The sequence below is a fragment of the Halomonas sp. H33-56 genome, from assembly GCF_040147035.1.
In the GTDB taxonomy this organism is placed as follows: Bacteria; Pseudomonadota; Gammaproteobacteria; order Pseudomonadales; family Halomonadaceae; genus Halomonas; species Halomonas litopenaei.
Map to the genome: position 1 here is coordinate 4,299,986 of NZ_JAMSHP010000001.1, position 230,686 is coordinate 4,530,671.

A 230,686-nucleotide genomic window follows, 5' to 3' on the forward strand; every position below is an offset into this window, starting at 1 on the left:
CGTGATTGACCGCCTCTACCGTGCGCCGCCCAGGAGCGAGCAGCTCGTCTGCCTCGCTGTCCGGGTCGATGGCCACGTTGCGGGTGCCCAGCTTCAGGCTTTCTTTCATCAGACGCAGCCCCGGCAGGATGTACCCCCCGAGATGACGCCCGCCTGGCAGCACGAAGTCGATAGTGATGGCACTGCCACAGTCCACCGTGCAGCTGGCACCGGCAAGCTGATAGCCCGCCAGCACCCCCATCCAGCGATCCACGCCCAGTCGACCCGGCTCGTGATAGCCGTTGGTGACGCCCAGCGCTTCGTGGCAGGAACGCGCCACGTGCACCGAACGCACCCGGTCCTTGAGCAGCGACTCGGTCTGCGCCAGCACCGAACGCCTCGCTACACTGGAAATGCGCACCGTCTCGACCACGTCGAGGTCGGGAATGTCCGACCCGGGCTTCCACTCCTCCCGGGTCCACACCGCGCCCCTGGAGCGAATCTCGCTGCTGTCAGCGTCCTTCAGGCGCCACTTGGACAGGGTATTGCCGATATCCAGATCAAGAATCATGGGCGAGCCCGCACGCTGATCTCTCCTCCCACCAGGCGCTCTTGCCGCTCTCCGTCAACGCCCTTGCGCACCCAGAGATTGCCACTGCCATCCACGTCTCCTGCCTGGGCCAGCTCGCGCCGCTCCCCTCGAATGATCTCGATGTCCCAACCGGCAAAGGCGTGACGTGCGTTCCAGGCGTCGCGCCAGGCATCGAACCCCTGCTCCTCGAAACCTGCCAGCATGCCCAGCAGACCGTCCAGCAATTCGGCCGCCAGCACGTTACGGGATAGCCCCGGAGCCTGATCATGCACACAAGCGACCGGCTGATCGATCTTCGCCCGGAAGCTCTCCGGCAGATCCACGTTGATGCCCATGCCGAGCACCACCTCACAGGGGCCGGCGGCGTCACCGCTCATCTCAACCAGAATACCGGCCAGCTTGCCAAAGCCCTGCTGACCCGCCCCCTGCCCGGTCGCTGCCTGCTCATCCAATCCTTGCTGAGCCGCCCCTTGCGGACCCAAGGGCAACAGCACATCGTTGGGCCACTTCAGCCCGGGCTTGAGCCCATGGCGTTCCAGCACCTGGGCCAGCACCACACCGATGGCCAGGCTGAGGCCTTCCAGGGCAGCGACACCCGAATCGAAGCGCCAGCCCACGGAGCACATCAGCGTGCGCCCCCAGGGGGTCGTCCAGGTGCGCCCGCGCCGCCCACGGCCGGCGCTCTGCTGTTCGACCAGGCAGGCCTCAGCGTGCCCTGCTCCCTGACGAAAACGCTCGCGCAGGAACTCGTTGCTCGAGGGCAGGGTGTCTTCCACGAAGAGGCGCGAGAGGTGCCGACGCGACTCGCGTGACAACGCGGCTACCACCGAGGGCCCATCGAGCAGCTCAAGGGGTTCGGCTAGCCGATACCCCTGCCCCTTGACCGCCTCCATGGGGATGCCGAGATCCTCAAGCTTGCGCAGCTGCTTCCACACCGCCGCCCGCGACACGCCCAGCTTTTCCCCCAGCTGCTGGCCGGAGTGGAACTCGCCGTCACTCAACAGCCGAATCAGCTCACCAATGGTCATCCCTCGCCCCTTCCACGGGAAAAGGGCATAGTCTATCGAATGTCGCCTGTCGCCGGAAATCCACGCGTCTGCAACACTCCTGTGGGTGTGCCTCTGAGCAACTCCTCCAGGTGTTACGAGCACCGACGGGCGGTGGCGAGCAAAAGGAAAATGGCACCATGCAAGCGTCCGCCACTCTGCTCGATTGCAGCCACGCGGACAATGCCCGAGCCTGGACTCGAAAGTCCTCCACAACGCCAATGCCAGCCGCCTACTGACCGGCCACTGCTTCGCTGCTTGCTGCATCGAAGCAGCAAGATCTGATGGGCGAAGCCCGCCCTGTACGCTATTGCTGCAGGCGCAACGAACCAGCCACCAGGCCGGCGTCTTCACGACACCATGGCCTCGACGCTCTTGCGCGTGGCACCGACCAGGCTGTCGAAGGCGGCCAGAGCGGCCTGCTCATCACGCCGCCGCATGGCCTCGAGCAGGTCTTCGTGGTGGGCAAAACTTGCGTCAAACACTTCATGACGATCGTCCGGCGAGTCCCAGGACAGGTACAGCTCGTCGTGCATCATCTGGATCAGCCCAACCAGCACGCGATTGCCGCAGGCCTGATAGATCGCCAGGTGAAAAGCCGCGTCGGCCTCGCTGACCGCGAGGAAATCCTCCCTCGCCCGAGCACGTCGATAGTCATCCAGGTGGCCGGCCATGGCCTCGAAGGCGGCCTCTTCGGCGTGCCGCACGGCCAGCAGGATGGCCTGAGCCTCCAGCGCCTGGCGAACCTCGAGCATCTCCAGCAGATGCGCCCTGGCGTCGTGGATGCCAAGACTGGCCAGCAGTTGAAAGGTCCGCTGTTCGCTGACGAAGATCCCCTTGCCGTTGACCACCTCGATGATGCCCTCGGCCTGGAGCTTCTTGAGGCCCTCCCGGAGGGTAGATCGACCTACCTTCAGGCGCTCCATCCACTCCCCCACCGAGGGTAGGCGCGCCCCCGGCGCCAACTGCTCTTTGGCGATATAGGCGCTGATCTCTCCGGCGACGGTGTCCGATAAGTAGAGTCGTTTCATGACGTTGGCATCCAGGAAGGAAAGGCGTCCAGGGGACTGATCGACGGTAACGGCAAACCTCTTCTGGATCAATTGTGGGGCCAGCAGGGCCGTGCTAGCTTAGCTATCAGACAGGCTGATAGCTCAATCCACCCTGCTTGCGGAGACCGCACCGTGGACCCACAGGATCGCCATATCTGTAGTCACGCCTTCGAACAGCGCCAGGATCATCACGGCGCCGTGGCACCTCCCGTCTACCAGACGAGCATCTTCACCTTCCCGGACCTCGAAAGCTTCAGCCGCGCACAGCTGGCCGAACGCGAACGCTTCATCTATAGCCGCGGGCTCAATCCCACCGTCAAGTTGCTGGAGGACAAGCTGGCGGCGCTGGAACGTGGCCAGGCATGCAAGGCCTTTGCCTCCGGCATGGGCGCCATCTCCGCCACGCTATTCTCGCTGCTGAAGCACGGCGACCACGTCCTGCGCATCAACCAGACCTACGGGCCGAGCGTCGAGTTGCTCGACCATATGGCCCGCTACGGCGTCAGCCACGACGGTATCGCCGGTGACCAGCAACTGACCGACCACCTGCGGCCCGAGACCCGCCTGATCTACATCGAGAGTCCGTCGTCACTGCGCATGGAGCTGGCAGAGCTCGAGGCTATCTCCGCCATCGCCCGGAAACGCGGCATCCTCACGCTGATCGACAACACCTGGGCCACCCCGCTGTTCCAGAAGCCGCTTACCCACGGCATCGATGTGGTGGTGCACTCGCTGTCGAAGTACATCGGCGGGCACAGCGACGTGGTCGGCGGCGCAGTCATCGCCGACGCCGAGCTGATCGACAGGCTCTTCGCCAACGGTCACCAGTTGCTGGGGGCCGCCCTGTCGCCCCACAGCGCCTCGCTGATCCTGCGCGGTCTACGCACCCTGCCGGTGCGCATGGCCGAGCATCAGCGCAACGCCTTGGCGGTCGCCCGTTTTCTCGCTGACCACCCGCAGGTCGCAGCGGTGCATCACCCGAGCCTCGCCAAAGGCGCCGCCGCCGACTGGGCCGCCCGCCAGCTGCACGGCCATTCGGGCCTGCTCAGCTTTGCGCTTCACCACCCCAGCTACTCGCGCATCGCGAACTTCATCGACGCCCTCGAACTGATGCGTATCGGCGTCAGCTGGGGCGGCTACGAAAGTCTTGCGCTGTCTCCCATGCGCCCCGACGGCAGCGGACAACCGCTGATTCGCCTGGCCATCGGGCTTGAACACATCGACGACATCATCGACGACCTCGAGCGGGGGTTCGCCGCGCTCGAACGCTGATCACCACGAGGAGGACATCCCATGCCAGCCATACAACGACAACCTGGACTTGTTCCATCCCTGATCCTGCTGACCGCCATCGCCTTCGCCATCGTCTACGGCATCGTGGTGGCGGGCCTACCCACCGAACTGGTGCTGATCACCCTGGGCGCCGCCGCCACCCTGTTCAGTCTGCTGCACGGCGGGACCTGGGAAGGCGTCATGGACATCATGGGCAACAAGGTACGCACCGCCCTGTCCGCGCTACTGGTGCTCTACAGCATCGGTATCATCATCGGCACCTGGATGATCTCGGGCACCATTCCCTACTTCATCTACCATGGCCTGGAGCTGATCGATCCCCGCTACCTGTACGTCATGGCGTTCTTCGGCACCGCCATCGTCTCCACCTTCACCGGCACCTCCTGGGGCTCCGCCGGGACCCTGGGGGTGGCCATCATGGGCATCGCCGCGGCCATGGACATCAACCTGGCGATCACCGCCGGCGCGGTGCTCTCGGGCGCCTACTTCGGCGACAAGCTGTCGCCGCTGTCGGACACCACCATCATGGCTTCCATGGTGGTAGGCGAAGACCTGTACCGACACATCCGCCACCTGATGTACACCTCACTGCCCGCCAGCGTGGTGGCCGCTGTGGTCTACCTGATACTCGGCCTCAACATGGACCTGGCAGAGGGCACCCCGGAGGCCATCGCCGCCAGCGCCGAGACCATCGGCGGGCTCTATCAGCTGAACCTCCTGTTGCTGCTGCCGGTAGCCATCGTGCTGTTCGGCTCGGTGCGCAAGAAGCCGACCCTAGTGGTACTGTTCCTGGCCTCGGCCTGCGCCGCCCTGCTGGCGATACTGCTCCAGGGTGCCAGCCCCGAGGCGGTGACCAAGGCCGCAGTATCGGGCTTCAACGTCAGCCTGCTGGCCGGCTTCAACCCGGGCCTGGACGTCGCCACCCTGCCCCCGGCACTGGTCAGCCTGCTGAACCGTGGCGGGCTCTACAGCATGCACGGAGCAGTGCTGTTCGCGCTGTGCGCCTTCTTCTTGCCTCGGCGCTGGAGGCAGCCGGCATCCTCAAGGTCGTGCTCGATCGCAGCCTGGCCTACGTGCGCTCCGCCCGCGGCACTATCCTGGCCTCGCTGGCGGCCAGCAGCACCATCATCCTGGCCACCGGCAACAGCTACGTAACCTTCTTTTTGACCCGTGAGCTGTTCGCCGAGCAATATCGCAAGCGAGGCCTGCACCAGCTCAATCTGTCGCGCAGCATGGAAGACGGCGGCATGATTCCCGAGCCACTGGCCCCCTGGACCGTCTCCGCCGTCTACATGGCAGGCACCCTGGGTGTCGCCACCCTGGACTACGCTCCATGGGCGCTGTTCAATTACCTGGGTATCGTCTTCTCGATCCTGCTGGCCATGATCGGGCCCTGGACCGGCTGGTTCGGCGTAAAGCGCATCGAGCCCACTGGCGAGGAACAGACCGATTCGGTCACTCCATCAATGAACGCTTCTTCCACCGTCAAATAGGCCCGTCGAACCAGCCCTTCGAACGAGCCCGTCGAACTGGCTCGGCTACATCACCAGCCAACACCACCTCAACACGCAACAGGCCCCCGGCGACCAAGTCGCCGGGGGCCTGTTGCGTTCCGCCAGGTTGCTGTATCGAACAGCGTCAGGCGTGCTGCTTCTCGTGACGCCCTTCGTGGATTTCCTCGACCAGCTTGTGGCAGAAGATATCCAGATCATCAGGCTTACGGCTGGTCACCAGGCCGTTATCCACCACTACCTGCTCGTCGACCCAGTCGGCGCCTGCATTGCGCAGATCCTGTTCGACACTCGGGTAGGAGGTCAGCCTGCGACCTTCGACCACCCCGGCGTTGATCAGGATCCAGGGGGCGTGGCAGATCGCTGCCACCGGCTTGTGAGCCTGGAAGAAAGCATTGACGAAGCTCAAGGCCTTCTCGTCCTGGCGCAGGGCGTCGGGATTGAACAGGCCGCCAGGCAACACCAGAGCGTGATAGTCATGTTCGCTGACATCATCCAGGGCCACGTCGACGTCGTAGGTGTCACCCCAGTCGTTTTCTGCCCAGGCCTTGATGCCCTTGGCCTCCGGGGAGACCACGTGCACCACGATGCCCTGCTGCTGAAGCTTCGCCTTGGGTACCGCCAGCTCCGACTCCTCGAAACCGTGGGTGGCGAGAATCGCGACACGTTTGCCTTCCACTTGCTGCGTCATGACATCCTCCATGGATCGATAAATTAGACAATCGACTTTATCTGTCACGTGCTTGTACAAGATGGAGGTCCAGCCGCCGTGCTTCAACCCGCGTATCGCACAAGCCTAAATCAAGTTTGTCGGTCGCCACTCTCCCCTTCTGGTGGAAGATTCTGGTGATAGCGCTGGCTCAGCTGCTCGATGACCAGACTTTACAAAACGAAGGCCCAACTCCTCCTGGAATTGGGCTTCTTCTGAATAAATGCCTGACGATGACGCTTAGACAACAAGTCCGCTCGCATGGGGGTGAGTCACCCCAGCGCTCTTCACAAGGGCTGCAGCGAAGCTGCAAGGGGGACGAACGACGCGAGCCCCCCCCTTGAGAAGAGCCAGGCCGGACCGCACCGCGGGGGCGGCGGCGCGGCCCCACAAATAAAAAGCGGGGCTGAACTTGTAGAGAGCCATGCATGCGCTCTTTACAAAAAGAAGGCCCGACTATCTCTCGATAATCGGGCCTACTTCTGAATAAATGCCTGACGATGACGCTTAGACAACAAGGTCGCTCGCATGGGGGTGAGTCACCCCAGGGTTTGCAGCGAAGCTGCAAGGGGGGACGAACGACGCGAGCCTGCGAGCGGCCGGACCGCACGCAGTGCGGCCCCACATATAAAGAGCGGGGTCTGCCCCATGCATACGAAAAAGCCCAACTCCTCTCGGAATTGGGCTTCTTCTGAATAAATGCCTGACGATGACCTACTCTCGCATGGGGAGACCCCACACTACCATCGGCGCTGAGCGGTTTCACTTCTGAGTTCGGCAAGGGATCAGGTGGTTCCCACTCGCTATGGTCGTCAGGCGGAAAAAAGACAACGTACACCATGCTGACGATACGCTTCATCGTATCCGTCAATTGATTCGAGACATCATCGACCAAAACCCTTTGGGTGTTATATGGTCAAGCCTCACGGACCATTAGTACCGGTTAGCTCAACGCCTTGCAGCGCTTCCACACCCGGCCTATCAACCAGCTGGTCTTGCTGGGTCCTTTAGGAGGCTCAAGGCCTCAGGGAGATCTCATCTTGAAGGGGGCTTCCCGCTTAGATGCTTTCAGCGGTTATCCCGTCCGTACATAGCTACCCGGCAATGCCACTGGCGTGACAACCGGAACACCAGAGGTACGTCCACTCCGGTCCTCTCGTACTAGGAGCAGCGCTTCTCAAATCTCCAACGCCCACGGCAGATAGGGACCGAACTGTCTCACGACGTTCTAAACCCAGCTCGCGTACCACTTTAAATGGCGAACAGCCATACCCTTGGGACCGACTTCAGCCCCAGGATGTGATGAGCCGACATCGAGGTGCCAAACACCGCCGTCGATGTGAACTCTTGGGCGGTATCAGCCTGTTATCCCCGGAGTACCTTTTATCCGTTGAGCGATGGCCCTTCCATACAGAACCACCGGATCACTAGAACCTACTTTCGTATCTGCTCGACGTGTCTGTCTCGCAGTTAAGCACCCTTATGCTCTTGCACTCACTGCACGATTTCCAACCGTGCTGAGGGTACCTTCGTGCTCCTCCGTTACTCTTTGGGAGGAGACCGCCCCAGTCAAACTACCCACCACACACGGTCCTCGAACCGGATTACGGTCCTGAGTTAGAACGCCAATGATGCCAGGCTGGTATTTCAAGGTTGGCTCCACCCCATCTGGCGACAGGGTTTCAAAGCCTCCCAGCTATCCTACACAAGCAACATCAGCGTCCAGTGTGAAGCTGTAGTAAAGGTTCACGGGGTCTTTCCGTCTAGCCGCGGGTACACAGCATCTTCACTGCGATTTCAATTTCACTGAGTCTCGGGTGGAGACAGCGTGGCCATCATTACGCCATTCGTGCAGGTCGGAACTTACCCGACAAGGAATTTCGCTACCTTAGGACCGTTATAGTTACGGCCGCCGTTTACCGGGGCTTCGATCAGGAGCTTCGCGTGAGCTAACACCATCACTTAACCTTCCGGCACCGGGCAGGCGTCACACCCTATACGTCCGCTTGCGCGTTTGCAGAGTGCTGTGTTTTTAATAAACAGTTGCAGCCACCTGGTATCTTCGACCGCGTCAGGCTCCGGTCGCGAGGACCTTCACCCTAATGCGGCGTGCCTTCTCCCGAAGTTACGGCACCATTTTGCCTAGTTCCTTCACCCGAGTTCTCTCAAGCGCCTTGGTATTCTCTACCTGACCACCTGTGTCGGTTTGGGGTACGGTCTCACAGTATCTGAAGCTTAGAGGCTTTTCCTGGAAGCGTGGCATCGATGACTTCCTGACCGTAGTCAGTTCGTCTCGCCTCTCGGCCTTGAGGATCCGGATTTACCTGAATCCTCAGCCTACCGGCTTTCACCAGGACAACCAACGCCTGGCTCACCTAGCCTTCTTCGTCCCCCCATCGCAATACTGTGAGGTACGGGAATATTGACCCGTTTCCCATCGACTACGCCTTTCGGCCTCGCCTTAGGGGCCGACTCACTCTGCTCCGATTAGCGTCGAACAGAAACCCTTGGTCTTCCGGCGGGGGAGTTTTTCACTCCCCTTGTCGTTACTCATGTCAGCATTCGCACTCGTGATACCTCCAGCATGCTTCTCAACACACCTTCATCGGCTTACACGACGCTCCTCTACCGCTCGCCATTCGGCGAACCCGTAGCTTCGGTACCTGGTTTGAGCCCCGTTACATCTTCCGCGCAGGCCGACTCGACTAGTGAGCTATTACGCTTTCTTTAAAGGATGGCTGCTTCTAAGCCAACCTCCTAGCTGTCTAAGCCTTCCCACATCGTTTCCCACTTAACCAGGATTTCGGGACCTTAGCTGACGGTCTGGGTTGTTTCCCTTTTCACAACGGACGTTAGCACCCGCTGTGTGTCTCCCACGCTTGCACTCACCGGTATTCGGAGTTTGCCTCGGGTTGGTAAGTCGGGATGACCCCCTAGCCGAAACAGTGCTCTACCCCCGGCGGTGATACGTGAGGCGCTACCTAAATAGCTTTCGAGGAGAACCAGCTATCTCCGGGCTTGATTAGCCTTTCACTCCGATCCACAAGTCATCCAAATCTTTTTCAACAGATCCTGGTTCGGTCCTCCAGTTGATGTTACTCAACCTTCAACCTGCTCATGGATAGATCGCCCGGTTTCGGGTCTATTTCCAGCGACTGGTCGCCCAGTTAAGACTCGATTTCTCTACGCCTCCCCTATACGGTTAAGCTCGCCACTGAAAATAAGTCGCTGACCCATTATACAAAAGGTACGCGGTCACCAAACAAGTTGGCTCCCACTGCTTGTACGCATACGGTTTCAGGATCTATTTCACTCCCCTCTCCGGGGTTCTTTTCGCCTTTCCCTCACGGTACTGGTTCACTATCGGTCAGTCAGGAGTATTTAGCCTTGGAGGATGGTCCCCCCGTCTTCAGTCAAGGTTTCACGTGCCTCGACCTACTCGATTTCACAACACTCAGGTTTCGGTTACGGGGCTATCACCCACTATGGCCAGACTTCCCAGTCTGTTCACCTACCAGTTGTGTTGCTTAAGGGCTGGTCCCCGTTCGCTCGCCGCTACTAGGGGAATCTCGGTTGATTTCTTTTCCTCGGGGTACTTAGATGTTTCAGTTCCCCCGGTTCGCCTCTCATGTCTATATATTCAACATGAGATACCCAAGTTACCTTGGGTGGGTTTCCCCATTCAGAGATGTCCGGGTCGCAGGTCGTTTGCCACCTCGCCGAACCTTATCGCAGGCTTCCACGTCTTTCATCGCCTCTGACTGCCTAGGCATCCACCGTATGCGCTTCATCGCTTGACCATATAACCCCAAAGGGTCTGTCAATCGATGATGTCACGACAATTGCCGGATACGCTTGAAACGTATCTTACTTTGTCAGCATGATATACATTGTTAAAGAGCGTTAGAGCAAAAGCTCTAAGCGAGAGACTTGATATCGCCTGGTGGCGAACAAGCATCTTGCTTAGAACTTGACGACTGTTTTACTCGAAATCGAGAAATGGTGGAGCCAAGCGGGATCGAACCGCTGACCTCCTGCGTGCAAGGCAGGCGCTCTCCCAGCTGAGCTATGGCCCCATACTACAAGGGTCCAGCTACTCTAGCCTCGAGCGTTGACCCTTCAGTCGCTACTCTTGCTTGATCAGGTAATTCATTGTGAGCACTTACCGACAGTCAGATGACGTGTCGTTTAAGGAGGTGATCCAGCCGCAGGTTCCCCTACGGCTACCTTGTTACGACTTCACCCCAGTCATGAACCACACCGTGGTGATCGCCCTCCGAAGTTAGGCTAACCACTTCTGGTGCAGTCCACTCCCATGGTGTGACGGGCGGTGTGTACAAGGCCCGGGAACGTATTCACCGTGACATTCTGATTCACGATTACTAGCGATTCCGACTTCACGGAGTCGAGTTGCAGACTCCGATCCGGACTGAGACCGGCTTTATGGGATTAGCTCCACCTCGCGGATTCGCAACCCATTGTACCGGCCATTGTAGCACGTGTGTAGCCCTACCCGTAAGGGCCATGATGACTTGACGTCGTCCCCACCTTCCTCCGGTTTGTCACCGGCAGTCTCCCTAGAGTTCCCGACCGAATCGCTGGCAAATAGGGACAAGGGTTGCGCTCGTTACGGGACTTAACCCAACATTTCACAACACGAGCTGACGACAGCCATGCAGCACCTGTCTGAGAGCTCCCGAAGGCACCAATCCATCTCTGGAAAGTTCTCTCGATGTCAAGGGTAGGTAAGGTTCTTCGCGTTGCATCGAATTAAACCACATGCTCCACCGCTTGTGCGGGCCCCCGTCAATTCATTTGAGTTTTAACCTTGCGGCCGTACTCCCCAGGCGGTCGACTTATCGCGTTAACTGCGCCACAAAGCTCTCAAGGAGCCCAACGGCTAGTCGACATCGTTTACGGCGTGGACTACCAGGGTATCTAATCCTGTTTGCTACCCACGCTTTCGCACCTCAGCGTCAGTGTCAGTCCAGAAGGCCGCCTTCGCCACTGGTATTCCTCCCGATCTCTACGCATTTCACCGCTACACCGGGAATTCTACCTTCCTCTCCTGCACTCTAGCCTGACAGTTCCGGATGCCGTTCCCAGGTTGAGCCCGGGGCTTTCACAACCGGCTTATCAAGCCGCCTACGCGCGCTTTACGCCCAGTAATTCCGATTAACGCTCGCACCCTCCGTATTACCGCGGCTGCTGGCACGGAGTTAGCCGGTGCTTCTTCTGTGAGTGATGTCCTCCCTCGAGGGTATTAACCTCAAGGCTTTCTTCCTCACTGAAAGTGCTTTACAACCCGAAGGCCTTCTTCACACACGCGGCATGGCTGGATCAGGCTTTCGCCCATTGTCCAATATTCCCCACTGCTGCCTCCCGTAGGAGTTCGGGCCGTGTCTCAGTCCCGATGTGGCTGATCATCCTCTCAGACCAGCTACGGATCGCAGCCTTGGTGAGCCGTTACCTCACCAACTAGCTAATCCGACATAGGCTCATCCGATAGCGCAAGGTCCGAAGATCCCCTGCTTTCCCCCGTAGGGCGTATGCGGTATTAGCCTGGGTTTCCCCAGGTTATCCCCCACTACCGGGCAGATTCCTATGCATTACTCACCCGTCCGCCGCTCGACGCCTCCTAGCAAGCTAGGATCGTTTCCGCTCGACTTGCATGTGTTAGGCCTGCCGCCAGCGTTCAATCTGAGCCATGATCAAACTCTTCAGTTTAAAGTCTGATAGTCCGTTAAGCGGACCAAACTTGGCTCAAGGTTCAAACGTCTCGTTTGACGAGTCGCTTGCCTTGATATTTCAGTGACAGTGCCACTGACTCATCGGCAAGCGCCCACATGAATTACCTGATCAAATTATTAAAGAGCGTCTCGCTTTGCTGCGCCGCAGCCCGAATCGTTAACCCGAGCCCTTGTCACAGCGCCCTGCGAGGAAGGCGTATTCTACAGAATCGAAGCGTTTCGTCAAGGCTTTCTTTTTTCGCCGTGCAAGCGATGCCTGCAGGACCCAAGAGAAAGCGAAGCGAGCCTGACGCGCATCCTGCGATGCCGTTTTGGCGACTCCGATCGAGTGGCGAGCATTTTACCGATTTCTCGTTGCCCGTCAAATGGAGAATTTTTCGAAGACTTGAAAAAGCCTTTTCAAAACAATCACTTTACCACCCTTCACCGCCTGTGACGTTTGCTCGTCGCCGGCAGCGGATGCGTACTTTACGGATCGGGGCCGGCCTTGGCAAGCACTTCGTGTAAAAAAATTTCACGCCGGCGTCATCACATCGTCATGAGCCAGAAGCCTCCAACACCCACCCCCTACTTCACGTCTCTACTGCGCTATTCCAGACCAGTACTCCATAGCTGATTGGTGCAGCGAGCCGGCCTGTCCTTTCACTTCCCGCTGCGCCCCCGGAAGCCTCGCCTGTCGTTGCCAAGCCACCCTTGCTGCGCCAGCCCTGGCCTTCGCCTGCCCCACGACTCGCGCCTTCATGTTACCCACAGCCATCTTCTCGCACCCGCCTGTGGACAGGTCGCAGGCAGGCGGGTGGCAAAACGAAGGACGCCCGCCAGTGGCGAGCGTCCCGGAAGCGATGGTCACACCGGCGGATCAGCCGCGCAGCGTCACTCTGGCGTAACGCTTCTTGCCGGCCTGGATGACATAGCTCTGGCCGAGCGCCAGCATCAGATCCTTGGCCACCACTTCGCCATCGACGCGCACACGCCCATTACCCAGCATGTCCTTGGCCTGGGCGCTGTTGTTGGCAAGTCCCGAGCGATTGAGCACTGCCGCAATCGGCGCCTGATCGCTGCCTTCAAAGACCACCTCGACCTCGGGCAGGTCTTCGGGCAGCTCACCTTCCGCCAACTGGTTACCGGCGCTTCGGTGTGCGTTCGCCGCCGCTTCATCACCGTGATAGCGGGCAATCAGCTCGCGCGCCAGCTCCATCTTGATGTCACGAGGGTTGTCACCGCGCTCGATCCGCGCGCGCAGATCCTCGATGGCGGCATTGTCCTTGAGCGACAAGAGTTCGAAATAGCGCCACATCAGGCTGTCGGGCATCGATACCAGCTTGTTGAACATCGCCCCCGGCGCTTCGTCGACGCCGACATAGTTGCCCAGCGACTTGGACATCTTCTGCACGCCGTCGAGGCCTTCCAGCAGCGGCATGGTAATGACGACCTGGGGCTCGAGACCGAAGTGCTTCTGCACCTCGCGGCCCATCAGAAGGTTGAACTTCTGGTCGGTTCCACCCAGCTCGATGTCAGCCTTCAAGGCGACGGAGTCATAGCCCTGGACCAGCGGGTAGAGGAACTCGTGTACCGAGATGGCCTGGCCACCCTTGTAGCGCTTTTCGAAGTCATCGCGCTCGAGCATCCGCGCCACGGTGGTCTGACCGGCGAGTTCGATCATGTCAGCGGCGCTCATTTCGGAGAACCACTCGGCGTTGAAGCGAACCTCGGTCTTGTCGGGATCGAGGATCTTGAACACCTGCTCCTTGTAGGTCTGGGCGTTGGCCTTGACCTCGGCCTCGGTCAGCGGCTTGCGGGTGACGTTCTTGCCGGTGGGGTCACCGATGCGTCCGGTGAAATCGCCGATCAGAAAGATGACCTCGTGGCCGAGATCCTGAAACTGGCGCATCTTGGTCAACAGTACGCTGTGGCCCAGGTGCAGGTCCGGCGCGGTCGGATCGAAGCCCGCCTTGATTCTCAGCTTGCGCCCGGAAGCGAGCTTTTTCTTCAGCTCATCCTCCAGCAGAATCTCGTGCGTGCCGCGCTGAATCAGCGCAAGGGCCTCGTCCACATCGCTCATGGTATTCACTCCACTTATCAATTCGGCTTTCCAGCTCGGCTTGGCTTGGTCAATCGGCCCTTGCGCGGACATCGACGCCCCCGTCAGCAGGGGCACGTCGTCGCGGCGCCGGCGCCAGGTATAGACAGTGGCGGGGATGTTACCATGAACCTTTCCACCGGTTGAGATGACAAGGCCCATGCAACGCTTCATTGGACTGATGTCGGGCACCAGCATGGACGGGATCGACGCCGCCCTGGTGCGCTTTGACGCCACAGGCACGGCAGCTCTGGAGGCCAGCGTCGGCATTCCCATGCCGCAGGCTCTGCGTGAGCGGCTGTGGCAACTGGCCCACGCCGATCAGGTCAGCTTTGCTGACCTGGCCTGGGCCGAGGAGGCTTTCTGCCAGTGCCAGGCCGAGGCAGTCCAGCGATTGCTCGAGCAACAGGGACTTGAACCCGAGGACATCGCTGCCATCGGTAGCCATGGGCAGACCATCGAGCATGCCCCCTACGGCCACCAGCCAGGCACGCCCCCCTATACATTGCAACTGGACAATCCCAGCCGGCTGGCCGAGCTGACTCGCTGTGCCGTGGTCGCCGACTTCCGCCGCCGCGACCTGGCCGCAGGTGGTCAGGCCGCGCCACTGGCACCGATCTTCCACCAGCAGGTATTTCGCCACCCCGAACGCTGGCGGCTGGTGCTGAACCTTGGCGGCATCGCCAACCTGACGCTACTGCCGCCGACCTCGGACCCGCGTGCTCCACTGGGCTTCGACACCGGGCCTGCCAATGCCCTGCTCGACGCCTGGCACCAACGCCATCGCGGCACCCACTTCGACGCCAACGGCGATTGGGCTGCCGGCGGCCAGGTGGATACCGCGCTGCTCGAGCGTTGGCTGGCAGAGCCCTACTTTCACCGCCCACCGCCTCGCAGCACCGGGCGTGAGCTGTTCTCTCTCGACTGGGCAGAGGCGCAGTTGAACGGTTCAGAGTCACCACAGGACGTCCAGGCCACCCTGGCGGAACTCACTGCCACCAGCGTCGCCCTGGGCATCGAGATGGCGCGGGAGCACTTTACCGCCCCTGCCTCCCTCGACCTGGTGCCCTGCGGCGGCGGTTCACGCAACCTGGACCTGCTGGCACGCCTTGCGCGCCAGCTGCCGGAGGCTACTCTACTGGACAGCGAATCCCTGGGCTGGCCGGCCGACTGGCTGGAAGCCGCCGCCTTTGCCTGGCTGGCCCATGCCCGACTGAATCTGCAACCCGGCAACCTGCCGTCGGTCACCGGCGCCAGCGCAGAGCGCGTGCTCGGCGGGCTCTACGCCCGCTAAAGGGTAACGACTGGCTCTGAACCACCGCTTCACCCCCAGCCTTCGCCCTGGGGGCTCACCCAGCCCTCGTTCTGCCCGCCGCTCCAGCCGGCGCTCGGCGCGCTATCGACCAGAGATTCACGCGTCAGGCGCCGGGCATCCTCCGGCGCCACCTCGCCACAGGCCACCAGTCTCGCCAGGTCGGCGTCCAGGGTCTGCATGCCGGCCTGGCCGCCGGTCTGCATCGATGAGTAGATCTGGGCCAACTTGTCCTCGCGGATCAGATGACGGATCGCCTGATTGATCAAGAGGATCTCGCGTGCCGCCACTCGCCCGCCCCGGCTGCTGGGCAGCAGCGCCTGGGAGACGACCGCCTGCAACGACTCCGACAGCATGGTCCGCACCGCATTCTTTTCATCACCCGGGAAGGCATCGATGATCCGATCGATGGTCTTGACCGCGGAGGCGGTATGCAGGGTGGCAAATACCAGATGCCCGGTCTCGGCCGCGGTCATGGCCAGGCGCGCCGTTTCCAGGTCGCGAATCTCTCCGACCAGAATGACGTCGGGATCCTCGCGCAGGGCGCTGCGCAGGGCGACGGCAAAGCCCTCGGTGTGGCGGTGTACCTCACGCTGGGACACCAGCGCCTGCTGGCTGTGGTGGATGAACTCGATGGGATCCTCGATGGTGAGGATATGGTCGCGACGGTGGCGGTTGATATGGTCGATCATCGCCGCAAGCGTAGTGCTCTTGCCGGACCCGGTGGGCCCGGTCACCAGTACCAGGCCCCGCGGCAGGGCGACAAGACGTTCGAAGATCTCGCCCATCCCCAGCTCCGAAAGCGTCGGGATACGATCGGGGATGGTACGCAGGACCGCCGCCGCCCCGCGCTGCTGGACGAAAGCATTGACGCGATAACGCGACAGACCCGGTATCTGGTGGGAAAAGTCGGCCTCGTGGGTGCGCGAATACTGCTCGCGCAGCTCCTCATCCATCAACGACTCGAGCAACAATCTGACCTGACCATCGCCCATCGGCGGGCCAGGCAGACGCTCCAGTTCACCATTGACGCGCATCACCGGTGGCAGTCCCGCCGACAGGTGCAGATCCGAGGCGCCCTGCTTTGCCGAGAGTGCCAGCAGTTCGGTAATATCCATGGGCTTACCAGGCTTGAACCCCCGACTCGGGGGCAGGGAGCCCCACGATAGGACAGACCCAGGCCGATGACCACGACGATTGCCGAATCCTTGACCCAAGCCCGGACACGCCTGAATCAGGCACTTGCAAAGGCGGGAAGAGCGCCCGACGCGGCCCTGCTGCTGGCGGTCAGCAAGACCAAGCCAGCCGACATGATCCGGGATGCCTATGCCCTGGGCCAGCGCGACTTCGGCGAGAACTATCTACAGGAAGCGCTGGATAAACAGGCCCAACTGGGCGACTGCCCTGGCATACACTGGCACTTCATCGGACCGCTGCAATCCAACAAGACACGTGACGTGGCCAGCCATTTCGACTGGGTACATGGTGTCGATCGTGCCAAGATCGCTCAGCGCCTGAGCGATCAGCGCCCGGATGGCCTTCCCGCACTGAATATCTGTCTGCAGGTCAACGTCAGCGGCGAAGCAACCAAATCAGGCGTCAGCCTGGAGGAGCTGCCTGAGCTGGCGAGCCTGGCGGCGGCGCTGCCTCACGTGCGTCTGCGCGGATTGATGGCCATCCCGGCCCCCAGCGAAGACCCAGAAGCGCAGCGCGAGCCCTTCCGGCTACTGGCCGAGGCCTTGTCATCGCTGCGTCGAGAGCTGCCGGACGCACCGCTGGACACCTTGTCCATGGGCATGAGTGCCGACCTGGAGGCCGCCGTCGCCGAGGGCGCCACCATCGTGCGCCTGGGCACCGCGATCTTTGGCTCGCGCCAGTGAGCCCGTCGCCACGACAGGCCTGGTGACGCTACCCTGTTTGTCCGAATATCCAATGCCCTACCCTTCAAGGAGCCCCGCATGGCCAGCAACGTGACCTTTATCGGCGCCGGCAACATGGCCAGCGCCATCTTCGGCGGCATGGTGCACAGCGGCTACCCAGCCGATGCCATCACCGCCACCGCCACCCGTGACGCCACCCTGGCGCCGCTCGCCGAGCGCCTGGGCATCCATACCACCACCGACAATCTGGCGGCGATCGAGCACGCCGACGTGGTCGTACTGTCGGTCAAGCCACAGATCATGCGCCAGGTGTGCGAGACTCTACGGGATTCGGTGCAAAAGCGTCGGCCGCTGATCGTGTCGGTGGCGGCTGGCCTCAGCGCCGAGACCTTGGAACAATGGCTGGGTGGCGGCCTGGCGGTGGTCCGCTGCATGCCCAACACTCCGTCGCTGGTCGGTGCCGGCGCCTCCGGGCTGTATGCCAACCCGCGCGTCAGCGACGAGCAGCGCGCCCTGGTCGGCGAGCTGATGACGTCCGTCGGCATCATCGAATGGGTCGAAGACGAAGCCCTGCTGGAAGCGGTCACCGCCGTCTCGGGTAGTGCACCGGCCTACTTCTTCCTGATGTTCGAGGCCATGGAAGAGGCCGCCGTCAAACTCGGGCTAAGCGCCGAAAGCGCTCGCCGACTGGCGATGCAGACCGCCTACGGGGCCGCCTCGATGGCGATGCAGAGCGACCGTGATCCCGGTGAACTGAAACGCAATGTGATGTCCCCGGGGGGTACCACCGAGAGGGCCATCGAATATCTGGAGCAGGCAGGACTGCGGCAGGCGCTCGACGGCGCCATGCAAGCCTGTGCCAAGCGTGCCCAGGAAATGTCTGCCGAACTCGGCAAGGGTTAATCAAAGACGGAGGAGCCCACATGGGCAGTCAACTGGGAAACGCTGGCCTGCTGCTGGTCAACACCCTGATCAACATCTTCTTGTTCCTGCTGATGCTGCGCTTTCTGCTGCAGGCCTCGAAGGCGGATTACTACAACCCCTTGAGCCAGTCGGTGGTCAAGATTACCCAGCCGGTGGTGCGTCCCTTCCAGAGCGTGCTTGGCCCGGTGATGGGCCGCTTTGACCTGGCCACCCTGGCCGCGGGCTTTCTGGTCAAGGTGATCAGCATCATCATCCTGCTGCAGCTGGCCGGTGTCGGCATGCCGAGGCTCGATGGCCTGGCCATCGCCGGCGTCGCGGCCCTGGCCAGCGCGATCCTGAAGATCTACTTCTTTGCGCTGATCGTGATGATCATCCTCAGCTGGGTCGCCCCCAACGCCAGCCATCCCGGCGCGCTGCTGGTGATGCAACTGGTGGAGCCGATCATGGCGCCGGTACGCCGGGTGATTCCGCCGCTGGGGATGCTCGACCTGTCACCCATCGTGGTGTTCATCGGCATCAACCTGATCGATGGCATCGTGGTGGGCTCGCTGGTCCGGGCCGCCGGTATCTCCGGGATGCTGGTCGGGCTCTAGGCTCGACCAACGCTCGCGTACACGGCCACGACAACACCAACTTTCACTGGACACACACGACTGATGCCCGAGACGACTCGCGATTCGGTCGGACTGGTGACGCCGCAGGTGGCGCACTTCGACGACCCTCTGCCCCTGGTCTGCGGCAAGACGCTGCCGGCCTACGACCTGGTCTACGAGACCTACGGCACCCTCAATCAGGACCGCAGCAATGCGGTCCTCATCTGCCATGCCCTGTCCGGCCACCACCACGCCGCGGGTTATCATGACGAGGCCGATCGCAAGCCAGGCTGGTGGGACGCCCACATCGGTCCCGGCAAGTCCATCGACACCGATCGTTTCTTCGTCATCTCGCTGAATAACCTCGGCGGCTGCCACGGCTCCACCGGGCCTTCCAGCATCAACCCGGACACCGGCCGCCGCTGGGGGCCGGACTTCCCCATGGTCACCGTCTGCGACTGGGTCGACAGCCAGGTTCGCCTGGCCGATCGCCTGGGCATCAGCCGCTTCGCCGCCGTCGTCGGCGGCAGCCTGGGCGGCATGCAGGTGCTGCAGTGGTCACTGGCCTATCCGGAACGCATCGCCAACGCGGTGGTCATCGCCGCCACGCCCAAGCTGTCGGCGCAGAACATCGCCTTCAACGAGGTCGCGCGTCAGGCCATTCGCTCGGACACCGACTTCCACGACGGCCACTACGCCGATCACGAGACCCTGCCCCGTCGCGGACTGAAGCTGGCACGCATGGTCGGCCACATTACCTATCTGTCCGAAGACGCCATGGGTTCGAAGTTCGGCCGCGATCTGCGCAGCGAAGACCTCAACTTCGGCTTCGACGTGGAGTTCCAGGTGGAGTCCTACCTGCGCTACCAGGGCGACGCCTTTTCCACCTCCTTCGACGCCAACACCTATCTGCTGATGACCAAGGCGCTGGACTACTTCGACCCGGCCTCGTCCCACCAGGGCGACCTGGCCAAGGCCCTGGCCCCGGCTGAGTGTCCGTTCCTGGTGGTCAGCTTCAGCACCGACTGGCGCTTCCCGCCGTCACGCTCCAAGGAGCTGGTCAACGCCTTGATTCGTGCCGGCAAGTCGGTCAGCTACGCCAATATCGACTCGCCACACGGCCATGATGCCTTCCTGATGCCGGAGCCGCGCTATCAAGCGATCTTCGCCGGCTTCATGAGACGCGTCGCCGATGACCTCAAGCTGCCGTCACGCCAGGAGGCCGACCATGCGCTCTGACCTCACCCTGATTCACGGCTGGATTCCCGAGGGCGCCCATGTACTCGACCTGGCCTGCGGTGACGGCACCCTGCTGCACGCTCTGGCGCGCGACAAGGGCGTCACCGGATACGGTCTGGAGATCGATCCTGACGGCATCACCGCCTGTATCGAGAAGGGCGTCAGCGTCATCGAGCAGAACCTCGACGAAGGACTCGCCAACTTCGAGGATGACGCCTGCGATCTGGTGATCATGACCCAGGCGTTGCAGGCGCTGCGCCGCCCCGACCGCATGCTCGACGAAATGCTGCGGGTGGCCCGGGAATGCATCATCACCTTCCCCAACTTCGCCTACTGGCGCCACCGGGTCCATCTTGGACTACGCGGCTACATGCCGGTGTCCAAGTCGCTGCCCCACGCCTGGTACGACACCCCCAACATTCACCTGTCGACGTTCAATGACTTCGAGGCGCTGTGTCGTGACAAGGGGGTGACCATCGTCGACCGCGCGGTGGGCATCAAGGACCACGAAGGTAGACGGCTGTCACGGCTGTGGCCCAACCTGTTTGGCGAGATCGCGATCTTTCGCGTGAGCCGCGACGGCTGACACCTGGCGCGGGCGCGCCACAGGCCTCGGCGCGACAGGATGGGCCGAGGGTCAAGGCAGCAATGAGTCGGACGTCAGCAGGCAGGCCTGCTGCCAAGGAGCATGAGATGAACGTCAATCGAGCCAGCCACCGACGATACGCGCTCGCCTTGTCTCTGCTGGTGCTGCTGGCGCTGCAGGCATTGCCGACGGCGCCAGCCCAGGCCCAGCAGTTCGAGCGCTTCGGCGATATCGAGGCGCACTACAGCGCCATCACCACCGACTTTCTCCCCGAGGAGATGGCCCGCCGTCTGGATATCCAGCGCAGCCCGCACCAGGGTCTGGTCAGCCTCAGCGTTCGCGACGCCGATGGCCAGGCCCTCAACGTCGCCACCGAAGGCAGCGTCTCGGTGGTGGGCAAGCCCGGCGAGACACCTCTGGCCTTTCGCACCCTGCGGGAAGGCGATGGCATCTCGCGCTATGCCACCTTCGCCATCGACACCAGTGCGCCGATGCGCTTTCGGCTCTCGCTGCAGCTTGACCGCAACGCTTCCCCCGAGGCAGTCAGCTTCTTGAAACGGTTCTATCGTGACCAGTGATACCCTTTTCTCTTCGGCGCCACCCGTCACCTCGGCGGTCGGCGACGCCCTGAAAGAGTGCGCTCAGGGCGCCACCGGCGGCCTCGAGACCCTTGCCAGGCTGACGGTGCCGCACCTGACCGCCATCGCCCGCCACTTTCTCGACGCGCCAAGGGATGTCGAGGACGTGATCCACGACACCCTGGTGCTGGCATGGCACAACGTCTGGCGCTTCGACCCCGCCGCCGAGTCCCCCCATGCGTGGCTGATGCAGGTGTTCGCCTCGCGCCTGGCGAGCCAGCGCCTGGCGTTGGCCACACCGGCCGATGCCACGCCCTGGCGGCTCGATGTCGACCGCGTCGTTCTGCCGCCTCCGCTGACGGATGCCCAGCGCCCGACGCTGGACGCCTTGATGGCGCTGTACCAGCAGTTGCCTCCGGCGTCGGTGGATGATGCCCTGAAGGCACGACTGTGCTGTGCCATCAGCCTGCTGGATGCCAGCCGCGACATGCCGCTGACGCCCGGCGGTGAGCCCGCCGACCCCAGCCTGTACGATCCCAGCCTGGGCCCGCGCATGAGCCTGTCACGACTGGCCCAGCGGGCCAAGGGACTGATCAATCGCTCGCTGACACTGCCGCTGGAGCACCTGGCCCTGCGCCTGTGGCTGTCCGAGGCCCCAGGCAGCCGGCCCCTCGAGGCCCGCGGCCTGCCCCGGCGCGGCATCGAATCACGCTACGGCGAGGCCCTGGACGTCAGCGTCGACCCACGCCGGCTGCTCAGGCAGATCCACTATCCACGCTCCTTCCCGGATCGGCGCGAGCGTCACCGGATCAGCGATCGCCTGTTATGGGACGGCGACTGGGATCTGTCGACGACCCACGCCCTGTCGAGCCGTCGCATGCACTTCATCGCCGACATCTGGGCACACCGCCGCGACCCAAGCCAGAGCCGCAGCTACCACCAGCTGGCCGAACGCCTGGCCAGAGGCAAGCCGGTGGCCTCGCACTCCGACGGCATGGTGCTGGATCGTCCCGAACGCATCCTCGCCTATCTGCGCCGATACCTCCTGTACATGGAGGCCATGGCCTGTTTCGGCTTCGACAATGGCCTCGGCAAGGACCGTCTGGGCGCGGCGGTGGATCGGCACGGCGAGCTGGTCAAGATCAACAAGGGGCTGCACCGCATGGCCATGGCCCAGGTGATCGGCATACCACGGGTCGAGGTGCGCGTCCGCGGCATCCATCGTCAGTGGTGGGACCAGGTCAGCGAGGGAGCCAAGGGCGACACCGCCATGCAGCGCGTCCTCGCGGCCCTGCCCGACTGCCGCCCGTCCGCAGCAGACTGAATCCGCCCCTCACAGAAGCGCCCATTCAGGACTCGACGAACTGCGCCATCGGCCGCACCGGCAAGGCTGCATCCAGGGTCAGCGCCAGTGGCCTGCCCTGGTCGTCTCGCCGGGCGCGGATGCGGTAGGCCAGCACCTCTACGCCCTCGGCCATCACCCGTCTCAGGGTATCGCCGTACCCCGGATCCAGGTGCATCGCCGGAGCCACATCGTCGATGCCCTCGTGGGCGACCAGGAACAGCAACACCGCTCGCTTCCCCTCGGCCACCAGCTGCGCCAGGCTTTCCAGGTGCTTGCGCCCACGTTCGCTGACCGCGTCGGGAAAGTAACCGTGGCCATCGCTTTCCTTGAGGGTGACCTGCTTGACCTCGACGAAGCAGCTCGGGCGCTCGTCATCATCCAGGCGAAAGTCCAGCCGGGCGTTGGCCACCTTGGCCTCGCGCTTGATCGCCGAATAACCCCTGAGTTCGGCCACCGTCCCCGAGCGCAGGGCCTCCTCGACGATCCGGTTGGCTCGCCCGGTATGCACCGAGGCCAACGCCGACGCAGCACCGGCCTGGGCGTCGCCAGACGGCAGTTCGATCAGTTCCCAGGTCCAGGCCAGCTTGCGCGCCGGATTGTCGCTGGGGGACAGCCAGACCCGGGCGCCGGGAACATTGACCGCGCGCATCGAGCCGGTGTTGGGGCAGTGGGCGACCACTTCGCGCCCGTCGTCGAGGCGCACATCGGCCAGAAATCGCTTGTAGCGGCGCAGCAATACGCCGCCGACCAGGGTGGGGTAGTTCATGAGCCCTGCCGTGCCAGAAAACGTTCCAGACGCGCCAGGGCGTCCTGCAGACGCGGCACCTCGGTGGTGAAGGCGATGCGCACGTGGTGCTCGCCGCCCTGCAGGGCAAAGTCGGTCCCCGGGGTAATCGCCACGTTCTCCTCTTCGAGCAGGCGCAGGCAGAACGCCTGGCTGTCGTTGCTGTAGGCGGAGATGTCGAGCCAAAGATAGAAGGCTCCCTGGGGCGGCAGCGACGGTGCCAGGCCGAGCCGCGACAGCCCTTCCAGCAAGGCGTCCCGGCGTGTCTGGAGCTCTCGCCGGCGCTCCTCGAACAACGCCTGACACTCAGGGCTGAAAGCGGCCAGCGCCGCGTGCTGGGCCGGCGTGGAGGCGGCCAGGAAGACGTTCTGAGCCAGCCGTGTCAGCGGCTCCACGGCGTCCTCGGGCGCCACCAGCCAGCCCAGGCGCCAGCCGGTCATGCCGAAGTACTTCGAGAAGCTGTTGACGATAAAGGCCCGATCGCTGAGTGACGCCACCGACAGCGGCGCCATGCCGTAGTTGAGCCCCTGGTAGATCTCGTCCACCAAGAGTTCACCACCACGCTCGGCCACCGCGTCCACCACCGCGCCGAGCGCCGCGCGCTCGAGCACATGGCCGGTGGGGTTGGACGGCGAGGCCAGCATCGCCAGGCGCGTATCGTCGCGCCAATGCCGCGCGATCAGCTCGGCGTTCAGCTGCCAGCCGCTATCGGGCCCTACCGGCACCGCGTCTACCCGGGCGCCGGCCAGCGCCATGAAGTGGCGATTGCAGGGGTAGTTCGGGTCGGCCATCAGCACGCCGTCTCCGGGCCCCGCCAGCAATTGACTCGCCAGCAGCAGCGCCCCGGACGCGCCGGGGGTGACGATAATCCGCTCCGGCGCCACCTCGGCATCGAAGTGCTCACGATAGTGGCCGGCAATCGCCTCGCGAAGCGCAGGAATACCGGTGGCAGGGGTATAGCGGGTGCGTCCCTCGTCCAGGGCACGGTGGCCGGCCTCGCGCACCGCAGGTGGGGTCGAGAAGTCCGGCTCGCCGACCTCCAGATGGATCACGTCCTCGCCGGCCGCCTCGCGCTGCTGAGCGAGTTCCAGCAGATGCATCACACGGAAAGGGGCGACCCCTTCGACCCTGGCGTTAAAGCTCATGGCTTCCTCTCTTGATCGCGGCCCGCAGCGAACCCGAGCCCTGCTTGATGGTCCAATGGAGGTATTGAAACATGGAACCTCGTCGCCGTCCGTCACCGTCCAGGACGCCAATCATTGATCCGGACGATGCGGGCTACGACTTTCGGGGAGAAAACTGGTAGTTATCGCGCAAAACTATTGCACTACGGCCAAATATCCGCTAAACAACCTTCCCTTTGGCGTGAGATACCTTAGCCTAGCGTGGGGTATTGATCAGCAGTCACTAAAGTAATGAGGCAATCCCATGCCAGTTGCACAGAAAAAACCGGAAGCGCCCAAGAAGTTCATCCCGTACGAGCCGGCGGCGGGTGAAGAATACATGAACGAGAAGCAGCTCGAGCACTTCCGCCAGATCCTGCTTGGCTGGAAGCAGGAGCTGATGGAAGAAGTCGACCGTACTGTTCGCCATCTGCAGGAAGAGGCCAACAACTACGCCGACCCGGCTGACCGTGCCACCCAGGAAGAGGGCTTCAGCCTGGAGCTGCGGACCCGCGATCGCGAGCGCAAGCTGCTCAAGAAGATCAACGAGACCCTCGAGATGATCGATGAGGACGACTACGGCTTCTGCGATGCCTGCGGCGTGGAGATCGGCATCCGTCGCCTGGAAGCGCGTCCCACCGCCACCCTCTGTGTCGACTGCAAGACCCTGGCCGAACTGAAGGAAAAGCAGCTCGGCGGCTGATCCCCCCCTCGCCGGACCTTCGACAACGGGCACCTCAGGGTGCCCGTTTGCGTGATCACCTGCCCCCCCGGCTGCCTGTTCACGAGGGTTGCCTGTTCCCGATAGCGCTGGAGCCCCCATGCACCACGTCCATGGTCGCTTTGCCCCCACCCCCTCAGGTCCGCTTCACGCCGGCTCGCTGGTGGCCGCGGTGGCGAGCTATCTGGATGCGCGTAGCCAGCAAGGCCGCTGGAGCCTGCGCATCGAGGATGTCGATCCCCCCCGCTGCCCTCCTGGCAGCGTCGATACCATCCTGCGCCAGCTCGAGACCTTTGGCCTCGCCTGGGACGGCGAGGTGCGCTACCAGAGTCATCGCCATGACGCCTATGCACGTGCCCTTGCGCGGCTGACCGAGCAGGGCATGGCCTACCCCTGCAGCTGCTCGCGCAAGCAGTGGCGGGACTACGGCATCTATCCAGGCTGGTGCCGCGACGGCGTATGCCAGCCCGAGGCCCCGCAGGCCTGGCGCCTGCGCAGCGACCTGGGGCAGCGCCCGGTCAGCTGGCACGATCGGCTGCAGGGTCTGCAGCGCTTCGACCCTGCCGCCCTGGGTGACGTCGTGCTCAAGCGCAAGGACGGCCTCTGGGCCTACCAGCTGGCGGTGGTGGTGGATGATATCGACCAGCACATCACCGACGTGGTGCGCGGCGCCGATCTTCTCGACAACACCCCCTGGCAGCTGCAGCTGCTCGAAGCCCTCGGTGCCGAGCCGCCGCGCTATCTTCACCTGCCGCTGGTGATAGGGCAGGATGGGCAGAAGCTGTCCAAGCAGAACCTGGCCCGACCACTGCCCGAAGATCCTCGTGACGTCCGCCGGCTGCTGCATGCCACCCTGGCACTGCTGGGGCAGTCCCCCGACCCGGCGGCGAGCGAGGCGCCGGTGGCCGAGCAGCTCGAGGCCGCCTGCCGCCGCTGGCGTCCTCGACAGATCCCCCGCGCAGACATCGCCTCGCAGGGGCTGCAAGTGGACGGCGACGACGCTGACACCAACGAGTGAGCCTGCCATGTACGTCTACCGCATCATGCTGCTGCTTGTGTTTTGCGGGTATCTGCTCTCGCCGCTGCTGATGACCGGCTGGGGCCAGCCCGGCAACGCCTGGTACCGCCCGTTCCTGATCTGGGGGGCACTGATCGCCCTGACGCTGTGGCTCGAGCAGAAGCGAGCGCTGGATGAGCGCTGAGCTCGTCTCCCTTGTACTGCTGGGGCTTGGCTACCTGTCGGCACTGTTCGCTACCGCCAGCGCGGTGGAGCGCGGCTGGATTCCGCGGCGGCTGGTCCACCACCCACTGATCGGCATCCTGGCCCTGGGCGTCTACGCCAACGCCTGGGCGGTGATCGGCAGCCTTGGCGTGGCCCACCAGCGGGGATTTGGTTATCTCGCCTACTACCTGGGTGCCGCCGGCGCCTTTGTGCTGGCACCGGTCCTGCTGCTGCCGTTGCAGCGCATGACGCGAACCCACCAGCTGTCTTCTCTGGCGGACCTGTTCGCCTTTCGTTTTCGCTCCCGCTGGGTCGGCACCTGCGTCACCCTGCTGAGCCTGGTAGCGGTCATGCCGCTGCTGGCGATGCAGGTGGAGGCCATGAGGCATGCCATCCATCGCTACACCGACGCTGCCTCTCCAGGCCTGCTGTCGCTGATGCTGTGTGCCTTGATCGCACTGTTCGCGATACTGTTCGGCGCCCGTCATACCCACGTCCATCGGCGCTACGACGGCTTGACCGCCGCCATCGGCCTGGAGTCGCTGATCAAGCTGGTCGCCTTTCTCGGGCTGGGCGCCTTTGCGCTCTACGCCATCTTCGACGGCCCCGGCGACCTGCAGCACTGGCTGGACGGGCCCGGCCGCGTCCACCAGGCACAGGCGAGCCAGTTCGATGCCGCCCAATGGAGAACCCTGCTGCTGCTGTTCTTCGCCGCTGCGCTACTGATGCCCCACATGTTTCACGTGACCTTCGCCCGCCCGCTCAGTCGCCGAACCCTGCTCAGCGCGGGCTGGGGGCTGCCGCTGGTGCTGCTGCTGATGGCACTGCCGGTGCCGCTGGTGCTGTGGGCCGGTCAGCGCATGGGGGTGGCCGATGATATCCAGGGGGCCGCCTACGTCATCTTCGCGCTGTCCGATAGCCCCGCCGTCACCGCCCTGGCCTTTGTCGCGGTACTGGCCGCCACCTGCGGCACCCTGATCCTGAGCGCGCTGGCGCTCGCCGGAATGGTGCTGAACCATCTGGTGCTGGTCGCCCATCCTCCGGTGGAGCACCCCGACCTCTATCGCTGGCTACGCTGGCTACGGCGCGGCCTGATCGGCGCCATCATTCTCGCCGGCTGGCTGTTCGCCCAGGCCGTCGACGCCAATACCGAGCTGACCCGACTGGGGCTGGTGGCGGTGGTTGGCATGGCTCAGTGTCTGCCGGGTCTGCTGGCCCTGCTGTACTGGCCCGGTGCCAACCGCAAGGGGGTGATGACCGGCCTCGGCCTGGGTGTGGCGATCTGGTGTGCCGGCCTGTGGCTGCCGCTGCTCAGCGATCTGCCGCCGCTGCTTGCGCCGCTGGACGCCTTGCTCGGGCTCCTGGGCGACGAGGCTGTCACCGACTCGCCCGCCTGGTATCCGGTCGCCCTGGTATCGCTTGGCGTCAATGGCCTGAGCCTGATTCTGGTGTCGCTGATCACCCCCACCTCCGCCGGAGAACGAGCGGCCGCCGAGGCCTGCTCGGTGGATGCGGTCATCCGCCCCAAGCGCCTGCCGCTGAATCTGGCCGACAGTGATGACGTCAGGCGGCGCCTGGCCATGGCGCTCGGCGACGAGGTCGCCGAGCGCGAAGTGACCCGGGCGCTGGCAAGCCTCCATCAATCTGCCAAGGATGCCAGGCCCTACGCGCTGCGACGTCTGCGCGACCGTATCCAGGCCAACCTGTCCGGCCTGATGGGCCCATCGGTCGCCCAGGACATCGTCGATCACTACCTGCCCTATCGGCGCGATGGGCGAGTGCCGAAGGAAGATATCCACTTCGTCGAAAGCCGCCTGGAGGCCTACCGATCTCGCCTCACTGGCCTCGCGCGGGAACTCGATGAGCTGCGACGTCACCATCGCCGCATGCTGACCCGGCTGCCGGTGGGGCTATGTGCCTTCGGCGACGACGGCGAGGTACTGATGTGGAACGACGCCCTGGCCGAGCTCAGCGAGATTTCCGGCGAGGAGATCATTGGCGCCCATCGTCAGGCCCTGCCTGCGCCCTGGGCCGAGCTGCTCGGGACCATTCTGGAAAGCGACAAGGACCACCTCTACCAGGAAGCTGTGGAGCTGCCCCGGGGGTTGCGTTACGTCAGCCTGCTCAAGGCCAGCCTGGTGGACGAGCCGGCGGCAGACGCCGCTGGTGGCACGGTCATCCTGGTCGAGGACCACAGCGAGATGAAATGGCTGGAGAACGAACTCATCCACGCGGCTCGCCTCGCCTCCATCGGCCAGATGTCCGCCGGCGTGGCCCACGAGATTGGCAACCCCATCACCGGCATCTCATCGCTGGCCCAGAACCTGCGCTATGACACCACGGATCCCCACGTGCTCGAGACCGCCGAACAGATCCAGACACTGACCAAGCGCGTGTCGCGTATCGTTGGCTCACTGGTGGGCTTTGCCCACGGCGGTCGCCACGTCACCGGCAGCGACTTCGCGCCGGTATCGGCCAGGCATCTGGCCGACCAGGCGCTGCACTTGCTCAAGCTGGCCCGCAAGAGCGACGATGTTCGCTACGACAATCGCTGTCCGGCGCGGCTCGACATCACGGGAGACGAGCAGCGCCTGCTGCAGGTATTGATCAACCTGCTGAGCAATGCTCGTGACGCCAGCCCGGCCAACGGCCTGGTGGTCATCGACGCCGGCGAGGAAGGTGAGCGTCACTGGCTGTCGGTCACCGACCAGGGGCCCGGCATCGATCCCAGCGTGCGCGAAAACCTGTTCGAGCCCTTCACCACCACCAAGCCGCCAAGCCAAGGTACCGGTCTTGGTCTCGCCCTGGTGGTAAGCATCGTGGCCGAGCACCAGGGCAAGGTCGAGGTGGAGTCGCCCCTGCCGGGGCAGGCCGGTGGCACCAGAATTCAGGTATGGTTACCTTCTCCCGATGTCCATCGACCTGCCGGGGATATGCCGATCCATGAGCCGAATCCTGATCGTTGAAGACGAAGCCATCATCCGCAGCGCCCTGCGCCGCCTGCTCGAACGCCACGACCACCGCGTGTGCGAATGCGAGTCGGTGGAGCAGGCATGCGGGCAGGGCTTTGGCGAGTACGACCTGATCATCAGCGACCTGCGCCTGCCCGGTGCACCCGGCACCGACCTGATCAAGGCCGCCGCCCCCTGCCCGGTACTGATCATGACCAGCTACGCCAGCATGCGCTCGGCGGTGGATGCGCTGAAACTCGGCGCGGTGGACTACGTCGCCAAGCCGTTTGATCATGATGAACTGCTGGAAACCGTGGCTCGAGTACTGCACCGCCAGGCGAGTCAGCGCAGCACGCCGCCCGCCATCGCCGACGAGGGTGGACGGCGCCACACCATGATCGGCAACTGCCCGGCGATGCAGGCGGTCTACACCCGTATCCGCAAGACCGCCCCGGCAGACGTGACGGTACTGATTCAGGGTGAATCCGGTACCGGCAAGGAGCTGGTGGCCAAGGCCCTGCACCAGCAGAGCCGCCGTGCCGAGGCGCCGCTGGTCTGCGTCAACTGTGCAGCCATCCCCGAGACGCTGATCGAATCTGAGCTGTTCGGTCATGAGAAGGGCGCCTTTACCGGGGCCAGCGCCATGCGTACCGGACTGGTCGAGGCCGCCGACGGCGGCACCCTGTTCCTCGACGAGATCGGCGAATTGCCGCTGGACGCCCAGGCCCGATTGCTGCGGGTGCTGCAGGAAGGCGAGATACGCCGCATCGGTTCGGTGGAGACGCGCCACGTCGACGTTCGCCTGATCGCTGCCACCCACCGTGACCTGCGCGCCCTGTCACGCAGCGGAGACTTCCGTCTCGATCTCTACTACCGCTTGAACGTCATGCAGATCGACCTGCCTCCGCTGCGCGAGCGCGAGGACGACATTCTCGAGATTGCCGACGTGCTGCTGGCCAAGGCCTGCAAGCGCCACGCCCGCGACGGTCTGCACCTGTCTCGCGCCGCACGGCGGGACATCGCCGACTACCCCTGGCCAGGCAACGTCAGGGAGCTGGAAAATGCCCTGGAGCGTGGCGTGATCCTCGCCGAAGGCCAGTTGATCCATCCGGACGACCTGGGCCTGGCAACGGTGCCGGTAACGCGACCGCCCAGTCCCCCCAAGGAGGCGGCCACGTCACTGGAGGCGCCCGCCTCCGAAAGATCCGACACGGCTACCGAGGACGACCTGTCGCTGGAAGACTACTTCCAGCACTTCGTACTCGAACATCAGGACCAGATGAGCGAGACGGAGCTGGCCAATAAGCTGGGAATTTCACGCAAGTGCCTGTGGGAGCGCCGCCAGCGTCTGGGTATCCCACGCAAGAAGGCGGCGCGGCGCCACTGACGCGAGACCACAGGCTCAACACCCTAGGGCCCTGGCCCCGCGCTTCGCCCCGGCCTCCCTTGGGCCGCTCACCTTGCCCTCCCTTCGACTCACCCCTCGACTCACCCCTCGGCTCGCCCTTGCCTGCCGCTTCCTGCCATGCCCCCTGCTTTGGTTCATTCGACCATGGTGCAAGTGTCTGTAGCGATCAATACAGGCATTGTAGGCCCTGCACGCCAGCTACCTCTTGATGCACCGGTTGTTACCATCCCACACAGGGGAGTGCGCCAAAATGGGTAGCCCGAGGTAACACAAATGACCCGGCGGCTTGCTTCGAACCAACGACAATGAAGCAAGCGGCTGATAAAAAAGAAAAAAATCAAAGTAGGCACGACAACTGCAATAAGTCTGGGCAAGAACAACAAATTCCGGCGATCGTGGGCAGCCAACAACAATAACCTGCACCGCCACGATCGAATCCGCCGCCCCAACAACAACAACGCTTCCAGGTGAAGCAGGCGGATTGGGCACTAGGCACCGCAGCCTTGACAACAACAATACGGACCTGCGGAGCTACCACTCGTCGAACAACAACAAGACGACGAGGCCCGGAGTACCAGGACGCGACGCGCCAACGATGACCGACCAACAAGAACAACAGGGTCGTCAGAGCGCACTCCCGGCAACAATGCCAATAATCCGGGAGGAGGCATGATCCCATGCCGTCGTGGTTGGACTATTGTTTTGAATACGAGACGGTCGCCGTCAGGAGCGCCAATAACAACAACATCATTGCTTGCCTGAAACTCCTTGGTGACTGTGGTGCGTATTCAAGGCGATGCGCCATCACGAAGAAAAATTAGCAGCACGGACGCTGCATCCTGCTTTGATGGGGAGGCCCTTGGCCTCCCCTTCTGCTGTCTGGCCTCCGAGCGTCAAGCCAGTCGTTGCCCCACCAGACGAGACAGCCCCCAAGGGCTCAATCGCCATGGGCAACCAGACCCTTTGCGCCTCTTCGCAGCTCGAACACTGCGCCGACTGTCGGCCTTGACACCCGAGCGGCTTTGTCCACTGCGCTTTGCAAGGCCGGGAGCGTCCGCTACACTCATCACCTTTCCGTACCCCGCGAGTCCAAATCGCCGCATGATCAAAGGATTTACCCGCTTTCTACAGAGCCCAGGCGAGCACTTGAAGTCGCTGTTCGGCGCTCAGGAAGCCGCCGCAGGACCGCCGATGCCCCGCGTACTCACACGCGACGAACACCCCGTGTCCCGTCGCCAGTTCAGCGAAGCCTCCCTCAAGGTGCTCTACCGCCTGCACAACGCCGGCTACGAAGCCTATCTGGTCGGAGGCTGCCTGCGTGACTCCCTGCTCGGGATCGCTCCCAAGGATTTCGACGTGGCCACCGACGCCACGCCGGAGCAGGTCAAGCAGCTGTTTCGCAATTCACGCATCATCGGCCGCCGCTTCCGTATCGTGCACGTGCGTTTCGGCCGCGAGGTCATCGAGGTCACCACCTTCCGTGGCAAGCCCCGTGACGACCACGGCGAGCATGTCGCCTCCCAGTCCGATGACGGCCTGCTGCTGCGCGACAACGTCTGGGGCAATATCGAGGAAGACGCGCTGCGTCGCGACTTCACCGTCAACGCCCTGTACTACAGCATCGCCGACTTCAGCCTGCATGACTTCGCCGGCGGGGTCGACGACATCGAGTCGCGCACCCTGCGCCTGATCGGCGACCCGGAGACCCGCTACCGCGAGGACCCGGTGCGCATGCTCAGGGCCATCCGCTTCGCCGCCAAGCTCGACTTCGATATCGCCCCGGATACCGAGGCGCCGATCGCCGAGATGGCGCCGCTGCTGTTGCAGATTCCACCGGCGCGGCTATTCGACGAGATCCTCAAGCTGTTCCTGTCCGGCGAAGGTCTGACCACCTTCCGTCTGCTGCGGGACTATGGCCTGTTCGCGATGCTGTTCCCCGAAGCCGACGAGTGCATGGCCGAGCTACCCTGGGCCGAGCCGCTGATCGAGCAGGCACTGGAAAGCACCGACCGTCGCATTCGCGAGGATCGCCCGGTCACGCCCGCCTTCCTGCTGGCCGCCTTCATGTGGGGGCCGGTGCAGTTGCGCCAGCGTGATCTCGAGGCCGACGGCATGCCCCCCGTTCCGGCCCTGCAGACCGCCGCCCAGCAGGTCATCAGCCGCGAGCTGAAGCACGTATCGCTGCCCAAGCGCTTCAGCATGCCGATGCGAGACATCTGGGACCTGCAGCAGCGTCTGCCGCTACGTCGAGGCAAGCGCGCCTTCCAGACCCGTGACCATCCGCGCTTCCGTGCCGCCTACGACTTCCTGCTGCTGCGCGAGGCCGCCGGCGAACTCGAACCGGGACTGGGTGACTGGTGGACCGCCTTCCAGGAAGCCGACGAGCACGAACAGCGCCGTCTGCTGGGCAAGGTAGGCGCCGACCCTGCCGGCACCGCCGCCCCGCGCAAGCGCCGCCGTCGGCGGCGCAAGCCGCGCCCGCAACAACCGCCGCAGTCGGACGAGTGAACCAGGTGGGGCGCCATACCCAGGCCTTTATCGGCCTCGGCAGCAATCTCGACGCCCCCCGTCGTCAGGTCGAGCAGGCTCTCGAGGAGCTCGACCGGCTGCCGTTGACGCGTCGAGTCGCGGCCTCTCGGCTGTACGCCAGCCGCCCGGTCGGTCCCCAGGACCAGCCCGACTACGTCAACGCCGTGGCCGAACTCCACACCCGGCTGTCGCCGCTGGCCCTGCTCGACCAACTGCAGGCGCTGGAGCAGCGTCATCGACGCGTACGCCAGCGCCACTGGGGGCCCCGCACCCTGGATCTCGACCTGTTGTGGATGGATGCCGCCGAGTGGCGCCACCCGCGCCTCACGCTGCCACACCCGGAATTGGTAAACCGCGCCTTCGTGGTACTGCCGCTGGCCGAGATCGCCACAGACCTCAGATTGCCCGACGGTCAGACCCTGGCATCGCTGGCCGAGCGCTGGAACGGCGCCCTCACCTCGGGTGATCTATCCCCATTGAACGCCACCGAGGCCGTTCGCTGAGCTTCTGGAGCCCAGGTGGCCCGAAGCCTCCAGGCACTCACTAGACGCCGATCGACCTCTACCACTTTGGTCGCTGTTACCTTGAACCCTGCACTGCCTTGGTCAACGTTACCTATCGACACAGATTCACCCATCGGTAACAATCCGCGGTGATCACTCTGGGGCGGTCATAGAACTCGCCCCACCGCCAACACGAGAACACGCCATGACTTCCGTCACCCTGAGCTCGCTGAAGGCTCGCAAGCGCGCCGGTGAACCCTTCAGCTGCCTGACCGCCTATGACGCCTCCTTTGCCGCCGCCGCCGGGCGCGCCGGCATCGACGTGCTGCTGGTCGGGGATTCCCTTGGCATGGTCCTGCAGGGGCACGACAGCACCCTGCCGGTCACCATGGACGACATCCTCTACCACACCCGCTGCGTGGCACGCGGCAAGGGCGACAGCCTGTTGATGGTCGATCTGCCATTCATGGGCAATCCCAGTCGCGAGCGCCTGCTGGACAACGCCGCCGCGCTGATGCGGGCCGGCGCCGAGCTGGTCAAGGTCGAGGGTGAGGGCTGGATGGCCGATGACATCCGTGAACTCACCCGTCGCGGGGTGCCCGTCTGCGCCCATCTGGGGCTGACCCCCCAGACCGTGCATCAGCTCGGTGGCTACAAGGTCCAGGGACGCGAGGCCGAAGCCGCCAGCCGTATCCTCGAGGACGCCCGAGCGCTGGTCGAGGCCGGCGCCTCGGTGATCCTGCTGGAGTGCGTGCCGGCGAGTCTCGGTCGTGCCGTCAGTGAAGCTCTGGAAGTGCCGGTGATCGGTATCGGCGCCGGCCCCGACACCGACGGCCAGATCCTGGTGATGCACGACGTGCTCGGCGTGACCCACGGGCGGACCCCGCGCTTCGTCAAGAACTTCCTGGCCGAAGCCGAGGACATCGAAGGCGCCTTCCGTCGCTACCACGAAGCGGTGCTGGCGCGGGAGTTCCCGGCTGCCGAGCACTGCTTCTAGGAGGTCTGCGATGCACGTCCATTCCGCCATCGCCAAGCTTCGCGAAGCGCTCGCGCCTCACCGCCGCAGTGGTGCCCGCATCGGCCTGGTGCCGACCATGGGCAACCTTCACCAGGGCCACCTGGCGCTGGTGGAAGCGGCCCGCGAGCGCTGTGACCTGGTGGTCGCCTCGATCTTTGTCAATCCGCTGCAGTTCGGCCCCAGCGAAGACCTGGACAACTATCCGCGCACCCTCGAGGCGGACCTGGCCAAGCTCGAGGCCGCTGGCTGCGACATGGTGTTCACCCCGACCCCGGCGACCATGTACCCCGACGGCCTCGACGGCCAGACCCTGGTGCGGGTGCCCGAGGTCAGCGAAGGCCTGTGTGGCGGCGCCCGCCCCGGCCACTTCGACGGCGTCTCGACCGTGGTCAGCATGCTGTTCCATATCGTCCAGCCTGACCTCGCCTGCTTCGGCGAAAAGGACTACCAGCAACTGGCGGTCATTCGCCGCATGGTCCGCGACATGCACATGCCGATCGAGATCGTCGGGGTGCCCACGGTGCGCGAGGCCTCGGGACTGGCGCTATCGTCGCGCAACGGCTACCTGAGCGAGGCCGAGCACGCCACCGCCGCCGAACTGCAGGCCACCCTGGCAATGCTTGCGCGCAGCCTCGAGGCCGGCGCCGACATCGACGCCACCCTGACAGAGGGCCGCGCGCGTCTGGCCTCCCACGGCTTTGCTCCCGACTATCTGGAGCTGCGCGCCCGTGACCTCGGCGCGGTGACCGCCACCACCCGTGACGCCATCCTGTTGGTGGCCGCTCGTCTCGGCGCCACGCGACTGATCGACAACCTCACTGTGACGCTACCTCGATAGGAGCCCCCTAGATGTACACCATCATGCTCAAGGCCAAGCTGCACATGGCTCGCGTGACCCACGCCGTGCTCAACTACGAAGGCTCCTGCGCCATCGACGGTGAACTGCTCGACCTCGCCGGTATCCGCGAAAACGAACAGATCCAGATCTACAACGTCGAGAACGGCCAGCGCTTCACCACCTATGCCATCCGTGCCGAGGAAGGCTCCAAGGTGATTTCGGTCAACGGCGCCGCTGCCCACCTGGCAAGCGAAGGCCAGCGCGTGATCATCTGCAGCTACGCCCACTACAGCGACAGCGAACTCGACCAGCACAAGCCCTCCCTGGTCTACCTCCAGGAAGGCAACGAGATCAGCCACACCAGCAACGCCATCCCGGTCCAGCTGGCCTGATCCGACCGCACCATCGCACCACCCGACAGGAGCGCACCACCATGGCATCGCTGAAGGAACAACTCGGCTCGCTGGTCTACTCCACCGAACACGGCGACATCTGCCCGGACTGCCGTGAACCGAAGGACGCCTGCCGCTGCGACGAGATCCAGGACCAGGCGCGCCTGGCCAGCCTGGATGGGGTGGTGCGAATCCGCCGGGAAACCAGCGGGCGCAAGGGCAAGGGCGTCACCACCATCGACGGCGTGCCGCTTGCCGACAAGGAGTTGAAGGCCCTGGCCAAGGAGCTGAAGAAGCGCTGCGGCACCGGTGGCGCGCTGAAGGACGGCGTTATCGAGATCCAGGGCGACCACCGCCAGGTGTTGAAAGACGCCCTGGAGAAGAAAGGCTACAGGGTCAAGCTGGCCGGAGGCTGAGCTCTGGCTTGTCTGAAAAGTGGCTGGGCCGGCGTCTAGCCCAGATCCCGGACCAGCGCTTCCAGCGCCTGATCCGCCGGGGCCTCGAGCTTGACGTCGAACAGTTCATCGGCCCGGGTGCGCCCCAGATTGATGCAGGCCACCGGGCGTCCCACCTTCACGCTTTCGCGCACGAAGCGAAAGCCGGAATAGACCATCAGCGAACTGCCGACCACCAGCAGGGCGTCGCTGTCCTCGAGCAGCCCTCGGGCGCTGGCCAGCGTCGCCGCTGGCACGTTGTCGCCGAAGAACACCACATCGGGCTTCCAGATACCGTCGCCACAGCGGCCACAGGAGGGCACCCGAAAGCTCGAGAAGTCCGCCTCCAGATCCGCATCGCCGTCCGGCGCCGGTCGCACCGGCGACGTTTGCGCCACCCACTGCGGATTGCAGCGCGCCAGCTCATCGTGCAGAGCATGGCGCATCTGGCGCGCACCGCAGCTCATGCACACCACCAGATCCGCCCTGCCGTGCAGATCGATGACCCGCCGGGAGCCCGCGCGCTGGTGCAGTCCATCGACGTTCTGGGTGATCACCCCGGAGACCTTGCCGCGCAGCTCGAGCTCGGCGATGGCCCGGTGCGCCGCGTTGGGACTGGCCTCATTGAGCACCCGAAAACCGATCATCGCCCGCGCCCAGTAGCGCTGACGCGAGGCATGGCGAGACATGAAGTCGCGATGATCGATCGGCGGCGAGCGCTTCCACTCGCCCTGGGCATCGCGATAGTCGGGGATACCGCTAGCGGTGCTGATGCCGGCGCCACTGAGCACGGCGATACGCCGGTGACGACAGACGAGAGCGTACAGCGCATCCATCGCCGACGCTGACGCTTCTCGGTTGACGCAAGTTCGAGCCTCGCTACCGCCGCCGACATTCGTCATTGCTCCTCCCCTTGTGACCGCGCACCAGCACCCGGGACAGGCCCGCCGGCCCTGCCCCCATGGCCAAGACTACCCCCGGGCGTTCGATAAGACCAAGGGCGCCATGGCCCAACAGGCACGTCGTTGTCTACAATGGACGGGATTCTTCACGGGCAAGGAGTGCCGATGGCCTGGCTGGACTACCTGCTGCCGCTGTTCTTTCTGTTCCCCCTCGCGGCGGCCGCCACGGTGGTGGTGGCACTCCGAAGCCTGCACGACGCGCGAGTACGCTCGCCGTTCGACGCCCACCCGCTGCGTGAGCCTGGGCAGGCCCTGCGCGATCGGCTGGATCGCGCCTTCGCCACCCTGTTCCTCAACGCCGCCCTCGGCCCCGTACTGGTGCTGACCCCACTGGTCTACGGCATGGGCAGGATGCTGTTCTCGCGCCACCAGAACTGGATCGAATGGGCGCTCTACGGTGTGCTGTGCACACTGCTGGCGATCGTGGTCAGCTTCCGACTGATGCGTGACTACCAGCGTATCCGTCGCCTGAAGCTGGGGCTCGCCTGCGAACTGGCCGTGGGCCAGGAACTCGAACGCCTGATTCGCCCCGAGGCTCATCCCTACTTCGTGTTCCACGACGTACCCGCCGACACCTTCGTGATCGACCACGTGGCGATCACCCCCCACGCCGTCTTCGTCATCGAGACCCGGGCCCGCACCCCGGCCATCAGTCCCGCCGGCGAGACCGAGGACACCGTGGTGGTCGAACACGAGCGCCTGCGCTTTCCCGGCTGGATGGAGCGACGCCCCCAGCGCAAGGCCCGCCAGGCCACCCGCTGGGTCGCCTCCTGGCTATGTCGCGAACTGGGACAGCCGGTGCCGGTCAAGGGCATCCTTGCCCTGCCCGGCTGGAAGATCGAACGTGAGGTCCCCGACGACGATCTTGCCGTGGTCAGCGGCGAAGGCCTGGCCGCCCATCTGACCGACGCCTGCCCTGGTATCGCGCCGATGGATCCGACGCTGCACGACCGGGTCATCGAGGCCTTGAACCGGCGAACACTGACGCGGGAACTTGGCCACCTGGAAGGCCCGTCCATCTAGGCTCTGTCCGAAAAGTCGACGAGCGAAGGTTAGACAAGGCAAAAATCGGTGAGAAAGCGCAGTTTACGGGGTGTAAATGAGCATTTTGATCCGATTTTTAACGCAGTATTGCCGAGCGCAGGCACTTTTCGGACGAGCCCTAGAAGCGGCGCAGCTCGATCCGGCTGGGGCAGCGCCCATGATCCACCGGAGCGAAGCTCTTTCTGGCCGGAAAGTCATCGATATGCTCCGCCTCCAGGCCGATGCGCACCTCGGTGAGCAGTCGGTTGCCCGAGCCCCCGCACTGCAGCGACAGGGAGCTGCCGGTACCCCGGCCGAAAGCCTCCTCGAAGGCCGCGATCAGCGCATTGCGCCTGACCGTCGAGCCTCGATTGTCGCGCATGAAGTCCCCCAGGGCCCCGGCGTTGACGATCTCGGTCAGCGCCAGGGCACCGTCGAAGAAGTCATCATCGCTGATCGATAGGCAGGCACCGTGCTTGGCGTACTCGTAACGGTCGAGGCAGCTGGCCCTGCCGGGCATGGCGTCGTCGAGCTCCTGTTCAAGCGATGAGCCGATATCGATGGCAGGCCCTGCCTGGCAGAAATCGCCCGCTGGCCTCGGGCGTTCAAGAAAGCAGCCCTGGCGGCGCCACTCGCTGACACTGACGCCCTGTGAGATCAGCCTGACGGGGCGTGACGGCCACAGCCCGTGGATCACGAAGCCATCGTCGGCCCCGACCATCAGCGACGGATCCCGGCACTCTCGTGGCGGCTGACGACGGCTGGCGCAGAACCCGGGATGCCAGGTCAGCGCCAGCACATAATGATCGAAGTGCTCTCGCTCGAGATCCTCCAGTGCCTCACGCTGCTCCTGCGGCTCGTGGGCCTGGGCGCCAGCGTTCATGGTGAGGGCCAGCAGCACCGCAGCCAGCGCACGCCATGGTTGCCGTCGACGGGCTCCCCGGTCCCCCTGTCGCCTTGCAATCGGCGACCACAGTTGGCAAGGTGCGCCGCCTCGCTTCAATCCTCTTTCGTCTTTCTCGGATGACTGTCTCATGAACCTGATCACCTTCGATCCGTTACGGAGTCTGGGGGTCCCGGGGGCGCGATACATCAAGCCTGAGCACATGAATGACCATCGCCAGGCCCTGGCCGATGCCGACGCCCTGCTGTTCCCCGAATACTGGCAGATCAATGCCCTGGCCTACGGCCTCAATCCGCGCGTCTTTCCCAGTCTACCCAGCTATCACCTGGGTCACGACAAGATCGAACAGACCCGCGCCTTCCAGGCCTGCTGCCCCGAGGCAACGCCCGATACCGCCATCCTCGGGGTCAATTCAGACGCCATCCACCAGGTGGAGGCGCGCTTCGGCTACCCGTTCGTGGTCAAGCGGGTGCGCAGCTCCATGGGCGAGGGCGTGCGCCTGATTCGCTCCCGCGAGGCGCTGATCGATCACCTGTCCAGCGAGAATCTGCTCTACGCCCAGCGCTACCTGCCCATCGAACGCGACCTGCGCATCGTGGTGGTCGGGCGCAGGGTGCTGGCCGCCTACTGGCGCGAGAGCCCACTGGGCGACTTTCGCACCAATGTGGCACGCGGCGGCGAGATCCGCCACGACCCGGTACCGGCCTCCGCCATCGAGCTTGCCACCACCCTGGCCCAGCGCCTGGGCATCGATCACGCCGGCTTCGACATCGCCATGGTCGATGACGCCCCGATGGTGCTGGAATTCAACCGGCTGTTCGGCAACCAGGGCATCGACTCCCCCGAGACCAGCGTGGGAGAGGCGATCCTCGAACACCTCGAGCAGGATAGCTGGCGCCAGGCGGCCTGATCCTTGAGCCTTGCTGGTCGCCGCTCTCGGAGCTATACCCCTTCACAAGATCGACCACAAGAAAACGGGCCACCGTCGCAATGACGGTGGCCCGGGCAGTCGGCGCTGAGCGCTGATTACAGCCGTGAAGGATGGCTCGCCGGGTCGCCCTCCTGGTGGGGCTTGTCGTCATGATCGACACCGTGGTGCTCCCCTTCCGGCAACTCCCAGGTGCCATCCTCGGTCCAGGGGTCATCCTCGGGGAATTCCTCGATATAGATTTCCTTGTCGGTGTAGTCCGGCTGATAGCGCAGATCGTAGTGGGCCGCCCGGACGGTCGAGATGCACAACAACAGCGCCACCAGCAGCAAGGGCACACCCCCTACCACCGAGGCCGTCTGCAGGGTCTCGAGCCCACCGATGAACATCAGCACCGCCGGCATGAACGACAGCGCAAAGGCCCAGAACAGTCGATTCCAGCGCATCGGTTCCTCGTCGACCTCCTTCTGCACCACCGCCGCCAGGATGTAGGAGATGGAGTCGAAGGTGGTAGCGGTGAAGATCAGCGCCAGCAGGGTGAAGGCGAAGATCACCAGGTAGCTCAGCGGCAGGGTCGACAGGGTAGCGAAGATCGCCGCCGTGGGGCTCTGCTCGTTAAGAATGGTGACCAGATCCAGGGTGCCGGACAGCTGCAGGTAGAGACCGTAGTTGCCGAGGATGATGAAGAAAAGGGCGCATCCCAGGGTACCGAAGAAGATCGAGCCCGCGACCATGGAGCGGATGGTGCGGCCGCGGGAGATGCGCGCGATGAACAGGCCGACGCTGGGGGCGAACACCAGCCACCAGGCCCAGTAGAAGATGGTCCAGTCCTGAGGGAAGTGGGTGTCCTGAAAATTCTCGAAGCGGGCGAAGGGCTCGGTCCAGGTGCCCATGTGCACCAGATTGCTGAGCACCCTGCCAAGGGCATCCAGGCCGGTACTGGCCATGAACTGGGTCGGCCCGACGATGAAGACGAAGGTCAGCAGCGACACCGCCAGCCAGAAGTTGATGTCCGACAGCACCTTGATGCCCTTCTTGAGGCCGACGAAGGCGCTGTAGCCGAAGACAACGGTACACAGCATCAGCACGAAGATGCGCGTCGCCAGGGTCTTCGGAAAACCGAACAGCTCATGCAGCCCCTCGTTGATCAAGGGCGCCGCCAGTCCCAGGGTGGTGGCACCGCCGCCCAGCATGCCGAACACGAACAGCACGTCGATCAGCTTGCCCGGCCAGCGGTGGGCACGGCTCTCGCCCAGCACCGGCATTAGCGCCTCGCTGATCTTGAGCACGCTGTGATTGCGCACGTAGTAGAAGTAGGCAATGGGAATCGCCGGGATCAGATAGATCGACCAGGCCACCGGCCCCCAGTGGAAGATACCGTAGGCCGCCGCCCAGCGCGCCGCATCCGGCGACTGAGGTTCCACATGGAAGGGTGGCGCCTGGTAGTAGTAGATCCACTCGATCATCGACCAGTAGAGGATCGAGGCGCCGATACCGGCGCAGAACAGCATCGCCGCCCAGGACAGGGTCGAGAACTCCGGCTGCTCCTCGGGGTCACCCAGCTTGATCTGGCCGATATCGCTGAACACGATGAACAGCATGAAGCCGCTGGCCCCGAGCCCCAGGGCCAGATACAGCACACCGAGCTCATTGGTAATGAAGTTCTTGGCCGCGATGACCCAGGTTGCCCCCTGTTCGGGGAACACCACCAGAGGCAGAGTGACAGCAAGGAGGAGAAACAGCGAACCGAAGAAGGTGGGCTTGTCGATCGCATCAAAGCCTTGATCGGAAGAGGCGGGGGAGGATTTCCTTTTCACGGGCCATACCCTTGTTATCGTTTTCCCCAGTATACGCAGTCTTGCTGCATCAAACGTCATCCATTGACTTAGGCCGCGCAGCGACAAACGCCCTATCGTCCGCCGCTGGACTCCCTTGGCCGGAACGCCCTGGTTCAATCACCCCGCTCTTACCGCCTGAACACACTCAGTTTTTCAATCACCACGTAGCTTGCCGCCCATTTCCTGGGCCAGGTCGACCGCGTAGTGGTCCGTCATCCCACCGATAAAGTCGAGCATGCGTCGATAGCTGTCGTACAAGGACCAGGACGGCAGCGGGGTGTTCTCGCCGATCAGCGCCAGCACCCGTTGGTGCTTGAAGCTCGAATGGCCGGTGTGGTGCAGCTCGTGGGCCGCGCCGATAAAGGCCTCGAGCAGAATACCGAGGGTGGTGTAGGCACCGATCTCCAGCTTGGCCTTGCGGGTATTGCGGAAGATGCGCTTGCGCGCCAGCTGCTTGGCCAGCTTGACCCCCCAGTCCAGATCCGGGTGGCACAGCTCCAGCAGGTCATCCTGAAGCGTTCCGGAAAGCAGCTCCTGCTCATGCTCGACGAACACCTGGCCCACGTCGGTGACCGCTCGCTCCATGGCCGCCCCTCGCAGCGCCGCGATACGCCGGCGTTGAGACACACCGGTACGGTTCATCTCGGCGTAGTCCGACGGCTCGCCACCGGCGATCTGGGTCAGGATCTCGGCCACCTCGTCGAAAGCCAGGATATCCATCTCCACCCCGTCCTCGAGGTCAAGCAGGGCGTAGCAGATGTCATCGGCGGCCTCCACCAGCCAGGCCAGCGGATGGCGACACCAACGGTGCTCGCCCTGGGGAATCAGTCCCAGATGGTCGGCCACCTGCTCAAGTGCACCGAGTTCGCTCTGATAGCAGCCGAACTTGCCGGCCTTGCCACCGTGGGTCACCGTCCACGGATACTTGAGCAGGGTACCGAGGGTCGCTGCGGTCAGGCGCATGCCGCCGCGAAACTGGTTGTACTCGATCTGGGTGACGATACGAAAGCCCTGGGCGTTGCCTTCGTAGGTCAGCAGGTCCTCGCGCTCCAGCGGCGACAGTCCATCGAGCAGCCCGCTGCCGTTGACCTCGGCGCACTTGAACCAGTCGCGGATGGCGTACTCACCGGCATGGCCAAAAGGGGGGTTGCCGATGTCGTGCCCCAGACAGGCCGCCTGGATGATCACCCCCAGATCCGCCGGAGTGATCCAGTCGGGCAGGCGGTCACGCAGCAGCTCGCCCACGCTCATGCCCAGCGAGCGGCCGACGCAGCCCACTTCAAGCGAGTGGGTCAGGCGGGTGTGGATATGGTCGTTGTCGGTGAGGGGATGCACCTGGGTCTTGCGTCCCAGGCGGCGAAAGGAGCCGGCGAAGACGATGCGATCGTGATCCTTGTGGAAGGGACTGCGTCCCACCTCGTCACGAGTCCCGCCACGCGGATCGTGCAGTCGGCCCGGATCGAGCAGTCGTTCCCAGTTCATGGTCTTCATCGATGGCCCCTCCTTGTGGCCCTCCATTCTGACACCCGGGACGACACCTGCAAGGCCACGACCGCGAGGTCGCCAGGACCCTCATGACAGGCCCTAGGCGCATCGATGGAAAGTCGATGGAAAGGCCCGGTGGATACACCTCCACCGGGCCCTCTTTCTTTAGCGACGCTTTAGCGACGCTTCTCTACGCCAGCCGACGCTTGAGCATCATGGCGTAGACCGCTCCGGCCACGATCAGGGTGGCGGCGAAGGCGTAGATCCCGATCGAGATCCCGCTGTTGACCAGGATGCTCCAGTCACCACCGCTGATCGACATCGCCCGGCGCAGATTGAACTCCATCTGCCCACCCAGCAGCAGGCCGAGCACAACCGGCACGGTGGGAATCTCGAGCTTTCTGAGCACATAGCCGAGCACCCCGAAGGCCAGCATCATGTACAGATCGAAGGGGCTGTTATTGAGCGAATAGACCCCGACAAAGGCGATCAGAACCACCATCGGCATCAGCAGCCAGCTGGGGGCCTGCAGCACCCGGGCGAACAGTCCCACCAGCGGTACGTTGAGCACCAGCAGCATGATGTTGCCGATAAACAGCGCTGCCACCAGCCCCCACACCATCTCGGGCTGCTGGGCGAACAAAAGCGGCCCCGGGGTGATGTTCATCGACAGCAGCAGGGCCAGCAGAATCGCGGTGGTGCCGCTGCCGGGAATGCCCAGCGACAGCATCGGAATCAGCGCGCCACCGGCGGCGGCGTTGTTGCCTGCCTCGGGCGCGGCCACACCGCGCGGGTCGCCGTTGCCGAAGTCCCCCTTGGCTCCCAGCCAGCGCTTCTCGAGCATGTAGGACAGGAAGCTGCCGAGCGAGGCGCCAGCGCCGGGCAGCACCCCGGAGACGAAGCCGATCAGCGAGCCACGACCGATGGTGCCCTTGCAGGACAGCGACGCCTTCATCCCCGGCCAGGCCGAGCCCAGCTTGATATGCGGCTTGTCGGCGTCGTGGCGCTGTTCGAGAAACACCAGGCATTCGGAGATGGCGAACAGTCCCACCAGGGCCACGATAAAGTCGATGCCGTCATAGAGCTCGAAGGTGCCGAAGGTGTAGCGCGCGACGCTGGACACCGGGTCGATGCCCACGGTCCCCAGCAGCAGGCCCAGACAGGCGGCGATGAAACTCTTGGTAAAGCTGCCGCTGGTCACCCCGCCGATGGTGGCAAAGGCCAGCAGGAACAGCGCGAAGTACTCGGCCGGACCGAACTTGATCGCCAGGTCCACCAACAGCGGCGCGAACAGCGTAAGCCCGATGGTGGCGATGGTGGCGCCGACGAAGGAAGCCACCGCCGACAGCCCCAGGGCCTCGCCGCCGCGCCCCTTGAGGGCCATCGGGTAGCCGTCCAGAGTGGTCATCATCGCCGGCTCGTCGCCGGGGATATTGAGCACGATGGAACTGATCCGCCCACCGTACATGCAGCCATAGTAGACGCTGACCAGCAGGATCAGCGCGGCGGTGGGATCCAGGCCGAAGTTGAAGGCCAGCGGGATCATCAGCGCCACCCCGTTGACCGGGCCGAGCCCTGGCAGCGCCCCGATCAGGGTTCCCACGGCGCAGCCGATCAGCGCCAGCAGCAGAAATTCCGGCTGGGTCGCCACGGCGAAGCCCTGGGCAAGAAAGGCAAGCGTTTCCATGATCAGTGTCCCCCTCCCCACCAGGGCACGTCCGGCAAGGGCATGCCGAGGGCAAACTCGAACAGTGCGTACAGCCCCAGCGCCAGTCCTGTGCCGGCGATCAGCGCCTGGCCCCAGGCCGCGCCGAACAGCCGCGTCAGTACGATGGCGCAGGCCAGGGTGGCGGGAACAAACCCCAGCGGCTCGAGCAGGCCAGCGTAGGCCGCCAGCAGCAGCAGCACCGCCAGCTGTCGGGCCAGGCCGGCACGATCCGGCCAGCGCTCGTTGAAGCCCGGGCGCAGGATCAGGTAGGCCGACAGCGCCGCCAGCGGCAGGCTGACCAGCCGGGGGAAAGCCCCCGGCCCCACCGGCTGCATGAAGCCGGTGACGAAGCTATGAGAATGCCACCAGGCCCCCAGCGCCAGCACCAGCAGCACCGCGCCGGCCAGGCGATCGCCGACCTGGGCCGGCCGGCGATGCTGGTGAGCGTCGAGGTCGCTCATCTGACTCATTGAATAACCCCGATCTCGCGCGAGATGGCCTCGACGCGCTGGATGGATTCCTCGACGAAACTCGAGAAGTCGTCACCGCCACGCCACAGCGGCACCAGGCCATTCTGGGCTGCCACGTCCTTCCACTCGTCGCTGGCGTAAAGGTTCTCGAGGTCTTCGACCATGCTGGCGTAGTCCTCGTCGGAGACCTCGCCGCCGGTGTAGAAGCCGCGCCAGTTGTAGCCGGTGACGTCATAGCCCTGGCTGACCGCGGTGGGCAGCTCGTCGAAGGGCTCGGGCAGCGGATCATCCGACATCACCGCCAGCACCCGCACGTCACCGGACTCGATGAAGCCGGCGACCTCGCCCAGGTCGGTGGAAACCACGTCCACGTGGTTGCCCATCATCTGGGTTACCGCGGGGCCGCCGCCGTCGAACTGCACCCAACGCAGGGCGCCGACCTGGTCGCCGGGCAGGCCCGCGGCCTTGGCCAGCATCAATGCCCGAATGTGATCCCAGCCACCGGCACCGCTGGAGCCGGCCATGGCCACCGAGGTCGGATCGGCGACGATGGCCTCCAGCAGTTGCTCGAGGGACTCGTACTCGCTCTCGTCGTCGACCAGGATGACGCCGACGTCGGTACCGAGCATGCCCAGCCAGCGCATGGTCTCGGCACCCCCGGGATAGCGACCCTGGGCAATCTGGGTCATGCCCACGGTGCTGGTGGCGACGATCAGGTTGCTGTCATCGGCACGCTTGGAGGCCACGTTGGAGAAGGCCACCGCGCCGACACCGCCGGGCATGTTGGTGACCTGCACCGAGCCGTCGGTCAGTTCCAGGTCGGTGAGCAGCTTGCCGACGCTGCGGCAGGTGAAGTCCCAGCCGCCACCGGGGTCGGCCGGGGCGATGCACTCGTCGATGGGCAGGGCGCTGGCCGAGGTCGAGACACCGAGGCCGAGCGCGAGCAGCGGCAGGCCAAGGCGAGTGGTCAGAGTCGAGGGCATGGAAGGCTCCTTGTTTTTCGTTGTTGGCGTTTTCGTTGTGGGTGTTGCGGTCCTGCGGTCCTGCGGTCCTGCATCGTTGTCACCAGCCGGCACCGGCCATCCGGCGGATTGCCTGGCGGTTGTCGAGTCGCCATCTTGCGCGGCCACTCGCCTGGCGTTGTCCGGCGGGGACCGCCACCCAGCCTAGACGATCCCGCGCTGGCGCAGCGCCCGACACTCGTCGGCACCGAAGCCGAGTTCGGCCAGTACCTCGTCGGTATGCTCGCCAAGCTGTGGCGCCGGTCGCTGGATCATCGCCGGGGCCTCGCGCATCTTGACCGGAAAGCCGGTGGTGGCGATCTGTCCGGCCTCGCCCTGATCCAGGGTCAGGCGCATGCGCTGGTCGATGATCTGGGGGTCATCGAAGGTCTCGCGCAGATCCTGCACTCGGCCACAGGGCACGCCGGCGGTGTTCAGGTGTTCGATCCAGTCGTCCACACTGCGCCGGCGCGTCACCTCGTTGAGGATCTCGCGCAGCGCCTCGCGGTGCGCCATGCGCTGGGCGTTGTCGGCGAAGCGCGGCTGCTCGAGCAGATCGACACGACCCAGCGCCTCCAGCAGACGACGCACCATGGTCTCGCTGCTGGGGGCGATGGCGACCTCGCCATCGCTGGCCTCGAACAGGCCGTAGGGGTAGAGCATGGGATGGTCATTGCCGGTACGCCGGGGGACCTCGCCGGTGGCGAAGTACTCCGCCGCCAGATAGCCCAGCATCGCCACCAGGCCGTTGGTCAGGGCGGTCTCGAGAATCTCGCCCTGGCCGGTACGCTCGCGACGCACCAGTGCCGCGCTGACCCCGAAGGCCAGGTTGAGGCTCGCCACCATGTCGCTGATCGGTGGCGCGGCGCGCATCGGCTCGCCCCCCTCGACCCCGTTGACGCCCATGAAGCCGCTCATGGCCTGGGCGACAAAATCGTAGGCGGGTCGGTCGCGGTAGGGCCCGGTGGATCCGAAGCCGTTGATCCGCCCCACCACCAGGCGCGGGAAGCGCTGCCTCAGGGTGTCGTCGTCGAGTCCCATCTTGGCCAGCACCCCGGGGCGGAAGTTCTCCACCAGCACGTCGGCATCCTCGAGCAGGCGGTTCAGGATCTGACGCCCTTCGGGCTCGCGCAGATTGAGGGTGATCGAGCGCTTGTTGCGGTTGAACTGGGCAAAGTAGGCGCTGAAGCCGTTGACCATATTGCCCTGGCGGCGGACCACGTCGCCCTCCCCCGGGGTCTCGATCTTGATCACCTCGGCGCCGTGATCCCCCAGCATCTGGCTGGCGAAGGGGCCGGAGATCACCCGGGTCAGATCGATCACACGTATGCCGGCCAGGCTGCCCGGAGCAAGGCCGGTGGCGTCCTGGGTCGATGGCCGCGAATCGTCGCTGTCATCCCTGCCGGGGCTAGCATCCATAGGTTTGCGTATCCGTCGGTATGTCTGTGGTGGTGTCGTCTGGTCTTGCCAGGTTCAGGGATCTGGCTCAGCCCTTTGCGGTGGGCACCGCATCGGGTCGATGCAGCCTGAGCCGAGTGCCGGCCCGGGCCAGCTGAGAGCCCGGCGCACGTTCCAGTCGCCGCGCGGCAAGCCCCGCCACCTCGATCAAGGACTCCAGCGAGACGCCGGTGTCATGCCCCAGCTCCTCGAGCAGGTAGATCAGCTCCTCGGTGGCCAGATTGCCGCTGGCGCCTGGGGCGAAGGGACAGCCGCCGAGACCACCGACCGCACTTTCGTAACGCGTGACGCCAAGCGACAGCCCCTGCATGACGTTGGCCAACGCCAGACCCCGGGTATTGTGAAAGTGCAGGATCGGCCGCGCCGCGGGGGCCTGTTCGGCGATCTCACCCACCACCCGCGAGACCACGGCGGGCGTGGCCATGCCGGTGGTATCGCCAAGGGTGAGGTCATCGATACCCAGCTCGCCGAGGCGACGCGCCAGCTCACCGATGCGCCCGGCCGGCAGGTCACCCTCGAAGGGACAGCCGAAGGCCGTGGCGATGGCGCCCTGTACCTCGATACCGCTGCCGGACAGGCGCTCGACGATATCGGCGAAACCGGCCAGGGAGGCGTCGATCGAGCGATTGACGTTACGCGCGTTGTGGGTCTCGGAGGCGGACACGAACAGCACCACCCGATCGATGCCCACCTCCAGCGCGCGCTCAGCACCGCGCAGATTGGGCACCAGGGCGCTGAAGCGGGCATCCGCCAGCCCCTTGGCGGCGGCCACCAGTTCCGCGGCGTCGGCCAGCGCCGGTACCGCCCGGGGACTGACGAAAGACGTCAGCTCGAAGCGCCTGAGGCCGGCCCGGTGAAGCCCGTGCAGCAATTCGAGCTTGTGCTCGGTGGACAGCACCCGCGCCTCGTTCTGCAGGCCATCACGAAGCCCCACTTCGGTCAGTTCGATTCTGGCAGGTGCTCGCTGGGGCGGCGATGACGTCATGGCGAAGAAGTCCCTAAAAGTCGATATTTCACCAATATAGAGGCTATTGGCTCATGTTGGACATACGCCTTTTCGCTGAGACGTCCGTACGCTGACGGTGCCAGACCGCAGAGGTATTCCCCTTGACCGGTGATTTCCATAGAATTCACCGCCCAAATCGTGATCCACAGCAATTTTTGTTACGGACTCGCACATTATCGTGTTCTTCACACGTTTTTCTGTTCGCATGCCGCCTCCGTCCCGGGGCGCTTGATGTAGAGGCGTCGACGTTCGCCTTCCCACCCTGAAAAGGCCTGGTTTCATGCAATCCACTTCCTCCGACGGCTCGGCCGCCGACAAGGGCTTCTTTGGTCACCCCCGCGCCCTGGGGCCACTGTTCTTCACCGAGATGTGGGAGCGCTTTTCGTTCTACGGCATTCGCCCCATGCTGGTGCTGTTCATCGCCGCCTCGCTGTTCGACGGCGGGCTCGGCTTCGACCCCAAGACCGCCGCCGCCATCGTCGGCATCTACGGTGGTGCCATCTATCTGGCCGCGCTGCCCGGCGGCTGGCTTGCCGACAACTGGCTCGGCCAGCGCCGGGCGGTGTGGTACGGCTCCATCCTGATCGCCTTCGGTCATCTGTCCATCGCGCTGTCGGCCCTGCTCGGTGCCGTCGCCTTCTTCGTCGGGCTGATCTTCATCGTGCTCGGCACCGGGCTATTCAAGACCTGCATCTCGGTGATGGTCGGCAGCCTGTATGACGAAAGCGACGTGCGCCGCGACGGCGGCTTCGCCATCTTCTACATGGGCATCAACATCGGCAGCCTGTTCGCGCCGTTGTTCACCGGGCTATTGATGGACTCGTTGGGCTGGCACTGGGGCTTCGCCATGGGCGGCCTTGGCATGCTGATCGCACTGCTGCTGTTTCGCCTGTGGGCGGTGCCCGCCATGCAGCGCGCCGACGCCGAGCGCGGCCGCGCCTCCACCTGGGACGCCCCGGCCCAGCGCCGTCGTCACGTCGGCCCCGTCGTGTCGCTGTGCCTGGCGCTGATCGCCGCCCTGGTGGCGCTGGTCGCTACCGGCGTGGTGACCATCGACGCCCGCGCGGTGGCCGAGGCCATGACCAGCGTGCTGATCGTCGCCTCGCTGGGCTTCTTTGCCTACCTGATGCTGTTCTCCGGACTCAGCGGTGACGAGCGTATTCGCGTCACCATCTGCTTTGTGCTGATCGTCGCCGCCGCCTTCTTCTGGGCCGCCTTCGAGCAGCAGCCCACCTCCTATAACCTGTTCGCGGCCAACTACACCGACCGCAACGTGATGGGCTGGGAGGTCCCCACCCTGTGGTTCCAGTCGTTGAACCCGGTATTCATCGTGCTGCTGGGCCCGCTGTTCGGCTGGCTGTGGCCGGCGCTCGGTCGGCGCCGACTGGAACCGGGTAGCCCGATGAAGTTCGTCCTCGGCCTGTTGCTGGCGGCCTGCGGCTTCGGCCTGATGGTGCTGGCGGCGCAACAGGTACTGACAGGCACAGGGCTGGTGTCACCCTGGTGGATCGTCGGCAGCATGCTGCTGTTGACCCTGGGCGAGCTGTGCCTGTCGCCGGTGGGGCTGTCCACCATGTCGGGGCTGTCGCCACGTCGCACCCAGGGCCAGTTGATGGGCCTGTGGTTCACCGGTGCCGCCCTCGGCAACCTGGTGGCGGGCCTGATCGGCGGTCACGTCAACGCCGAGGAGCTTCAGCAGTTGCCGGAACTGTTCGGACGGTCGGCCATCGCCCTGGTGATCTTCGCCGGGGTGCTGCTGTTGCTCGTGCCGGTGTTCAAGCGCATGCTGAAGCATCACCGTCTTATCGATCCGGCGGCCGCCCACCGCGCGGACGCCGAAGCCATTGTCAGAACAGGAGTCTGAGCATGACCTCAGCCAGTGCCGATACCGCTCGCCAACGCTTGAGCGATCTGCGCGAGGCGATGCGCCGCCACGCCATCGATGCCTGGTGGCTACCGTCCAGCGATCCGCACAACAGCGAATACCTGCCCGAGCACTGGGCCGGTCGCGAGTGGCTGTCCGGCTTCGACGGCTCGGTGGGTACCCTGGTGGTGACCCAGGACGAGGCCGGCCTGTGGGTCGACAGCCGCTACTTCGTGCAGGCCGAGGCTCAACTCGCCGGCACCGGCATCAGCATGATGAAGCTGACCCAGGGGCAGGCCAGCGCACCGATGCAGTGGCTGGCCGAGCGCCTCGAGGCCGGCGACACCCTGGGCTACGACGCCCAGGTGGTGTCCCTGGCCCACGGCCGCCAGTTCGAGGACATCCTTGGTGAACGGGGCGTCGTCCTGCGCGGCGACAGCGACCTGCTCGACGAGATCTGGCGCGATCGCCCGAGCCTGCCGAGCGGGGCCATCGAACCCCACGCCGGCCGCTATCTGGACGAGACCCGGCGCCAGCGTCTGGACCGGGTACGCACGGCCATGGCCGAGCACCACGCCGACTGGCATCTGGTGTCGACGCTGGACGACATCGCCTGGCTGACCACCCTGCGCGGTGCCGACGTGGGCTTCAATCCGGTGTTCCTGTCCCATCTGCTGATCGGTCGCGCCACCGCCACCCTGTTCGTGGCACCCGGCAAGCTCGCTCCCGAACTGGTCGACGCGCTCAAGGCCGATGGTGTCGAGGTGGCCGACTACGCCGACTGGGCGGCGCGGCTGTCCGCCCTGCCGCGGGACGAACGGGTACTGATCGATCCGGCCCGGCTGACGCTGGGGACCCGCCAGGCCCTGCCGGACGAGATGACCGTGGTCGAAGCCTTCCAGCCCAGCACCCTGGCCAAGGGCATCAAGACAGCCCACGAGCTCGGCTTCGTGCGTCAGGCCATGGAAGCCGACGGCGCGGCCCTGTGTCGCTTCTTCGCCTGGCTGGAGGCCGCCTTCGCCGCCGGCGAACGGGTCACCGAGCTGGACGTCGAGGCCCGCCTGTACGAGGAACGCGCCAAGGACGAGGACTTCGTCTGCGAGAGCTTCAATACCATCGCCGCCTTCAACGCCAACGGTGCCCTGCCCCACTACCGCGCGACCCAGGAGGCCCATTCGGTGATCGAGGGCGACGGTCTGTTGCTGATCGACTCCGGCGGCCAGTACCGCGGTGGCACCACCGATATCACCCGCATGGTCCCGGTCGGCACGGTCAGTGAGGCTCAGCGCGAAGACTGCACCCTGGTGCTCAAGGGCATGATCGCACTGTCGCGGGCACGCTTCCCCGAGGGCATCGCCGCCTCGCGGCTGGACGCCCTGGCGCGGGCGCCGCTGTGGGCCACCGGCCGCGACTACGGTCACGGTACCGGCCACGGTGTGGGCTACTTCCTCAACGTCCACGAAAGCCCCCAGGTGATCAGCTCAGGCGCTTCCGTCGCCGAACATACCGCCATGCGCGAAGGCATGATCACCTCCAACGAGCCTGGGGTGTACCGTCCCGGCCAGTGGGGGGTGCGCATCGAGAACCTGGTGGCCAACCGCACCGCGGCCCCCAGCGACTTCGGCGACTTCCTGGAGTTCGAGACCCTGACCCTGTGTCCCATCGACACCCGCTGCCTGAACCTGTTCACCCTGGATCAGGCCGAGATCGACTGGCTCAACGCCTACCACGACGAGGTCCGCCGCCGGCTGGCGCCGAGGCTCGACGGCCAGGCGCTGGCCTGGCTCGAAGCCCGCACCGAACCGCTGACGGTTGCCTGATAGCGGGCCTGCTGGTCGGCCGCAGATGCAAAGGGGCCCCGCCATGGCGGGGCCCCTTTGCGTAGGCTGCCAGCGCCGTTACATGAACGGGTTCTTGACCACCGGGATGAACATCAAGCGGAAGTTCCAGTCCGCATCCCACTCATCACCGCGGATCACGCTGTGCTGGATCTCGGCGGCCAGGCGCACCGGGGTGCTGCCCATGCGGACCACGTTGGAATAGCCCAGGCCGATCGGGAAGTTGACCTTTTCGCCGCTGTCGGCCTCCCAGTTGATGCGCACGTTGGGTGTCATGCCCACCAGTTCGGTGCCGCTGAGCCGGTAGTTGAGGAAGTACTGCAGATCGGTCTGGCTGGTGTGCTCGCGGTCATCTTCGCCGGCGTAGGACCACCAGTGCTGAGCCAGCAGGCCCATGTTCCAGCCACCGGGATTGGGCGCCAGGCGCGCGATCAGGGCCGCCGGGCCGGCCTGGAACTTGCCCTGTCCCAGAACGTCATGCTCGGCGGTGGGGAAGATCTGGGTCAGCCCCAGGCCCCAGATGACGCCGTCGGCGCGGGCCGGGCCGGCCAGGGTCACCAGGGCGGTGTCACCCAGCCCCTCGGTACGCCCGCGATGGGGGGCGTTGCGGCTCCACTCGTCGGGATCGATGTCCAGCGGGCTGCCGCCCCGGGCCAGGGTACCGAAGCTCTCGTCCATCGGAGTCGAGTTGTACTGGAACACCGGGCGCACCACCAGGTTCCAGTTGTCGTCTGCCATCTCGAAGGGGAAGGACATGACCGGCTGGAACTTGAAGGAATTGGACCAGCGACCGTCGAAGTCGTCGCCGTCCAGGTGGGTATAGTCGTTCTGCATCCACAGCATCCAGGCCGAACCCACCGGATTGGTGGTTTCCTTGGCGATGGCAGCAAGATCCTCGCTGCTGGCAGCAGGCTCGCTGTTGGCCGGTACGGTGCGTGGCGAGGACCGCTCCTGGGCAAGCGAGAGGCTCGAGATGAAAACCAGCGACATGGCCACCAGGCCAAGCCGACGAGAGCGTGAAAGGTTCATGGGGGTAGGCCTCAGAATCGTGACGCTACCCCCGACGCCGAGAGTAGCGGTGCAACGTCGCCACCACTCTAGGCCACCGATAACAGGCTGATGATATGCCCCTTGGGGTAGGCCGGTCCGGGCAGGCTGGTTAAACCGGTGCCCCCCGGACTCGCCGCCCCGGCCCGCTCAGACCTCCTGGTCTTCCGCCAGCGACGGCAGCAGCACCTTCAGCTTGCGGGTCAAGGTATTGCGCCCCCAGCCCAGCAGCTCGGCAGCCTCACCCTTGCGCCCGGCGGTGTGCTTGAGCGCGGTCTCGATAAGGATGCGCTCGAAGTCCGGCACCGCCTCTTCGAGCAGGTGGGTGTGGCCCGAGGCCAGGGCGCTGTCGGCCCAGGCGCGGAAGGCTTCACGCCAGTCTCCGCCTGCGGCGCTGTCATCGCCGCCGCGCAGCTCCGGCGGCAGGTCCTCGACCAGGATCTCGCGCCCGGAGGCCATCACCGTCAGCCAGCGACAGGTGTTCTCGAGCTGACGCACGTTGCCGGGCCAGTCCACCCGGGTCAGGAACTCCTCGGCTTCGCGGGTCAGCACCTTGACGTCGGTGGACAGCTCCTTGGCCGCCTCGACCAGGAAGTGCCGCGCCAGCCGGGGAATATCCTCGCGCCGCTGGGACAGCCTTGGCAGGTGCACGCGGATGACGTTGAGGCGGTGGAACAGGTCCTCACGAAAGCGGCCATCGGCGACCAGCGTCTCGAGGTCCTGGTGGGTCGCGGCGATGATGCGCACGTCCACCTTGACCGGCGTATGACCACCGACCCGATAGAACTCGCCGTCGGCCAGCACCCGCAACAGCCGGGTCTGGGTCTCCGACGGCATGTCACCGATCTCGTCGAGGAACAGGGTGCCGCCGTTGGCCTGCTCGAAGCGCCCCTGACGACTGGCGCTGGCGCCGGTGAAGGCGCCCTTCTCGTGGCCGAACAGCTCCGACTCGATCAGATCCCGGGGGATCGCCGCCATGTTGAGGGCAATAAAGGGATTGGCGGCGCGGGGACTGTGCTGATGAAGCGCACGCGCCACGCGCTCCTTGCCGGTCCCGGACTCGCCGTTGATCAACACCGTGATATGCGAGTGCGCCAGGCGCCCGATGGCCCGGAACACCTCCTGCATCGCCGGCGCCTCACCGATGATCTCGGCGTCGAGTCCTTCAGGCACGCTGACCGGCCGCTGGCGCTCGCGCACGTGGGCCACCGCGCGTCGCACCAGGGCCAGCGCCTCGTCCACGTCGAACGGCTTGGGCAGGTACTCGAAGGCCCCGCCCTGATAGGAAGCCACCGCACTGTCCAGGTCGGAATGGGCGGTCATCACGATGACCGGCAGGTCCGGGTGCACCTGGCGCACCTTGGCCATCAGATCGAGCCCGTCGATACCTGGCATGCGGATATCGGTGACCAGTACGTCGGGCGGCTCGGCCAGCAGTCGATCGAGGATACCGTCGGCCCGCTCGACCGCCTCGACCTCAAGGTCCGGCTGCGCCAGGGCGCGCTCGAGCACCCAGCGTATGGCCCGGTCGTCGTCGACGATCATTACACGAGCGGTATCAGTCATGACTCATCTCCAGGGGAATCAACAGACGGAATTCGGTACGTCCAGGCTCGGACTCGCATTCGATCAGCCCTTCGTGCTGGTGCAGCACCGACTGGGCGATCGACAGCCCCAGGCCGCTGCCCTCGGCACGACCGGACACCATCGGATAGAACAGGGTCTCGCGCAGCGTCTCGGGGACGCCCGGGCCGTTGTCGATCACGCTGACGTCGCAGACCAGACGATGGCGCTGGGCGCCCAGGGTGAACTGGCGGCGCGCGCGGGTCCTCAGGGTCATCACCGGGTTCGGTGTCTCGGACTCGACCAGCGCCTGGACGGCGTTGCGGGCCACATTGAGCACCGCCTGGATCAACTGGGCTTCATCGCCGGTCAACTCCGGCAGGCTGGGATCATAGTCGCGCTCGATGCTCACCCGCGGCTGCTCGACCAATAGCAGCGCGCGTACCCGCTCCAGCACCCGGTGGATGTTCAGCGGCTCTCGCCGACTCACCCGGTTGGGCCCGAGCATGGAATCGACCAGATCGCGGAGCCGATCCACCTCTTCGATGATGATCCGGGTGTACTCCTTGAGCGCCGGCGTCTGCTCCAGGTCACGCTCGAGCAATTGCGCCGCGCCACGAATCCCCCCCAGGGGATTCTTGACCTCGTGGGCCAGCCCCCGCGCCAGCACCTTCATGGTTTCCTGGCGCGACTGCAGCGCTTCCTCGCGGGAAATTCGCAACAGCCGATCCCGTGGTTCCATCTCCAGCAGCAGCTCGTCAGGCGACAGCGGCGTCACGGTGTAGTCCACCGTCAAGGGGTCTCCACCGGCGAGGACCAGCCGCGCCTCCCGTTGGGTATAGGGATGCTGTCCATCCCGGGCCCGTATCAGCACCTCGGCGATATCATCCTCGCCGCTGAGCCAGTCGCTCAGCGCCACGCCGGCAACCCGACTGGCGCTGACCGCCAGCAAGGTCTCCGCCGCCGGGTTCATCCAGGTCGGTCGCAGCTCGCCGTCGAGCAGCATGACCGCAGTTGTGAGGTGTTCGATGATGCCAGGCGTCATGGGTCCATCCTGATGGGGCAAAGCGCCCACTCGATAGAGGCCGCCACGGCGCCAAGCCGGCATTCCATGGTGGCGGTCCAGGTCTCGGCCTCGAGCAGGCGTCAGACAACAACATTCAAAGCAAGAAGCGGGCCAGCCTTGGTGCCAGTGGCACACTCCCGCCGCGCAGGCGCCAGGACGGTGCTTTTGTCGAGGAGGCGGGTCACCGTCGGCGCACCTACGCACCATTTTAGTGCACCAACCTGGTGCAGGGCAGTCTCGCCTGGATCACTGTCCGCACAAGGCCCGCAGATCGCGGGTCAAGGCGGCGCAGGACGAAGGGGGTTGGCGGGAAGCAGGCGGCTGGCGCGCTGTACGTGAATGACGATATCGGCACTGCGTTGACGCACCTCTCCCGACGGGGCCAGCACCACCAGGCCCAGGCGATGCTCGCCACGCTCCAGATTGGTGAGCCACAGTGGGCCGATGCCGGTGACGCTGGTGGCGAGCACACCGTCGACCTCCAGGCCGAGGCGATCCCCCGTCGCCGGAGGCGGGCTGATCGCGGCCAGCACCTTCAATCTTCCCCCGGTCCCCGTGGGCAACACGCTGTCATCCGCCGGGGAGGCGATGGCCAGGACATCGTGGGGCTGGAAGATATCGGCGTCGCTATCCGGGCCTGGTACTGAAGGCGCCGTCGGCCTGGAGGGCGCCGCCACATCCAGCGCAGGGGCGCTGGACAACGGCGGCGGTGCCAGCTCGCGGGCGCCGGCCGAGGGGGTATCGCTGTAGCGCACGATGCCGTCGGGACCGACACTGCGATAGATGGTGCTCGCCGGCACGGTTTCTGCCACCGGCAACGCCAGCCCGGATGCTGCCAGCAAGGCAATGGCCATCAGTGATGGTCGACTCGGCGACGAGGGAGCGCTCTCGCCCCTCTCCCGGCCTGCCCTGCGCGTCCACCGCTGCATCATCGTGATTGCCCTCGCCGACCTTCCCCTGACGAGGATGACGGCAGCCACGACCCGCGCCAAGGGGATCCCTTGCCCAGGCGCAAGGCCCGCGCAAAAAAAATCGGCCCCGCGATCATCGCGGGCCCGACGGAACGCACGAGGCGCTATGCCGATCAGCAGCTGTAGTACATGTCGAACTCGATCGGGTGGGTCGCCATGCGCAGACGCTCGACATCCTCGTTCTTGAGCTCGATGTAAGCGTCGATCATGTCGTCGGTGAAGACGCCACCTTCGGTCAGGAAGCTGCGGTCCTCGTCGAGGGCTGCCAGCGCCTGGTCGAGGCTCTCGGCCACGGTCGGGATGGCCTTGCCTTCTTCCGGCGGCAGGTCATAGAGGTTCTTGTCCATGGCGTCGCCGGGGTGGATCTTGTTCTTGATGCCGTCGATACCGGCCATCAGCATCGCCGCGAAGCACAGGTAGGGGTTGGCGGTCGGGTCGGGGAAACGCGCCTCGACACGCTTGCCCTTCGGGCTTGCGGTGTACGGGATACGGATGGAAGCAGAACGGTTACGGGCGCTGTAGGCCAGCATTACCGGCGCTTCGAAGCCCGGCACCAGACGCTTGTAGGAGTTGGTAGAAGCGTTGGTGAAGGCGTTCAGGGCGCGGGCGTGCTTGATGATACCGCCGATGTAGAACAGTGCCATTTCAGACAGACCGGCGTACTCGTCACCGGCAAACTGGTTCTGGCCGTCCTTCCAGAAAGACTGGTGGACGTGCATGCCGCTGCCGTTGTCGCCGACCAGCGGCTTGGGCATGAAGGTGGCGGTCTTGCCGTAGGCGTGAGCCACATTGTGGATCACGTACTTCATTTCCTGAACTTCGTCGGCCTTCTTGACCAGGGTGTTGAAGGCAACACCGATCTCGTTCTGGCCGGCGTTGGACACCTCGTGGTGGTGCACCTCGACCTTCTGGCCGATGGCCTCGAGGGTGTTGCACATGGCACCGCGCATGTCATGGAAGCTGTCCACCGGCGGAACCGGGAAGTAGCCGCCCTTGACCCGCGGACGGTGACCGAGGTTGCCACCTTCGACGGCGCGGTCGGTGGACCAGGCACCCTCTTCGGAGCTGATCTTGTACATGGCGCCTTCGATATCGGCCTTCCAGTGCACCTCGTCGAAGATGAAGAACTCGGGCTCGGGGCCGAAGAAGGCGGTGTCGCCCAGGCCAGAGGACTGCAGGTAGGCCTCGGCGCGCTTGGCGATGGAGCGCGGATCACGCTCGTAGCCCTGCATGGTGGCCGGCTCGATGATGTCGCAACGCAGGATCAGGGTCGCGTCTTCGGTGAAGGGGTCGAGGAAGCCGGTGCCGTCCTCCGGACGCAGGATCATGTCGGACTCGTTGATGCCCTTCCAGCCGTTGATGGAGGAACCATCGAACATCTGGCCATTCTCGAAGAACTCTTCGTCGACCTCGGCGGCCGGAATGGTGACGTGCTGCTCTTTACCGCGGGTATCGGTGAAGCGCAGGTCAACCCACTTCACATCATGTTCGTTGATCAGGGCGAGGGTCTTGTCTGACATGTGGTCCTCCAGAGTGGAACTTGTCTCGTGACTCGAGCGTTGCGCAACGGCGCCAATCCCATGTCACCGGTTTGAAACGGGGGATGATCCAGGGAACAAAAGGGGTACCGGGATCCTTTGTAGCACGCTCCCGGGACACTGCCCATGGCAACGTGCGCGACACGATGACACTGCCAACCACAATGCAGATTGCGTGCCAGCATTGCACCAGCATCGACCAAAAAAATCCCAACCCATTGTTTCAAATCTTTTTTATCCAAACAGGCCCTTTGCGCCAGCTTAGGGCACAAAGGCCCACCACCTTCAGGATCTGCCGACCAATGCACCACAAAAGTGCAATAAAGACTGCGACGCACCACTTTGGACCTTTGTGACAGGATCTATAAACTCTGCCGGGCCGATCGCGAGGTGTCAGTGGGCGCTGGAACCTTTCGCAACGCAAAGATACACTTTATTACGTTCGACTCCGACCGCCTCCCCTGCCGGCCGGCGTCACCCTCCTCGGAGTGTCGTCGTGAAAATCAGCTTGATCATTGATGCCCGACTTACCGGCAAGGAACTGCCTCGCCGGCTCGCGGAAGCTCGCCAGCAGGTCGCCCTCTTCCAGGGAAGAGGCGAAATCCTCGTCATCGACGATGGCGATATGGCGCCACCACTACTGGGCGAACCGGGCGAACAAGCCGTCGTCGGCTATCGCCAGGTGCGCAGCAGGCCCGCGCCCATGGGGCGGCGCCTCAATCTGGCCGCCTCCCACAGCAACGGACGCATGCTCGGCTTCTGCCTCGGCCCCCTAGACACCCACTGGGTCGAGCGAATGATGGCAGCCGCCTGCGATGATTCGCGCCCGGTGGTGCGTCCTGCTCGTCCCTGTCCGCTATCGCTGCTCAGCCTGCTGCGACGTACACCGACCCGGGCCCTGGGCGTCGAACGCACCTGGTTCGATCGACTGGGAGGCTTCGACCCGTCGCTGGACCTGAGCGCGGTAGAGGACCTCGCCACTCGCCTCAAGGCCTGTCGCGCCAAGATGGTCGTACAGCGCGCCTGAGCGTCAGATCGTCCTTTCTGCCGATTTCGCCTACTTTTTTCGCCTCGCAGGTGCTTGATAGTTCAGCATCTTGAGGATCGATGCCGAGATTGGCGCCAACAAGGCTGGTCGTTGTCATCGCCCAGGCCCTATAATGCTGCCCCACTTTTTCCAGCAGGATCCCGTCGTGATCGAGAATCTTCGCAACATCGCCATCATCGCTCACGTCGACCACGGCAAAACCACCCTGGTCGACAAGCTGTTGAGTCAGTCTGGCACTCTGGACCGCAAGGCCGAGGGTCAGGAGCGCATCATGGACTCCAATGACCAGGAGAAGGAACGCGGTATTACCATCCTGGCGAAGAACACGGCGATCCGCTGGAATTCCCCCGAGGGACAGGACTACCACATCAACATCGTCGACACCCCTGGACACGCCGACTTCGGCGGCGAGGTCGAGCGCGTGATGTCGATGGTGGACTCGGTACTGCTGCTGGTCGACGCCGTCGACGGCCCCATGCCGCAGACCCGCTTCGTCACCCAGAAGGCCTTCGATCAGGGCCTCAAGCCGATCGTGGTGGTCAACAAGATCGATCGCCCCGGCGCACGCCCGGACTGGGTCATCGACCAGATCTTCGATCTGTTCGACAACCTCGGCGCCAGCGACGAGCAGCTCGACTTCCCGATCATCTACTGCTCCGCCCTCAACGGCATCGCCGGTCCCGAGCCTGACCAGCTGTCCGACGACATGACGCCGATGTTCCAGTCCATCGTCGACATCGTCGAGCCGCCCAAGGTGGAACTCGACGGCCCGCTGCAGATGCAGATCTCGGCGCTCGACTACTCCAGCTACGTCGGCGTCATTGGCCTTGGCCGCATCACCCGCGGCGCCATCTCGCCCAACCAGCAGGTGGTGGTCATCAACAAGGAAGGCCAGACCCGCAAGGGCAAGGTCGGCCAGGTCATGACCCACCTGGGTCTCGAGCGGGTACAGACCGAGCAGGCCACCGCCGGGGACATCGTCTGCATCACCGGCATCGACGACCTGGCGATCTCCGACACCATCTGTGATCCGGCCGCCGTCGAGGCACTGCCGGCACTGACCGTCGACGAGCCCACCGTGTCCATGACCTTCCAGGTCAACGACTCACCGTTTGCCGGCAAGGACGGCAAGTTCGTCACCAGCCGCAACATTCGCGATCGTCTCGACCAGGAGCTGATCCACAACGTGGCGCTGCGTGTCGAGCAGGGCGAGTCCCCGGAGAAGTTCATCGTCTCCGGCCGCGGCGAGCTGCACCTGTCGGTGCTGATCGAGAGCATGCGTCGTGAAGGCTTCGAGCTGGCCGTGGGTCGTCCCGAGGTCATCATCCGCGAGATCGACGGTGAGAAGCAGGAGCCCTACGAAGAAGTCATCATCGACTGCGAAGAGCAGCACCAGGGCGCCATCATGGAAGAGCTCGGCTATCGCAAGGGCGAGCTCAAGAACATGAACCCGGACGGCAAGGGCCGGGTCCGCCTGGACTTCATCATCCCGGCGCGCGGCCTGATCGGCTTCCGTGGTCAGTTCCTGACCCTGACCTCCGGTACCGGCATCCTGACCAGCCGCTTCGACCACTACGGCCCGCTCAAGCCCGACGCTTCCATCGAGCGTCGCAACGGCGTGCTGGTGTCGATGGTTCCGGGCAAGGCCCTGGCCTACGCCCTGTACGCCCTGCAGGAGCGCGGCAAGCTGATCATCGACCACGGCACCGAGGTCTACGAAGGCATGCTGGTCGGCATCAACAACCGCGCCAACGACATGGTGGTCAACCCCACCAAGGGCAAGAAGCTCGACAACATGCGCGCCTCCGGCAACGACGAGAACATCGTGCTGACCCCGCCGGTGCGCTTCACTCTGGAACAGGCCATCGAGTTCCTCGATGACGACGAGCTGGTCGAGATCACCCCGAACCATATCCGTCTGCGCAAGAAGTTCCTGACCGAGAACGAGCGCAAGCGCGCCACCAAGAAGTAAGCGCTGCGTTTTCTCGCTTCATCGATGCCCGCCTCCTGGCGGGCATCGTTGTTTTCGGCCTCTCTAGCGATGCCCGGCTCTTCATGACGGGCATCGTCGTTTTGCGGAATAGACAATATCGATGCCCGGCTGTTCATGGCGGGCATCATCGTTTTGCGGCAATGCTCATATAGACAATATCGATGCCCGGCGCCCGATGGCGGCCAGTGTCGTCTGCAAGTGGAGACATCAGTATTTGGGGTGAGGACGGCACCCTGGCCGGACTGAACTATCCTTTGGTGACCACCCAGCAAGGAGGCTCACCATGGCCGCCCGACGCTTCATCGCCTTACTGTCCCTGCTGCCAGCATTTGCCCTGGCCTCGCCATCCACCGATGACACCCTGCTCGCCAATGCCGAGCAGGAGCGCTCGGCCTTTCTCGAGACCCTGGAGTCGCTGGTCAATCTCGACTCCGGTACCGGCGATGTCGACGACCTCGCTCGCGTCGAGGCGCTATTGCAGGAACGTCTCGTCGAACTCGGCTTCGAGGTCGAACAGCACCCGGCCGAGGCCTTCGGCGGCAACACGCTGGTGGCTCGACACCAGGGCAGCGGCGACGCCGATCTCATGCTGATGATCCACTACGACACCGTCTTTTCCTCAGGCACTGTGGCAAAGCGCCCCTTTTCCAGCGACGCCTCCAGGGCCTATGGCCCCGGCGTCGGCGATGCCAAGGGCGGCATCGCGGTCATCCTGCATAGCCTGGGCCTGCTCGCTGACCTCGGGCTCTCGCCCTGGGGAACTTTGACCGTGGTGTTCAACCCCGACGAGGAAAAAGGCTCCTTTGGATCCCGTGAGCTGATCGCCGAACTGGCCAGCGAACAGGACGCGGTCCTGTCCTTCGAGCCCACCCTGGGCAAGCCCGGCGAGTCAGCGGTCACCACCGTGACCAAGGGCATCAACTACGCCTTTCTCGAGGTCGAGGGACGTGCGTCCCACGCCGGCGGCGCCCCCGAGGAAGGCCGCAATGCGGTGATGGAGCTGGCCCACCAGTTGCTCCAGCTCGATGACCTTGGCGACAGCGACAAGGGCACCACCCTCAACTGGACCATTGTCGAGGGTGGCACCAAGCGCAATATCATCCCGGACTCGGCCAGGGCCGAAGGGGACATGCGCTACTTCGATCATACCGAGTACGAGCGCGTCATGGCCGAAGCCCAGTCGATTATTGCCGAGCAGCGAGTCACGGACACCGAGGTAGCGTTTCGGCTCGAGCGCGGGCGCCCGCCGCTGCCGCCGAATCCGGCCACCGAGCAACTGGCGGCCCTCGCCCAGTCTATCTACCGCCAGGAACTCGACCAGACGCTCGCCCTGGCCGAGATCGGTGGGGGCACCGATGCGGGCTACGCCTACGACCCCGAAACCGGCCAACCCGCGGTGCTGGAGTCCCTCGGTCTGGTCGGGGGGCGCTACCACAGCGACGAGGAATTCATCGAGCTCGACAGCATTGTGCCGCGACTGTATCTCACCACCCGTCTGATCCAGGAACTTTCCGGGCCGAGCGCTGCCACAATTGATGCAGACTGATAACCGTTAGGGGTGAAGACGGCGACCGCCCTAGTTGCGGTCTATGCTAATGGGGCACCGTCATCCTTCGCGAACAAGGAGATACGCGAATGCACAAGCACGTCGAATGGGATGATCCCGGCGCTGACAGCGTTCAGCGCTACTTCGCCGACAAGCCCGACGAATACCCCACCGCCCACGTCGGCAGTATCATCGCCGGCCGCTACCATGGCTATTCGGTCAGGGTCAGGGTGGAAGCCAGGGTCGACGACGACACCGCCAGCATCGGCGACGTGGTCGCCCTGATCTCCGTGCGCACAGGCGAGCGCACCAAGAATATCGGCGACCTGTCGATCGGCGATACCGTGCGTCTTGGCGACGATCACCGCGCCCTGGCTCCCCATACCAGCAGCTGACGACGAGTTCCAGAACCCGCCAGTGACGGAAACCCGTCCCGCCAACGCCTGCTAAACGCATCGCCCCTAGTCAGGCGCCATGGTTGTATCGCAAAGTTGACATGTCAGACCGGGCCTCGGCCCGGTCAGCCATTACCGCGTCGCGACGCCGACATGTCGACGGAAGCCCCATGAGCAGCGATAACATCTGGACCCACAAAGGCACCTTCCTGCTGGCCGCGGTCGGCTCGGCGGTGGGCCTGGGTAACCTCTGGCGCTTTCCCTACCTGGCCGGCGAGCACGGTGGTGGCGCCTTTCTGCTGGTCTACGTGCTGTGCGTCTTTGCCGTCGGCATCCCGATCCTGATCGCCGAGATCATGCTTGGGCGCAACAGCCGGCGCTGCCCGATCATGGGCATGCGCTTTCTCACCCGTTGTCATCGCACCTCCCGCGCCTGGGAGACCATCGGCTGGCTCGGTGGCCTGTCCGCGCTGCTGATCCTGAGCTTCTACTCGGTGATCAGCGGCTGGGCGCTGCACTATCTTGGCGAGATGCTGACCGGGTCACTGCGCGACGCCGACGCCGCCATGCTGGCCGACAACTTTGCCAACCTGATCGCATCGCCGCTGAAGCTGACGCTCTACCACACGCTGTTTCTCGCCATCTGCGCCTACATCGTCGCCCGGGGTGTCCATCGTGGACTGGAGAGTGCCCTGCGCATCCTGATGCCGACCCTGCTGGTCATTCTGCTGGTGGTGCTGTTCTACGCCGCGACCAGCGGCGACATGGCGGCAGCCAGTCGCTTCATGCTGTCCTTCTCGCTGTCCGAGTTGAGCCTGGAAGGCTGGCTCGAGGCGATGGGGCAGTCGTTCTTCACGCTGAGTCTGGGGATGGGCGCGATCATGGCCTATGGCGCCTACATGCCCAGCGAGACCTCGCTGACCCTGACCGCCTTCGCCATCGCCCTGATCGACACCCTGGTGGCGGTAATCGCGGGGCTGGCGATCTTCGCCCTGGTGTTCGGCGCAGGACTCGCCGCCGACGAAGGGCCGGGACTGATGTTCGTGTCACTGCCGCTGGCATTCTCGGTGATGCCTTCAGGCTCGCTGGTCGGCGCCATCTTCTTCGTGCTGGTACTGGGGGCCGCGATCAGCTCGGCGATCTCGCTGATCGAGCCGGTCGCGGCCTATCTGGTCGAGCGCTTCGACCTCAGTCGCGTACTGGCGGTAGCCCTGGTGTCGGTGCTGGCCTGGGGGCTGGGGCTCGCCACGGTGGCGAGTTTCAACGTCTGGGCCGAGGCCAGCCCCGTGCATGACGTGTTCGGTCGCAGCGCCTTCGCCGTGCTGGAACTGGTGACCCACATCACGCTGCCCCTGTGCGGCCTGCTGGTGGCGCTGTTCGCCGGCTGGTCGCTGACCCAGTCCGAATCGATGAAGGAAATGCACACCCGCTCCAGCTGGCTCAGGCTGTGGCGGTTTCTGGTGCGCTTCATCGCGCCGACCGGGGTCGCCTTCGTCTTTCTGCGGGCCCTGCCCTATGTCCAGGGCTACTGGCTGCCGACCATCGGTGCCTGCGTACTGGTAGGCGCCTTCGCCGCCTACCGGCTGATGGCCGAGCAGCACGCCGCCAGCGGCTGAGGGACGTCGGGAAGCCCGACAATCAAGACCGCAACGACACCAACGCAACAACGCAACAACGCAACAACGCAACAACGACAATAGACAACACGGCGGGACCCAAGATGTCAGCCATCATCGATGTACGACACGTCAACAAGGCCTTCGGCGGCCTTCACGTCATCAACGACTGTTCGATTCAGGTCGAGGAAGGCTCCGTCACCGGTCTGATCGGCCCCAACGGTGCGGGCAAGTCGACCCTGTTCAACATCATCGCAGGCGCCCTGCCGCTGGATTCCGGGCAGATCCTGCTGGACGGCGAGGACATCACCAATCGTCCGGCCAACGAGCTGTTTCACAAGGGCCTGTTGCGCACCTTCCAGATCGCCCACGAGTTCTCCCAGCTCACCGCCCTGGAAAACCTGATGATGGTGCCCCCGGACCAGCCCGGGGAGTCCCTGGCCAAGGCCTGGTTCGCGCCGAAGGCGGTGCGAGCACAGGAGGCCGAGGTCAAGCGCCGGGCCCAGGAGGTGATCGAGTTCATCGGCCTCAATCATGTGCGCAACGAGCTGGCAGGCAACCTCTCCGGTGGCCAGAAGAAGCTTCTGGAGCTCGGCCGCACCATGATGACCGACGCTCGGGTGGTGCTGCTCGACGAGATCGCCGCCGGGGTCAACCGCACCCTGCTGGGAGACCTGATCGGCAATATCGAACGGATGAACCGCGAGTTCGGCTACACCTTCCTGGTCATCGAGCACGACATGGACATGATCGCCAGGCTGTGCGATCCGGTGATCGTGCTGGCCCAGGGCTCGGTGATGGTCGAGGGCTCCATCGAGGAGATCCAGAACAACCCCGAGGTCATCGAAGCCTATTTCGGCGCCGGCGCGGCCTGACAGCGGCCCGGCAACAGACACCGCGCCACCCGGGGGCCCCTCCCGTTGCAGGCGCGGCGATAACAACAACCAGGGCGCGACAGGCGCTCTTATGCAGAGAACAGGACTATGCCTCTACTCGATGCACGCGAGGTGCACGGCGGCTATGGCGGCATGAACATCCTCAACGGGGTGGACATGGCCATCGAGGCCGACCAGATCGGCGTCATCGTCGGCCCCAACGGCGCCGGCAAGTCGACCATGCTCAAGGCCATCTTCGGCCAGTTGAACGTGACCCAGGGCGATATCCTGCTGCGCGGTGAACCGATCCAGAACCTACCCACCAACCGCCTGGTAGAACTGGGCATGGGCTTCGTGCCCCAGGAGCACAACGTCTTTCCCAGCCTGACGGTCAAGGAAAACCTCGAGATGGGGGCCTTCCTCAAGCCGGGCAACGTGAAACGCATGCTGTCCAAGGTCTACGAATTCTTCCCGCCCCTTCACGAAAAGCGTCATCAGCCCGCCGGCGAGCTGTCCGGTGGCCAGCGCCAGATGGTGGCCATGGGCCGGGCGCTGATGGCCGAACCCGAACTACTGCTGCTCGACGAGCCGACTGCAGGGCTGTCGCCCAAGTACATGTACGAGATCTTCGACCGGGTCAAGGAGGTCAACGCCGCCGGCGTCGGCATCCTGATGGTGGAGCAGAACGCCAAGCAGGCCCTGGCCATCGCCGACAAGGGCTTCGTGCTGGCCGCCGGCCAGAACCGCTTCACCGACACGGGGCAGGCGCTGCTTGCCGATCCTGACGTGGCCAAGAGCTTCCTCGGCGGCTGACGCCGAGTCCTAGCGCGGAGATATCGCCTTGAACGAATTCGTGTTCTTCATCAACAACGTGCTGATCGCCGGCAGCGTCACCGGGTCGATCTATGCCATCGGCGCGGTGGGCGTGACGCTGGTCTTCAGCATCATGCGCTTTGCCCACTTCGCCCACGCCGACATGATGACCTTCGGCGCCTTCATGGTGCTGCTGCTGGCGACGCTGTTCCCCCATGCCGGCGACGTCATCGGTGTGCCCACCGCCATCGTCATGCTGCCGCTGGCCATGGTGCTGACGGCGGCGCTGGCGGTGGGCATCGACAAGGCCTTCTACAAGCCGCTGCGTGCCCACGGCGTCAAGCCGATCGTGATGGTCATCGGCTCCCTCGGCGTGACCCTGATGCTGCAGGGCCTGATCCGGCTGTTCTCGGGCACCGGCGGCCAGAGCCTGTACGTCGATGACCGCAAGGAGATCTTCCGCCTGGCGCTGCCCTTCGAGGGCGCCCGGGTGCCGGTGGTGATCACCGAGCCGCAGATCTATCTGTTCGTGCTGACCCTGGTGGCGGTGATCGGGCTGCAGCTGTTTCTGTCGCGTACCCGGCTCGGCAAGGCCATGCGCGCCATGTCCGACAACCCGGACCTGGCCCGGGCGTCGGGCATCAACACCAACACCATCGTCGCCGTGACCTGGGTGATCGTCGGTGGCCTGGCCGCCATCGCTGGCACCCTGCTGTCGATGGACGTGACGTTCAAGCCGGACTTGAGCTTCCACCTGCTGCTGCCGATCTTCGCCGCCGCCATCGTCGGCGGTGTCGGCCACCCCTTCGGCGCCATCGCCGGCGGCTTCGTGGTGGGCTTCGCCGAGACCCTGGCGGTGTTCAACTGGCGGGTGCTGCTGCGGCCCTTCAGCGACAGCCTGCCCGAGTGGCTCGCGCTGCCCAGTAACCTGGCCTTCGTCGGCACCGAGTACAAGATCGTGGTGCCCTTCTTCATCCTCGTCGCCATCCTGGTGTGGCGCCCCACCGGCATCTTCAAGGGCAAGGTGATCTGATGACGACCAACAACTTTCATCGCCGCGACGACGCCAACACCGCGCCCCAGAGCCGCTTTCCGGTGCGCGAACTCAGCCTCTTGGTGGTCCTCGCCGTCGCCGTCGGCGCGGTCTACCTGGCCATGGGTTCGGCCTATTCGACACGCATGCTGGTGGAAGCCAGCTGCTACGCCATCCTGGCCCTGGGCCTGACCATCCAGTGGGGCTACGCCGGCCAGTTCAACGCAGGCGTCATGGGCTTCGTCGCCCTCGGCGGCTTCTGCGCCATGACCTTCAGCGTGCCGGTCAATCCGGCCTTCTGGGATAGCCCGCTGCCCGGTGAGCTGGCCAAGGTACTGGGGTATCTGGCCGTCGGTATCGCGCTGGTATTCGCGCTGTCGCGCATGACTCGCCTGGGCGTGCCGTCCTGGCTGCGCACCCTGATCACCGTGGTGATCGGCCTCATCGTCTACATGGTGGTGATCAGCGAGCTGCGCGAGGTCACCGACGCCATCGAAAGCCAGATGGGCTTCATCGGTGGGTTCGGCCTGCCGGTGTGGGTCGGCTGGGTGGTCGGCGGAGCGCTGGCCGGCGGTATCGGCTACTTTATCGGCCACGTCTGCCTGGGGCTTCGCAGCGACTATCTGGCCATCGCCACCCTGGGCATCGCCGAGATCATCAAGGCCTTTCTCAAGAACTCTGACTGGCTGACCCGTGGCACCGCTACCGTGTCGCCGCTGCCGTGGCCGGTACCCGATCCCGGCGAGGTCGGCTTCACCCTGGCGCGGGCGCTCTATCTGTCGGTGACGGCGGTGATGATCCTGGGCATCTTCTTTTTGCTCAACCGAGCCTACAACGCCCCCTGGGGCCGCATGATCCGGGCGATTCGCGACAACGAGGTGTCATCTGCCGCCATGGGCAAGGACATCAATCGCCGCCGGCTCGAGATCTTCGTGCTGGGCTGCGTGCTGATGGGCCTCGGCGGCGCGGCACTCGGCAGCTTCAACAGCATCTTCGACCCCAACGGCTACCTGCCGCTCAACCACACCTTCCTGGTGCTGGTGATGGTCATCCTGGGTGGGCCGGGCAACAATCTCGGTACCCTGTTCGGCGCGGTGGCGGTGTACATCATCTGGATCATGTCAGAGCCGCTGGCGCTCTACGTGATGGAGTTGATCGCCCACTTCGGCCAGGCCAGCTTCGGCTGGGAGCTACCCAGCAACCTGGAAAGCCGAGCCCTGCAGGCCAGGGTATTCGTCATCGGGCTGTTGATCACGGTGGTGCTGCGCGTCGCCCCCAAAGGGCTGCTGCCGGAGAAGGTCAAGCACCATGACTGAGGCGTGTCCGTCGACACCGCTACTGCGGACAGTGCCTGACGCCGGTCGTCGTCACTGATGGTCTCATCCTGGCGGCCCAGGGTCGCCAGGGCCCGCCTCTCACGCCTCTTGCCCCATCACTGGCCATCTCGCACGACATCGCCAGCTCGACGCCAATGACAGGCCCCTACCAACGATAAAGCCCCCAGCCAGATGGCCGGGGGCTTTCCTTGAGCGCCTCTGTTGCGAGCATTGGCGCGGTCATTGGGCGGAGGCGACCGCCCGGATGCGTTGTCGTCCGTCGACGACTCGCCTTACTTTACGTCATGGCGGCTATTCAACAAAGCCCTTGCCGGTAAAAGTGCCGTTTTCCACGGCCATTTCCTGTACCACACCAGGCACATCGCCGTTGTCGTCGAAGTCCTGGGTACCGGAGGCGCCTTCATAGTTGATCTCGGTCCCCGCTGCGATCAGCTCCACCGCCTTCTCCCACTCACCGGGCAGGATGACCTCACCGGGGGGAGAGGACACGCTGCGCAGCGCCTCAGACACACCCTCGCGCTCGGCACTGCCGTTCTGCTGGATGGCCAGCCCCAGCAGGAAGGCCGCATCGTAGGCCTGGGCGGCGAATACGGCGGTGGGGTCGATGTCGGCGTTGTTGGCAAGTTCAGTGAAGATCTCGGTGCCGGGAAGGTCCGGGCTGCCCGGACGGGTGGCGATCATGCCGTCGAGCACGTCGGCGCCGATGGCCTCGACCAGGCTGTCGCCGACCATGCCATCGGCCCCCACGTACTGGGTGAACATGCCGCTCTCGTAGGCCTGGCGCACCACCGTCTGGCCGGAGGTATCGGCGTAGGCGAGTACCACCAGGGTCTGGGCGCCGGTGGCCGACAGGGTGCCGAGTTCGCTGCGGTAGTCGGCGCGGTTGTCCTCGTGGGCGAGGTTTTCCAGCACGCTGCCGCCGCCGTCCTCGAAGGCCGAGCTGAAGGCGTCGGACAGGCCGCGTCCGTAGTCGTTGTTGACGTAGGTGACGGCGACTTCCTCGATGCCCTTGTCGATCAGCAACTTGGCCAGCATCTCGCCCTGGAAGGCATCGGAGGGCACGGTGCGGAACACCAGGTCATTGTCGTCGAGGTCGGTGACCGCCGGCGCCGTGGAGGCCGGAGACACCATGGTCACGCCACCCGGAATCGCCGCGTTGTTGGCCGCGGCGATGGTGGCACCGGTACACAGCGCGCCAACGATGGCGGTGACCTGCTCGGTGTTGACCATGCGGTCAGCCGCGTTGGACGCCGCCGAAGCGTCGCCGCAGGTGGTGTCGCCGGTCGGCATCACCACGTCCTGGCCATCGAGGATGCCACCCTGGTTGTTGATATGGTCAACCGCCAGCTGGGCGCCGTCGTAGATCGGCGGCGTCAGGCTCTCGATCCCCCCGGTGAAGCCGCCGAGAAATCCGATCTTGACCTCTGCGTGGGCCATGGAGCCGACCGCCAGGGTGGTTGCAGCCACGGCGGTCGCCAGTACGCGCTTTTTCATGATTGTTGGTCTCGCTCTGGTTGTCCTGAGATGAAGCCGAGACGAGCGCGGTCAGCCGCGGCTCGCCCACTCGATCTTCATACCCCCAATCTGGAAGGCCGCCGGGGAAAACTCAAGTCCCCGCCGCCAACGCTAGGCCGGCTGGATGCAACAAGACGGGGTTCAGGACTGGCGTCTGTGGCCAGGCTTCTATACTCAGCACAGGCCCTGCCATCTGGCGGGGCCAACGCCCCTCACTCGCCAAGGAGCACACCATGTCTCGTTGCGCCCTGCTCGCCCCTGCCCTGATCGGTCTCGGCTCTGTTCTCGCCAGCGCCGGCGCCATGGCCGGACAAAACGTTGACTACCAGGTGGACGGTGAAGCCTTCCAGGGCTATTTCGCCCCCGCCACGTCCTCTTCCAAGGGCAGCGTGCTGATCATCCACGACTGGGATGGCCTCACCGACTATGAAAGAAAGCGTGCCGACATGCTCGCCGAGGCGGGCTACGACGCCTTCGCCGTGGACCTCTACGGCGCCGGCAACCGCCCCGAGGAGATCGACGCGCGCAAGGCCGAGATGGCGGTGCTCTACGATGACCGTGAACGCATGCGCCGGCTGACCCTAGCGGGGCTGACCCAGGCCCGTGAACAGGGCGCCGGCGAAGACACCGTGGTGATGGGCTACTGCTTCGGTGGCGCCGTGGTGCTGGAGATGGCCCGCGCCAACGCCGACGAAGGTGTGCGTGGTTTCGCTACCTTCCACGGCGGCCTCGGCACACCGGAAGGCCAGGGCTACTCCGCCGATACGCCACCGATCCTGGTCGCCCACGGTGGTGCCGACGCCTCCATCGGCATGGACCAGGTGGCGGCGCTGTCCGAGGAGCTGGAGGCGGCTGGCGCCCCCTACGAGATCCAGGTCTACTCCGGTGCTCCCCACGCCTTCACGGTATTCGGCAGCGATCGCTACCAGGCTCGGGCCGACCAGGCCTCCTGGGCGGCCTTCCACCAGCTGCTGCGGCGCGCCCTGGAACAGCAGGATCAGGGCTGAACCGCTAGCGTCGTCAACAGCCCGGCCACCTGGAAGCCGCTCCCAGGTGGCCTCTGAGCACCAGAAGGTGTGCAACGGATGAAAACACCGAGGCAGATTATTCGGTAGAATCCGCCTCCATCGTGCCGATCGCCCATTCGATAGCAGCCAACGAGAACATTTTGCTGACTATCGATGGGTGTCGCGTCTTCCCACCTTGCACGGCAGGCCATCCACCCTGTCCTTCTGGAGCCTCCCCATGTCCACCCCCGATCGTTCCCCCGGCCTGTGGCGCCGTATCCCGCTATGGCAGAAGATCCTGGTCGGCCTCGCCCTGGGTGTCCTCGTCGGCACCCTGATGGGCGAAAGCGCCAGCGTGTTCAAGCCCATCGGTGACATCTTCATCAGCGCCATCAAGATGCTGATCGTGCCGCTGGTGTTCTCTACCCTGGTGGTCGGTATCACCGCCATGCGTGACCCCCAGAAGATGGGCCGCATCGGCGCGCGGACCATCGCGCTGTATCTGGTGACCACCGCCTTCGCCATCGCCATCGGCCTGGCCGCCTCCTGGCTGTTTCAGCCTGGCGTTGGCCTCGACATGACCTTCGAGGCCAACCCAGACGCGGCCAAGGAAGCCCCAAGCCTAGTGCAGATCGTGGTCGGCCTGGTGCCCCAGAACCCGGTGGACGCCCTGGCCAGCGGCAATATCCTGCAGATCATCGTGTTCGCCATTGGCCTCGGTGTCTCGCTGACCCTGATCGGCGAGAAGGGCGAGCCGGTGGTCAAGGTGTTCGAGAGCTTCGCCGAGGCCATGGTCAAGCTGACCAGCCTGGTGATGGCGCTGGCGCCCTTCGGCGTGTTCGGTCTGATCGCCCACGTCGCCGGCAGCTACGGCGCCGAGGTGCTGCTGCCCCTGGTCAAGGTGATCGGCGTGGCCTACCTGGCCAGCGTCGTCCACGTGCTGGTGGTCTACTCCGGTCTGCTGTCGCTGCTCGGTCGTCTCAATCCGGTGCGCTACCTGCAGGGCATTCTCGATGCCCTGGTGGTGGCCTATTCGTCGGCGTCCTCGTCCGGCACCCTGCCGGTCTCGCTGCGCTGCGCGACGAAGAACCTCGGCGTGTCCGAGGGTGTCGCCGGCTTCGTGCTGCCGGTGGGCGCCACCATCAACATGGACGGCACCGCCATCTATCAGGGGGTGGTGGCGGTATTCATCGCCCAGTTGATCGGCGTCGACCTGAGCCTGGCCGACTACGGCATGATCATCGTCACCGGTACCCTGGCGTCCATCGGCACCGCCGGTGTCCCGGGCGCCGGCCTGGTGATGCTGTCCATCGTCATGGCCCAGATCGGCCTGCCGCTGGAAGCCCTGGCGGTGGTCGCCGGCGTCGATCGCATCCTCGACATGGCCCGTACCAGCGTCAACGTGGCCGGAGACCTGATGGTCACCACCCTGGTCGGCAAGAGCGAAGGCGAACTCGACGAGAACGTCTACAACGCCGCCAACAAGACCTGACCAGCCCCCCGAGCCCCTGCCAGACGACGATGCCCCGGCCAGTTGGCCGGGGCATCGTCGTTCAGGGTTCCGCCAGCATCATCGCTTTCAGCTGTGGCCCTGTTGCTCCTGGCTTGCCGTCTCGCGGGCGTCGAAGTCGGCATCCTGCGTGGCACCAGCGTGTTCAGCCGCGCAGTAGGTGGTGTGATGATTGGCGCAGGGCCCTTCTGCAGGGGCCAGCGGCTCAGCCAGCTTGGCAATCTTGCCGTCGACAACACCTGCCTGAGCGGACAGCGGCAGGGCCAAGAGGGCCAATACGAGCAGCGCGTTTCTGGTCTTCATGTTGTGTCTCCTGAGATGGCCGGTAAGGCTCTCTGGCAGCATACAACTTCGCAGACTAATAAAGTGAAACCCTCTGTGGGAGTCTCGCCAGGAATTGTCGAGAAGGGTAGCGAATCGTGTAAAAACTGAACGATATCAATATATTAAAATTCATCCAAGACACCTCGATGGCCACCTCTACGACGCCATGCCAAGCGCAGAACTGCTACGCTGAGGGGATATCCACCCATGTCAGCGACCCGGCGCCAGCCGCTTCGATCGCAGGGAGCACTTCATGACCCCCTCCACGTCCTCTCCCACCCCCTCCTGCTCGTCGTTGACACCCACCAGGCTCTCCGGCAGCCGCCTCGACATCGGCCGTGCCCACGGCAGCCAGCACCGTGAGGCGATCCTTGCCAGCATCGACGTCTACGACCGACTGTTTCATGACCTGGCGGGCCTGCGCTGGCACGAGGCGCGACGCGACGCCGAACGCTTCCTGCCGATGATCGAGCGGCGCTACCCGGCCATCCTCGAGGAGCTCGACGGCATCGCCCAGGGCATCGGCGGTGATCTGGCCGACGTGCTGACCCTCAACTGTCGCAGCGAGGTGTCGCTGACCCGCGCCGGCGGTGGCTGCTCGGCCTTTTCGCTCTATCACGCCGGCCGCCAGTGGCTCGCCCAGAACTGGGACTGGCGCGCCGACCAACTCGACCATCTGGTGATCCTCGAGATCCAGGCTCCCGGCGCACCGCCGTTGATCAGCGTGGGCGAGGCCGGCATGGTCGGCAAGATAGGGCTCAACGCCAATGGTGTGGGAGTCGGACTCAATGCCATCCGCTCGGCGACCTGTGGCGAGGGACTGCCGATCCATATCGCCCTGCGCGCCATGCTCGAGTGCGAGACCCTCGACGCCGCCCGGCAAATCGCCCACGACGGTGTCTGTGCGCCCGCCCACTTCCTGCTGGCCGACGGCAGCGGCCAGGCAGAAGGGCTCGAGGTTCACCCCGGGCAACCGGGAACCATCACCCCGGCTCGCGGGGTCGTCACCCATACCAATCACCTGGTCAGTGACACCGCCACCCACTGGGTCGAGGACTTCCCCAAGCCGGACTCCTGGTCCCGCCTGAGTCGCCTCGACGCGCTGGTCGAGCAACTGCTCGACGGTCTGGGTATGGATGACTCGGGTGCGGATGAATTGGCTGCGGACGAACGGGGTACAGCGAGCACAGCCCCCAACGAGAGCGCCACCCTCGACGCCGAGCGGCTATTCGACCTGCTCGGTGATCATACCCCCGGCGAGGACAGCCTGTGTCGCCACTTCGACCCGAGCGTCGCTGAAGCCGAGCGGATGGAAACGCTGTTCAGCGTGGTCATGGACCTGACCGACAAGGTGCTGTGGCTACGCCACGGCAAGCCCTGCCAGACCACCCATTCAATGCGCCTTGTGCCCACCGCCGTGTGACCCTGACGCCTCGCTTCCGTCCCTGCCGAGTTCGCCTTTCAGGTACTGTTCGGTGGTCAGCAGAAACAGCCGCCGAAACAGCTCGTGGATCGCCTCCTCTCGGCGCAGCGAGGCAAGCTCCGGATCCTTCTCTTCACTGCCCACCTCCTTCGGGTACTCCCAGGCCATGCGCATGGAGCCCGAGCTGACGTCGAAGATCTCGAGGGTCGGGTTGGCTCCGTGAAGCGCGGTCTTGATGCGATAGGACATGACGACCTCCTGCAGACGCTGATAGCCCAAAACAATGAGAATCATTAACGTTTGCAATATGGTCGTGTTTGGATGGCCTGTCAAGGCTCGTCCTGATCATCTCTGTTCAGCGACCAGAAGAAGCAGGCAACCGTCGCCGTGTCTATCGCAGGACTCAGCGTGTCAGCAATGCGCTGATGGCGACACCGGTGTGCATGACGTGTTCGTGCATGTGGCGGCGGGCAAGGTCGGCGTCCCTGGCGATCAAGGCATCGAGGATGGCGCGATGCTCATCGGTGGACTCCTGCCAGCGGCCGAGGCGATTCAGCGCCAGATAGCGCGCCCGCTCCAACCGACCCAGCAGGCGCTGGTGGGTTTCCACCAGCACCGGATTGCGCGCCGCCTCGACCAGCAGCGCGTGGATACGGGTATTGGTGGCGAAGTAGCCGTCGCGATCGCCCTTGGCGTGCTGCTTTTCCAGGCGAGTCTGCAGTGAGGCCAGCCGCTTGAGCTCGGTCTCTGTCATGCGCCCGGCCGCCAGTTCCACCGCCATGGCCTCGAGCCCGGCCTCGACCTCGAACAGATGACGCAGCTCGTCACCATCAAGCAGGGTGACCAGGGCGTTGCGATTGCGCCGCAGGGTCACCAGGCCTTCGCCCGCCAGCTGGTTCAAGGCATCGCGCAGGGGCGTGCGCGAGATGCCCAGACGCCGACACAGAGCCGGCTCCAGCAGACGCTCCCCAGGGGCCAGCTCACCGTGGACGATCAGCCCCTTGAGCAGGTCGTAGGCTTCATCGGCCAGGGACGGCGCCTGGATACGGCGGCGGTGAGGCGCTCGCTGACGCGTGCCTCTATCGGAGGGTGAAGCGACGGTGGCGTCGTCGGTTGTCGACGTCATGGGCATGGACCCTGGAAAATTGAAGGAGAGAAGGGCCCAGAGTATATCGCCTGCCCCGGGCCCGACATCCCCTTCAGGACTGCGGTTCGTCGGTCGGGTCGACGAACACACCCGGCGTCGGGGTACTCGAGGCACGCGCCGCCACCTCGTCCTCGAGTGCTGCGTCGGCTTCGGCGGAGCCTTCACCGTCCAGCGCCGGCAACACATAGTCATTGACCACGTTACGGAAGATGCGCACGTTCTTCGAATGGCGCAGCCCACCGTCGATCGGCAGCATCGCGGTCATCACGACCACAGCGTCACGCTCGGGCAGCGCCGTCACGAACTGGCCCTTGAATCCCATCATGTCGAAGCTCGGCGTGGTATCGACGATATGGCCAAGCCACAGGTAGTAGCCAAAGTCTCGCGCGGCGCGAGGAGTCGTCATCTGTGCGATCCAACCCTCAGGCACGATCTGCTCGCCATCAAAGCGCCCCTGGTCGATCAGCAATTGGCCCAGCTTGGCCAGATCCATGGATCTGAGCCTCAACCCCCAGCCTGCCGACACCAATCCCTTGTCATCGGCTCGCTGCCAGCTTGCGTTCTCCATACCAAGGGGCTCGAACAGCCGCCGCTCGGCGTATTCGGCAAGAGGCTCACCGGCAGCGGCCTCGAGCATGGCGGCGGCGAATACCGGATTGACGTCGGTGTAGTCGAAAGCGCTGCCGGGTTCCCACGCAACCGGGGTGTCGGCGATCAACGCCAGGCGATCCTCGGCCCCGTAGTAGATGGGGTCACCTTCCGGATCGAAGTCATAAGCAAGCCCAGAGGACATCGACAGCAGGTGCGCCAGAGTGACCTCCTCCTTGTCGGCGACATACTCGGCCAGATCGGGGCGCAGGGTAGCGATGACATCGGCCACACTGGCGTCCAGGGTGATCTTGCCCTCCTCGATCAGCAGACCCGCCAGCAGCGCGGTCACCGTCTTGGTCACCGAGTAGAGCTCATAGTTGTGCTGCCTGCCGAGATCCTGGGTATAGCGTTCCATGATGACCTGGCCGTCCTTGACCACCATCAGGCTGCGCACGTCGTAGCCCTGGGCGTCGAGCCACGACGACAGCTCGCTCAGCGGGGCCGCATCCACTCCCACTTCGCTGGGTGCGGCACTTGGCAGGTCACTGGCGTTCGCGGTGGCACCGAGTGAACCGCACAGCAGGGTGGCGGCGACGAGTCCTGTGAGGGAACGACGACCGTGGGCAAATCTGGAAACAGATGCAGGAAACTGAAGGTGCATGGTGATACCTCGCTGTTGTACTTGTTGTGGTGATGCCTGCCAGGGTGACAGTGGCGGAGGGTCAGCGCCGGCCGATCAGCGTTGCCACATCCCTGCTCAAGCCCTTGTGCGGCTTGTCGGGGGGTGCGGCGTAGCTGCCGACGGTGGCCTTGGCGCGGCCGAGATCGACCAGCGCCTGGGCCTGGGTGATGGCGCAGGTCACGCCGTCCAGCGCCGGCACCGGCAGCTCGGCGGCGACCTGGCGGGCCAACCCCGCCAGCGGGGCCCCGGCCAGGATCAGCACGTCGGCGCCATCCTCTCTGACCGCCTGTTCGGCCAGCTCGATCAGCCGCCCTCCCTGGTCCTGCTGCACGCTACCGATGGCCGCAAGGGGTTCGTCCAGGGCGCGGATACTGGCCAGCCGCGAGCCCAGGCCGTAGCTGTCCACGGTTTCGCGGTACCAGGCCTGGATGCGCTGGGAGATGGCGATGATCGAGAAACGCCCGCCGTACTGACAGGCGCTCATCAGCGCCGCTTCGGTCAGCCCCACCACCGGGATCGGCAGGGCCTCGCGCAACGCGGGCAGACCGGGATCGCCGAAGGCGGCCACCACCACGGCGTCGTGGCCGGGGTAGCGCTCGGCGGCGAGACCCAGGGTCGCATAGCCGCCGATCAGCGCCTCGGCGCGGGTCTCGATATAGGCCACACCGAAGGGCGCGGTGGCGACGCTCAGTTCGCTGCCCGGGCGCAGGCTTGCCTGTGCTTCACGCTCGATCAGCGCGCTGACGTCGTCTGAAATATTGGGATTGATGACCAGAAGCTTCATGGCAGTCTCTTTGTGGTGGGCCGGTCCGAGGCGCCGAATGCGAAACCTCGGCCCTTTCGTAGCTTGTCGTTCGGTCGATGCCGTACTTCAGTCGCCAGTACCTCGATCATTCAGTACCTCGATCATTCAGTACCCCAGTGCCCGCGGCAGCCAGGTGACCAGCGAGGGGAAGGCGATACACGCCACCAGCACCACATACTGAAAGACGATGAAGGGCCAGGCGCTCTTCATCAGCTCGTTCAGGCTGATATTGGAGATGCCGCACATCACGAACAGCAGCACCCCCACCGGCGGCGTCATCATGCCCACCACCAGGTTCATCACGAACAGAAAGCCGAACAGCAGCGGATCGATGCCGTAGGACAGCGCGATCGGTGCCAGCAGGGGCACCAGCATGATGTAGGCGGCGTTGGACTCGACGAACATGCCGACCAGGATCAACAGCCCCATCACCAGCAGCAGGAACATCAGCGGGTCGCTGGTCAGTCCCTGCAGGGCGCTGGTCAGTCGCATCGGCACCAGATCGATGGTGAAGGCAAAGGTCATGGTCGAGGCGAAGGCGATCAGCGCCCCCACCATGGCTGCGGTGACCGCGGCGTTGAACATCGCCCGCGGCAGGTGCGACAGGCGTAGCTGGCGGGTGACGAAGAAGCCGATCACCAGCGCGTAGAGCACGGCGATGCCGGCCCCCTCCGTCGGGGTGAAGGCACCGGCGACGATGCCACCGACCACGACGATCGGCATCAGCAGAATGGGCAGCGCCCGCCAGGTCTGCACCAGCACGTGGCGCAGCCCGATGACTCCGCCGGCCAGCGGATAGCCACGGCGCATCGACAGGAAGCTGGCCAGGCCCATGAAGCCCAGCGCCAGCACCAGCCCCGGCACGATACCCGCCATGAACAGCCCGCCTACCGAGACGCTAGAGCCGGCCATCAAGGCGTAGACGATCATCGCATTGCTGGGCGGGATGATCGCCCCCAGGTTGGCCGCCGAGGCGACCACCGCGCTGCTGTAGCCGGTGTCGTACTGCTGACGCATGGACGGCACCAGCGAACTGCCCAGGGCGCTGGCACTGGCCACCGCCGCCCCGCTGACCGCCGCCAGCACCATGCCGGCGACGATCGCCACGTGGGCGAGCCCGCCGTGGACGCGGCCGATCAACGAGTTGGCGAAGTCGACCAGGCGCTGAAGGATCCCTGCCGCCACCATCAACTCGCCGGCCAGCATGAACAACGGAATCGCCATCAGCGGAAAGCTGTCCACCGAGTGCATCATGCGCTGTGGCAGCACCGCCAGGTCCATGCCGCCGACGACCAGCCCCACCAGCGAGGCAAGGCCCAGGGCAAAGGCCAGCGGCATACGCAGAAGCGCCAGTACCGCAAAGCTCAGAATAATCGCCAGGGTCATGGGCGCACCTCCTCACCTCGGTCATGGCCTGAGTCGGGTCCAGCCGGGGCGGAAGGCAGCGGCTCAAGCTCCAGGCACTGGGCGATCAGATGCAGCGCACAGTGGATCGCCGAGATCAGCACCGCGATATAGAACACCGCCGCGGTGATCGGCATGGTTGGCATCAGCTGCGGCCACTTGTCGATCACCGCACCGGTTCCCACCACCCCCAGGATCACCATCAGTACCACCCCCAACGCCGCCATCAGCTGGGCCAGCCGGCGCTGGGCGCCGGCGGGCAGGTGGCTGACAAGGGCATCGATACCGACGTGGATGCCACTCTTGATACCGTGGGGAATGGCCAGAAAGATCGCCCATACAAAGCACAACCGGGACAGCTCATCGGCGGAGTCGATACTGGTGCCGAGCAGGTAGCGTGCCACCACCTGGGCGCACACCAGCACCGTCATCAGGCCCATGGCCAGCAGGATGGCGTAGTAGGAGCCACGGTCCAGCCACGCCAGCAGATGCAGGAAATGGCGCCGAACCGGATGGCCCGCGTGGGCCTCCAGGCGTTGCCAGGCCCGTGTCATGCCCCCAGCTCCTCGAGCACCTTGTCGACCAGCTCAGCGCCGAGCTTTTCGCGCAGATCATCCACTACGCTCTGGCTGGCCTCGCGCAGGGCCGCGCGGGTCTCGTCGCTGATCGGAGTGAACTGCATGCCGCGCTCGATCAGGGTATCGCGGGCCTGGGTATCCTCGGCCGCCGCGGTCTCGCGCTGCCAGGCCACCGCCTCGTCCATGGCCGCCATCAGGGTGGCACGCTGGTCGTCGCTCAGGTCCTCGAACTTGTCGCGATTGGCGACCACCACGATGTAGTCGTAGAAGTGTCCGGTATCGGACAGGTACGGCTGCACCTCGTCCAGACGCTTGGTCTCGATGATGCTGTAGGGGTTCTCCTGGCCATCGAGCACCCCCTGCTGCAGCGCACCGTAGACCTCCTTGATGTCCATCGACACCGGATTGGCACCGATGGCGCGGAAGGTGTCCAGGTGGGTCTGGTTGGGCTGCAGGCGGATCTTCAGGTCCTGAAAGTCCTCGATCGACTCAAGCGGCCGCTCGGCGTTGGTGACGTGGCGGAAGCCGAGTTCCATGTAGCCCAGCGCCACGAACCCGGCCTCGGCCAGTTTCTCGTCGAGCAGCTCGCCGACCTCGCCGTCGATCAGCGCAAAGGCGTCCTCGCGGCTGTCGAAGGCGAACGGCAGGCTCAGCGCCTCGAGTTCCGGCACGGTACGCGACAGGTAGGAGATGCCGATCCAGCTGCCCATGATGGCGCCGGAACTGACCTGATCGAGATTCTCGCCGGCACCGCCAAGCTGCATGTTGGGGAACAGCTGGGCGGTCAGATCGCCATCGCTCTGCTCCGCCAGGGTCTCGGCGAAGCGCGCCATGGCGCGACTGCTGGAGTGATCATCGGTGAAGTTGCCGCCAAAGCGCAGGTCTTCTGCCTGGGCCAGCAGCGGTGTGCAAAGACCCAGGGCCAGCGCGCCGGCACCCAGCAGGGAAAGACGGGAGGGAGTCGTCATGTCGCAATCCTTGTTGTTGGTATTGGGTAAGGAATCGGTGATGGAACGCTCAAGCGAGCCCACCTGCTTTGACCTTAGTCGAACACACTAAAGAATTCCAAATCTTGAATACTATTTTTTTTAAAAACTTTATTTATCAGATAGTTGTTGTTTTCACATTCAGCAAGAAGCGACTTATGACATGCGGAGGCCATGCGACAGGAGATCTTCCGGGCGCCGAGCCGTGGGTGGCGAACCATGGGTGGCGAACTATGGGTGGCAAGCCGTGCACGGCGGGGAGTGTCCGGTAGCAAGGAGCAGTGGGCCCAAGCCCCTTGGTGCAGGGCTTGAGGGGAGGCTCGAAGGGAAAAGAGCCCTGGGAAAAGGGGCTCGAGGGCAAAGGTTTGGGAGAAAGCGTTCGGGAGAAAAGGTTCGGCAGAAAGGGTTCGGGGGACGGCGCGGCCAGCACCTGCAGCCCCGCGCCAGGCAACGCTCGCGGTCAGTCGTCGCCAGCGTTGTCGGGCAGCCCCTGCAGCACGGCCTGGCCGGTCTTGCGCATGTGCAGGCTCAGGGCCTCGGACAGCGCCTGGGCGTCCCGCGCCTCAAGCGCCTCGACGAAGTAGCTGTGCTCGCGAGCGGACTCCTCCCAGCGGCTGGCGTCCAGGTTGGCCATGTAGCGCGCCCGGGTAATACGCAACGTCAGCGATTGCTCCAGGTCTTTCAGCACCCGATTGCCGGACAGGTCCGCCAGACGCTGGTGAATGCGTTGATTGAGGGCAAAGTAGCGCTTGCGCTGATTGTCCGCGAAATAGCCCATCATCTCGTCATGGAGTCGGCGGATCTCGGCGATGTCGGCATCAGAGGCGCGCACCGCCAGCAGGTTGCCCGCCAGCGACTCCAGTGCCGCCATGACCTCGAACAGATCACGTACCTCGTCACGATCCACCCTGGTCACCCGGGCCCCACGATGGGGCAGCATCTCGACCAGGCCTTCGCTGGCCAGCACCTTGAGCGCCTGGCGCAGTGGCGTCGGCGACACCCCAAAGGCCTCGCACAGGGGTTTTTCCGCGATCCGGCTGCCGGGGGCCAGCTCTCCTTCCAGTACCATTTCGCGCAGGCGCTCGGCCACCGCCTCATAAAGGCTCGAGCGCTTGAGCGGCGCCGGGCGAGGCGGTGACAGCACGTCCTGATCCAGGGACTCGTTCATGGCGGCTCCTTTTGCTCCTCGGTGCTCCTGGGTGCTCATGCTGGCTGCTTGCGGAGGACTGGGGCGTCGCTTCAGCCCACAGCGCCCTGGAGCGGGCACCCACTGCTCAGCACGCCGACCATCGACCACCAGCACTCAACAAAGCGCTGAAATCAAAGTTATTTCCACACCCCATCGAAGATCCCAAGGCGCGGATTCCACGATGGTGGCCAGGCGTCCACTGCCACTTTCACAGCAAGATGTCATGGCGATTGATGCAGTGTACTTGCAAAAACTCGACGTTATGCAATGCTGAAAAGGTCGTAGAAATTTGGAATTCCGAATTTCTTTCAAGATTCAGTGTAGCGCGCCACAGGCAAGACCGGCCACCGCCGATACGCCTCCGGGGCACGCCCCACACAACAACAACACGACCTTGCACAGGATCGCCACGCCCATGCAACGCACCCTTCTCGGAATGCTGACCCCCTCGTCGAACACCGTGCTGGAGCCTTACACCAGCGCCATACTGCGGGACCTCATGCCAGCGGTCAGTGCCCACTTTCAGCGCTTCACGGTCAAGGAAATCTCGCTGAGCGAGGCGGCCCTGGCCCAGTTCGACCCCGCACCACAGCTTGACGCCGCCCGCCTGCTCAGCGATGCCCGCATGGACGTGATCGCCTGGAATGGCACCTCCTCGAGCTGGCTCGGGTTCGACGCCGACCGCCGCCTGTGCGCCGCCATCACCGAAGCCACCGGCATACCGGCGACCAGCAGCGTGCTGGCGCTCAACGAGGTGCTCGAGCGCACCGGGGTCAAGCGTCTAGGGCTGGTCACCCCATACCTTGACGACATCCAGGCCGCCATCGTCGACAACTACCGGCGTGAAGGAGTCGAGGTGGTGGCCGAGCGTCACCTCAACGACCGCGGCAACTTCTCGTTCTCCGAATACGATGAGCAGACCCTGGCCGAGATGGTCCGCGAGGTCGCCCGAGCAGAGCCGGAGGCGATCACCATCCTGTGCACCAACCTGCGCGGGGCCGGCATCGTCGAGGAGCTGGAGCGGGAGCTCGGTATTCCCATCTACGACTCGGTCAGCGTCACCGTGTGGAAGAGCCTACTGCTGGCAGGCAAGGACCCGAGCGCCATCAACGGCTGGGGCCAGCTGTTTCACGACCCTCGGCTCGGCTGACACTCCCCCGCCCCTCTCCACAGAAACAGCAATAGCAACATCAGCACCTGCAACAACCACCAACAACAAGATGAGGTTCTCCCATGACGACTCCCTCCCTCGTGACGGCGACCCGCCGGCTTACCCTCGGCGCCCTGATCGCCGCCCCCCTGCTGGTGGCCACCAGCCAGGCCCAGGCCGAAACCCTGCTGCGAGTAGCCGGCAATTTCTCCGGCAACAAGCTGCACGTGGACAACGTGGAGCGGCCCTTCTTCGCCGAGCTCGATGCCCGTGACGACCTGGCGGTGAGCTACAACCCGATGGACGCCATCGGCGTGGAAGCCGCGGACGCCCTGCGCAACATACGCTCCGGTGCCTTCGACGTGATGTCGGTGCAGATCGGTATGGCCTCCCGCGACGAGCCGTTCTTCGAGGGCATCGATCTGGCCGGGGTCACCGCCGACCTGGACCAGCAGCGCGAGGCGGTGGACGCCTTCCGCGCCGACTTCGACGCCCGCCTGCAGGAACGCTTCAACGCCAAGCTGATGACGCTGTGGCCATTCGGCCCGCAGATGATGTTCTGTAACGGTGACATCAACGGTGCCGACGACCTGGCGGGCAAGAAGGTGAGGGTGTTCACGCCGTCCATGTCACGGCTGGTGGAAGGACTCGGCGCGGTGCCGGTGACGCTGCAGTTCAGCGAGGTCTACCTGGCGCTGCAGCGCGGCGTCGCCGACTGCGGAGTGACCGCACCGTCGGCCGGCAGTAACGGAAAGTGGCCGGAAGTGACCGATCACTTCGTACCGCTGCCGTTGTCCTACTCGGTGCAGGGCCACTTCATGAACCTGGACACCTGGAACGGCTTCGACGCCGAGCAGCAGGCGTCGCTGAGCGAGGCCTTCGCCCGCCTCGAGGACCAGATGTGGGACCTGGCCTACACCGTCAACGACGATGCCATCGCCTGCAATACCGGTCAGCCGAGCTGCGAGAACCACACCGCCTACGACATGACCCTGGTGGACATCGACGAGGACTCCCGCGCGCGCATCGAACAGATCACCTCCGAGGCGGTGCTGCCGGTGTGGGCGGAGACCTGCGACGCCCGCTACCCCGAGTGCACCGCGCTGTGGAACGCAAGCGTCGGCGAGGTCACCGGCCTGAGCGCCAGCGCGCCCTGAGCGGCGGCTGATCGACCCTGTCGCCCACGACCAGGGGCCGCCCATGCGGCGGCCCCGTCCCCAGGAGCATCCCGATGTCCGATTCCCGTCCCTCCGGTGCGCATTCGCCACCCGACGCCAGATCGCCCGGCGCTGCATCCGCTGCCGCATCGATGGCTGTATCACCGGACTCCCGGCTCGACCGGGGACTTGCCCGTCTGTCCCGCGGTGCCGCTCTGGCCGCCGGCTACGGCGCGCTGTTGCTGTCTGCGCTGATCACCTTCGAGGTGCTGGCGCGCAAGTTCTTCGCCTTCTCGCTGCAGGGGGTCGACGAGATCGGTGGCTATGTGCTGGCTATCGGTGTCGCCTTCAGCTTCGCCTTCGCCCTGACCCAGCGCGCCCATACCCGGGTCGACGTCCTGCTGACGCGACTGCCGCCCCGGCTGCGCGCCCTGCTCAACCTGGTGGCGCTGGTGCTGTTGTGCGTGTTTTCGCTGTTTATGCTGTGGCGGGCGGGCGCGACCCTGGGCGAGACCCTGGAATTCTCCAGCCTGGCCAGCACCCCACTGCAGACCCCGCTGTGGATCCCCCAGTCGCTGTGGCTGATCGGGCTCTCGGTGTTCGCCATCGTCACCCTGCGAGCCGCCGTCCGGGCCGGAGTCCAGCTAACGCGCGGCCAGATCGGCGCGCTCAACGCCGGCTGCGACCCGCTCAGCGCCGATGACGAGCTCGACGAAGCGCGTCGCCACTATGTTGGCGCGAAGAGTGGCTCGCCTGGCCATTCGGCGGATGGCCAGATAGCCGGCCGGGAGAAGACACCATGATTTCCGTCACCGAGGTACTGCTGGGCTTTGCCCTGATGATTTCCATGATGGCGCTGGGCATCCATGTGGCGGTGGCCATCTTCACCACCGCCGCCCTCGGCGCCATGCTCTACCTGGGCACCCCGCTGCTGTTCTCCTTCGGCGACCTGTTGTGGGGCACCCTCAACGACTTCATCCTGACCGCCATTCCGCTGTTTATCCTGCTCGGCGAGCTGCTGCTGCGGGCCGGCATCACCGAGCGCATGTACTCGGCGCTGTCGGTGTGGCTCAACCGCCTGCCTGGCGGTCTGCTGCACACCAACATCGGCGCCTCATCGGTGTTCGCCGCCATGTCCGGCTCGTCGGTGGCCACCGCCGCCACCATCGGCACCGTGGCCCTGCCGGCCTTCGCTGAACGCGGCTACAGCGAGCGCCTGGCGCTGGGCACCCTGGCCGCCGGGGCGACGCTCGGCATCCTGATTCCACCCAGCATCAACATGATCATCTACGGGGCGATCACCAACACCTCCATCGGCGCCCTGTTTATCGCCGGTATCGTGCCCGGGCTTGCCCTGGCGGCCACCTTCATGCTGGTGATCATGGGCATGAGCCTGCTGCGCCCCGGGGTCGCCGGCGAGCGCGAGCCGCGCGTGCCGCTGGCCCAACGTCTGCGCTCGCTGGTCGATCTGCTGCCGCCGGCGTTCGTCTTCGCCATCGTCATCGGCAGCATCTACAGCGGCTGGGCGACCCCCACCGAGGCCGCCGCCCTGGGGGTGGTGGCAGCACTGCTGCTCGCGGCGCTCAACCGCAAGCTGACCATCGCCATGCTTCACGAGTGCTTTCTGTCCATGGCACGTACCACCGCCATGATCATGCTGATCATCTCTGCGGCGTTCTTTCTCAACTATATCGTCGGCATTCTCGGCATCCCCTTCGCCCTGACCCAGTGGGTCTCGGAACTGGGACTGTCGCCGCTGGGGCTGATCCTCGCACTGGTGGTGTTCTACCTGGTGCTGGGCTGCTTTCTCGAGACCCTGTCGATGATGATCGCCACCGTACCCATCGTGGTGCCCATGGTGGTGCAGTTCGGCTTCGATCCGGTGTGGTTCGGTGTATTTCTGGTGATCATGATGGAAATCTCGTTGATCACCCCGCCCATCGGCATGAACCTCTACGTGGTGCAGGGGGTGCGCGGACGCGGCTCGATCGTCGACGTGATGATCGGCAGCCTGCCCTTCCTCGCGGTGATGCTCGCCTTCGTCGCCCTGATCACCGCATGGCCGGCCATCGTGCTGTGGCTGCCGGGGGTGATGGGATGATCGGCGATATCCGCCACGCCTTGGCACCAAGCACCTGAACAACAATGAATAACTCCGGCGCGAGCCGGTCTCTGGAGAGCAAGATGCAACGCCTCGATACTCTGATCACCAACGCCACCGTGATCACCGCCGCCGACCGCTTTGTCGCCGATATCGGCATTCGCGACGGGCGTATCGTCGCCCTCGGCGAAGGACTCGCCGAGGGTGCAGGCCCAGTCGGCGAGACCATCGACGCCAGCGGCCTGTGGGTGATGCCCGGCGGCATCGACGCCCATTGCCACCTGGCCCAGCCGCTGGGTGACGGCGCGGTGATGGCCGATGACTTCGCTAGCGGTACCCGCTCGGCGGCGGCCGGTGGCACCACCACGGTGATTCCCTTCGCGGCCCAGTTCAAGGGACAGTCGCTGCGCGCGGCGGTGGAGGACTACCACCGCGAGAGCGACGGCAAGGCGATGATTGACTACGCCTTTCACATGATCGTCACCGACCCCAACCAGACGGTGCTGCGCGAGGAGCTGCCGGCGCTGATCGAGGAGGGTTACAGCTCGTTCAAGATCTACCTGACCTACGATGACCTGAAGCTCAACGACCGCGAGGTGCTCGAGGTGCTGGCGCTGGCCCGCCGCGAGGGCGCCATGGTCATGGTCCACGCCGAAAACGCCGACTGCATCGCCTACCTGACCGAACTGCTGGAAGCCCAGGGCCACACCGCCCCGCGCTACCACGCCGAGGCCCACTCCTCCATCGCCGAACGCGAGGCCACCCACCGCGCGATCTCGCTGGCCGAGCTGATCGACGTACCGCTGCTGATCGTCCACGTTTCCGGCCCCCAGGCGATCGAGCAGATCCGCTGGGCCCAGAGCCGTGGCCTGCGGGTCTACGGCGAGACCTGCCCCCAGTACCTGATGCTGACCGCCGATGACCTGGACCAGGACGGCTTCGAAGGCGCCAAGTGCGTGTGCAGCCCACCGCCCCGGGACCCGGCGGCCCAGCAGGCGGTGTGGGAGGCGCTGGAAAGCGGTGTTTTCCAGGTGTTCTCGTCGGACCATGCGCCCTTCCGCTACGAGGACGACAAGGGCAAGAAGCTGCATGGCGAGGAGGCGAGTTTTTCCTGCATCCCCAACGGTATTCCGGGGCTCGAGACGCGCCTGGCGATCCTGTTCTCGGAGGGCGTGGTCAAGCAGCGCATCGACGCCACCCGCTTCGTCGCGCTGACCGCCACCAACCCGGCCAAGATCTACGGCCTTTATCCGCGCAAGGGCACCATCGCCGTGGGCAGCGACGCCGACCTGACCCTATGGGACCCCGAGGCCCGGGTCACGGTGTGCAACGACGACCTGCACCACGCGGTGGACTACACCCCCTACGAGGGCCTGGAGCTGACCGGGCGGGTGGTCATGGCGCTGTGCCGGGGCCAGGTCGTCGCCCGCGACGGCAAGCCCTGCGGCCAAGCCGGTGACGGCCAGTTCCTGCGCTGCGACAAGCCCACCCCGGCAAGGCCCAGAGGGCAGGCCAAGGGGTTCTAGGGCTAGGTAATGGACGTGTTGTACGGTGGAACAATGTGTCCAGTCAAAAGGAAGGAGTCCCCTCGCCCGCGGCGAACAGAGGGCAGCGAAAGGAGCACGGCGAACAACGCCAAGTTGGCCAAGTTGCTCGCCCCCTTGTCTTTTCCACACGAGTCCCGGGGCGAGGGCCCAGTACCCCCGCCCGGGCGCTGGGCTGCACAGGTGCATCGCTTGTATGTCACTCAACCGGGATAGTATGAGAGGTGTCGCTTCCCCCGAGGCGATAGTTGTACTGTCGCGCGGAGGGCTACAATGGATAGAAGGCACCACGCCGAGAAAGCCTTGTGTGAAGCCATGGAAAAGATCATCGTCGGGATCATCGTCGGCCTGACCATAGGCGCCACGATCAACAGGCACGCCCCGGTGGGGCTGTTACTATTGGCTATAGGCCTGGCCACAGTGACCCTGGCGGGGATTGCCACTTACCTCGGCCATCTGCGCGCGGCCGAAGACGCCGCCAAAGGAGGCAGCTCATGAGTCACAATGCCGCCATCATTGTCCTGGGGCTCATGCCCGCCGTCGTTTTCGGCGTGAGCCTGCTACTGATTCGCTGGCGATACCGCTAGGGCTTGTCTGAAAAGTGCCTGCGCTCGGTAATACGGCGTTAAAAGTCGAATCAACATGCTCATTTACACCCCGTAAACTGCGCTGTCTCACCGATTTTTGCCTTGTCTAACCTTCGCTCGCCGACTTTTCGGACAGAGCCTAGCCTTCGATCTTCCTTCACGCTCACAGAGCCCGAGCCCTCGGCCACCTCTCGCCTCGTGGATTCTGGCGACAACACATCAGCCATATCAACAGAGTCGCGGCCTCCAGACAGCCAGGCGCCCATTCAATCGGTAAGCCCCTGGTACTGGCGCCCTTCCCAGGCTTTCGCGCCCCCCGGCTGCTTGAGCAGCCCACTTGCAACCCTGCCTACCCCAGCGCTTCCTCGACGATGGCGCGGGCCTCGTCGCTCATGGGCAGGCCCAATGCGAGCTGGTGGGCGGCGGGGGACATCTTCTTCCAGGTCATCTGGACGATGCGGATCAGGTGGTCGTGATCGACCTGACGCGAGAAGTCGGCGAAGTAGTTCTCGAGGAACACCAGGCAAGCGCAGTCTTCCACCGCCTGGGTGCCGGGGTCGCGCCCCAGTCCCTGCTTGCGGATCATCCGCGCCACCTCGTCGGCGTCGGCGTCGCTGTAGCCGCAGGCGCGCATCACCTCCGCCGCCAGTTGGCCGGCGCGCTTGCCCTGGTCACGTCGCCAGGTCAGGTAGCCGATGCGGCCCTCTTCATAGTCACTGCGCGGCACCTCCCAGCGCTTCAGGTGCTGGTTGTGCACGGCAAGCTGCACCAGCTCCGCTGCGTCGGGATCGAGACGCTCGAGCCAGGCGCTCATGCGCCCGGCGTGCCACAGCTCCTGGGGCTGTGACGCCCCGCCCACCTCCACGCGGCGAGGGTCCTCGGCATGCAGGGCGTCGAGCCTTGCCTGGGCCTGGTCGAAGGGCGTTGTCGTCATGGGATTCCTCGATGGCGTCGATGCGTTGCCATCATGGTAACGGTCTGACGGCCATCTCAGTAGTCTTGCGCCGTTCCATGGCCGCGCAGATGACGGCAGGCCAGCGCCAGCGGCAGCAGAAAGATGGCGAAGCACCACATCGCGGCGGCAACCAAGACGACAAGCAGGAGGCGCGTCCATGGACGCTCAAGGGAGGTCAGCAGCGGGCGAAGCCCCTCGAGCAATACGCCCAGCACCAGATCCATGCTCGGCAACAGCATGGCATTGAGCACCCCGGCCCAGATCGCCAGGTCGACGGGCACGCCATGTGGCACCAAGCTGACCAGCGCCAGCAGGGCCAGCACGAGAAGCGCCATCCATCGACAAATGCGGCGAGGTTCCGTCGACAGGGCGGGCAGCTGTGGGAACCGGTGGGGCAGCGTGAGCATGGGGAGCACCGAGCAGGAAGATATTCATACTCTATACTGCTCCTCCCCTACCCCCTTTGACTGACCTTTGTGTGCGTAATCACTTACAACACAATCAGCATGATCTACATCACGTTTTGCGCAATCCGTCCTCTGAACCGACGAAAAATCGTCAATCGACTAGTACCAACGGCCGATACGTGACGCCAAAACAGCGCAGGGCCGACGCTTTTGCGTCGGCCCTGCGGAGTAGAACGCACCTGATGGAAACCGGTACCTGAGTCGCATCAGCCAGGCTAGAAGGTATAGACCACGCTGCCGGTCAGGCTATCGACGTGCCCGATCTCGTCGGCATCGATGCGCTCGACCTCCAGACGCCCGGTCACATCGAACAGCTGCACCCGGGCGCCCAGCCCGAATACCGGGTCGGTGCCGGAATAGTCCTTGTTCAGGCCATTGCCGCTGCGGTCGGCGTCCCAGTCCGCCATGCCGGCCTTGCCGTAGACGCCGAAGGGACCAAAGCTGAAGCCCGCGATACCCATGGCCTGCAGGCTCTCCACCTCGAGCCGTGCCGAGGTGCCGTCGACCTCACCGTCGAGCTCACCGCCGTTGAGGTAGGACAGCTCCGCCCCCAGATCGAGGAAGGGCAGCCAGCCGAAGTTGTAGCCGGCAAAGACCTTGGCCGCCGACGCCTCGTCGTCAAAGTCGTCATCGCCCTGCATCTGGCCGGCGCCGACACCGACGTACAAGCCGGTACTGCCGCCCGCCACGCAGTGGGTCGACGTCAGCAGGGCCAGCCCAAGGGCCGCCCCGACCAGCGCCATCCGCCGCAATATCCGTGACATCCTGAAAACTCCGTAGAAACGTTGTCCTGTTGTGCGAGACCAAGCACACCTGACACTTTATTTCAGTCTATCGTGGGAAGACATTCTTTGCAGTACCGATTGTAGGAAAGTTCCACGCCTGCCTCGAACGCTCTGGCGGCTACCTCAAGTGGATGGCCCGAGGGAGGGAAGTCGTGGAATCCCAGTTATTGTTATGTTATAACTTTCAACCATTTTGCTCGACCGATTCGCCCCGGAGCTATCCTGCATGACCCATCGTCACCGCCCCGAAGGGCCTTGCCACTTCTCGCTGATGTCCCTGTCCATGCGGCGCCGACTGATGCTGGTGCTGATTCCCCTGCTGCCACTGTGGCTGGCGGTGTCCTGGTCCGCCGGATGGTGGCACTGATGTCACGCCTCGTCTTGCATGATCTGCAGTTGGCACGCGGCGGGCGCACCGTGCTCGAACATCTCGAGGGGCGCTTTCAGGATGGCGCCATCACCGCGCTCATCGGCGCCAACGGCGCCGGCAAGAGCACCCTGATCCAGGCCATCATGGGCGACTTGACGCCGGTCGCGGGCCGCGTCGAATGCGCCGTTCCGGCGCCGCGCCGCGCCTGGCTGCCGCAGCAGTTGGCGCTGGACCTGAGTTTCCCGATGAGCGTCGAGGAACTGATCATGACCGGCACCTGGCCGAGCCACGGTGCCTTCAAGGGCTACTGCGCCGCTCACTATCGCCGTGGGCGCGAGATCATGGAACGCCTGGGCATCTCACGGCTGGCCCACCGCCCGCTGGGCGAGCTGTCCGGAGGCCAGCGCCAGCGAGCCCTGATCGGTCGGACGCTGATGCAGGAAGCCGAACTGCTGCTGCTCGATGAACCCTTTGCCAACGTCGACGTCGATACCGTCGAGATGCTGATGGACGTGCTGCGCGAGATGGCCGAACAGGGGGCGACCCTGATCATCGTGCTGCACGACATGGAGCAACTGGCACGCCTGGCCGATGACGTCCTGATCCTGTCCCAGGGCCACGGCCGCTGGGCCACGCCGGATGCCCTGGTGGAGCGTCACACCGGTCAATTGACCCGCCCACCTCGACTGCCGCTGACCTTTCCTGGATCTGTCTGAATGCTCGACTCGCTGCTTTCCACCCTGTACCTGTGGCTGATCGCCCCTTTCGACTATGCCTTCATGAGCCGTGCCCTGCTGGCCAGCCTGGCGCTGTCGCTGGCGGCGCCGCCGCTGGGGGTCTTCCTGATGCTGCGCGGCATGAGCCTGATCGGCGACGCCATGTCCCACGCCATCCTGCCCGGCGTTGCGCTGGGTTTTCTGATGGCCGGTTTCTCGCTGCCCATCATGAGCCTTGGCGGCATGCTGTCAGGGCTATTGATCGCGCTGTTGGCCGGCAGCGTGTCCCAGCTCACCGGCCACCGGGAAGACTCGGCCATGGCGAGCTTCTTCCTGATCTCGCTGGCGGCCGGGGTAATGCTGGTCGCCCTGGGCGGCAGCAGTGTCGATCTGACCCATGTGCTGTTCGGCTCCATTCTGGCGGTGGACACCACCGCCCTGGTGCTGATCACCGGCATCAGTAGCCTGATCGTGATCACCCTGGCGGTGATCTTCCGCGCCCTGGTGGTGGAATGCCTCGACCCGCTGTTTCTGCGCAGCCAAGGCACCAGAAGCGGTCTGGTCCACGGTGTCTTCCTGGGACTCGTCGTGCTCAACCTTACCGCCGGGTTTCAGACCCTGGGCACGCTGATGGCGGTCGGTCTGATGATGCTGCCGGCCACCACCGCTCGCTTCTGGAGCACGCGCCTCGAGGGCCTGATAGTGCTGTCGGTGGTGATCGCGCTGGGCGCCAGCCTCGGTGGCCTGCTGATTTCCTACCACCTGAGCCTGCCCTCTGGACCGGCCATCATCCTGCTGGCCGGTGTGGCCTATCTGCTGTCGGCGCTGTTTGGCCGCCAGCACAGTCTTTCTGCTCGCCTTCGTCGTCGCGCCACACCGCTGCGCGCCGACGACCACGCCTGACGCGCCCCGCCTTCCCCTGACCAACCGGAGATCAACGTCCATGCCACTGTCACTGCCTCATGCCTTCGTCAAACGCCACGCCTGGATTGCCCTGACGGGACTCGCCCTTGGCCCCCAGGCCGTGGCAGACGAGCCCACCCAGGTGGTCGCCAGCTTCAGTGTATTGGCCGACATGGTACGCAACGTCGGCGGCGACAGGGTCGAGGTCACCTCGCTGGTCGGCCCCGACAGCGACCCCCACGTCTACTCCCCTCGCCCGACCGACGCCAGGGCCCTGGCCGAGGCAGACCTGGTGGTGCTCAACGGCCTGCAGTTCGAGGGCTGGATGACGCGCCTGCTCGACGCCAGCGGCTATCAGGGCAAGACCGTTGTCGCCACGGACGGAGTGCCGCTGCTGGCCTATGGCGGCCAATCACTGCATCGCCAGGACGAGGAAGGGGACGAGCACGACGGCCACGACCATGACAGCCATGAAGAGCACGACGGCCATGAAGAGCACCGCGGACACGGTGATCACGACAGCCATGAAGACCATGAAGATCACGACGGCCACGATGATCACGACAGCCACGACCATGGCGAGTACGACCCCCATGCCTGGCTCGACCTGTCGGCAGGACTGATCTATGTCGCCAATATCCGCGACGGACTGATCGCCGTCGACCCTGACAACAGCGAGCACTACGCGTCCAGGGCCGACAGCTACATGGAGGATATCCAGGCGGCCCACGACCAGGTGCTCGCGCTGCTCGACGACCTGCCGGAACACGCCCAGGTCATCGTCGGCCACGACGCTTTCGGCCACTTCTCTCGGGCCTACGGCATCGACTTCCTGTCGCCGGTCGGTCTGTCCACCGAAGCGGAACCGTCAGCGGCAGATATCGCGCGCATGGTGGACGTCATCCGTGAACGCCAGATTCCGGCGCTGTTTGTCGAGAACATGTCCAGCCCGGCGCTGATGGAACAACTGTCCGAGGAAACCGGCGTGCCCATCGCCGGCTCACTCTACAACGGCGCCCTGTCCGAAGAAGGGATGACGTCTCACTACCTGGGAATGATCCTGCACAATGCCGAGGTGCTGCATCAGGGGTTGGTCGATGCCGAGGGTCATGACGATAGCCACGATGGCCACGACCACGACCACTGATCCTGTCATCACGACCCGCTCGCTCGACAGCTCGAGTGGACGCCACACGTCGTCCTGTCGACCTGCAGAAAACAAAGGACCGCCCTGGGGCGGTCCTTTCGTCTTTCGCTCCAAACGGCGGTCTTCAGTCGACGCTTGAGGCAACCGACATCAGGCTTCGGGGATCTCCAGTGCATCGCGCACCACGGGCCAGGCCTCCTCGCCGTCGCGCGTGGTGACCCCCTCGAGGAAGCCCTTGGTCTCCTCGGGGTGTTCACGCAGCCAATCGACGGCAACCGCCTCCGGCTCGCGCTCTTCGTAGCTGAAGCCACGGATCATGGCGCTCTGGTCATCGGCGGTAAACACCAGCTGATCGAGCAGACGGGTGGCATTGGGGTGGCTCTCGGCGAACTCGCTGCGCACCAGGGTGCGCACGTCGCTGCGGCCGCCTTCCGGGCCCCACATGTCCTCGGGGTCATCCAGATAACGCACGTCGAACTCGATGTTCATCCAGTGCGGGGTCCAGGCGGCGAACACGATCCACTCTTCACGATCGATCGCCGCGTCCACGGCGCTCAGCATGCCTGGCGTCGAGGTCTCGGACAGGTTCCAGTCACCCAGACCGTAGGTGTCCTCATCCACGGCGCTGTTGAGCGAGTCGCTCATGCCGGAGCCCACCTCGATGGAATAGATGGTGCGGTCCAGCTTGTCGGCAAACTCTTCCTTGTCCAGATCCTCCGCCGTTTTCACGCCGGCTTCGTAGACGTAGGTGGGTACGGCAAAGCCGAGGCGCGCACCGTCGACGTTGTTGCCAAGGTCCTCGAGCTTGGACTCGCCATCCTCGAAGCTGGCGTCGTACATGCCCTGCTGGGCCGGCAACCAGGCCGCCAGAAAGGCGTCGAGCTCTCCCTGGCGCAGGGCCTGATAGGTGATGGTGGAGCCCAGCTCTTCCTGGACCGGCTCATAACCCAGGGTCTCGAGCAGGGTGGATGCCAGGGCCGTCTTGACCGTTACACCGGGCCAGGCGGGCACGGAAAAACGAACCTGGGCATCTTCCTGGTCCTGAGCATGGGCGCCGAAGGAAGCCGCGAGCGCAATCGAGGCCGCCAGGGCCAAGGGCATGGAATGGTGTCGCATGGTTCACCTGTCGATAGCTGTAGAAGCCATCAACCATACCGGCTCGGCACACCGCCTCAAGAACGCGCCTTCAACGACTGGGTCACGGCACCGCACTTACCTGTTTGCCAGAAGTCCTTTGCTGGACCAGTCTTAAGAGGCCCGTTTCGCCGGAGGAAACACCAAGATGGCTGACATCGACTACACCCTGGAGCGCCAGATTACCCTCAAGGCACTCGCCAAGGCCTTGTCCCGCGGGTTTTCGCCCATCGTCGAGGTGGAGTCGATGGATGGCATCTACACGGTGCGCTTTCATCACGCCAACGGCACCACAGAGCTTGCCGACGACAAGGGGCGAACCCGCACCTTTCTCGGCACCGGCGAGATCCGCGAGTTGCTCGGCGGCGTCGGCCTGACCCATGGCGTCCTGACCTGGACCGATCAGTGCGGTGACGAGATGATCGGCGTGGAGGGCAAGGCCATGACCCCCGACGAGATGCTGGCCAACGGCACACGCATCTCCTTTCGTTAGGGGGCACGTATCTCCTGTCGTCAGGGGGCATCGGCCTGTCGGTCGCGTCCGCGCCTGGTCGCCTGGTCGCCTTGTCGTTGTCGTTGTCGCTACGCCTGCGGCGCCAGCGACACATTAGGCCTCGGCCCCCTTGGCCTGCCTGGTAGGGCAGAGTACCGTAGAGGGCGCCTCGTCTGTGCAGGGAAAGCCGCAATGACCACTTCGATGCCGTGGTACACCAGGTCCTCTTGGACAGCCCTGATGGCACTGCTGCTGGTACTTCTGGGGGGCTGTGCCTCGGCCCCGCTGAGCACCGATGACGGCGGCCAGGGACTGTCCATGGAACGTGCCCTGATCCTGTCCGAGGCGCGCAGCGCCGTCGGCACCCCCTACCGGTTCGGCGGCAACGATCCGCGCGGGCTGGACTGTTCCGGCCTGGCCCAGATGACGTATTCCCGGGCGGGTATCCCCTTGCCGCGCTCATCCCGGGAGCAATACCGGCGCCTGCCGCCCATCGACGAGGCACGGCCGGGTGATCTTCTGTTCTTCGCTACCGGCAAGGGTCCCGGGGTCAGCCATGTCGGCATCTACGCCGGCGACGATGTGATGATCCACGCGCCCGGACGCGGGCGAACGGTCACCACCACCTCGCTGTCCATAGACTATTGGCAGGATCGCTTCGTCGGGGCAGCCGCGCCGGCGCCCTGACGCTCGCTGCCACGAGGCCGCGCCCCGGTCTCACCGATCGACCCGTCGGGTCCGTCCGGGCCCGTCGCCATCAACCGCCAAGGAGACGACCATGACGCTACGACTGGGTGATACCGCACCGGACTTCACACAGGAAAGCACCGCCGGCACCATTCACTTTCATGAGTGGGCCGGTGACAGCTGGGTCATCCTGTTCTCTCACCCCAAGGACTTCACCCCGGTGTGCACCACCGAACTCGGGGAAGTGTCGCGCCTCAAGGGCGAATTCGACAAACGCAACGCCAAGGCCATCGGCCTGTCGGTGGATCCCATCGAGGATCACCACGCCTGGGCCGGCGATATCGAGGACACCCAGGGCCACGGGCTCAACTTCCCGCTGCTCGCCGACGCCGATCGCAAGGTCAGTGACCTCTACGACATGATCCACCCCAACGCCAACGACACCCTGACGGTGCGAAGCGTATTCATCATCGATCCGGCCAAGAAGGTGCGCCTGACGCTGACCTACCCGGCCAGCACCGGACGCAACTTCGACGAGATCCTGAGGGTGCTGGACAGCCTGCAGCTGACCGACGGCTACAAGGTGGCGACCCCGGTGAACTGGAACCATGGCGACCGTTGCATCATCGTGCCTGCCGTCTCCAACGACGAGGCCAAGACCCTGTTCCCGGAAGGCTGGGACGAACAGCGTCCGTACCTGCGTTTTGTCAAACAGCCCGGCAAGAAGTAAGGACGGAGCAGGCAAGACGTAAGGACAGAAGTGTCCGAGGGAGGGACGAGCAGCGCCCCCTCTCTATCTACCGCTACGTCAGACAGCCTGTCCCCTCAGCGATGGCCGCCCCCGGGCGGCCATCGTCGTGTCGGCGTCTTCCGACGCCTAATAAGCATATAACGGATTGATCGCACGCCTGCGTGTCGCCCTCGTCCCCCGATCGTTATCATGCTGATCATTAACTTCATTGCTCCGGGAGGGCTCCATGCCCCAGCTCCTTTACCGCTGGCTGACCGCCGCCGCCCTGCTTCTGCCTGGTACCGCCATCGCCGCCGACGAAGGTCCGCTGGAGGTTGGTTATATGCCGATCCTGCCGGTGGCTCAGCTATTCGTGATGGAGGGCGAAGGCTGGACCGAAGAGGCCGGTCTGGAACTTGAGCTGACACGCTTTTCCAGCGGGCCGGCGATGGTCCAGGCGCTGGCCTCGGGTGATCTCGACGTCATGTACTTCGGTATCGGCCCGGCCATGGTGGCTCGCGCCAACGGGGTACCGATCAAGGTACTGGCGGCCGCCATCCAGGAGCAGATCGGCCTGGTCGCCCGCGGCGAACTGGCCAGCCTGATGGCCGACGCCGACCCGGCCCAGGCCATCGCCGACTTTACCGAGCGCGAAGGCCGTCGGCCCAAGATCGCCACCTTCCCCAAGGGCTCGGTACCCGACACGGTATTGCGCTACTGGCTGGACGAACGCCTGGGCATCGGCAGTGACGCCGTCGAGATCGTCGCCATGGGCGCCGATCGTGTCCAGCAGGCGCTGCTGGCCGGTGCAGTGGACGCCGCCTCGACCCTGGAGCCGATACTCTCCACCGTGACCGAACGCCTCGACGACGCCCAGATCGTGGCCCACGCCTCGGACATGTTGCCGGGTCAACCCGGCGCGGTGCTGGCAGCACGCGAAAGCCTGCTCGAACAGCGCCCCGATGCCGTCAGCACCTTGCTCGAACTTCACCTGCGAGCGACCCACGCCCTGGTCGATACGCCACAGCAGGTCGCCCCCTCGGTGCGCGAGTTCGTCGGCAAGCGTCTGGTGCCGCTGGAAACCGTAGAGGCTGCACTGTCCTCGCCCTTCGCCAACTACGGCGCCGATCCCCACGCGATCGTCGAGGGCACCCGCACCATGCATGACTTCCAGCTGGCCAACGGCACCCTCAAGCAGGGCCTCGACATCGACACTCTGTTCGACACCCGCTGGTACGACGACCTGACCGCAAGCGCTGACGCAGACGCCGAAGAAGGCGACACGAGCCCATGAAGTCGGTATCTCGTAGCCGGCGCACCGGCCTCGGTGCGCTGGGGCTCGTCGCCTTTGTGGCACTCTGGGAGATCTCACTGCGCCTGGGGCTGCTGCCCGGCAATCTGGTTCCGCTGCCCTCTGCGATCCCGACGGTCTTCTGGGGCGAGGTGGTCGACGGCATCTGGTGGGAAGTCGTCAGCTCGAGCCTGTCTCACTACAGCGTAGGGGTGGCCATCGGCTCGCTGGCAGGTATCGCCATGGGCGTGGCGGCGGCCCTGCTGCCGGTATTCGACGCCCTGCACGCCTGGCTGGCGCGCCTGCTGCGCCCGATCCCGCCACTGGCCTGGATCCCCTTTGCCATCATCTGGTTCGGGATCACGCCATCGGCGGCGGCCTTCATCATCAGTATCGGGGTGTTCTGGATCAACTACTTCGCCAGCTACAGCGCGGTGCGTGCGGTGGACCCCGGCTATGACGAGGTAGCCAGGGCCTTCGGCCAGGGTTCGCTGCTGGCCCGCCTGACCAAGGTCAGCCTGCCCGCGGCAGCCCCCGGCATCCTCGGTGGCCTGCGCGCCGGCCTCGGCCAGGGCTGGATGACCGTGGTCGCGGCCGAACTGTTCGGCATTCCCGGCATCGGCCAGCGCATGATGGAGGCCTCGGGCCTGCTGGCCACCGATATCGTGGTGGTCTACATGCTGACCATTGCCGCGCTCTACGCCCTGTTCGACCTGGGCTTTCTGCATCTGCAAAAAAGGCTGCTGATATGGACACCCTGACAGCCGAACGCAACGCCGACGCCTGCGTGCTCAAGGCCCATGACCTGGCGCTGGGCTTCGGCGGCCAGCGCGTGCTCGAACATGTCGACCTGCGCCTGGCTCCACGGGAGTTCATCGCCATCGTCGGTGCCTCCGGGGTCGGCAAGTCGACCCTGCTGCGGGCACTCTGCGGCCTGCTGCCGGCGGTGGCAGGCGAGCGCTGGCTGGACGAGAGTCCGCGTGATGGAGCGCGGCCCTGGTCGATGGTCTTCCAGGCGCCACGGCTGTTTCCCTGGCGACGCATCCGCGCCAATGTGGCGCTCGGGCTCGAGGGACTGGGGCTGTCCCGGGAGGAGCGCCAGCGCCGCGCCCTTGCGCCGCTGGAGCTGGTCGGCCTGGGCGACATGGCCGAGCGCTTTCCTTCCACCCTGTCCGGCGGCCAGCAACAGCGTGTCGGCATTGCCCGGGCGCTGGCGGTAAAGCCCCGGGTGCTGTTCATGGACGAACCCTTCTCGGCGCTGGATGCGATCACTCGCCGTCGCCTGCAGAACGAGTTGATCGACCTGCGCCAGCGCACCGAGGCCGCCATCGTCTTCGTTACCCACGACATCGAAGAGGCGGTGCTGCTGGCCGACCGGGTGATGGTGCTCGGTGGACATCAGGGCGGGGCCCCGGCGCGGGTCATCGACACCCTCGAGATCACGCTGCCCACCGACAATCGCCGTGAGCATGCCGACTTCGGCGCCCAGGTCCATCATCTGGAAACATTGATCGGCGCCGCCCCGGAGGCGTCATGAGCGAGACCGGCCTGCCCCCCCGCGAAGCGGGTGATTCACGCTTGAAGGTGATGCTTCACGCTCCCTGCGCCGAGAGCCTTGCCCGCGCCAGGCGCAATGCCCGCAACCTCAAGGCCGCCAGCCCCGACGCCGAGGTGCTGATCATCACCAATGCAGGCGGTGTGGCCGCCGCCGTCGCCACCCCGGACGACACCGACGCATGGTTAAGACTGTGTCGCAACAGTCTCGACGCCCAGGGCATCGTCGACACCCGGGGACTGGCCATCGTCGAGGCAGCGGTACTCACCCTGGCCGAGGGCCAGCGCCAGGGCTGGGCCTATATCCGCGCCTGACGCACGCGTTTGATCCACGTCCAGACAGACCGCCTTGGCAGGAGGCCATTGCGGTCGCCCTTGCAGATCACCCTTGCAGGTCGCCCTTGAAGGCGAGGACGGAGCCAGGCGCGACGAGCCCTCTGCTCCCCACGATTCCCATGCTCTGCCAATGGCGTTCGACCAATGTCGCAGCTCGCCGACTGAACATTTTGCAGATTCGCGCATCAGACCTTGTCACAAATCTTTCAATAAAGCTTAAGCGCGCGTTAAGGCAAAGCCGCTACGCTGCAGCCCTAGCGATGGTGTCAGTAGTTGTCTTCTGGCCCGCCCCCTGCACCGACAAGGAATTCCGAACATGCCCTTCCTACAGCAGGTCTCCCGTACTCGCCCCCGCTTCGCCACCAAGGGGCTTCTTCGTATCTCTCTGGCCCTGGTCGGCGGCCTCGCCCTGATGGCCTTCTGGTCGTCCATCAGCCTGCCCCTCGGCAGCCTCAGCCTGATTCTCGGTGGCCTCGCCCTGTGGCCCCGAACCGCAAGCTCGGAGCGTCGAGACGACGCCACAGACAGCGGCAACGGCGTACCGGTTCGCGAGCTCGCCCTCGCCGCCCTGGGGGTATTGATCGCGCTGCAATTGCTGGGCTGACGCCCGGCGAGCTGTCGCGGTTCACCGTCTCCCGGCTCAAGGGGGATATCTCAGGCCATCGCCGCTTTACAGCGGCGCGCAGTGACCGGATCATGACTCCCTGCAAGGCGACCCTCGCCGCCTTCGTCCAACGCCAGGGAGGCCTGTCATGACGACAACACTCACCGGCGCCGACATCGGCGCACGGCTGACCCGGCTTCGCCAGGCGGCGCCGCTGGTCCATAGCCTGACCAACTACGTGGCCATGAACAGCGCCGCCAATGTGCTGCTGGCCGTGGGCGCTTCACCGGCCATGGTCCATGCGCGTGAGGAAGCGGCCGAGTTCGCGGCATTGGCCGACGCTGTGCTGATCAATATCGGTACGCTCTCGCCTCACTGGGTCGAGGCCATGATCGAGGCTGCCACCAGTGCCGGCGAGCACCAGACCCCCTGGGTGCTCGACCCCGTCGCCGTTGGCGCCACCGCCTATCGGCGAGAGTCGGCCGCCAGGCTGCTGGACTTGAGGCCCAGCGTCATTCGCGGCAACGCCTCGGAGATCATCGCCCTGGCCGAGGACGGTCTTGGCGGGCGCGGCGTCGACTCCACTGCCGCCAGCGACGACGCCGTGCAGGCGGCCGTCGCCCTGGCCCGGCGCCAGGAGGCGGTGGTAGCGGTAACCGGTGAGGTCGATCTGGTCACCGACGGCCGGCGGCTGGTGCGCGTGCCCGGTGGACACCCGCTGATGCCCCGCGTGACGGCGCTGGGCTGCGCCCTGTCCGGTGTGGTCGCGGCCTTTCTCGCCGCCGATCAGGATCCGCTGGTCGCCACCTGCGCGGCCCTGGCCTGCTATGGCGAAGCCGGCAGTCGCGCCGGCCGCACCGCCCAGGGTCCTGGCAGCTTCGCCGTCGCCTTTGTCGACGCCTTGCATCAGCTCAATCCCGAGACGCTGTTACGGCGAGAACCTCTCGCCATCGAGTCTCTCGACTGACCCGACCGCCCTACCCGATTCATGTACCAGGAGCCCCTCGTGACCCACTCTCCTCGACGCCTTGATGCGCGCCTGTTCGACCCCCGCAGCCTTCGCCTCTATCTGGTCACCGACCCCGGGCTGTGCGCATCCATGGGGATTGAAGCGACGGTGGAGGCGGCGGTACGCGGCGGAGTCAGCCTGGTGCAGCTACGTGACAAGACCGCCAGCGATGACGAACTGGTGCAACTGGCGCGCCGACTGAAACCGGCGCTGGCCGAACACGGGGTTCCTCTGGTCATCAATGACCGTGTCCAGGTCGCGCTAAAGGCACAGGTCGACGGCGTGCATCTGGGGCAGGACGACGGCGACGTGGGCGAAGCCCGCCGCCTGCTTGGCGAGACGGCGATCATCGGCCTATCGGTGCAGCACCCCGACCAGCTGTCGCGCCTGGATGTCCAGGCACTGGACTACCTGGGACTCGGACCGGTATTCGCCACGCCGACCAAGAGCGACCACGCCACGCCGCTGGGCTTCGATGGTCTTGCCTCGCTGGTGGCGGCGAGCCCGCTGCCCAGCGTGGCCATCGGCGGGCTCAAGCGCGAGCACGCCTCGGCGGTGCGTCAAAGCGGCGCCGATGGCATGGCCGTGGTCTCCGCCATCTGCGGCCAGGCGGACCCGGCGTGCGCCGCGAGGGACCTGCTGACGGCCTGGGAAGGCTGAACCGGCCTGGGAGCCCGGCCAGGCAGCCCACCGCCGAACGCGACCCTCAGACGCGAGGCCTGACCCTTCGACGCCCATGGACCATTGCGGCGATCAGGTTGTCGCCCAGTCGTCGCCCCTCAAGGATGGCACCGCCCACGTGCAACGGCACCAGACACAGTACCGCCGTGGCGAGGCCCTCGTGCAGCTCCTCCATCCAGTGCACATCGTGGAAACGCTCGGTGTGCACCATCAAGATGCCGGTGGTACCGAGCCCCACCAGCAAGGCCAGCATCAGCAACATCATCACCGCCCCCAGCGGGGTATGGGTGATGCGCTGAGGGGAACTGTTTTCCTTTGCTTCCTGTGCTGCGGCCTGTCTCTTGAGCGCCGCTCCAAGGCGCGAGGGTGTCGGCCAGAAGCTCGACCAGCGCACCGACCAGGGCCCCACCAGCCCCCAGACGACACGCAGCCCTATCAGCCCCATCAGGGTGTAGCCGATATAACGATGTGGGCCAATTTCGGCGTAATTGAGGGCAACCCCCAGCACCAGCGCCCAGTGAAAGACGCGAACCAACGGGTCCCACACCTTGATCTGCCGGCTTTTTGAATGTGACGGAATCGATGCCATCGTCCTGCTCCCTGAAGGTGATACGCCTTGTCGCGTAACAGGCAGCCTGACGGCAGCAACTTAAGGCAAGCTTAGGCGCTGTCCGAAAAGTCGACGAGCGCAGGCACTTTTCAGACAAGCCCTAGGACGGCAAGCGCCTCCCCCCAAGGCGACGTGATGTCGGTCAACCTCCTGGTCCTTCCATCCGATCAAGCGCCCAGCTCAGGCCGAAGGGCGCCGCTTGAGGCTGGTGCGCCCCTCCTGGTAGGCGATCGCCAGGCCGCTGGCGATGATCAGGGTGCCGCCGATCAGCACCCCGAGATCCGGCACCTCGTCCCAGATCATCCAGCCGAGCAGGACCGCCCACAGCATGGCGGTATAGTCGAAGGGGGCGGCGATAGCGGCCGGAGCGTGACGAAAGGCCAGGGTAATAAAGGCGGTAGCGCCGACCCCGAGCACCCCGGACATGAGAAAGGCCGGCCAATGCTCCAGCGCCGGCGCCTGCCATACCAGCGGCAGGGCGACGCCAGTCACCACAAAGGGCACCAGGGTCATGTAGAACACCATCGCCCACAGGTGCTCGCGGGCGCCGTAGCGCCGAGCGGTGATCATCATCAAGGCATAGAACACCGCCGCCCCGAGCATCGACAGAGCACCCAGCGAGATGCCTTCACTGCCTGGACGCACGATCACCAATACACCGGCAAAGCCCACCAGCGACGCCAGCACCACCGGCACGCTCACCCGCTCGCCCAGCAGCGGGACCGACAGCAGGCTGACAAACAGCGGCGCGGCGAAGGCGATGGCGGTGCCCTCGGCGAGCGGCATCATCGTCAGCCCCAGCACGAAGCAACCCATGGTGCCGGTATAGATCAGACCACGGATCAGATGCACCCCCGGGCGTCGGGTCGACAGGGTGCGCAGGCCTCCCCCCTGGTGTGCCAGCAGCATGATCAACGGCAACGACACCAGGGTGCGAAAGAAGATGATCTGCAACGGCGAATGCACCTCGCCGAGCCACTTGGAAATGGCGTCACCGAGCGCCAGGCACAGCACGCCAAGACACATGAACCCGATACCCTTGAACGATGACCCCATGCTCTCCTCCCTGTCCGCAGCCGCTGATGGCAAGTGGCTCACGATCACCACTTACCTGACCCAAAAACGAACCCCGCCGGCACGGGGCCGACGGGGGTAACAGGGACAACGTTAGGGGGCGAACGCTTCGCTGGCAAGAACAGACGCACCAGAACTGTGCACTGGTGTATGCCATGCAGCAAAAGGCCCGCCGGAGGCGGGCCTTGTCGGAGAACGACGTGAAGGTGGCGCGAACTGACGCTTAGAGGCTGGCCTGAACGACCATGCAGTCCATGCCCTGCTGCAGCAGTCGCCGACAGGCCGAACGGGCCTGGCCTTCCTGCAGGTCCACCACCCGGGCACGGTAGATGTTGGCATTGTCGGCTCGCGCCACCGCTACCCGGGCGTGGGCCATCTCGCCCGCCAGACGATCGGCCGCCTGGCTGGCCTGGCTGCGCGCGCTGTCCATGTCGCTGAACGCCCCCACCTGGACCCCCCAGTCGCCGGTCTGCGCGATGGTGCTGTTCGCATTCGCGCTGGTGGTGTTCGTGCTGGCCGCGCTGGACGGCGCGCTCGACACGGCACTCGACACAGGGCTGGGCTCAGGCCTCGCCGCTGCCGCGTCGGGCACCGAGGCCGCCACCGGAATCGATGCCAGGGCGGGTGCCGAGGCACTCGGCTGGTCGATCAGGTTGCGCAGCGGGTCGGGACCGGACGAAGAACGACGCGAATCGGAGATGATCGGGGCGGCGGACTCGAAGCGCACCGGCGCTGTCGCCGACTGACGGCTGGCCAGTGTCGGCGTGGCCGGACGCACCACGGTCTCGACCCGTGACGGCCGCACCGCGGTCGATGGCACCTGAGCGACACGGCTCGGCGTCGGCGCAGAGATCAACCCACGCTGGCGAGGCGCCATCAGTTCACCACCGGAGACGTCGGTATTGGCAAGGAAACCACGGCCGTCGACCAGCGAAGCCCGCAGGAAGCCACGGTCGAGCAGGCTCATCATCTGCTCATCACGGGAAGCGGCGGTGTAGCCGCCCATGACCACCGCCACCATGCGCCGTCCATTGCGGGTCGCAGAGGTCGCCACATTGAAGCCGGAGGCGCGAATGAAGCCGGTCTTGAGACCATCGGTACCCGGGTACTTGGTCAGCAGACGGTTGTGACCGGTGTGACGAGTGCCACGCCAGGTGAACTCGGTAAGAGAGAAGTAGGGGTAGTACTGGGGGAAGTCCAGCATCAGACGACGCGCCAGGATGACCATGTCCCGCGCCGTGGTGACCTGGCCGGAGTTGGGCAGGCCCGAAGCGTTGCGGAAGGTGGTGTTGTTCATGCCCAGGCTGCGCGCCTTGCGGGTCATCATGTCGGCGAAGTGTGATTCAGTTCCGCCCAGGGACTCGGCCACCACCACCGCCACGTCATTGGCGGAGCGCACGACCAACGCCTGGATGGCCTTCTCCACCGGGATGCTGTCACCGGGCTTGAGCCACAGCTTGGTCGCCGGCATCGAGGCCGCATGGGAAGAGACCGGCAGCGGCTGGCCCAGACTCATGGTACGACCGTCCAGAGCCTCGAACAGCATATAAAGGGTCATCATCTTGGTCAGTGAGGCCGGATAGCGGCGCTCATCGGCGTTTTCCGCGTACAGGATCTCATGACTCTCGGCGTCCACCACGATGCCTGCGTAGCGCGGGTTGCCTGCCTGGGCGGACTGCACCACCATCAGACAGGTCACCACCAGCGCGACCAGCATCGTCAGCGAACGCCACCCGGAATTCCTTGTGGTCACCATTTATCCAAACCCCTGCGATTTCCAGACTGCACTGACGGCATTATGACCCACTTGACCGGCCTGTACAGGCCAAATTGGCGAGCGTTCACCATCATTCTCGGCATTATATAGACCATTTCGGGCGAACTAGCCGTTCATGCAGGCGCCTTTGTCGTCGTCCACTTGGGCAAAAGCCGGGGCGGGCCTACTCCTGCGCGCTTGCGTCAGGTCAAACTCCCGCACGGGCCAGCAGCGCCTCGGTATCAACGCTATCACGCTGGGCCGGCGTCAAGAAGCGTTCGGCGTAGTCGCTGTAGATCCGCTGCTCCAGCATCAGCCGGAAGATCTCGGGGTCCAGATGGCCCTCCCGCACCATGTCGGCCAGCGTCGCCAGTGCCCGGGAAAGGGTCATGGCCGACTTGTAGGGGCGGTCCGCGGCGGTCAAGGCCTCGAACACGTCCGCCATCACCATGACCCGCTCCTCGAGGCTGGCGTCCTTCATCGCCAGTCGGCGTGGATAACCGGTACCGTCCATGCGCTCGTGATGATTGCCGGCGATGGCCGGGACCCGACGCAGGTGCGCGGGCCAGGGCAGCGCCTCGAGCATCATGATGGTCTGGACCACGTGCTCCTGGATGCGGAATCGCTCGACCTCGTTGAGGGTGCCGCGGGACACCCTGAGATTGAAAAGCTCGCCCTGATGGCCGGCCAATTCACTGGGCCGCATGTCGAAACGCCAGACATTTTCGGGGTCGTCCGGCGCCACCGCCGGGCGAGAGCGGTGCCAGGGAATCTCGTGACGTGGCAGGTCGGCCAACAGACGCTCCTCCGCGGGCAGCCTGCGCAGGGGTTCGCGGGACATGCGCTTGAGCTCATCTCGCGATACCCCGAGCCGATCATCGAAGTGCCGCCACCAGCGCCACTCGGCGATGACGGTCAGGCGCTCCAGCAGCTCATCGCTGATGGCCTCGCCCCCCCGATTGGCCTCGGCCACGCATTCGAAGGCTGCGATCAGCTCCTGCTGTCGCGCATGGCGCCGTCGCTCCAGCGTCACCGGATCGCCACCGTGGGCGCGCCCCTGCCAGTAGTCCACGTCGGCATCGCGCCACAGCACCTCGAAGCGGGTGCGAATCTCATGGATACGGTCGTAGCGGGCCTCGAGCTTGGTGGCCTTTTCCATTACCTCGTCGGGGATCGCCAGCTTGCCGCAGTCATGCAGCCAGGCCGCCAGATGGAAGGCGCTGCGGCGGGTCGCGTCGAAGTGAGTCTCGGCGTATACCCCGTGCTCGCTGCGATCGATGCCCTCGACGATCATCTCCGCCAGTACCGGCACTCGCGAGCAGTGGCTTCCGGTATGCGGCGACTTGGCGTCGATGGCATGGGCCACCAGCTGGACGATGCCCTCCAGTAGACGCGCCTCACCGCGCAGCAGTCGCCTCAGGTCGATGGCCACCGCTGCCGCCGCCGACACTTCGGCGACGAAGGCACGCCAGTGAGCGTCGTCATCGTCCAGCGAGCGCCGCGCCAACGCCAGCAGACCCAGCGTCGCTCCCTCCCGGTTACGCAGCGGCTGCAACAGATAGCCGGCCGCCTCAAAGCGCTCGATCAGCGCCTCGAGCTCGGCCTCGGAGCCTTCCTGCAGTCGCAGCTCCCGACTCCGGGGGTCCGCATCGGGGTCCCTCGCCTCCCCCTCCCTGGCGATCCGGGCGAAGCGTCCCTCGTCCTGTTCATCGGCCAGGTAGATGGCCCCGGCGCGACTGCCGGTGCCGCGCAGCAGATCCTCGAGGATGCTGGTCAGCATGCGATCCAGGCGTGGCTCGCTGTTGAGCACCCGGGTGATGCGTCCAAAGCCCTCGATACCACGCGCCAGCCGGCGCAGTGCCACACTGAGCCCGCGCACCTCGGTCACCCGCGAGCCGACACCGTCGCAGGCGGAAAAATCGTAGCGCCCGAGCGCCTCGACCTGTCCGGACAACTCCCGCAGCGGACGCCCCAGTCGTCGTCCCAGCAGCACCCCCAGCGGCAACAAGGCCAGCGTCACGATCCCCGCCAACAACGAACTCTCCAGCATCATCTGGCGCACATCGGTGGTCAGCTCGTCTTCCGGGACCGCTGCAATCAGCCGCGTGGCCTCACCCCCCAGGGTGACAAAGGGCAGCACCAGCCCCCACCACTGGCGACCGTCATGGGACAACCGCCGCGGTGGCTGGTCGACGTTCGTGGTCAACAATTGCGCCAGCACCGGCATGGTCAGATCCTCGAAAGAGGACAATTGGCGGGCGTTGCCGGGCCCAGGATCCAGTGAGGCGTCCAGGGTAGTCGCCAGCGCCTGGCCAGAGGCGGTAACTACCGCCATGCGCGTCTGCGGCGTCAACCGCAGGTCATCCAGGCCGATGCCAAGGTCCCGCGAGGCGACATCCAGGCCGACCACGGCGTCACCGCTGCGGCGCGCCATGCTGATGCCGATTTCGCCAGTGTTGAAAAACACATAGGGAGCGGTCAGGAAAGGAGCGTCACCCTCGGGCGCCTGCTGAAACCAGGGACGGCTGCGCGGATCGAAGAAGTACTGGTCGAGTCGCTCGCGCCCGAGCGGGGCAAGCGATGGATCGAACAGATGCCATTCACTCTGCGGTGGCTGGCCAGGGCGTGCATCCACCACCAGCGCCAGGTAGGCCGCGTCCTGGCCGCCGCTATCGACCAGGTCGGGACGCTTGCTCTCCAGCATGCGATCCACCGCGCGAAACATCAGGAAGTCGCCGCTGCCATAGCCGATGTAGACGGCGTCGACCAGTCGATGGGCTTCCAGCGCCGCCCTCATCAGCGGCAACGCTGCCAGCCGGCCGTCCCAGTCGTCGGCCTCGCCCGGGGCCCCGTTGGCCAGCATGTCGATGGCCACCCGTGCCGGCCTCACCAGCGCCTGGGTGCGCGCCTCCAGGGTGTCGACCAGCTGAGCCGAGGTCTCTTCCAGGGTCGCCCCCAGCGTGCGCTGGGACTGGTGCCAGGAGAACCCCAGCAGCGCCACCTCCATCACCACCATCACCCCGACGATAACGATACCGATCAGCCACTGCACCGGAATGACGAGACGATGGCGGTACATGGTCGGACCTCTCGTGGCGAGGCAAACGGGACTTTCAAGCGTGACGAAACGCCCTAAGCCGAAAGGGGTAGCGCTCTCTCCACTATATGTGCAGATCTGCAGACGCGTATCCCGAACACAGCGGCAGGCTCCACGTTAGGTCAACGCCGAGCTCGGGCCCGGATGGCATCGATATCGACCTGGTCGATCTGTCGGTCGGCCACAAAGGTATCGGCGTAGCGCCGCCACACGCCGCTATCCAGCAGCAACTCGAAGACCGCCGGGTCCAGGTGGCCGTCCTTGACCATGTCGGCCAGGATCTCCAGCGCGCGGGACAGTGGCAGGCCATTCTTGTAGGGACGATCGGAGGCGGTCAGCGCCTCGAACACATCCGCCAGCGCCATGATCCGCTCTTCCAGGCTGGCCTCGCCGAGTCGCAGCCGCCGCGGATACCCCTGTCCGTCCATGCGCTCATGGTGATTGCCGGCGATCTCCGGCACTCGCTTCAGGTGAGCGGGCCAGGGCAGAGACTCGAGCATGATGATGGTCTGGATCACGTGCTCCTGCATGCGGAAGCGTTCGACGTCGTTGAGCGTGCCCCGGGCGATGCACAGGTTGTAGAGCTCCCCCTGATGCTCCGCCAGGGACGGCGGCTCCATCGAAAAGCCCCAGTGATTGTCGGGGTCCTCGGGATGCACCGGGGGACAGGGACGCTGCCAGGCAATGCGATGACGGGGCAGATCGGCAAGCAGACGTTCTTCTGCAGGCAAGGCGCGACGGGGTTCTTCGGCCATGTTGTCCAGTTCGGCCCGCGACAGCCCGAGGCGGTCATCGAAGTAACGCAGCCAGCGCCACTCGCCGATGGTCTTCAAGCGCTGGCAGTCGGCCTCGCCCATCGCCTCGCGGCCATGGTTGGCCTCGGCGACGCAGGCGAAGGCTTCCTGCAGCTCCTGGCGCCGACGCTGCAGTACCTGGTCAAGCTTTGTTGCCTCGCCCCCCTGGGCGATGGCACGCCAGTAATCGAGTTCAGCGTCTCGCCACAGCACCTCGAAACGGGTCCGGATCTCGTGGATCCGGTTGTAACGGGTCTCGAGCTTGGTGGCCTTCTCCATGATGTGGTCTGGGGTGGTCAGCTTGCCGCAGTCGTGCAGCCAGGCCGCCAGGTGGAAGGTGGCGCGCTCTTCCTCGCTGAGGTGAACCGCAGCAAAAGGGCCCTGGCGCGCCCGATCCACTTCATCGATCAGCATCTCCGCCAGTTGCGGCACCCGGGTACAGTGTCCCCCGGTGTGGGGTGACTTGGCATCGGTGGCCCTGGCGACCAGCTGAATCATGGCGTCCAGCAGACGCGCCTCGCCCTCGAGCAGGCGGCGCATGTCGATGGCCACCGCCGCCACCGATGACACCTCGGCGACGAAGGTGCGCCACTGGTCATCATCCTGACCACCGTCCCGGTGCGCCAGCAGCAGTATCCCGAGACGCTTGCCGGCGCGGTCGCGCAGCGACTGCACCAGATACCCTTGCGCCTCCAGTGCTCGCCGCACCTCCAGCAGAGGGCCCGAGTCCTGGTCGACCTCGAGCGTCGCCGGCAAAGGGGCATCGCCCCACCCCTGACCCGCCTCGGCGACCGGCGACAGGCGGCCTGAACTGTCCTCGTTGGCCAGATAGATGACCCCGTGGTGGCTGCCGGTGACGTTCAACAGCTCATCGAGGATGCCGTCGAGCATCACGTCGAGCCGGCGCTCGCGTCCCAGCATGCGATTGATGCGCCGAAACTCGCCGACGCGATGCACCAGAGTGTCCAGCGCACCGGACAGGTGAGCCACCTCGCGCACCCGGGAGTCGACCCCTCGATAGGCATCGAGGTCGAACTCGGAGATGGTCCGTACCTGCTCGCCCAGTTCGCGCAGTGGGCGCCCGAGTCGGCGACCCAGCAGGATGCCGAGTGGCACCATCAGCGTCACCAGCCCCAGCGACAGCAACAGACGGTGCCACAGGGATTCACGCAGGCTCGCCATCAGCTCCCGCTCCGGCATGGCCACCAGCAGCCAGGCCAGTCGACTGCCGAGCATGTCGAAGGGCAGCGCCAGCCCCCACCAGTACTGCTCACCACAGAAGTAACGGACCGGCGTCGCCAGCACCCCCTGATCCTTGAGCTCGATCAACGGCGCCTCGCCCAGATCCTCCAGCGAGGTCCCCGGCAACAGCGCCGCATCCTTGTCCGCGTTGTGGGCGAGCACATCGCCCTCGGGAGTAGTGATGGCCAGCAGTGACCCCTGGGTGGTGGCAAACGCATGGATTTCCTTGCCGAGATCCGCGGAGGTCATATCGATGCCAAGCACGGCGCGTCCGTCACGGGATCGCTGGGACAGGGTGACGCCCTGCTCACCGTTGGTGAAGAAGGTATAGGGCGCCGATAGCTGCGGGCCGTACTCGTCCAGCGCCTGACGAAACCAGGGGCGATCGCGCGGGTCCAGGCCGTGGCTCTCGATGGCGATGCGACGTAGCTCCCTCGCCTCATCGTCGAGTACCTGCCAGTAGCCAGCCATGCCTTGCCGCCTGTCGCCGTGCAGGATCAGCGCCAGGTAAGTGCCACCGGCCAGATTCAATGAGTCGGATACCGCCCCGGGCGACAGTCGCTCGATGGCGCGAACCATCAGAAAGTCGCCGTTGTCGGAGCCGATGTAGGCGCCTCCCAGCACCTCCTGGGCGTCGACCACCGCCGCCAGCATGGGCAGCAGATGATCGCTTCGGGCACTGTCGAAGTTCTCGATGCTCGTTTCTCTGCTCAGCACACCGAGCATCGCCCTGGAAGGTTCGATCAGCGAGCGGGTCTTGACCTCCACCGTCGCCGACAGCTGCTGGCTGGATCGCTCCAGCGCCTCGACCAGCGAGTCCCGAGCCTGATCCCACGACTGCCACAGCAGCAGACCGGCCATCATCAGCGTCATGCCGACGATGGAGGCGGCGATAAGCCATTGGATCGGGAGTTCACGGCGGGCAAATAGAGGCATTGAAGGACTCGAGGGTGGCAGTCGACCAGCAGTGACGACTACCTATCACTCTATGCCAATTCAGCCGCTCTGGAGCGGGGGGCAACTACCCCCTATGCACTACTTCGCCCACATCTTTCGTCTTGACCCTCACCCATGGCGGCCGTGCCTGCCCAGACGTTCAGGTCAGCAGCCGCGTCATGCCCAGCCACACCAGACGCAGCGACAGCGCGGTCAACACCACCCGGAATCCGGTGTCGAAACGCCGCTCCGACACGTGATGCAACAGGCGCAGTCCAAGCCAGGTGCCCAGCACCCCGACGCCGATCATCAGCAGGATCAACCACAGCCAGTCGGCGAACAGGAAACCGGCGACGCCGAAGACGAAGGCCTTGGTCAGGTGCTGGAAGGTCATGCAGGCGGCGAAGGTGGCCACCGTACCCTGGCGGGAGTTTCCGGTCTGCTTGACGAAGGCCGCCACCATGGGCCCACTGGCGCCGACAAAGCTGGACAACAGGGTAGTGACGGCGCCGGCGATCAGGGTGCCCAGGCGGCCCAGGGCGCGCTTGGGCAGTCCCGGCCCCCACAGGGTATAGAGCACAAAGGCGGCGATCGACAGCTCCAGCACCCCGCTGGGCAGGCGAATCAGCAGCCAGCCGGCCACCAGGGCGCCGACCAGGGCTCCGGGGACAAAGGTCGCCAGCAGCGGCCAGTGAACGTATCGCCAGCTCATGGCCAGGCGTCCGCCATTGGAGCCAAGCTGGACCATGCCATGCACCGGGATCAGTGCCGCCGCCGGCATCACCTGGGCCATGGTCATGATCAACAGGGTGCCGCCGCCCACGCCCAGCGACGCGCTGATCATCGAGGTGACACCGGACAGCAGGATCAGGCCGAGACTGACGAGGGGGGACAGCGGCGAGATGGCGGCGAGCCACTCCATGGCGACAAACTCCTGAGACAAGAAAAGCCAGAAGCTTACCTTTGTGTGCCACGGCTCGCACTCGCTGACGACCCGCCCGCCAGCATCGCCTCGCTGCCCGCAACGCCAACGCCAACGCCAACGCCAACGCCAACGCCAACGCCAACGCCAACGCCAACGCCAACGCCAACGCCGATCGATCTTCCGGGCGGAAGATCGATCGGCGCGGGTACTTTCCGTGAAGGCAAGAGCCGTGACGACAGGATCAGCGATGGGCACATTCAGCGGCTGATACAGAGAGCAGGCTCAGGCCAATCATCAGGATCAGCGTTTCAGGCCAAGCGCCGCCAGGGATTCGCGCTCGCGGCGGGCGTAGAGCTCGAGTTCATCGCGCACCGAGGCCCCCAGCGCCGCCTCGAAGGCGTCACGGTTGGCGTTGCCCTGCCCCACCGCACTCTCCTCACCGCCCAGGTTGGACTGGAAGATGCCCGCCGCCGACACCGGCAGGAAGTCCTCGTAGGTCAGCGGCTCGGCCACCACCTTGCCGGCGGCGATCTGTACCTCCACAGAGGCGTCACCGTCGAACTCGTCTACCGCACGGTAGACGAAGTAGGCCAGACCCTCGCGGCGCAGGGTGGTCTCGTCATCGGGGAAGTCGGCGAAGACCTCGGCCAGGCGTGCCTGATGGGCGGCGTTGTCCAGCCCCTGGGTCGCCTTGCGGGCCTCGCCCAGCAAGCGGTCATACAGGGCGCGGCCCTTGGGTGTCAGCGCCACGCCACGCTGCTCGATCTCGCCGAAGCGGGCGGTATGGCTACCCTCGGCGTCACCGACGAAACGGGTGGTCTCTTCCAGCGCCTTGAAGCTGGTCTGACGCAGCAGGATCGGACAGGCGCGCCGGGGCGGGCCCTCGATCACCGCCTTGGGCGTCATGCCATGCTCGGGCATCCGGCGCTGGGCCTCGTCGATGTCCAGGGTACGCGGGGTCAGATGGTTGATGTGCGGGCCACGGAAGGACACCACATCGGCGATCAAACGGTGGGCCGAGTGCAGCCGCTCGTAGGTGGCGCGGTCCACGGTGGCGTCCTGGTGCCAGCGGAAGGTCTCCAGGGCTTCGGCGACGAAGCGCTCGGCCTGTTCCTCGGTGAGGCCACCCTGCTGCTCGAAGGTGGCGATCAGTTCACGCACCCCCGGAGTGAAGATGTCGCGATTGGCCAGGATCTCGCTGGCCAGGGTGCGCAGCTCGACGTCCTCGATCAGCTCGAGGCGCAGCAGCGAGGTAAACAGGCGGAAGGGATTGCGTGCCAGGGCCTCGTCGGTGACCGGGCGAAAGGCGGTGGAGTGCACCGGCACCCCGGCCTCGGACAGGTCGTAGTAGCCCACAGGTAACATCCCCATCACCGCAAACAGGCGCCTCAGGGTGGCGAGTTCCTCGGCCGTGCCCACCCGGATCGCACCGTGACGCTCGACGCCCAGGCGAGCGTGCTCGCCGCTGGCCTCGAGCCGCTCGGCCAGCGCCGGATCAGCCTCGAGGGTCTGCCGATTCACCTGCTCGACCAGTGACAGCAGGGTGCCGTACTGGGGCACCTCGGCCTGGTACATGGCCGACATGGCAGAGGCAAAGCGGTCACGAATCTCGTCGGCGGTCACAAAGTCGGAAGACATCCGGGCTCCTATCGGTTGGCAGGCGGTGATGCCACCGATAAGACCAGAGCGGGGAGGCGGCGACAAACGAAAATTATCGCTGGTTGTATTCCTTCAAGGAATGCCACGGCGGTGGTCGCCGCCATCGCTCTCGACACTCCGCGCCTTTATCGGCGCAGTCTTTCTCGCAGCGACGCCATGGGAGCCACCCCGCGCTACCAGTCCTCCAGCTTATGTGCCCCGCTGCTGTCGCCCCCGTCCGCCTTGCCGCGCTCTGCGCGAGCAAGCGCGCGGCCAGGGCGCCTCAGTGCCCCAGGATCTGACTCAGGAACAGCTGGGTACGCTCCGAGCGCGGGTTGTTGAAGAACTCCTGGGGCGGCGCCTGCTCGATGATCTGGCCCTGATCCATGAAGATCACCCGGTCGGCCACGGTCTTGGCGAAGCCCATCTCGTGGGTCACGCAGAGCATGGTCATGCCTTCCCGGGCCAGCTCGATCATCACGTCCAGCACCTCCTTGATCATCTCCGGGTCCAGCGCCGAGGTGGGCTCGTCGAACAGCATCACCTCCGGGCGCAGACACAGCGCGCGCGCGATGGCCACGCGCTGCTGCTGGCCGCCGGACAGCTGGCCCGGGTACTTGTGGGCCTGGTCGGCGATCTGCACCCGCTCGAGAAACTCCATGGCGGTGGCCTCGGCCTCGCGCCGGGGTTTCTTCTGTACCCAGGTCTGGGCGATGCAGCAGTTGTCGAGCACCGACAGGTGAGGGAACAGATTGAAGTGCTGGAACACCATGCCGACGTGCCGGCGGATCTGTTCGATGCGCTTGACGTCCTGGGTCATGTGCACCCCGCCCACGGTGATGCGGCCCTGCTGGTGTTCCTCCAGGTGATTGATGCAGCGGATCAGGGTGGATTTGCCGGACCCCGAGGGCCCGCACACCACGATGCGCTCCCCTGGCTGCACGGTCAGGTCGATGTCGCGCAGCACGTGGAAGTCCCCGTACCACTTGTTGAGGCCGTCGATCTCGATCATCGGCGTGTTCGAATCCGCCGTGGTCGCCGCTTGAGCAGACATGGCTGCCTCCCGATCAAATTTGTTGTTGTGGGCCGTCAATGGCCGGTATGTAGACGCCGTTCGATATATTGGCTGTAACGTGACATGCCGAAGCAGAAGATCCAGAACATCAGCGCGGCGAACACGTAGCCCTCGGTGGCGAAGCCCAGCCAGTTGGTGTCGGTGAGCCCGGCACGGATGATCGCCAGCAGGTCAAACAGGCCGATGATCAGCACCAGCGAGGTGTCCTTGAACAGCGCGATGAAGGTGTTGACGATGCCCGGGATCACCAGCTTGAGCGCCTGGGGCAGGATGATCAGGCCCATCCGCCGCCAGTAGCCCAGGCCCAGCGCCTTGGCGGCCTCTTCCTGGCCTCTGGGTATCGCCTGCAGGCCACCGCGCACCACCTCGGCCATATAGGCGCTCCAGAAGAACATGATGCCGATCAGTGCGCGCAGCAGCTTGTCGAACTCAACCTCGCTGGGCACGAACAGCGGCAGCATCACCGAGGCCATGAACAGCACCGTGATCAAGGGCACGCCGCGCCAGAACTCGATGAACACTACCGACAGGCTGCGCACCAGTGGCATCTGCGAGCGCCGGCCCAGCGCCAGGATCACCCCCAGCGGCAGCGAGCCGACGATACCGACGATGGCCACGGTCAGGGTCAGCATCAGCCCGCCCCACTCACGGGTGGGCACCGCCGGCAGGCCGAAGTGGCCTCCCAGCAGCAACAGCCAGGCGATCACCGGAAAGCCGACCAGGGCGAAGATCACCACCCAGCGCTTGGCCGGCAGTCGGGGAATCATCAGCCAGGCGATGGTGGCCACCAGCAGCGCCAGGGTGATATCGACGCGGTAGCGCTCGGTCTCGGGGTAGAAGCCGTAGACGATGGTCTCGAAGCGGGCGCTGATGAACACCCAGCAGGCGCCCTCGCCGGTGCAGGCTTCGCGGGTGGTGCCGATCCAGTCGGCGTCGATCAGCGCCCACTGCACCAGCGGGGACAGCGCCCATACCAGCACCGCCAGGGTGATCAGCGAGACCACCGAATTGAGCGGGGTCGAGAACAGCCGACTGCGCAGCCAGCCGGTGACACCATGGCGCGCCACCGGCGCCGGCCGGGCGGCGATCATGGAATGCTCGGTGGACGCGGCAGCCGGCGCCACCTCGGGCTCACTCGGGGGGTGCACCGGGGACTGGGAAGGAGGTGTGGGACGCTCGGTCATGGCAGCAGTCCTCCAACGAAGACAGGCAAGCGGCTCATGGCAGAGCGCATGGTTGGCGTATTCATCTCAGCGCTCCTTGAGCAGGGTCCGGGCGTTGTAGACGTTCATCAACGCCGACACCACCAGACTGATGGTCAGATAGACCGCCATGGTCATGGCGATGATCTCTATCGCCTGGCCGGTCTGGTTGAGGCTGGTACCGGCGAACACCGCCACCAGGTCGGGATAGCCGATGGCGGTCGCTAGCGACGAGTTCTTGATCAGGTTCAGGTACTGACTGGTGAGCTGCGGCACGATCACTCGCATCGCCTGGGGGATGACCACCTTGCGCAAAGTGATGTTGCCCGGCAGGCCGATCGCCCGGGACGCCTCGATCTGTCCCTTGGGCACCGACTGGATCCCTGAACGCACGATCTCGGCGATAAAGGAGGCGGTGTAGATCGACAGCGCCAGCCACAGTGCCATCAGCTCCGGGATCACGGTGATACCGCCGGAGAAGTTGAAGCCCTTGAGCGACGGCACGTCCCAGGCAAGCGGGCTGCCGCTGGCCACGAACACCAGCAGCGGCAGGCCGATGATCAGGGCGCTACCGAGCCAGTACACCGGCAGCGCCTTGCCGGTACGCTGCTGAAGCCGTCTGGCGTAGATACCAAGGGCCACCACCGCCAGGATCGCTGCCACCAGCGCCAGCTGGGTCAAGCCGAAGCCTGGCTCGGGCACCGGCGCCGGCACGATCAGCCCGCGCACGTTGAGAAAGAACGCCTCGAGCAGCGACATGCTCTGGCGCGGACTGGGCAGGGCCTGGAGCACGGCGAAGTACCAGAACAGGATCTGCACCAGCAGCGGAATATTGCGAAAGGTCTCGACGAAGGCCGCCGCCAGGCGAGCCAGCAGCCAGTTGGGCGACAGCCGGGCGATACCCACGGCGAAGCCGATCAGGGTGGCGGCCAGAATGCCGAGCCCGGACACCAGCAGGGTATTGAGCAGCCCCACCACGAAGGTGCGGGCGTAGCTGCTGTCGCCGGAGTAGTCGATCAGGGTCTGGGGGATCGAGAACCCGGCGCGCTCACCGAGGAAGTCGAAACCGGTGGTGATGCCCCTGGCCTCGAGATTGGTCAGGGCATTGCCGATCATCATCGCGATCAGCGCGGCGAGGCCTGCCAGCAGCAGCGCCTGGATGATCAGCGCACGAAAGGCAGGACGCCGCCATAGCGGCGTCCGTTCGATAGGGGGCGTGGACATGGGCGAGCCTCTTGCTGGACGACGCTTGCCTCCGGCCCGTCTCGCGGCCGTGGGTATTCACCCGCGAACGGCGAGGGGGCCGGCGCGCGACGTCGTCGCTCTATCCGTCATGGGTCGGACGACCCCGGCCATGGCCGGGGTCGCAGCGGACAGTATCAGCGGATCGGCGGGGCGTAGAGGATGCCGCCTTCGTTCCACAGGGCGTTCATGCCACGGCTGATGCCCAGCGGTGAGTTTTCGCCCACGGTATCGGCGAACACCTCACCGTAGTTGCCCACCTGGGAGACGATGTTGTAGGCCCAGTCGTTGGTCAGACCGAGCTGCTCGCCGTAGGTGCCGTCGACACCCAAAAGGCGCGCCACCTGGGGATTGGGCGGATCATTCTTCATCTGCTCGGCGTTGTCGCTGGTGATGCCCAGTTCCTCGGCATTGACCATGGCGAAGACCGTCCACTTGACGATGTCGAACCACTGGTCGTCACCCTGGGCAACCACCGGGCCCAGCGGCTCCTTGGAGATCAGCTCGGTGAGGATCTCGACGCTGTCCGGTTCCGGCAGCTGCAGGCGCAGGGCGCTGAGCTGGGAGGTGTCCGAGGTGAGCACGTCACAGCGCCCGCTGGCGAAGCCCGAGGCGGTCTGGTCCGGGGTATCGAAGGTCACGGTGTTGATGTCGATGCCCTTGGCCGGGAAGTAGTCCGCCAGGTTGAGCTCGTGGGTGGTGCCGGACTGGATGCAGATGGAGGCGCCGTTCAGGTCCTCGAGGCTCTCGATGCCGAGATCCTTGGCCACCATGAAGCCCTGACCATCGTAGAAGGTGGTCGTCGTGAAATTGAGGCCCAGGGAGTTGTCCCGGGTGGCGGTCCAGGTGGTGTTGCGCGAGAGCACGTCGATCTCACCGGACTGCAGCGCGGTAAAGCGCTCCTTGGCGGTCAGCGGGGTGAACACCACCTTGTCGGCGTCACCGAAGATCGCCGCCGAGATGGCGCGACAGGTTTCCACATCGAGTCCCTGCCAGTTGCCGTTCTCGTCCGGCGAGGAGAAACCGGACAGGCCGACGTTGACACCGCATTGGAGTTCGCCGCGGGAGGTGACTTCGTCCAGGGTGGCGGCCGAAGCACTGCTCGTCACGCCCAGCGCCGCTGTGGATAGCGCGGCGAGGGAGAGGGTCAGCAACGTCTTGTTATTGTGTCGCATGGATTCAACTCCAGTAATGGATGAGCGTTGTACGCCCATTCACTATCCGAGCCTCGGCCGGCGCGGTCAATGCTGGTGTCGACGTTTGTTTTAAACGATGGATTGAAGTTCGATGGCAGCCCCCATCGAAAAGAGGCCCGGGAGGAGCGTACCCGCTGGCACGCCCCCTCCGGGCAAGACGCACTGATCTCCACCACAAGCACGCCTTGTATCAGGACAGCGCCACGCCCTTGGGCGTTGTCCGTAAAGACGCCGAGCGCAGGCACTTTTCACATAGGCCTCTAGTGCGAGGTGCCTTCTTCATAGTGGGTCTTGTTCCACACGTTGTACTTGCCTGACGGCTTGTCCATCGGTACCCGGGTGATCTCCTCGAGGCTATCGGCGTCGTAGGCGATCACCGCGCCGTCGCGCTCCCACAGGCTCAGCAGCAGGGTCTCGCCGTCACGGTCGAACTCCACGTGGGCAGACGTCTTGCCCGGCTCCGGGATCAGGGTGCGCACGATCTCGAGGCTGTCCTTGTCGATCACGTGGACACGATCACGGTTGGGCCCGAAGAACACGTCGGTCCAGGCGTAGCGGGAGTTTTCGTGGCTGCGCATGAAGAAGCCCGGGCCGTCGGTATGCAGCGTCTTGATCAGCGAATAGTCGTCCATGTCGATGATCGAGACTTCGGGCTTGGCCAGGTGGGGAATCGCCATCACCCGACGTCCGCCGGTCTCCCAGGTGATGCCGGAACCCAGATGGGGCATGCCCGACAACGGCAGGTCGGCCAGTTTGTCGCCGCTGTCCAGGTCGATGACCATGGCCCCATCGCCACCGCGGGAGGCGCCGATGACGCGGCGGTACTCGGGGTCGAAGAAGAAGTCGTCGAGGTAGTCCGGCACCGGCAGACGCCGGACCTCGAAGCTCTCGCCCCTGGCCTCCAGAGCCTTGCGCGCGGGATCCAGCGGCTCGTCCATATGCCCCGTGGCCACCACCGCTTCAGGCGTCACCGGCCAGGGGATCTCCCACAGCTCCTTGACGTCCTTGAGCGCGGCGATAAAGCTCGAGCGCGGCGGCGCGGCGTAGACGGCGCTGACCCGGGAGCCGTTGCCTTCGGCGTCGGCGGCGGGATAGACCCGCATGGGATCGAGCCGGTGGGCGTCGAACAGCACCAGGTTGCCCGGCAGGGTGTTGGCGGCCATCACGTAGCGGCCATCGGCGGACACCGCGATATTGCGCATATTGATGCCGGCGCGGACCTCGGCCACCACGGCGAAGTGATAGAGATCGAACTTGGTGATCCAACCGTCGCGGGAGCCAAAATAGACGTAGCGGCCATCCGGGCTGTACTTGGGCCCGCCGTGCAGGGCAAAGCGAGTGGGGAAGCGCGCCAGGCGCTCGAAGGTGTCGCCGTCGAGCACGCTGGCGTGGTGATCGCCGGTCTCTACCACCACGAACAGATTCTGCGGATCGGCGTCGAACTCGGGCGTGTCGCCAAGAGGGTCTTCACCAGCGACCGGAGGATGCGACACCACCTGGCTTGCGCGGATATCGTCGAGCGTCCAGTCGGGGGTCACCGGCGGGTCACTCAGCACCCAGTCACTCAGCGCATCGACCTGGGCCTCGGCAAGCGTGTCGGTGAAGCCGGGCATCTGGGTCGCGGGGCGGCCATCGGCAATCACCCGACGAACCTCTTCGGGCTTGATACGCCCGAGGTTCTGGGGCAGCAGCGCCGGCCCCATGGCGCCCAGACGATCGGCGCCGTGGCAGCTGGCGCAGTGATCCTGGTAGAGCTGCGGCGCTGCCGAATTTGCCGCTATCGCCTCCTCCTGAGCCCCAGCCAGCTCTGGTATCAAGGCTGGCATCAGGACTGGCATCAGCCCGATCAGGGCCGCGCCCAGCAGTCTTGCCGTGTTCATGCCACCGCCTCCGCCACCGCGTCCATATCGAGTCGCCCGGCCAGGGACACCACCTCGCCCACCACGATCAGCGTCGGCGGCTTGAGCCCCTCGGCCTGGATGGTCTCCGGCAACTGGCCCAGCCGGGTGATCACCCGGCGCTGTTCCCGGGTGGTGCCGCGTTCGATCAGCGCCACCGGCTGGTCGGCGGGCAGGCCGTTGGCGAGCAGTTCGCGGCGAATCAGCTCGGCGTTGGTCAGCCCCATGTAGAACACCAGGGTGTGACGGCGACTGGCCAGCGAGCGCCAGTCGAGATCGAGGCTGCCGTCGGCGCGGGCGTGGCCGGTGACGAAGGTCACCCCTTGGGCGTGGTCGCGATGGGTCAGCGGAAAGCCGGCGTAGGCGCTGCAGCCCTGGGCCGAGGTGATTCCCGGCACCACGCGAAAGGGCACCTGGTTGTCCACCAGCATCTCGGCCTCTTCGCCGCCGCGCCCGAAGATGAAGGGGTCGCCGCCTTTGAGGCGCACCACCCGCTTGCCGGTCACCGCCAGGCGTACCAGCAACTGGTTGGTTTCCTCCTGGGTCAGGGCGTGGCAGCGCGCCGCCTTGCCCACGTAGAAGCGCTGGGCCGCCTTGGGCGCCAGCGCGAGCACCTCCGGTGACACCAGGCGATCATAGACCAGGCAGTCCGCCTGGCTGAGCAGGTACAGCGCGCGCAGGGTCAGAAGGCCGGGGTCACCGGGGCCGGCGCCGACGATGGCCACTTCGCCGGAGGCGAGCGGCGCTTCGCCGAGCTGGTCGTAGAGGGCTTGCAAGGACATGGTGATCTCCCGTTCAACCGGTCGTCAGAATCATCTTGGGCGAGACGGCATCGGTCAGGCCGATCTCGTCATCGTCGAGGTAGCAGCCCGGGTCCTCGGCCCAGGGATCGCCCAGGGTCTTGAAGGCGCGCACCCGGGTATTGCCGTTGCAGATCGGCAGGTAGCGACAGGCGCCGCAGCGTCCCTTGAGCGGCCGCGGACGACTGCGAAACCCTCGCATCAGGTCGTCGTCGGCCTCGCACCAGATCTCCGAGAAGGGCCGCTCACGCACATTGCCGAGGTGGTGGTCCCACCAGAAGGAGTCCGGGTGGACATTGCCCAGGTTGTCGATATTGGCGATGTACTCGCCGCTGGCGTTGCCGCCCCAGGCGAGCAGACGCGCCTCGAGATCGGCGACCCGCTCGGGGAAGTGGCGCCTGGCCCAGTGCAGCAGGAAGGGGCCGTCGGCGTCGTTGTTGCCGGTGACGTACTCGCGCCGGATACCCGCCTCGAGTTCGGCGCGACAGCGGTCGAACAGTCGGGTCATGGCGTCGCGGGTCATTTCGTGCCAGGCGTCGTGCTTACGGTGACGATGACCGCGTCCGCCATAGTTGAGGTGTGACAGGTAGAACTTGTCGACGTCGTGCTCGGCGGTCAGCGCCAGGATGTCGTCGAACTGGGCGTAGTTGTCCCGGGTCAGGGTGAACCGCAGCCCTACCTTGATGCCCCGCTCCTTGCACAGCCGGACTGCGGCCATGGACTCGCGAAAGGCGCCACGACGCTGGCGGATCTGGTCATGGGTCTCCTCGAGGCCGTCGATGCTGATGCCGACGTAGTCGTAACCGGCATCGGCGATGGCTTCGATCTTGTCCTCGGTGATCAGGGTGCCGTTGGTGGAAAGCCCGGTGTACAGCCCGAGTTCCTTGGCCCGGTGCGACAGTTCGAAGATGTCGGGGCGCATCAGCGGCTCGCCACCGGACAAGATCAGCGCCGGCACCCGGAAGGCCTTGAGGTCCTCGAGCACCTTCATCGCCTCCTCGGTGGACAGCTCACCGGCAAAGTCGACGTCGGCCGACACCGTGTAGCAGTGCCGACAGGTCAGGTTGCAGCGGCGAATCAGATTCCAGATCACCACCGGGCCTGGCGGGGTGCGGGCAGGCGCCAGTGGCGTCGGCTCGAGCAGGCTGTCGATGTAGCGGGTCACTCGGAACATGGCGAGGCTCCCTTGGCGGTGGCGAGCCGTAGCCCGGTCTTCTTGAGGATGCGGCTGCTGTAGAGAATACGGTGGTCGCGGCAGGCGTCGCCCAGCCATTCACGCAGCCGCTCGGCCTGGGCCTCGACTTCGTCACGGTGGTGGCCGTGCAGCATCACGAACAGGTTGTAGGGCCAGTCCGGCAAGCGGCGGGGCCGCCGGTAGCAGTGACTGACGCCCGGCCAGTCGGCCAGCTGCCGGCCGAGTTCATCGATGCGCTGATCATCGACGTCCCACACGGTCATGCCGTTGGCCAGGTAGCCCAGGCGATAGTGGTTGGGTACCGCGGCGACGCGGCGCACGACGCCGGTCAGGCGCAGGCGCTGAAAGCGTGCCAGCACCTCCTCGCCGCTCATGCCGATGGCCGCGCCCACCGCCGCCCAGGGGTCGGCCACCAGCGGCAGCCCCGCCTGGGTGGCCTCGATCAGGGCGCGGTCGCCGTCGTCCAGCACAGAGACATCGTTGCGGTCCCTAGACGGGCAGGTGGAGATGGACATGGAACTCCTCCTCCTTGGGCAGGTTGATAACCTCGAGCCCGGTGACCTCGGTGATGGCCTCGATCACCGAGGCGACGCGGCCGGGGCGATCACAGGCGATGACGAACCACATGTTGTAGTGGTGCTCGCGGCGATAGTTGTGGGCCACCTCGGGGAAGGCGTTGACGACCTCGGCGACGCGCTCGAAGTCGGCTTCCGGCACCGCCAGGGCGGCCAGCGTCAGGGCACCGCCGAGACGCTCGGCCTGGAACATCGGGCCAAAGCGACTGAGGATCCCTCGATCAAGCAGCGACGACAGGGTGTCGAGCAACTCGCGCACCCCGAGCCCCAGCTCCAAGGCCAGGTCGCCGTAGGGGTCCGGGGTCAAGGGCACACCCAACTGCAGGCGGTTGATGATCCGACGCTCTACCTCAGACAGCGCAGCCACCGCGTCATGGCGAGCGGTGGCAGCGTCGTGTGGATGGCGGTCGGGGTCGCCGGGGAAACCCCGGGACGGTGTTTCTGAGCTCATGGCTCCTCCGGGGGTGTCATGGTTCCTCGGGCGTGTAGCGTCCGCCGCGCTGGCGATAGGCCTGGCGGCTGAACAGCACCTGGTGGTCGACGTCTTCGAGGCCATGGCGCTGGATCAGCGCACGGATCTGGGCCTCGACACGCACTCGCCGGACGCCGTGGATCATGCAGAACAGGTTGTAGGGCCAGCCGAGGCGACGCACCCGCTGGTAGCACAGGGTGACCTCGGGCTCAGCGGCCAGACGCCGGCCTACCTCGTCGACGCGATCATCGGGCAGGTTCCACACCACCATGGCGTTGGCGGCGAGGCCCAGGCGGCGATGGCGGACCACCAGGCCGAAGCGTTTGATGAAACCGCTGTGCTGCCAGTGCCCGATCCAGGTGCGGACCTCCTCGACGCTCAGGCCGGTCTGCTCGGCCAGCACCTTGAACGGCTCAGGCACCAGCGGCAGCCCTTCTTCGAGACAGGCCCTGAGTCTGATCAGGCGGCGATCCTGAGCCTGCAGCGGGCCTGCCGGACGGCGCTCAGCGGTGGACGTGACGGCCTCGATCATGCTTCCTCCAGCTCCGCCCAGGGCAGGGCGAAGGCCAGGTCGATGTGATAGCTCTGGACCATGGGCAGGCGCAGCAACGGGGTGGCCAGTTCGGCCTCCAGCCGCGTCAGGCGCAGTTCCAGGCTGGTGCTGTCCGGCGCCGTCACCACGAACCACAGGTTGTAGCGGTGCTCGCGCCAGTAGTTGTGGTTGACCCCGGGGCAGGCGTTGATGATCTGTGCCACCGCCTCCCGGCGATGGTCCGGCACGGCCACCGCCACCAGCTCGCTGGCGCCGGCCTGGCGGTGATCGAACACCGCGCCGACACGGCCCACCACGCCCAGGTCACACAGACGCTGCAGGCGCTCGATCAACGCCTGCTCATCCAGTCCGAGCTCTTCGGCCATGGCCGCAAAGGGACGCTCGACCAACGGCAGCGATCGCTGATAGCGATCGATCAGTCGCCGGTCGATGCGGTCCAGGTCGTCGACCACCTTGTCGGTTGCCATGGCCATCTCCCGAAAAGCGAAAAATTGGGGCGGGCCGCCCGTGCGAGCGGCCCGCGAGGACGTCAGTAGACGTCGTGCTGGGTGTTGTAGACGTTGAACTTGCCGGTCGGCGTGACCAGTCGCTCGTCCTTGATCACCGCTTCCAGCTGCAGCGTCTCGTCGTCGACCACCACCAGCGCGGAAGACTGATCGGCGGTGTTCCACACCGAGAACCAGACCTCGTCGCCGGCACGGTTGTACTCCGGCTGCACCACCCGCTTGGGTCCTTCGCCAAGATCCGCCCAGTCGGCGATCGGCAGCACCTGGAAGCCCTCTTCCAGGTCGTTGACGTCATACACGGCAACGCTCTGGCTGATGGCCTCGTCGGGATTCAGCGCGGTGTCCACGTAGAGGTGCTCGGACTCGGGGTGGGTCTTGATGAACAGCGAGCCGCCACCCTGACCTTCCAGGGTGCGCACCACCGTCCAGGCCTGGTCCGGATGACCTTCCGGGTCGGTACCGATCAGCGAGATGGTGTTGTCGCCCAGATGGCTGGTGGCCCACACCGGCCCGAACTCGGGGTCGACGAAGTTGGCGCCACGCCCCGGGTGCGGGGTCTTGCCCACGTCGATGATCGCCTCGAGCTCACGCTCCTTGGCATCGATGACGACGATCTGGTTGGACTGGTTGGCGGCAGTCATGAAGTAGCGACCGCTGCTGTCCCAGCCACCGTCGTGCAGGAAGCGGGAGGTGTCGATCTCGACGCTGGACAGGGCGTCCAGGTTCTCGTAGTTGACCAGACGGACCTTGCCGGTTTCCTTGACGTTGACGATGAACTCCGGGTGCTGATGGGACGCCACGATGGCCGCCACACGGGGCTCCGGATGGTACTCCTGGGTGCCCACCGTCATGCCGCGGGTGCTGACGATCTTCTTCGGCTCCAGGGTCTCGCCGTCCATGATCACGAACTGCGGCGGCCAGTAGGTGCCGGCGACCGCGTAGGTGTCCTCGTAGCCCTCGAACTTGGAGGTCTCCACCGAACGCGCCTCGAGACCCACCTTGATCTCGGCCACGGTGGTCGGCTCTTCCATCCACAGGTCGATCATGTCGACCTTGGCGTCGCGACCGATGACGAACAGGTAGCGCCCGGAAGCTGACATCCGCGAGATGTGCACCGCGTAACCGGTATCGATGACCTTGACGATCTCCTTGCTGTCGCCGTCGATCAGGGCGATCTGGCCGGCGTCACGCAGGGTCACCGAGAACAGGTTCTCCAGGTTCAGGTCGTTCATCTGCTCGGTGGGGCGATCTTCCGGCGCCACGAACACGGTCCAGCTGTCCTTCATGTCGGCAAGGCCGAACTCCGGGGGTACCGGTGGCTCATGCATGACGTAGTTCGCCATCATCTCGATCTCGTCATCGGTCAGCTGGCCGGAGGTACCCCAGTTGGGCATGCCCGCCGGTGAGCCGTAGGTGATGAAGGTCTTGAGATAGTCCATGCCGCGTTCACGGGTGATGTCGGTGGTCAGCGGCTTGCCGGTGGCCCCCTTGCGCAGCACGCCATGACAGCCGGCACAGCGTTCGAAATAGATCTCCTTGGCGTGATCGAACTCTTCCCGCGTCATCGCAGGGGCGCCCTCTTCATCGGGCATCATCACCGCCGCCGGGTCGACGCCGGACGGATTGCTCTGGTAGGCCGCCTCTTCCGGAGACAGGTTCTTCTCGGCGCCATGGGCGCTTCCCAGGCCTGCAATCACGATGGCTATCGCTGCGGCAAGGGGCTTGAGAGTCGTGACGCTTCTGGTCATCTTTTCACCTCGAGTCATGATCCACGTGTCTTTCATCCTGTCGCCAATGTCGTGCCACAAGATGAAAATGTCGCCAGGTTTTCCGCTTTCTCTTGAGCGAGTTATTTCCCTTGGTACGGCAATCCCTTCCCTGGATAAGCGACACATTTTCCTTCCAGATGAAGGCCGCGAAGACGCCCGCTCTCTTCGCGTTTGCCCTGCCTACCATGGAAGCGCGCATTCCCGACGATTTCACTGGGTCTCTTGCCGACTCTTGACCCCTATCAACAATCACTCCTCCGCGCACCAGCAGAAATTTTTCCCCTTTAATTTCTTAAGCTTAATGACCAAATAAGACTTTCGGAGCTACCTCGAAAGGAGCATTTCAGTACTTTTTGATCAAGACGTTGACGCGCATCATCCAATGGCTCCAGCCGCTATCGACAGCAGGACGAAACTCGACTACTGCTTGCCACTTCAAGACACACCAATACCTTCGGGATAAAACGACGACCCATATCAATAAATATTTTCGATGAATCAAGGAAACTGTCGGGTCCTACAGGGACCTTCGCCGGGGGACACTTGTCGATGGCAACACCTATTTCCCAGCACCCTTTCAGGTGCCATGCGTGCTCAGTGCTTGCGCCACGATGGCGTGCCGCCCTCGCCTGCCTTCTGCTGATGGGAGCATGGGCTGCCGATACATCGGCGACGCCCGCGCCCAGCGCCTCGGCGACACACAAGACCAGCGCCTCGTCGACACACAAGACCAGCGCTGCGACAGATACCAACGGCGCAGCAGTGGACCCGGAGGCGCTCGGCAACCTGCTCCTTCAGGACTGCGGTTCCTGTCACGGCATGACCCTCAAGGGGGGACTGGGCCCTGCTCTCACCCAGGAGCGTCTGGCGGTCTACGACGTCGACACTCTGACCACCATCATCCTCGAAGGCCTGCCCGGCACCGCCATGCCGCCCTGGCGCGATCTGCTGAGCGCCGAAGAGGCCCGCTGGATCGCCGAGACGCTCAAGCACACCGACGCTCAGGAGCTCCCATGAGGCACCGTTCTGCATTGCCCCATCCCCCCGCCGCCAAGGGTCTTCGGCGCTTTCACGCCCCGGGCTTCGTGCTTGGCCTGGCACTGGCCTGCGGCCTGATCGCCTGGGGCCAGAGCCCGCACGGCTCAGCCGCCGTTGCCCACAGCACCGACGCCGGCACGCCGGAGGCCAGCTGTGCCAACCTCGCCACCGGCGGACTCGGGGTCGTGGTCGAACGCGCCGATGGACGCCTGGCCCTGGTCGACCGCCGCCAGCATCGCGTGATCACTCGTGTCGAGGGACTGGGCGATCTGTCCCACGCTTCGGTGAAGTTCTCCAGCGACGAGCGCTTCGCCTACGTGTTCGGCCGCGACGGCGGTCTGACCAAGGTGGATCTGGTGTGCGCCACCATCGACAAGAGAGTGCTGCAGTCCGGCAACAGCATCGGCGGGGCCATCTCCCAGGACGGCCGCATCATTGCGGTGGCCAACTACGAGCCGGGCGGCGTGAAGCTGTTCGACGCCGACAGCCTTGAGCTGTTGGCCGAGGTACCGGCGCGCTACACCCAAGATGACGGCAGTCAGGCGCTGTCCAAGGTGGTCGGTCTGGTCGACGCCCCAGGCAACCGCTTCGTCTACAGCCTGTGGGACGCCAACGAGATCCAGGTGCTCGACGCCTCGACGCTCATCGCGGACGAACAGGGCTCGAATGAGCTTCCTCCTATCACCCGCTTTTCCGATATCGGCGAGAAGCCCTACGACGCCCTGATCGATCCCATCGGGCGCTTCTACGTGGCCGGCCTGTTCGGCGAGGACCACCTGGCGCGCCTGGATCTGTGGCACCCGGAGAAAGGCGTCGAGCCGGTCCTGTCCGGCTATCGCCAGGGCGACGATAAGCTGCCGGTGTACAAGATGCCCCACCTGGAGGGCTGGACCATCGCCAACGACCACGCCTGGTGGCCGGCGGTGGGTCGCCACGAGGTGCTGATGGCGAACCTCGACGACTGGCGCCTGGAGCGACGAATTGCGGTGCACGGGCAGCCGGTGTTCGTGATGAGCCGGCCGGACCAGCGCCAGCTGTGGGTCAACTTCGCCCACCCCGACAACAATGTGGTCCAGGTCATCGACAGTGAAAGCGGCGAGATCATCCGCACCCTGACCCCCGGCCAGGCGGTACTGCACATGGAGTTCAGCCCGCGCGGCGAGGAGGTCTGGATCTCGGCGCGGGACTCCGACCAGGTGGTGGTCTACGACACCGACACCTTCGAGCGCCTGGCGACCCTGGAGGCCGAGTCGCCCAGTGGCATCTTCTTCACCGATCGGGCCCATCGCATCGGCCTGTAGGCCGCGGGAGAACGCCATGCACCCTGCTTCGCTGGAAACTCGCCAGACGCAATCACAACAGACAACCGTCGTCACGACGCCTTCCGGGCAGCGCAAGGTGCTGCTGCTCTACGCCCTGATGCTGGGCAGCGTCATGGCGGTGGTGACCGCCCCGCTCAGTGCGCTTGTCGCTCATCTTTGGCTGGCCATCAGAAGACCCACCGATGCGGTACTGGTGAGCCACCTGCGCTTTCAGCTTGCGACCTTCTGGTACGGCGTGCTGGCCGGGGCGATCGGCCTTGGCCTGTGGGGGCTGATCGGACACATCGACCTGCCGGGGCTCACCGGCTGGGCCTACGGCTATCTGGGGTTCACCCTGGCGCTCATCTGGATGGTGGGACGCTGCGCCCTGGGCATCCGCCGGCTGTTGCACCACCTGCCCGTCCCGCGCCCCCTGTCCCCACTGCTGGGTGGCTGCCGCGTGCGCTTTACGGACGCCGACCGGTGAACCTCGATCACGGCGCCTCTGGCATGCCGGGTTCTGGCGTTCCAGGCTCTGACTTACCGGGCTCTGGCTTACCGGGGTCTGGCTTACCGGGGTCTGGCTTACCGGGCTCTGGCTTGCCCAATCCTGGCTGGGGGCCGCTGTCGGGCCTGCCGGGCAACCCGTTGATGTGGGTGCTGATCATCAGTGAGCTGCTGGTGTTTGCCGCCTTCTTTGGCGTCTTTGCCTGGCAGCGGGTACTCGACCCCGTGGGCTTTCTCGCCGGGCAACGCTATCTCGAGCCGCTGCTTGGCGGCCTCAATACCCTGGTGCTGCTGACCAGTGGCCTTGCCGCGGCGATGGCGGTCACCCAGTCCCAGTGTCCACCCCACGCCCTGCGCGAGCGCCGGATACGCCAGTGGCTGGCGCTGGCCGCGGTGCTGGGCATGGCCTTCTGTCTGATCAAGGCCGTCGAGTATCACCTCGAGTTCTTCACCGGCCCACTGCCGGACAGCGGCAACTTCTTCACCTTCTACATCGGCCTGACCGGCTTTCACGCCGCCCACGTCATCTTTGGCCTGTGCCTGCTGGGCGTCGCGATATGGCGCCCTCGAGCGGACACCGTGGAAACCGTCTGCGCCTTCTGGCACATGGTCGATCTGATCTGGGTACTGCTGTATCCCCTGCTCTATCTGGTGCGGTGACGACAATGCATGACACGGATACTCAGCGCAGACGCCTGTGGCGCACCTGGGCCCTGTTGATGGGCATGACCCTCATCGCCATGGCCAGCGGCGCACTGCATCGCGGCCCGCTGGCACTCTGGGCCCTGGCGCTGGTGCTCATCGCCAGCCTGGTCAAGGCGCAACAGATTCTCTCCATCTACCTCAACCTGCGTATTGCCCCTGCCTCCTGGCGAGGGGGACTCTTGGTACTGGTCGGGGCGATGGGGCTTGGGCTGGCGGCTGCTGGACTGCTGCCTCGCTGGATCGAGGCTCCTGGTGCGACCTCCGGTGCGACCACCATCCCGGTCTCGATCCACAGCACCACAACGAATAACACCACTGATCGACACACTGAACGACACAACGAACGACAGGCACAGGAGCCCAGATGAACAAGGCCGTGGAAATCGACATGACCTTCGAGGAAGACCCCGGCGAGACCATTCGCCTGGTGGCGGTGGTCAACGACCGAGGCGACCTGACCTCGACTCAGGTCTACGGCTTCGCCCGCGACCGCGCGGAAGAGGAACTGGTGACCTACCCCTTCGTGCTGGATCGAGCGGGCGATGATCACTACCAGATCCGCTGGGGCTACGGCGACTGCACCGAGAGTGCGCTGAACTTCTCATCCCCCGCCGTGGCCCTTGGCCAGCGCGTCTATCGCGTCGACACTTACCGCACCGGCAGCGCCCGTTTCTGCTACGAGATCACCGGCATCAACGACCTGGTGCGCTGAGCTGCTAGCGACTGACGGCCAACGGCGAGCAACCGACCACTCAGCCCCGCAGCGCTCAGCGTTCGAGCCGGCGCCATAGCCGCAGGGTGAGCCAGACCGCAAGGGGCACCAGCGCCATCAGCACGATGTCCCAGTCACGGTGATGGATCAGCCAGGCCAGCGGCGTGAACAGTATCAGCGCCGCAAGGCCGGCGGTGGCGAGCGCCAGCCGCTGGCGCCAGCGAGTCTGTGACGAAGACATGACGTTCATTGGGCCACCAGCTGTCGATAGATGCCCGGCAGCGCCAGGGCGAGATGCTCCGGACGCGGCACGATGGCGTAGCCCCCTCGACCGAAGATGCGGCCAAGATAGCGACTGGCCTCGCGATCGATGGTCACCCCGAATACCCGCACGTCTTCTCGTGCCGCCTCGCGCACCGCGTGGCGGGTGTCCTCGATGGCATAGCGCCCCTCGTAGTAGTCGGTGTCGTTGGGCTTGCCGTCGGTCAGCACCAGCAGCAGCCGATGTCGTCTGGGGTGTTGGCCCAGCTCCCTGGCCAGGTGGCGAATGGCCGGTCCCATGCGGGTGTAATGCCCCGGCGTCAGCGCCGAAATGCGTCGTTCCACCCGCTCGCCCACGGCCTCGTCGAAGGCCTTCAACTGCCTGACCCAGACCCGATGCCGACGCTGGGAGGTAAAGCTGTGGATGCTGACGTCGTCGCCGCAGCCGGTGATGCCGTGGCCCAGTACCATCAGCGCTTCCTGGGCCACGTCGAGCACGCGGCGACTTTCCAGCCAGGCATCGGTGGACAGCGACACGTCGATCAGGATGGACACCGCCAGATCACGCCCCTGGGGCCTGGCGTCGACGAACAGGCGGTCGCTGGCCTGACCACCGGCGGCCAGGTCGCAGCGACTGCGGACCAGGGCGTCCAGGTCCAGCTCGTCACCGTCCGCCTGGCCCCGCAGCCACTCTCGCCGAGGCCGCAGGGCCTCGAACTGGCGGCGCACCCGGCGTACCCGGCGAGTGGCCGCCTCGTCGCCCTGCCAGGGCTCGCCCTCCTCAATGGCAGGTTCGGCGATCACCCGGCAGTGGGCCGGCAACAGCCGGCTCTTGCGGTAGTTCCATTCAGGATAGAGGTGCTCGACGCTGGAACCAGCGGCCAGCGACTCGCCACAGGCGGCGTCGGGCGCCAGGTCCAGCGACATCTTCAGCCGTGAGGCGGCCCGTCGCCGGTTGCGGCTCAAGGTGATCTCGTCGATCTGGTCGGCCGCCTCACGCGCGGCGTCTTCCTCCTCGTCATCCAGGTGGCGGTTGACGTTGACCATCTCCGCCCAGGACAGCATTTTTTCCGAGGCATTGAGCATCAGCGGGTCGTCTCGCTCGGCCTGATCCTGATAGCGGCGCTCGGCCTTGCGCCGGGCACCTTCCACCTCGGCGGCCTGAGGCGGAGCGGGTTCTTCGTCTTCGTCCTCGTCATCCTCATCGGTCGACCTCGAGACGCACTCAAGCGTCGACGCCTCGCCCCACAGCGGCACCGGCAGAAAGGGCCGATACCCCCGTGGCGCGCGCACCGACGGGCGCCCTTGGCCATCCGCCGCCTGCAGCCAGGACCACCACTGGCGCGCGTCGCCTTCGGGACTGTCTTGCGCCTGGGCCTCGCTATCGAAGGATCGGTCGTCGCCCAGCAGGCGCCGGACCAGTGTCTCGACCGCAGCTTCTTGCGGAGGCAGGCCGCGGCGCCGAGGACGCACGGAGAGCAGCGCCTGGCACAGCCGGGCATGGCGCCGGACGAAGCCGGGATAGCGCGCAAGCGTCACCTCGGTTGAGCGCCGGGCCTCGGTCAGGCGCACCAGATCCTGTTCGAGCGGATCGTCGCAGCGCGCCACCGGACGGCGCTCGGCCAGCGACATGGCCAGCCAGCGATATAGATCGCGATTGAGCTCAACCTCAGGCAGCAGCGCCAGTCGCTGCGGCAGCAGCAGGTGCTCGTCGTCACGCCGCGAGACCTCCAGCGCCTCCTCGTCGAAGCCCAGGCGCTGACGCAGTGACAGGCGATGGCGCGAGGCGCGCTTGCCGATCGCATCCAGGGTGACGCCGGGGTCTCCGCCGCTGGCGCGAAACAGCACCCCCAGCGAGCGCGACACCTCCTCGAGGGTCACCGCCGCCTCGGGATATTCAGGATAACTGGCGGCACGTGACGCCCAGCGGTGCCAGTGACGCCCGACGAACTCCTCGACCTCGAGAAACTCCAGCATGGTGGTGGCTATCCGAAGGTGGCGGTAACGACGTCCTCGATGCCCTTGAGCACGTCGGGATCGTCACTGAGAGGCTCGAGCAGGGCCGCCCGGGCGGCGTCGAGCACCGGCATGCCGGCCTGGATCAGGCTGGCGCAGTAGATCAGCAGGCGAGTGGACACCCCCTCTTCCAGGTCCTGGCCCTTCATCGCCCGCAGGCGTGCCGCCAGGTTGACCAGGGCCTCGCAGCGCCCACGCGAAAGGCCGCTTTCATGGGCGACGATGTCGACCTCTGTGTCGGCATCGGGGAAGTCCAGCGAGATCGCCACGAAGCGCTGGCGGGTGCTCGGTTTCAAGGTCTTGAGAATGTGCTGATAGCCAGGGTTGTAGGACACCACCAGTATGAAGTCGTCCGGCGCTTCGAGTCGCTCGCCGGTACGTTCCAGCGGCAGCAGACGGCGATCGTCGGTCAGCGGGTGCAGCACCACGGTCACGTCCTTGCGCGCCTCCACCACTTCGTCGAGGTAGCAGATGCCGCCTTCGCGCACGGCCCGGGTCAGGGGGCCGTCGGACCAGGCGGTATCACCGCCCTTCAACAGATAGCGTCCGGTCAGATCGGAGGCGGTCAGGTCGTCGTGGCAGGCCACGGTGTGCAACGGCAGCCCGAGACGTGCCGCCATATGGCGCACGAAACGGGTCTTGCCGCAGCCCGTCGGCCCCTTCAGCAGCAGCGGCAGACGCTGGCGGTAGGCGTGCTCGAACAGCGCGACCTCCTGGCCGGTCGGCTGGTAGAAGGGGATGTCGTTACGCACAGGGTCCTGGTGCAAGGCGCACCGAGACAGGGTTGCTTGGGTCATGAACAGGGTCCTCGAGACCATCGAGGCCGCCTGACGGCGGCCTCGATCGGGTTCAGCTGGCGGACATCGCCGGCTGGCCAGAGGCCGACCGACGGGCCGGACCGAACAGCGCGTAGAGCAGCAGCACCGCGCCCACCGTCACCGCGATGCCGGTGCCCAGACGCATGGTGTAGAACAGGCCGAGCTGGTCCTGCACCTCCATGTAGTTCATCCCCAGCACCCGCTGCAGATGGGTCTGCACCGCACCGGCGAAGGTCAGGGTGAAGGTCATGAAGCACATGGCCGAGGTCAGGATCCAGAAGCCCCACATGTTGAGCACCTGGTTGAACGGCTGGCTCCGACGCAGCTGCGGCATGGCGTAGGTGATCACGCCGAGGATCAGCATCACGTAGGCGCCGTAGAACGCCAGGTGGCCATGGGCGGCGGTGACCTGGGTGCCGTGGGAGTAGTAGTTGATGAACGACAGGGTGTGCATGAAGCCCCACACGCCGGCGCCGAAGAAGGCGACCGTCGGGCAGCCCATGGTCCACAGCATCGCGGCCTTGTTGGGGTGGTTGCGCGACCCCTTCCAGAACATCACGAAGGCGAACACCACCATGGCGAAGAACGGAATCACCTCAAGGGTAGAGAAGATGCTGCCGATGGCCTGCCAGTAGCCCGGCGTACCGATCCAGTAGTAGTGGTGGCCGGTGCCCAGCAGCCCGGAGAACAGCGACAGGCCGACGATGACGTAGAGCCACTTCTCGATCACTTCGCGGTCGACGCCGGACATCTTGATCAGCAGATAGCCGAGCAGCGACGCCATGATCAGCTCCCACACGCCTTCCACCCAGAGGTGAACGACCCACCACCAGTAGACCTTGTCTACCGCCAGGTTGCCGGGGTTGTAGAAGGCGAACAGCCAGAATACCGCCGCCAGCCACAGGCCCAGCATCAGCACCAGGTTGATGGTGGTCTTGCGGCCCTTGAGCAGGGTCATGCTGGTGTTGTAGAGGAAGATCAGGAAGGACACCGTGATCAGCACCTTGACGAAGAAGGGCTGCTCGAGGAATTCACGTCCCTCGTGGATGCCAAGCTGATAGCACACCAGGGCGGCGACCCCGGCCACCACAAAGATGCCCAGCTGCAGGTAGGCCAGCATCGGGCTATGAATCTCCCGTTCGGCCTCTTCCGGCATCAGGTAGTAGGTGCAGCCCATGAAGCCGATCAATAGCCACACGATCAGCAGATTGGTATGGCTGACGCGGATAATGTTGAACGGCATCAACTGGGCCAGGAAGTCTGGAAAGACATAGACCAGCGCCGCCATGATGCCAAACACCAGCTGAAGGGCAAAAAGCCCCATCGCCACCAGGAAGAAGGCGTAGGCCACCTTCTGTGTTTCATATTTCATTTTTCATGTTCCTCCACGGTTTCCCCTCACGCGACGGGTACGCCATTGCGATCTTGTCGATATGTCACGCGAACTCACCGACCTATCCCGATACGTGGGGCGGCCAGTTCTGATCATCGATAGCGTCGGTCCACTCGAGGAAATCGATCAGCGAGGTCATTTCCTCGTCGCTCAGATCGAACTGCGGCATCTTGCGCCGCCCTGGTACGGCCAGCGGCTGAGCGCGCATCCAGGCCGCCAGTCCCGCCCTTGCCGCCTCGGGGTTTTCGCGCCCGTGATAGCGGGTCCAGACATTGGACAGTTCAGGCGCAAAATAGGCCCCCTCACCCATGATGCTGTGACAGTTGATACACATGTTCTTTTCCCACACATGCTTGCCTTCGCGTACCGAATCGGTCAGCGGAAGTGCGCTGGTGGACTCCGTCACGATGTACCAGTGACTGTGAGCAGTCAGCGCTACAAAGATCAGGAAAAAGAACAGTGAGCCCCCGTAGAAGATGTTGCGTGCTGCGGATTTTGTCAGACCCTCGGCCATGACCACGTCTCCTCATTGTTTGGCCCATGGTGCCGGAGAGTCAGACCTCCCTGGCCCCGTTGACCATTGTATTGAGGAGCGCTCTTCTATACCTGAGTTAAACACTCGGAATATGACATGCATCACCAAAATTCTTGATTGATTCGCCCCATCAACCACTTAAACATTCGCCGGGACTATCGGCGATAAACGATGAAATTGACGAGACAAGATGACGACAATATCGCCACTGACAGGAGAAAAACCAACGCCATTGAGGTAAATCAATGCATTGCAATAAAGAGGCTATACCAGCCAGGACAGGACGCTGTGTCGGTGCGCGGCGCCAAGCATATAGACGAAGATCAGCAGCGCCAGGCAGGCCGACAGCGCCCGCGTTCGGACGCTGGCAGCTCGTCGAAGCGCCAGACTGCCGAAGCCGACATAGGCCAGCAGGGCGGTCAGCTTGGCCGCCAGCCATGGCGTCTGGTGAGGCCACTGGGTGGTGAGCACCATCAGCGACAGCCCCGCCGCCAGCAGCAGGGTATCGAGCAGATGGGGCAGGACACGCACCCAGGAGCGTTCGAGCCAGGGCGACTCGGTCACCGACCACAGGGCGCGCAGGGCGAAGAGGGCACCGCTGACCAGCGCCAGCGACACATGCAGGGACTTGAGGGTGAGGTAGAGCGGTAACATCTAAGCCTAGCCGTCCTGACCGTCGACACGCGGACTGCCGAGAATCGGCACATAGTGGGCCAGAAAGATGGCGTAGCCGAGACACCACAGGAGGATGCTCAGGCTGTAGACCCAGTGGGTGACCGAGGGCCACAGCGCCAGCACCAGCGAGCGCGACAGTCCCGCCGCCACCAGCAGGCCCAGGGCCACGCCGATGCCCGGCAGACAGCGCATGGGGCGGCCGGTATGGCCCAGCGACACCCGCGACATCATCGACAGCATCATGGTGCCCATGGCACCCACGGTGATGGCGTGGACACCCAGCTCTGCCCGGCCGACGCCCCACAGCCCCAGGGCCCACAGCAAAAGCCCCAGCGGCACGAAGGCGTAGCTCAGGTGAAGGCTCCACAGCAGGGGTTCACGTCCGGTGGCACGGCCTTGCCAGCGTATCAGGCGCAGCGGGTGGGCCAGCGCCGCCGCCAGCAGCGCCAGCGCCAGTACGCTGTCGGGCAGATCGGCCCCCAGGGTGCGTGTAAGCTGCAGCACCACCGCCAGCGCCAGGCTGCCGAGCGCCAGCCCCTCTAGCCAGGGCAGCGCCGGGCGGCGCTTCAGGCCCAGCCGGTTGGCGGTGAACATCGGGATCACCCGACCGCCCAGCACCCCCATGATCAGCGTCACCAGCAGCACCGCCAGGTAGGACGACTGGCGCACCAGCTCAGGGTCACCCTGGAGCACGCCCAGGTGGCTGCCCAGGTTGGCACCGGCGAGGATCGCCAGCACCGGCACGAAGATCAGGTTGCGCCAGCGCTTCGCCCGGATCACCATCACCGCCATCACGGCGCAGACGATCAGCAGAAAGCCGACGTCCAGCGCCATCACCAGCGCCTGTGGCAAGACGGGAAAGGCCAGCCCCAGCCTGGCCGCCAGCCACAGTGCGACGAGCCCCAGCAGCGGGGCGCCATGGAGCCCCCTGAGGCCGGTCCAGGTCTGCACCGCGGTCAGCAAGAACCCCGAAACCACCGCCCCCACCACACCGAACAGCATCTCGTGCTGGTGCCACCACAGCATGCCCGCCCGGGGCGACAGCACGAAGATGCCGTGCCAGAAAGCGAGCCACACCAGCAGGGCCACCACGCTGAAGGCCGCCGCCAGCAGGAAGAAGGGACGAAAGGCGAGGCGCGCAAGAGGCAGACGAGCGGCGACGGATGACATGGCGAGTACCTGAGTAATTCACTTGGTCTTGTGAAGTCTGGCCCGCTTTGGACAACATCACCATGATGCACATCAAAGGCACTGCCGATGCCGCAAACCTGACTCACGCTGGCAAGCCCTGCATCCCCCAACCCAGCCCCAACCCCGCGACAGCCTCGCACGCCCTTGGCGATGACCAGGCCAGAATCAGGCCTTTAGCCCCAGCCGCCGCGCCAGGCGATGCAGATTGCCGGGGTCCAGCCCCAGCCGGCGAGCCGCCCCTGCCCAGTTGCCTTCAGTGTCCAGGGCCTGCCGGATGCGCTCGCGCTGAAAGGCCTCGGAGGCCTCCCGCAGCGAGGGCTCTCGATCCAGCGCCTCGCCCGCTGGCCGATCGGCCGGCGACACGGCGCTTCGAGACGTGTCGCCTTGCGCTGCGGGCGCGTCGGTGGCCCGGGCTGTCGCCGGCGCCAGCCCCAGGTGTTCGACCTCGATGCGTACGCTACGACGGCGGGCATCGGGCGTCCCCAGCACGTCCACCGAGGCCAATGCCAGCAGCGAGGCTCGTGCCAGCAGCGACTCCAGCTCGCGCACATTGCCTGGCCAGTGCCAGCCCGCCAGCGACACCCGCGCGGCCTCGCTCAGGCGCAGGTTGCCGACGCCGAGACGCACCCGGTTCTGCTCCAGGAAGTGTCCCACCAGCAGCGCCAGGTCCTCGGGACGCTGGCGCAGCGGTGGAACCTCCAGAGGGAAGGCGCTGAGCCGATGATAGAGATCCTCGCGAAAGCGCCCCTGGGCGACCTCCAGGGCAAGATCCCGGTTGGTCACCGCGACCACCCGAACGTCGACATGCTGGAGCCGATCGCTGCCCAATGGCTGGACCTCGCCTTCCTGCAGCACCCGCAACAGCTTCGGCTGCAGCTCCAGCGGCAGCTCGCCCACCTCGTCCAGCACCAGGGTGCCGCCGTCGGCCATCTGGAAGTGCCCGCGATGGTCGCTGGTTGCCCCGGAGAACGCCCCGCGCCGATGGCCGAACAGGGCGCTCTCGATCAACGAGGCTGGCAGCGCGGCGCAGTTCACCACCACCAGTGGCCCATCGGCACGTCGCGAGCCGTGATGGAGGGCATGGGCGATGCGTTCCTTGCCGACGCCGGTCTCGCCCAGCACCAGCACGCTCATGTCGGTGGCGGCGACCAGCTCCACCGAGGCCATCAGCTTGCGCATGGCGCCACTGCGCCAGCCGGTCAGCCGACGCGGCAACTGGCCATGGCCATCCCGCTGCAGGGCGAGCTGCAGGCGGGCGCCGTCCAGACGCCGGGACAGCCGCAGGCAAGTGCCCAGCAACTCGGCCGCCGCCAGCAGGCCCTGGTCATCCAGCTCGGCCAGCGCCCCCGGGGTCAGGGCGTCCAGGGTGACCATGCCGATCAGCTCATCACCGTCGCGCAACGCCACCCCCAGACAGTCATGGACAGGGCTAAGACCGTCATCCAGCAACCCGTCGTAGGGATCAGGAAGGGGCGAGTCCGCGGCAAAGCGGCAGACCCCCGGCGCCTCGGCGATGGCGGCGAGGCGAGGATGCTCGCCCAAGGCGAAGGTCCTGCCGGCCACGCCCTCGGGCAGGCCGATGGTGGCCACCGGCCTGAGGCCGGAGCCCTGCGCCACCAGCAGCGCGCTGGCATCCGCCGCGGTGGGGGCCACCAATGATTCGAGCACGCCCTGCCAGGCCTCGGCGAGCTCGGGGCCCTGCTCATCGCCCAGGCGCTGCAGCAGGGCACGCAGGCGTCGTAGAAAGCTGACCACCTAGAATGTCCTTTTGACTATCAATAGTGTCAAAACGATAGCACTTGTAGTGTCAGATCGACATGCAACCTCGATTTCATTCGCAAGAGGTACCACTGTCCTGGGCGAATACCGGGACAGAATCGGGTCGCAAACGTGGCCGGGAACCGGGCCAGAAAAAAAGGAGCCGGGTAGCGTGACCAGCGCTCTCGACAAGCGCCCTGTGGATCCACACTGCCCGCTCATTACCTACTCTGGATCACCCGCACTGTGGCAAGTTGGCGCACCTTAAGCGAAGCGGCATATCGCTTGCTCCATACAGGGTACAGAAAGGCGACGAGCGATACGCCCCGACCCCGTGGAAGCACCGCAGGTGTCGAGGCATATCAACCGATGCTCTGTTCACAAGCTGTAGAGAAAAAGTAGGCCCAAACGAGCCAGGCCTCCGACGCGGTGAAGGTTTTTTGCCACAGTGGGAGCGCGCTGCGCCATATCCCTGACAGGAGACGCCATGACCACCGCTGCCCAAGACGCCATCATCGATGCCACCGCCCCTCTGGTCGCCGAACACCTCGACGCCATCACCGCCCGTTTCTATCCGCTGATGTTCGAGCGCTACCCGGAGGTCAAGGCGGTGTTCAACCAGGCCCACCAGGCCGACGGTGGCCAGCCGAAGGCGCTGGCGCGAGGGGTGCTGGCCTATGTCGGCCTGCGCCGCCAGCCCCAGGAGGTCATCGACTCGATGCAGACGGTGATCAGCAAGCACGTCTCGCTGGGCATCCAGCCCGAGCAGTACCCCATCGTCGGCGAATGCCTGATGGCCGCCATCGGCGAGGTGCTGGGCGAGGTGGTGACGCCGGAGATCGCCGACGCCTGGGCGGCCCTTTACAGCGACCTGGCCGCGCTGTTGATCGCCGCCGAAGCCGAGCGCTACCAGGCCTTCGCCGAGCGCCCCGGCGGCTGGCGTGGACTGCGCGAGTTTCGTGTCGCCCAGATCCAGCGCGAGTGCGAGGTAATTCGCTCCTTCACCCTGGAGCCGGTCGACGGCCAGCCGGTGGCCGACGCCGAGCCCGGCCAGTACATCGGCCTGCGTCTGGCGGTGGACGAGGCAATCGTGCATCGCCACTACAGCCTGTCCGGCAGCCCCAACGGCCGTAGCTATCGCATCTCGGTGAAACAGGAGCCGGGCGGCCTGGTCAGCAACTTCCTGCACCAGCAGATGCGCGTCGGCGACACCCTGGAACTGCTGCCCCCTGCCGGTGAGCTGACCCTGGACGATGGCGACGCACCGGTAATGCTGATCAGCGGCGGCGTCGGCCAGACCCCGATGCTGCCGCTGGCACGCCAGGCCCTGGCCCAGGGACGCCGGGTCTGCTACATCCACGCTGCCCGGAACATCGACCACCACGCCTTCCGTGGCGAGGTCGAGGCCCTTGCCCGAGACTATCCGCAACTGCTGACCCGGGTCTGCGCCTACGAGGAAGGCGACGGTGGCGACATCAAGGGCCGCCTCGAGCGTGAGCTGCTGGCCCGCCTGCTGCCCGGCGGCGACGCCCAGTGCTACTTCGTCGGCCCGCCACCCTTCATGAGCGCCATCGACAGCCATCTGGCAGAACTGGGCATCCCCGAGCAGCGCCGTCACTACGAGCACTTCGGCCCCTCGCGTCCGCTTGAACCTACCAAGAGCGCCGCCTGACAAGCACGTCTGACCGTCGCGTTCCACTCAGCCCACCACGACAAGGCCGCGCCCGAGGGCGCGGCCTTGTCGTGTCTCCCAGCCATCACTCACCAACCTGAGTTTCAGGCGTGCTGTCGCGCCTCGGGCTTTCTCACCACCATGAAGTAGTAGAACACCCCGGTCAGCGCCAGGAAGAACAGGCTGTCGGGACTGGTGAGGAAGATCAGCGGGTTGCCGTCGGACAGCGACAGCGAGCGTCGGCAGTATTCCTCCAGGCTCGGGCCGAGCACGAAACCGAGCAGCAGGCAGGCCACCGGATAGCCCTGACGCCGCAGCAGGAAGGCGAGCACCCCGAACACCAGCGCCAGTCCCATCTGGAAGATCGAGTAGGTAGCCACGTAGCAGCCGACCAGCGCGATCACCGCGATGCTGGCGTAGAGCACATCGCGGCGGATCGAGACGATCCGCACGAACCAGGGTCCCAGCACGTAGAGCGTCAGCGGCACCATCACCAGGGCCGCCACCAGCAGCGCCATGAACATCGGAGCCACCAGCGCAAGCTGGCTGTCGAGGAACTGCGGCCCGGGCTGCAGGCCGTTGATCACCAGCACGCCCAGCACGATGGCGGTGGTGGGATCGCCGGGAATACCGAAGGACAGCATCGGCACGAAGGCGCCGCTGCACATGGCGTTGTTGGCGCCCTCCGCCGCCGCGATGCCTTCCACCGAACCCTTGCCGTACTTCTCCGGGTGGCGTGTGCTGCGCATGGACTCGGCGTAGGCGACAAAGGCCGCCATGGAGCCTCCGGCGCCCGGCAGCACGCCGACGCTGTAGCCGATGATGGCGGTCTTGACGTAGCGATAGACGCCGATTTCACGCACCTCGTGCCAGGGTGGAATAAAGTCCCGGCGGCGAATGACGCTGGCCTTGATGGCGTCGACCTCGACGGTGCGCGAGGCGCGGTTCTGCGACTGCACCAGCAGCTCACTGACGGCGAAGGCGCCGATGACCAGCGGCATGATGTCGATGCCCTGCATCAGCACGCCGGTGCCGAAGGTGAAGCGGGTGACCGGCTGCATCACATCGATACCGACGGTGGCCACCATCACCCCCAGGGTGGTGGCGACCAGGCCCTTGGAGATGGCCCCACGCTGGGAGATGACGATCACGATCAGGGCGAAGGCGATCAGCGAGAACTTGCCCGGCGTGCGAATCAGCAGCGCCGCCTCGGTGGCCAGCGGCGCCATCACCATCAGCATGATGGCGCCCAGGGCACCGCCGATCATCGACGCCAGGGCGGCGTGGCCAAGCGCCTTGGCGCCCTCGCCCCGCTGCTGCATGGGGTAGCCCTCGATGGCGGTCATCATCGAGGCCGGGGCACCGGGAATATTGATGGTGGTGGCGGTGATGCTGCCACTGCACATGCCGGCCATGAAGATGGCGGCGCAGGCGACCAGCGCCGCGGTGATGTCGAGGCTGTAGGTCAACGGCAACAGCAGGGCGATGGCCAGCATCGAGGTGAGCCCCGGCACGGCGCCAAAGAAGGTGCCGATCAGGTAGCCGCCGATCAGGTAGGGCAGGATGTCGGGCTGCATCAGCACGGCAAGGCCCTTGGAGAGTTCGATCAGATAGTCCATGGGTCAGATCCAGGGCGTCGGCAGGCGAACCTGGAACACCAGCTCGAAGAGCCCGTATCCCAGCAGGGTGATCACGCCGGCCACCAGCGCCTTGAACGCCAGCGCCTGCGGCGAGGGCCGCCCGGTGGCGAAGGCCAGCGTCATGCTGAAGGCGTAGAGGAAGGTGGCGATGAAGTAGCCAAGGTGGGCAAACAGGGCGATATAGACGGCGGTGAGCAGGGTGACCGCCACCGGCCCCCGCCACGCCGCCACCTTTGCATCGCCACGGTTGTCGCCGCCCTCGTCGCTTTCCCCGGCGCCGGACTCACCACCAGCCTCACCACCAGCCTCACCACTGGCCGCCTCGCGTCGATCGGCGAGGATCACGCCACCCAGCGCCAGCAGCATGACCACGGCGAGCGCCACCGGGAAGAAGGAGGCGGTCAGGGCCCCGTTGTTGATGGGCGGCGCGATCTTGAACGCCTCGAGCAGATAGATCAGGGTCAGGGCCAACAGGCAGACGACGACACCTGTCGGCCCCGTCAGCCAGGTCCCCAGGCGGGAGAGCGATTTCATCGGGAGTCCTCCGGAAAAGAGCCGCCACCGCGGTGGCGGCGCGGGCTTACTGGCCGATCAGGCCGGCTTCCTTCAGCTCATCCATGCGCGCGAACAGCTCACCCTGGGTCTGTTCGGCCCAGTCCTCGACCTCCTCGGTGCCCAGCCAGTTGGGGGTGACACCGACGTCGACCAGCCAGTTCTGGAATTCCTCGCTGTCGTAGGCCTGCTGATAGGCCGCCTCGAGGGCCGTCACGGCTTCGTCCGGCGTATTGGCAGGCGCCGCCAGGATCACGAAACTGCCCATCTGGATGTCGTAGCCCAGCTCGGTTGCCGGGGGCACGTCGGGGAAGCTCTCGCTCTGGACGTCGGTGAACTCCACCAGGCCACGGGCGTCACCCGCCGAGATCAGCGATTCGAAGTCACCGAGGCTGGTCAACGCCAGGTCCACCTCTCCGTTGAGCAGGGCCTCCTTCTGTGGCGCCGCACCACCGGGATAGGAGACGATCTTGAACTCCACCTCGGCCTGGTCCTGCAGTTGCAGCAGCGTCAGGTGGGTCCGCGAGCCCATGTTCTGGATACCGGCGCGGATCTCCCCCGGCGCGGCCTTGGCCGCCTCGATCAATGCCTCGAGGCTATCGAAGCGCGAATCCTCCGGCACCACGACGGCGTCCGGCTCACTGGTGATCCGCGCGATCAGATCCAGCTTGTCGATATCGTAGCCGGCCAGCATTCCCTGCCACGGGATGGTGACGACGCTGTCGTAGGTCAGCGCGATCAGGGTGTAGCCATCGGGGCGCGCGCCCAACGCCTGCACCAGGCCGTTGGCACTCATGCCGCCTTCGATGTTCTCGACGTAGACGGTGCCCCCCAGCGGCTCCTCGGCCAGGTTGGAGATCTTGCGCACGATACCGTCGGTACCGCCGCCGGCGCCCCAGGGCACGATCATGCGAACGTCGCGCTCCGGATAGTCCGCCGCGACCGAGGCACTGGCGACCAGCGCCAGGCCACCCAGGGTCATGCTCATCGACTTGCGCATCTCTTCCACTCCTTGCCACCGTCAGGGCAGTGCTTGTTGTTGGCTTGCGGGGACGGCCGACGCAAGGCGGTGTGGCCGTTCCTGTGGGGACTGCTGCTCTTGTAGTTGCCGCTCTTGTGACGACTACTTCGGCTTTTGCACTTAAGGTATTACATCATACAAAGTATTCGTGTACCCAAGATAGCCAGAGCATGACGACGGCGAAATGCGACTTTAGTGAAGGATATCCGTCTGTCGGCGCGGCACCGGCGCCATAAGAAGGCGCTTCATCAACTGGGCGCCATAAGAAGGCGGCATTGATCGGGCGCCATGAAAAACGACAGCGGGGCCGATCGGCCCCGCTGTCGTTTGCGGTCTACTCTCTATCACCCTCGCCGCATCGTCTGCTTTATCCGCCCTGAAGGACGCAGCGCCTTAGCCCAGCCCCGGCGGGCTCAGCCGAGGCAGGCGCGACTGCAGCAGCGCGGCCGCCTGCATGACCCTGTCATCGCGGAACTTCGGCCCCACCAGATGCAGCCCCACCGGCAGCCCCTGGTCGTCCAGCCCGCAGGGCAGCGACGCCGCCGGCTGCTGGGTCAGGTTGAACGGATAGGTGAAGGGGGTCCAGTCCATCCATTCCCGGTAGGGGCCGCCCGGCGGCACGTTATGACCGGCCGCGAAGGGCGAGATCGGCATCGTCGGGGTCACCAGCAGATCGAAGCGCCGATGAAAGTCGGCCATGCAAGCGGTCAGCTCGGCGCGCCGGCGGCGGGCGTCAAGGTACTCGGCCAGGGGAATATCGGCGCCGCGACGGGCGATCTCGAGAAAGCCGGGGTCCAGCAGCGCCTGCTGCTGTGGCGACAGCCTCGAAAGGGCCTGGGAGGCGCCGGAGAACCACAGCGTGTTGAAGGTGTCGATGGGATCCTCGAAGCCCGGGTCGAGCCGCTCGACCCGAGCCCCCAGCGCCTCGAGCTCACTGGCGGCCTGCTCCACCCGGGCGCGGATATCCGGCGCCACCTGGACGTAGCCCAGATCCAGGCTCAGCGCGACGCGCCAGCCACGCAGGTCCTGCGGCGGCGGCGCGCGCCAGTCGATGGGACAGGGGCCGCCAAGGTAGCCGTCGCGAGCGTCCGGCTGCGCCAGCAGGCTCATCATCAGGGCGCTGTCCTCGACACTGCGGGTCATCGGTCCCAGATGTGACAAGGTGCTCATGGCGCTGGCCGGCCACTGGGGCACCCAGCCGAAGGTCGGCTTGATGCCGAAGGTGCCGGTGAAGCTGCAGGGGATGCGGATGGAACCACCGGCGTCGCTGCCCTGGTGCAGCATGCCGAGGTTGAGCGCCGCCGCCGCCCCGGCGCCCCCGGAGGAGCCCCCCGGGGTCAGCGCAGGATTCCAGGGATTGCGGGCGATGCCGTGGAGCGGATTGTCGGTCACCCCCTTCCAGCCGAACTCCGGCGACAGGGTCTTGCCGACGATGATCGCACCGGCCTGGCGCAGAAAGCCGCTGACCGGGGCGTCCACCTTCATCGCGGCATCCGGGTCGCTGGTGCGCGAGCCCATGCGGGTCGGCATGTCACGGGTCAGCGTCAAATCCTTGATGGTGACCGGGATGCCATCCAGCGGGCCGCATGGTGTGCCCTCGCGCCAGCGCCGGGTGGAGGCCTCGGCGGCACGCAGCGCCTCGTCGCCGGCGACATGGGCGAAGGCGTTGACCCTTGGGTTGTCCCGCGCGATCCGCGCAAGGCAGTCCTCGATCACCTGGCTCGGGGTCAATCGTCGCTTGCGAAAGGCCTCGAGCGCCTGGCAGGCGCCCAGCTCGGCCAGGGCCGGCTCGTCGCTGGCCTGGCGCCCAGGGGGGAGCGTTGCCTGACTCATCGCTGCCCTCCCTCGGCCCGAGCGGCGACGCCGGCGCTGTCCAGCACCGCGTGGAGCAGCACGTTGCAGCCGGCGTGCAGGTCCTCCGGCGTGGCGTACTCGATCTCGTTGTGACTGATGCCGCCTTCACAGGGCACGAAGATCATGGCGGTGGGCGCCACCCGGCCAAGGAAGATGGCGTCGTGACCGGCTCCACTGACGATGTCCATGTGCGACAGGCCATGGGCCTCGGCGCCGGCACGCACCGCCTTGACGCAGGTCTCGTCGAAGGCCTCCGGCGGGAAGTCCGCGGTGGGCGTGAGTTCCGCCCGCAGACCGTGACGCTGGCTGACCTCGGCCACCACCTCGGCGAGCCGGGCGGCCATGTCCTCGAGGGCGTCCGATTCCAGATGCCGCAGGTCGACGGTCATCCGCACCTGGCCGGGAATCACATTGCGCGAGCCCGGGTGGGGCGTCAGTACGCCGACGGTGCCGCGCCCGTGGGGCGCCGCCTCGTTGGCCATGCGGTTGACCGCCAGGGTGATCTCGGCGGCGCCGACCAGGGCGTCCTTGCGCAGGTGCATGGGAGTGGGGCCTGCGTGGGCCTCGACGCCGGTCAGGGTGACATCGAACCACTTCTGCCCCAGCGCGCCGATCACCACGCCCAGGGTGGTGGCGGTATCCTCGAGCAGCGGCCCCTGCTCGATATGGGCCTCGAAGTAGGCCTTCACCTCGTCGAGGTCCACACGGTCGCTGCCGCGATAGCCGATGGCGTCCAGCGCCTCACCGACACTGACCCCTTCGTCGTCGCAGCGGGCCAGCATCTCATCGAGGCCAAGCTCGCCGGTGAACACCCCGGAGCCCATCATGCAGGGCGGAAAACGGCAGCCTTCCTCGTTGGTCCAGGCCACCACCTCGACCGGAGCCCGGGTGGTGATGGCGTGCTGGTTGAGGGTGCGGATGACCTCGAGCCCGGCCAGCACGCCGAAGCAACCGTCGTACTTGCCGCCGGTGGGCTGGGTGTCGATATGACTGCCGGTCATCACCGCCGGAAGGCCGGGCTCGCTGCCCTCCCGTCGGGCGAAGATGTTGCCGATGGCGTCGATGCGGATCTGGCAGCCCTCGGCCCGGCACCAGTCGATGAACAGGTCACGGGCCTGACGGTCGAGCTCGGTCAGCGCCTGGCGATTGACGCCACCCTTGGGGGTAGCGCCCAGCTCGGCCAGGGTCATCAATGATTGCCACAGGCGCTCGCCGTCGCTCTTGAGCACGGCGCCGGCAGCCTCGGATGGGGTCACGGAAACGGTCATGGGTATCATCCTTGCAAAAGAGTGGTCTCAGGCGCTCAGGGCCAGGTAGCGATCACGCACGCCGGGATCGTCACGGAAGTCGTCGGCGCTGCCGGTGTAGACGATCTGGCCCTGCTCGAGGATGTAGTGGCGGTCGGCCACCGCCTCGCAGACCCGCAGGTTCTGCTCGACCAGCAGCACCGACAGGCCCTCCTCGCGGATCGCCTTCAAGATCTTGACGATCTCGTCGACGATGACCGGGGCCAGGCCCTCGGTGGGCTCGTCGAGCAGCAGGATCCGCGGGTCGTTGAGCAGCGCCCGGGCGATCGCCAGCATCTGCTGCTCGCCCCCGGACAGGGCGTTGCCGCGGTTGCGGCGGCGCTCCTCGAGGCGCGGAAACCAGCGATAGATGTCGGCCATCTGCCAGCGACTGCCGGCGCGTACCGCGATCTGCAGGTTTTCCTCCACGCTGAGGATGCTGAAGATGCCGCGGTGCTCCGGCACCAGCGCCACGCCCTGGCGGGCGATGCGAAACGGCGGCTGGCCAAGCAGCGACTGACCGTTGAGCTCGATGCTGCCGGCGGGAGTGTCGACCAGCCCCATGATACTCTTCAGGGTGGTGGTCTTGCCGGCACCGTTACGCCCCAGCAGGGTCACCAGCTCGCCCTCGCCCACCGTCAAAGAGACGCCTTCGAGCACATGGCTCTTGCCGTAGTAGCTGTGGATATCCTTGATCTCGAGCATCAGGCGGCCTCCCCCAGATAGGCGTCACGCACGCGGGCATCACTGCGCACGGTCTCGGGGTCGCCCTCGACCAGCACCTGCCCGCGGTTCATCACGGTGATGGTGTCGCTGATCGACATCACGATGCTCATGTTGTGCTCGATCAGCAGGATGCTGTGGTCCTTGCCCAGCTCGCCAATCAGCGAGGTCATGCTGGGGATATCGTCGATGCCCATGCCCGAGGTGGGCTCGTCCAGCAGCAGCAGCTTGGGCCGCGGGCAGATCGCCATGCCCACCTCGAGGATGCGCTGCTGGCCGTGGGACAGCTCCCCTGCCGCCACCCCGGCGCGCTCGGCAAGACCGATGCGCTCGAGGATCTCGTCGGCTCGAGCCAGGTGCTCGCGGCGCTTGTTCAGGCGTTGCCAGAAGTTGAGCGCGCGCCAGCCGTCGATGCCCTGGGCGGCCAGGCGCAGGTTTTCGTGGACGCTGAGCTCCTGGAACAGGCTGGTGACCTGGAAGGAGCGCGACATGCCCAGGCCGACCCGGCCGTGGGGCGGCTCCCTGGTGATCTCGCGGCCATCGAGCAGGATGCGCCCGGCGGTGGGCCGACGCTCACCGGTGAGGCAATGGAACAGGCTGGTCTTGCCGGCGCCGTTGGGTCCGATCACGGTATGGATGCTGCCGCGGGCGATACGCAGGCTGACTCCGTCCACCGCCCGAAAGGCACCGTAGGCCAGGGCCAGGTCGCGGGTTTCCAGCAGTACGTCAGTCATGGCTGGCCTCCTTGTGCGGTTCGGCGTGGTTGCCACGGCGTCGCTCCAGCAGGCTCGACAGCCCGCCCCACAGACCGCCGCGCATGAAGATCACCACCGCGATCAGCGCCACGCCCAGCAGCAGCATCCAGCGCGGCCAGATCGACGACAGCAGGTCGCCCAGCAGCACGATGGCGCCGGCGCCCAGCAGCGAACCGAACAGCGAGCCGGTCCCGCCGATGATGGTCATGATCAGGATCTGCTCGGACATCAACAGCTCGATATTGGACAGCGGCACAAAGTTCAGCAGCATGCCGTAGAGCGCCCCGGCCAGGGCGGTGATGCCGCCGGACAGCACGAATACCATGATCTTGAACAGGCGGGTGTCGTAGCCCAGCGCCGAGGCGCGCTGCTCGTTTTCGCGGATCGCCAGCAGGGTGCTGCCGAACGGCGAGTCGGTGATGCGCCGGGCCACCACGTAGATCAGCGCGAACAGGGTGGCCACCAGGGCATAGAAGGCCAGCGGCGAGGCGAAGCTGATCAGGGTCGTCTCGCCCACCGCCAGCGGCGGGCGCGGCACGTCGAGCAGGCCATTGTCGCCGCCGGTCCAGTCGCTCAGGGTGTAGGCTAGGAAGTAGGCCATCTGGGTCAGCGCCAGGGTCAGCATCACGAAGTAGATGCCCTTGCGCCGGATGCACAGCATGCCCACGCCAAGCGCCAGCACACAGCCCGCCACCACGGCGATCAGCAGCGCGCCGATCAGTCCTGCGTCGAGGTGGATCATCGCCAGCGCGCTGATGTAGGCACCGGCGCCGAAGAAGATCGCCTGGCCGAAGGACAGAAGCCCGGTGAAGCCGAGCAGCAGATTGCAGGCCAGTGCGGCCATGGCAAAGATCAGGATCTCGGTGGCCAGGGTGGCGGAGGGCAGCACCAGCGGCAGCAGCACCATCACCGCCAGCATCGCCAGGGTGGTGCCGGCGCCGAGACGCCCCTTGAAGCGGCGCCGGCCTGGGTTGGCAGCGGCGGTATCGAGTGTCTTGGTCATCATCTCATGCTCTCCCGAACAGTCCGTGGGGACGCAGCAGGATCACCACCGCCATGGCGGCGTAGATCATCAGGCTGGCGCCCTGGGGCCACAGCGAGGTCATCAGGCTCTGCACTACGCCGACGATCAGCCCCGCCACCAGGGCGCCGGTGAAGGACCCCATGCCACCGATCACCACCACCACGAAGGCCAGGCCCAGCACCTCCGGCCCGATGAAGGGGTGCGCCCCGCGCAGCGGCGCCGACAGCACCCCGGCAAGCCCGGCCAGGCCCACCCCGAGGGCGAAGGTGATGGAGAACAGGCGAAAGATGTTGGAACCCAGCAGCGATACCATCTCGGTGGACTCGCTGCCGGCGCGCACCAGCGCGCCGAAGCGGGTGCGTTCGAGCAGCAGCCACAGCACCACCGCCACCAGGGCGCTGAAGCCGATCAGAAACAGCCGGTAGTAGGGGTAGGCGAAGTTGCCGATGCGTACCACGCCCTGCAGTGCCTCCGGGGTGGGGATGCTCTTGCCCACCGGGCCCCAGATCATGATCGACAGCTCCTGGATGATCAGCGCGATGCCCAGGGTGACCAGAATCTGGAAGGTATGCGGCAGGTGGTAGATGCGCTGGATCAGGCTGCGCTCCAGCGCCCAGGCCAGCAGCGCCACCAGCAAGGGGCCTGCGATCAGCGCCAGCCAGAAGTTGCCGGTCAGGCTGACCAGGGTGTAGCAGAGGTAGGAGCCCACCAGAAAAAAGGCCCCGTGGGCGAAGTTGACGAAGTTCAACAGTCCGAAGATCAGCGTCAATCCCACCGAAATCAGGAAATAGATCATCCCGAGCCCCAGACCGTTGAGGATCTGGAACAGATAGACGTTAAGCATGGTCCCGACTCCTGTCGTGCCGGGGACGCCGTCCCCGGCAGATTGGCAAGCTGACAGCCTTACAGCTGGCAGGGCGAGTCCTCAGGGGTGACGAAGGAGCGCCCGGCGCTGATCACGTCGGCGTAGTCGTCGGGGTCTTCCATTTCGCCCTCGGCCTTGCCCTTGAGCAGGTAGTAGTCCTTGATCACCTGATGGTCGGAGGCGCGGATGGTCTCCTCACCGGTGGGGCCCTGGTAGGTGTAGCCTTCCAGCGCCTCGATCAGCGTCGGACCTTCGCTGGCCCCGCTGGCGTCGGCCACTTCAAGCATCACGCGTGTCATGGTGTAGTCGGCAGCCAGGGGATAGGTCGGAGTGATGTCGTAGGCCTCGCGCACCGAGGCCACCAGCTGCTGGTTGAAGGGGGTGTCGACCTCGTGCCAATACTGGGCGCCGAAGTAGATGCCGTCGACGTTGGCTGCGCCGAGTTCCTCGAACTGGTCGAGGCCCGCCGACCACACCATCAGGATGTCCATCTGCTCGTTGAGGCCGAAGTTGCGCGCCTGGCGCAGGGCGTTGGAGGACTGGGAGCCGAAGTTCAACAGCACCAGCACGTCCGGCGCCGCCGACATGGCGTTGGTCAGGTAGCCGGAAAACTCCTGCTCCTGCAGCGAGTGATAGCTGTTGCCGACGTGCTCGACGCCGAACTCCTCGAACACCGCCTTGGCGTTGTCCAGCAGCGCCTCGCCGAACACGTACTCGGGGGTGATGGTGTAGAAGCGCTTGGCCTCGGGTAGCGCCTCGATCAGCGGCACCAGGGTCTCGCGGATGGCCCCGTAGGTCGGCACCGACCAGCGGAAGGTGGAGGCATTACACTCGCTGCCGGTCAGCTCGTCGGCGCCGGCGGGGGTCATGAACACGCCCTCGACGCCGGCGACTTCCTTGCCCACCGCCAGCGCCGTGGATGACAGGGTGGCACCGTTGAACAGTCGCCCGCCGTCCTGGTTGATCGCTTCCTGCACCTTGCGGATGGCGCGGCCGGCGTTGCCCTCGGTGTCCAGGCTGACGTACTCGATATCGCGGCCGAGGGTTTCTCGGGCCTCTTCCACCGCCAGCCGGGAGCCCATCTCGGCGTACTTGCCGTAGCTGGCGAAGGCACCGGACAGGGACTTCACCCCATAGAAGGTGAGCGGCTGTTGATCCTGGGCCAGCAGCGGCTGGGTCGCCAGGCCAAGGGCCAGGGCGGAAAGCATCAGGGAGGTCTTGCGCACAGTCATTGTTGTTCCTCTTTTTTCGACGTCATCGGAGTGGATGAGGGGTCGCTGGCGTGGGGTGGCAGTTGTTGTCATTGTTGGTTGGTTTGCCGCAGGTCGGGGGCCAGGAGGCTAGCCGCCCGCCTCGCCGAGGGCGTCAGGTGAGACCAGGAACTGCTTGGCCATCTCGCCCTCCAGGGCCGACATATGGTGCTCGGCGTCACACATGTGCTCGTACATCAGGCGGCGCACCGCCTCGCGGTCGCTGGCCTCGAAGGCCTCCAGCAGGGCGATGTGATAGCGGATGTTCGATTCATCGAAGGCGTGGCGCTCCGGCTTGTAGGCCTTCTTGATGACGACCAGGTCGCGCAGCAGGTCGTTGAGGAAGGTGCTCATGAAGCGCAGCAGCGGATTGGGGCAGTACTCGGCCAGGATGTTGTGAAACTCGAGCTCCAGCATGCGGTGCTGGCGCTGGCTGAGTTCGTCCTCATGGGGCCGCTGGCACTGATCGATGTTGTCCCGCAGCCGGGTCAGCCCCGCCGCATCGAGCCGGTCCATGGCCGAGACCGCCACCTCGACCTCCACCATCCGCCGCAGCTGATAGACCTGGCTACCGTCCACGTGCTGGAAGTGCAGAAAGTTGCGCAGCGCGCGGCAGGCCGGATCGACGGTCACCTCGCGGATGATGGCGCCGCCACCGGGGCCGGTCTTGAGCGCGACCAGGCCTTCCACCTCGAGCACCCGCAGCGCCTCGCGAATGGTGCCCTTGGCGCATTCATAGCGCTCCATCAGGGCCTTCTCGTTGGGCAGGCGGTCACCCGGCGACAGGTTCTCCATCACGATCTTCTGCTTGATGTCCTCGCAGATCAGGTCCGCGAGCTTCTGTCGGCGCTGGGGAAAGGAAGTCGGCACGGATCGCCTCGGTCATTTATTCGAATAAATATAAGGATTAGACCCGTTGCGTGAATTGGTCAAGAAAAGAAATCGCCGACACTAAACGTTTATCTTTACTCACGTGAACGACAACAAAGAGTGATTTTACAAACCTGAAGCCCTGTCCATGCTGAGTCCATGCCCGCCCTGCGGCCCCTGACTGGAGACTCGCCATGCTGACCTTCGACACCCTCGATACCCGTCCCGACGCCCACGCCGAGCGCCCTGCGGGGGCCGGGCTCAACCATCACTACTGGATGCCGTTCACCGCCCACCAGGACTTCCACCAGCATCCGCGGATGATCCAGGGCGCCGAGGGCCGTTACTTCATCGACGACCGCGGCCGCCGGGTGTTCGATTCACTGTCGGGTCTGTGGACCTGCGGCGCCGGCCACAACCGTGAAGAGATCCGCGAGGCGGTGGCCCACCAGCTCGGCAGTCTCGACTTTGCGCCGAGCTTTCAGGTGTCCCATCCGCTGGCCTTCAAGCTGGCCGAGAAGGTCGCGAGCCTGACCCCGGCGGGACTCGACCATGTGTTCTTCACCGATTCCGGCTCCGAGTCCGCCGATACCGCGCTGAAGATGGCCAAGGCCTACTGGCGGCTCAAGGGCCGCCCGGAAAAGACCCGCATGATCGGCCGCGCCAAGGGCTACCACGGGGTCAACATCGGCGGCACCAGCCTTGGCGGCATCGGCGGCAACCGCAAGCACTTCGGCCAGTTGCTGGACTCGAGCCACCTGCCCCACACCCTGCAGCCGAACCAGGCCTTCACCCGGGGCCAGGCCGAGACCGGGGCCGAACTCGCCGATGCGCTGCTCGAGCAGATCGCCCTGCACGACGCCTCCAACATCGCCGCGGTGATCGTCGAGCCGATGTCCGGCTCCGCCGGGGTCATCGTGCCGCCCAAGGGCTACCTCGAGCGGCTGCGCGATATCTGCTCGGCCCACGACATCCTGTTGATCTTCGACGAGGTGATCACCGCCTTCGGCCGCAGCGGCGCGCGCACCGGCGCCGAGGCCTTCGGCGTCACCCCTGATCTGATGACGGTGGCCAAGCAGATCACCAACGGCTGCGTGCCGATGGGTGCGGTGATCGCCTCTGGCGAGATCCATGACACCTTCATGCACGCCGGCGGCCCGGGGCACGCCATTGAATTTCCCCACGGCTACACCTACAGCGGCCATCCGGTGGCCTGCGCCGCCGCCCTTGCCGCGCTGGACCTGCTCGAGCGCGAGGACTTCCCGGCCCAGGTCAGGGCTATCGCCCCGGCCTTCGAGGATCGCCTGCACGCCTTGAAGGGCCGCTCCCATGTGGTCGACATCCGCAACTTCGGCCTGGCCGGGGCGATCCAGCTGGCCCCGCGCGACGGTGATCCGGCCATCCGCCCGCGCGACGCCCACCTGGCGCTGTGGGAGGCCGGCTTCTATGTGCGCTTCGGTGGCGACACCCTACAGTTCGGCCCTCCCTTCGCCACCACCGAGGCCGAGCTCGAGCGCCTGTTCGACGCCGTCGCCGAGACCCTCGACCGGCTCGACTGAGGCCGCTTGACTGGGGCCGCTCGACCAAGACCGCTTGCCTGAGCCCGCTCGCCTGGGGCCGCTTGCCGGTACCCAGCGCCCGGCTTATCCACCTGAAACCGACAGCCTGTGGACAACCTTTACACCCACTGTTCACAGCGTTATCCACAGCGCGGACGGGTCTTTCCCGTCCACCCTTTCGACACTTGAGGACCCTCGATGGACAACGTCAATCACTGGATCAATGGTCAGGATCTCGAGGCCAGCCGCCATCTGCCGGTCACCAACCCGGCCACCGGCGAGACCATTCGCCAGGTCGCCGACGGCGACGCCGACACCGTCAAGGCCGCCATCGACGCCGCCCAGGCGGCCTTCCCGGCCTGGCGCGATACCCCGCCGGCCAAGCGCGCCCAGGTGATGTACCGCTTCAAGGCGTTGCTGGAGCGTGACGCCGATCGTCTGGTGCGACTGATCAGCGAAGAGCACGGCAAGACTCTCGAGGACGCCATGGGCGAGCTCAAGCGCGGCATCGAGAACGTCGAGTACGCCTGCGGCGTGCCGGAGCTGCTCAAGGGCGAGTACTCCCACAACGTGGGGCCGTCCATCGACGCCTTCTCCAACTTCCAGCCGCTGGGCGTGGTGGCCGGCATCACCCCGTTCAACTTCCCGGCGATGGTACCGCTGTGGATGTACCCGATGGCCATCGCCTGCGGCAACGCCTTCGTGCTCAAGCCCTCCGAGAAGGACCCGTCCGCCGCCCTGGCGGTCGCCCGCCTGCTCGAGGAAGCCGGCCTGCCCCAGGGCATCATGAACGTGGTCCAGGGCGGCCGCGAGACCGTCGAGGCGCTGCTCGACGCCCCCGAGATCAAGGCCGTGTCCTTCGTCGGCTCGACCCCCATCGCCGAGACCATCTACCGGCGTGGTGCCGAGAGCGGCAAGCGGGTGCAGGCCCTCGGTGGCGCCAAGAACCACGCCGTGGTGCTGGCCGATGCCGATATCGACAACGCCGCCAACACCCTGATGGGGGCCGCCTACGGCAGCGCCGGCGAGCGCTGCATGGCGATCTCGGTGGCGGTGTGCGTCGGCGATGACACCGCCGACCGCCTGATCGAGGCCATGGAGCCCAAGATCGCCGCGCTGAAGATCGGCCCCGGCACCGACAAGGGCCTGGACATGGGCGCCCTGGTCACCGCCCAGCATCGCGACAAGGTGCTCGGCTATATCGAGAAGGGCGTGCAGGAAGGCGCCACCCTGGTGGCCGACGGCCGCGAGCTGGTGGTCCCGGGCCACGAGAACGGCTTCTTCGTCGGCGGCTGCCTGTTTGACCGGGTCACCCCGGAGATGACCATCTACCGCGAGGAGATCTTCGGCCCGGTGCTGTGCGTGGTGCGTGTCGACAGCCTCGACGAGGCCATCGCCCTGACCAACGCCCACGAGTACGGCAACGGCACCTGCCTGTTCACCCGTGACGGCGAGGCGGCACGTCGCTTCACCGACGCCATCGAGGTCGGCATGGTGGGTATCAACGTGCCGCTGCCGGTGCCGGTGGCCAGCCACAGCTTCGGCGGCTGGAAGCGTTCGCTGTTCGGCGACCTGCACGCCTACGGCCCCGACGCTGTGCGCTTCTACACCCGCCGCAAGGCGGTGTCACAGCGCTGGCCCTCGCCCTTCGAGACCACCCAGGCGGAGTTCCACTTCCCCTCCGGCGGTCAGTAGGCACCGGCATGAAGACCACGGGCCCTGCGGGGCCCGTTTTCGTTTACGACAGCGAGCCGCTGATAACCACTGACAGGCGACTTATACACCGCCTTCCACAGCCCCTGCACCGCCTGCCCACCACTTTTCACAAGGTGCCACACAGGGTTATCCACAGAACGACTCACAAGTTCATCCCCACCTTTATCGACACGCCTGGCCCGCAAGTCGGCCCCCCACTATCGCCAGGTTATCCACACCCGGCCCCGGTGCAGCGCGTCATCTCTTCGCTCCATCCCCTACTTCATTGGCGGACACTGATACGCATCAAGCCGACGGTGTCCGCGCGGGGCTAGCATGGCGCCTCTCTTCGCTCGGAGATCGACATGGAACTGGTCTGTCCTGCGGGTAGCCTGCCCGCTTTGAAGCGCGCCGTGGACGAGGGCGCCAACGCGGTCTACTTCGGCTTTCAGAACGCCACCAACGCCCGCCAGTTCGCCGGGCTGAACTTCACCGACAAGCGCGCCCGCGAGGGTATCGACTACGCCCACGCCCGGGGCTGCCGGGTGTTCTGCGCGATCAATACCTACCCGCAGCAGTCGAGCCTGGCTCAGTGGCGCGCGGCGGTGGACCAGGCGGCTTCGCTTCAGGTCGACGCCCTGATCCTGGCCGACCCGGGCCTCCTGGCCTACGCCGCCGAACGCCACCCGGACATCCCCCGCCACCTGTCGGTGCAAGGCTCCGCCACCAGCCACGAGGCGCTGGCCTTCTACCACCGCGAGTTCGGCATCCGCCGTGCGGTGCTGCCCAGGGTGCTGTCGATCCACCAGGTGCGCGACCTGGCCCGCCACAGCCCGGTGGAGCTCGAGGTGTTCGCCTTCGGCAGCCTGTGCATCATGGCCGAGGGCCGCTGCTATCTGTCGTCCTACCTGACCGGCGAGTCGCCCAACACCCACGGCGTGTGCTCGCCGGCGGCCCACGTGCGCTGGGAGGAGACCGCCAGCGGACGCGAATCGCGCCTGAACGGCGTGTTGATCGATCGCTACCGCGCCGACGAACAGGCCGGCTACCCGACCCTGTGCAAGGGACGCTTCAACGTCGAGGGCGACGTCGGCCACGCCATCGAGGCGCCGACCAGCCTCAACACCCTGGATCTGCTGCCCCAGCTGGCGTCACTGGGCATCAAGGCGATCAAGATCGAGGGTCGCCAGCGCAGTCCGGCCTATGTGGCCAGCGTCACCCGAGTGTGGCGCCAGGCGCTGGGTCATCTGGACCAGGCCGGCGACGACTACCGCCCCCAGGCCGACTGGAGCGCCGCCCTGGCGCCGCTGGCCGAAGGCTCCACCCACACTCTCGGCGCCTACGAGCGCGACTGGAAATGACAGGAGGCGAGATGACCGCTGCTTCACTGGAGTTGAGCCTTGGCCCGGTGTCCTTCTACTGGACCCGCGAGCGCTACTTCGCCTTCTATGAACAGGCCTGCCACTGGCCGCTGACCAGCGTCACCCTGGGCGAGACCGTGTGCTCGCGACGGCGCGACATGAAGCTCGCCGACTGGCTGGAGATCGGCCACCAGCTCACCGCCGCCGGCAAGCAGGTGATCCTCGGCTCGCAGACCCTGATCGAGTCCAACGCCGACCTGCGCGACCTGACCAGGCTATGCGACAACGGCGACTTCCTGGTCGAGGCCAACGACATGAGCGCGGTGCACCGGCTGTCCGAGGCGGGCCTGCCCTTCGTCGGCGGCCCGGCGCTCAACCTCTACAATGTGCCGACCCTGGAGATCCTCAAGCGCGCCGGCATGTTCCGCTTCGTCGCCCCGGTGGAGTTGCCCGGCGCCGACCTGGCCCGGCTGCTGTCTGACGCCCGCGAGGCGGGGCTGGCGCTGGACTGCGAGGTGCTGGCCTACGGCCACCTGCCGCTGGCCTGGTCGTCACGCTGCTTTACCGCGCGCCACCACCAGCACCCCAAGGATCGCTGCCAGTTCGTCTGCCAGGACTATCCGGAAGGGCTGTCGCTGACCACCCAGGACGACAGCCGTCGACTGTTCACCCTGAACGGTATCCAGACCCTGTCCGGGGCCTGTCAGGACCTGCGCCACGAGCTTGCCGAGATGGCCACAATGGGCGTCAGCGCGGCCCGGCTGAGTCCGCGTTCAGAGGGGATGGATGAAGTGGTGGCGGACTTCGACCTGGCCCGCCAGGGACGCTACCCGGCGCCCTCGCCGCTGGCGCTGGTCGACGCCGAGCTGTGCAACGGCTACTGGCACGGCCAGGCAGGGATGGATCTGGCGCCGGTGCTGGAAGACTAGGCGCTCCTTCCCACCCGCTCCGCGTTACTCAGGAGGCCGGTTCGCCGGCCTCCTGCGCTAGATGGCTCAACCCGCCAGCCAGGAGGCTAGGCCTCGCGAGGCAGCCAGCGCTGCAGCTGGCCCAGCGCCTCGAGCAGGTAGGGATGCAGCAATTCCATTTCCTGGCCATCCAGCAGGTTCTTCACCGTCAGCCCCAGTTCGGTGTCACCTTCCAGGCACAGCCGGCGCTGGAAGAACAGGCTGTCCGGGTCTTCCTCGCGGCTGGCCAGGCAGGCGAACTCCCGCCAGCCCCCCGCCACCTTCACCTCCCAGGGCGCGTCGGTGACCTGCAGGCGACCGTGGGTAAGCGTCAGGGTGACCGCCAGCGCCAGATCATCGATGGACAGACACACCCGGCGCCCTTCGAGCACGTCGAACTCACCGTCGGCCAGTGGCTCGGCCAGGGTGCGGTTGAGCCAGGGCTCGAGACTCGTGCGCAACAGCGGCAGGGGCAGCGGGCCGAGACGGCGCATCAGTGACAGATGCAGACGATGGGGCACCCGGGTCAAGGCACCAGACGTCAACGACGACGGCAGCGAAGGAAGGGTGGGCAGGGCAGGAAGGGCAAGAGAAGGCAACGACAGCGAGCCGAGCGGCGACAGCGACATGACGGGTTCCTGGTCAAGCGGCACGACGCCGCCGGGTCATGCTAGCGATACCCCGCGCCTGTGTTCGTGATGTGCATCAACACCCCCCGCGCACCAACCCTTCCACACATTGCGGTGGCAACCGCTCATCGGGTACCGCCGAGTAGCAGCGCCAATACTCACCGACAAAAAAGGGCGCCTCATTGGCGCCCTCTTGTTCGTACAGCAAGGCTCTCAACCACACTTCGACCAGCCGCAGCCGGCGTAGCAGGTGGGGCAGCCGTCCATCATGATCAGCTCGCCGCGACACTCGGGGCAGTTGCCGACCACGGCGGGGCCGGCGCCTTCGGCGGCGGACTCGGCAGGCTTGCCGTCCAGCGGCTCGACCGCGCCGCTCGGGGTCTCGTCCTCGACCTCGGCGGGGTACCAGCCGTGGCCGGAGGCCTGGCGTCGGGCGTAACGGCTGACCAGGTCCTCCACCGGCACCTGGTTGCCGTCGATGTCGAGGAAGCCGCGACGGTAGAGGATCTGCTGGATCGACCAGGCGATGGCGGCGACCTCGGAGTCATGGAACATCGGCTTGTTCCAGCGGTTCATGCCGCAGCGCACCAGGCCCTTGTCCCAGGCCACCTTGCGCAGATCCGCCACCGCCTGGGTGACGTAGCCGCCGCGGGCGGCCAGCGACAGGCTGCGCATGGTGGCGGTGATCCACTGGTGCTCGCTGGACAGCTGGCCGGAGGGGAAGAAGAACTCCACCGGGCGCTCGATGATAACGCGCTGGCCGTTGAGCACGCCTTCCACCGGCATGAAGGACACCAGCAGGTAGACCTTCTTGCGGCCTTCGGCGCCGACGTAGGAGATCTTCTCGGACACCGCCTCCAGCGTTCCCTCGGGGCGCGAGGGGATGCGCATGGTCAGCGGGTTTTCCTCGGGCAGCGGGGCCGGCGCGGGGGCGGCCTCTTCGCTCTTGACGCGGTAGCCCACGATCTTGGAATTGATTTCGACAGCCATCAGCGGGCTCCTCCAGAAAGATGATGCGGGCGTGACACGCTCACGACCCAGGCATGATATTGCGGCTCGCCGACTGGCAGGCAGGCTGGCTCGCCGCTGGACCGATTACCACTTGCCATAGGTCCCCTCCTTCAAGCCGTCGTAGAGGTTGGCGGCGTTGTGTTCCTCGCCGTCGTAGATCACCGTCTCGTCGCCCTTGAGTTCGAGGGTCTCGCCGTTCTCCAGCTCGAAGATATAGGTGGTGTTCTTGAGGTCATCCTCGCGCACCAGCACGCCCTGGAAGGCCTCCGGGTTGAAGCGGAAGGTGGTGCAGCCCTTGAGGCGGCTCTGGTAGGCGTCCAGGTACAGGTCCTTGAACGCCTCGAAGGCAAAGTCGGTGGGCACGTTGACGGTCTTGGAGATCGCCGAGTCGACCCAGGCCTGGGCCGCGGCCTGCACCGCCACGTGCTGCTTGGGGGTCACCGCGTCGGCGGTGATGAAGTACTCGGGCAGGTCGCTTTCCACCGCGTCGGCGTGCATGAAGTGACGGTAAGCGGCAAGCTCGAAGGACACCACCTCGACCTGCTCCTTGGTCTTCTTGCCGGCCTGGATCACGTTACGGAAGTAGCGATGGGAGAACGACGGCTCGATACCATTGGAGGCGTTGTTGCCCAGCGACAGGCTGATCGTCCCGGTGGGGGCGATCGACGAGTGGTGGGTGAAGCGCGCGCCGTGCTCTGCCAGCTCCGCCACCAGCTGCGGCTCGACCTCGGCAATCTTCTGCATATAGCGGCTGTAGCGCGCGTGCAGGATGCGCCCGGGCACCTTGTCGCCGACCTCATAGCCGTCGCGGCCGAGCTCGGGACGCTCGCGAAGCATCTTCGGCGTCAGCTCGAACTCCTGCTCGAGGATCGGGGCCATGCCCTTCTCGCGGGACAGCTCCAGCGCCTGCTTCCAGCCCTCCACGGCCAGCACTCGGCTGACCTCCTCGGTGAAGCCCAGCGACTCGGCCGAGCCATAGGGCATCTTGAGCATGGTCATGGTCGAGCCGAGGCCCAGGAAACCCATGCCGTGGCGGCGCTTGGCCTCGATCTCGCGGCGCTGGCCGGACAGCGGCAGGCCGCTGATCTCGACCACGTTGTCGAGCATGCGGGTGAAGATCGCCACCACCTCACGGTACTTGTCCCAGTCGAAGCGCGGCTTGTCGCCGAACGGATCGATCACGAAGCGGGTCAGGTTGACCGATCCCAGCAGGCAGGCACCCTCCGGCGGCAGCGGCTGCTCGCCGCAGGGGTTGGTGGCGCGGATCTCTTCGCAGAACCAGTTGTTGTTCATGCGATTGACCTGGTCGATCAGGATGAACCCGGGCTCGGCGTAGTCGTAGGTGGAACGCATGATGGTGTCCCACAGCTCGCGGGCCTTGATCACCTCGACCACGCGGCAGGCCACGCGACCTTCGGCGTCCTGGGTGTAGCCGTCCTCGATCACCGGCCAGTCGCGGTAGATCAGCTCGCTGTCATCGACGTCGCCCTTCTCGCCCTCGTGCAGCGGGAAGGCCAGCGGCCAGTCGGCGTCCTGTTTCACCGCTTCCATGAACTCGTCGGTGATCAGCAGGCTCAGGTTGAACTGGCGCAGGCGACCGGCCTCGCGCTTGGCCTCGATAAAGTCGCGCACGTCGGGATGACCGACGTCGAAGGTGCCCATCTGGGCGCCACGACGGCCGCCGGCGGAGGCCACCGTAAAGCACATCTTGTCGTAGATATCCATGAACGCCAGGGGGCCGTTGGTGCCGGCACCGGCGCCGAACACGAAGGCGCCCTTGTGGCGCAGGGTGGAGAACTCGTAGCCGATGCCGCAGCCGGCCTTGAGCGTCATGCCCGCATCCACCACGCTGTCGAGGATGTCGTGCATGGAGTCGCGAATGGTCCGCGATACCGTGCAGTTGATCAGGCTGACCGCGGGCTTGTAGCCCTCGGCTCCGGCGTTGGAGGTGATCCGGCCTGCCGGCACGGCGCCGTTTTCCAGCGCCCAGCGAAACTTCGGCAGCCACTTGTCAGCGGCGTCGCCCTCGACGGCGGCCAGCGCCTTGGCCACGCGGTCCCAGGTGGCCTGAAGGTCGGCGTCGACGGGCTGGCCGTGGCGGTCCTTCAAGCGATACTTGGCGTCCCAGATGTCATACGAGGGGCCCTGCATGGGAACCTCCTGCGACAGGGCGGCGGCCTTGGCGGATGTGGTCATGAAAGCTTGTCTCCGATGAAGTTACCGGCAAATAAACGGGGTCGTAAAGGGGTGGATGCGCGCTCCGGATAAGCTCGGGCACCCTACCAGATATAGTAAAATTTTCGACCGGCGGCACAATATAAACGAAAAATCGGGCCATGGAAGACCCGATCGTTAATTCGGCTTTGGCGCATGAAAGGTAGCGCGGGCTACCCCGGGCGTCTCGCCCCGGGGCAGCCGCGATAGAGCCGGCTAGACGGTGCGCGAGAAGCGCCCGCTGCCGGGGACCAGGTAGGCATCGAAGGCCATGGCCACGTTGCGCATCATCAGGCGTCCTGCCGGCAGTACCCTGAGCGCTTGCTGCTTGATCTCGATCAAGCCGTCGGCCTGCATCTCGTCGAGCTGGTCGAGGGCGCTGGCGAAATGCGTGCGGAAGTCGATAGCGTGACGGGCCTCGAACTCGGCGAAGCGCACCTCGCCGTGACACATCAGCGAGGTGATCAGCTCGGCACGCAGCAGGTCTTCGTCGCTCAACCGATAGCCCCGCAACACCGGCAGCCGCCCGGCCTCGAGGTGCTCGGCGTACTCGGCGGTGGTCTTGACGTTCTGGCTGTAGGCGTCGCCGACCTTGCCGATGGAGGTGACCCCGAGCCCGATCATGTCGCACTGAGCGTGGGTCGAGTAGCCCTGGAAATTGCGCTGCAGGGTACCGTCGTGACGGGCTCGGCTGAGTTCGTCCTCGGGCAGCGCAAAGTGATCCATGCCGATATAGATGTAGCCCGCCTGGGTCAGCCGCTCGATGGTCAGCTCGAGCAACTCGAGCTTGCGCCCGGGCGGCGGCATGTCCTCGTCGCGGATCAGCCGCTGGGCCTTGAACAGCGACGGCAGGTGGGCGTAGCTGTAGGCGGCGATGCGGTCGGGTCTCAGCGCCACCACCTTGGCCAGGGTGGCGTCGAAGCTGTCGCGGGTCTGCAGCGGCAGCCCATAGATCAGGTCCACCGACACCGAGGCGAAGCCGGCGTCCCGGGCGGCGTCCACCAGGGCTGCCACCTGGGCCTCGCTCTGCACGCGGTTGACCGCCTTCTGGACCAGCGGATCGAAGTCCTGGACGCCGAAGCTCAGACGATTGAAGCCCATCTCGCGCAGTTCATGGATCTGGGCGGGGGTCACCGTACGCGGATCCACCTCCAGCGAGAATTCCCGGCGCTGCTCCGGGGCGAAGCGGAAGTGGCGCGCCAGGGCGTCGATCAGCCCCTTGAGCTGGTCATTGGACAGAAAGGTCGGGGTACCCCCCCCCAGGTGCAGCTGGTTGAGCTCCCGGGTCTCGTCGAACAGCGCCGCCTGCAGGGCGATCTCGCGCTTGAGCAGCGCCAGGTAGTCGGCGGCACGCTCGCGATTGTGGGTAATGATCTTGGAGCAGGCACAGTAGTAGCAAAGGCTTTCGCAGAAGGGCACATGGACGTAGACCGACAGCGGCTTCGGCTCCCCCTGCTGGCTGCGCTCCACCGCCTGGCGATAGTCAGCGACACCGAAGCCGTCGTGGAAGTGCGGCGCGGTGGGATAGGAGGTGTAGCGCGGCCCTGGACGGTCGTACTTCTCGACCAGCGCACGCTGAAACGGCAAAACATCGGATGACATCGACAAGGCCCCTCGTGACACGACCGCCCGACGGCGGCATCTGTCGGCATTGTCGCACGTCGAATCAGCACGTCCCGGCAAGACGAAGCCAGACATGACCTGCATCAAATCACGGCAGCGGCATCACGGCGCTTGCCCCTGTGGCGTGTTCTCGCCCGAGGTAGTGCAAACGCGAGCCAACCACAATGATGCTCCTGCCATTCCAGTGATCCCGATCAAGCATAGTACGGAAGACGTACCTCTCCCCGCCTAAAGTTGACCAACGTCATAGGGTATTGTCGCTGAGCGCTCCAATACTCGAGAGTCCCAAGGGACATCCCGCACAGACCGTGATGCCTGACCCAAGCAGCACGCCGCTTGGGTCAGGTATCACGCCCCAAGACCGAGGAGCGCTCATCATGAAATGGATCCCCCTGGCCGCGCTTGGCGCCGCCTGTCTGTTCAGTCTCAACGCCCAGGCCGCCGGCGACGCCGCCGCCGGTGAAACCAAGATCGGCGCCTGCGCCGCCTGCCATGGCACCGACGGCAAGGCCACCGGACCGATCTATCCCAACCTGGCGGGTCAGAACGCTCCGTACCTGGAAAGCGCGCTCAAGGCCTATCGCGAGGGTCAGCGCGGCGGTGGCATGTCCGCCATCATGGCGCCCCAGGCGGCGGCCCTGTCGGATCAGGATATCGCCGACATCGCCGCCTACTTCTCGTCGCTGACGCCCTGATCCCACCCTGGTGCGCGAAGCGTCCTCGGGGCGCTTTGCGCCTCGAGGTCATGCCATGACCCAAGCCCCCCGCCATTTTCCCCGCCACTGGTCTTCTCCCCTGCGCCTGCTTGTCGTGCTGTTGGCGATGTGGTTAAGCCTGCCCGCCCTGGCGCTGGAATTCGATCAGTATCCCGGTGACCTTGGCAGCGCCAAGGGTGACCTCGCGCTGTTTCAGCAGGCCTTTCCCGGTACCGACAGAATAGAGCCGGTGGCCGACCTGCCGTGGCCGGTCAATGCTCTCTACCGAGGCGACGAGCTGCTCGGCTACGCCTTCGAAAGTGCCGAGGTCGCGCCAATCCCCGCCTACTCGGGCAAGCCGGTCAACCTGCTGATCGCCATCGATCCTTCCGCCAGCCTGCGCCTGGCCAAGGTGCTCAATCATTCCGAACCGATCATGCTGGTCGGTATCCCGTCAGAACGCCTGGACGACTTCGCCGGCCAGCACCTCGGCACCTCGGTGACGTCGCGCCTGGAAGTAGGAGAGGACGTCGATGCCATCTCCGGCGCCACCGTGACCGTCATCGTGGTCAACGACACCATCATGCGGGCCGGGCGTCAGGTCGCCGCCGCCCTTGGGCTGATCGAGGACCCCGCGGCAGCGCCAATCGCCCGTGTGCGCGACGAGGTGTTCGCGCCCGCCGACTGGCAGGGCCTGCTCGACCAGGGGGCACTGGGTCACCTGACTCTGAGCCAGGGAGAGGTCGACGACGCCTTCGTCGGCACCCCGGCGGAGCACTACCTGAGCGGCCAGCGTCCACCCCGCGACGCCACCTTCATCGATCTTTACCTGGGCTACCTCAATGCGCCGAGCGTTGGCCGCAATCTGCTCGGCGAGCGCGGCTACGACCAGTTGATGGCGAGCCTCGCCCCCGGCGAACACGCCGTTGCCCTGCTCGCCGATGGCAGCTTTTCCTACAAGGGGTCGGGCTACGTGCGCGGCGGCATCTTCGATCGTATCGAGCTGGTCCAGGGCAACGCCTCGATCAGCTTCCATGACAGCGACCAGCGCCGCCTGCCGCGTCTGGCCATCGACGGAGCCCCCGCACTCAGCGAACGCGACATCTTCGTGATCCACGAGGACGCCCACTTCGACCCGGGCACGCCCTGGCGGCTGAACCTGCTGGTGCGCCGGGCCTCGGGGCCGCTGACCCAGGAGTTCACCCGCTTTCATCTCGACCAGGCGCTGCCCGAGGCCTTTATCGAGCGTCCCGAGCCGGTGGAGCCCGCCCCGCTGTGGCTCGAGATGTGGCAGCAGAGTCGGCTAGAGCTGATCGGGCTTGGCGCTGGACTGGTGACGCTGTCACTGATCCTGGCCTTTCAGGACGCCCTGGCGCGTCGCCCGCGCCTGCTCCGCCCGCTGCGCAAGGCCTTCCTGCTCTACACCCTGGTCTATATCGGCTGGGTGTCGCTGGCCCAGCTTTCGGTGGTCAATGTGCTGGCGCTGATCCATTCCGTCATCCATGGCTTCAGCTGGTCGGCCTTCCTGATCGATCCGCTGATGTTCGTGCTGTGGGTCTTCGTGGCGGTCACGCTGGTGCTGTGGGGCCGCAGCATCTTCTGCGGCTGGCTGTGTCCCTTCGGCGCGCTGCAGGACCTGGTCAACCAGCTCGCCCGTCACCTGAAGGTGCCGCAACTGACGCTGCCCTTCGCCGTGCACCGGCGGCTGTGGGTGGTGAAGTATCTGATCCTGTTTGGCCTGGTCGGGGTGTCCTTCTACGACCTGGGTCAGGCGGAGCGGCTGGCCGAGGTCGAGCCGTTCAAGACCGCCATCACCCTGCACTTCCTGCGCGACTGGGGCTATGTGCTCTACGCCGTGGCACTGATCGCAAGCTCGGCCTTCATGCACAAGGCCTACTGCCGCTACGTCTGCCCGCTGGGTGCGAGCCTGGCCATCGCCGGTCGCCTGCGCCTTTTCGACTGGCTCAGGCGGCACCGTGGCCAGTGCGGCACGCCCTGCCAGATCTGCGCCAACGACTGCGAACTGGTGGCCATCCATCCCGACGGCCGTATCGAGGCCTCGGAGTGCCACTACTGCCTGGACTGCCAGATCACCTACGACGACGACCGTCGCTGTCCGCCCCGGGTCAAGCGCAGAAAGCGCCTGGAACGGAATGCGGCGAGGACGCACGGCGACGTGGGTGACGCAGAACCCCGCGGATCAAGCCAGGACGGCGACCCGCGGCGTATACCCTGCCTTGAGGAGAACTGAAGTGAGTGACGATTCCCGCAGTATCCAGAATCTGGCCCGACGCCACTTTCTACGCAACAGTGCGGTGACCGGCGTCGCCGGCGCCGGCCTTGCCAGCGGAGTGGTCGGCGGTGTTGGCACCAGCGCCCTGCTCGGCAGCCGCAGCGCCCGCGCCAGTGAAGGCGACGCCATGGTGGCCCCCGGTGAACTCGACGAATACTACGGCTTCTGGAGCGGCGGCCACTCCGGTGAAGTGAGGGTCCTGGGCATCCCCTCCATGCGCGAGTTGATGCGCATTCCGGTGTTCAACACCGAGAGCGCCACCGGATGGGGCATCACCAACGAGTCTAAGCACATCCTCGGCGAGTCCGCGCGTTTCCACAACGGCGACGCCCACCACCCCCACGCCTCGCTCACCGACGGTCGTTATGACGGCAAGTACCTGTTCATCAACGACAAGGCCAATACCCGGGTGGCGCGGATCCGCCTCGACATCATGAAGACCGACAAGGTCACCACTATTCCCAACGTCCAGGCCATCCACGGCCTGCGTCTGCAGAAGGTGCCCTACACCAAGTACGTCTTCGCCAACGCCGAGTTCCCGATCCCCCAGGTCAACGACGGTCGCGACCTGGAGAATCCTGCGAACTACTACACCATGTTCAACGCCATCGACGCCGAGACCATGGAGGTGGCCTGGCAGGTGATCGTCGATGGCAACCTGGACAACACCGACGCCGACTACACCGGCCGCTTCGTTGCCTCGACCTGCTACAACTCCGAGAAGGGCATGACCCTGGCCGACAGCATGCGTGCCGAGCGTGACTGGGTGGTGGTGTACGACGTCGAAGCCATCGAGGCCGCCGTCGAGAAGGGCCAGTTCGAGACCCTGGGCGACTCCCCGGTGCCGGTACTGGACGGACGCAAGGGCTCACCGCTGACCCGCTACATTCCGGTGCCCAAGAACCCCCATGGCCTGAATACCTCACCCGACGGCAAGTACTTCATCGCCAACGGCAAGCTGTCGCCGACGGTGTCGATCATCGCCATCGACAAGCTGCCGGCGCTGTTCGCCGACGAGATCGAGCCCCGCGACAGCGTAGTCGCCGAGCCAGAGCTGGGCCTGGGGCCGCTGCACACCACCTTCGACGGTCGCGGCTTCGCCTACACCACCCTGTTCATCGACAGCCAGGTGGCCAAGTGGAACATCGAGGAGGCGATCCGCGCCTACAACGGCGAGGACGTCAACTACATCCACCAGAAGCTCGACGTGCACTATCAGCCGGGCCACAACCACGCCAGCCTGTGCGAGACCCGCGATGCCGACGGCAAGTGGCTGGTGGTGCTGTGCAAGTTCTCCAAGGACCGCTTCCTGCCGGTGGGACCGCTGCACCCGGAAAACGATCAGCTGATCGACATCTCCGGCGACACCATGAAGCTGGTGCATGACGGCCCGACCTACGCCGAGCCCCATGACGCCATCATGATGCGCGCCGACCAGCTCAACCCGATCCAGGTGTGGGACCGCCAGGATCCGTTCTTCGCGCCCACCCGCGCCATGGCCGAGGCCGACGGTATCACCCTTGAGAGCGACAACAAGGTCATCCGCGACGGCAACAAGGTGCGCGTCTACATGACCTCGGTCGCGCCCCAGTACGGCATCACCGAATTCAAGGTGAAGCAGGGTGACGAGGTCACGGTGGTGATCACCAACCTGGATACCGTCGAAGACCTGACCCACGGCTTCTGCATGGTCAACCATGGCGTGTCCATGGAGATCGGTCCGCAGCAGACGTCCAGCGTCACCTTCACCGCCGAACGCGCCGGGGTGCACTGGTACTACTGCAACTGGTTCTGCCACGCGATGCACATGGAAATGTTCGGTCGCATGCTGGTGGAGAAGGCCTGAGGAGCGGCCGGGCCGGGCGCCGATGGCGCTCGGCCCGGCCCAGGCGACATCACCATGTTTCGAGCTCTCTCCTTTCCTGCAGGTGGCTCGGCATCCAGCCGAGCAACACCGATGGCGCTGGCCCTGACCGCAGGGTTGGCGCTACTGGCGATACTTAGTCCCAGCGAGGTGCTGGGCGCTGAGCTGAAGGTGACCGCGGGCACACCGCTCAAGCGCTGGGTCGAGCAGGCCGAGCCCAACGATATCCTGCGGCTCGCACCGGGCCACTACACGACAGGCCCGGTGATCATCGACAAACCGCTTAGCCTGGTCGCCGACGGTGCCGGTGTGGTGATCGATGGCGGCGGCAGCGGGACCCTGCTGACCTTGCGCTCACCTGGCATTTCCCTGTCCGGGCTGACCCTTCAGCACTGGGGCGCGGACCTGACCGCCATGGATGCGGGCGTTCACGTGGAAAGGACCGCCCATGGCGCCAGCATCGAGCGTTGCCGGCTGTCCGGCCCTGGCTTCGGCATCTGGCTCGATGGCGTCGACGACGCCCGGGTCCTCGACAATCAGATTCGCGGCGATACCCGGGTACGCTCCCAGGATCGCGGCAACGGCATGCAGCTATTCAATGCGCGTCGGGCGCTGGTCTCCGGCAACGATATCCGCCAGGTGCGCGACGGCGTCTATATCGACACCAGCAGCGACAGCGTGATCGACGGCAATCTGCTCGAAGACCTTCGCTACGGCGTCCACTACATGTACGCCCACGACAATAGCGTGACCAACAACCTGACCCGTCACACCCGCACCGGCTACGCCCTGATGCAGTCCCGTGGGCTGACGGTGAGGGCCAATCGCTCCATCGAGGATCGCAACTACGGCATCCTGATGAACAACATCACCGAAAGCCGGATCATCGACAACGACATCATCGGCGTGCGCCAGGCACGCGACGCCCATGACCGGGGCCTGGTCAGCGGTGGCGATGGCAAGGCCATCTTCGTCTACAACGCCCAGTTCAACGTGATTCGCGGCAACCGCCTCGAGGACAGCGACATCGGGCTTCACCTGACCGCAGGCTCCGAGGACAACCGCATCAGCGGCAACGCCCTCATCCACAATCGCCGCCAGGTGAAGTACGTGGCCACTCGACAGCAGGAATGGTCCGAGCACGGTCGCGGCAACTACTGGAGCGACTACCTGGGCTGGGACCTTGACGAGGACGGCATCGGCGACACCCGCTACCAGCCCAATGACGCCATGGACCAGCTGCTGTGGCGACACCCGGAGGCCAAGGTGCTGATGGCGAGCCCGGCGGTGCTGGCGCTGCGTTGGGTACAGCGCGCCTTTCCGGTATTTCGCCCCGCCGGCGTCAGCGACAGCGCCCCCCTGATGACGCCTTCGAGACCTCGTTCCGCCACACGGACATCCTATCCATGACCCGCGCCACGACCTGCGCCACAACCTGCGCTATCGCCTTTGACGACGTCAGCCTGGAACACGGCGGCGTGACCCGCCTGTCGCACCTCAGCCTCGAGGTGAACAGGGGCGAGGTGCTCGGCCTGCTCGGCCACAACGGCGCCGGCAAGACCACCAGCATGAAACTGATGCTGGGACTGCTGTCGCCCACCCGGGGAAGTCTCAGCGTGCTTGGACAACGGCCGGACCGAGCCGGTGACCGAGCCTTTCGCCAGCACCTGGGCTACCTGCCCGAAAATGTTCGCTTCTACCCCAACCTGAGCGGGCGAGAGACCCTCACCTACCTGGCCCGACTCAAGGGTCGGCCCACGGCAGAGGTGGACGAGCTGCTGGTGCAGGTGGGGCTTGGTGGGGCCGCAGACCGTCGTCTGGCGACCTGGTCCAAGGGCATGCGCCAGCGCCTGGGGCTGGCCCAGGCGTTGCTTGGCGAGCCTCGGCTACTGCTGCTCGACGAGCCCACCAGTGGCCTCGACCCCGCCGCCACCGAGGCGGTCTACGCCACCATCGGAATGCTGAAGGCGCGTGGCGTGACGGTGGTGCTGTCTTCCCACCTGTTGCCGGGGGTCGAGCCGGTGATCGATCGTGCGCTGATCCTCGGCGAGGGCAAGTGCCTGGCGCTGGGCGACCTGGCGAGCCTTCGTGAACGCTTTGCGCTGCCCTACGTCATCGAGATGCGGGGTGCTCCCCAGGATCTGGCACTAAGGCTGATTCGCGAGGGCATCCCCGCCCGCTCTTCGTTGGCGGACGGTGGTCGACTGCGACTGGAAGTGGCCCCGGAGCACCGCATGAACGCCTTGAGGCTGTGCACTGCCTTTCAGGGGCTCAAGGACCTGGAGATTCGCCCGCCCAGCCTCGAGGCACTGTACCGACGTGTCCAGGACCCCAGCGGCCGCGACCCAGGCAATGGCAGTGAAGGGAGCAGCGAGAGCGACGCCAGCGACCGCTACCAGGTGATCGACGAGACCGACCACACCACCGTCTCACCATCCGCCGAGGACACGCCCTGATGCGCCTTTTGCTGACCATCGCCCACAAGGAATTCCGTGACGGCCTGCGCCACCGCTGGGTGCTCGGGATCGCCGTGCTGCTGGGGGTACTGGCGCTGGGCATCGCCGCCTTCGGTGCTGCCGCCAGTGGTGGTACCGGCTTTACCGGCCTGTCCACCACCCTGATCAGCCTGTCGACGCTATCCATGCTGCTGATCCCGCTGATCGCCCTGATGCTGGCCTACGACGCCATCGTCGGCGAAGACGAGGGCGGCACCCTGCTGCTGCTCGCCACCTACCCCATGTCACGCCGGACCTGGCTGCTCGGCAAGTTCATGGGCCACGCCTGGGTGCTGGGCCTGGCCACCCTGTGCGGCTTTGCGGTCGCTGGCGTGGTCATCGCTTTCGCCACACCGGAAACCGCGCTGGCCGAGGTAGCCGCAGGGCTCACTACCCTGATCGTCTCCAGCGTGCTGCTGGGCTGGTCGTTTCTGGCCCTGGCGTACTGGATCAGCGCCCGTGCCGGCAGCAAGCAGGCTGCTGCCAGCCAGGCCCTGATCACCTGGTTCGTTTTCGTGCTGGTACTGGACCTGGCGCTGCTCGCCCTGCTGGTAGGCGTGCGCCAGGGAGGGGCCTGGCTGCCCTGGCTGATGCTGGCCAACCCGGCCGAGTGCTTCCGACTGCTGGTGCTCTCGGCGGTCGAGCCTCATCAGGCCTCCGCGATCACCGCCCTGGCCAGCGCCACCCCCAGGTCGCCCTTGCTGCTGGCGCTGCTGCAGGTCGTCTGGGTGCTGCTACCCCTGGGTCTGGCGATCAGGCGATTCGAGCATCGAGCGCTGTAACCCGCACGTCCAGTTCAGCCGAATGCCGACGCTGCCTGCCGGCTATTGCCGCGGGTTATTGCTGTCGGCGCCCTCACTCCGTCCGCCTGGAGAACTCCCATGTCCCTTCCTTCTATGCTGCAACGCTTTGCCATCGGTGGCCTGATGCTGTTGTTGATCGGCTGCAACGACGGCACCTCTGACACGACTATCGGCCCCGCCCCCATCGGTGATGACGACATCTGCCATGTATGCGGGATGTTGATCGAGGCCATGCCAGGTCCCAAGGGAGAACTCGCACTCGATGGTGACAGCGAGGTCACCAAGTTCTGCTCTGCGGCGGAAATGCTGGTCTTTCTTCTTCAACCGGAAAACGTCGAACGCCTTGCCCATGCCTGGGTTCATGACATGGCTCGCACCGACTGGGACCACCCCGGAAACGGTGCCTTTATCAGTGCACAGGAGGCCTGGTACGTGTCTGGTCATTCGCGGCCCGGCGGCATGGGACATCCGTTGGCTACCTTTGCCACAAGAAGGGACGCGGAGGCTTTTCAGCACGAACATGGCGGCATCATCGAGGGCTTTGATGAGCTAGACATCGACCAGCTAACCCATATGAGCCGAGCAAGCCACCCTTGAATAGGTATAGAAAATCCCGCAAATATGCAGCGACAAAAGCCGACCAAAAAAATTGCTAAATTTATGGATTTACCATGCTACATTCAAGAGACAATAAGATGAATGGAACATCCATGACAAGGAGTTAAACCGCGCATGTTATCTCATTGATATAGGTCATCTGGCGTAGGAATAATCGCACATCGCTACGCTTTAATGCGCCAAGCCTGCGTGAGATTTCTCGTCCCTTGCTAGAGTCGAAAGCATGAGCGAAAGCCTCCCTTCTCTTTACCAAGTCGCCCAAGGGGCGCCGGGGCACGACCAATGCATCTGACACGATTTACCGACTACTCATTGCGCGTTCTGATGTACCTTGCCGAATCCGGCAACGAACGCACCACGATCGCCGAGATCGCCTCACGCTTCGAGGTCTCACGCAACCATCTGATGAAGGTGGTTCAGGAGCTCAGTCGCCTTGGCTATGTCTCCGCCGTCCGTGGCAAGCACGGGGGACTGTCGCTCAAGCAGGCGCCGGGCAGCATCCACCTCGGCGCCCTGGTCAGGGATACCGAACATAGCCTCGCGCTGGTGGAGTGCGAAGGGGACGACAGCGCCTGCTACATCGCGCCCATCTGCCGCTTCAAGCAGATCGCCAACGAAGGGTTGACCGCATTTCTGGAGGTCCTGGATCGCTACACCCTGGATGACCTGATGACCCCTCAGTGCCGCCAGCGCCTGCACACCCTCAAGCTGATCGAGCTCGAGCCGGAGCCTGAAGCCGAGCCCGCCTGACGCGCCGAGGCAAGACAGGGTAACGCCACGACAGCGTACTCCGAGAATGCTAGCCTCCTGACCTCTGAGTTCTCTCGGTCGTCAGGAGCCAGCATGCCGATTCCGCCATTGTTTTCACCTCGCCGCGCCCGCCTTCTTCGCCTGAGTGTCGCCGCCGCACTGGTCTCCGTACTCGGGCTGACAGGCGTCAGCAGCCAAGCCATGGCGGTGGATTTCGACACCTCGGCCCACCAGACCCACCAGGACTGGCAGACCTTGATCGCGACCCTCGGCGACGAGTCCCATGTGCGAGCGGTCCAAAGGACCAGCTACAGCGACGCCATGCTCAGCGTCAACGCCACGCCAGGACATTGCCGCACGCCCTGGATCGAGGTCAGAAGCGACCTTGGCCAGCGTCAGGCCGTGAGCGAAGTGGTCAATCGCGTTCCCATCGACCTGCTGGTAGACGAGCAACGTGCCCAGACCGGCACGGCGGTGCTGTCCACCCAACGCGGTGACGACGGCCTCTACGTGCGCGTGAATGGCATCGACATGGACCTGCTGGCCTCGCGTCTCGCCACCGGTGAGCAGCTGCATCTGCGCCTGCGCATGACGCCCGATACCAGCGACTACTGGTTCATGAGCTTTTCACTGAATGGCGCCTTTACGGCATGGCAGCGGATGCAGACCCTGTGCAGGGCTTCCTGATCCGGCAGCAATTCCAGAGGCAATATAAAGGTGCGGGCGTCATGATGCCTGAGAGGGCTAGCGGCGCGCCTGCTTCGGGGACCTGCTTCGGGGACCTTCCCCGAATAGGCCCCCTGAAGCCGCTCAGGCGGGCCGCTCCATCGCCTGCAAGGTATCTCCCAGACCATCCTGCCGCTGCCCATCGCGGCTCAACCAGCGCCGCGCGAAGTCATCACCGCTCAAAGGCCGTGACAGCAGATACCCCTGCCCAAGATCGCAGCCCAGGGCACGCAGTGCCTCGAACTGCGCCGGCGTCTCGATGCCCTCTGCCACCACCGTCAGTCCCAGACGATCGGCCATGGCGATGATGGTGGCGACGATGGCGTGATCGTTGCTGTCGGTCAGCATGTCGCTGACGAAGGACATATCGATCTTGACCGCCTGTACGGAAAAGCGCTTGAGGTAGGCCAGCGAGGAATAGCCGGTCCCGAAATCGTCGATGGCCAGGGCGAATCCCTGCTGGCGCAGGGTGTCGGTGATGCGTATCGCCTGCTCGGGATCCTTCATGAAGCCGCTTTCGGTGATTTCCAGCCCCAGCAGCGAGGGGGAAACGCCAGCCCGGGCGGCGATCTCGCAAAGCTTGATTGCCAGCTCGGGATCCTCGAACTGGGCCGCCGCCAGATTGACGTAGAGACGCTCGGGCAGCCGGTCCAGCGATGCCTGCTGCCACTGCTTAAGCTGTCGGCAGGTCTGCTCCATCACCCAACTGCCGAGGGCCTCGATCATCCCCTGTTCCTCGGCCACGGCGACGAATTCCATCGGGCTTATCCATCCCAGTTCGGCGTCGTGCCAGCGACAAAGTACCTCGGCGCCGATCAGGTCCCCGCTCTTGAGGTCGACGCAAGGTTGAAAGCGGAGCTCGAGACGTTTCGTGTCCAGCGCCTCACCCAGACGAGAAGCAAGCACCAGTCGGCGCCGCAGATCACGTCCCATCTCAGGTGCGTAGAAGCGATAGCCGCTGCGGCTTTCCTTGGCATGGTACATGGCGATGTCGGTGTGCTTGAGCAGTTCCCGGGAACTATCGCCATCGTCGGGGAAGAAGGCGACGCCGATGCTGACGTCGACGTTGAATCGATGCCCCTCATGCACCACTGGATCATTCAAGGCGCTGAGCAGACGCCCCACGACCTGGGCGGCTCCGATCTCGTCGGTCTGCTCCACCATGACGACGAACTCATCGCCCCCCATCCGCGCCAGGCTTTCGAGCCTGCCAAGGCAACCGCTGAAGCGAGCGGCCACCTCCTTGAGCACTTGATCACCGACGTCGTGGCCCTGACCGTCGTTGATCTCCTTGAAGCGGTTGAGGTCGAGGAACATCAGTGCCACCCGATATTGCTCGGTGCGAGCCCGGACAATGGCCGCCTGCAGACGCTCCATGAAGTGGACCCGGTTGGGTAGACCGGTCCCGGGATCGAAGAAGGCCAGATGCCGTATATGGGCGTCGCTGCGGCGCCGTTCGAGCTCCGCCGAGGCGCCTGCGGCAAAGATCCGCAACAGATGACAGATGGGTTCAGGATCATGCAGCGGCTGGCGATACAGCGCAAACAGGATACCGACGGCGTCGCCGTTGGCGTCTTCCAGGCGTCGGCCGACGTAGGCTTCCACGGCGAAGCCGACCATCTCCTCGGCGCGGGGATAGCGTTGGCTCATGCCTCGAGCAATCACATGCTCGCTGTCGCGAAAGGAGCTCTCGCAGGGTAGCCCTTCGAAACTGTAGTGAAAGGGCTCCACCGGCTGGCCCGATACCAGGCCGGCGATCAGCGTCGCCTGCAACGGGACGCTTTCCTCGACGCGTGACACGAACACGGCGTCCGCGCCTAGGGCGTCGGTCAGACGTCGCACCAGCAGGGTAAAGAAGGCGTCGTCGCTGCGCGCCGTCACCAGTTCGGCCATGTCCAGCACCGCCTGCTGGGTGTTCTGCTGATGCTGGTGGGCGCGCATGGCCTGCAAGCCAAACGACAGGTTGTCCGCAAGCTCCCTCAGCAGCGCCAGTTCGTCGGCGCCAGCGTGGTAGGGCTGATCCATCAACAGCACCAGCACGCCCCGTCGCTCGCTTCCCAGACTCAGCGGCAAGGCCACCTCCGCCACGACCCCGAATCGTTCGGCCCAGGGCGGAGGCGCTACCGTACCTGTCGTATAGTCGGCTACCCGTTGCTCCTTGCCTTCATGCACCGCTTGCCCGCTGGGGCCCTGGCCCTCAGGCGTGGTCACATCCCAGCTGAAACAAGCGTGACGCAACAATTCATCGGCGCCACCGGCGCTGACCAGCGGCAGGATGCTGCGCTCGGGGTCGTCCTGGGCCAGCCCCGCCCAGGCGTAGCGGTAGCCGCCCTGCTCCACCGCGAGCCGACAGGCCTCCTGGAAGATTGCCATCTCGTCGGAGAGCCGAATCACCGCACGGTTGACCAGTCGTAGCAGAGTCAAAGCGCGGTGGGCGCGCTTGAGCTGTCGGTTGGTCGTGTCCAGCTGAGTGGCGGTCTTCTCCAGCGCCTGCTCGGTGCGCCGATTGGACAGTTCGGCCCCGCAGCGCGCCGCGGCAATTCTCAGCACCTCCTCGACCAGGCGACGCTGGTGCAGTCGATGGCGGTGCAAGGCAACCAGAACACCATGCAACTCACCTTCGGGCCCTCGCATCGCCACTCCGGCATAGGCTTCTGCACCAAAATCTCGCAGCAGGACGTCGTCCGGAAAGGCACTGCAGACGTTCTCCGGATAGATGCAGGCTCCGCCGTCCAGGGCATCGCGACAGGGGGTGCCGGCAGTCTCGTACTCGACGTCTGGCTGATGCTTGCCATCTGCCATCAGCACCATGGACCGCAGGCGTGAGCCGTCCGCGACAGGGGTCGCTATCATCATGGCGTCAGCATTGAGGATTACCGCCAGCCGATCGACCAGATGCATGAAGAAGTCATCACCGATATCCCGCGACAGGCTGTCGGCTAGGCTTTGAAAGGCTCTGCGGGCATCCATCTTCATAGGCCGGGCGACGATCCACTGAATAAGGTAATCAATGGTATCGAGGATAGCTTAACTTCGGGGCACCCCGCCGCCTCGTCCTGGCATTCTGTGCCGTTTCTCCCAGAGCCAGACATCATCTTGCACCAGCAAACGGCGACATCTCCAGGACAACTGTCCCAGAAAACAGAATGTTAGTACTAAGTCGCAAGCATCAACGGTTCATGCCGGTAATCGCACAGATTCGTACATCCTTCCGTCGTACGAGCCTAGGCGCTGTCCGAAAAGTCGACGAGCGAAGGTTAGACAAGGCAAAAATCGGTGAGAAAGCGCAGTTTACGGGGTGTAAACGAGCATGTTGATCCGATTTTTAACGCCGTATTACCGAGCGCAGGCACTTTTCAGACAAGCCCTAAAGCACCCGGCTTCTCAACCATCCGGTCAACACCTCTCCCAGCAACACCAGAATGACGATGCCACAGAGAATGGTGGCCACCGTCGGCCAGGCAAAGGTGTCGATGGCCCCCTGGAGGATGACGCCGATACCGCCGGCCCCGACCAGCCCCAGCACGGTGGACTCGCGAATATTGATGTCCCAGCGCAGGATGATCACGGCAAAGAAGGCCGGAACGACCTGAGGCACCACCGCGTAGAGGATGACCTTGGGCCGACTGGCGCCCACCGCTTCCATCGCTTCGACCGGCCGTCGGTCGATTTCCTCGATGGCCTCGCCCATCAGCTTGCCGACGAAACCGATGGAGCGACACATGATAGCGAGGATGCCCGCCAGCACGCCGGGGCCGAAGATCGCCACGAACAGCAGCGCCCAGATGATGGTATTGACCGAACGACTGGCCACCAGCACGAAACGGGCAAACCACAGGCAGGCACGATTGGGCGTGGTGTTCTGGGCCGCCAGGTAGGCGATGGGCAGGGCCACAAAGATTGTCGAGAACGTGGCCAGGGTGGCGATATGGACGGTCTCGACCAATGCCTCGACAATCTCGCCGAGGCGCCGCGGGTCGGGTGGCCACATGCGGTCGGCCAGGCTGTAGATCTGGGCAGGCGCATCCCACACCCAGGGCCAGAAGATATCGACATCCCTGGCCGCCCAGCTCAACACCGCCACGACCAGCAACAGCAGCACGAAGCGCGTCCAGCGCTCCCGTCGGCTGTAGCGCTGCCATACCCGTTGTTCTGTCGGCGTCGCTACCATAGTCGTCTCCTGACCCAGCCACTGATGCCCTCACTGACCAGAATCACCGCGATGATCACCAGCAGGATGGCGAAGGCAAAGTCATAGTCGTAGCGCCCGAAGGCGTTCATCAGGGTGCCACCGATACCACCGGCGCCGACGATACCGACCACCGCCGAGGCGCGCAGATTGCTGTCCAGCTGATACATGGAAAGCCCCAGCTGGCGTGGCAGGATCTGGGGGAAGACGGCGTACAGCAACGTGGACATGAACCCTGCACCGACCGACCGCATGGCCTCCACCTGCCCCCAGTCGATCTCCTCGATCTCTTCGGCCAGCAGTTTTCCGACAAAGCCGATGGAATAAAGCGTCAGGGTCAGGATCCCGGCCAGGGGTCCGAACCCCACCGCCTTGACGAACAGAATCGCCACGATGACCGGGTGAAAACTGCGCGACACGATGATCACCGCTCGCCCCACCAGATAGACCGGACGCGGGGCGATATTGCGCGCCGCCATCACCGCAAAGGGGATCGACAGTGCCACCCCCAGCAGAGTCGCCAGCAGGGCAATCTGGAAGCTTTCCTTGAAGCCGGTCAGCAGCAGTTCGAAGCGCTCGAAACTGGGCGGAAAGCCGCCGCCGAAGATGCGCGCGGCCCGCGGCAGCCCATCGCTGATCCGCTCCCAGTCGAACGGCAGGGTGGCCAGCGCCCAGCCCAGGTAACCCAACACGCCCAGCGCCAGCAGCAGGCGCACCACAGGACTGGCGATAAAGGGCGGCTTGCGCCAGGTCCGAGCCTTGTCGTTGACCATCAGCGTTCCCCTTCCGCGACGGTCGATGCGGAGGTCTCGTCCGGGGCCTCGATGCCACCGTAGATCTCCTCCAGCGCTGCGGCATCAAAGCGCTCCGGCGTGCCATCGAAGATCATGCGACCGTGGCGCAAGCCGACGATACGCTCGGTGTAGGCCCTGGCCTGGGCCACATTGTGAATGTTGATCAGCACCGGCAATGACAGCTCGCTGGCCAGGGCTCTCATCAGCTTCATGATCTGCTCGCTGGTGACGGGGTCCAGCGAGGCGGTCGGCTCGTCGGCCAGCAGAATGTCCGGCTCCTGCATCAAGGCTCGGACGACCCCGACGCGCTGGCGTTCGCCGCCGGACAGTTCGTCCGCGCGCTTGTTGGCGTACTGGGCGATGCCCACTCGCTCCATCAGGTGGAAGGCGCGTTCGATATCCTCCGGCGGGAAGCGGCGCCGCCATGCCTGAAAGAAGCCGACGTAGCCAAGCCGACCGGCCAGCACGTTCTCCATCACCGTCAATCGGTCGATCAGGTTGAAGCCCTGGAAGACCATGCCGATGCGCCGCCTGGCCTGGCGCAGTGGTGCGCCCTTGAGGCTGGACAACTCCTGGCCATTGAGCCTGATCGACCCCGAGGTGGGTTCGATCAGCCGATTGATGCAGCGGAGCAAGGTGCTCTTGCCCGCCCCGGACGCCCCCACGATGGACACCACGGAGTTGCCTTCCACGCGCAGATCCAGCCCCTTGAGCACGGGGTCATCGTGGCCATAGCGCTTGACCAGCTGGCTAATCTCGAGCATTGCACATCCTCGTTCCCCGGGAAGGCCGAGCGCCGTGCGCCGGCCCTCCTGTCCCTGGGATACCCTGTCGTCACTCCAGATTGTCGGCGGTGTAGCTGACGCCGTTCGAGGCCTGGATGGTGCGAATGACCTCCCACTGGTCCTGGTAGGTGATCGGGATGAACTTCTCGACGCCTTCGAATTCCTCACCCAGCGCGGTACCGGCGAAATCGAAGCTGAAGAAGGCTTCCTCGATGCGCTCGACCAGATCCGGCGCCAGGTCATGGGCGTAGGTATAGGAGGTGGTGGGGAAGGGCTGGGACTCGAAGATCATGCGCACGCTGTCTTCGTCATACAGCCCCCGTGCGGCCATGCGCTCCACCACCTCGGACGCCACCGGTGCAGCGTCGTAGTCACCCGCTACCACGCCCAGCATCGACTGGTCGTGACTGCCGGAATACACCACCTCGTAGTCCTCGTCCGGCACCACGCCTTCCTCGGGGAACAGCGCACGCGGCGCCTGATTGCCCGAGTTCGAGGTGGGTGAGGTGTGGGCGACCCGCTTGCCGGCCAGGTCGGACAGCGACTGGATATCCGAATCGGCCTGGGTGTAGACCTGCAGGGTATAGCCGAAGCGTCCGTCGTCGGAGCCCATCAAGGCAAAGGGAACGGCGCCGGCCAGGTTGACGGCGAAGGGCGTGGGTCCGGTGGAAAAACCTGCAATATGCAAGCGCCCGCTGCGCATGGCCTCGACCTGGGCCGAGTTCGACTGGACCGCAAAGAAACGAACCTCCTTGCCCGTCACCTCCCGGAGGTGATCGATGAAGGGCTCCCAGATATCGGCATAGATGGCGGGGTCCTCCACCGGGGTGTAGGCGAAGATGAGGGTGTCGGGGTCGACCAGTTCGTCCTGATTGGCGGGCGGGTCGGCCACCAGATCGCCATTGCGGTCGCAGTAGAGCGCATCCAGATCACCTCGGGGGCAATCCTCCGCGACAGCGACGGATGCAACAGCGCCGAAAGTGAGCAGGAGACCTGCGTTGAGGACCTGGCGTCCCCGGCTTGAGCGTTGTGTCATGGCGTGGCTCACCTATGCTGAGTCTTGTTATAGGGTGGGAATCGACCCCGGCCTCTCGCGCCGACATCGCGGGTCCCGGCGGCAGCGGACAGCCTGGCGGTCGACGACTGGCGACTTGGGGAAGGCTCTGTCAGATGGGCTGAAGGCTTCACTCGTTACGCTGAAGGCTCTGCCACATGGGCTGAAGACTTCCCGCGTTACGCTGAAGGCTCTATCACATGGGCTGAAGGCTCTGCCAAGTGCGAAGACGAGCGCCAGCGACGCAGCGATGTTCGAAAACAAACATCGTTGAGTTCAATCTAGGAGGTGACACTTTTATGTCAAACGTTGAGGCCAACGACTTTCCACGCTGCCGCAATCACTACCTGCTGATGCGCCACGGCCATAGCCAGGCCAATGCCATGGGCCTGATCGTTTCCTCCCCCGAGCAGGGACTCGAGGGCTACGGTCTTTCGCCCAAGGGGCAGGAACAGCTGCACGAACGGCTGACCGGCTGGCACCTGGCCGCGCCTGACCAGGTCTTCCATTCGGACTTTCTGCGCACCACCGAAACCGCAGCACTGGTCGGGCAACACTTCAACGTCACCCCACACCCTGAACCGCGCCTGCGAGAGCGCTTCTTCGGTGACTACGACCAGGGGCCGGACCCGGCCTACGCGGACGTCTGGGCAATGGATAGCGAGAATGCCGAACACCGCACCCACGGCGTCGAAAGCGTCGGCGACGTCTCCCGCCGACTCATCGACCTGATCATCTCGCTGGAACAGCGCTTCGATGATGCCACCATCCTGCTGGTCGGCCATGGTGACCCCCTGCAGATCCTGCTGACCGCAGCCAGCGGAAGTCCATTGAGCGAGCATCGAAGCCAACCACCGCTGGCACCGGCAGATGTCCGGCCGCTGATCTTCGCTCGCTGATCACCGCTCGCAGCCCCTCTCTTGCAGCCGCCCCTGTCAGGGCTGTGAACAACTCGGTGGAAAAGCTCTCCACCCGCTGTGGATAGGCTCTTGACAAGCCGCCGCTCCCCCCATGAACCGTGGCGCTGTGCCGCTACATGCCACCTGTAATGACTGTGGGCAAGTTTTCCATTTCCCCGGCTCGACGCTGCGAAGTTCGTCAGCCGGACTCGGCGGGGCACGTGCTATGTTCCTCGTAACCTCTGAAAGACCCATTCAACTAATGCTTGGCAAATGATCTTGAGCGGTGCTTGAGAACGATCATTCCCCATGCTCCTCATTGCCACAGGAGCCCACCCGTCCGCATGATGGCATCTTCATTTCTTTTCCTGAGTCGACGCCCGGCGTCTCTTGTGCATGGGGGCGAGGTCTGAACATGGGCCCGTTCAAGGCGCGTCAGTTTCTGCTGCTTCAGGGGCCATGCTCTCCCTTCTTCACGCAACTGGCTCGCACCCTTGCTGACCAGGGACACGGTGTTCATGTGCTCGACCTGTGTGGTGGAGACCTGCTCTATCGTTGGCGCCTCGGGGGCCAACGCTACCGTGGCGACGCCGCAGGCTTTGGCGAGCTGATAGATGATTTTCTCGGTCAACGGGGAATCTCCGACCTGGTGGTCTTCGGCGACCAGCGCCCTCTGCATCGGCTCGCTGTTCAGGCCGCAGAGCGTCAACGGCTGCGGGTCCATGTATTCGAGGAAGGCTACCTGCGTCCCCACTGGATCACCCTGGAGCCCCAAGGTGTCAACGGATGTTCCCGTTTTCCCAGGGACCCGGCCTGGGTCTTCGAGGCCGCCCATTGTCTTGGGCCGGCAGAGCCTCCCGTTCCTTGCATCAGTCCCTTCTTGACCCGTGCCACCCACGACGTGATCTACCATCTGGCAGGCGTCCTTAACCCTCTGCTGTTCCCGGGCTATCGCGGCCACGCCCCGGTCAGCGCTCCCCGGGAGTACGCCGCCTATGCGCAGCAACTGACGCGCAAACGCCTGCTGGCTGGCCTTGAAGCTAACCGCATCATGGCATTTCTTTCGGCGCCAGCGCCCTACTTCGTGTTGTTGCTGCAACTGGACAGCGACGCCCAGATCCGCTGCCACTCGCCCTTTCCCGACATGGCCCGGGTACTCGAAGAAACCATGACGTCCTTTGCTCGCGACGCGCCGGCCCGGACACGTCTGTTGATCAAGAACCACCCTCTCGACCCCGGCCTCAGCGCACACCATCGTCGCGCTCGCCGACTGGCACGAGAGTTGGGTATCGACCGGCGGGTACTGTTCATCGAGGGCGGTGACCTCAATCACCTCCTGCCGGGCGCCACTGGCGCCATCACCGTCAACAGTACTTCCGGTTTCGTGGCCCTGGAGCACGGCTGTCCGTTGCTGACCCTGGGCGAAGCCATTTACACCATGCCCGGACTGGCGACAGGCCGGCAACGGGTCCCCGCGGGCTTCTGGCACGATCCACCGGCACCGAACGCCGCCCTGTATCAGGCGCTCAGGACCACCCTGCTGCGAACCGTTCAGCTCAACGGCAGCTTCTACTGCCGCCTCGGTATTCGTCTCGGTGTGCACCACAGCGCCAGGCGACTCGTCGCCGAACGCTCTCCCCTGGAGGAGTTACTGTCATGCCTGCCCGCCGCCGCCTGACCCTTGTTTTCCCCGTGCCAGATACGGCTTTGGCGGTTTCAGGGGCCGACTCGCGGCACGTCGTAGCTGCTCGGCTCACTGACCCGCTTCATTCTGACCGACGATGCTGACGTGGATCGCGTCCCGAGACCTGGCGTTCATCCTGTGCGTACTGGGACTCCCCCTCGGCACGGGACTCAGCCTCGCCATGGACGCCATAGGCTGTCGAGGCCTGGGCAACTGGCGCGACCGCCCTCCGGCCCCCTGGCTGGTCCATGCGGGCACCTGGGGGCTGTGCTACGTACTAGCCGTAGCGGTGCTGCAACGAGGTGCGCTGGCCCTGGCCACGGTGCTTACCCTGCAATGGGTGGTGCAGCGCAGCCATCAGGCGAAGTGGCAGAGCCTGAAGGAGCCCTTCCTGGTGCAGGACTTCGAGTACTTCCTCGATGCCATCCGACATCCAAGGCTCTACCTGCCGTTCTTCGGTATCGGCCTGGCCCTGGGTGCCAGCCTCGCCGCCCTGATGGCGGTGTCGGTCTTCGTCTTCCTCGAACCCTGGCTGCTGGATCAGCTCTCCCTATCCTCCATGGCGCTGCTGCTGGGCGGCCTGGCACTGGGGCCAGCCACTGCTCTGGGGCTTGGCCTGCGGCGACTCCCGGCGGCCTCCCTGGTTCCGTGCCAAGACCACCACCACTTGGGACTGTGGAGCTGCTTCTGGGCCTACGCCCGCTTCCCCGATACCCCCATCGACACCACCCAGGCTCCAGCGCTCCTGCGCCAACCGCCATCACCAGTCTCCCAGGAGTCACTGCCACACCTGGTGATTGTCCAGGGCGAGTCGTTCTTCGATCCACGCCCCTGGTACGACCAGATACCCCTGGATGTGCTCGCCCACTGGGATCGCCTGAACGAACAGTCCATCACCCACGGCTACCTCAAGGTGCCGGCCTGGGGCGCCAACACCATACGCAGCGAAACGGCCTTTCTGTGCGGGCTGGACGAGGATGCTCTGGGCATGCATCGCTTCAATCCCTATCGTCAGCTGTCCCGCCAGCCGGTTCCCAGTCTGGCCAGTGCCTGCGCTCACCTGGGTTACCGCACACTGGTGCTGCACCCCTACCCCGGCGACTTCTACCAGCGCGACCAGGTCATGCCTCGGCTGGGATTTCAGGCATTCGAGGACATCGAAAGCTTCAGGCATTGCCGTCGAGATGGCCCCTTCATCGCCGACGTCGAGCTCGCCAGGCGGGTCACACAAGCCCTGGATGATCCAGACCCGCGCCCACTGATGGTGTTCGTGATCACCATGGAAAGCCACGGCCCCTTTCTGCTGGAGCCAGCGCCCGATCCACTGCGCTGGCTCGCTGCCGACGCCTCGCGCCCCATGGCCGTGACCCACGAACTCGATATCTATCTCCATCACCTGGCCAATACCGACGCCATGCTCGGCGCCCTGGCGGCGACCCTCACCAGGCAATCGCGCCCGGGCCTGTTGTGCGCCTATGGCGACCACGTCCCTATCCTGTCTCCCAGCTATCGCTGGCACGGAGAGCCCGATGGAACAACGCCTTTCATGATCTGGAGCAACCGACCCCAGACCACACGACGGCCGGAGCCACCGTCCGACCTGTCGCAACTGGCCGAAGCACTGCTCCACACCATCGGGTGCCAGACCACGACCGTCGCCACAGGCTCCCTCGGGCGCTCCCTCCACCGCCATTGCAAGGAACCGCTATGACCAGGCGCGTCGCCATCATCGGAAACGCTACCCGCTTTCCTGGAGTCCCCGGAGAAACCCTGTGGCAGAGCCTGCTGGCGGGTCGGGATCTGGTCACAGAGGTGCATGCATCGCGCTGGGACTGGCGCCGGTTCTATCATCCCGACCGTCGTTCGCCCGGTACCAGCGTGACCTTCGCCGCCGGATCACTCGGCGACATCGGCGGCTTCGACGCCGACTTCTTCGGAATTTCTCCCAGGGAAGCGGCGACCATGGATCCCCAGCAGCGCCTGCTGCTGGAGCTGACCTGGGAAGCGCTCGAGCACGCGGGCGTCCCCCCCTCGCGCCTGCGCGGTAGCCGCTGCGGGGTCTATATCGGCATCTCCAGTCCTGACTTCGCCTATCGGCATACCGCCGACCTGGCCTCTCTGGGCAATCTGTTCGCCACCGGCAACACCTTCAGCATCGCCGCCAATCGATTGTCTTACGTGTTCGATCTCAAGGGACCCAGCATGGCCATCGACACGGCCTGCTCGTCTTCCCTGGTAGCCTTTCATCAGGCCTGTCAGGCCATTCGCGCCGGTGAATGCGACACCGCCCTGACCGGCGGCGTCAGCCTGCACCTGCATCCCTTCGGCTTCGTCGCCTTCTCCAAGGCCGGCATGCTGTCGCCGCGAGGCCGTTGTCGCGTGTTCAGCGAAGACGCGGACGGCTACGTGCGCTCGGAAGGGGCCGGCATCTTCGTGCTCAAGGCGCTCGATCAGGCGCTCGCGGACGGCGACCCCATCCTCGCCGAAGTCGCCGCCAGCGGCACCAATACCGACGGACACAAGTCAGGACTCACGGTACCCAGCGCTCAGGCTCAGGCCCAACTGTTGACCGAGGTCTACGCCCGGGCGGGGATCGATCCCGACGGACTGGACTACCTGGAAGCCCATGGGACCGGCACCGCCGTCGGAGACCCCATCGAAGTCACCGCCATCGGCCAGGCCCTTGGGCGACATCGTCACCACCCATTGCCGATCGGCTCGGTCAAGAGCAACATCGGCCACCTGGAGACAGCGGCCGGCATCGCCGGACTCTACAAGGCGCTGGGTTGCCTGACCCAGCGCTTCGTCCCCGCCACCATCGGTGTCGATCGCCTCAATCCTGAGCTGCACCTCGACGAGGCCAATGTGGACGTGGTGCTGACACCGCGGACGCTCCCCGAAAGCGGCCCCTTGACCGTCGGTATCAACAGCTTCGGTTTCGGGGGGGCCAACGCCCACGTTGTGCTGACCACGCCGCCGCCACCGTCACTGGTGCGATCGCGGCCGACGCCACGAGTCTCTTTCGAGCAGCCGCTACCGCTGCTTGTCTCGGCCCACGACGAGGAAGCGCTGGCAGCACTGGCAAGTCGGCTAAGCGACCACCTCGAGACGCACCAGCCAGCCCTCGATGCCCTGACCTGGACCCTGGTTCACCACCGCGAGCGCCTAAACGAACAGGCGCTGACCCTGGTGCGGGACCATGACGAGGCCAAGGCGGCCCTGGACTCGCTGAAGGACACGACGACCGCTCCCCACAGCAGCGCCCCCAGGGTGTGGCGCCAGCGACGCCTGGATGCGCCCCAGGGACCGGTATTCGTCTACACCGGCAATGGATGCCAATGGTTTGGCATGGGGCGTGACCTGCTCTCGACCAGCCCCACCTTCGCCGATACCGTCGCGCGGGTGGATGAGCACTTCCTGCCCATCGCCGGCTTCTCGTTGCTCGACGTACTGGCCCGCAGCGATGATCCGGCCCTGCTCGAAGACACCGCGGTGGCCCAACCGGCGCTATTTGCGATTCAGGTCGGGATCACCGCCTGGCTTGACGAGGCAGGGGTCACCCCCACTGCGGTGGTCGGTCACAGCGTCGGTGAGGTCGCGGCGGGCTGGGCCTGCGGCGCACTATCACTGGCTGAGGCGGTGACCGTGATTGCCCACCGCAGCCGCCTGCAGGGCAAGATCCGTCATCAGGGAGGCATGACCGCGGTGTCCTGCTCCGCTGACACCATCGCCACCTGGCTCGCACAGCCTCGCTTCGCCGAGATTTCCCTGGCCGGGGACAACAGCGAAGGGAATGTCACGCTGGCGGGACCGCTGCCGGCGCTGGCCGAACTGGAAGACGCCTTGCGGACCGCGGGCCATCGATACCTTCGCCTGGCGTTGGACTACCCATTCCATAGCCCACTGCTGGATGGCTTGAAGACCCCGCTGCTCGAGGCGCTTGCCGATCTGGACGGATCATCTCCGCGCTTGCCGATGATCTCCACCGTCGAGGGTGGCGAGACCCACCGCCCCCTCGGCGCTGACTACTGGTGGCAAAACCTGCGGGCGCCGGTGCGCTTTCGCCAGGCCATCGAGTCGCTGATCGATCGCGGCGACTCGGTGCTGGTGGAAATCGGCGCCCATCCGCTGTTGAAGCGATACATCGAGGAGCAGTGTCGCCTGCGGGGGCATCAGGTCCTGCATATCGCTACCCTGACACGCCAGGGCCAGGGCCAGGACGAACTCTCCGAAGCACGGGCACGCCTGTGGCTCAGTGGAGCGCTGGATGGCTTTTCCCCCTGGTTCGAACGGCCCCTTGCCCCCATCGAACTCCCCGCCTACCCCTGGCAACGTCGCCATCACTGGACCCGCCCGAGTGGCCTGGGTCACAACCCGCTGGAGCAGCGTGACGAACATCCCCTGCTGGGGGCTCGCCAGGCCCCGGACGAGTCGACGTGGGTCCAGCGCCTGAGTGTTGCCACGCAGCCCACTCTCGCGGACCACCGGGTCGGGGAGACACCGGTGCTGGCCGCAGCGGCGCAGGTCGAGATGGTACTGGCTGCCGCCATCACTTCGTCGCCAGACACCATCTTCGAAATCAACGACCTGGAGATCCTGGCGCCGCTGGTGCTGGACGCCTCTGTGGGCAAGCTGGCGCGGCTCACCCTGGCCGACCAAGGACGCGTCCGGTTGACGGTACGCGACCTCGACCCGGCAGCCGCCTGGCAGTTACACCTCAGCGCCCGCCTGGCCCCTGCCTGCCAGGGCAGTCTGCTGCGTTCGGCCCCTCCGCTTGTGCCGGCCAGTGAGGAGCACCTGGATGGCGAGACCTGGCTGGATAACAAGGCCTGCATAAACAGCGACGCCCACCTGGCGCTCGCCAGGGCGATGGGGCTCGACTACCGCGGCGAGTACCGTAGCCTGGGCCGGATCTGGTACCAGGACGATGAAGCCATCGGCGAGTTCACCGTCAGTGAAGACACTCCTTGCTGGTGGTTGCCACCCGGTCTGCTCGATGGCGCCCTGCAACTGTGCCTGCCACTGATGAACAACGATCAGACGCCGCCGACGCAGGGCTACCTGCCCGTGCGCCTGTCGCGCATGCAGTTCGACAAGGACGGCGGTCGACCGACCCACGCCCGCGCCGTCATTACGCGACGCTCACCACACTCCTTCACCGCCGACCTTTGGCTGTACCGCAAGCATCGTTGCGTTGCTGCCCTCGAGGAGGTCCGCTTCGCGACAACGCCACTAGCCCTGCCAACCTCCTCGTCCACCGAGTGGCTGACCACCCGCCTGACCCCGGCGCCACTGGTACCTACCCCCTTGGGCGAAGAAGGCAGGCGACTGGCCAATGCCCTTGCCGGCATCATGTCAGGCCCAGTGGGGCGCGACCTGGAGGAGCTCAGCCTGCTGTTCGAGCGTCTCAACGTTGCCTGGCTCGAGGAGGCCTTCGTCGCCGCTCGGCCCGATATCGAAGGCGACGGCCTCGGCAATAATGAACTCTACCGTCGACTTCTGGCTCAGTACCCGACAGACGCGACAGTGACCTCCTCGGAGGTGCAAGCGTCTCCTGCGGCGGTCGATATCTGGCGCCTGCTGCTGGCGGAGTACCCTCGGCAGTTCCCTCTGCTTGGCTCACTCGGGCGTTTTGGCCTGCATCTTCCCGGCCTGCTGGAGGGCTCGGTCGAGCACATCGAAGGGCTGACCCTCGACGCCGCTTCGCTGATCCCGGAAGCGTTGTGGCAGGCCCTGCACGACGAGGTTCTCGCCAGCGTTTCCCGGATCCTGTCGACGCTACCCTCGGCACAACGGCTGCACCTGGTCGAGGCGGGATGCGCGGCGCCTCGGTTGGGCGAGGCGTTGAGCCAGACACTGGACCCCGATCGCCTCATGGTGGACATCCTGCCCCCAGATGATGGCTCCCACCAACGCGCCCAACCGCTGATCGAAGCGTCCAACGGTGCCGCATCGCTACCCCCCTTCCATACCGCCCCCGGCGCCCAGCTAGCCTGGGTGGTGAGCACACCGACGGATCTCGAGGTCAGCATCGAGGCAATCGACAAGGCCACGGCGCGCCTGGCACCGCACGGGCAACTGCTGATACTCGCCCTGCCCCCTACAGGGTGGTGGCAAGCGCTGGGCTCCCTGCGTCCCGACGCCAGACCAGCCACTGTCGAGGCGATCCGCCGCCACCTGAGCCAGGCCGGGTTCAGCGTCGAGGCGCGCCCCCCGACAGAGGTCTCCCATCTTCCGACTCTGCTGAGTGCCGTGCCCTCGGCAAGCGCTCGCCCCACCACCGAGACAGGTTCGGCCGAGCCTCTTGCACAGCGCGACGCAGCCACCTTGCTGGTGGTGGATGCTGCCAGTCGTGCTCTGGGTGAGCGGCTTGTGCAACACATGCCATCGGGTGCTGCCCGCTGCGTAACATACGATGATCTCGAAATGACGCTTGCCGCCCCGTCCTCGTTTGCGGAGGTCACCTCAGCGCGCGCCTCGAACGCGCAGCAAGCGCCGAGTGCCCGGAAAGTGGTCGCCCCGCAAGTTGTCGACCTGCGAGCCGCCGTACCGTCTCGGCAGACAGGCGGTGACCTCGAGACCCACCAGGCGGGCCTGGACGCCCTTGAGCGACTGGGTGACTGGGCAAGGACATTGGCGGATCGCCACGGGACGCTGGTCGTGGTGACTCGCGATGTCGCCGCGCCGTTCGGCGCTGATACCCCCGAGATCGACCTGTACCAGGCTGCCTTGTGGGGGGGCTGTCGCTCCCTCGACAACGAACTGCCGAACACCCGCGTACGGCTGGTCGACCTGGCCTCGGGAGAAGCGGCGTTGGTGGCCTTGGCGCAGGATCTGCATCACGACGATGGCGAGGATGAGGTGGTCATCGACCACCACGGACATCGCCGGGCACTGCGCGTGCGTCCTGTCGCCGACACACCGCCAGCGCTCACACCACCCCCCACGCCAGACCGAGTAGCGTCCAGGGTGACCCTGGAAATCGCTCATCCCGGTCAGCTCTCGCGCCTGCAGTGGCGAGCCCACCCGGCACGGTCGACGCTCGCCAAGGACCAGGTCCGAGTAAGGGCCCTGGGCACGGGTCTGAACTTCCGTGACGTCATGTATGCTCTCGGCGTGCTCACCGATGAGGCGCTCGAGCAGGGCTTTTCCGGCGCCACCCTGGGGCTCGAGTTCTCCGGTATCGTCGAGGCGCTGGGCGAAGGGGTCACCCAGTTCGATATTGGTGACCCGGTGGTCGGGCTGGGGTCGGCCTGTTTCTCGAACCATCTGGTGGTCGAGGCCGACTCGCTGGCCAGGGTGCCGACAGGTCTCGACCCGGTGGCCGCTGCCGGGTTGCCCACGGCGTTTCTCACCGCCTGGTACAGCCTCGAGCATCTGGCTCGGCTATCGCCCGGGGAACGGGTGCTGATACACGGCGCTGCCGGCGGTGTCGGTCTGGCTGCCGTACAGTTGGCCCGGTGGCGAGGGGCTGAAGTGCTGGCCACCGCCAGCAGCCCGCACAAGCGTGATCTGCTGACACTGCTGGGTGCCGAGCGCTGCTACGACTCACGCAGCCTGGCCTTCGCCGAACAGATCCTCGCAGACACCGATGGCCAGGGTGTCGATGTGGTGCTCAACTCCCTGTCCGGCGACGCCATCCATCAGAACCTGCGTGTGCTGGCGCCTTTCGGGCGCTTTCTCGAGCTTGGCAAGCGAGACTTCTACCAGGATACCCCGATGGGGCTGCGCCCCTTCCGTCACAACCTGAGCTACTTCGGCATCGACTCCGATCAACTGCTGTCACATCGTCCCGCGCTCGCCCGCCAACTGTTCCGACAGGTCATGGACCGTTTTGCCGAGGGCGCCTTCAGCGCCCTGCCCTATACCACCTTCACGACCACCAGAGTGGTCGAGGCCTTCCGCCATATGCAGCAGGCGCGGCATATCGGCAAGATCATCGTGACGCACCCTTCAGCCGCTGCCAGTCCGTCTCCTGACACACCCCGCACAGGCTCAGCCTCCAAGACCACCATGCACCCGCATGGCGGTCCGAGAAACACCACCAATAGCTCTACCAATCCGGCTTGCATGGCGCTGGATACCGAAGGCTGTTACCTGGTGAGCGGTGGGTTGTCCGGCCTGGGCCTGGCCAGTGCAGAGCGACTGGTGAGGCGCGGCGCTCGCCATCTGCTGCTGCTGAGTCGCTCGGGCGTCAGCAGCCCGGAGGCCAGTGCCGCTATCGCCGCCATGCAAAGACAGGGCGTCACGGTAGAAGCGCCAGCGCTGGACGTCACCGATGAGCAGGCCCTGGCTGGACTGATCGAGGAATGCGGTTCCCGGCGCCCACCGCTGCGTGGCGTCATTCACGCCGCCGCCGTCATCGAAGACGGCCTCGCGCGACAGCTGACTCGCGAGCAGCTGGACGCGGTACTGGGCCCCAAGCTGTTGGGCGCCATCCTGCTGGACCGCCTGACCCGCCATCACGACCTGCAGCACTTTGTGCTCTACTCCTCGGCCACCACCCTGTTCGGAAGCCCCGGGCAGTCCGCCTATGTGGCGGCCAACCTGGGCCTGGAAGCGCTGGCCGTGCGGCGCCGTCAGGCGGGGAAACCCGCCACCTGCCTGAGCCTTGGCATCATCGAGGACACCGGCTTTCTGGCTCGTCACCAGACCAGGCGTCAGGCCCTGTCCCAGCGTATGGGGGGTGGGCAGCTGAGCGCAGAGCAGGCGCTGGACGCGCTGGAGCAGGCACTCGCGACAGGCGTCAGCAACGCCACCGTCATCGGTGCCATCGACCATGGCTTCATCCAGCGGCGCTTTATCGAGTTGCGCCATAACTCCGGTGAAGCGGACCGCCAGGCAAGTAGCAACGACGACCTCGATCTATCGGCGCTCGATGCATCGTCCCGCCGCAAGGCCGTCGAAGCCATCCTGCGTCGACAGTTGGCGAGCATCCTGATGCTGGACCCGGAACGCATCGACAGCGGGCGCCGGCTCTCCGAGTTCGGCTTCGATTCGCTGATGGCCGTCGAGCTGGTATCGGCCATCGAGACCCGGCTTGGCGTGAAGGTGTCCGCATTGGCGCTCGCCGACGCCGCGACCCTGCATCGCACCACCCAGTTGATCTGCGACCTGCTGGAAAGCCCCGAGCTCGATGCAACCGACGAACATGCTGCGCTGGCCTACCGCCACGCAGTCTCCCCTCCTGCTCCTGCACGGGAGGTGACATGAATCCCGACGACCGGAAGGCATTGAAAGACCGCCTGCTCAATCAGGCCAGGGTGATCGACAGCGCTCGTCATGCCCAGGCAACGCCCATCGACCGCGCTGTTTCAACCTCAGAGCACTACCCGCTGACCGAAACACTCGTCGCAACCACCGACTTCCGCAGCCTCGAAGGCTATCGCCGCATCGCCATGATGAGGACGCTAGGGGACTCCCTCGGTATCACCAGCCCCTTCTTTCGCTGTCATCAGCGTAGGGCGGGGGCTACCAGCCGACTCGGCGATCAGGACGTCATCAACTTTGCAAACTACGACTATCTCGGCCTGGCCGGCGATCGGCGTGTCCTGGACGCCACCCATCAGGCGATCGAGTACTACGGCACCTCGGTATCGGCCAGTCGCATTGTCGCCGGCGAACGCCCCTTCCACGGGGCCCTGGAGCGTGAGCTGGCGCACTGCTACCAAAGTGATGATGCGCTCGCCTTCGTCAGCGGCCACGCTACCAATGTCTCCACCATCGCCATGCTGGTGGGCACCAGGGACCTGATCATCCACGACAGCCTGATCCACAACAGTGTGGTGATGGGCGCCAGCGTATCCGGCGCCACTCGCATGAGTTTCCCCCACAACGATGCCCAAGCCCTGGATCGTCTGCTGTTCGACCATCGCGATCGCTTCGAGCGCGTACTGGTGGTAATCGAAGGCCACTACAGCATGGACGGTGACACCCCGAACCTGGCACGTTTCGTTGAGGTGAAGCGCAGGCACCACTGCTGGCTGATGGTGGATGAAGCCCACTCGCTTGGCGTGTTGGGGGCAACCGGGCTAGGTCTTCACCAGCATTGCCGAGTGGCTCCGGGAGATGTAGACATCTGGATGGGCACCCTGAGCAAATCCCTTGCCTCCTGCGGAGGCTATATCGCCGGGTGCCAAGCACTGGTGGATACGCTGCGCTACCTTGCGCCAGGGTTTCTCTACAGCGTCGGGCTGGCACCGCAACTGGCCGCACCAGCACGCCGCGCTCTGCAAGTGCTGCAGGAAGAGCCTTGGCGAACCACCAGGCTGACGCAGAACGCTCGACGTCTGCTGGACGGTATCCAGGCCCTGGGGCTGAATACCGGCAGCAGCGAGGGACATGCCATCGTGCCACTTATTCTCGGCAGCTCCGCCAGGGCAGCCAAGCTGTCCCATGCGTTGCTGGCGGCGGGTATCAATGTGCAACCCATCCTGCACCCTGCAGTGCCAGAACGTAGCGCTCGGCTGCGCTTCTTTGTCAGCTGCGAGCACCAGCCGGACCAGATCGATCAGACCCTGTCGGCCCTGGAAAGGCTGATCAACTCAGATTAACGCTACGGCTCGTCTGAAAAGTGCCTGCGCTCGGTAATACGGCGTTAAAAATCGGATCAAAATGCTCATTTACACCCCGTAAACTGTGCTTTCTCACCGATTTTTGCCTTGTCTAACCTTCGCTCGTCGACTTTTCGGACAGAGCCTAGACTCCCTTGCAGGCAGTCCAACCTCCAAGGCGGATAGCGAGCGGCGGCCACGGATGGGGAGAGGGAATAGGGATAGGGATAGGGATAGGTACCAAGCTTCAATGAAATAACAGGAAGCAGGGCAAGATAAGGAAGAGAGAGTAAGAAAGGAAGGAAGTTAGGAAGGAAGGAGGTTAGAAAGGAAGGGGGAGGAAGGAGAGAAGAAAGTACCAATCACTGTTGTCTATACAGCATTTGCTCCCTTGGAAACTGTTGTCTGTTTCAGCACTGACGCTCACCCCAGAAGGCATGGTGGTGGGCCGCACTGCCGATATCCCGGGCCTTTTCCAACGCCCGTTGGGCCATGCGATGGGTTTCCCGCGGAGACTCCAGCAACCGGACGAGGCAGCGCTGCCAATCCGCGGGATCATCATCGACCAGCAGTCCATCTTCTCCGTCGCTGACGATATTGCTGTAGGGGGCACGCCTGCTGAAGAGACCCACACCACCCATGGCGGCAATCTCCAGAAACTTGATATGGGACTTGGCAGTGTTGAACGTTGTCGGCCACAAGGGAGCCAGCCCCAGATGCAACCGCGAACCTTTCAAGTGCCTCAGATAGGTATGCCAGGCCATGGGGGCGAGCGCGCCCACACGATCATGCTGACGCAAGGATTGCGGAGTGTAGCGCCCCATTGCCACTTCCAGCATCAGTCCCGAGTGGGCCTCGAGAACGCTGACCAGTGCCGAGCTGATTTGCTCCAGATCCCGCCGGTGGGCCCGCGTACCGTGGTAACCCAATCGCCATCCCGTCGATGTTGCCTCGGGGGTGGCCATCTCCGGGGAAAAAAGCAGCGCAGGTGCCAGCGTCACCACCCGGGAGTGGCGCGGCCTGATTCGTGCCGCCAGCTCCTCGTTTGGTACGACGACTTCGTCGGCCAGGGCCAGCAGCCTGGGCAAAATCCGGCGCGACACCCACCCCATACGCTCACGATAGCCCGTCGGTAAGCCAGGATCCCTGGCGGCAGCATCAAGATCATCATCCAGCAGGTAATGTACGCTGGCGACCTGAGCTCGGCGCGTCTCCAGCAGATCGATCCAGGCTTCGGACAGGCTTCGACAAACGATGATCTGTGCCCCGGCCAAGGTGCGATCCAGCCAGGGCCAGCACAGCAGAGGAGACGCCCACCGACGGGTATCAAGGCGAGTCACTGTCGCACCTGCATAGCGAAGCCAGGGCGCAGCCGTCGCCATGAAGTAGATGTCCTCGGTGGGCAGAGCCCCATCACTCAGCAACAGCCAGCGAGAACCACAAATGCCAGAACCCCGGGCCATGGTGAACGCCTCTCAACGCAGAGAAAAATCCTCGTGAACCAGCGTCAGATTGGGGTTGTAGGCCGGATCCCGATCAAGCTGCTCACCCCAGGTGTGGCGCATGTAGAGTACCTCTCCGATGGCCCTGGCTCGCTTGCTGGCATTGTCATCGGCACCACGCGACTCGGATTCGTGGTGATAGAGTTCGGCGTCGGGCGTCCATACGTTTCGATAACCCGCCTCCCGAACCTTTAGACACAGGTCCACATCATTGAAAGCGATCGGCAAATCTCGCGCGTTGAGGCCGCCCACCTGCCGATAGAGCGCCTTGCGTATCAACAAGCAGGCACCGGTCACCGCAGAGTAATTCTGCGCTAGCGCCAGGCGAGAAAAATACCCGTTGGCATGGCGACTGAAGTACTTGTGAGCGTGGCCCGCAACGCCCCCGATACCCAACACGACACCGGCGTGCTGGATGGTATCGTTGGGATAATAGAGCTTGGCGCCGACACAACCGATCTCCGGCCGCACGACGTGCCGCACCATTTCCTCGAGCCACTCTTCGTTGATGGGTTCAATATCGTTATTGATAAGTCCGAGCACATCACCACGTGCGTGATACGCTCCGAAATTGTTGATGCCGGAATAGTTGAAGCGATGGTTCCAGGCCAGAATCCTGACCCGGGGGTCTCCCTTGCCGATCTCGGCCAGATAAGCCAGTGTCTCCTCGCATCGCGTCCCGTTGTCGAGGATCAGCACCTCAAGCCTGGAATAGCGGGTACGAGACAGGATCGCATCGACGCATGGTGCCAACAGATCGACACGATCACGCGTAGGGATCATCAGGCTGACCAGCGGGAGCGGATCCGGCAGAGGCCAGCGGACACGATAGGTATTGGGCAGGCGCCCAAGCTCGACGGTGGCACCGGGACTGCTTCGTGCCAGATGGTCGGCGACCGCTCGCAGCCCTGCACGGGACGTATAATCCTTGGCGTTACTGGTCATGGCCGTGGAGCCGGGACTGGCACGCCAATGATAGAGAATCCTGGGAATATGGACGATGCGATCAGGCTCTGTGTGGGCACAGACTCTCAGGGCCAGATCATGGTCCTGGCTGCCCTCCAGCCCCTTGCGGAAGCCTCCCAGTTGCCGTACCAGCGCGGTGTCGAAGACACTCAAGTGCGCCATGTAGTTCTGGGCCAGCAGCAGATCAGGATTGAAGCAGGGCTTGAAGTGAGGTTCGCAGCGCACACCACGCTGATCCACCTTGTCTTCGTCGCTGTACACCAGCACCGGTCGTGGTGAGCGACTCAGCGCCTCGGCAACATAGCTCAAGGCACACGGAGTCAGCAGGTCATCATGGTCCAGTAGCGCCACGTAGGGCCCAGCGGCCATGCTCAAGGCCGCGTTGGAGGCCTCACAGACATGGCCATTAGTTTTCTGGCGACGCAGAACTATTCGAGAATCACGAGCCTCAAATTGCTCCAGCAACGCTATGACTTCGCGGTTTCTGGAGGCGTCATCAGCGATACAGAGTTGCCAATGATCATAGTCCTGGCGAAGCACAGACTCGAGACAGTCTTTCAGATGTTCCGGCGCAGGATCATGTACCGGCAGCAAGATCGACACAATCGGCCTGAATGTATCCGTCCTGGCTGCTACTGCGGTGTCCACACATGACTGCGCAGCTCGCTCGGCAGCAGCACAGCGACGCTCAAGCGCCAGGCTACGGCGGCGTTCATCCTTGCCTCGCCACCCGTCAAGCCCACCACGAATCTCGTCCAGCTCAGCTCTTCTATTCCTGGAACGCCACCCACCTTCGAGCGCCGAGACCATAGAGGTCTTGTCGCAATCATCCGAACTTCTATCCGAACTACTATCTGAACTGCTATCCGAATTCTTATCCCATCCGCGCTCACGCAGCCATTGCACATAGCTTCGACCCGAGCAGAATCGTTCGAACGTTTCCTCGTAGTCCGACAGGGCAAGGTCGCGCCAACAGGTACCGTCCTGGAGGGCGCGGTGGCGAAGCACTCCCAGCACTTCCTGCTTCGACACATCACGCCAGCGATGGTGCATATTGACCAGACGCTGGCTCAGGCGATCATGTGCGAACCAGGGGGAGAGCCAGACGACGCGAAAGTGGCGGATCGCAAAGTATCCCGGCGACTCCATCGGGTCGAATCTCAACCGGCGCAGTCGCCGCTTCACGTAGATCAACCGCTTGGTAATACGTCCACCCTTGAGCGGAAGGGTCAACGACTCGTCTTCACTGAAGCCTTCCCCCGTATCGAAGTAAAGCCTGACAGCAACGCTATGCTGGTCGTGGTCCAGGTCCAGCTCCACCATATGCCAGCCAGGCAACGGTAGGTGCCGACACAGCAGGAACTGGGGGTCTTCATCCAGCGACTCCCACTCCCAGTCCCAGTCCCCTCCACTCGCCTGCTGTCTCAGGCCATGATGAGGCTGCCAGTGTCGCTGAGGCTGAACGACCAGGTGGCATAGTTCGAGAAGACCTTTCAGCCACGATCGTGTTCCGCCACCTCGATTGGCACCTTCCATACCCGCCGCTCAGTTGCTGGCCACAGCGACTCGACGCGGCCCCGGCGGGAACCATTGTCCGGTCTCGGCAACACGACACTGGACCCTGTCACCCGCAGACAGATTCACCTTCAGCTGGAAGCCGACATAGCCGCCACGGGGAAGCTTCAAGCGAGCCATGGACGGACGGAGCTGGGTGGCCGACACAGTGTCGCGATGTTCGTCATTGACCCAGACTTCGACGTCCACCGGGGTATCAGCACCACCTTCCCACCAGGCCCACCCCCCCACCCGCTCGGCATCGAACTGCGTCAGTCGAGCGTGAGCAAAGGGGAGATTGTCGCGATAGAGCTGGATGCGCGATTCGAATAGCTTGCGACAACGCTCGTAGAGCGCCAGATCCAGCGGGTTGAGTTTGCGGAACTCCTGTTCATCCTCTGGCGCGATGTCATGCAATTCGCCCACCTGCGGCTTCCCCCGGTTGTCCTCACGCTGGGCGATATCGATGCCAAAGCGAGCATTGATCAACTCCAGGCTCTCCGAGTAACGTTCGGTCAAGCCGACCATCCCGATCGCCTCGACATCGACCCCCTTGAAGATGCTCGACTGGCGATCAAGCATCAGAGGAATCTTCATGAAGTCGCGGAAGCTGCCCTTGTACTGATGAATCCGCTGAAAGTGCGAATACTCGGAAGCCGCCCGCTGCAACGGTTCGCGAACAAAGGTCACCGCGCGATCGACGCCACACAGCGGGACATACTTGGCCGCGGTGACGTGTCCTGCCAGCATCATCGCCTGGTTGTCCAGGCTCCTGCGATACAGGCGCCAAGGATCGGGGGACTCGCCATACATGCACTCGCGTGTCAGGACGCTGGTCTGAGATGCATCCTGGCCGTAGTCATAGACGATCTTGTCGAAGCCAAAGGCGCGCTCAGCACCGTGACGAAAACTGGTTCCCGCCGTCTTGGGTATATGTACGAAAAACAAGGGTTTCATGGTGGAGTCTCCTGACAAAAGCGCCGCAGGAATCAGTCCTGCGGCGCGGCGTGGCAAAAGGGATAGGGGAAGACGACACGGGATCCGGTGGCGGAGCCACCTCCACACTCCAGACGCGTCACGATGTGCCGACAACAAGATCACTCCCCCCCACCAGCACTGAAGCATTGGCATGGAGAGAAACGGTCACATGATCGCCTTCTTTCAAAGGCGCCGGATGCAGCCAGCGAAACCCGCAATAACCATCCACGGATTTGCCGGAACGTCGTAGATCGGGTCGATAGAACCCCACCCTTGCACGCCCCGCGTGAACACCATTGACGAAGATGTTCACTGCCAGACCACTGGCCTTGCCGTTGCGGTCCGTCACCCAACCACAGACTGCGTTGGCGTCAAAATGATCGATGGCTCCCACCAAAGGGCGATCTAGCACGGTGTGCTCTGCCAGACGCTGTTTCAGCGCCGACATCTCCCGAGCCAGGCGGGCAAGCTTGCCGGCCTGGAACTCATGAGCAACGTCGTTGATGTCGTAACGTCCGAAATATGCCTCGCCCTTGTCGAAGTTGGCGCCTCGCGTAGCACTCCCCCTCAATCGCTTGCGCGAGAACTCCTCACGCGACTTCACCGCGTAATGGTGAACCCGAAGCGGTCCCTGATGGATCGACCGCGTACGCCCACCACGTGGGTCCGACTCACCACTGCCGTCCGGCGAGCCAACGAAGTCCTCGATCACGTCCCCTGTGGCATCGACATATTTCCAGGCCGATACCAGGGTAGAGGAATGACAATAGGGCGCCTTGACATGGTCGACGCGTACCAGGCTCTTGGTGTGACAATCTGCGCTCGCGCCTGGTGCAGTGCCACAACGGGTGAAACGTTGCAGTACCGGTTCAGATCGCGCCTCTTCAAGCCCCGAGGAGCCGAAGCATTTCCAGTTCACGCTGACGCTTCCCACATCACCCGACGCCACCAGCCTTTCCAGCTCGCGACATTCCTCACCGTGACGCTGGCTTTCGTGCACAAGAAACTCATCGGCATCGAGAAACATGACGTAGTCATGCTTTCCCAGAGCCAGCCCAAGGATGCGACGATAGGCCAACTGCTGCGACCTGCGCTCAAGCACCGGCTGGTACAGCAGGCTGACCTCTCCCAGATCTGCCAGCGCTTCGAGCAAAGAGCGGGTGCCGTCGTCGGAACCGTTGTCGGCCAGAATGACATGCCCAAACCCTGCCAGCCGATGCCAAGCTACCCACTCGACAAGGTAATCCACCTCATTGCGGACGATACCGGCAACACAGAACTTCGCCATCTCTAGCCCACCCTGACCGGAGAGTTGCCAAGATCGACAACGTCGTTCACTACTCTGGCTCTGACACTGGCGTCCTCGCTCAAGCTTTCACCGGCAGGAAGGGTGAAGGTGAAGCCACATGGCTCGTTCGCGGGAGCACCGCCACCGGGGTTCGGTTCGTTCGCCACCACCACACCCACGGACCGGTCATCAACAAAAACTTCTACCTCAGCATGCTGTTTCTTGTGTACATAGCGCGCCCAACCGCTGACACGTCGTGAATCACATGAAAGAAGTTTTCCCTGTGACTTGGTGATCCGGGTTGCCTCTATATAGTCTTCTGGTTCAGGATCGATAAAGGCCAGTGCCGTCTGGTGTTCCTCCTGCGAGGGAGAAATTCCGCAAAAGGACTCGAGAGTGGAAAGAAAGGCTTCGGGATAAGCACTGGCCTTTTCGTAGGAGACGAGCATGGCACGCGGAGACTTCTGCCTGACAAAGCGAAGCGTCTTTCTATACTGTGACAGCGCTCTGTCCATGCCCTCGGTAATTTCGGCCAACATGGAAATAGAATTCCGCTGCGCTATTGAAAGAATATCCTTGTAGATAAACACATACCTGGCATTCGGCAATAGAGCGTCTACTTCATCCAGATGGTCGATGATGGAAGGTCGCTTCCAGCCCCAGCGGGTGTACCTGGTCTGGTACTCCTTCACAATCAAAGCTGTCTGAGCCATGTCCTGCTTTTCGAAAGCCTCGGAAAGTCTGACGTCTTCGTACACAGGGTGTGAGGCACGGTCGCCCATGAAGACGCCAAGCTTGGCCAACACGCCAGCGACCATCGAGGTCCCGCCTCGCGCGGTTCCAATGACGATGATAGGAGATGGCATCTTGTCATCCTGGTCCCCTATGACCACGACTCCCTTGTTGATCAAGGCATCATTCTTGGGCATGTCCCCTCCTGGGATACGTAGTTTCTCCGAATACGACGACCCATCAAGAAAGCCATCAACGACCTCCGATGGAGAAGTCTTCTCGGCTTCTTGTGAGGCAAGGGCTGTAGCTGGGGTCGTGTTCGATTATTTTTCCCCAGGCCTTCTGCATGTAATCTATCTCGGTGTTGAATCTGGCAACTTTTTCTGGGTTATCTTCTGCTCCACGACTGATGGATTCGTGGTGATACAATTCAGCGTATGGGGTCCAGATATTACGATACCCGGCATCGAGCACCTTCAGGCAGAAATCAACGTCATTGAAAGCGACCTTGAGGTCCTGTTCGTTCAGGCCTCCGACTTCCTCATACACCGACTTTCTCACGAGCAGACACGCCGCTGTCACGGCAGATACAGACTGGACCACCTTCAAACGGTTGAAATAACCGCCGGACTCTCGAGGAAAGTGCTTGTGAGAGTGCCCTGCTACTCCGCCAAGCCCAACGATGACGCCTGCGTGCTGAATGGTGTCATTCCCATAGTATAGTTTTGCGCCGACACAGCCGACATCCTCGCGACAGGCATGAGAAACCATCTCCCGGAGCCAGTCTCCATTGATCACTTCAACATCATTATTTACCAAACCAATGATGCTTCCCTTGGCATGCTCTGCACCAAAATTATTGATAGCTGAGTAGTTGAAGGGGTGGTCGTACCTGAGAACGCTTACCCTGGAGTCTTCATCCTGAATTTTTTCAAAAAATTCATGCGTCTCAGGCTCTACACTGCCATTATCAAGGAGAATAATCTCGTAGTCTGTATAACGTGACTTCTCCAGGATGCTGCGCACTGCCAGCTCTGTGACGTCCTTCTTGTCTCTCGTAGGAATCAACATGCTCACCAACGGTGCCGGCTCAGGAATAGGCCAACGCACACGATAGGTATTTCCCACAATCCCCTGCTCTACAATCGCACGCCCATCTGCTATTCCTTCAATATGGTCTTTCAGCGCCTTTACACCAGCTGAGGTCGTGTAATCCTTGCCCTCTTCAGCCAGTGCTGTCGAACCCTCGATAGCGCGCCAGTGATAGAGAACTCTGGGAACGTGGGAAATTGAGCCAGCGGTCAGGTGTGGTATGCAACGCAGCACCAGATCATAGTCTTGCGATCCCTCTACCCCGACTCGAAAACCCCCAATTTTCTCGATCAACGAGCGTCGATATACGCCCAGATGAGAAACATAGTTTTGCGAATAGAGAAGGTCGATGTTCCAGTCTGGCTTGAAGTGAGGCTCGCAGCGCATGCCCTGAACATCGATCTTGTCTTCATCACTGTAGATCAACTGGGCATCGGGATTCTTTTCCAGCTCTTTTGCAATAAAGTACAACGCATCTCTGGCCAATTCATCATCGTGATCGAGCAATGCCAGATAGTCACCAGTGGCCATCGACAGGGCGTCATTAGTTGTCTTGGAAATATGCCCATTATCCGGCCGAAAATGTATTTTTACGCGTTTATCTTTGCTGGCATAGTGCCTGAGTACTTTTTCGACATGTGGTGATGGAGAGGCATCATCCACAAGGCAAAGCTCCCAGTGGGGATAAGACTGTGCGATGACCGAGTCGATGCAAGCTTTCAGAAGCGTTTCATCGGTATTGTAAACCGGCACCAACACCGAAATTAATGCAGGACTCTCAAGGCCCTCAAGATAGCTGCGGATGGTTTCAGAGCTCGGCAGGCCATTGACTTCTACCTCATCTATCCATTTCTGGTAGGAGAGTTCGGCCTCGTTGACAATAAAGGTTTCCGCGTACTCTTCGAGAAGGCGGGTCTCGCGTGCGGCGTCGTCCTCGGCATCCGCCAACTCGGCTTTCTTTGCCGTCCCGTCACCTTCATCCGTTTCCGGAGCAGATCTACCCACTCCCGCAAGGACCTCGGCCTTTTTCAAGTCCATGTACTCAGGAGCAGTCTCGACAAGACGCCCGGCAATCGCATCCCAAGCCTCTTCGGCATCGACATTGTCGATGCATAGTCGCTCCAGACGGAAGCTTCCTTCCCGCTCCCATGGGTCAAAGCGTATGTTGACAATACTTCGCTCAAGCTGAATCACCCTTGTCGCCAGTTTCCCTGACTGGAAGGGTATGGGATAGGCGTGAGTTTCACTGAAGCCCTCTCCGTGATCGATATATAGCTTGGCGACCTGGTGCTGATACTCGCCACTGAGAACGAATTCGATACGACACCACCCAGGCTCGATGACTCGACCTCGGCGATGACGAACGACGAAGGCCGGATCGGTACCGTGGGAACGCCAATGGAACTCCCCTTCCAGGCGGCGCTCGAGCTGCTGGGCAGCGGCAAGCGTAAATTCACAGCCTTCGCAGCACTTCAGATATCCATCCAGCCCCGACCAAGGGTGCGGGATCTGTGGCGTCTCGATCTTTTTCAGCACCGGATCCTCCAACCGGAACTCTCCAGGTCGAGTCATCGGGTCCAGCCGCAATGCCTGTGTTCCCATCGGCAAGTAAATGACCAGGCTCTGGTGGCCGCTCTTTTCCACATGACGGGCCCACACGATATCTGCCTGGAAACCATCGCCATAATCAATATAGAGACACTGATCCACTGCCTGAGTCGCCGAAAAGTCGTATTCGAGACTGAACCATCCACCTTGGCGAAGCACAGCGGGATTGATCGGGGTGAGCAGGAACTGTGGATCTCCACCGCGAGATACCCAGACCACCTTGTTATTGCGGGTCATCAGCTCCAGTTCATGGATCGGCAGCAAGTCCATGCGGGAGCATTTTTTGATGTACTTGTGATACAACCCACCGAGATCTCTCAGCGGTTTGGTCGCTCGCCAACTGAAGGAAGTCTGCATTCGCCTCAGGCGTGCCGACAACGCCAGTGTAGCCAAGTGTGGTGATTGCGAAGAGGGAGGGCCGCTTCTTGGTTCATGTTCTACCACGTCTACTTCCTCAGGCAATTACTAGTAGCCAGGAGCCTCGACAAACGACATCCCTCGAGCATCCTTATCGGAAACTCGTGGCTCAATGTTGTCCAATGGCCAGTCGATTGACAGGATAGTATCTGCCCAGTGCACCGACATTTCGTCTGAAGGCGCGTAATAGTCAGTACACTTGTATACAAACTCGGCATCATCACTGGTAACGTAGAAACCATGTGCAAATCCAGGTGGTACCCAGAGCATCTGTCGGTTGTCTTCGTTCAAGAAAACGCCTACCCACTTACCATAGGTGGCACTGGACGTTCGCATATCGACGGCTACGTCGAATACCTCTCCCCTGATTACTCTCACCAGCTTTCCCTGGGGATGCTTCAGCTGATAATGCAGTCCCCTGAGTATCGATCGACTCGACCTACTATGGTTGTCCTGAACAAACTTGTGTTCACCACAGACTTCATCAAATGTTTCCTGGCGAAAGGTTTCCATAAAGAAACCTCTTTCGTCACCGAACACTTTTGGCGTAAATAGCACGACATCAGGAATAGCCAGCCTTTCAACTTTCATGCACGTCACCTCCACCATCAGGTAGCCTTGTCACTGACCAACAGCCTTCGCGGCCAGAAGCTGTAGCAGGTATTCCCCGTATCCTGTCTTGGAAAGGCTGTTTGCCTGTGAAAGCAGGAACTCGTCACTGATCCAGCCTTGAGTCCAGGAAATCTCTTCCAGACAGGCTATCTTCAGTCCCTGTCGATGTTCGACTGTCTGCACGTACTGCGCTGCCTCAAGTAAACTGTCATGAGTACCTGTATCCAACCAGGCAAATCCTCTCCCCAAACGCTCTACGTGAAGTTCACCACGGTGTAGATATTCATTGTTGATCGAGGTTATCTCCAACTCTCCCCGAGCCGATGGCTTGACGCTCCGCGCGATGTCCACCACGGAGTTGTCATAAAAGTACAAGCCCGTCACCGCATAGGATGACTTTGGTTTTTTGGGCTTTTCCTCAATAGAGACCGCACGCCCTTTCTCATCAAACTCGACAACACCAAAGCGTTCCGGGTCTTTGACGAAATAGCCGAACACTGTGGCACCTCGAGCCTGGTCGGAGGCTCTCAGAAGTTGCTCGGAAAAGTGTTGTCCGTGGAAGATATTATCGCCAAGGACGAGACAGACAGGAGAATCACCAATAAACTTCTCGCCGATAATAAAAGCCTGGGCCAGTCCCTCTGGCTTTGGCTGCTCTGCGTAGGACAAGGAAACACCAAATTGGTCACCGGTACCGAGCAACTGACGGTAGACCGGTAGATCATCCGGTGTAGATATCACCAGTATTTCTCTTATTCCTGCCAACATTAGCACCGAGAGCGGATAGTAGATCATCGGCTTGTCGTAGACAGGGAGAAGCTGTTTTGAGACCCCATGGGTAATGGGGTGAAGTCTCGTACCGGAGCCTCCGGCAAGGATGATTCCCTTCCGATTCATGGCGGTAACCTCTAGTTTTCGGACAACGCCTTGCGGCGGCAGGCCTACCTTAGGTAGTCCTTCATGGTGAGAGACAACTGTCCCCTCCAGTCAGGGAGCGAGATGTCGAAGGCGTTCTCAAGACGAGAGACCGACAGCCGGGAGTTGGGTGGACGCTTTGCTGGTGTGGGATAGTCCTTCGTCGCCAGACGAGACAGCTGGTCGTCGCAGAGCATGAGAGGAAGGCCGTGCAGACGGGCGAGACGAAAAATCTCTCGGGCAAAGTCATACCAGGACACGAAACCCCGTGGTGCCAGATGGTAGAGCCCGGTCAGTTCGGGACGAGAGCGGTAGACTTGCCACGCATGCAAGGTCACGTCAGCAATCAGGCGTGCGGGCGTAGGGGCCCCCACCTGGTCGTCGACAATTGCCAGGGACGCCCGCTCCCGCCCCAGACGCAGCATGGTCTTCATGAAGTTGTTGCCCCTGGCACTGTAAACCCAACTTGTCCGGAAGATTTGTGCGTCGCATCTACTGGCGAGCACCGCCTCGTCGCCGGCAAGCTTGGACTGGCCGTAGCAAGATAAAGGGTCGGTTGGACTATCTTCCGTCCAGGGCCGAATGCCATCGCCTGGATAGACGTAGTCGCTGGAATAGTGCGTCAACAGTGCCCCGTGATCGGCACAATAGCGTGCGAGACAGCCAGGCAGCTCTGCATTGAGTCGAAAGGCAGTCGCCGTATCGGTCTCTGCCTGGTCCACCGCGGTGTAGGCAGCAGCATTGATCACCCACTGGGGGCGATAGTGGTCCAGACAGCGTTTCACCGCATCAAGGTCGGTCAGATCCAGGGTCCTGCGGTCAGGCGCATGAAGATCCAGATGGATGGCTAGCGCCTTGTGAAGCTCATGGCCCACCTGGCCCGAGGCACCAAGCAAGAGCCCACTCATGACAACACCCCCAGGCGCTCGGCCCGGTAGCTACCATCCTGCACCGCCTTCCACCACGACTCGTTGGCCAGATACCAGGACACTGTCTTGCGAAGGCCAGACTCGAAAGTCTCTCGTGGCTCCCAGGCCAACGTGTGCTGAATGTAGGATGCATCGATGGCATAGCGCCGGTCGTGGCCAGGCCTGTCGGCGACGTAGGTGATCAGATCACGATATTCGCCCTTGTCCGGAGCCATTTCCGTCAACAGGTCACAGATTGTGTGTACCACTTCGAGGTTGGTTTTCTCGTTATGGCCACCAATGTTGTAGGTATCTCCAACCTTTCCCTCGCTGGCAACCAGCACCAGGGCGCGCGCATGGTCCTCGACATAGAGCCAGTCTCGTACCTGTCCACCATCACCGTAGACAGGAAGAGCCTCTCCATGCAGCGCATTGAGGATCATCAGAGGAATCAGTTTTTCAGGAAAGTGAAACGGACCATAGTTGTTTGAACAATTGGTCACCAGGCAAGGCAAACCATAGGTGCGCGTCCACGCCCGCACCAGGTGATCCGATCCCGCCTTGCTGGCCGAGTAGGGCGAACTAGGCGCGTAGGGGGTCTGTTCGGTGAACAGGCTGCCATCATTCTCGAGGTCTCCGTAGACTTCGTCGGTGGAGATGTGGTGAAACCGAAAACCATCGGCCTTGTCGCTGTCCTGTTGCCTGATTCCTTCCCAGTACCCGCGTACCGCCTCGAGCAATACCAGAGTGCCCACCACATTGGTCTGAATAAAGGCGCGAGGCCCGTCGATGGAGCGATCAACGTGGCTTTCAGCGGCCAGATGCATCACCACATCGGGGCGGTACTTGTCCAGAATTCTACTCATTGCCGCGCCATCACAGATGTCCGCTCTCTCGAAGATATAGCGAGGATCGGAGGCGACAGACGCTACGGATGCCAGATTGCCGGCATAGGTCAGCTTGTCCACATTGACGACACGATGAGGGGTGTGGGTAATCAACTCCCTCACCACGGCCGAGCCGATAAAACCGGCACCACCGGTCACGAGAAACGTCTTGATCATGAAAGAACCCCGAGAGGACTGGAAATTCTGCCCGCCCCGCCAGGGAGGACGCTAGAAATGGCATACGGGCGGGAAGGAAGAGAGGATGACAGGAAGCGTGAGCCCTGAGCTCTTCAACATGAAGGGCTTCATTGTGGCAGCCGTCCGACGACAGCTATCGGTAGTTCCATCAGCAAGAGCGTCAGTCTCTGTGGTCCTGGACGATCAGCCACAGCATGCTGGCAATGAAGGCAAGGAACAGAGTGACGATCACAAAGATGGTCAGGTTGTAGAGGCGCTCAGGACGCGTGGCGTACTCGGGCAGTAGAGGGCTCTGCAAGATACTGATCTGCTTAAGCTTGCGAGCAGCCTCGATGCGCGTGCCCTCCAATGCACCGAGAGCGCTGGCATAGGTCTCCTGGGCAAAGCGAGCCCGCAGTTCAAGCCGCTGATACTCGGAGGACAGGCGGTTGAGGGAGTCTCCTGTGGCCTTTGCCAGTCGCTCACGCTCCTGATCGATCTGACGACGCAACGCAGTGATTTCGCTCTCGACTCTCACCATGTCCGATGAACGCTGGCTGGAAAAGCTGGCCAAGGCGCTACGCCGAGCTTCCAGTCTTGCCAGCTCACCTTCCAGACTGGCCACCACCTGGTTGAGGCTGTCCACGGTCGAGGTAGGAGACACCAGACCATGCTCGTTCTGATAGTCCAGGAGATCCGTGCGTGTCTGATCCAACCGATCGGACAGGCGCTCTACCTGAAGCTCGAGGAACCGTACTTGATCCTGAGCCAGGCGCTGCCCCATGGCATTCATGTGCGCTTCACCTTCCGCCAGTAAAAGCGAGGTCAGTTGCTGGGCAAACTCGGGAGAGAAGCCCTGGACCTCCAGCTTCAGGACCCCTGCGTAGTCATCGAGCGTTACCTCTACGCGACTCAGGTAATACTCATGAAGGTCTTCGATGGGAGCCTCGGCGTCCCACAGACGAGCAGGAAAGTCACCGTTCTCACTGTAATGAGACCTCAGGTCGAGCCGTTCATCAGCCTTCTTGAGCATATCCACAGAAAGCAGATACTCCCGCAAAAGCAACATATCGCTATCGACGCTGGCACCGGAAAGCAGGCTCGAGAAGTCGAAGGTTGGGGCAGCGATCTGTGGGCTTTCCAGTACCACGACGGCCTCGGATACGTACCGATCCTCGGCCCAGACTAGCCAGTAGAAGGACATGGCCAATATCGACAGGCAGGCAAATGCCCAATGGGGCTGCCGAGCAATCCATCGCAACATTATCTTGGCTTCCTTGCTGGAGCGACGTCGCGGGGCATCCGGACGCCTCTGAATGCGAGCACCACCGTCAGGATCTAGTCCTCAGTGAGCGACGCCTTGCCATCGCCTGGTGGCTACCGTTCTTTCTTCTCGAAACCCTTCTCCGACTCCTTCCGCGAATCCTTCCCCGAATCGTCCTTGCCACTGGCGGGTGTGGCTCGCTTTTTCGTCTGTACCGCGCGACGAACCTCATGCAAGCGCTGCTTCGCCAGGTGAAGGCGAGCAATGAGCTCCTGACGGACCCTCGGGTCGACCAGTTCGTCTGCGTTCTCACGCCCCATCTCCAGAGCATCGAGGCGCTTCTGGATACGCTCCAGCTGCTGTCTGCGCTTGCCCAGCAATGCCTTGAGCGTATCCAGGGACATTGTGTCGATACCCGGTGTCGGCGCAGGTGACGGATACCGGGGTGCTTGCGGCTCGCCATCGTGGCGTGGCCCATTGCCGGGGCCGCCGGTGGCCTTGGCCTTGGCCTTGCTGTCACTGTCCTGGTGATAGCTGCGAATGGCGTCTCTGATATCGTCAAACCAGAACGCCTCGCCATGCTTCAGATAGATGCCTGCCTGGCACAGTTCGCGCAGTATGCCTTCGCTGTGGGAGACCATGACCAGGCTTGCGCGATTGACCCTGTCCTTGAAGGCACGGGTCGCCTTGGCCTTGAATACCCGATCGCCCACCGAGGTCGCCTCGTCAGACAGATAGACATCGAAATCAAACGCCAGCGACAGACCAAAATTGAGTCGCGCACGCATCCCGGAGGAGTAAGTACGAATCGGGTCATCGAAGGCCGGCCCGAGCTCTGCAAATTCCTGCACCTTGTCGATGATGGCTCCGACGTCACGACCACCACCATGGACACGGGCAACAAACTTGACGTTCTGACGGCCACTCAAGGCCCCCTGAAAACCTCCGGCCAGTCCCATCGGCCAGGAGACCCGAGCATCGCGCCGGATAGAGCCCCTTTCAGCCGTATCCATGCCGGCAATCAATCGCAGCAGGGTCGACTTTCCCGCGCCATTTCTCCCCAACACTCCAACGCTTACGCCGTGGGGGATGGTCAGGTTGATATCCTTCAACACCCAGTCCCTGACCTTGTGATGGTGATAGCGCTTGTAGAGGTGTTCTATCTGGATCATTGCGCCATCAGCCGATGTCGAAACCGAAGGTGTAGCATCAATCCTAGTGACAGCAGTGCCAGCGTCACCATCCAGTAATAGGGGGCACTGGTACCAGGGACCTGCCAATACCCTTCAAAAAAACCGCCACGTAGTCGCTCCAGACCATGAACAATCGGGTTGACCAACAGGTACTCACGCATCCAGTGGGGCATGTGATGGATCGGGAAAATGACACCGGATAGGATCAACAATGGCATGATCATCATCCGTAGCACGATCGCCACCTCGGCGATGAGGGTGGCAAGCACGGAGACAATTAGCCCAAGCGCCAGGCCCAGCAGCCAGAGCGAGAGCCACCACGCCAGTGCCAACAGGGCGTCGTCAGGTGCCAGCGCCTCGACCTTGAGCAACATGCCGCCGAAGATGAACAAGAGAAATATCAGTGATCGCAGAAGCCCCTCCAGGGCGTTGCGCACCAACACCGGGTCCACGGGCCTGACCTGCCGATAGGCGAACAGCGCCTGGTTGGCCTTGATGGCTCCCAGCCCTCTAATCATCCCTTCGCGAACCAGAAAAAATCCCATCAGTCCGACCACCATCCATGGGATGAAAGGGGCTCCCACGATAAGGGCGTCTCCGCGGATGAGACTGCGGATGGCCACCATGATCAGTGTGAAGAACACAGGTTCCGCGATCATCCAGAACCAGCCCAGGCGATCCGACATGGTGCGCGCAATGGCCTCTCGCAGGAACATGGCGTACCAGACGCTACGCGTCACCACCCAAGGGTGGCGTTGCACGGAGTTGCCAATCATCGACATGCTGCCCCCCTCTAGAGATCGATCGCCACCTTGGTGGCCACGGCAATCTGATAAAGGATCTGGGTCAGGCTGGTTGCCAACTGAAGATTCTTGGTGGGGACAGCCGGCATCACCAGAATCTCGTCTCCTGCACGCAGGGTGATATCGTCGGCATTCCGCACCGCGCCGTTCTGGCGAACCACCAATATGTTGTCCTCATCGCCACGCTGGGTAAGACCACCTGCGGCATCAAGATAGTGGTCGAGACCAGAACCCGGCTGATAGACCACCGCCTGTGGCACGACCACCTCTCCGCTGATGAGCACCGAATCCATGGCCTCCGGCAACGTGATGACGTCACCGTCCTGCAACCGAATGTCGGCAACCCCTTGATCACTGGCGACCACCAGTCGACCGCTGGGTTCGAGCTGTCGCGCCCGCGCCACAAACATCTGAATCAGCTCGGCCTCGCGAATCCTGATTCTGGCCTCCTCATCGGTGGATGACGATGTTCCCAGATAGGTCGTTTCCAGACGACGGAGACTATCCTCGAGCGCCTCTTTCTGCTGCCGTGCTACGCTTTCTCGGCGAATCGACACATTGTGGCTGGCCGACATGTCGGACAGGATGGCGACGGCGTCCAGCAACTCTCCGAGCCGGGCATCCCGCGGCAGGGCAAACCTCGACGGGCCCAGAAAACTCCCCTCCAGGGCAACCACGATGGTGCCTTCCTGATGATCTGCATTGAAGATCACCTCATCACCAGGCTGAACCTGGCGCGCGAGAAATTCGTCGAGCGTCAGGTAGGTGGCAACCGGGCCTGTTGCACGCTCTCCGCGCAGCAATACGTGAGACACACCACTCTTCAGGCGGGCCAGGCTTACCAGATCGCTGCCACTCAACTGGCCAGACTGTAGTTCGTATCGGTAGGCGCGTTCCACATCACCGGTCACCGCGATGGAGGGGCCTCGTTCACCCACCACGATAGTATCGCCGTCGCGCAACTGAGGCCGAGCGATCCTGCCATCCAGCAAAAAGTCGTAGAGATCGAAGCTTGCCAGGCGTTGCCCCTGGCGCATCAGGCTGATGCTGCGATAGCTGCCAAGGGCGTTGTCGATCCCCCCGGCCTGATCGAGAAAGTACAGAATCGAATCCGAGGGGGTGCCCGCGTAACGTCCAGGGCTGTGCACATAGCCGGTGACATAGACACCGACGGGCTGAACGCCTTGCAGGTTGGTGTACACCTGCACGTTCTCGGGATAGATGCTCTGGATCGCTTCTCGAACCCGAGCATCCAACTGGCCATGACTCATTCCCTGCACGGCGAGGGGGCCGATCGACGGGAGAAAGATATTGCCCTGGGCATCCACGGGCACCACTCGATCGAATTCCACCGCCCCCCATGCTCTCAGGGTGACCTGATCGCCAGGTTTGATGCGATAGTCACGGTTAAGCCCATCTGCCATGGTGCCTCGAAACCCACCGGTAAAGAGGTTGGCGCCAAAGGGAGGAAGCAGTTCCACATCGATCGGTGACGGTGTCGAGGGCGGCCCGTAGCGATCGTTGCTCCAGTTGGCGCGAGGCGAGTCATTGATCGTCCCCTCATCCGTCTGCTCCCGGGCCTGAGGCAAGATATCGTCCGGCAGGGCGATACCCTGCGCAGCGACCGAGTTCGCCATCGACCAGCTCACCATCAGCAACAACACAGGCAACGACAGCCGTCTTGCCAGATACAGCACCGTCCTGCCGAGCCGTTCATCCATGATCGTCATCACCAGGTCTCCGCTCCGTTGTACAGCGCCGTTACCAGGCGACTGGTAAACCAGGCGCCTTCTCCCGACTTGCAGGCAACGGCCGCCAGTCGATCCCCGTTGCTCCGGCGAGTCACTGTCAAGTGACGACATATGCGCCTGCTGGCAGAGAAGTAGGGGGAGTCAGCCACCACCTCCACATTCGCTCCCCAGGGGCTACTCGATAGTGTGGTGGCGCTCCCGGCGGGGGTTTGGGCAAGAAACCGCGACAAGTCGCTGGAGGCAGGGATCCCGGAAGGCTCGCTCATGATCCCCTGGGCACTGTTCGGCTGGGTAAGCGGACGCTGAACACAGCCGGTGATCAGCACCGTAGCAAGAAGAAGCGTGACCGTGGCACCCCGGCGAAAGACGCTTTTCCTCGAAAGACCCGAGGCCCTTTCAGGCGCCCTTCCATCGGCTGGAATCGACCTTAAAAACGTGCAATATCGAAGCATAATCATAGCGAAATTCCCGACGTCGTCATGCGATAAACGACGAATAACTGTTACAGATGTTTTAGCAATTTCGCAATAATATCTTGCTCGCTCATTATCTCTGTATTGACGGAAACCTCTGGCTTCACAGGCGCCTCATAAGGACTATTGATGCCAGTGAAATCCAGAATCTTGCCTTCCCTCGCCTTCTGATACAGTCCCTTAGGGTCTCTCTCTTCACAGACATCCAGGGGCGTATCGACAAACACCTCGACAAAATCATCGCTAAGAAAGAGCGCCCTGGCCGCCTCCCTATCTGCTCGAAACGGCGAAATAAATGCGGTAATAACGATCACCCCAGCCTCTGCGAACAGCCGAGCAACCTCACCGACTCGCCGAATATTCTCCGCCCTATCCTGCTCCCCCATGCCAAGGTCCTTGCATAGCCCATGCCGGAGATTGTCGCCATCCAGCAGCATGGTGTGATACCCGCGTCGATTGAGCTCCACCTCCAGAGCATTGGCGAGGGTCGACTTGCCGGAGCCCGATAACCCGGTAAACCAGACGCAGCAGCCACGGTGGCCATTGATCCTCTCTCGCATGGTCTGGGTTACCGTGGTGCGGTTCCACACCACGCTGGCCTTGCTGTCGTGTTTGCGGAATTCGTAGGGCAGCTCCGCATCCGACGGACTGTGGATCATCCCGGCACCGACGGTAAGGTTGCTCAGTCGGTCGATCAGAATGAAGCAGCCCGTGCCAGGGTGGGTACGATAGTCGTCGACAGGTATCGCGGTGGTGAGCTCGACACGGCAACGCGCGATAGCATTAAGATCCAGCTGCTCCCCATGCCGTTGCTCCAGGGTGTTGACGTCCACCAGGTAGTCGATGGCGACAACCTTTCCCGCAAGGTCCCGAGTGGCCAGCTTGATGTCATACAATTTCCCGGGTTCCAACGGGGACTCGTGCATCCACACAATATCGGCCACGAATTCCGACCGAAGCGGCACCTGATCATCGACCCCGACGATCCAGTCTCCGCGCGATGCATCGATCTCGTCGCACAAGGTGATGGTCACCGCTTGCCCGGGAAATGCCGCATCGAGATCACCATCCATGGTAACGATGCGCTTCACCTGACTGGTGGTACCGCTCGGCAGCACCTTGACCGCCAGTCCGGGAGTCAAGACACCGGAGCTGAGGGTGCCCGCGTATCCCCGGAAATCCAGATTGGGGCGGTTGACGAACTGAACCGGCAAGCGCACATCTCGCAGATTCTGGTCGTGCCTGATCTCGACCTCTTCCAGCAGCGTGAGCAGGCTGGGGCCGTCATACCAGGGCATCTCGCTGCTGGGCTCGACCACGTTGTCGCCTTTCAGCGCAGACAGCGGGACAAAATGTATATCCCGGGCCTCGAGTCGATCCATGACGAGCCGATACTCGTCGACGATCTGCAGATAACGATCTTCGTCATACGCCACGAGATCCATCTTGTTGACCGCTACCACAAGGTGCTCTATGCCCAGCAGGTCGCAGATGAAGCTATGGCGACGCGTCTGGGTTTGCACACCGTGTCGAGCATCAATCAGTATGATCGCAAGACTGGCCGTGGAAGCGCCGGTCGCCATGTTGCGGGTGTACTGCTCATGCCCCGGCGTGTCGGCAATGATGAACTTGCGTCTATCGGTGGAGAAGAATCGATAGGCCACATCGATGGTGATCCCCTGCTCACGCTCTGATTGCAGGCCATCCACCAGTAGCGCGAGATCCACCTCGTCACCGGTGGTGCCGCTGGTGCGAGATGCCTGGGTGATGGCGGCCAGCTGATCCTCGTAGATCATCTTGGAGTCATGCAGCAGGCGCCCGATCAGAGTGGACTTGCCATCATCGACACTGCCGCAGGTAATAAAGCGCAGCAGGTCCTTGTTCTCGTGTTCCTTCAGATAGCGTTCGATGTCGCTGGCGATCAGCTCGGATTGATGGGACATGACGAATTCCTGGTAGAGGCGCAAGCCACAGCACCCGGACAAGGATGCCGAGGAGACTAGGGCTGAACCGGAGTGCAATCTGGAGACTGGAAGAGCGGAGCGTGGAGGAATGCGGCGAGCCACGCGGTCGCGGCCTTTGCCGTCTGGTGAAGCGATGGGTGTAGCCGCCTTCCCGAGACCCCCCCCCATCGGCAATTCGCGAGTTCAGTACAAGACGGCAGGCGAACATCTATTCCAACTAATTTAGAAATACCCCTCGCGCTTCTTCTTTTCCATCGACCCCGCCTGATCATGATCGATGGCTCGACCGCTGCGCTCGCTGGTCCGCGTCAGCAGCATTTCCTGGATGATTTCGGGGAGAGTCGCGGCTCGAGATTCCACCGCACCGGTCAGGGGATAACAGCCGAGGGTACGAAATCTTACCCAGCGTTCCTGGGGCGTCTCGCCCTTCCGCAGCGGTAGCCGGTCGTCGTCGACCATGATCGTCATGCCATCCCGCTCCACCACTGGCCGCGGTGCGGCGTAGTACAACGGCACAATGGGGATTCCCTCGAGATAGATGTATTGCCAGATATCCAGTTCCGTCCAGTTGGAGAGAGGAAAGACGCGAATCGACTCCCCCTTGTTCACCTTGGCGTTATACAGGCTCCACAACTCGGGACGCTGGCTCTTCGGCTCCCACCGATGATGCCTGTCACGGAAGGAGAAGATGCGCTCCTTGGCACGACTCGCCTCCTCATCCCTGCGGGCACCCCCAAAGGCTGCGTCGAATCCATGGTGATCAAGTGCCTGCTTGAGAGCGGCGGTCTTCATCACGTCGGTATACTTGGCGCTACCGTGATCGAAGGGATTGATATCGGCCGCGACCCCCTCCTGATTGATATGCTCGATCAGCTCCATGCCGGACTGCTTCGCCATGAGATCGCGAAAGGCGATCATCTCGCGGAACTTCCAGGTGGTGTTCACGTGCATCAACGGAAAGGGGGGCGTGCCGGGAAAGAAAGCCTTGCGCGCCAGATGCAGCATCACCGATGAATCTTTGCCGATCGAGTACATCATGACCGGAGAACGGAACTCGGCTGCGACTTCTCTGATGATATGGATCGATTCGGCCTCCAGCTGTCGGAGGTGTGTCTGGCGATCGGGTAGTAGTTCCATGACGGATCGAAGTCCTCGGAAAGGGAAACACTCGCCGGCTGATTGCGTGGACTCGGCCGACTCGACCCGCGTGGCGTAGCCGCAGCCGTTGGCCCGATTCGCCCACAGCAGCACCAAGGCTCCAGGCACCGGAGAGTGGGCGCGGCATGTGATCCGCGAGTTGGTGCAGGAGAGGGGCACTGGACCTGATGGCGATGAAGCACGCTACCGCCCCGGGATGTCACGGACGCCTTCCCATGCCCTGCTTCAACGAATTTTGCCCTCGACCGTGGTAGCAAACAGACGAGTAACATTGATAACGGTTCATTAACACTTGATCACAATCATCGATACTAATGTTTTTGTACTTCTCCATCCAGACACGGGCGAGGTTATTGGCGGGCAATAAACGGTTACTGCATAGAGAGTAATCCGCCTCCCTTTAACTATGCTGCAATACAAAAAAATATCTAAAAGGCCATAATCCACACACGCCAAAAAAATCAGCAAAAGATCAAAAAAAATCAAAGGCATAACAAAAAAACAAAGACCAGAAAAAGCATGCTCATTGCAATAATGTCGTTACGGCACATTTAAAAGCTTCGTGCCTAGTTCTTCGGTACAATAATTAAAGCAAGTGTTGGATAATTTAGGTTAGGCGTGAGTCACGACCGGCATAGAACTTTAATAATTAACTGCGACGGTATTGTTTTTCATTAAAACTTCACCATCTTGGCGAAGAACATTTCTTGATCGTCAGAAGTGCCAGCATCCAACAAATGTAATCTTCTAACACCCCGCCTCGGCGCCAAGGCCATGAGGGGGCGCCCGGAGGGCCGCTTTTATGAGGGAGTCGCCATTGAGCAGGGCAACTAACTGTGCCGAACTTTAGCTCCCAGGCCGCTCCAGGCGCGCGCTTCCTCCAGTCTGATCCTTCTCAAGGAGGCCCTCCTGGCCCCCAATCGACGTTCCGCCATCACCGGGCACGTGATGACGGGCGCCCTGCAGGGCGCGGAGGAACACAAGAATCAGAAGGCAGAGAGGGACAGAGACAGAGAGGGACAGAGACAGAGAGGGACAGAGGGACAGAGCGACAGAGGGACAGAGGGACAGAGGGACAGAGGGACAGAGGGACAGAGGGACAGAGAAAGGTAGAGGCAGAGAAAAGTAGAAAGTAGATAGCGTGGGGCCGGTCATGGGAGAGACCACCAAGGGACACCGCGCGCCCCGGCATCTCTCGTCGAGAGGAGGCCGGGACGCAGAGTGCCTGCTGGCCTGGTGTAACAAGCATGGCAGGGAACAGCTCAGGCTCTGCGCCGCCAGGGGGAAGAACCTGGGCTGGAACTGGAGGGTTGAAGTGGAAGGTTGAAGTGGAGGGTTGAAGCGGGGGCCGGAAAGCCCCGGCCCCCGGCCCACTAACAGGGCATCAAGCGGGGGTTGGCGCGGCAACCCGCTCGGGGTGATTGGCCGGCGCTGAGGCAGAGCTGGCAGCCTCACTCAGGGTAAATCCTGCCACCATCCGCCCCAGTCGGTCGGCCTGTTCCAGCAGGTGCTCGGTGGCAGCAGAAGACTCTTCGACCAGACTCGCGTTCTGCTGCGACATGCGGTCCAGCTCCGCCACCGCGATATTGACCTGTGCGATACCTTCGCTCTGCTCTTCCGCCGCCACGCTGATCTCGTCCAGGCTCAACGTGACGCGCCCGACCTGTTGAACGATCTCGCCCATGGTCTCGCCCGCCCGGCGCACCAGCTCGGTACCGCTGGCCACGCGCTCGCCGGAGGTCTCGATCAAGCTACGAATTTCACGGGAAGCCTCGGCGGATCGGGTGGCCAGTTGGCGTACCTCACTGGCCACCACGGCGAAGCCACGGCCATGCTCCCCGGCCCGGGCCGCCTCCACCGAAGCATTGAGCGCCAGCAGGTTGGTCTGGAAGGCGATACCATCCATCACCTTGACGATGGCGCCGATCTGCACAGAGGACTCGGTGATCGACTCCATGGTGTCCACCACCTGGTCCACCACCTCACCGCCTCGCTCGGCGACGTCGGTGGCCTCCCCCGACTGCCGCCTGGCATCGCGCGAGGCCGCCGCCGTATGCGCCACGGTGCTGGTGATCTCCTCGATCGATGCCGAGGTCTGCTGCAGGCTCGATGCGGTCGTTTCGCTGCGCCGCGACAGGTCCTGCCCTCCCAGTGCGATCTCGCCGGCGGCAACCCGCACCGACTCGCTGCTGTCCCGGATGGTGATCATCACCGCCTCCATGCGCGACACGAAGCGATTGAACGCACTCGCGATCTGGGCCACCTCATCCTTGCCGTCCTCCGGCAGGCGGCGGGTCAGGTCTCCGTTGCCACTGGCGACGTCGGCCATGGCATCCCGCGCAATCGACAGTCGCTTGAGCGCGAGGGTCAACAGCACGCTCAGCAGCAGCAGTGCCACCAGGCCGACGATCACCAGAGTCCAGAGCGCTGCCTGTGTCACCTGCTGAAGGCTGGCACCGGCCTCCCGGCTGTCCAGGGCAATCACCAGTCGCCAGTCGGTACCGCTGATGGGCGTGGCGAGAAGCTCGCGCTGCCGTCCGCCGATGTCTACGGTGACAGGGCGTGCCTGGTCACCCAGCTGCGTCAGGAAATCCGGCGTCAGACGCGCAGACAGCTCGGTCGCCGGCGCCAGGCTCAGCGTGGCATCAGGATGCGCCACCAGGGCTCCCTCACCATCGACGAGGAAGGCAAAACTGCTCGGCGTCGGCGCGATGTCGGCCACCACATCGATCACACCGTCGATGGTGATATCGCCACCCGCCACCGCCTCGAGCCTGCCCTCATTAAAGAAGGGCGTGGCGAAGGTCACCACCAGCCCCCCCGTGTTGGCATCCTTGTAGGGAGGGGTCACCACGGTCGCTTCAGCCTCAACGGCCTGCTGATACCAGGGGCGCTGACGCGGATCATAGTCTGCGGGGGCATCCCAGCCGTCGGAGAAGATCGCATCTCCGCTCGCGGCCTCGGCCAGATAGGTGGTGAGAAAGCCGCCACCGGCCTGCAACTGCAGCAGCGCCGCCAGGGGATCGGCATCGGACACTGCCGGCGCCAGTGCCTCGAGCTGGCGTGCGTGGCTCGACACCCACTCATCGATGGCCACCCGATTGCCTTCGGCGACCGAGGCCAGCTGCTGCGCATCCTGGCGCTCCTGATGGTGATGCAGAATGCTGAGGTTGACCGCTCCATTGATGGCCAGGGCCACCACTATGACGGCCACGGTGGTCAGCAGGAGCCGAAATCTCAAGGAATGAATCATGTCGCTCTCTGTCAAGGGTTACGCCTTGCGGCTGCAAGGTCGACACAAGCGACTATCGGCCATCGAGAATGCCTCTTTAGCCCAAGTTTGACGATTACCCCCTTTCGCCTCCCGAATGGCTCCCGAATGGCTCCCGAACGGCTCCCGAGCGACTCATCGACGATAGGGAAACGGGCCGCGCCCGTCAGGCGCTGACACCCTGCGTCAATCGTCTGGCCTGCCGGCGCTCGCGCCAGGCCTGCAGCCCCCGCCACCACGAGCGTTGCGTTCTTACCGTCATCTCGCCGATGCAGGTGTCGTCGTCTTCGTCGGACAGCTGCATGTGCGCACTGGATTGCCCCAGCGCCAGGGCGGTGCCAGTCAGACGTTCGGCTTCCTCCCGTGAGCGCTCGACCATCTGGGCGTTGCGCTGGGTAACAGCATCGATCTCGGCCATCGCCCGATGAATCTGATCGAGGCCCTGATGCTGCTCTCCGGCGGCCTGTTCCAGTTCTGCGATTCGGCCCCCCAACTGCCCGACTGCCGCCGCTATCCCCTGGATCGACAGATCGGCGGCGCGGGACTGCCTCGCGCCATCGGCCACGCTCTTGCTGGAAGCACCGGTCAGGCTGCGAATCTCGCCGGCCGCTTCGGCGCTGCGCGCCGCCAGGCCGCGCACCTCCGCCGCTACCACCGCGAAGCCTCTGCCGTGCTCGCCGGCACGGGCAGCCTCCACCGAGGCATTGAGGGCCAGCAGGTTGGTCTGAAAGGCAATATCGTCGATCAGCTTGACCATCGCCTGCACCTGGTCGGCATGGCGCTGGATCTCGTCCATGGCCGCCGCCACCGCTGCGACGCCCTCGCTGCCCTTGCTGGCACGCTTGCCCACATCGCCCGCCAGGCGGTTGGCGTCCCCCAGATGCTGCACCGTCTGGGCCACCGTCGCCGTCAATTGCTCGAGGCTGGCGACCGTCTGCTCCAGGGCCGATGCCTGGCGCTGGGTACGGGTGGCCAGTTCGCGACCATCATCGAGCATGCGTTCGGCATTGTGACGCAGGTCATCGCTGGTCTCGCGAATCCCGCGAATATTCTTCACCAACGCCCGTCGCAGTGACTCCACGCCCCGATACAGCTGGCCCACTTCGCTGCTGCCCATATCGGGCAGGCGACGCTCGAGTCGGCCCTGGGCCATCGCCTCGAAGTGTTCCAGCAGCTGCTTCAACGGGACCAGCAGGTAGCGTCGAACCGTCAGAGCCATTGCCATGGCCAGCACCAGAGCCAGGGTGAGCGCCGCCGCCAGGGCGAGGTTCATGCTGTCTGCCAGGTGCCTGAAGCCGGCAGCCAGTCCCTCTTCCTGCTCCAGCGCCAGGGTGGAAAAGGCCTCCACGCTATCGACAAAGGCCTGGCTCATGCTGGTCAGTCGAGCCTGGCCCGAATCATAGGCGCCAAGATCTCCCTCCTTGAGCAACATCAGCTGCAGCTCCAGGCCGGTGGATACCAGCGAGCGGAAGTGGCGCTCGAGCGTCGCCTTGTTGTCTGCCTGGGCCTCGCCGACATCGATCGCCATGAAGGCCTCGAAGGCCTCCCTGGCCTCGCTCAGCAGCGTCTCGGCAGAAGCGATCACCGGACCCGGTCGATCGAAGGACGGCACCCGCGTCAGCCTGGCCGCCCGATCCATCTCGACGCGTGAACGAAAGACCCTGGTCTGGGCAAGATTGAGCAGACGGAACTGACCGACGTGCTCGTCGCGCATTACATCGAAAGCCTCTCGTCCCTGCTGGTTGGCATAAAGGCCCAGTCCACCCAGTCCGACCATCAATATCAGGAAGAGAGACAACGCCAGCAGCCCGCTGGCACGTATGGAGAGCGTTCGAAAAGACGTCATGGAGCGAATATCCCTGGTTGCCCCGCTTCTCGGGCGAGCGGGTGCCGAAGGAATATCAGCAAAACATTACATAAAAATGTCGGCAGACGATGGGGGGATCGCCGAGGGGGTAGCCGAGCGCGGCACCTACACCTGCATGTTCATCACATCCCTGTAGGCCGATACCAGGCGATTGCGCACCTGCTGGCCCATCTGAAAGGCCACGCTGGCCTTCTGCATGTCGACCATGACGTCGTTGAGCTCGACCCCCGGCACCCCGGCCTGGAAGGCCTTGGCCTGCGAATCGGCGGTGGCCTTGAGCTCGTTGATGCGCTGGATCGACGACTTCAAGGCGTCGGCGAAGCCGGCGTCGGCCTGGGCCGCCTCGGTGTTGCCCCCCAGTGTCGGGGACGACACCTGGCTGGCCTCGCGGGCCATGGTGGTCATCTGGGCAAGGGCCGATTGCATCGCGGGAGTCGACATGACGGGTCCTGTGTCTCGTTGGCCGGTGACGGAGGCGCATCGCCTCCACGACAGCAAGCCTAACAAGAGCGAGCGCACCGTCATCGAAGTAAATGGCCGTCAAAACATGGGCTATTTCGATCATTGGCTGGCCACAGCCCCGGGATAATGGGCATCAACACAGAACCGGGCACCGCCCGCGGCCACCCGACCCACGGACCACCGGTCATGCCAATGAACAGCCCCCATTTGCCGTCCCCCGACGGGAGTCGTCCATGAGCTCAGCGGCCTCCGCCTCAAGCTCCGGCCCCCTGTCCGGGCTGACGTCCCGCTTACGCGGCAAACCCCTGATTCCCTTGATGATCGGGGGCGCCGCCGCGATTGCTCTGATCATCGCCCTGGTGATGTGGGCTTCGCGCCCACAGTACCGAGTCCTGTTCAGCAATCTCAGCGAAGCCGACGGCGGCGCCATCATCACTGAACTCGATAGCCGCGGGGTGCCTTATCGCTTTTCCGCCGGCGGCCACGCCTTGATGGTGCCGGACGACCAGCTGCACACCCTGCGCCTGCAGCTTGCCGAACAGGGCCTGCCCCACGGCGGCAACGTCGGCCTCGAACTGATGCAGGATCAGGCCTTCGGTATCAGTCAGTTCGCCGAGCAGATCAACTACCAGCGCGGCCTGGAAGGCGAGCTGGCCAGATCCATCGCCTCGTTGGGCCCGGTGGCCAACGCCCGTGTCCATCTGGCCCTGGCCAAGGACTCGGTGTTCGTACGCGAGCGTCAGCCGGCCAAGGCCTCGGTGGTGCTGACACTCGAGCCTGGCCGACGTGTCGGCGAGGGCCAGGTGGCTGCCATGGTCCACCTGGTCTCTTCCAGCGTGCCCGACCTGGCCGGTGAAGACGTCACCGTGATCGACCAGAACGGGCGCCTGCTGTCATCGGCCGACGCTGGTGGGCTGGGGCTGGACGGCTCGCAGCTGGACTACGTCGCCGAAATCGAGCGTTCCTACCAGCGGCGCATCGAGGACATCCTGGCGCCGCTGGTCGGCCATGCCAACGTGCGTGCCCAGGTCACCGCCCAGATCGACTTCTCCCAGCGTGAAGAGACCCAGGAGCGCTACACCCCGAACCAGCCGCCCGCACAGGCGGCGGTCCGCAGCCGCCAGACCAGCCTGGACATCAATGGCCAGGGTGACCTGGCCAGCGGCATTCCCGGCGCCCTGAGCAACACCGCGCCAGGTACCGCCGCGTCACCCATCGACAACGGTGATGCCGCGCAGCCGGACAACGACGAGGCCGCCGCCGATACCGTCGAACAGGAAGAGGCGTCACCGCAACGCCTGCGGCGCGATGACGTCACCAACTACGAGCTGGATCGACAGGTATCGCATGTGCAGTACCAGAAGGGAGGCATCGAACGCCTGTCCGCCGCGGTGGTGGTGAACTACCAGGACGGCGTCGATGAGCAAGGCGAAGCCACCCTCACCCCCCTGTCAGCGGAACAACTCGCCGAGATCGAGGCACTGGTGCGTCAGGCCATGGGCTTCTCGGAAAGCCGCGGCGACGCCCTGTCGGTGGTCAACAGTGCATTCGCCCAGGCACCCGAGGTCGAAGCCCCCACCTGGTGGCTGGACCCGATGGTCCATCAACTGGCCAAGGAACTCGGTCGCTATCTGCTGATCATCCTGGCCGTCGCTCTGCTCTACCTGCTCGTGCTGCGTCCGCTGATCCGTCGTTATACCGAGGCTCCGGTGGCCCCGGCCCCCATGCCCAGCGCCTTCTCGGCACGGGTCGGCGACGACGAGAGCGACGACGAAGAGGCGTCCGAGGGTGACAGCGAGACGACCGACGGTGAGGACGCCACCTACGGCCGCGACAACCGCCGCCGGCGCAAGGCCAGCGCCTACGAACAGAACCTCAACGACCTGCGCGAGCTGGCCCAGGAAGATCCCCGCATGGTCGCCATGATCGTACGCAGCTGGATGAACGCCAATGACTAACATCGAAGCCTCGAGCGGCATCCGCCGCAGCGCCGTACTGCTGCTGGCCCTGGACGAGGACAGCGCGGCGGAAGTGTTCAAGTTTCTCAATGCCAAGGAAATCCAGCAGCTATCGAGGGAGATGACCCAGCTCGGGCAGATCTCCCACGAAGAGATGCGTCGCGTGCTGCACGACTTCCACACCGAGACCGAGGAGTTCATCGGTCTCAACATGAACTCCAGCGAGCACATCCGCTCGGTGCTGACCAAGGCGCTCGGCACCGAACGGGCCTCCAGCCTGATCGAGGACGTCCTCGAAACTGCCGGCACCAGCAGCGGCATCGACGCCCTCAACCTGATGGAGCCGTCCATGGTGGCGGAGCTGATCCGTGACGAGCATCCACAGATCATCGCCACCGTGCTTGTGCACCTCGAGCGCCACCAGGCGGCCGACGTGCTCGAGCTGTTCGACGACAAGCAGCGCAACGATGTGGTGCTGCGCATCGCCACCTTCAGCGGCGTCCAGCCGGCGGCACTGCAGGAACTCACCGAAGTGCTCACCAGCATGCTCGACGGCCAGAACCTCAAGCGCAGCAAGATGGGCGGTGTACGTACCGCGGCGGAGATCCTCAACCTGATGAACACCACCCAGGAAGAGGCCGCCATCGACACCGTGCGCGCCCACAGCGAGGACCTGGCTCAGAAGATCATCGACGAGATGTTCCTGTTCGAGAACATCGGCGATCTGGACGACCGCAGCATCCAGCTGTTGCTCAAGGAGATCGAGACCAACAGCCTGGTCATCGCGCTCAAGGGAGCCCCGGAAACGCTCAAGGCCAAGTTCCTGGTCAACATGTCCCAGCGCGCCGCCGACCTGCTGCAGGAAGACATGGACGCCAGGGGGCCCATTCGCATCTCCCAGGTGGAGACCGAGCAGAAGGCCATCCTGCAGGTGGTGCGTCGCCTGGCCGACAACGGCGAAATCGTGCTCAGCGGAGGCGACGAAGCCTATGTCTAGGACACCTCGATTCAGTGAACCTGGCACGCCGGCGAGGAGGGTCTCGGCATGAGCCAATGGCGCCGCTGGAACATGGGCGAGCTGCCCGAGGAAGGCGACGACGGCACCACCGAGGCCGCAGCGACCCCGCGCCCGCCCACTCGCCAGGAACTCGATGACGAACGCCGCCGGGCCCGCGAGACGGGCCACCGCGAGGGCCATGTCCAGGGCCACCAGAAGGGCTACGACGAGGGCTACCAGAAAGGACTGGCCCAGGGCCTCGAGCAGGGCCTGGCCGAGGGCCGCGCCCGCGCCGAGCAGGAGATCGCCGACGCCCTGGACAAACGCTGTGAAGAGGCCCTGGCACCGCTTGGCCGACTCGTCGACGAGTTCCGCACGGCACTGTCCGAGCTGGACGATGCGGTGGCCGAGGATCTGACCGACCTGGCCCTGGCCACCGGCCGGCAGCTGGCGGATGACGCCCTCAAGGCCCGGCCACGCCAGGTGGTGGAGCTGGTCCAGCGGCTTTTGCACACCGATCCGCCCCTGGTGGGACGCCAGCGCCTGTGGCTGCACCCGCTCGACCTGCGCCTGGTGGAGCGCCACCTGGGCGAGCAGCTCGAGGCCGCCGGCTGGACCCTGCGCGCCGACGAGCGTCTGCACCGTGGCGGCTGCCGGGTCAGCGGCGAACAGGGCGATATCGACGCCACCTGGGAGCGTCGCTGGCAGGCGGTGAATCGCCAGGTGCGCAGAAGGGCCCCGCGCCACACCCCCGAACCAGAGGATCATGGCGTCGCCCACGAGGACGATGCGCCATGAACGGCCCCCAGACCCACCAGCAGCGCTGGCAGCACGCCCTCAAGGCCGTCGCCCATCGCGTCGAGCCCCTGCCCATGACCAGGGCCACAGGCCGCGTGGTGCGCGCCACTGGCATGGTCATCGAAGCCGTCGGCCTGCAGGTGGCGCTGGGTGACAGCTGTCGCATCGAGCTTCCCGGCACGGCAGATCACACCGCTGCCGGCTCAGCGCACGACTACGCCGAGGCCGAGGTCGTCGGCTTCGCCGGCGATCGCCTGTTCCTGATGCCGCTTGGCGAGATCAGTGGACTGATGCCCGGCGCCCGGGTGCTGCCCCTGGGCGACGGTAGCGTCAATGCCTCGCGACGCTTTCCGCTGGGCGAGAGCCTGCTGGGCAGGGTCGTTGACGGCACCGGGGCTCCGCTGGACGGTCTCGGTGAACTGGATGACGCCCCCCGGGCGCCATTGGCCACACCGCCGCTCAACCCCCTGTCTCGTGCTCCCATCGAGGAACAGATCGACGTCGGCATCCGCGCCATCAACGCCCTGCTCAGCGTCGGCCGCGGCCAGCGCATGGGCCTGTTCGCCGGCTCCGGCGTCGGCAAGTCGGTGCTACTCGGCATGATGGCGCGCTACACCCGAGCCGACGTCATCGTGGTCGGACTGATCGGCGAACGTGGCCGCGAGGTCCAGGACTTCATCGACAACATCCTCGGGCCCGAGGGCCGGCGCCGTGCCGTGGTAGTGGCGGCCCCCGCCGACACCTCGCCACTGCAACGACTCAAGGGCGCCGCCTACGCCACCCGCCTGGCCGAAGGCTTTCGCGACGACGGCAAGAACGTGCTGCTGATCATGGACTCGCTGACCCGCTACGCCATGGCCCAGCGCGAGATCGCCCTGGCCATCGGCGAACCTCCGGCGACCAAGGGCTATCCGCCCTCGGTGTTCGCCAAACTGCCGGGGCTGGTGGAGCGCGCCGGCAACGCCGAGCCCGGTGGGGGATCGATTACCGCCTTCTATACCGTGCTGACCGAAGGCGACGACCAGCAGGACCCCATCGCCGACTCCGCCCGCGCCATCCTCGATGGCCACGTGGTGCTGTCGCGCAGCCTGGCGGAATCCGGCCACTACCCCGCCATCGACATCGAAGCCTCGATCAGCCGGGCCATGAACGCCATCGTCGACGACGGCCAGCGCCGCCAGGCCCAGGGCTTCAAGGCCATGTTCTCGCGCTACCAGCGCAACCGTGACCTGATCAGCGTGGGCGCCTACCAGCCCGGCCACGACCCTCGCCTGGACGAAGCCGTGCGCCGCTATCCGGATCTGGAAGCCTTTCTGCAACAGCGAATCGACGAATGCGCCACCCTCGAGGCCTCGCGTCAGGCGCTCTCGTCCACCCTGGGAGGAACCCCATGAGAACCCCTCTGGACACCTTGACCGAGCTGGCCCGGGACGCCCGCGACCAGGCGATGCAGCACCTTGCCAGCGCCCGCCGAGACGAGCGTCAGGTCGCCGATCAGCTGTCGTCGCTGGAACACTACCGACAGGAATACGCAGAGCGTCTGCACCAGAACATGCGCAGTGGCATCGATCCGGCCACCCTGCACAATACTCAGCGCTTCCTGCTGTCGCTTGACGATGCCCTGGCCACCGCACGACGAGCGCTCCAGCAACAGCGCCAGAAGGTCAGCGACAGCCAGCGCGAGTGGCAACACGAACAGCAGCGCCTCAGCGCCTACGACACCCTGGCCGAACGCCGTGCCCAGGAAGGCCTGCGCCAGCAGGCCCGCCAGGAACAGCGCTCCAGCGACGACCTGATCAACAGCCGACTGCAGCGCGGCAGCGCCATGCCCGGCGGCTACTGACCTCAAAGGAACTCACCATGGACCTCACCCTGTTGGGCCTGGCAGGCCCCGTTTCTTCCCAGGCCAGTGGCAGCAAGGGCGCCGCCGCGCCGATCGGTGGCGACTTCGCCCAGCGCCTGGCCGCACTCGGCGGCCAGGCGGCCCCCCTCGACAATACCGGGCGCCCCGCCAATGGCCAGGCCAGCGACACGGCGCTCAGTGATCAGGACCATAGCGAGCCCCAGGACTGGACACTGGCACTGCTGGCCGTTGCCTCATCGGCCCCGGGCCCCCACGGGCAGCCCGCTGCTGACGCAGGCCAGCTGGCGTCATCAGGACTCGGCGCACCAGGCTTGAACGGCGCACCGCGGGACGCTACAGGCGCAGCGCTTGCCGGGCAGCTCCCCGGCGGGGCGCATGCACTGCTGACACAAGGCGGCGCCGCAAGTCAGCAGGCACTACCGCTGGACGTCGCAGCCCAGGCCACACCGGCGCTCGCGACGTCTCCGCCATCAGGGCCGTCGGCGCAGGCTCAGCTTTCGCCCCTGGTTCGGGTCCAGGTCCAGAATCAGGCCCCAGCACTGCAGAGCGCCGCCCTCGACGCCACCGCCGCCACGGAAAATGCGCCCGCCCAGTCACGCCTGGCACAGGACGCGCTCCCGGCGCTGCATCGACTCCCCAGGGCCGAGCATCCGGTGGATCGCGCTCCCTCGGCGGCGCAGCAGGCAGCCATGGCCGCCGGCAGCAATGCGCAGGGTAATTTACAAGGACAGGCACCCGTTGCCCCGGCGGGCCTCGCACCCGGCGCCCTGGCTCCAGACACGTCCGGCTGGATGGCCCAGGGCACAGGGTCAGGCGCTGCGGAACTGCGTCCCGGCGAGATCCTTGCTGGCGCTGCCCGGGGCGAGGCCGACGCTTCGCTGGATGCCGTGCTCTCGCCCACCGCCTCACAGGCACGGGGCGCGTCGCCCTTTGGCTCCTCCCTGGCCGCCGCCATGCCCCCGGGTACCAATGCCTCACTGTCATTCAACCAGGCCGCCTGGCCGCAGCAGCTCGGCCAGACCCTGGCAAGGCTGTCCAGCCAGGGCGGTGCGGGCGAACAGCAGGTCGAGTTGCGCCTGCACCCCGCCGAACTCGGCTCGCTGGGGGTGACCCTCAAGCTGGGCGAGCACGGTGCCCAGGCCCAGTTCTTCTCGGCCCACTCCCAGGTGCGCCAGGCCCTTGAGCAGGCCATTCCCCAGCTTCGCGAAGCCCTGGCCGAACAGGGCATCCAGCTCGGTGACGCCTCGGTGAGCGACCAGGGCGCACAGTTTGGCGGCCAGCAACCCTCGGACTCTCGCGGCCAGCCATCGCTGGCAGCCTCCGGCCAGGGCAAGGGCGAGCCGATGGAGCCGGCCACCACGGCAAGCTCTGCCCCTGACCAGCGCCACGAGTCAGACGATGGCCGCGTGGACATCTACGCCTGACGCATAGGGCTGGACACGCGCCTGACCTGCGCCTGACCCACGCCCTTCCAGGCACCCCCTGCCGCTACACAGCGTGAGCGGCGGGGCTCACCCCACAAATACCCAAGATAGGCACGAACTCGGTGCCTGTTCTCGCCATCGATCGCCGATGCCTGACGGCATACTAAGGTTGCGGCACGCCCGCACGCTAGTACATTACCGCCCCTCGAGGGGCCACAGGCTCAGGACTTCAGGACATGGCGAAATCTCGACGGCTCATCTGGTG

At 64.5% G+C, this 230,686-nt stretch carries 193 protein-coding genes, 1 tRNA gene and 3 rRNA genes (2 of these 197 cut by a window edge); 90 read left to right on the forward strand and 107 right to left on the reverse strand.

Going from position 1 to position 230,686, the window contains the following annotated elements; genetic code table 11:
* The 3 genes from NFH98_RS18445 to NFH98_RS18455 all read right to left on the reverse strand — a co-directional run.
* Window positions 1–550 carry the 5' portion of a type III pantothenate kinase gene (locus NFH98_RS18445; RefSeq protein ID WP_045990874.1) on the reverse strand. It extends 290 nt beyond the left edge of the window, so 550 of the gene's 840 nt are visible here — the first part of the coding sequence; its start codon is at window positions 548–550; the stop codon falls past the left edge of the window.
* Complete coding sequence (locus NFH98_RS18450; protein WP_349623022.1) at window positions 547–1,599, reverse strand: biotin--[acetyl-CoA-carboxylase] ligase; 1,053 nt, start codon at window positions 1,597–1,599, stop codon at window positions 547–549. Before NFH98_RS18450 ends, NFH98_RS18445 begins: the two co-directional genes overlap by 4 nt.
* Before the next feature lie 368 nt (window positions 1,600–1,967).
* Window positions 1,968–2,648 carry a FadR/GntR family transcriptional regulator gene (locus NFH98_RS18455; RefSeq protein WP_348827182.1) on the reverse strand — a complete coding sequence of 227 codons (681 nt, stop codon included), beginning with the start codon at window positions 2,646–2,648 and terminating at the stop codon, window positions 1,968–1,970.
* Between the two features lie 153 nt (window positions 2,649–2,801).
* On the opposite strand from NFH98_RS18455, the gene NFH98_RS18460 reads away from it, so the two are divergent.
* From NFH98_RS18460 to NFH98_RS18470, 3 genes are read left to right on the forward strand one after another with little or no spacing between them, the layout of a single operon-like run.
* Complete coding sequence (locus NFH98_RS18460; protein ID WP_348827183.1) at window positions 2,802–3,941, forward strand: trans-sulfuration enzyme family protein; 1,140 nt, start codon at window positions 2,802–2,804, stop codon at window positions 3,939–3,941.
* A gap of 21 nt (window positions 3,942–3,962) precedes the next feature.
* Entirely contained in the window at window positions 3,963–5,117 is a 1,155-nt protein-coding gene (locus NFH98_RS18465; RefSeq protein WP_349623024.1) for a Na+/H+ antiporter NhaC family protein, read from the forward strand.
* Window positions 5,012–5,455: a Na+/H+ antiporter NhaC family protein gene (locus NFH98_RS18470; RefSeq protein ID WP_348827185.1), complete on the forward strand. Its 444-nt coding sequence runs from the start codon at window positions 5,012–5,014 to the stop codon at window positions 5,453–5,455. Before NFH98_RS18465 ends, NFH98_RS18470 begins: the two co-directional genes overlap by 106 nt.
* A 145-nt stretch (window positions 5,456–5,600) precedes the next feature.
* On the opposite strand, the gene NFH98_RS18475 is transcribed toward NFH98_RS18470, so the two are convergent.
* From NFH98_RS18475 to tyrS, 6 genes are all read right to left on the reverse strand, one after another.
* Window positions 5,601–6,164, reverse strand: coding sequence for a type 1 glutamine amidotransferase domain-containing protein (locus tag NFH98_RS18475; RefSeq protein WP_108449166.1), 564 nt, complete (start codon window positions 6,162–6,164; stop codon window positions 5,601–5,603).
* Between the two features lie 719 nt (window positions 6,165–6,883).
* Window positions 6,884–6,999, reverse strand: a 5S ribosomal RNA gene (rrf, locus tag NFH98_RS18480).
* A 95-nt stretch (window positions 7,000–7,094) separates the two neighbouring features.
* Window positions 7,095–9,982 (reverse strand): 23S ribosomal RNA (locus NFH98_RS18485).
* A 200-nt stretch (window positions 9,983–10,182) separates the two neighbouring features.
* Window positions 10,183–10,258: transfer RNA gene (locus tag NFH98_RS18490), tRNA-Ala, on the reverse strand.
* A 113-nt stretch (window positions 10,259–10,371) separates the two neighbouring features.
* Window positions 10,372–11,909: ribosomal RNA gene (locus tag NFH98_RS18495) — 16S ribosomal RNA — on the reverse strand.
* The 16S, 23S and 5S rRNA genes sit together here with 1 tRNA gene alongside, the layout of an rRNA operon.
* 882 nt (window positions 11,910–12,791) lie before the next feature.
* A complete protein-coding gene (gene tyrS, locus NFH98_RS18500) occupies window positions 12,792–13,994 on the reverse strand; it encodes a tyrosine--tRNA ligase (protein ID WP_045993280.1) in 1,203 nt (400 codons plus the stop codon).
* Window positions 13,995–14,172: 178 nt separating this feature from the next.
* Here tyrS and NFH98_RS18505 point away from each other — a divergent pair, with 178 nt between their 5' ends.
* Window positions 14,173–15,306, forward strand: a complete 1,134-nt coding sequence (locus tag NFH98_RS18505) for an anhydro-N-acetylmuramic acid kinase (RefSeq protein ID WP_349623025.1) — start codon at window positions 14,173–14,175, stop codon at window positions 15,304–15,306.
* Window positions 15,307–15,335: 29 nt separating this feature from the next.
* Here NFH98_RS18505 and NFH98_RS18510 read toward each other — a convergent pair whose 3' ends face one another.
* On the reverse strand, window positions 15,336–16,442 hold the full coding sequence (locus tag NFH98_RS18510; RefSeq protein WP_213229420.1) for a type IV pilus twitching motility protein PilT: 1,107 nt from the start codon (window positions 16,440–16,442) through the stop codon (window positions 15,336–15,338).
* 66 nt (window positions 16,443–16,508) lie between these two features.
* Here NFH98_RS18510 and NFH98_RS18515 point away from each other — a divergent pair, with 66 nt between their 5' ends.
* From NFH98_RS18515 to NFH98_RS18545, 7 genes are all read left to right on the forward strand, one after another.
* Window positions 16,509–17,204, forward strand: a complete 696-nt coding sequence (locus NFH98_RS18515; RefSeq protein WP_045993282.1) for a YggS family pyridoxal phosphate-dependent enzyme — start codon at window positions 16,509–16,511, stop codon at window positions 17,202–17,204.
* A gap of 78 nt (window positions 17,205–17,282) precedes the next feature.
* A complete protein-coding gene (proC, locus tag NFH98_RS18520) occupies window positions 17,283–18,107 on the forward strand; it encodes a pyrroline-5-carboxylate reductase (RefSeq protein WP_108132181.1) in 825 nt (274 codons plus the stop codon).
* Between the two features lie 20 nt (window positions 18,108–18,127).
* Entirely contained in the window at window positions 18,128–18,721 is a 594-nt protein-coding gene (locus tag NFH98_RS18525) for a YggT family protein (RefSeq protein WP_045993284.1), read from the forward strand.
* A gap of 63 nt (window positions 18,722–18,784) precedes the next feature.
* Window positions 18,785–19,960: a homoserine O-succinyltransferase MetX gene (gene metX / locus NFH98_RS18530; RefSeq protein WP_045993285.1), complete on the forward strand. Its 1,176-nt coding sequence runs from the start codon at window positions 18,785–18,787 to the stop codon at window positions 19,958–19,960.
* Window positions 19,950–20,546, forward strand: a complete 597-nt coding sequence (gene metW / locus NFH98_RS18535) for a methionine biosynthesis protein MetW (protein WP_045993286.1) — start codon at window positions 19,950–19,952, stop codon at window positions 20,544–20,546. The genes metX and metW overlap by 11 nt, the downstream gene beginning before the upstream one ends.
* Before the next feature lie 107 nt (window positions 20,547–20,653).
* The gene (locus tag NFH98_RS18540; protein ID WP_162816430.1) at window positions 20,654–21,124 is read left to right on the forward strand and encodes a DUF4426 domain-containing protein; all 471 of its coding nucleotides are present in this window, start codon (window positions 20,654–20,656) and stop codon (window positions 21,122–21,124) included.
* Window positions 21,114–22,448: an RNA polymerase sigma factor gene (locus tag NFH98_RS18545; protein WP_349623026.1), complete on the forward strand. Its 1,335-nt coding sequence runs from the start codon at window positions 21,114–21,116 to the stop codon at window positions 22,446–22,448. Before NFH98_RS18540 ends, NFH98_RS18545 begins: the two co-directional genes overlap by 11 nt.
* A gap of 25 nt (window positions 22,449–22,473) precedes the next feature.
* Here NFH98_RS18545 and sfsA read toward each other — a convergent pair whose 3' ends face one another.
* Together sfsA and NFH98_RS18555 are read right to left on the reverse strand one after the other, a co-directional pair.
* Window positions 22,474–23,235: a DNA/RNA nuclease SfsA gene (sfsA, locus tag NFH98_RS18550; protein WP_349623027.1), complete on the reverse strand. Its 762-nt coding sequence runs from the start codon at window positions 23,233–23,235 to the stop codon at window positions 22,474–22,476.
* Window positions 23,232–24,398, reverse strand: coding sequence for an aminotransferase class I/II-fold pyridoxal phosphate-dependent enzyme (locus NFH98_RS18555; protein WP_349623028.1), 1,167 nt, complete (start codon window positions 24,396–24,398; stop codon window positions 23,232–23,234). The genes sfsA and NFH98_RS18555 overlap by 4 nt, the downstream gene beginning before the upstream one ends.
* A 283-nt stretch (window positions 24,399–24,681) precedes the next feature.
* Here NFH98_RS18555 and dksA point away from each other — a divergent pair, with 283 nt between their 5' ends.
* The 11 genes from dksA (at window position 24,682) to NFH98_RS18610 (ending at window position 36,414) form a co-directional block, all read left to right on the forward strand.
* Window positions 24,682–25,119, forward strand: a complete 438-nt coding sequence (dksA, locus tag NFH98_RS18560) for an RNA polymerase-binding protein DksA (RefSeq protein WP_045993290.1) — start codon at window positions 24,682–24,684, stop codon at window positions 25,117–25,119.
* Between the two features lie 118 nt (window positions 25,120–25,237).
* Window positions 25,238–26,155: a tRNA glutamyl-Q(34) synthetase GluQRS gene (gluQRS, locus tag NFH98_RS18565; RefSeq protein ID WP_348814963.1), complete on the forward strand. Its 918-nt coding sequence runs from the start codon at window positions 25,238–25,240 to the stop codon at window positions 26,153–26,155.
* Window positions 26,156–26,162: 7 nt separating this feature from the next.
* Window positions 26,163–26,339, forward strand: a complete 177-nt coding sequence (locus tag NFH98_RS18570) for a hypothetical protein (RefSeq protein WP_045993292.1) — start codon at window positions 26,163–26,165, stop codon at window positions 26,337–26,339.
* Window positions 26,329–29,325 (forward strand): ATP-binding protein, encoded by a 2,997-nt coding sequence (locus NFH98_RS18575; protein ID WP_349623029.1) that lies wholly within the window; start codon window positions 26,329–26,331, stop codon window positions 29,323–29,325. The genes NFH98_RS18570 and NFH98_RS18575 overlap by 11 nt, the downstream gene beginning before the upstream one ends.
* On the forward strand, window positions 29,303–30,697 hold the full coding sequence (locus tag NFH98_RS18580; RefSeq protein ID WP_108448695.1) for a sigma-54-dependent transcriptional regulator: 1,395 nt from the start codon (window positions 29,303–29,305) through the stop codon (window positions 30,695–30,697). The genes NFH98_RS18575 and NFH98_RS18580 overlap by 23 nt, the downstream gene beginning before the upstream one ends.
* 1,122 nt (window positions 30,698–31,819) lie before the next feature.
* Window positions 31,820–33,226 (forward strand): polynucleotide adenylyltransferase PcnB, encoded by a 1,407-nt coding sequence (gene pcnB / locus NFH98_RS18585; protein ID WP_348827191.1) that lies wholly within the window; start codon window positions 31,820–31,822, stop codon window positions 33,224–33,226.
* 5 nt (window positions 33,227–33,231) lie between these two features.
* Window positions 33,232–33,750 carry a 2-amino-4-hydroxy-6-hydroxymethyldihydropteridine diphosphokinase gene (folK, locus tag NFH98_RS18590; protein ID WP_348827192.1) on the forward strand — a complete coding sequence of 173 codons (519 nt, stop codon included), beginning with the start codon at window positions 33,232–33,234 and terminating at the stop codon, window positions 33,748–33,750.
* Window positions 33,751–33,955: 205 nt separating this feature from the next.
* On the forward strand, window positions 33,956–34,747 hold the full coding sequence (gene panB / locus NFH98_RS18595) for a 3-methyl-2-oxobutanoate hydroxymethyltransferase (protein ID WP_045993297.1): 792 nt from the start codon (window positions 33,956–33,958) through the stop codon (window positions 34,745–34,747).
* 10 nt (window positions 34,748–34,757) lie between these two features.
* Entirely contained in the window at window positions 34,758–35,606 is an 849-nt protein-coding gene (gene panC / locus NFH98_RS18600; RefSeq protein ID WP_348827193.1) for a pantoate--beta-alanine ligase, read from the forward strand.
* 11 nt (window positions 35,607–35,617) lie between these two features.
* Window positions 35,618–35,998, forward strand: coding sequence for an aspartate 1-decarboxylase (panD, locus tag NFH98_RS18605; protein WP_045993299.1), 381 nt, complete (start codon window positions 35,618–35,620; stop codon window positions 35,996–35,998).
* A gap of 41 nt (window positions 35,999–36,039) precedes the next feature.
* A complete protein-coding gene (locus NFH98_RS18610) occupies window positions 36,040–36,414 on the forward strand; it encodes a translation initiation factor Sui1 (RefSeq protein WP_045993300.1) in 375 nt (124 codons plus the stop codon).
* A gap of 35 nt (window positions 36,415–36,449) precedes the next feature.
* Here the strand turns inward: NFH98_RS18610 and NFH98_RS18615 are convergent, their stop codons facing one another.
* Complete coding sequence (locus tag NFH98_RS18615) at window positions 36,450–37,334, reverse strand: NAD-dependent protein deacetylase (RefSeq protein WP_348827194.1); 885 nt, start codon at window positions 37,332–37,334, stop codon at window positions 36,450–36,452.
* A gap of 165 nt (window positions 37,335–37,499) precedes the next feature.
* On the opposite strand from NFH98_RS18615, the gene NFH98_RS18620 reads away from it, so the two are divergent.
* Entirely contained in the window at window positions 37,500–38,417 is a 918-nt protein-coding gene (locus NFH98_RS18620; RefSeq protein WP_045993302.1) for a nuclease-related domain-containing protein, read from the forward strand.
* A gap of 139 nt (window positions 38,418–38,556) precedes the next feature.
* On the opposite strand, the gene NFH98_RS18625 is transcribed toward NFH98_RS18620, so the two are convergent.
* Window positions 38,557–39,300, reverse strand: a complete 744-nt coding sequence (locus tag NFH98_RS18625) for a ribonuclease T2 family protein (protein ID WP_287164032.1) — start codon at window positions 39,298–39,300, stop codon at window positions 38,557–38,559.
* Between the two features lie 151 nt (window positions 39,301–39,451).
* On the opposite strand from NFH98_RS18625, the gene NFH98_RS18630 reads away from it, so the two are divergent.
* On the forward strand, window positions 39,452–40,231 hold the full coding sequence (locus tag NFH98_RS18630) for an ATP-grasp domain-containing protein (protein WP_213229402.1): 780 nt from the start codon (window positions 39,452–39,454) through the stop codon (window positions 40,229–40,231).
* 116 nt (window positions 40,232–40,347) lie between these two features.
* Here NFH98_RS18630 and NFH98_RS18635 read toward each other — a convergent pair whose 3' ends face one another.
* The 7 genes from NFH98_RS18635 to NFH98_RS18665 all read right to left on the reverse strand — a co-directional run bounded on the left by NFH98_RS18635 (window position 40,348) and on the right by NFH98_RS18665 (window position 49,194).
* Complete coding sequence (locus NFH98_RS18635) at window positions 40,348–42,066, reverse strand: BCCT family transporter (protein ID WP_045992375.1); 1,719 nt, start codon at window positions 42,064–42,066, stop codon at window positions 40,348–40,350.
* A gap of 174 nt (window positions 42,067–42,240) precedes the next feature.
* Window positions 42,241–43,578 (reverse strand): deoxyguanosinetriphosphate triphosphohydrolase, encoded by a 1,338-nt coding sequence (locus NFH98_RS18640; protein ID WP_108132170.1) that lies wholly within the window; start codon window positions 43,576–43,578, stop codon window positions 42,241–42,243.
* 184 nt (window positions 43,579–43,762) lie between these two features.
* Window positions 43,763–45,259: a tripartite tricarboxylate transporter permease gene (locus tag NFH98_RS18645; RefSeq protein ID WP_045992377.1), complete on the reverse strand. Its 1,497-nt coding sequence runs from the start codon at window positions 45,257–45,259 to the stop codon at window positions 43,763–43,765.
* A gap of 2 nt (window positions 45,260–45,261) precedes the next feature.
* Window positions 45,262–45,741, reverse strand: a complete 480-nt coding sequence (locus NFH98_RS18650; RefSeq protein ID WP_045992378.1) for a tripartite tricarboxylate transporter TctB family protein — start codon at window positions 45,739–45,741, stop codon at window positions 45,262–45,264.
* Between the two features lie 5 nt (window positions 45,742–45,746).
* Window positions 45,747–46,733, reverse strand: a complete 987-nt coding sequence (locus tag NFH98_RS18655; RefSeq protein ID WP_108448688.1) for a Bug family tripartite tricarboxylate transporter substrate binding protein — start codon at window positions 46,731–46,733, stop codon at window positions 45,747–45,749.
* Window positions 46,734–46,916: 183 nt separating this feature from the next.
* Window positions 46,917–48,170 carry a CaiB/BaiF CoA transferase family protein gene (locus NFH98_RS18660; RefSeq protein WP_348827195.1) on the reverse strand — a complete coding sequence of 418 codons (1,254 nt, stop codon included), beginning with the start codon at window positions 48,168–48,170 and terminating at the stop codon, window positions 46,917–46,919.
* Between the two features lie 67 nt (window positions 48,171–48,237).
* Window positions 48,238–49,194 (reverse strand): hydroxymethylglutaryl-CoA lyase, encoded by a 957-nt coding sequence (locus tag NFH98_RS18665; protein ID WP_253554310.1) that lies wholly within the window; start codon window positions 49,192–49,194, stop codon window positions 48,238–48,240.
* 301 nt (window positions 49,195–49,495) lie between these two features.
* On the opposite strand from NFH98_RS18665, the gene NFH98_RS18670 reads away from it, so the two are divergent.
* Window positions 49,496–51,079 carry a peptide MFS transporter gene (locus NFH98_RS18670; protein ID WP_045992381.1) on the forward strand — a complete coding sequence of 528 codons (1,584 nt, stop codon included), beginning with the start codon at window positions 49,496–49,498 and terminating at the stop codon, window positions 51,077–51,079.
* 2 nt (window positions 51,080–51,081) lie between these two features.
* Window positions 51,082–52,899: an aminopeptidase P family protein gene (locus NFH98_RS18675; protein WP_349623030.1), complete on the forward strand. Its 1,818-nt coding sequence runs from the start codon at window positions 51,082–51,084 to the stop codon at window positions 52,897–52,899.
* Window positions 52,900–52,977: 78 nt separating this feature from the next.
* On the opposite strand, the gene NFH98_RS18680 is transcribed toward NFH98_RS18675, so the two are convergent.
* The 5 genes from NFH98_RS18680 to glnA form a co-directional block, all read right to left on the reverse strand.
* Window positions 52,978–53,946, reverse strand: a complete 969-nt coding sequence (locus tag NFH98_RS18680; RefSeq protein WP_222568745.1) for a hypothetical protein — start codon at window positions 53,944–53,946, stop codon at window positions 52,978–52,980.
* Between the two features lie 168 nt (window positions 53,947–54,114).
* Window positions 54,115–55,530, reverse strand: a complete 1,416-nt coding sequence (ntrC, locus tag NFH98_RS18685) for a nitrogen regulation protein NR(I) (RefSeq protein WP_045992383.1) — start codon at window positions 55,528–55,530, stop codon at window positions 54,115–54,117.
* Window positions 55,523–56,572 carry a nitrogen regulation protein NR(II) gene (gene glnL / locus NFH98_RS18690; RefSeq protein ID WP_222516395.1) on the reverse strand — a complete coding sequence of 350 codons (1,050 nt, stop codon included), beginning with the start codon at window positions 56,570–56,572 and terminating at the stop codon, window positions 55,523–55,525. Before glnL ends, ntrC begins: the two co-directional genes overlap by 8 nt.
* A 299-nt stretch (window positions 56,573–56,871) precedes the next feature.
* Window positions 56,872–57,447 carry a DUF4124 domain-containing protein gene (locus NFH98_RS18695; RefSeq protein WP_348827197.1) on the reverse strand — a complete coding sequence of 192 codons (576 nt, stop codon included), beginning with the start codon at window positions 57,445–57,447 and terminating at the stop codon, window positions 56,872–56,874.
* 230 nt (window positions 57,448–57,677) lie between these two features.
* Window positions 57,678–59,084, reverse strand: a complete 1,407-nt coding sequence (glnA, locus tag NFH98_RS18700) for a glutamate--ammonia ligase (protein ID WP_045992386.1) — start codon at window positions 59,082–59,084, stop codon at window positions 57,678–57,680.
* 514 nt (window positions 59,085–59,598) lie between these two features.
* Here glnA and NFH98_RS18705 point away from each other — a divergent pair.
* The 9 genes from NFH98_RS18705 (at window position 59,599) to NFH98_RS18745 (ending at window position 69,737) form a co-directional block, all read left to right on the forward strand.
* On the forward strand, window positions 59,599–60,129 hold the full coding sequence (locus NFH98_RS18705) for a glycosyltransferase family 2 protein (RefSeq protein WP_348827198.1): 531 nt from the start codon (window positions 59,599–59,601) through the stop codon (window positions 60,127–60,129).
* A 166-nt stretch (window positions 60,130–60,295) separates the two neighbouring features.
* Window positions 60,296–62,122 (forward strand): translational GTPase TypA, encoded by a 1,827-nt coding sequence (gene typA / locus NFH98_RS18710; RefSeq protein ID WP_197037093.1) that lies wholly within the window; start codon window positions 60,296–60,298, stop codon window positions 62,120–62,122.
* Between the two features lie 304 nt (window positions 62,123–62,426).
* The gene (locus NFH98_RS18715; RefSeq protein ID WP_222516393.1) at window positions 62,427–63,689 is read left to right on the forward strand and encodes a glutamate carboxypeptidase; all 1,263 of its coding nucleotides are present in this window, start codon (window positions 62,427–62,429) and stop codon (window positions 63,687–63,689) included.
* Window positions 63,690–63,778: 89 nt separating this feature from the next.
* Complete coding sequence (locus NFH98_RS18720) at window positions 63,779–64,084, forward strand: hypothetical protein (RefSeq protein ID WP_108132161.1); 306 nt, start codon at window positions 63,779–63,781, stop codon at window positions 64,082–64,084.
* A 170-nt stretch (window positions 64,085–64,254) separates the two neighbouring features.
* The gene (locus tag NFH98_RS18725; protein WP_045992390.1) at window positions 64,255–65,700 is read left to right on the forward strand and encodes a sodium-dependent transporter; all 1,446 of its coding nucleotides are present in this window, start codon (window positions 64,255–64,257) and stop codon (window positions 65,698–65,700) included.
* A 104-nt stretch (window positions 65,701–65,804) separates the two neighbouring features.
* On the forward strand, window positions 65,805–66,575 hold the full coding sequence (locus NFH98_RS18730; RefSeq protein WP_045992391.1) for an ABC transporter ATP-binding protein: 771 nt from the start codon (window positions 65,805–65,807) through the stop codon (window positions 66,573–66,575).
* Window positions 66,576–66,683: 108 nt separating this feature from the next.
* Window positions 66,684–67,388, forward strand: a complete 705-nt coding sequence (locus NFH98_RS18735) for an ABC transporter ATP-binding protein (RefSeq protein ID WP_045992392.1) — start codon at window positions 66,684–66,686, stop codon at window positions 67,386–67,388.
* A 28-nt stretch (window positions 67,389–67,416) separates the two neighbouring features.
* Complete coding sequence (locus NFH98_RS18740; protein WP_108132160.1) at window positions 67,417–68,421, forward strand: branched-chain amino acid ABC transporter permease; 1,005 nt, start codon at window positions 67,417–67,419, stop codon at window positions 68,419–68,421.
* A complete protein-coding gene (locus tag NFH98_RS18745; protein ID WP_349623031.1) occupies window positions 68,421–69,737 on the forward strand; it encodes a branched-chain amino acid ABC transporter permease in 1,317 nt (438 codons plus the stop codon). The genes NFH98_RS18740 and NFH98_RS18745 overlap by 1 nt, the downstream gene beginning before the upstream one ends.
* Window positions 69,738–70,049: 312 nt before the next feature.
* Here NFH98_RS18745 and NFH98_RS18750 read toward each other — a convergent pair whose 3' ends face one another.
* A complete protein-coding gene (locus tag NFH98_RS18750; RefSeq protein WP_045992395.1) occupies window positions 70,050–71,255 on the reverse strand; it encodes an ABC transporter substrate-binding protein in 1,206 nt (401 codons plus the stop codon).
* 251 nt (window positions 71,256–71,506) lie between these two features.
* Here NFH98_RS18750 and NFH98_RS18755 point away from each other — a divergent pair, with 251 nt between their 5' ends.
* The gene (locus NFH98_RS18755; RefSeq protein ID WP_108132158.1) at window positions 71,507–72,280 is read left to right on the forward strand and encodes a dienelactone hydrolase family protein; all 774 of its coding nucleotides are present in this window, start codon (window positions 71,507–71,509) and stop codon (window positions 72,278–72,280) included.
* Between the two features lie 238 nt (window positions 72,281–72,518).
* Window positions 72,519–73,772: a dicarboxylate/amino acid:cation symporter gene (locus NFH98_RS18760; protein ID WP_045992397.1), complete on the forward strand. Its 1,254-nt coding sequence runs from the start codon at window positions 72,519–72,521 to the stop codon at window positions 73,770–73,772.
* A gap of 87 nt (window positions 73,773–73,859) precedes the next feature.
* Here NFH98_RS18760 and NFH98_RS18765 read toward each other — a convergent pair whose 3' ends face one another.
* Window positions 73,860–74,093 carry a hypothetical protein gene (locus tag NFH98_RS18765; protein WP_045992398.1) on the reverse strand — a complete coding sequence of 78 codons (234 nt, stop codon included), beginning with the start codon at window positions 74,091–74,093 and terminating at the stop codon, window positions 73,860–73,862.
* Between the two features lie 274 nt (window positions 74,094–74,367).
* On the opposite strand from NFH98_RS18765, the gene NFH98_RS18770 reads away from it, so the two are divergent.
* Complete coding sequence (locus NFH98_RS18770) at window positions 74,368–75,537, forward strand: C45 family autoproteolytic acyltransferase/hydrolase (protein WP_222516390.1); 1,170 nt, start codon at window positions 74,368–74,370, stop codon at window positions 75,535–75,537.
* Here the strand turns inward: NFH98_RS18770 and NFH98_RS18775 are convergent.
* The 8 genes from NFH98_RS18775 to NFH98_RS18810 form a co-directional block, all read right to left on the reverse strand.
* On the reverse strand, window positions 75,508–75,786 hold the full coding sequence (locus NFH98_RS18775) for a hypothetical protein (RefSeq protein ID WP_045992400.1): 279 nt from the start codon (window positions 75,784–75,786) through the stop codon (window positions 75,508–75,510). The genes NFH98_RS18770 and NFH98_RS18775 overlap by 30 nt on opposite strands.
* A gap of 154 nt (window positions 75,787–75,940) precedes the next feature.
* Window positions 75,941–76,663, reverse strand: a complete 723-nt coding sequence (locus NFH98_RS18780; protein WP_045992401.1) for a GntR family transcriptional regulator — start codon at window positions 76,661–76,663, stop codon at window positions 75,941–75,943.
* A 73-nt stretch (window positions 76,664–76,736) separates the two neighbouring features.
* The gene (locus tag NFH98_RS18785) at window positions 76,737–77,936 is read right to left on the reverse strand and encodes a serine hydrolase domain-containing protein (protein ID WP_222516389.1); all 1,200 of its coding nucleotides are present in this window, start codon (window positions 77,934–77,936) and stop codon (window positions 76,737–76,739) included.
* Window positions 77,937–77,997: 61 nt separating this feature from the next.
* Entirely contained in the window at window positions 77,998–78,741 is a 744-nt protein-coding gene (locus NFH98_RS18790) for an aspartate/glutamate racemase family protein (protein ID WP_222516388.1), read from the reverse strand.
* Window positions 78,742–78,867: 126 nt separating this feature from the next.
* Window positions 78,868–80,148, reverse strand: a complete 1,281-nt coding sequence (locus NFH98_RS18795; RefSeq protein ID WP_108132155.1) for a TRAP transporter large permease — start codon at window positions 80,146–80,148, stop codon at window positions 78,868–78,870.
* Window positions 80,145–80,720 carry a TRAP transporter small permease gene (locus NFH98_RS18800; protein ID WP_052704322.1) on the reverse strand — a complete coding sequence of 192 codons (576 nt, stop codon included), beginning with the start codon at window positions 80,718–80,720 and terminating at the stop codon, window positions 80,145–80,147. Before NFH98_RS18800 ends, NFH98_RS18795 begins: the two co-directional genes overlap by 4 nt.
* The gene (locus tag NFH98_RS18805) at window positions 80,717–81,712 is read right to left on the reverse strand and encodes a TRAP transporter substrate-binding protein (RefSeq protein ID WP_052704323.1); all 996 of its coding nucleotides are present in this window, start codon (window positions 81,710–81,712) and stop codon (window positions 80,717–80,719) included. The genes NFH98_RS18800 and NFH98_RS18805 overlap by 4 nt, the downstream gene beginning before the upstream one ends.
* A 478-nt stretch (window positions 81,713–82,190) precedes the next feature.
* Window positions 82,191–82,898 carry a GntR family transcriptional regulator gene (locus NFH98_RS18810; protein ID WP_045992404.1) on the reverse strand — a complete coding sequence of 236 codons (708 nt, stop codon included), beginning with the start codon at window positions 82,896–82,898 and terminating at the stop codon, window positions 82,191–82,193.
* Between the two features lie 436 nt (window positions 82,899–83,334).
* Here NFH98_RS18810 and NFH98_RS18815 point away from each other — a divergent pair, with 436 nt between their 5' ends.
* From NFH98_RS18815 to NFH98_RS18840, 6 genes are all read left to right on the forward strand, one after another.
* On the forward strand, window positions 83,335–84,069 hold the full coding sequence (locus tag NFH98_RS18815) for a maleate cis-trans isomerase family protein (RefSeq protein ID WP_222516386.1): 735 nt from the start codon (window positions 83,335–83,337) through the stop codon (window positions 84,067–84,069).
* Window positions 84,070–84,152: 83 nt separating this feature from the next.
* Window positions 84,153–85,226, forward strand: coding sequence for a TRAP transporter substrate-binding protein (locus NFH98_RS18820; RefSeq protein WP_222516385.1), 1,074 nt, complete (start codon window positions 84,153–84,155; stop codon window positions 85,224–85,226).
* A gap of 74 nt (window positions 85,227–85,300) precedes the next feature.
* Complete coding sequence (locus NFH98_RS18825; RefSeq protein WP_222516384.1) at window positions 85,301–86,029, forward strand: TRAP transporter small permease subunit; 729 nt, start codon at window positions 85,301–85,303, stop codon at window positions 86,027–86,029.
* Window positions 86,026–87,327 carry a TRAP transporter large permease gene (locus NFH98_RS18830; protein ID WP_083970360.1) on the forward strand — a complete coding sequence of 434 codons (1,302 nt, stop codon included), beginning with the start codon at window positions 86,026–86,028 and terminating at the stop codon, window positions 87,325–87,327. Before NFH98_RS18825 ends, NFH98_RS18830 begins: the two co-directional genes overlap by 4 nt.
* 44 nt (window positions 87,328–87,371) lie before the next feature.
* The gene (hydA, locus tag NFH98_RS18835) at window positions 87,372–88,853 is read left to right on the forward strand and encodes a dihydropyrimidinase (RefSeq protein WP_222516383.1); all 1,482 of its coding nucleotides are present in this window, start codon (window positions 87,372–87,374) and stop codon (window positions 88,851–88,853) included.
* A gap of 291 nt (window positions 88,854–89,144) precedes the next feature.
* Window positions 89,145–89,369, forward strand: a complete 225-nt coding sequence (locus NFH98_RS18840; protein WP_222516382.1) for a hypothetical protein — start codon at window positions 89,145–89,147, stop codon at window positions 89,367–89,369.
* 438 nt (window positions 89,370–89,807) lie between these two features.
* Here the strand turns inward: NFH98_RS18840 and NFH98_RS18845 are convergent, their stop codons facing one another.
* The 3 genes from NFH98_RS18845 to NFH98_RS18855 all read right to left on the reverse strand — a co-directional run bounded on the left by NFH98_RS18845 (window position 89,808) and on the right by NFH98_RS18855 (window position 91,644).
* The gene (locus NFH98_RS18845; RefSeq protein ID WP_108448671.1) at window positions 89,808–90,392 is read right to left on the reverse strand and encodes a DUF4202 domain-containing protein; all 585 of its coding nucleotides are present in this window, start codon (window positions 90,390–90,392) and stop codon (window positions 89,808–89,810) included.
* Between the two features lie 56 nt (window positions 90,393–90,448).
* Window positions 90,449–90,820 carry a hypothetical protein gene (locus tag NFH98_RS18850; RefSeq protein WP_222516381.1) on the reverse strand — a complete coding sequence of 124 codons (372 nt, stop codon included), beginning with the start codon at window positions 90,818–90,820 and terminating at the stop codon, window positions 90,449–90,451.
* Window positions 90,821–91,095: 275 nt separating this feature from the next.
* Window positions 91,096–91,644 (reverse strand): outer membrane beta-barrel protein, encoded by a 549-nt coding sequence (locus NFH98_RS18855; protein ID WP_052704403.1) that lies wholly within the window; start codon window positions 91,642–91,644, stop codon window positions 91,096–91,098.
* Window positions 91,645–91,891: 247 nt separating this feature from the next.
* Here NFH98_RS18855 and NFH98_RS18860 point away from each other — a divergent pair, with 247 nt between their 5' ends.
* From NFH98_RS18860 to NFH98_RS18875, 4 genes are read left to right on the forward strand one after another with little or no spacing between them, the layout of a single operon-like run.
* Window positions 91,892–92,032, forward strand: coding sequence for a hypothetical protein (locus tag NFH98_RS18860; RefSeq protein ID WP_181248609.1), 141 nt, complete (start codon window positions 91,892–91,894; stop codon window positions 92,030–92,032).
* Entirely contained in the window at window positions 92,032–92,751 is a 720-nt protein-coding gene (locus NFH98_RS18865) for a metal ABC transporter ATP-binding protein (RefSeq protein ID WP_213229372.1), read from the forward strand. Before NFH98_RS18860 ends, NFH98_RS18865 begins: the two co-directional genes overlap by 1 nt.
* Entirely contained in the window at window positions 92,752–93,654 is a 903-nt protein-coding gene (locus tag NFH98_RS18870) for a metal ABC transporter permease (protein WP_108132148.1), read from the forward strand. It abuts the gene before it with no gap.
* Between the two features lie 40 nt (window positions 93,655–93,694).
* A complete protein-coding gene (locus NFH98_RS18875; protein WP_222516380.1) occupies window positions 93,695–94,801 on the forward strand; it encodes a metal ABC transporter solute-binding protein, Zn/Mn family in 1,107 nt (368 codons plus the stop codon).
* A 150-nt stretch (window positions 94,802–94,951) separates the two neighbouring features.
* Here NFH98_RS18875 and NFH98_RS18880 read toward each other — a convergent pair whose 3' ends face one another.
* Window positions 94,952–95,917: an ABC transporter substrate-binding protein gene (locus NFH98_RS18880; RefSeq protein ID WP_108132146.1), complete on the reverse strand. Its 966-nt coding sequence runs from the start codon at window positions 95,915–95,917 to the stop codon at window positions 94,952–94,954.
* 166 nt (window positions 95,918–96,083) lie between these two features.
* On the opposite strand from NFH98_RS18880, the gene NFH98_RS18885 reads away from it, so the two are divergent.
* From NFH98_RS18885 to thiE, 10 genes are all read left to right on the forward strand, one after another.
* Entirely contained in the window at window positions 96,084–96,428 is a 345-nt protein-coding gene (locus NFH98_RS18885; RefSeq protein ID WP_045993496.1) for a hypothetical protein, read from the forward strand.
* A 240-nt stretch (window positions 96,429–96,668) separates the two neighbouring features.
* Window positions 96,669–97,115: a C40 family peptidase gene (locus NFH98_RS18890; RefSeq protein WP_240184218.1), complete on the forward strand. Its 447-nt coding sequence runs from the start codon at window positions 96,669–96,671 to the stop codon at window positions 97,113–97,115.
* 91 nt (window positions 97,116–97,206) lie between these two features.
* On the forward strand, window positions 97,207–97,845 hold the full coding sequence (locus NFH98_RS18895) for a peroxiredoxin (RefSeq protein WP_108132145.1): 639 nt from the start codon (window positions 97,207–97,209) through the stop codon (window positions 97,843–97,845).
* Window positions 97,846–98,092: 247 nt separating this feature from the next.
* Window positions 98,093–99,139, forward strand: a complete 1,047-nt coding sequence (locus tag NFH98_RS18900) for an ABC transporter substrate-binding protein (protein ID WP_045993498.1) — start codon at window positions 98,093–98,095, stop codon at window positions 99,137–99,139.
* Window positions 99,136–99,897: an ABC transporter permease gene (locus tag NFH98_RS18905; protein ID WP_108132144.1), complete on the forward strand. Its 762-nt coding sequence runs from the start codon at window positions 99,136–99,138 to the stop codon at window positions 99,895–99,897. Before NFH98_RS18900 ends, NFH98_RS18905 begins: the two co-directional genes overlap by 4 nt.
* Window positions 99,885–100,673 carry an ABC transporter ATP-binding protein gene (locus tag NFH98_RS18910; RefSeq protein WP_348814983.1) on the forward strand — a complete coding sequence of 263 codons (789 nt, stop codon included), beginning with the start codon at window positions 99,885–99,887 and terminating at the stop codon, window positions 100,671–100,673. Before NFH98_RS18905 ends, NFH98_RS18910 begins: the two co-directional genes overlap by 13 nt.
* Entirely contained in the window at window positions 100,670–101,005 is a 336-nt protein-coding gene (locus NFH98_RS18915; protein WP_348827201.1) for a hypothetical protein, read from the forward strand. Before NFH98_RS18910 ends, NFH98_RS18915 begins: the two co-directional genes overlap by 4 nt.
* Window positions 101,006–101,342: 337 nt before the next feature.
* Entirely contained in the window at window positions 101,343–101,630 is a 288-nt protein-coding gene (locus NFH98_RS18920) for a hypothetical protein (protein WP_045993501.1), read from the forward strand.
* A 148-nt stretch (window positions 101,631–101,778) separates the two neighbouring features.
* On the forward strand, window positions 101,779–102,597 hold the full coding sequence (gene thiM / locus NFH98_RS18925) for a hydroxyethylthiazole kinase (RefSeq protein WP_348827202.1): 819 nt from the start codon (window positions 101,779–101,781) through the stop codon (window positions 102,595–102,597).
* A 39-nt stretch (window positions 102,598–102,636) separates the two neighbouring features.
* Window positions 102,637–103,299: a thiamine phosphate synthase gene (gene thiE / locus NFH98_RS18930; RefSeq protein WP_301271164.1), complete on the forward strand. Its 663-nt coding sequence runs from the start codon at window positions 102,637–102,639 to the stop codon at window positions 103,297–103,299.
* A 46-nt stretch (window positions 103,300–103,345) separates the two neighbouring features.
* Here the strand turns inward: thiE and NFH98_RS18935 are convergent, their stop codons facing one another.
* From NFH98_RS18935 to NFH98_RS19025, 19 genes are all read right to left on the reverse strand, one after another.
* On the reverse strand, window positions 103,346–103,909 hold the full coding sequence (locus NFH98_RS18935) for a cytochrome b/b6 domain-containing protein (protein WP_349623032.1): 564 nt from the start codon (window positions 103,907–103,909) through the stop codon (window positions 103,346–103,348).
* A 201-nt stretch (window positions 103,910–104,110) separates the two neighbouring features.
* Window positions 104,111–104,986 (reverse strand): DMT family transporter, encoded by an 876-nt coding sequence (locus NFH98_RS18940; RefSeq protein WP_045993504.1) that lies wholly within the window; start codon window positions 104,984–104,986, stop codon window positions 104,111–104,113.
* A 241-nt stretch (window positions 104,987–105,227) separates the two neighbouring features.
* On the reverse strand, window positions 105,228–106,760 hold the full coding sequence (locus NFH98_RS18945) for a serine hydrolase (RefSeq protein WP_348827204.1): 1,533 nt from the start codon (window positions 106,758–106,760) through the stop codon (window positions 105,228–105,230).
* Between the two features lie 208 nt (window positions 106,761–106,968).
* Complete coding sequence (locus NFH98_RS18950; RefSeq protein ID WP_348827205.1) at window positions 106,969–109,839, reverse strand: HD domain-containing phosphohydrolase; 2,871 nt, start codon at window positions 109,837–109,839, stop codon at window positions 106,969–106,971.
* 140 nt (window positions 109,840–109,979) lie between these two features.
* The gene (locus NFH98_RS18955) at window positions 109,980–112,829 is read right to left on the reverse strand and encodes an HD domain-containing phosphohydrolase (RefSeq protein ID WP_348827206.1); all 2,850 of its coding nucleotides are present in this window, start codon (window positions 112,827–112,829) and stop codon (window positions 109,980–109,982) included.
* Between the two features lie 160 nt (window positions 112,830–112,989).
* Window positions 112,990–113,751, reverse strand: a complete 762-nt coding sequence (locus tag NFH98_RS18960) for a sulfite exporter TauE/SafE family protein (RefSeq protein ID WP_108448658.1) — start codon at window positions 113,749–113,751, stop codon at window positions 112,990–112,992.
* Between the two features lie 303 nt (window positions 113,752–114,054).
* The gene (hglS, locus tag NFH98_RS18965; RefSeq protein ID WP_348827207.1) at window positions 114,055–115,392 is read right to left on the reverse strand and encodes a 2-oxoadipate dioxygenase/decarboxylase HglS; all 1,338 of its coding nucleotides are present in this window, start codon (window positions 115,390–115,392) and stop codon (window positions 114,055–114,057) included.
* A gap of 283 nt (window positions 115,393–115,675) precedes the next feature.
* The gene (locus NFH98_RS18970; RefSeq protein ID WP_045993549.1) at window positions 115,676–116,404 is read right to left on the reverse strand and encodes an amino acid ABC transporter ATP-binding protein; all 729 of its coding nucleotides are present in this window, start codon (window positions 116,402–116,404) and stop codon (window positions 115,676–115,678) included.
* A gap of 77 nt (window positions 116,405–116,481) precedes the next feature.
* The gene (locus tag NFH98_RS18975) at window positions 116,482–117,558 is read right to left on the reverse strand and encodes an amino acid ABC transporter permease (RefSeq protein WP_045993550.1); all 1,077 of its coding nucleotides are present in this window, start codon (window positions 117,556–117,558) and stop codon (window positions 116,482–116,484) included.
* Window positions 117,559–117,717: 159 nt separating this feature from the next.
* Window positions 117,718–118,893: an amino acid ABC transporter permease gene (locus NFH98_RS18980; RefSeq protein WP_124805219.1), complete on the reverse strand. Its 1,176-nt coding sequence runs from the start codon at window positions 118,891–118,893 to the stop codon at window positions 117,718–117,720.
* Window positions 118,894–119,048: 155 nt separating this feature from the next.
* Window positions 119,049–120,086 carry an amino acid ABC transporter substrate-binding protein gene (locus NFH98_RS18985; protein ID WP_045993511.1) on the reverse strand — a complete coding sequence of 346 codons (1,038 nt, stop codon included), beginning with the start codon at window positions 120,084–120,086 and terminating at the stop codon, window positions 119,049–119,051.
* A 281-nt stretch (window positions 120,087–120,367) separates the two neighbouring features.
* A complete protein-coding gene (locus tag NFH98_RS18990) occupies window positions 120,368–121,987 on the reverse strand; it encodes a cytochrome D1 domain-containing protein (RefSeq protein WP_348827208.1) in 1,620 nt (539 codons plus the stop codon).
* A complete protein-coding gene (gene cobA / locus NFH98_RS18995) occupies window positions 121,984–122,787 on the reverse strand; it encodes a uroporphyrinogen-III C-methyltransferase (RefSeq protein ID WP_108132132.1) in 804 nt (267 codons plus the stop codon). The genes NFH98_RS18990 and cobA overlap by 4 nt, the downstream gene beginning before the upstream one ends.
* A 13-nt stretch (window positions 122,788–122,800) precedes the next feature.
* Window positions 122,801–123,979 carry a heme d1 biosynthesis radical SAM protein NirJ gene (nirJ, locus tag NFH98_RS19000; RefSeq protein WP_348827209.1) on the reverse strand — a complete coding sequence of 393 codons (1,179 nt, stop codon included), beginning with the start codon at window positions 123,977–123,979 and terminating at the stop codon, window positions 122,801–122,803.
* Window positions 123,967–124,515 (reverse strand): siroheme decarboxylase subunit beta, encoded by a 549-nt coding sequence (gene ahbB, locus NFH98_RS19005; protein ID WP_222568726.1) that lies wholly within the window; start codon window positions 124,513–124,515, stop codon window positions 123,967–123,969. Before ahbB (NFH98_RS19005) ends, nirJ begins: the two co-directional genes overlap by 13 nt.
* Entirely contained in the window at window positions 124,490–125,026 is a 537-nt protein-coding gene (locus NFH98_RS19010; protein WP_348827210.1) for an Lrp/AsnC family transcriptional regulator, read from the reverse strand. The genes ahbB (NFH98_RS19005) and NFH98_RS19010 overlap by 26 nt, the downstream gene beginning before the upstream one ends.
* A 16-nt stretch (window positions 125,027–125,042) precedes the next feature.
* Window positions 125,043–125,579: a siroheme decarboxylase subunit beta gene (ahbB, locus tag NFH98_RS19015; RefSeq protein WP_348827211.1), complete on the reverse strand. Its 537-nt coding sequence runs from the start codon at window positions 125,577–125,579 to the stop codon at window positions 125,043–125,045.
* Window positions 125,576–126,067, reverse strand: coding sequence for an Lrp/AsnC family transcriptional regulator (locus NFH98_RS19020; protein WP_045993516.1), 492 nt, complete (start codon window positions 126,065–126,067; stop codon window positions 125,576–125,578). The genes ahbB (NFH98_RS19015) and NFH98_RS19020 overlap by 4 nt, the downstream gene beginning before the upstream one ends.
* A 62-nt stretch (window positions 126,068–126,129) precedes the next feature.
* Window positions 126,130–127,854: a nitrite reductase gene (locus NFH98_RS19025; protein WP_083970485.1), complete on the reverse strand. Its 1,725-nt coding sequence runs from the start codon at window positions 127,852–127,854 to the stop codon at window positions 126,130–126,132.
* Between the two features lie 663 nt (window positions 127,855–128,517).
* Here NFH98_RS19025 and NFH98_RS19030 point away from each other — a divergent pair.
* From NFH98_RS19030 to NFH98_RS19055, 6 genes are all read left to right on the forward strand, one after another.
* Complete coding sequence (locus tag NFH98_RS19030; RefSeq protein ID WP_348827212.1) at window positions 128,518–128,892, forward strand: c-type cytochrome; 375 nt, start codon at window positions 128,518–128,520, stop codon at window positions 128,890–128,892.
* A complete protein-coding gene (locus tag NFH98_RS19035; protein ID WP_349623033.1) occupies window positions 128,889–130,214 on the forward strand; it encodes a cytochrome D1 domain-containing protein in 1,326 nt (441 codons plus the stop codon). Before NFH98_RS19030 ends, NFH98_RS19035 begins: the two co-directional genes overlap by 4 nt.
* Before the next feature lie 16 nt (window positions 130,215–130,230).
* A complete protein-coding gene (locus NFH98_RS19040) occupies window positions 130,231–130,701 on the forward strand; it encodes a hypothetical protein (RefSeq protein ID WP_253554378.1) in 471 nt (156 codons plus the stop codon).
* A 113-nt stretch (window positions 130,702–130,814) separates the two neighbouring features.
* Complete coding sequence (locus tag NFH98_RS19045; protein ID WP_348827215.1) at window positions 130,815–131,381, forward strand: cytochrome c oxidase subunit 3; 567 nt, start codon at window positions 130,815–130,817, stop codon at window positions 131,379–131,381.
* A 5-nt stretch (window positions 131,382–131,386) separates the two neighbouring features.
* On the forward strand, window positions 131,387–131,794 hold the full coding sequence (locus NFH98_RS19050) for a hypothetical protein (RefSeq protein WP_348827216.1): 408 nt from the start codon (window positions 131,387–131,389) through the stop codon (window positions 131,792–131,794).
* The gene (locus NFH98_RS19055; RefSeq protein ID WP_108132124.1) at window positions 131,791–132,138 is read left to right on the forward strand and encodes a hypothetical protein; all 348 of its coding nucleotides are present in this window, start codon (window positions 131,791–131,793) and stop codon (window positions 132,136–132,138) included. The genes NFH98_RS19050 and NFH98_RS19055 overlap by 4 nt, the downstream gene beginning before the upstream one ends.
* 55 nt (window positions 132,139–132,193) lie before the next feature.
* Here the strand turns inward: NFH98_RS19055 and NFH98_RS19060 are convergent, their stop codons facing one another.
* From NFH98_RS19060 to norR, 8 genes are all read right to left on the reverse strand, one after another.
* The gene (locus NFH98_RS19060; RefSeq protein ID WP_348827217.1) at window positions 132,194–132,379 is read right to left on the reverse strand and encodes a hypothetical protein; all 186 of its coding nucleotides are present in this window, start codon (window positions 132,377–132,379) and stop codon (window positions 132,194–132,196) included.
* Window positions 132,380–132,384: 5 nt separating this feature from the next.
* A complete protein-coding gene (locus tag NFH98_RS19065) occupies window positions 132,385–134,376 on the reverse strand; it encodes a nitric oxide reductase activation protein NorD (protein WP_349623034.1) in 1,992 nt (663 codons plus the stop codon).
* An 8-nt stretch (window positions 134,377–134,384) separates the two neighbouring features.
* Window positions 134,385–135,212, reverse strand: coding sequence for a CbbQ/NirQ/NorQ/GpvN family protein (locus tag NFH98_RS19070; RefSeq protein ID WP_349623035.1), 828 nt, complete (start codon window positions 135,210–135,212; stop codon window positions 134,385–134,387).
* A 52-nt stretch (window positions 135,213–135,264) separates the two neighbouring features.
* Window positions 135,265–136,605: a cbb3-type cytochrome c oxidase subunit I gene (locus NFH98_RS19075; RefSeq protein WP_108132122.1), complete on the reverse strand. Its 1,341-nt coding sequence runs from the start codon at window positions 136,603–136,605 to the stop codon at window positions 135,265–135,267.
* A gap of 82 nt (window positions 136,606–136,687) precedes the next feature.
* Entirely contained in the window at window positions 136,688–137,140 is a 453-nt protein-coding gene (locus NFH98_RS19080) for a c-type cytochrome (RefSeq protein WP_045993522.1), read from the reverse strand.
* Window positions 137,141–137,425: 285 nt separating this feature from the next.
* Window positions 137,426–137,815, reverse strand: a complete 390-nt coding sequence (locus tag NFH98_RS19085; protein ID WP_222568716.1) for a SirB2 family protein — start codon at window positions 137,813–137,815, stop codon at window positions 137,426–137,428.
* 6 nt (window positions 137,816–137,821) lie between these two features.
* Window positions 137,822–139,006 carry an NnrS family protein gene (locus NFH98_RS19090; protein WP_349623036.1) on the reverse strand — a complete coding sequence of 395 codons (1,185 nt, stop codon included), beginning with the start codon at window positions 139,004–139,006 and terminating at the stop codon, window positions 137,822–137,824.
* A 186-nt stretch (window positions 139,007–139,192) separates the two neighbouring features.
* Complete coding sequence (gene norR, locus NFH98_RS19095) at window positions 139,193–140,782, reverse strand: nitric oxide reductase transcriptional regulator NorR (RefSeq protein WP_349623037.1); 1,590 nt, start codon at window positions 140,780–140,782, stop codon at window positions 139,193–139,195.
* Window positions 140,783–141,272: 490 nt separating this feature from the next.
* On the opposite strand from norR, the gene hmpA reads away from it, so the two are divergent.
* Window positions 141,273–142,457 (forward strand): NO-inducible flavohemoprotein, encoded by a 1,185-nt coding sequence (hmpA, locus tag NFH98_RS19100; protein WP_349623038.1) that lies wholly within the window; start codon window positions 141,273–141,275, stop codon window positions 142,455–142,457.
* Window positions 142,458–142,561: 104 nt separating this feature from the next.
* Here the strand turns inward: hmpA and NFH98_RS19105 are convergent, their stop codons facing one another.
* From NFH98_RS19105 to NFH98_RS19155, 11 genes are all read right to left on the reverse strand, one after another.
* Window positions 142,562–144,076 carry a tripartite tricarboxylate transporter permease gene (locus NFH98_RS19105; RefSeq protein WP_349623039.1) on the reverse strand — a complete coding sequence of 505 codons (1,515 nt, stop codon included), beginning with the start codon at window positions 144,074–144,076 and terminating at the stop codon, window positions 142,562–142,564.
* Window positions 144,077–144,079: 3 nt separating this feature from the next.
* On the reverse strand, window positions 144,080–144,631 hold the full coding sequence (locus tag NFH98_RS19110) for a tripartite tricarboxylate transporter TctB family protein (protein WP_349623040.1): 552 nt from the start codon (window positions 144,629–144,631) through the stop codon (window positions 144,080–144,082).
* Window positions 144,632–144,677: 46 nt separating this feature from the next.
* Window positions 144,678–145,649 (reverse strand): Bug family tripartite tricarboxylate transporter substrate binding protein, encoded by a 972-nt coding sequence (locus NFH98_RS19115; protein ID WP_349623041.1) that lies wholly within the window; start codon window positions 145,647–145,649, stop codon window positions 144,678–144,680.
* 414 nt (window positions 145,650–146,063) lie between these two features.
* The gene (locus tag NFH98_RS19120) at window positions 146,064–147,503 is read right to left on the reverse strand and encodes an amidase (RefSeq protein WP_348827225.1); all 1,440 of its coding nucleotides are present in this window, start codon (window positions 147,501–147,503) and stop codon (window positions 146,064–146,066) included.
* Window positions 147,500–148,792, reverse strand: a complete 1,293-nt coding sequence (locus NFH98_RS19125; RefSeq protein ID WP_348827226.1) for a Zn-dependent hydrolase — start codon at window positions 148,790–148,792, stop codon at window positions 147,500–147,502. The genes NFH98_RS19120 and NFH98_RS19125 overlap by 4 nt, the downstream gene beginning before the upstream one ends.
* Before the next feature lie 27 nt (window positions 148,793–148,819).
* Window positions 148,820–149,515 (reverse strand): ABC transporter ATP-binding protein, encoded by a 696-nt coding sequence (locus NFH98_RS19130; RefSeq protein ID WP_108132114.1) that lies wholly within the window; start codon window positions 149,513–149,515, stop codon window positions 148,820–148,822.
* Window positions 149,515–150,267, reverse strand: coding sequence for an ABC transporter ATP-binding protein (locus NFH98_RS19135; RefSeq protein ID WP_108132113.1), 753 nt, complete (start codon window positions 150,265–150,267; stop codon window positions 149,515–149,517). Before NFH98_RS19135 ends, NFH98_RS19130 begins: the two co-directional genes overlap by 1 nt.
* Complete coding sequence (locus NFH98_RS19140; RefSeq protein WP_231498583.1) at window positions 150,260–151,294, reverse strand: branched-chain amino acid ABC transporter permease; 1,035 nt, start codon at window positions 151,292–151,294, stop codon at window positions 150,260–150,262. Before NFH98_RS19140 ends, NFH98_RS19135 begins: the two co-directional genes overlap by 8 nt.
* A 1-nt stretch (window position 151,295) precedes the next feature.
* The gene (locus NFH98_RS19145) at window positions 151,296–152,156 is read right to left on the reverse strand and encodes a branched-chain amino acid ABC transporter permease (RefSeq protein WP_108132112.1); all 861 of its coding nucleotides are present in this window, start codon (window positions 152,154–152,156) and stop codon (window positions 151,296–151,298) included.
* A gap of 59 nt (window positions 152,157–152,215) precedes the next feature.
* Window positions 152,216–153,409 carry an ABC transporter substrate-binding protein gene (locus tag NFH98_RS19150; RefSeq protein WP_348827227.1) on the reverse strand — a complete coding sequence of 398 codons (1,194 nt, stop codon included), beginning with the start codon at window positions 153,407–153,409 and terminating at the stop codon, window positions 152,216–152,218.
* Between the two features lie 108 nt (window positions 153,410–153,517).
* On the reverse strand, window positions 153,518–154,297 hold the full coding sequence (locus tag NFH98_RS19155; protein WP_231498582.1) for a FadR/GntR family transcriptional regulator: 780 nt from the start codon (window positions 154,295–154,297) through the stop codon (window positions 153,518–153,520).
* Between the two features lie 194 nt (window positions 154,298–154,491).
* Between NFH98_RS19155 and aptA the strand changes: the two genes are divergently transcribed.
* From aptA to NFH98_RS19175, 4 genes are all read left to right on the forward strand, one after another.
* Window positions 154,492–155,856: an omega-aminotransferase AptA gene (gene aptA, locus NFH98_RS19160; RefSeq protein ID WP_222516352.1), complete on the forward strand. Its 1,365-nt coding sequence runs from the start codon at window positions 154,492–154,494 to the stop codon at window positions 155,854–155,856.
* Window positions 155,857–156,054: 198 nt separating this feature from the next.
* The gene (locus tag NFH98_RS19165) at window positions 156,055–157,551 is read left to right on the forward strand and encodes a CoA-acylating methylmalonate-semialdehyde dehydrogenase (RefSeq protein ID WP_348827228.1); all 1,497 of its coding nucleotides are present in this window, start codon (window positions 156,055–156,057) and stop codon (window positions 157,549–157,551) included.
* 365 nt (window positions 157,552–157,916) lie between these two features.
* The gene (gene ubiU / locus NFH98_RS19170; RefSeq protein ID WP_348827229.1) at window positions 157,917–158,912 is read left to right on the forward strand and encodes a ubiquinone anaerobic biosynthesis protein UbiU; all 996 of its coding nucleotides are present in this window, start codon (window positions 157,917–157,919) and stop codon (window positions 158,910–158,912) included.
* A gap of 11 nt (window positions 158,913–158,923) precedes the next feature.
* Window positions 158,924–159,841, forward strand: a complete 918-nt coding sequence (locus NFH98_RS19175) for a U32 family peptidase (protein ID WP_348827230.1) — start codon at window positions 158,924–158,926, stop codon at window positions 159,839–159,841.
* Window positions 159,842–159,927: 86 nt separating this feature from the next.
* On the opposite strand, the gene ubiT is transcribed toward NFH98_RS19175, so the two are convergent.
* The 4 genes from ubiT to hemN all read right to left on the reverse strand — a co-directional run bounded on the left by ubiT (window position 159,928) and on the right by hemN (window position 165,315).
* Window positions 159,928–160,488 carry a ubiquinone anaerobic biosynthesis accessory factor UbiT gene (ubiT, locus tag NFH98_RS19180; protein WP_348827231.1) on the reverse strand — a complete coding sequence of 187 codons (561 nt, stop codon included), beginning with the start codon at window positions 160,486–160,488 and terminating at the stop codon, window positions 159,928–159,930.
* A gap of 213 nt (window positions 160,489–160,701) precedes the next feature.
* Window positions 160,702–161,478 (reverse strand): ribonucleoside-diphosphate reductase, encoded by a 777-nt coding sequence (locus NFH98_RS19185; RefSeq protein ID WP_108448631.1) that lies wholly within the window; start codon window positions 161,476–161,478, stop codon window positions 160,702–160,704.
* A gap of 105 nt (window positions 161,479–161,583) precedes the next feature.
* The gene (locus NFH98_RS19190) at window positions 161,584–163,695 is read right to left on the reverse strand and encodes an adenosylcobalamin-dependent ribonucleoside-diphosphate reductase (protein ID WP_045993536.1); all 2,112 of its coding nucleotides are present in this window, start codon (window positions 163,693–163,695) and stop codon (window positions 161,584–161,586) included.
* 234 nt (window positions 163,696–163,929) lie between these two features.
* Window positions 163,930–165,315, reverse strand: a complete 1,386-nt coding sequence (gene hemN, locus NFH98_RS19195) for an oxygen-independent coproporphyrinogen III oxidase (protein ID WP_348827232.1) — start codon at window positions 165,313–165,315, stop codon at window positions 163,930–163,932.
* Window positions 165,316–165,713: 398 nt separating this feature from the next.
* On the opposite strand from hemN, the gene NFH98_RS19200 reads away from it, so the two are divergent.
* The 9 genes from NFH98_RS19200 to NFH98_RS19240 all read left to right on the forward strand — a co-directional run bounded on the left by NFH98_RS19200 (window position 165,714) and on the right by NFH98_RS19240 (window position 175,541).
* Window positions 165,714–166,031 carry a c-type cytochrome gene (locus tag NFH98_RS19200; protein WP_045993538.1) on the forward strand — a complete coding sequence of 106 codons (318 nt, stop codon included), beginning with the start codon at window positions 165,714–165,716 and terminating at the stop codon, window positions 166,029–166,031.
* 55 nt (window positions 166,032–166,086) lie between these two features.
* Entirely contained in the window at window positions 166,087–168,282 is a 2,196-nt protein-coding gene (locus NFH98_RS19205) for a 4Fe-4S binding protein (protein ID WP_348827233.1), read from the forward strand.
* A gap of 1 nt (window position 168,283) precedes the next feature.
* Window positions 168,284–170,170, forward strand: a complete 1,887-nt coding sequence (gene nosZ, locus NFH98_RS19210; protein WP_253554425.1) for a TAT-dependent nitrous-oxide reductase — start codon at window positions 168,284–168,286, stop codon at window positions 170,168–170,170.
* A 54-nt stretch (window positions 170,171–170,224) separates the two neighbouring features.
* Window positions 170,225–171,598: a nitrous oxide reductase family maturation protein NosD gene (locus tag NFH98_RS19215; protein WP_348827234.1), complete on the forward strand. Its 1,374-nt coding sequence runs from the start codon at window positions 170,225–170,227 to the stop codon at window positions 171,596–171,598.
* On the forward strand, window positions 171,595–172,644 hold the full coding sequence (locus tag NFH98_RS19220; protein WP_348827235.1) for an ABC transporter ATP-binding protein: 1,050 nt from the start codon (window positions 171,595–171,597) through the stop codon (window positions 172,642–172,644). The genes NFH98_RS19215 and NFH98_RS19220 overlap by 4 nt, the downstream gene beginning before the upstream one ends.
* Entirely contained in the window at window positions 172,644–173,465 is an 822-nt protein-coding gene (locus tag NFH98_RS19225) for an ABC transporter permease (protein ID WP_253554434.1), read from the forward strand. Before NFH98_RS19220 ends, NFH98_RS19225 begins: the two co-directional genes overlap by 1 nt.
* A 99-nt stretch (window positions 173,466–173,564) precedes the next feature.
* The gene (locus NFH98_RS19230) at window positions 173,565–174,083 is read left to right on the forward strand and encodes a nitrous oxide reductase accessory protein NosL (RefSeq protein WP_349623043.1); all 519 of its coding nucleotides are present in this window, start codon (window positions 173,565–173,567) and stop codon (window positions 174,081–174,083) included.
* A gap of 303 nt (window positions 174,084–174,386) precedes the next feature.
* On the forward strand, window positions 174,387–174,854 hold the full coding sequence (locus NFH98_RS19235; protein WP_108132096.1) for an Rrf2 family transcriptional regulator: 468 nt from the start codon (window positions 174,387–174,389) through the stop codon (window positions 174,852–174,854).
* Window positions 174,855–174,947: 93 nt separating this feature from the next.
* Window positions 174,948–175,541 (forward strand): hypothetical protein, encoded by a 594-nt coding sequence (locus NFH98_RS19240; protein ID WP_045993544.1) that lies wholly within the window; start codon window positions 174,948–174,950, stop codon window positions 175,539–175,541.
* Window positions 175,542–175,664: 123 nt separating this feature from the next.
* Here the strand turns inward: NFH98_RS19240 and NFH98_RS19245 are convergent, their stop codons facing one another.
* From NFH98_RS19245 to phnD, 5 genes are all read right to left on the reverse strand, one after another.
* Complete coding sequence (locus tag NFH98_RS19245; RefSeq protein ID WP_348827237.1) at window positions 175,665–178,550, reverse strand: bifunctional diguanylate cyclase/phosphodiesterase; 2,886 nt, start codon at window positions 178,548–178,550, stop codon at window positions 175,665–175,667.
* Between the two features lie 397 nt (window positions 178,551–178,947).
* Window positions 178,948–179,751, reverse strand: coding sequence for a phosphonate ABC transporter, permease protein PhnE (gene phnE / locus NFH98_RS19250; RefSeq protein WP_108132093.1), 804 nt, complete (start codon window positions 179,749–179,751; stop codon window positions 178,948–178,950).
* The gene (gene phnE, locus NFH98_RS19255; RefSeq protein ID WP_045994839.1) at window positions 179,745–180,542 is read right to left on the reverse strand and encodes a phosphonate ABC transporter, permease protein PhnE; all 798 of its coding nucleotides are present in this window, start codon (window positions 180,540–180,542) and stop codon (window positions 179,745–179,747) included. The genes phnE (NFH98_RS19250) and phnE (NFH98_RS19255) overlap by 7 nt, the downstream gene beginning before the upstream one ends.
* A complete protein-coding gene (phnC, locus tag NFH98_RS19260; RefSeq protein ID WP_045994840.1) occupies window positions 180,542–181,327 on the reverse strand; it encodes a phosphonate ABC transporter ATP-binding protein in 786 nt (261 codons plus the stop codon). The genes phnE (NFH98_RS19255) and phnC overlap by 1 nt, the downstream gene beginning before the upstream one ends.
* Window positions 181,328–181,397: 70 nt before the next feature.
* Window positions 181,398–182,384, reverse strand: coding sequence for a phosphate/phosphite/phosphonate ABC transporter substrate-binding protein (phnD, locus tag NFH98_RS19265; protein WP_349623044.1), 987 nt, complete (start codon window positions 182,382–182,384; stop codon window positions 181,398–181,400).
* Between the two features lie 317 nt (window positions 182,385–182,701).
* Here phnD and NFH98_RS19270 point away from each other — a divergent pair, with 317 nt between their 5' ends.
* The 5 genes from NFH98_RS19270 to NFH98_RS19290 all read left to right on the forward strand — a co-directional run bounded on the left by NFH98_RS19270 (window position 182,702) and on the right by NFH98_RS19290 (window position 195,538).
* Entirely contained in the window at window positions 182,702–183,301 is a 600-nt protein-coding gene (locus tag NFH98_RS19270) for a histidine phosphatase family protein (RefSeq protein ID WP_231498578.1), read from the forward strand.
* A gap of 415 nt (window positions 183,302–183,716) precedes the next feature.
* Window positions 183,717–184,979 carry a capsule polysaccharide biogenesis protein gene (locus NFH98_RS19275; RefSeq protein WP_222516344.1) on the forward strand — a complete coding sequence of 421 codons (1,263 nt, stop codon included), beginning with the start codon at window positions 183,717–183,719 and terminating at the stop codon, window positions 184,977–184,979.
* A 103-nt stretch (window positions 184,980–185,082) separates the two neighbouring features.
* Window positions 185,083–186,696 carry an LTA synthase family protein gene (locus tag NFH98_RS19280; protein WP_349623045.1) on the forward strand — a complete coding sequence of 538 codons (1,614 nt, stop codon included), beginning with the start codon at window positions 185,083–185,085 and terminating at the stop codon, window positions 186,694–186,696.
* Window positions 186,693–194,198, forward strand: coding sequence for an SDR family NAD(P)-dependent oxidoreductase (locus tag NFH98_RS19285; RefSeq protein ID WP_349623046.1), 7,506 nt, complete (start codon window positions 186,693–186,695; stop codon window positions 194,196–194,198). Before NFH98_RS19280 ends, NFH98_RS19285 begins: the two co-directional genes overlap by 4 nt.
* Complete coding sequence (locus tag NFH98_RS19290; protein ID WP_349623047.1) at window positions 194,195–195,538, forward strand: aminotransferase class I/II-fold pyridoxal phosphate-dependent enzyme; 1,344 nt, start codon at window positions 194,195–194,197, stop codon at window positions 195,536–195,538. Before NFH98_RS19285 ends, NFH98_RS19290 begins: the two co-directional genes overlap by 4 nt.
* 410 nt (window positions 195,539–195,948) lie before the next feature.
* Here NFH98_RS19290 and NFH98_RS19295 read toward each other — a convergent pair whose 3' ends face one another.
* The 20 genes from NFH98_RS19295 to fliE all read right to left on the reverse strand — a co-directional run bounded on the left by NFH98_RS19295 (window position 195,949) and on the right by fliE (window position 223,359).
* Complete coding sequence (locus tag NFH98_RS19295) at window positions 195,949–197,001, reverse strand: glycosyltransferase family protein (RefSeq protein WP_349623048.1); 1,053 nt, start codon at window positions 196,999–197,001, stop codon at window positions 195,949–195,951.
* A 12-nt stretch (window positions 197,002–197,013) separates the two neighbouring features.
* Window positions 197,014–199,329 (reverse strand): glycosyltransferase family 2 protein, encoded by a 2,316-nt coding sequence (locus NFH98_RS19300; RefSeq protein WP_348827241.1) that lies wholly within the window; start codon window positions 199,327–199,329, stop codon window positions 197,014–197,016.
* Window positions 199,330–199,551: 222 nt separating this feature from the next.
* On the reverse strand, window positions 199,552–200,517 hold the full coding sequence (locus tag NFH98_RS19305; protein ID WP_045992418.1) for a sulfotransferase family 2 domain-containing protein: 966 nt from the start codon (window positions 200,515–200,517) through the stop codon (window positions 199,552–199,554).
* 118 nt (window positions 200,518–200,635) lie between these two features.
* A complete protein-coding gene (locus tag NFH98_RS19310) occupies window positions 200,636–201,826 on the reverse strand; it encodes a glycosyltransferase family 2 protein (protein ID WP_124804635.1) in 1,191 nt (396 codons plus the stop codon).
* 2 nt (window positions 201,827–201,828) lie between these two features.
* A complete protein-coding gene (locus tag NFH98_RS19315; protein WP_124804634.1) occupies window positions 201,829–202,755 on the reverse strand; it encodes a sulfotransferase in 927 nt (308 codons plus the stop codon).
* A 55-nt stretch (window positions 202,756–202,810) separates the two neighbouring features.
* Window positions 202,811–205,615: a glycosyltransferase family 2 protein gene (locus NFH98_RS19320; protein ID WP_349623049.1), complete on the reverse strand. Its 2,805-nt coding sequence runs from the start codon at window positions 205,613–205,615 to the stop codon at window positions 202,811–202,813.
* Window positions 205,616–205,723: 108 nt separating this feature from the next.
* Window positions 205,724–206,266: a dTDP-4-dehydrorhamnose 3,5-epimerase gene (gene rfbC / locus NFH98_RS19325; RefSeq protein WP_348815026.1), complete on the reverse strand. Its 543-nt coding sequence runs from the start codon at window positions 206,264–206,266 to the stop codon at window positions 205,724–205,726.
* 30 nt (window positions 206,267–206,296) lie between these two features.
* Window positions 206,297–207,184 (reverse strand): glucose-1-phosphate thymidylyltransferase RfbA, encoded by an 888-nt coding sequence (gene rfbA, locus NFH98_RS19330; protein ID WP_349623050.1) that lies wholly within the window; start codon window positions 207,182–207,184, stop codon window positions 206,297–206,299.
* A 44-nt stretch (window positions 207,185–207,228) separates the two neighbouring features.
* A complete protein-coding gene (rfbD, locus tag NFH98_RS19335; RefSeq protein ID WP_222516334.1) occupies window positions 207,229–208,110 on the reverse strand; it encodes a dTDP-4-dehydrorhamnose reductase in 882 nt (293 codons plus the stop codon).
* On the reverse strand, window positions 208,107–209,174 hold the full coding sequence (rfbB, locus tag NFH98_RS19340; RefSeq protein WP_261395325.1) for a dTDP-glucose 4,6-dehydratase: 1,068 nt from the start codon (window positions 209,172–209,174) through the stop codon (window positions 208,107–208,109). The genes rfbD and rfbB overlap by 4 nt, the downstream gene beginning before the upstream one ends.
* 181 nt (window positions 209,175–209,355) lie before the next feature.
* Window positions 209,356–210,378, reverse strand: coding sequence for a KpsE/RkpR family capsule polysaccharide export protein (locus NFH98_RS19345; RefSeq protein WP_231498577.1), 1,023 nt, complete (start codon window positions 210,376–210,378; stop codon window positions 209,356–209,358).
* A gap of 173 nt (window positions 210,379–210,551) precedes the next feature.
* Window positions 210,552–211,610 (reverse strand): ABC transporter ATP-binding protein, encoded by a 1,059-nt coding sequence (locus NFH98_RS19350; RefSeq protein WP_108132081.1) that lies wholly within the window; start codon window positions 211,608–211,610, stop codon window positions 210,552–210,554.
* Entirely contained in the window at window positions 211,607–212,413 is an 807-nt protein-coding gene (locus NFH98_RS19355) for an ABC transporter permease (RefSeq protein WP_349623051.1), read from the reverse strand. Before NFH98_RS19355 ends, NFH98_RS19350 begins: the two co-directional genes overlap by 4 nt.
* An 11-nt stretch (window positions 212,414–212,424) precedes the next feature.
* Window positions 212,425–214,071 (reverse strand): polysaccharide biosynthesis/export family protein, encoded by a 1,647-nt coding sequence (locus NFH98_RS19360; protein ID WP_502878765.1) that lies wholly within the window; start codon window positions 214,069–214,071, stop codon window positions 212,425–212,427.
* 92 nt (window positions 214,072–214,163) lie between these two features.
* The gene (locus tag NFH98_RS21030; protein WP_213230265.1) at window positions 214,164–214,643 is read right to left on the reverse strand and encodes an RT0821/Lpp0805 family surface protein; all 480 of its coding nucleotides are present in this window, start codon (window positions 214,641–214,643) and stop codon (window positions 214,164–214,166) included.
* Window positions 214,644–214,687: 44 nt separating this feature from the next.
* The gene (gene cysN, locus NFH98_RS19365) at window positions 214,688–216,601 is read right to left on the reverse strand and encodes a sulfate adenylyltransferase subunit CysN (protein WP_349623053.1); all 1,914 of its coding nucleotides are present in this window, start codon (window positions 216,599–216,601) and stop codon (window positions 214,688–214,690) included.
* A gap of 243 nt (window positions 216,602–216,844) precedes the next feature.
* The gene (gene cysD, locus NFH98_RS19370) at window positions 216,845–217,759 is read right to left on the reverse strand and encodes a sulfate adenylyltransferase subunit CysD (protein WP_045992429.1); all 915 of its coding nucleotides are present in this window, start codon (window positions 217,757–217,759) and stop codon (window positions 216,845–216,847) included.
* Between the two features lie 1,405 nt (window positions 217,760–219,164).
* Window positions 219,165–221,033, reverse strand: a complete 1,869-nt coding sequence (locus NFH98_RS19375) for a methyl-accepting chemotaxis protein (RefSeq protein WP_222516330.1) — start codon at window positions 221,031–221,033, stop codon at window positions 219,165–219,167.
* Between the two features lie 184 nt (window positions 221,034–221,217).
* A complete protein-coding gene (locus tag NFH98_RS19380) occupies window positions 221,218–222,897 on the reverse strand; it encodes a methyl-accepting chemotaxis protein (protein ID WP_348827248.1) in 1,680 nt (559 codons plus the stop codon).
* 126 nt (window positions 222,898–223,023) lie between these two features.
* On the reverse strand, window positions 223,024–223,359 hold the full coding sequence (gene fliE / locus NFH98_RS19385) for a flagellar hook-basal body complex protein FliE (protein ID WP_045992432.1): 336 nt from the start codon (window positions 223,357–223,359) through the stop codon (window positions 223,024–223,026).
* Between the two features lie 254 nt (window positions 223,360–223,613).
* Here fliE and fliF point away from each other — a divergent pair, with 254 nt between their 5' ends.
* From fliF to fliL, 7 genes are all read left to right on the forward strand, one after another.
* On the forward strand, window positions 223,614–225,338 hold the full coding sequence (gene fliF / locus NFH98_RS19390) for a flagellar basal-body MS-ring/collar protein FliF (protein ID WP_349623054.1): 1,725 nt from the start codon (window positions 223,614–223,616) through the stop codon (window positions 225,336–225,338).
* Window positions 225,331–226,335: a flagellar motor switch protein FliG gene (gene fliG / locus NFH98_RS19395; protein WP_045992434.1), complete on the forward strand. Its 1,005-nt coding sequence runs from the start codon at window positions 225,331–225,333 to the stop codon at window positions 226,333–226,335. The genes fliF and fliG overlap by 8 nt, the downstream gene beginning before the upstream one ends.
* Window positions 226,336–226,383: 48 nt before the next feature.
* The gene (fliH, locus tag NFH98_RS19400; protein WP_348827249.1) at window positions 226,384–227,133 is read left to right on the forward strand and encodes a flagellar assembly protein FliH; all 750 of its coding nucleotides are present in this window, start codon (window positions 226,384–226,386) and stop codon (window positions 227,131–227,133) included.
* Window positions 227,130–228,527 (forward strand): flagellar protein export ATPase FliI, encoded by a 1,398-nt coding sequence (gene fliI, locus NFH98_RS19405; RefSeq protein WP_348827250.1) that lies wholly within the window; start codon window positions 227,130–227,132, stop codon window positions 228,525–228,527. The genes fliH and fliI overlap by 4 nt, the downstream gene beginning before the upstream one ends.
* A complete protein-coding gene (fliJ, locus tag NFH98_RS19410; protein ID WP_045992437.1) occupies window positions 228,524–228,976 on the forward strand; it encodes a flagellar export protein FliJ in 453 nt (150 codons plus the stop codon). The genes fliI and fliJ overlap by 4 nt, the downstream gene beginning before the upstream one ends.
* Before the next feature lie 17 nt (window positions 228,977–228,993).
* Complete coding sequence (locus NFH98_RS19415; RefSeq protein ID WP_348827251.1) at window positions 228,994–230,421, forward strand: flagellar hook-length control protein FliK; 1,428 nt, start codon at window positions 228,994–228,996, stop codon at window positions 230,419–230,421.
* A 236-nt stretch (window positions 230,422–230,657) separates the two neighbouring features.
* Window positions 230,658–230,686 carry the beginning of a flagellar basal body-associated protein FliL gene (fliL, locus tag NFH98_RS19420; protein WP_045992438.1) on the forward strand. Its footprint extends 460 nt past the window's final position, so the window shows 29 of its 489 coding nt (coding positions 1–29); it begins with the start codon at window positions 230,658–230,660; its stop codon lies beyond the right edge, outside the window.

What these genes read in the sequence shown, in the direction of transcription:
- NFH98_RS18450 (WP_349623022.1), bottom strand. Translation starts at nt 1,599, where the DNA reads ATGACCATTGGTGAGCTGATTCGGCTGTTGAGTGACGGCGAGTTCCAC.
- NFH98_RS18455 (WP_348827182.1), bottom strand. Translation starts at nt 2,648, where the DNA reads ATGAAACGACTCTACTTATCGGACACCGTCGCCGGAGAGATCAGCGCC.
- NFH98_RS18465 (WP_349623024.1), top strand. Translation starts at nt 3,963, where the DNA reads ATGCCAGCCATACAACGACAACCTGGACTTGTTCCATCCCTGATCCTG.
- NFH98_RS18475 (WP_108449166.1), bottom strand. Translation starts at nt 6,164, where the DNA reads ATGACGCAGCAAGTGGAAGGCAAACGTGTCGCGATTCTCGCCACCCAC.
- tyrS (WP_045993280.1), bottom strand. Translation starts at nt 13,994, where the DNA reads ATGAGCGATGTGGACGAGGCCCTTGCGCTGATTCAGCGCGGCACGCAC.
- NFH98_RS18505 (WP_349623025.1), top strand. Translation starts at nt 14,173, where the DNA reads ATGCAACGCTTCATTGGACTGATGTCGGGCACCAGCATGGACGGGATC.
- NFH98_RS18510 (WP_213229420.1), bottom strand. Translation starts at nt 16,442, where the DNA reads ATGGATATTACCGAACTGCTGGCACTCTCGGCAAAGCAGGGCGCCTCG.
- NFH98_RS18515 (WP_045993282.1), top strand. Translation starts at nt 16,509, where the DNA reads ATGACCACGACGATTGCCGAATCCTTGACCCAAGCCCGGACACGCCTG.
- proC (WP_108132181.1), top strand. Translation starts at nt 17,283, where the DNA reads ATGGCCAGCAACGTGACCTTTATCGGCGCCGGCAACATGGCCAGCGCC.
- NFH98_RS18525 (WP_045993284.1), top strand. Translation starts at nt 18,128, where the DNA reads ATGGGCAGTCAACTGGGAAACGCTGGCCTGCTGCTGGTCAACACCCTG.
- metX (WP_045993285.1), top strand. Translation starts at nt 18,785, where the DNA reads ATGCCCGAGACGACTCGCGATTCGGTCGGACTGGTGACGCCGCAGGTG.
- metW (WP_045993286.1), top strand. Translation starts at nt 19,950, where the DNA reads ATGCGCTCTGACCTCACCCTGATTCACGGCTGGATTCCCGAGGGCGCC.
- NFH98_RS18540 (WP_162816430.1), top strand. Translation starts at nt 20,654, where the DNA reads ATGAACGTCAATCGAGCCAGCCACCGACGATACGCGCTCGCCTTGTCT.
- sfsA (WP_349623027.1), bottom strand. Translation starts at nt 23,235, where the DNA reads ATGAACTACCCCACCCTGGTCGGCGGCGTATTGCTGCGCCGCTACAAG.
- NFH98_RS18555 (WP_349623028.1), bottom strand. Translation starts at nt 24,398, where the DNA reads ATGAGCTTTAACGCCAGGGTCGAAGGGGTCGCCCCTTTCCGTGTGATG.
- dksA (WP_045993290.1), top strand. Translation starts at nt 24,682, where the DNA reads ATGCCAGTTGCACAGAAAAAACCGGAAGCGCCCAAGAAGTTCATCCCG.
- gluQRS (WP_348814963.1), top strand. Translation starts at nt 25,238, where the DNA reads ATGCACCACGTCCATGGTCGCTTTGCCCCCACCCCCTCAGGTCCGCTT.
- NFH98_RS18570 (WP_045993292.1), top strand. Translation starts at nt 26,163, where the DNA reads ATGTACGTCTACCGCATCATGCTGCTGCTTGTGTTTTGCGGGTATCTG.
- NFH98_RS18575 (WP_349623029.1), top strand. Translation starts at nt 26,329, where the DNA reads ATGAGCGCTGAGCTCGTCTCCCTTGTACTGCTGGGGCTTGGCTACCTG.
- NFH98_RS18580 (WP_108448695.1), top strand. Translation starts at nt 29,303, where the DNA reads ATGAGCCGAATCCTGATCGTTGAAGACGAAGCCATCATCCGCAGCGCC.
- pcnB (WP_348827191.1), top strand. Translation starts at nt 31,820, where the DNA reads ATGATCAAAGGATTTACCCGCTTTCTACAGAGCCCAGGCGAGCACTTG.
- panB (WP_045993297.1), top strand. Translation starts at nt 33,956, where the DNA reads ATGACTTCCGTCACCCTGAGCTCGCTGAAGGCTCGCAAGCGCGCCGGT.
- panC (WP_348827193.1), top strand. Translation starts at nt 34,758, where the DNA reads ATGCACGTCCATTCCGCCATCGCCAAGCTTCGCGAAGCGCTCGCGCCT.
- panD (WP_045993299.1), top strand. Translation starts at nt 35,618, where the DNA reads ATGTACACCATCATGCTCAAGGCCAAGCTGCACATGGCTCGCGTGACC.
- NFH98_RS18610 (WP_045993300.1), top strand. Translation starts at nt 36,040, where the DNA reads ATGGCATCGCTGAAGGAACAACTCGGCTCGCTGGTCTACTCCACCGAA.
- NFH98_RS18615 (WP_348827194.1), bottom strand. Translation starts at nt 37,334, where the DNA reads ATGACGAATGTCGGCGGCGGTAGCGAGGCTCGAACTTGCGTCAACCGA.
- NFH98_RS18620 (WP_045993302.1), top strand. Translation starts at nt 37,500, where the DNA reads ATGGCCTGGCTGGACTACCTGCTGCCGCTGTTCTTTCTGTTCCCCCTC.
- NFH98_RS18625 (WP_287164032.1), bottom strand. Translation starts at nt 39,300, where the DNA reads ATGAACGCTGGCGCCCAGGCCCACGAGCCGCAGGAGCAGCGTGAGGCA.
- NFH98_RS18630 (WP_213229402.1), top strand. Translation starts at nt 39,452, where the DNA reads ATGAACCTGATCACCTTCGATCCGTTACGGAGTCTGGGGGTCCCGGGG.
- NFH98_RS18640 (WP_108132170.1), bottom strand. Translation starts at nt 43,578, where the DNA reads ATGAAGACCATGAACTGGGAACGACTGCTCGATCCGGGCCGACTGCAC.
- NFH98_RS18645 (WP_045992377.1), bottom strand. Translation starts at nt 45,259, where the DNA reads ATGGAAACGCTTGCCTTTCTTGCCCAGGGCTTCGCCGTGGCGACCCAG.
- NFH98_RS18650 (WP_045992378.1), bottom strand. Translation starts at nt 45,741, where the DNA reads ATGAGCGACCTCGACGCTCACCAGCATCGCCGGCCGGCCCAGGTCGGC.
- NFH98_RS18655 (WP_108448688.1), bottom strand. Translation starts at nt 46,733, where the DNA reads ATGCCCTCGACTCTGACCACTCGCCTTGGCCTGCCGCTGCTCGCGCTC.
- NFH98_RS18660 (WP_348827195.1), bottom strand. Translation starts at nt 48,170, where the DNA reads ATGGATGCTAGCCCCGGCAGGGATGACAGCGACGATTCGCGGCCATCG.
- NFH98_RS18665 (WP_253554310.1), bottom strand. Translation starts at nt 49,194, where the DNA reads ATGACGTCATCGCCGCCCCAGCGAGCACCTGCCAGAATCGAACTGACC.
- NFH98_RS18670 (WP_045992381.1), top strand. Translation starts at nt 49,496, where the DNA reads ATGCAATCCACTTCCTCCGACGGCTCGGCCGCCGACAAGGGCTTCTTT.
- NFH98_RS18675 (WP_349623030.1), top strand. Translation starts at nt 51,082, where the DNA reads ATGACCTCAGCCAGTGCCGATACCGCTCGCCAACGCTTGAGCGATCTG.
- NFH98_RS18680 (WP_222568745.1), bottom strand. Translation starts at nt 53,946, where the DNA reads ATGAACCTTTCACGCTCTCGTCGGCTTGGCCTGGTGGCCATGTCGCTG.
- ntrC (WP_045992383.1), bottom strand. Translation starts at nt 55,530, where the DNA reads ATGACTGATACCGCTCGTGTAATGATCGTCGACGACGACCGGGCCATA.
- glnL (WP_222516395.1), bottom strand. Translation starts at nt 56,572, where the DNA reads ATGACGCCTGGCATCATCGAACACCTCACAACTGCGGTCATGCTGCTC.
- NFH98_RS18695 (WP_348827197.1), bottom strand. Translation starts at nt 57,447, where the DNA reads ATGGCCATTGCCTTGCTGGCAGCATCCGGGCTGGCGTTGCCGGTGGCA.
- glnA (WP_045992386.1), bottom strand. Translation starts at nt 59,084, where the DNA reads ATGTCAGACAAGACCCTCGCCCTGATCAACGAACATGATGTGAAGTGG.
- NFH98_RS18715 (WP_222516393.1), top strand. Translation starts at nt 62,427, where the DNA reads ATGGCCGCCCGACGCTTCATCGCCTTACTGTCCCTGCTGCCAGCATTT.
- NFH98_RS18720 (WP_108132161.1), top strand. Translation starts at nt 63,779, where the DNA reads ATGCACAAGCACGTCGAATGGGATGATCCCGGCGCTGACAGCGTTCAG.
- NFH98_RS18725 (WP_045992390.1), top strand. Translation starts at nt 64,255, where the DNA reads ATGAGCAGCGATAACATCTGGACCCACAAAGGCACCTTCCTGCTGGCC.
- NFH98_RS18730 (WP_045992391.1), top strand. Translation starts at nt 65,805, where the DNA reads ATGTCAGCCATCATCGATGTACGACACGTCAACAAGGCCTTCGGCGGC.
- NFH98_RS18735 (WP_045992392.1), top strand. Translation starts at nt 66,684, where the DNA reads ATGCCTCTACTCGATGCACGCGAGGTGCACGGCGGCTATGGCGGCATG.
- NFH98_RS18745 (WP_349623031.1), top strand. Translation starts at nt 68,421, where the DNA reads ATGACGACCAACAACTTTCATCGCCGCGACGACGCCAACACCGCGCCC.
- NFH98_RS18755 (WP_108132158.1), top strand. Translation starts at nt 71,507, where the DNA reads ATGTCTCGTTGCGCCCTGCTCGCCCCTGCCCTGATCGGTCTCGGCTCT.
- NFH98_RS18760 (WP_045992397.1), top strand. Translation starts at nt 72,519, where the DNA reads ATGTCCACCCCCGATCGTTCCCCCGGCCTGTGGCGCCGTATCCCGCTA.
- NFH98_RS18765 (WP_045992398.1), bottom strand. Translation starts at nt 74,093, where the DNA reads ATGAAGACCAGAAACGCGCTGCTCGTATTGGCCCTCTTGGCCCTGCCG.
- NFH98_RS18770 (WP_222516390.1), top strand. Translation starts at nt 74,368, where the DNA reads ATGACCCCCTCCACGTCCTCTCCCACCCCCTCCTGCTCGTCGTTGACA.
- NFH98_RS18775 (WP_045992400.1), bottom strand. Translation starts at nt 75,786, where the DNA reads ATGTCCTATCGCATCAAGACCGCGCTTCACGGAGCCAACCCGACCCTC.
- NFH98_RS18780 (WP_045992401.1), bottom strand. Translation starts at nt 76,663, where the DNA reads ATGACGTCGACAACCGACGACGCCACCGTCGCTTCACCCTCCGATAGA.
- NFH98_RS18785 (WP_222516389.1), bottom strand. Translation starts at nt 77,936, where the DNA reads ATGCACCTTCAGTTTCCTGCATCTGTTTCCAGATTTGCCCACGGTCGT.
- NFH98_RS18790 (WP_222516388.1), bottom strand. Translation starts at nt 78,741, where the DNA reads ATGAAGCTTCTGGTCATCAATCCCAATATTTCAGACGACGTCAGCGCG.
- NFH98_RS18795 (WP_108132155.1), bottom strand. Translation starts at nt 80,148, where the DNA reads ATGACCCTGGCGATTATTCTGAGCTTTGCGGTACTGGCGCTTCTGCGT.
- NFH98_RS18800 (WP_052704322.1), bottom strand. Translation starts at nt 80,720, where the DNA reads ATGACACGGGCCTGGCAACGCCTGGAGGCCCACGCGGGCCATCCGGTT.
- NFH98_RS18805 (WP_052704323.1), bottom strand. Translation starts at nt 81,712, where the DNA reads ATGACGACTCCCTCCCGTCTTTCCCTGCTGGGTGCCGGCGCGCTGGCC.
- NFH98_RS18810 (WP_045992404.1), bottom strand. Translation starts at nt 82,898, where the DNA reads ATGAACGAGTCCCTGGATCAGGACGTGCTGTCACCGCCTCGCCCGGCG.
- NFH98_RS18815 (WP_222516386.1), top strand. Translation starts at nt 83,335, where the DNA reads ATGCAACGCACCCTTCTCGGAATGCTGACCCCCTCGTCGAACACCGTG.
- NFH98_RS18820 (WP_222516385.1), top strand. Translation starts at nt 84,153, where the DNA reads ATGACGACTCCCTCCCTCGTGACGGCGACCCGCCGGCTTACCCTCGGC.
- NFH98_RS18825 (WP_222516384.1), top strand. Translation starts at nt 85,301, where the DNA reads ATGTCCGATTCCCGTCCCTCCGGTGCGCATTCGCCACCCGACGCCAGA.
- NFH98_RS18830 (WP_083970360.1), top strand. Translation starts at nt 86,026, where the DNA reads ATGATTTCCGTCACCGAGGTACTGCTGGGCTTTGCCCTGATGATTTCC.
- hydA (WP_222516383.1), top strand. Translation starts at nt 87,372, where the DNA reads ATGAATAACTCCGGCGCGAGCCGGTCTCTGGAGAGCAAGATGCAACGC.
- NFH98_RS18840 (WP_222516382.1), top strand. Translation starts at nt 89,145, where the DNA reads ATGGATAGAAGGCACCACGCCGAGAAAGCCTTGTGTGAAGCCATGGAA.
- NFH98_RS18845 (WP_108448671.1), bottom strand. Translation starts at nt 90,392, where the DNA reads ATGACGACAACGCCCTTCGACCAGGCCCAGGCAAGGCTCGACGCCCTG.
- NFH98_RS18850 (WP_222516381.1), bottom strand. Translation starts at nt 90,820, where the DNA reads ATGCTCACGCTGCCCCACCGGTTCCCACAGCTGCCCGCCCTGTCGACG.
- NFH98_RS18855 (WP_052704403.1), bottom strand. Translation starts at nt 91,644, where the DNA reads ATGTCACGGATATTGCGGCGGATGGCGCTGGTCGGGGCGGCCCTTGGG.
- NFH98_RS18860 (WP_181248609.1), top strand. Translation starts at nt 91,892, where the DNA reads ATGACCCATCGTCACCGCCCCGAAGGGCCTTGCCACTTCTCGCTGATG.
- NFH98_RS18865 (WP_213229372.1), top strand. Translation starts at nt 92,032, where the DNA reads ATGTCACGCCTCGTCTTGCATGATCTGCAGTTGGCACGCGGCGGGCGC.
- NFH98_RS18870 (WP_108132148.1), top strand. Translation starts at nt 92,752, where the DNA reads ATGCTCGACTCGCTGCTTTCCACCCTGTACCTGTGGCTGATCGCCCCT.
- NFH98_RS18875 (WP_222516380.1), top strand. Translation starts at nt 93,695, where the DNA reads ATGCCACTGTCACTGCCTCATGCCTTCGTCAAACGCCACGCCTGGATT.
- NFH98_RS18880 (WP_108132146.1), bottom strand. Translation starts at nt 95,917, where the DNA reads ATGCGACACCATTCCATGCCCTTGGCCCTGGCGGCCTCGATTGCGCTC.
- NFH98_RS18885 (WP_045993496.1), top strand. Translation starts at nt 96,084, where the DNA reads ATGGCTGACATCGACTACACCCTGGAGCGCCAGATTACCCTCAAGGCA.
- NFH98_RS18890 (WP_240184218.1), top strand. Translation starts at nt 96,669, where the DNA reads ATGGCACTGCTGCTGGTACTTCTGGGGGGCTGTGCCTCGGCCCCGCTG.
- NFH98_RS18895 (WP_108132145.1), top strand. Translation starts at nt 97,207, where the DNA reads ATGACGCTACGACTGGGTGATACCGCACCGGACTTCACACAGGAAAGC.
- NFH98_RS18900 (WP_045993498.1), top strand. Translation starts at nt 98,093, where the DNA reads ATGCCCCAGCTCCTTTACCGCTGGCTGACCGCCGCCGCCCTGCTTCTG.
- NFH98_RS18905 (WP_108132144.1), top strand. Translation starts at nt 99,136, where the DNA reads ATGAAGTCGGTATCTCGTAGCCGGCGCACCGGCCTCGGTGCGCTGGGG.
- NFH98_RS18910 (WP_348814983.1), top strand. Translation starts at nt 99,885, where the DNA reads ATGGACACCCTGACAGCCGAACGCAACGCCGACGCCTGCGTGCTCAAG.
- NFH98_RS18915 (WP_348827201.1), top strand. Translation starts at nt 100,670, where the DNA reads ATGAGCGAGACCGGCCTGCCCCCCCGCGAAGCGGGTGATTCACGCTTG.
- NFH98_RS18920 (WP_045993501.1), top strand. Translation starts at nt 101,343, where the DNA reads ATGCCCTTCCTACAGCAGGTCTCCCGTACTCGCCCCCGCTTCGCCACC.
- thiM (WP_348827202.1), top strand. Translation starts at nt 101,779, where the DNA reads ATGACGACAACACTCACCGGCGCCGACATCGGCGCACGGCTGACCCGG.
- NFH98_RS18935 (WP_349623032.1), bottom strand. Translation starts at nt 103,909, where the DNA reads ATGGCATCGATTCCGTCACATTCAAAAAGCCGGCAGATCAAGGTGTGG.
- NFH98_RS18940 (WP_045993504.1), bottom strand. Translation starts at nt 104,986, where the DNA reads ATGGGGTCATCGTTCAAGGGTATCGGGTTCATGTGTCTTGGCGTGCTG.
- NFH98_RS18945 (WP_348827204.1), bottom strand. Translation starts at nt 106,760, where the DNA reads ATGGTGACCACAAGGAATTCCGGGTGGCGTTCGCTGACGATGCTGGTC.
- NFH98_RS18950 (WP_348827205.1), bottom strand. Translation starts at nt 109,839, where the DNA reads ATGTACCGCCATCGTCTCGTCATTCCGGTGCAGTGGCTGATCGGTATC.
- NFH98_RS18955 (WP_348827206.1), bottom strand. Translation starts at nt 112,829, where the DNA reads ATGCCTCTATTTGCCCGCCGTGAACTCCCGATCCAATGGCTTATCGCC.
- NFH98_RS18960 (WP_108448658.1), bottom strand. Translation starts at nt 113,751, where the DNA reads ATGGAGTGGCTCGCCGCCATCTCGCCGCTGTCCCCCCTCGTCAGTCTC.
- hglS (WP_348827207.1), bottom strand. Translation starts at nt 115,392, where the DNA reads ATGTCTTCCGACTTTGTGACCGCCGACGAGATTCGTGACCGCTTTGCC.
- NFH98_RS18970 (WP_045993549.1), bottom strand. Translation starts at nt 116,404, where the DNA reads ATGATCGAGATCGACGGCCTCAACAAGTGGTACGGGGACTTCCACGTG.
- NFH98_RS18975 (WP_045993550.1), bottom strand. Translation starts at nt 117,558, where the DNA reads ATGATCGCCGCCCGGCCGGCGCCGGTGGCGCGCCATGGTGTCACCGGC.
- NFH98_RS18980 (WP_124805219.1), bottom strand. Translation starts at nt 118,893, where the DNA reads ATGTCCACGCCCCCTATCGAACGGACGCCGCTATGGCGGCGTCCTGCC.
- NFH98_RS18985 (WP_045993511.1), bottom strand. Translation starts at nt 120,086, where the DNA reads ATGCGACACAATAACAAGACGTTGCTGACCCTCTCCCTCGCCGCGCTA.
- NFH98_RS18990 (WP_348827208.1), bottom strand. Translation starts at nt 121,987, where the DNA reads ATGAACACGGCAAGACTGCTGGGCGCGGCCCTGATCGGGCTGATGCCA.
- cobA (WP_108132132.1), bottom strand. Translation starts at nt 122,787, where the DNA reads ATGTCCTTGCAAGCCCTCTACGACCAGCTCGGCGAAGCGCCGCTCGCC.
- nirJ (WP_348827209.1), bottom strand. Translation starts at nt 123,979, where the DNA reads ATGTTCCGAGTGACCCGCTACATCGACAGCCTGCTCGAGCCGACGCCA.
- ahbB (WP_222568726.1), bottom strand. Translation starts at nt 124,515, where the DNA reads ATGTCCATCTCCACCTGCCCGTCTAGGGACCGCAACGATGTCTCTGTG.
- NFH98_RS19010 (WP_348827210.1), bottom strand. Translation starts at nt 125,026, where the DNA reads ATGAGCTCAGAAACACCGTCCCGGGGTTTCCCCGGCGACCCCGACCGC.
- ahbB (WP_348827211.1), bottom strand. Translation starts at nt 125,579, where the DNA reads ATGATCGAGGCCGTCACGTCCACCGCTGAGCGCCGTCCGGCAGGCCCG.
- NFH98_RS19020 (WP_045993516.1), bottom strand. Translation starts at nt 126,067, where the DNA reads ATGGCAACCGACAAGGTGGTCGACGACCTGGACCGCATCGACCGGCGA.
- NFH98_RS19025 (WP_083970485.1), bottom strand. Translation starts at nt 127,854, where the DNA reads ATGACCAGAAGCGTCACGACTCTCAAGCCCCTTGCCGCAGCGATAGCC.
- NFH98_RS19030 (WP_348827212.1), top strand. Translation starts at nt 128,518, where the DNA reads ATGGGAGCATGGGCTGCCGATACATCGGCGACGCCCGCGCCCAGCGCC.
- NFH98_RS19035 (WP_349623033.1), top strand. Translation starts at nt 128,889, where the DNA reads ATGAGGCACCGTTCTGCATTGCCCCATCCCCCCGCCGCCAAGGGTCTT.
- NFH98_RS19040 (WP_253554378.1), top strand. Translation starts at nt 130,231, where the DNA reads ATGCACCCTGCTTCGCTGGAAACTCGCCAGACGCAATCACAACAGACA.
- NFH98_RS19050 (WP_348827216.1), top strand. Translation starts at nt 131,387, where the DNA reads ATGCATGACACGGATACTCAGCGCAGACGCCTGTGGCGCACCTGGGCC.
- NFH98_RS19055 (WP_108132124.1), top strand. Translation starts at nt 131,791, where the DNA reads ATGAACAAGGCCGTGGAAATCGACATGACCTTCGAGGAAGACCCCGGC.
- NFH98_RS19060 (WP_348827217.1), bottom strand. Translation starts at nt 132,379, where the DNA reads ATGTCTTCGTCACAGACTCGCTGGCGCCAGCGGCTGGCGCTCGCCACC.
- NFH98_RS19065 (WP_349623034.1), bottom strand. Translation starts at nt 134,376, where the DNA reads ATGCTGGAGTTTCTCGAGGTCGAGGAGTTCGTCGGGCGTCACTGGCAC.
- NFH98_RS19070 (WP_349623035.1), bottom strand. Translation starts at nt 135,212, where the DNA reads ATGACCCAAGCAACCCTGTCTCGGTGCGCCTTGCACCAGGACCCTGTG.
- NFH98_RS19075 (WP_108132122.1), bottom strand. Translation starts at nt 136,605, where the DNA reads ATGAAATATGAAACACAGAAGGTGGCCTACGCCTTCTTCCTGGTGGCG.
- NFH98_RS19080 (WP_045993522.1), bottom strand. Translation starts at nt 137,140, where the DNA reads ATGGCCGAGGGTCTGACAAAATCCGCAGCACGCAACATCTTCTACGGG.
- NFH98_RS19085 (WP_222568716.1), bottom strand. Translation starts at nt 137,815, where the DNA reads ATGTTACCGCTCTACCTCACCCTCAAGTCCCTGCATGTGTCGCTGGCG.
- NFH98_RS19090 (WP_349623036.1), bottom strand. Translation starts at nt 139,006, where the DNA reads ATGTCATCCGTCGCCGCTCGTCTGCCTCTTGCGCGCCTCGCCTTTCGT.
- hmpA (WP_349623038.1), top strand. Translation starts at nt 141,273, where the DNA reads ATGACCACCGCTGCCCAAGACGCCATCATCGATGCCACCGCCCCTCTG.
- NFH98_RS19105 (WP_349623039.1), bottom strand. Translation starts at nt 144,076, where the DNA reads ATGGACTATCTGATCGAACTCTCCAAGGGCCTTGCCGTGCTGATGCAG.
- NFH98_RS19110 (WP_349623040.1), bottom strand. Translation starts at nt 144,631, where the DNA reads ATGAAATCGCTCTCCCGCCTGGGGACCTGGCTGACGGGGCCGACAGGT.
- NFH98_RS19115 (WP_349623041.1), bottom strand. Translation starts at nt 145,649, where the DNA reads ATGCGCAAGTCGATGAGCATGACCCTGGGTGGCCTGGCGCTGGTCGCC.
- NFH98_RS19120 (WP_348827225.1), bottom strand. Translation starts at nt 147,503, where the DNA reads ATGAGTCAGGCAACGCTCCCCCCTGGGCGCCAGGCCAGCGACGAGCCG.
- NFH98_RS19125 (WP_348827226.1), bottom strand. Translation starts at nt 148,792, where the DNA reads ATGACCGTTTCCGTGACCCCATCCGAGGCTGCCGGCGCCGTGCTCAAG.
- NFH98_RS19130 (WP_108132114.1), bottom strand. Translation starts at nt 149,515, where the DNA reads ATGCTCGAGATCAAGGATATCCACAGCTACTACGGCAAGAGCCATGTG.
- NFH98_RS19135 (WP_108132113.1), bottom strand. Translation starts at nt 150,267, where the DNA reads ATGACTGACGTACTGCTGGAAACCCGCGACCTGGCCCTGGCCTACGGT.
- NFH98_RS19140 (WP_231498583.1), bottom strand. Translation starts at nt 151,294, where the DNA reads ATGATGACCAAGACACTCGATACCGCCGCTGCCAACCCAGGCCGGCGC.
- NFH98_RS19145 (WP_108132112.1), bottom strand. Translation starts at nt 152,156, where the DNA reads ATGCTTAACGTCTATCTGTTCCAGATCCTCAACGGTCTGGGGCTCGGG.
- NFH98_RS19150 (WP_348827227.1), bottom strand. Translation starts at nt 153,409, where the DNA reads ATGACTGTGCGCAAGACCTCCCTGATGCTTTCCGCCCTGGCCCTTGGC.
- aptA (WP_222516352.1), top strand. Translation starts at nt 154,492, where the DNA reads ATGCTGACCTTCGACACCCTCGATACCCGTCCCGACGCCCACGCCGAG.
- NFH98_RS19165 (WP_348827228.1), top strand. Translation starts at nt 156,055, where the DNA reads ATGGACAACGTCAATCACTGGATCAATGGTCAGGATCTCGAGGCCAGC.
- ubiU (WP_348827229.1), top strand. Translation starts at nt 157,917, where the DNA reads ATGGAACTGGTCTGTCCTGCGGGTAGCCTGCCCGCTTTGAAGCGCGCC.
- NFH98_RS19175 (WP_348827230.1), top strand. Translation starts at nt 158,924, where the DNA reads ATGACCGCTGCTTCACTGGAGTTGAGCCTTGGCCCGGTGTCCTTCTAC.
- ubiT (WP_348827231.1), bottom strand. Translation starts at nt 160,488, where the DNA reads ATGTCGCTGTCGCCGCTCGGCTCGCTGTCGTTGCCTTCTCTTGCCCTT.
- NFH98_RS19185 (WP_108448631.1), bottom strand. Translation starts at nt 161,478, where the DNA reads ATGGCTGTCGAAATCAATTCCAAGATCGTGGGCTACCGCGTCAAGAGC.
- NFH98_RS19190 (WP_045993536.1), bottom strand. Translation starts at nt 163,695, where the DNA reads ATGACCACATCCGCCAAGGCCGCCGCCCTGTCGCAGGAGGTTCCCATG.
- hemN (WP_348827232.1), bottom strand. Translation starts at nt 165,315, where the DNA reads ATGTCATCCGATGTTTTGCCGTTTCAGCGTGCGCTGGTCGAGAAGTAC.
- NFH98_RS19200 (WP_045993538.1), top strand. Translation starts at nt 165,714, where the DNA reads ATGAAATGGATCCCCCTGGCCGCGCTTGGCGCCGCCTGTCTGTTCAGT.
- NFH98_RS19205 (WP_348827233.1), top strand. Translation starts at nt 166,087, where the DNA reads ATGACCCAAGCCCCCCGCCATTTTCCCCGCCACTGGTCTTCTCCCCTG.
- NFH98_RS19215 (WP_348827234.1), top strand. Translation starts at nt 170,225, where the DNA reads ATGTTTCGAGCTCTCTCCTTTCCTGCAGGTGGCTCGGCATCCAGCCGA.
- NFH98_RS19220 (WP_348827235.1), top strand. Translation starts at nt 171,595, where the DNA reads ATGACCCGCGCCACGACCTGCGCCACAACCTGCGCTATCGCCTTTGAC.
- NFH98_RS19225 (WP_253554434.1), top strand. Translation starts at nt 172,644, where the DNA reads ATGCGCCTTTTGCTGACCATCGCCCACAAGGAATTCCGTGACGGCCTG.
- NFH98_RS19230 (WP_349623043.1), top strand. Translation starts at nt 173,565, where the DNA reads ATGTCCCTTCCTTCTATGCTGCAACGCTTTGCCATCGGTGGCCTGATG.
- NFH98_RS19235 (WP_108132096.1), top strand. Translation starts at nt 174,387, where the DNA reads ATGCATCTGACACGATTTACCGACTACTCATTGCGCGTTCTGATGTAC.
- NFH98_RS19240 (WP_045993544.1), top strand. Translation starts at nt 174,948, where the DNA reads ATGCCGATTCCGCCATTGTTTTCACCTCGCCGCGCCCGCCTTCTTCGC.
- NFH98_RS19245 (WP_348827237.1), bottom strand. Translation starts at nt 178,550, where the DNA reads ATGGATGCCCGCAGAGCCTTTCAAAGCCTAGCCGACAGCCTGTCGCGG.
- phnE (WP_108132093.1), bottom strand. Translation starts at nt 179,751, where the DNA reads ATGGTAGCGACGCCGACAGAACAACGGGTATGGCAGCGCTACAGCCGA.
- phnE (WP_045994839.1), bottom strand. Translation starts at nt 180,542, where the DNA reads ATGGTCAACGACAAGGCTCGGACCTGGCGCAAGCCGCCCTTTATCGCC.
- phnC (WP_045994840.1), bottom strand. Translation starts at nt 181,327, where the DNA reads ATGCTCGAGATTAGCCAGCTGGTCAAGCGCTATGGCCACGATGACCCC.
- phnD (WP_349623044.1), bottom strand. Translation starts at nt 182,384, where the DNA reads ATGACACAACGCTCAAGCCGGGGACGCCAGGTCCTCAACGCAGGTCTC.
- NFH98_RS19270 (WP_231498578.1), top strand. Translation starts at nt 182,702, where the DNA reads ATGTCAAACGTTGAGGCCAACGACTTTCCACGCTGCCGCAATCACTAC.
- NFH98_RS19275 (WP_222516344.1), top strand. Translation starts at nt 183,717, where the DNA reads ATGGGCCCGTTCAAGGCGCGTCAGTTTCTGCTGCTTCAGGGGCCATGC.
- NFH98_RS19280 (WP_349623045.1), top strand. Translation starts at nt 185,083, where the DNA reads ATGCTGACGTGGATCGCGTCCCGAGACCTGGCGTTCATCCTGTGCGTA.
- NFH98_RS19285 (WP_349623046.1), top strand. Translation starts at nt 186,693, where the DNA reads ATGACCAGGCGCGTCGCCATCATCGGAAACGCTACCCGCTTTCCTGGA.
- NFH98_RS19290 (WP_349623047.1), top strand. Translation starts at nt 194,195, where the DNA reads ATGAATCCCGACGACCGGAAGGCATTGAAAGACCGCCTGCTCAATCAG.
- NFH98_RS19295 (WP_349623048.1), bottom strand. Translation starts at nt 197,001, where the DNA reads ATGGCCCGGGGTTCTGGCATTTGTGGTTCTCGCTGGCTGTTGCTGAGT.
- NFH98_RS19300 (WP_348827241.1), bottom strand. Translation starts at nt 199,329, where the DNA reads ATGGTGGAGCTGGACCTGGACCACGACCAGCATAGCGTTGCTGTCAGG.
- NFH98_RS19305 (WP_045992418.1), bottom strand. Translation starts at nt 200,517, where the DNA reads ATGAAACCCTTGTTTTTCGTACATATACCCAAGACGGCGGGAACCAGT.
- NFH98_RS19310 (WP_124804635.1), bottom strand. Translation starts at nt 201,826, where the DNA reads ATGGCGAAGTTCTGTGTTGCCGGTATCGTCCGCAATGAGGTGGATTAC.
- NFH98_RS19315 (WP_124804634.1), bottom strand. Translation starts at nt 202,755, where the DNA reads ATGCCCAAGAATGATGCCTTGATCAACAAGGGAGTCGTGGTCATAGGG.
- NFH98_RS19320 (WP_349623049.1), bottom strand. Translation starts at nt 205,615, where the DNA reads ATGCAGACTTCCTTCAGTTGGCGAGCGACCAAACCGCTGAGAGATCTC.
- rfbC (WP_348815026.1), bottom strand. Translation starts at nt 206,266, where the DNA reads ATGAAAGTTGAAAGGCTGGCTATTCCTGATGTCGTGCTATTTACGCCA.
- rfbA (WP_349623050.1), bottom strand. Translation starts at nt 207,184, where the DNA reads ATGAATCGGAAGGGAATCATCCTTGCCGGAGGCTCCGGTACGAGACTT.
- rfbD (WP_222516334.1), bottom strand. Translation starts at nt 208,110, where the DNA reads ATGAGTGGGCTCTTGCTTGGTGCCTCGGGCCAGGTGGGCCATGAGCTT.
- rfbB (WP_261395325.1), bottom strand. Translation starts at nt 209,174, where the DNA reads ATGATCAAGACGTTTCTCGTGACCGGTGGTGCCGGTTTTATCGGCTCG.
- NFH98_RS19345 (WP_231498577.1), bottom strand. Translation starts at nt 210,378, where the DNA reads ATGTCCTTCTACTGGCTAGTCTGGGCCGAGGATCGGTACGTATCCGAG.
- NFH98_RS19350 (WP_108132081.1), bottom strand. Translation starts at nt 211,610, where the DNA reads ATGATCCAGATAGAACACCTCTACAAGCGCTATCACCATCACAAGGTC.
- NFH98_RS19355 (WP_349623051.1), bottom strand. Translation starts at nt 212,413, where the DNA reads ATGTCGATGATTGGCAACTCCGTGCAACGCCACCCTTGGGTGGTGACG.
- NFH98_RS19360 (WP_502878765.1), bottom strand. Translation starts at nt 214,071, where the DNA reads ATGGCGAACTCGGTCGCTGCGCAGGGTATCGCCCTGCCGGACGATATC.
- NFH98_RS21030 (WP_213230265.1), bottom strand. Translation starts at nt 214,643, where the DNA reads ATGATTATGCTTCGATATTGCACGTTTTTAAGGTCGATTCCAGCCGAT.
- cysN (WP_349623053.1), bottom strand. Translation starts at nt 216,601, where the DNA reads ATGTCCCATCAATCCGAGCTGATCGCCAGCGACATCGAACGCTATCTG.
- cysD (WP_045992429.1), bottom strand. Translation starts at nt 217,759, where the DNA reads ATGGAACTACTACCCGATCGCCAGACACACCTCCGACAGCTGGAGGCC.
- NFH98_RS19375 (WP_222516330.1), bottom strand. Translation starts at nt 221,033, where the DNA reads ATGATTCATTCCTTGAGATTTCGGCTCCTGCTGACCACCGTGGCCGTC.
- NFH98_RS19380 (WP_348827248.1), bottom strand. Translation starts at nt 222,897, where the DNA reads ATGACGTCTTTTCGAACGCTCTCCATACGTGCCAGCGGGCTGCTGGCG.
- fliE (WP_045992432.1), bottom strand. Translation starts at nt 223,359, where the DNA reads ATGTCGACTCCCGCGATGCAATCGGCCCTTGCCCAGATGACCACCATG.
- fliF (WP_349623054.1), top strand. Translation starts at nt 223,614, where the DNA reads ATGAGCTCAGCGGCCTCCGCCTCAAGCTCCGGCCCCCTGTCCGGGCTG.
- fliG (WP_045992434.1), top strand. Translation starts at nt 225,331, where the DNA reads ATGACTAACATCGAAGCCTCGAGCGGCATCCGCCGCAGCGCCGTACTG.
- fliH (WP_348827249.1), top strand. Translation starts at nt 226,384, where the DNA reads ATGAGCCAATGGCGCCGCTGGAACATGGGCGAGCTGCCCGAGGAAGGC.
- fliI (WP_348827250.1), top strand. Translation starts at nt 227,130, where the DNA reads ATGAACGGCCCCCAGACCCACCAGCAGCGCTGGCAGCACGCCCTCAAG.
- fliJ (WP_045992437.1), top strand. Translation starts at nt 228,524, where the DNA reads ATGAGAACCCCTCTGGACACCTTGACCGAGCTGGCCCGGGACGCCCGC.
- NFH98_RS19415 (WP_348827251.1), top strand. Translation starts at nt 228,994, where the DNA reads ATGGACCTCACCCTGTTGGGCCTGGCAGGCCCCGTTTCTTCCCAGGCC.